Annotated in this window: 218 protein-coding genes, 4 tRNA genes, 2 rRNA genes and 3 pseudogenes (2 of these 227 running past the window's edge); 88 read left to right on the top strand and 139 right to left on the bottom strand. The window is 58.9% G+C overall.

Going from position 1 to position 228,405, the window contains the following annotated elements:
• Positions 1–1,786 carry the 5' portion of a carbon starvation CstA family protein gene (locus tag BLQ41_RS09025; RefSeq protein ID WP_090179678.1) on the bottom strand. 281 nt of this gene lie to the left of the window's left edge, so 1,786 of the gene's 2,067 nt are visible here — the first part of the coding sequence; its start codon is at positions 1,784–1,786; its stop codon lies beyond the left edge, outside the window.
• A gap of 158 nt (positions 1,787–1,944) precedes the next feature.
• On the opposite strand from BLQ41_RS09025, the gene BLQ41_RS09020 reads away from it, so the two are divergent.
• Entirely contained in the window at positions 1,945–2,313 is a 369-nt protein-coding gene (locus tag BLQ41_RS09020) for a PilZ domain-containing protein (protein WP_090179675.1), read from the top strand.
• A 69-nt stretch (positions 2,314–2,382) separates the two neighbouring features.
• On the opposite strand, the gene radA is transcribed toward BLQ41_RS09020, so the two are convergent.
• On the bottom strand, positions 2,383–3,750 hold the full coding sequence (radA, locus tag BLQ41_RS09015; RefSeq protein ID WP_010467488.1) for a DNA repair protein RadA: 1,368 nt from the start codon (positions 3,748–3,750) through the stop codon (positions 2,383–2,385).
• Positions 3,751–4,337: 587 nt separating this feature from the next.
• Between radA and mscL the strand changes: the two genes are divergently transcribed.
• Positions 4,338–4,751 (top strand): large-conductance mechanosensitive channel protein MscL, encoded by a 414-nt coding sequence (gene mscL, locus BLQ41_RS09010; RefSeq protein WP_090179674.1) that lies wholly within the window; start codon positions 4,338–4,340, stop codon positions 4,749–4,751.
• Positions 4,752–4,796: 45 nt separating this feature from the next.
• On the opposite strand, the gene BLQ41_RS09005 is transcribed toward mscL, so the two are convergent.
• The gene (locus tag BLQ41_RS09005) at positions 4,797–5,573 is read right to left on the bottom strand and encodes a ferredoxin--NADP reductase (protein ID WP_090179671.1); all 777 of its coding nucleotides are present in this window, start codon (positions 5,571–5,573) and stop codon (positions 4,797–4,799) included.
• A 351-nt stretch (positions 5,574–5,924) separates the two neighbouring features.
• Here BLQ41_RS09005 and BLQ41_RS09000 point away from each other — a divergent pair, with 351 nt between their 5' ends.
• Together BLQ41_RS09000 and BLQ41_RS08995 are read left to right on the top strand one after the other, a co-directional pair.
• A complete protein-coding gene (locus BLQ41_RS09000) occupies positions 5,925–6,635 on the top strand; it encodes a LuxR family transcriptional regulator (protein ID WP_090179668.1) in 711 nt (236 codons plus the stop codon).
• A gap of 190 nt (positions 6,636–6,825) precedes the next feature.
• On the top strand, positions 6,826–7,950 hold the full coding sequence (locus BLQ41_RS08995) for a methyltransferase (RefSeq protein WP_090179666.1): 1,125 nt from the start codon (positions 6,826–6,828) through the stop codon (positions 7,948–7,950).
• A gap of 78 nt (positions 7,951–8,028) precedes the next feature.
• On the opposite strand, the gene BLQ41_RS08990 is transcribed toward BLQ41_RS08995, so the two are convergent.
• From BLQ41_RS08990 to BLQ41_RS08980, 3 genes are read right to left on the bottom strand one after another with little or no spacing between them, the layout of a single operon-like run.
• Positions 8,029–8,196, bottom strand: a complete 168-nt coding sequence (locus BLQ41_RS08990) for a DUF2474 domain-containing protein (RefSeq protein ID WP_090188429.1) — start codon at positions 8,194–8,196, stop codon at positions 8,029–8,031.
• Positions 8,197–8,253: 57 nt separating this feature from the next.
• Positions 8,254–9,261 carry a cytochrome d ubiquinol oxidase subunit II gene (cydB, locus tag BLQ41_RS08985; protein WP_090179663.1) on the bottom strand — a complete coding sequence of 336 codons (1,008 nt, stop codon included), beginning with the start codon at positions 9,259–9,261 and terminating at the stop codon, positions 8,254–8,256.
• A gap of 3 nt (positions 9,262–9,264) precedes the next feature.
• The gene (locus BLQ41_RS08980; RefSeq protein WP_090179660.1) at positions 9,265–10,704 is read right to left on the bottom strand and encodes a cytochrome ubiquinol oxidase subunit I; all 1,440 of its coding nucleotides are present in this window, start codon (positions 10,702–10,704) and stop codon (positions 9,265–9,267) included.
• 496 nt (positions 10,705–11,200) lie between these two features.
• Between BLQ41_RS08980 and BLQ41_RS08975 the strand changes: the two genes are divergently transcribed.
• The gene (locus BLQ41_RS08975) at positions 11,201–12,439 is read left to right on the top strand and encodes an MFS transporter (protein ID WP_090179656.1); all 1,239 of its coding nucleotides are present in this window, start codon (positions 11,201–11,203) and stop codon (positions 12,437–12,439) included.
• Here BLQ41_RS08975 and BLQ41_RS08970 read toward each other — a convergent pair.
• The 5 genes from BLQ41_RS08970 to BLQ41_RS08950 all read right to left on the bottom strand — a co-directional run bounded on the left by BLQ41_RS08970 (position 12,436) and on the right by BLQ41_RS08950 (position 17,338).
• A complete protein-coding gene (locus BLQ41_RS08970) occupies positions 12,436–14,637 on the bottom strand; it encodes a xanthine dehydrogenase family protein molybdopterin-binding subunit (protein ID WP_090179653.1) in 2,202 nt (733 codons plus the stop codon). The two genes, BLQ41_RS08975 and BLQ41_RS08970, sit on opposite strands and share 4 nt — an antisense overlap.
• Positions 14,634–15,623, bottom strand: a complete 990-nt coding sequence (locus BLQ41_RS08965) for an FAD binding domain-containing protein (protein ID WP_090179650.1) — start codon at positions 15,621–15,623, stop codon at positions 14,634–14,636. Before BLQ41_RS08965 ends, BLQ41_RS08970 begins: the two co-directional genes overlap by 4 nt.
• Entirely contained in the window at positions 15,620–16,150 is a 531-nt protein-coding gene (locus tag BLQ41_RS08960; protein ID WP_090179648.1) for a (2Fe-2S)-binding protein, read from the bottom strand. The genes BLQ41_RS08965 and BLQ41_RS08960 overlap by 4 nt, the downstream gene beginning before the upstream one ends.
• Before the next feature lie 185 nt (positions 16,151–16,335).
• On the bottom strand, positions 16,336–16,887 hold the full coding sequence (locus BLQ41_RS08955) for a DJ-1 family glyoxalase III (protein WP_090179645.1): 552 nt from the start codon (positions 16,885–16,887) through the stop codon (positions 16,336–16,338).
• Between the two features lie 67 nt (positions 16,888–16,954).
• Positions 16,955–17,338 carry a DUF4879 domain-containing protein gene (locus tag BLQ41_RS08950; RefSeq protein ID WP_231997113.1) on the bottom strand — a complete coding sequence of 128 codons (384 nt, stop codon included), beginning with the start codon at positions 17,336–17,338 and terminating at the stop codon, positions 16,955–16,957.
• Between the two features lie 281 nt (positions 17,339–17,619).
• Here BLQ41_RS08950 and BLQ41_RS08945 point away from each other — a divergent pair, with 281 nt between their 5' ends.
• On the top strand, positions 17,620–18,915 hold the full coding sequence (locus BLQ41_RS08945) for an NCS2 family permease (protein WP_090179640.1): 1,296 nt from the start codon (positions 17,620–17,622) through the stop codon (positions 18,913–18,915).
• On the top strand, positions 18,912–19,991 hold the full coding sequence (trmA, locus tag BLQ41_RS08940; RefSeq protein ID WP_090179638.1) for a tRNA (uridine(54)-C5)-methyltransferase TrmA: 1,080 nt from the start codon (positions 18,912–18,914) through the stop codon (positions 19,989–19,991). Before BLQ41_RS08945 ends, trmA begins: the two co-directional genes overlap by 4 nt.
• A 58-nt stretch (positions 19,992–20,049) precedes the next feature.
• Here the strand turns inward: trmA and BLQ41_RS08935 are convergent, their stop codons facing one another.
• Positions 20,050–20,256 (bottom strand): tautomerase family protein, encoded by a 207-nt coding sequence (locus BLQ41_RS08935; RefSeq protein WP_090179636.1) that lies wholly within the window; start codon positions 20,254–20,256, stop codon positions 20,050–20,052.
• A gap of 116 nt (positions 20,257–20,372) precedes the next feature.
• On the opposite strand from BLQ41_RS08935, the gene BLQ41_RS08930 reads away from it, so the two are divergent.
• From BLQ41_RS08930 to BLQ41_RS08920, 3 genes are all read left to right on the top strand, one after another.
• The gene (locus tag BLQ41_RS08930) at positions 20,373–21,284 is read left to right on the top strand and encodes a LysR family transcriptional regulator (protein ID WP_090179632.1); all 912 of its coding nucleotides are present in this window, start codon (positions 20,373–20,375) and stop codon (positions 21,282–21,284) included.
• A 139-nt stretch (positions 21,285–21,423) separates the two neighbouring features.
• Entirely contained in the window at positions 21,424–21,864 is a 441-nt protein-coding gene (gene aroQ / locus BLQ41_RS08925) for a type II 3-dehydroquinate dehydratase (protein ID WP_090179629.1), read from the top strand.
• A gap of 5 nt (positions 21,865–21,869) precedes the next feature.
• Complete coding sequence (locus BLQ41_RS08920; protein ID WP_090179626.1) at positions 21,870–22,724, top strand: shikimate dehydrogenase; 855 nt, start codon at positions 21,870–21,872, stop codon at positions 22,722–22,724.
• Between the two features lie 91 nt (positions 22,725–22,815).
• On the opposite strand, the gene BLQ41_RS08915 is transcribed toward BLQ41_RS08920, so the two are convergent.
• Positions 22,816–23,493 (bottom strand): TetR/AcrR family transcriptional regulator, encoded by a 678-nt coding sequence (locus BLQ41_RS08915; RefSeq protein ID WP_090179623.1) that lies wholly within the window; start codon positions 23,491–23,493, stop codon positions 22,816–22,818.
• 102 nt (positions 23,494–23,595) lie between these two features.
• On the bottom strand, positions 23,596–25,497 hold the full coding sequence (quiC, locus tag BLQ41_RS08910) for a 3-dehydroshikimate dehydratase QuiC (RefSeq protein WP_090179620.1): 1,902 nt from the start codon (positions 25,495–25,497) through the stop codon (positions 23,596–23,598).
• A 417-nt stretch (positions 25,498–25,914) separates the two neighbouring features.
• Here quiC and BLQ41_RS08905 point away from each other — a divergent pair, with 417 nt between their 5' ends.
• Positions 25,915–27,216: an MFS transporter gene (locus BLQ41_RS08905; RefSeq protein WP_231997092.1), complete on the top strand. Its 1,302-nt coding sequence runs from the start codon at positions 25,915–25,917 to the stop codon at positions 27,214–27,216.
• A 51-nt stretch (positions 27,217–27,267) separates the two neighbouring features.
• On the opposite strand, the gene BLQ41_RS08900 is transcribed toward BLQ41_RS08905, so the two are convergent.
• The 4 genes and pseudogenes from BLQ41_RS08900 to BLQ41_RS08890 form a co-directional block, all read right to left on the bottom strand.
• Positions 27,268–28,146, bottom strand: coding sequence for a DMT family transporter (locus BLQ41_RS08900; protein WP_090179613.1), 879 nt, complete (start codon positions 28,144–28,146; stop codon positions 27,268–27,270).
• Positions 28,147–28,168: 22 nt separating this feature from the next.
• On the bottom strand, positions 28,169–28,996 hold the full coding sequence (locus BLQ41_RS08895; RefSeq protein ID WP_090179610.1) for a sugar phosphate isomerase/epimerase family protein: 828 nt from the start codon (positions 28,994–28,996) through the stop codon (positions 28,169–28,171).
• A 41-nt stretch (positions 28,997–29,037) separates the two neighbouring features.
• Positions 29,038–29,148: pseudogene (locus tag BLQ41_RS30450) on the bottom strand (gfo/Idh/MocA family oxidoreductase); the annotation flags it as partial.
• A gap of 114 nt (positions 29,149–29,262) precedes the next feature.
• Positions 29,263–30,039, bottom strand: a complete 777-nt coding sequence (locus tag BLQ41_RS08890) for an IclR family transcriptional regulator (protein ID WP_090179607.1) — start codon at positions 30,037–30,039, stop codon at positions 29,263–29,265.
• Between the two features lie 178 nt (positions 30,040–30,217).
• Here BLQ41_RS08890 and BLQ41_RS08885 point away from each other — a divergent pair, with 178 nt between their 5' ends.
• From BLQ41_RS08885 to BLQ41_RS08875, 3 genes are all read left to right on the top strand, one after another.
• Complete coding sequence (locus BLQ41_RS08885; RefSeq protein ID WP_090179604.1) at positions 30,218–31,966, top strand: FAD-dependent oxidoreductase; 1,749 nt, start codon at positions 30,218–30,220, stop codon at positions 31,964–31,966.
• A gap of 272 nt (positions 31,967–32,238) precedes the next feature.
• A complete protein-coding gene (gene ypfJ, locus BLQ41_RS08880) occupies positions 32,239–33,132 on the top strand; it encodes a KPN_02809 family neutral zinc metallopeptidase (protein WP_090179601.1) in 894 nt (297 codons plus the stop codon).
• Entirely contained in the window at positions 33,133–34,092 is a 960-nt protein-coding gene (locus BLQ41_RS08875; RefSeq protein ID WP_090179598.1) for an alpha/beta fold hydrolase, read from the top strand. It abuts the gene before it with no gap.
• A gap of 140 nt (positions 34,093–34,232) precedes the next feature.
• Here BLQ41_RS08875 and BLQ41_RS08870 read toward each other — a convergent pair whose 3' ends face one another.
• From BLQ41_RS08870 to BLQ41_RS08860, 3 genes are all read right to left on the bottom strand, one after another.
• Complete coding sequence (locus BLQ41_RS08870; protein WP_090179596.1) at positions 34,233–34,826, bottom strand: HAD family hydrolase; 594 nt, start codon at positions 34,824–34,826, stop codon at positions 34,233–34,235.
• On the bottom strand, positions 34,823–35,692 hold the full coding sequence (gene tesB / locus BLQ41_RS08865) for an acyl-CoA thioesterase II (protein WP_090179593.1): 870 nt from the start codon (positions 35,690–35,692) through the stop codon (positions 34,823–34,825). The genes BLQ41_RS08870 and tesB overlap by 4 nt, the downstream gene beginning before the upstream one ends.
• A gap of 105 nt (positions 35,693–35,797) precedes the next feature.
• Positions 35,798–36,367, bottom strand: a complete 570-nt coding sequence (locus BLQ41_RS08860) for a GNAT family N-acetyltransferase (RefSeq protein ID WP_090188426.1) — start codon at positions 36,365–36,367, stop codon at positions 35,798–35,800.
• 88 nt (positions 36,368–36,455) lie between these two features.
• Between BLQ41_RS08860 and BLQ41_RS08855 the strand changes: the two genes are divergently transcribed.
• Positions 36,456–37,376 carry a histone deacetylase family protein gene (locus BLQ41_RS08855; protein WP_090179590.1) on the top strand — a complete coding sequence of 307 codons (921 nt, stop codon included), beginning with the start codon at positions 36,456–36,458 and terminating at the stop codon, positions 37,374–37,376.
• 220 nt (positions 37,377–37,596) lie between these two features.
• Entirely contained in the window at positions 37,597–38,844 is a 1,248-nt protein-coding gene (locus BLQ41_RS08850) for a TIGR03862 family flavoprotein (RefSeq protein WP_197678921.1), read from the top strand.
• Positions 38,845–38,916: 72 nt separating this feature from the next.
• Here BLQ41_RS08850 and BLQ41_RS08845 read toward each other — a convergent pair whose 3' ends face one another.
• A complete protein-coding gene (locus tag BLQ41_RS08845; RefSeq protein WP_090179585.1) occupies positions 38,917–40,251 on the bottom strand; it encodes a DEAD/DEAH box helicase in 1,335 nt (444 codons plus the stop codon).
• Between the two features lie 78 nt (positions 40,252–40,329).
• On the bottom strand, positions 40,330–41,256 hold the full coding sequence (yedA, locus tag BLQ41_RS08840; protein ID WP_090179581.1) for a drug/metabolite exporter YedA: 927 nt from the start codon (positions 41,254–41,256) through the stop codon (positions 40,330–40,332).
• A gap of 162 nt (positions 41,257–41,418) precedes the next feature.
• Here yedA and BLQ41_RS08835 point away from each other — a divergent pair, with 162 nt between their 5' ends.
• Positions 41,419–41,874 (top strand): Lrp/AsnC family transcriptional regulator, encoded by a 456-nt coding sequence (locus BLQ41_RS08835; protein WP_090179578.1) that lies wholly within the window; start codon positions 41,419–41,421, stop codon positions 41,872–41,874.
• 213 nt (positions 41,875–42,087) lie between these two features.
• Here BLQ41_RS08835 and BLQ41_RS08825 read toward each other — a convergent pair whose 3' ends face one another.
• The gene (locus BLQ41_RS08825; RefSeq protein ID WP_090179571.1) at positions 42,088–42,603 is read right to left on the bottom strand and encodes a BRO-N domain-containing protein; all 516 of its coding nucleotides are present in this window, start codon (positions 42,601–42,603) and stop codon (positions 42,088–42,090) included.
• A 469-nt stretch (positions 42,604–43,072) separates the two neighbouring features.
• Between BLQ41_RS08825 and BLQ41_RS08820 the strand changes: the two genes are divergently transcribed.
• On the top strand, positions 43,073–44,077 hold the full coding sequence (locus BLQ41_RS08820) for a hypothetical protein (protein ID WP_090188423.1): 1,005 nt from the start codon (positions 43,073–43,075) through the stop codon (positions 44,075–44,077).
• Between the two features lie 130 nt (positions 44,078–44,207).
• Here BLQ41_RS08820 and BLQ41_RS08815 read toward each other — a convergent pair whose 3' ends face one another.
• The 3 genes from BLQ41_RS08815 to BLQ41_RS08805 form a co-directional block, all read right to left on the bottom strand.
• Positions 44,208–44,819 (bottom strand): 3'-5' exonuclease, encoded by a 612-nt coding sequence (locus BLQ41_RS08815; protein WP_090179566.1) that lies wholly within the window; start codon positions 44,817–44,819, stop codon positions 44,208–44,210.
• 22 nt (positions 44,820–44,841) lie between these two features.
• Positions 44,842–45,321, bottom strand: coding sequence for a LabA-like NYN domain-containing protein (locus tag BLQ41_RS08810; RefSeq protein WP_090179562.1), 480 nt, complete (start codon positions 45,319–45,321; stop codon positions 44,842–44,844).
• A 137-nt stretch (positions 45,322–45,458) separates the two neighbouring features.
• Positions 45,459–46,214, bottom strand: a complete 756-nt coding sequence (locus BLQ41_RS08805; protein ID WP_090179559.1) for a DUF2076 domain-containing protein — start codon at positions 46,212–46,214, stop codon at positions 45,459–45,461.
• Positions 46,215–46,392: 178 nt separating this feature from the next.
• Between BLQ41_RS08805 and BLQ41_RS08800 the strand changes: the two genes are divergently transcribed.
• Both BLQ41_RS08800 and BLQ41_RS08795 read left to right on the top strand, forming a co-directional pair.
• Entirely contained in the window at positions 46,393–47,067 is a 675-nt protein-coding gene (locus BLQ41_RS08800) for a YciC family protein (RefSeq protein ID WP_090179555.1), read from the top strand.
• 75 nt (positions 47,068–47,142) lie between these two features.
• Complete coding sequence (locus BLQ41_RS08795) at positions 47,143–48,222, top strand: endonuclease/exonuclease/phosphatase family protein (RefSeq protein WP_090179552.1); 1,080 nt, start codon at positions 47,143–47,145, stop codon at positions 48,220–48,222.
• A gap of 7 nt (positions 48,223–48,229) precedes the next feature.
• On the opposite strand, the gene BLQ41_RS08790 is transcribed toward BLQ41_RS08795, so the two are convergent.
• The 5 genes from BLQ41_RS08790 to BLQ41_RS08770 all read right to left on the bottom strand — a co-directional run bounded on the left by BLQ41_RS08790 (position 48,230) and on the right by BLQ41_RS08770 (position 54,145).
• Positions 48,230–49,066 carry an ABC transporter ATP-binding protein gene (locus BLQ41_RS08790; RefSeq protein ID WP_090179550.1) on the bottom strand — a complete coding sequence of 279 codons (837 nt, stop codon included), beginning with the start codon at positions 49,064–49,066 and terminating at the stop codon, positions 48,230–48,232.
• Positions 49,054–49,857 (bottom strand): ABC transporter permease, encoded by an 804-nt coding sequence (locus BLQ41_RS08785; RefSeq protein ID WP_090179546.1) that lies wholly within the window; start codon positions 49,855–49,857, stop codon positions 49,054–49,056. Before BLQ41_RS08785 ends, BLQ41_RS08790 begins: the two co-directional genes overlap by 13 nt.
• 9 nt (positions 49,858–49,866) lie before the next feature.
• Entirely contained in the window at positions 49,867–50,853 is a 987-nt protein-coding gene (locus BLQ41_RS08780) for an ABC transporter substrate-binding protein (protein WP_090179543.1), read from the bottom strand.
• A 395-nt stretch (positions 50,854–51,248) separates the two neighbouring features.
• Complete coding sequence (locus BLQ41_RS08775) at positions 51,249–52,619, bottom strand: aspartate aminotransferase family protein (RefSeq protein WP_090179541.1); 1,371 nt, start codon at positions 52,617–52,619, stop codon at positions 51,249–51,251.
• Between the two features lie 32 nt (positions 52,620–52,651).
• A complete protein-coding gene (locus BLQ41_RS08770) occupies positions 52,652–54,145 on the bottom strand; it encodes an aldehyde dehydrogenase (protein ID WP_090188421.1) in 1,494 nt (497 codons plus the stop codon).
• Positions 54,146–54,371: 226 nt separating this feature from the next.
• Here BLQ41_RS08770 and BLQ41_RS08765 point away from each other — a divergent pair, with 226 nt between their 5' ends.
• Positions 54,372–55,286, top strand: coding sequence for a LysR substrate-binding domain-containing protein (locus BLQ41_RS08765; RefSeq protein ID WP_090179538.1), 915 nt, complete (start codon positions 54,372–54,374; stop codon positions 55,284–55,286).
• A gap of 101 nt (positions 55,287–55,387) precedes the next feature.
• Here the strand turns inward: BLQ41_RS08765 and hrpB are convergent, their stop codons facing one another.
• Positions 55,388–57,907, bottom strand: a complete 2,520-nt coding sequence (gene hrpB, locus BLQ41_RS08760) for an ATP-dependent helicase HrpB (protein WP_090179536.1) — start codon at positions 57,905–57,907, stop codon at positions 55,388–55,390.
• Positions 57,908–58,017: 110 nt separating this feature from the next.
• Between hrpB and BLQ41_RS08755 the strand changes: the two genes are divergently transcribed.
• Positions 58,018–58,437, top strand: a complete 420-nt coding sequence (locus BLQ41_RS08755) for a polyribonucleotide nucleotidyltransferase (RefSeq protein ID WP_090179533.1) — start codon at positions 58,018–58,020, stop codon at positions 58,435–58,437.
• A 29-nt stretch (positions 58,438–58,466) separates the two neighbouring features.
• Complete coding sequence (locus tag BLQ41_RS08750; protein ID WP_090179530.1) at positions 58,467–59,363, top strand: cation diffusion facilitator family transporter; 897 nt, start codon at positions 58,467–58,469, stop codon at positions 59,361–59,363.
• Here BLQ41_RS08750 and BLQ41_RS08745 read toward each other — a convergent pair.
• A complete protein-coding gene (locus BLQ41_RS08745; RefSeq protein ID WP_090179528.1) occupies positions 59,357–60,412 on the bottom strand; it encodes a DUF6515 family protein in 1,056 nt (351 codons plus the stop codon). The genes BLQ41_RS08750 and BLQ41_RS08745 overlap by 7 nt on opposite strands.
• A 436-nt stretch (positions 60,413–60,848) precedes the next feature.
• Between BLQ41_RS08745 and BLQ41_RS08740 the strand changes: the two genes are divergently transcribed.
• Positions 60,849–61,328, top strand: a complete 480-nt coding sequence (locus BLQ41_RS08740; protein WP_007937367.1) for an Lrp/AsnC family transcriptional regulator — start codon at positions 60,849–60,851, stop codon at positions 61,326–61,328.
• 222 nt (positions 61,329–61,550) lie between these two features.
• Positions 61,551–61,760: a DUF2788 domain-containing protein gene (locus BLQ41_RS08735; RefSeq protein WP_007937369.1), complete on the top strand. Its 210-nt coding sequence runs from the start codon at positions 61,551–61,553 to the stop codon at positions 61,758–61,760.
• Here the strand turns inward: BLQ41_RS08735 and BLQ41_RS08730 are convergent.
• The 4 genes from BLQ41_RS08730 to BLQ41_RS08715 form a co-directional block, all read right to left on the bottom strand.
• Positions 61,755–62,390 (bottom strand): pseudouridine synthase, encoded by a 636-nt coding sequence (locus tag BLQ41_RS08730; RefSeq protein ID WP_090179525.1) that lies wholly within the window; start codon positions 62,388–62,390, stop codon positions 61,755–61,757. The two genes, BLQ41_RS08735 and BLQ41_RS08730, sit on opposite strands and share 6 nt — an antisense overlap.
• Before the next feature lie 70 nt (positions 62,391–62,460).
• The gene (gene amn, locus BLQ41_RS08725) at positions 62,461–63,960 is read right to left on the bottom strand and encodes an AMP nucleosidase (protein WP_197678920.1); all 1,500 of its coding nucleotides are present in this window, start codon (positions 63,958–63,960) and stop codon (positions 62,461–62,463) included.
• A 104-nt stretch (positions 63,961–64,064) separates the two neighbouring features.
• A complete protein-coding gene (locus BLQ41_RS08720) occupies positions 64,065–65,714 on the bottom strand; it encodes an acyl-CoA dehydrogenase family protein (RefSeq protein WP_090179522.1) in 1,650 nt (549 codons plus the stop codon).
• A 73-nt stretch (positions 65,715–65,787) separates the two neighbouring features.
• Positions 65,788–68,172, bottom strand: a complete 2,385-nt coding sequence (locus tag BLQ41_RS08715) for a hybrid sensor histidine kinase/response regulator (RefSeq protein ID WP_090179520.1) — start codon at positions 68,170–68,172, stop codon at positions 65,788–65,790.
• Between the two features lie 314 nt (positions 68,173–68,486).
• On the opposite strand from BLQ41_RS08715, the gene BLQ41_RS08710 reads away from it, so the two are divergent.
• The 6 genes from BLQ41_RS08710 (at position 68,487) to BLQ41_RS08690 (ending at position 73,265) form a co-directional block, all read left to right on the top strand.
• Complete coding sequence (locus BLQ41_RS08710; RefSeq protein ID WP_090179517.1) at positions 68,487–69,284, top strand: hydroxymethylpyrimidine/phosphomethylpyrimidine kinase; 798 nt, start codon at positions 68,487–68,489, stop codon at positions 69,282–69,284.
• 32 nt (positions 69,285–69,316) lie between these two features.
• Positions 69,317–69,940, top strand: a complete 624-nt coding sequence (gene thiE, locus BLQ41_RS08705) for a thiamine phosphate synthase (RefSeq protein WP_090179515.1) — start codon at positions 69,317–69,319, stop codon at positions 69,938–69,940.
• A 17-nt stretch (positions 69,941–69,957) separates the two neighbouring features.
• On the top strand, positions 69,958–71,241 hold the full coding sequence (hemL, locus tag BLQ41_RS08700; protein WP_090179512.1) for a glutamate-1-semialdehyde 2,1-aminomutase: 1,284 nt from the start codon (positions 69,958–69,960) through the stop codon (positions 71,239–71,241).
• 225 nt (positions 71,242–71,466) lie between these two features.
• On the top strand, positions 71,467–72,021 hold the full coding sequence (locus BLQ41_RS08695; RefSeq protein ID WP_090179510.1) for a tetratricopeptide repeat protein: 555 nt from the start codon (positions 71,467–71,469) through the stop codon (positions 72,019–72,021).
• 108 nt (positions 72,022–72,129) lie between these two features.
• Positions 72,130–72,432, top strand: coding sequence for a transposase (locus BLQ41_RS30825; RefSeq protein ID WP_231997079.1), 303 nt, complete (start codon positions 72,130–72,132; stop codon positions 72,430–72,432).
• Entirely contained in the window at positions 72,429–73,265 is an 837-nt protein-coding gene (locus tag BLQ41_RS08690) for an IS3 family transposase (RefSeq protein ID WP_231997078.1), read from the top strand. Before BLQ41_RS30825 ends, BLQ41_RS08690 begins: the two co-directional genes overlap by 4 nt.
• Positions 73,266–73,395: 130 nt before the next feature.
• Here BLQ41_RS08690 and BLQ41_RS08685 read toward each other — a convergent pair whose 3' ends face one another.
• Complete coding sequence (locus BLQ41_RS08685; RefSeq protein WP_007894425.1) at positions 73,396–73,725, bottom strand: DUF1820 family protein; 330 nt, start codon at positions 73,723–73,725, stop codon at positions 73,396–73,398.
• Positions 73,726–73,860: 135 nt separating this feature from the next.
• On the opposite strand from BLQ41_RS08685, the gene miaB reads away from it, so the two are divergent.
• The 5 genes from miaB (at position 73,861) to lnt (ending at position 79,214) form a co-directional block, all read left to right on the top strand.
• Positions 73,861–75,189, top strand: coding sequence for a tRNA (N6-isopentenyl adenosine(37)-C2)-methylthiotransferase MiaB (gene miaB / locus BLQ41_RS08680; protein WP_167360473.1), 1,329 nt, complete (start codon positions 73,861–73,863; stop codon positions 75,187–75,189).
• Between the two features lie 144 nt (positions 75,190–75,333).
• Positions 75,334–76,350 (top strand): PhoH family protein, encoded by a 1,017-nt coding sequence (locus tag BLQ41_RS08675; protein ID WP_090179503.1) that lies wholly within the window; start codon positions 75,334–75,336, stop codon positions 76,348–76,350.
• Entirely contained in the window at positions 76,343–76,837 is a 495-nt protein-coding gene (gene ybeY / locus BLQ41_RS08670; protein WP_090179501.1) for an rRNA maturation RNase YbeY, read from the top strand. Before BLQ41_RS08675 ends, ybeY begins: the two co-directional genes overlap by 8 nt.
• A 5-nt stretch (positions 76,838–76,842) precedes the next feature.
• Positions 76,843–77,682, top strand: a complete 840-nt coding sequence (locus tag BLQ41_RS08665) for an HlyC/CorC family transporter (RefSeq protein ID WP_045062079.1) — start codon at positions 76,843–76,845, stop codon at positions 77,680–77,682.
• Between the two features lie 8 nt (positions 77,683–77,690).
• The gene (gene lnt, locus BLQ41_RS08660; protein ID WP_090179497.1) at positions 77,691–79,214 is read left to right on the top strand and encodes an apolipoprotein N-acyltransferase; all 1,524 of its coding nucleotides are present in this window, start codon (positions 77,691–77,693) and stop codon (positions 79,212–79,214) included.
• Between the two features lie 124 nt (positions 79,215–79,338).
• On the opposite strand, the gene BLQ41_RS08655 is transcribed toward lnt, so the two are convergent.
• Both BLQ41_RS08655 and BLQ41_RS08650 read right to left on the bottom strand, forming a co-directional pair.
• Positions 79,339–80,100 carry a YdcF family protein gene (locus tag BLQ41_RS08655; protein WP_090179494.1) on the bottom strand — a complete coding sequence of 254 codons (762 nt, stop codon included), beginning with the start codon at positions 80,098–80,100 and terminating at the stop codon, positions 79,339–79,341.
• Positions 80,101–80,205: 105 nt separating this feature from the next.
• Complete coding sequence (locus tag BLQ41_RS08650; protein ID WP_090179490.1) at positions 80,206–80,526, bottom strand: hypothetical protein; 321 nt, start codon at positions 80,524–80,526, stop codon at positions 80,206–80,208.
• 279 nt (positions 80,527–80,805) lie between these two features.
• Here BLQ41_RS08650 and leuS point away from each other — a divergent pair, with 279 nt between their 5' ends.
• The 5 genes from leuS to BLQ41_RS08625 all read left to right on the top strand — a co-directional run bounded on the left by leuS (position 80,806) and on the right by BLQ41_RS08625 (position 86,933).
• Positions 80,806–83,412, top strand: coding sequence for a leucine--tRNA ligase (gene leuS / locus BLQ41_RS08645; protein WP_090179487.1), 2,607 nt, complete (start codon positions 80,806–80,808; stop codon positions 83,410–83,412).
• A gap of 88 nt (positions 83,413–83,500) precedes the next feature.
• On the top strand, positions 83,501–84,106 hold the full coding sequence (locus BLQ41_RS08640) for an LPS-assembly lipoprotein LptE (RefSeq protein ID WP_090188415.1): 606 nt from the start codon (positions 83,501–83,503) through the stop codon (positions 84,104–84,106).
• 39 nt (positions 84,107–84,145) lie between these two features.
• Positions 84,146–85,183, top strand: coding sequence for a DNA polymerase III subunit delta (holA, locus tag BLQ41_RS08635; protein WP_090179484.1), 1,038 nt, complete (start codon positions 84,146–84,148; stop codon positions 85,181–85,183).
• A 200-nt stretch (positions 85,184–85,383) separates the two neighbouring features.
• On the top strand, positions 85,384–85,548 hold the full coding sequence (arfA, locus tag BLQ41_RS08630; protein ID WP_090179482.1) for an alternative ribosome rescue factor ArfA: 165 nt from the start codon (positions 85,384–85,386) through the stop codon (positions 85,546–85,548).
• 62 nt (positions 85,549–85,610) lie between these two features.
• Positions 85,611–86,933, top strand: coding sequence for a lytic murein transglycosylase (locus tag BLQ41_RS08625; RefSeq protein WP_090179479.1), 1,323 nt, complete (start codon positions 85,611–85,613; stop codon positions 86,931–86,933).
• An 80-nt stretch (positions 86,934–87,013) separates the two neighbouring features.
• Here BLQ41_RS08625 and BLQ41_RS08620 read toward each other — a convergent pair.
• From BLQ41_RS08620 to BLQ41_RS08560, 13 genes and pseudogenes are all read right to left on the bottom strand, one after another.
• Positions 87,014–87,963: pseudogene (locus BLQ41_RS08620) on the bottom strand (S66 peptidase family protein).
• Between the two features lie 144 nt (positions 87,964–88,107).
• Entirely contained in the window at positions 88,108–89,130 is a 1,023-nt protein-coding gene (gene lipA, locus BLQ41_RS08615; protein WP_090179476.1) for a lipoyl synthase, read from the bottom strand.
• A 1-nt stretch (position 89,131) separates the two neighbouring features.
• Positions 89,132–89,779 carry a lipoyl(octanoyl) transferase LipB gene (gene lipB / locus BLQ41_RS08610; protein ID WP_090179474.1) on the bottom strand — a complete coding sequence of 216 codons (648 nt, stop codon included), beginning with the start codon at positions 89,777–89,779 and terminating at the stop codon, positions 89,132–89,134.
• Positions 89,779–90,054 (bottom strand): DUF493 domain-containing protein, encoded by a 276-nt coding sequence (locus BLQ41_RS08605; protein WP_090179472.1) that lies wholly within the window; start codon positions 90,052–90,054, stop codon positions 89,779–89,781. Before BLQ41_RS08605 ends, lipB begins: the two co-directional genes overlap by 1 nt.
• A gap of 84 nt (positions 90,055–90,138) precedes the next feature.
• Positions 90,139–91,296: a D-alanyl-D-alanine carboxypeptidase family protein gene (locus tag BLQ41_RS08600; protein WP_090179469.1), complete on the bottom strand. Its 1,158-nt coding sequence runs from the start codon at positions 91,294–91,296 to the stop codon at positions 90,139–90,141.
• A 183-nt stretch (positions 91,297–91,479) separates the two neighbouring features.
• Positions 91,480–92,490 carry a septal ring lytic transglycosylase RlpA family protein gene (locus tag BLQ41_RS08595; protein ID WP_090179468.1) on the bottom strand — a complete coding sequence of 337 codons (1,011 nt, stop codon included), beginning with the start codon at positions 92,488–92,490 and terminating at the stop codon, positions 91,480–91,482.
• Positions 92,490–93,500, bottom strand: a complete 1,011-nt coding sequence (gene mltB / locus BLQ41_RS08590) for a lytic murein transglycosylase B (protein WP_090179465.1) — start codon at positions 93,498–93,500, stop codon at positions 92,490–92,492. Before mltB ends, BLQ41_RS08595 begins: the two co-directional genes overlap by 1 nt.
• A gap of 17 nt (positions 93,501–93,517) precedes the next feature.
• Positions 93,518–94,621, bottom strand: a complete 1,104-nt coding sequence (gene rodA / locus BLQ41_RS08585) for a rod shape-determining protein RodA (protein WP_167360527.1) — start codon at positions 94,619–94,621, stop codon at positions 93,518–93,520.
• Positions 94,622–94,652: 31 nt separating this feature from the next.
• Positions 94,653–96,548, bottom strand: coding sequence for a penicillin-binding protein 2 (mrdA, locus tag BLQ41_RS08580; RefSeq protein WP_090179461.1), 1,896 nt, complete (start codon positions 96,546–96,548; stop codon positions 94,653–94,655).
• A 10-nt stretch (positions 96,549–96,558) separates the two neighbouring features.
• Positions 96,559–97,026, bottom strand: a complete 468-nt coding sequence (gene rlmH, locus BLQ41_RS08575; RefSeq protein ID WP_007937439.1) for a 23S rRNA (pseudouridine(1915)-N(3))-methyltransferase RlmH — start codon at positions 97,024–97,026, stop codon at positions 96,559–96,561.
• 9 nt (positions 97,027–97,035) lie between these two features.
• Complete coding sequence (gene rsfS, locus BLQ41_RS08570; protein ID WP_090179458.1) at positions 97,036–97,530, bottom strand: ribosome silencing factor; 495 nt, start codon at positions 97,528–97,530, stop codon at positions 97,036–97,038.
• A gap of 72 nt (positions 97,531–97,602) precedes the next feature.
• Complete coding sequence (gene nadD, locus BLQ41_RS08565) at positions 97,603–98,292, bottom strand: nicotinate-nucleotide adenylyltransferase (RefSeq protein ID WP_167360472.1); 690 nt, start codon at positions 98,290–98,292, stop codon at positions 97,603–97,605.
• 1 nt (position 98,293) lies between these two features.
• Entirely contained in the window at positions 98,294–99,565 is a 1,272-nt protein-coding gene (locus BLQ41_RS08560; RefSeq protein ID WP_090179451.1) for a glutamate-5-semialdehyde dehydrogenase, read from the bottom strand.
• Between the two features lie 189 nt (positions 99,566–99,754).
• Here BLQ41_RS08560 and BLQ41_RS08555 point away from each other — a divergent pair, with 189 nt between their 5' ends.
• The 5 genes from BLQ41_RS08555 to BLQ41_RS30445 all read left to right on the top strand — a co-directional run bounded on the left by BLQ41_RS08555 (position 99,755) and on the right by BLQ41_RS30445 (position 109,399).
• Complete coding sequence (locus BLQ41_RS08555) at positions 99,755–100,453, top strand: DNA-3-methyladenine glycosylase (protein ID WP_408003500.1); 699 nt, start codon at positions 99,755–99,757, stop codon at positions 100,451–100,453.
• Between the two features lie 110 nt (positions 100,454–100,563).
• Positions 100,564–101,880 carry a bifunctional DedA family/phosphatase PAP2 family protein gene (locus BLQ41_RS08550; RefSeq protein ID WP_090179445.1) on the top strand — a complete coding sequence of 439 codons (1,317 nt, stop codon included), beginning with the start codon at positions 100,564–100,566 and terminating at the stop codon, positions 101,878–101,880.
• 266 nt (positions 101,881–102,146) lie between these two features.
• Positions 102,147–105,608, top strand: coding sequence for a calcium-binding protein (locus BLQ41_RS08545; protein ID WP_231997091.1), 3,462 nt, complete (start codon positions 102,147–102,149; stop codon positions 105,606–105,608).
• Between the two features lie 73 nt (positions 105,609–105,681).
• Entirely contained in the window at positions 105,682–107,496 is a 1,815-nt protein-coding gene (locus BLQ41_RS08540; RefSeq protein WP_157695004.1) for a hypothetical protein, read from the top strand.
• 376 nt (positions 107,497–107,872) lie between these two features.
• The gene (locus BLQ41_RS30445; RefSeq protein ID WP_157695003.1) at positions 107,873–109,399 is read left to right on the top strand and encodes a hypothetical protein; all 1,527 of its coding nucleotides are present in this window, start codon (positions 107,873–107,875) and stop codon (positions 109,397–109,399) included.
• A 39-nt stretch (positions 109,400–109,438) separates the two neighbouring features.
• Here the strand turns inward: BLQ41_RS30445 and BLQ41_RS08530 are convergent, their stop codons facing one another.
• From BLQ41_RS08530 to BLQ41_RS08520, 3 genes are read right to left on the bottom strand one after another with little or no spacing between them, the layout of a single operon-like run.
• Positions 109,439–110,029: an LON peptidase substrate-binding domain-containing protein gene (locus BLQ41_RS08530; protein WP_090179434.1), complete on the bottom strand. Its 591-nt coding sequence runs from the start codon at positions 110,027–110,029 to the stop codon at positions 109,439–109,441.
• A 10-nt stretch (positions 110,030–110,039) separates the two neighbouring features.
• On the bottom strand, positions 110,040–110,756 hold the full coding sequence (locus BLQ41_RS08525) for an LrgB family protein (RefSeq protein WP_090179432.1): 717 nt from the start codon (positions 110,754–110,756) through the stop codon (positions 110,040–110,042).
• A complete protein-coding gene (locus BLQ41_RS08520) occupies positions 110,753–111,115 on the bottom strand; it encodes a CidA/LrgA family protein (RefSeq protein ID WP_090179429.1) in 363 nt (120 codons plus the stop codon). The genes BLQ41_RS08525 and BLQ41_RS08520 overlap by 4 nt, the downstream gene beginning before the upstream one ends.
• A gap of 196 nt (positions 111,116–111,311) precedes the next feature.
• On the opposite strand from BLQ41_RS08520, the gene BLQ41_RS08515 reads away from it, so the two are divergent.
• From BLQ41_RS08515 to BLQ41_RS08505, 3 genes are all read left to right on the top strand, one after another.
• Positions 111,312–111,767 carry a MaoC family dehydratase gene (locus BLQ41_RS08515; RefSeq protein WP_090179426.1) on the top strand — a complete coding sequence of 152 codons (456 nt, stop codon included), beginning with the start codon at positions 111,312–111,314 and terminating at the stop codon, positions 111,765–111,767.
• Between the two features lie 104 nt (positions 111,768–111,871).
• Positions 111,872–113,590: a C13 family peptidase gene (locus BLQ41_RS08510; protein ID WP_090179423.1), complete on the top strand. Its 1,719-nt coding sequence runs from the start codon at positions 111,872–111,874 to the stop codon at positions 113,588–113,590.
• Between the two features lie 27 nt (positions 113,591–113,617).
• The gene (locus BLQ41_RS08505) at positions 113,618–114,259 is read left to right on the top strand and encodes an oxidoreductase (protein ID WP_090179420.1); all 642 of its coding nucleotides are present in this window, start codon (positions 113,618–113,620) and stop codon (positions 114,257–114,259) included.
• A gap of 9 nt (positions 114,260–114,268) precedes the next feature.
• On the opposite strand, the gene BLQ41_RS08500 is transcribed toward BLQ41_RS08505, so the two are convergent.
• The 4 genes from BLQ41_RS08500 to BLQ41_RS08485 form a co-directional block, all read right to left on the bottom strand.
• Entirely contained in the window at positions 114,269–114,553 is a 285-nt protein-coding gene (locus tag BLQ41_RS08500; protein ID WP_090179416.1) for a YceK/YidQ family lipoprotein, read from the bottom strand.
• Positions 114,546–115,178 (bottom strand): flavin prenyltransferase UbiX, encoded by a 633-nt coding sequence (ubiX, locus tag BLQ41_RS08495; protein WP_090179414.1) that lies wholly within the window; start codon positions 115,176–115,178, stop codon positions 114,546–114,548. Before ubiX ends, BLQ41_RS08500 begins: the two co-directional genes overlap by 8 nt.
• Positions 115,175–116,524, bottom strand: a complete 1,350-nt coding sequence (gene mpl, locus BLQ41_RS08490; protein ID WP_090179411.1) for a UDP-N-acetylmuramate:L-alanyl-gamma-D-glutamyl-meso-diaminopimelate ligase — start codon at positions 116,522–116,524, stop codon at positions 115,175–115,177. The genes ubiX and mpl overlap by 4 nt, the downstream gene beginning before the upstream one ends.
• 201 nt (positions 116,525–116,725) lie before the next feature.
• Complete coding sequence (locus BLQ41_RS08485; RefSeq protein ID WP_090179410.1) at positions 116,726–118,639, bottom strand: sigma-54-dependent Fis family transcriptional regulator; 1,914 nt, start codon at positions 118,637–118,639, stop codon at positions 116,726–116,728.
• A 407-nt stretch (positions 118,640–119,046) separates the two neighbouring features.
• On the opposite strand from BLQ41_RS08485, the gene exaC reads away from it, so the two are divergent.
• The 9 genes from exaC to BLQ41_RS08440 all read left to right on the top strand — a co-directional run bounded on the left by exaC (position 119,047) and on the right by BLQ41_RS08440 (position 128,503).
• On the top strand, positions 119,047–120,567 hold the full coding sequence (gene exaC / locus BLQ41_RS08480) for an acetaldehyde dehydrogenase ExaC (RefSeq protein WP_090179407.1): 1,521 nt from the start codon (positions 119,047–119,049) through the stop codon (positions 120,565–120,567).
• 266 nt (positions 120,568–120,833) lie between these two features.
• A complete protein-coding gene (eat, locus tag BLQ41_RS08475) occupies positions 120,834–122,204 on the top strand; it encodes an ethanolamine permease (RefSeq protein WP_090179404.1) in 1,371 nt (456 codons plus the stop codon).
• 175 nt (positions 122,205–122,379) lie between these two features.
• The gene (locus BLQ41_RS08470) at positions 122,380–123,774 is read left to right on the top strand and encodes an ethanolamine ammonia-lyase subunit EutB (RefSeq protein ID WP_090179401.1); all 1,395 of its coding nucleotides are present in this window, start codon (positions 122,380–122,382) and stop codon (positions 123,772–123,774) included.
• A gap of 8 nt (positions 123,775–123,782) precedes the next feature.
• A complete protein-coding gene (gene eutC / locus BLQ41_RS08465) occupies positions 123,783–124,607 on the top strand; it encodes an ethanolamine ammonia-lyase subunit EutC (RefSeq protein ID WP_197678919.1) in 825 nt (274 codons plus the stop codon).
• A 120-nt stretch (positions 124,608–124,727) separates the two neighbouring features.
• A complete protein-coding gene (locus tag BLQ41_RS08460; RefSeq protein ID WP_090179395.1) occupies positions 124,728–125,186 on the top strand; it encodes a GNAT family N-acetyltransferase in 459 nt (152 codons plus the stop codon).
• A 224-nt stretch (positions 125,187–125,410) separates the two neighbouring features.
• Positions 125,411–126,061: a DedA family protein gene (locus BLQ41_RS08455; protein ID WP_090179392.1), complete on the top strand. Its 651-nt coding sequence runs from the start codon at positions 125,411–125,413 to the stop codon at positions 126,059–126,061.
• Between the two features lie 12 nt (positions 126,062–126,073).
• The gene (locus BLQ41_RS08450; RefSeq protein ID WP_090179389.1) at positions 126,074–126,886 is read left to right on the top strand and encodes a M90 family metallopeptidase; all 813 of its coding nucleotides are present in this window, start codon (positions 126,074–126,076) and stop codon (positions 126,884–126,886) included.
• Between the two features lie 114 nt (positions 126,887–127,000).
• The gene (ppa, locus tag BLQ41_RS08445; RefSeq protein WP_027924322.1) at positions 127,001–127,528 is read left to right on the top strand and encodes an inorganic diphosphatase; all 528 of its coding nucleotides are present in this window, start codon (positions 127,001–127,003) and stop codon (positions 127,526–127,528) included.
• 228 nt (positions 127,529–127,756) lie between these two features.
• Positions 127,757–128,503: a S24 family peptidase gene (locus BLQ41_RS08440; RefSeq protein ID WP_090179386.1), complete on the top strand. Its 747-nt coding sequence runs from the start codon at positions 127,757–127,759 to the stop codon at positions 128,501–128,503.
• Between the two features lie 467 nt (positions 128,504–128,970).
• Here BLQ41_RS08440 and BLQ41_RS08430 read toward each other — a convergent pair whose 3' ends face one another.
• The 6 genes from BLQ41_RS08430 to BLQ41_RS08405 are packed head-to-tail and all read right to left on the bottom strand — an operon-like array spanning position 128,971 to position 139,169.
• Positions 128,971–129,786: a YfaP family protein gene (locus tag BLQ41_RS08430; protein ID WP_090179381.1), complete on the bottom strand. Its 816-nt coding sequence runs from the start codon at positions 129,784–129,786 to the stop codon at positions 128,971–128,973.
• 3 nt (positions 129,787–129,789) lie between these two features.
• Positions 129,790–131,421: a DUF2300 domain-containing protein gene (locus BLQ41_RS08425; protein ID WP_090179378.1), complete on the bottom strand. Its 1,632-nt coding sequence runs from the start codon at positions 131,419–131,421 to the stop codon at positions 129,790–129,792.
• Between the two features lies 1 nt (position 131,422).
• Positions 131,423–135,997 (bottom strand): alpha-2-macroglobulin family protein, encoded by a 4,575-nt coding sequence (locus BLQ41_RS08420; protein ID WP_090179375.1) that lies wholly within the window; start codon positions 135,995–135,997, stop codon positions 131,423–131,425.
• Positions 135,994–136,644 carry a DUF1175 domain-containing protein gene (locus BLQ41_RS08415; RefSeq protein ID WP_090179372.1) on the bottom strand — a complete coding sequence of 217 codons (651 nt, stop codon included), beginning with the start codon at positions 136,642–136,644 and terminating at the stop codon, positions 135,994–135,996. The genes BLQ41_RS08420 and BLQ41_RS08415 overlap by 4 nt, the downstream gene beginning before the upstream one ends.
• A complete protein-coding gene (locus BLQ41_RS08410) occupies positions 136,629–138,341 on the bottom strand; it encodes a DUF2138 domain-containing protein (protein ID WP_090188412.1) in 1,713 nt (570 codons plus the stop codon). The genes BLQ41_RS08415 and BLQ41_RS08410 overlap by 16 nt, the downstream gene beginning before the upstream one ends.
• 36 nt (positions 138,342–138,377) lie before the next feature.
• Positions 138,378–139,169 (bottom strand): YfaP family protein, encoded by a 792-nt coding sequence (locus BLQ41_RS08405; protein ID WP_090179369.1) that lies wholly within the window; start codon positions 139,167–139,169, stop codon positions 138,378–138,380.
• Between the two features lie 15 nt (positions 139,170–139,184).
• On the opposite strand from BLQ41_RS08405, the gene BLQ41_RS31110 reads away from it, so the two are divergent.
• The 5 genes from BLQ41_RS31110 to BLQ41_RS08385 all read left to right on the top strand — a co-directional run bounded on the left by BLQ41_RS31110 (position 139,185) and on the right by BLQ41_RS08385 (position 144,865).
• A complete protein-coding gene (locus BLQ41_RS31110; protein WP_269458083.1) occupies positions 139,185–139,310 on the top strand; it encodes a hypothetical protein in 126 nt (41 codons plus the stop codon).
• A 395-nt stretch (positions 139,311–139,705) separates the two neighbouring features.
• Positions 139,706–139,948: an exodeoxyribonuclease VII small subunit gene (locus BLQ41_RS08400; protein WP_007894317.1), complete on the top strand. Its 243-nt coding sequence runs from the start codon at positions 139,706–139,708 to the stop codon at positions 139,946–139,948.
• Complete coding sequence (gene ispA, locus BLQ41_RS08395; RefSeq protein WP_090179365.1) at positions 139,945–140,832, top strand: (2E,6E)-farnesyl diphosphate synthase; 888 nt, start codon at positions 139,945–139,947, stop codon at positions 140,830–140,832. The genes BLQ41_RS08400 and ispA overlap by 4 nt, the downstream gene beginning before the upstream one ends.
• Before the next feature lie 92 nt (positions 140,833–140,924).
• Entirely contained in the window at positions 140,925–142,823 is a 1,899-nt protein-coding gene (dxs, locus tag BLQ41_RS08390; RefSeq protein ID WP_090179363.1) for a 1-deoxy-D-xylulose-5-phosphate synthase, read from the top strand.
• A 158-nt stretch (positions 142,824–142,981) separates the two neighbouring features.
• Positions 142,982–144,865: a TonB-dependent receptor domain-containing protein gene (locus BLQ41_RS08385; RefSeq protein ID WP_090179360.1), complete on the top strand. Its 1,884-nt coding sequence runs from the start codon at positions 142,982–142,984 to the stop codon at positions 144,863–144,865.
• A gap of 109 nt (positions 144,866–144,974) precedes the next feature.
• On the opposite strand, the gene BLQ41_RS08380 is transcribed toward BLQ41_RS08385, so the two are convergent.
• The 12 genes from BLQ41_RS08380 to nrdR form a co-directional block, all read right to left on the bottom strand.
• Positions 144,975–145,775, bottom strand: a complete 801-nt coding sequence (locus BLQ41_RS08380; RefSeq protein WP_090179356.1) for a cobalamin-binding protein — start codon at positions 145,773–145,775, stop codon at positions 144,975–144,977.
• Positions 145,775–146,194: an MFS transporter gene (locus BLQ41_RS08375; protein WP_090179353.1), complete on the bottom strand. Its 420-nt coding sequence runs from the start codon at positions 146,192–146,194 to the stop codon at positions 145,775–145,777. The genes BLQ41_RS08380 and BLQ41_RS08375 overlap by 1 nt, the downstream gene beginning before the upstream one ends.
• A complete protein-coding gene (gene ribA, locus BLQ41_RS08370) occupies positions 146,191–146,808 on the bottom strand; it encodes a GTP cyclohydrolase II (protein WP_045057501.1) in 618 nt (205 codons plus the stop codon). The genes BLQ41_RS08375 and ribA overlap by 4 nt, the downstream gene beginning before the upstream one ends.
• Positions 146,809–146,957: 149 nt before the next feature.
• Complete coding sequence (locus BLQ41_RS08365) at positions 146,958–147,695, bottom strand: substrate-binding periplasmic protein (RefSeq protein ID WP_090179350.1); 738 nt, start codon at positions 147,693–147,695, stop codon at positions 146,958–146,960.
• A 22-nt stretch (positions 147,696–147,717) separates the two neighbouring features.
• On the bottom strand, positions 147,718–148,221 hold the full coding sequence (locus BLQ41_RS08360; protein WP_090179347.1) for a phosphatidylglycerophosphatase A family protein: 504 nt from the start codon (positions 148,219–148,221) through the stop codon (positions 147,718–147,720).
• Positions 148,218–149,183 carry a thiamine-phosphate kinase gene (thiL, locus tag BLQ41_RS08355; RefSeq protein ID WP_090179344.1) on the bottom strand — a complete coding sequence of 322 codons (966 nt, stop codon included), beginning with the start codon at positions 149,181–149,183 and terminating at the stop codon, positions 148,218–148,220. The genes BLQ41_RS08360 and thiL overlap by 4 nt, the downstream gene beginning before the upstream one ends.
• A gap of 22 nt (positions 149,184–149,205) precedes the next feature.
• On the bottom strand, positions 149,206–149,706 hold the full coding sequence (gene nusB / locus BLQ41_RS08350; RefSeq protein WP_090179342.1) for a transcription antitermination factor NusB: 501 nt from the start codon (positions 149,704–149,706) through the stop codon (positions 149,206–149,208).
• Positions 149,703–150,179, bottom strand: coding sequence for a 6,7-dimethyl-8-ribityllumazine synthase (ribH, locus tag BLQ41_RS08345; protein ID WP_003185938.1), 477 nt, complete (start codon positions 150,177–150,179; stop codon positions 149,703–149,705). The genes nusB and ribH overlap by 4 nt, the downstream gene beginning before the upstream one ends.
• Positions 150,180–150,270: 91 nt before the next feature.
• On the bottom strand, positions 150,271–151,362 hold the full coding sequence (gene ribBA, locus BLQ41_RS08340) for a bifunctional 3,4-dihydroxy-2-butanone-4-phosphate synthase/GTP cyclohydrolase II (RefSeq protein WP_090179339.1): 1,092 nt from the start codon (positions 151,360–151,362) through the stop codon (positions 150,271–150,273).
• A 16-nt stretch (positions 151,363–151,378) separates the two neighbouring features.
• Positions 151,379–152,044, bottom strand: coding sequence for a riboflavin synthase (locus BLQ41_RS08335; protein ID WP_090179336.1), 666 nt, complete (start codon positions 152,042–152,044; stop codon positions 151,379–151,381).
• 46 nt (positions 152,045–152,090) lie between these two features.
• The gene (ribD, locus tag BLQ41_RS08330) at positions 152,091–153,224 is read right to left on the bottom strand and encodes a bifunctional diaminohydroxyphosphoribosylaminopyrimidine deaminase/5-amino-6-(5-phosphoribosylamino)uracil reductase RibD (RefSeq protein WP_090179333.1); all 1,134 of its coding nucleotides are present in this window, start codon (positions 153,222–153,224) and stop codon (positions 152,091–152,093) included.
• A complete protein-coding gene (nrdR, locus tag BLQ41_RS08325; RefSeq protein ID WP_003228656.1) occupies positions 153,221–153,685 on the bottom strand; it encodes a transcriptional regulator NrdR in 465 nt (154 codons plus the stop codon). Before nrdR ends, ribD begins: the two co-directional genes overlap by 4 nt.
• A gap of 128 nt (positions 153,686–153,813) precedes the next feature.
• Here nrdR and BLQ41_RS08320 point away from each other — a divergent pair, with 128 nt between their 5' ends.
• The 3 genes from BLQ41_RS08320 to trxA all read left to right on the top strand — a co-directional run bounded on the left by BLQ41_RS08320 (position 153,814) and on the right by trxA (position 155,904).
• Positions 153,814–154,278: a hypothetical protein gene (locus BLQ41_RS08320; RefSeq protein WP_090188409.1), complete on the top strand. Its 465-nt coding sequence runs from the start codon at positions 153,814–153,816 to the stop codon at positions 154,276–154,278.
• Positions 154,275–154,931, top strand: a complete 657-nt coding sequence (locus tag BLQ41_RS08315) for a class I SAM-dependent methyltransferase (protein WP_090179329.1) — start codon at positions 154,275–154,277, stop codon at positions 154,929–154,931. Before BLQ41_RS08320 ends, BLQ41_RS08315 begins: the two co-directional genes overlap by 4 nt.
• 100 nt (positions 154,932–155,031) lie before the next feature.
• Positions 155,032–155,904 carry a thioredoxin gene (trxA, locus tag BLQ41_RS08310; RefSeq protein ID WP_090179326.1) on the top strand — a complete coding sequence of 291 codons (873 nt, stop codon included), beginning with the start codon at positions 155,032–155,034 and terminating at the stop codon, positions 155,902–155,904.
• Between the two features lie 103 nt (positions 155,905–156,007).
• On the opposite strand, the gene BLQ41_RS08305 is transcribed toward trxA, so the two are convergent.
• The gene (locus BLQ41_RS08305; protein WP_090179322.1) at positions 156,008–156,349 is read right to left on the bottom strand and encodes a hypothetical protein; all 342 of its coding nucleotides are present in this window, start codon (positions 156,347–156,349) and stop codon (positions 156,008–156,010) included.
• Between the two features lie 135 nt (positions 156,350–156,484).
• On the opposite strand from BLQ41_RS08305, the gene BLQ41_RS08300 reads away from it, so the two are divergent.
• The 5 genes from BLQ41_RS08300 (at position 156,485) to BLQ41_RS08280 (ending at position 160,608) form a co-directional block, all read left to right on the top strand.
• On the top strand, positions 156,485–157,057 hold the full coding sequence (locus BLQ41_RS08300; RefSeq protein ID WP_090179320.1) for a DUF2796 domain-containing protein: 573 nt from the start codon (positions 156,485–156,487) through the stop codon (positions 157,055–157,057).
• Positions 157,058–157,180: 123 nt separating this feature from the next.
• The gene (locus BLQ41_RS08295; RefSeq protein ID WP_090179317.1) at positions 157,181–157,891 is read left to right on the top strand and encodes an ABC transporter ATP-binding protein; all 711 of its coding nucleotides are present in this window, start codon (positions 157,181–157,183) and stop codon (positions 157,889–157,891) included.
• Between the two features lies 1 nt (position 157,892).
• Positions 157,893–159,158, top strand: coding sequence for an ABC transporter permease (locus tag BLQ41_RS08290; protein WP_090179315.1), 1,266 nt, complete (start codon positions 157,893–157,895; stop codon positions 159,156–159,158).
• Between the two features lie 11 nt (positions 159,159–159,169).
• Positions 159,170–159,688, top strand: a complete 519-nt coding sequence (locus tag BLQ41_RS08285) for a DUF3299 domain-containing protein (RefSeq protein WP_090179313.1) — start codon at positions 159,170–159,172, stop codon at positions 159,686–159,688.
• Between the two features lie 221 nt (positions 159,689–159,909).
• The gene (locus tag BLQ41_RS08280; protein ID WP_090179309.1) at positions 159,910–160,608 is read left to right on the top strand and encodes an OmpW/AlkL family protein; all 699 of its coding nucleotides are present in this window, start codon (positions 159,910–159,912) and stop codon (positions 160,606–160,608) included.
• 125 nt (positions 160,609–160,733) lie between these two features.
• On the opposite strand, the gene BLQ41_RS08275 is transcribed toward BLQ41_RS08280, so the two are convergent.
• Together BLQ41_RS08275 and BLQ41_RS08270 are read right to left on the bottom strand one after the other, a co-directional pair.
• Complete coding sequence (locus BLQ41_RS08275) at positions 160,734–161,663, bottom strand: NAD-dependent epimerase/dehydratase family protein (protein ID WP_090179307.1); 930 nt, start codon at positions 161,661–161,663, stop codon at positions 160,734–160,736.
• The gene (locus BLQ41_RS08270) at positions 161,656–162,540 is read right to left on the bottom strand and encodes a sugar nucleotide-binding protein (protein WP_090179304.1); all 885 of its coding nucleotides are present in this window, start codon (positions 162,538–162,540) and stop codon (positions 161,656–161,658) included. Before BLQ41_RS08270 ends, BLQ41_RS08275 begins: the two co-directional genes overlap by 8 nt.
• 307 nt (positions 162,541–162,847) lie before the next feature.
• Here BLQ41_RS08270 and BLQ41_RS08265 point away from each other — a divergent pair, with 307 nt between their 5' ends.
• Entirely contained in the window at positions 162,848–167,164 is a 4,317-nt protein-coding gene (locus tag BLQ41_RS08265; RefSeq protein WP_090179301.1) for a DEAD/DEAH box helicase, read from the top strand.
• Between the two features lie 118 nt (positions 167,165–167,282).
• On the opposite strand, the gene BLQ41_RS08260 is transcribed toward BLQ41_RS08265, so the two are convergent.
• A complete protein-coding gene (locus tag BLQ41_RS08260; protein ID WP_090179298.1) occupies positions 167,283–169,400 on the bottom strand; it encodes a mechanosensitive ion channel family protein in 2,118 nt (705 codons plus the stop codon).
• A gap of 328 nt (positions 169,401–169,728) precedes the next feature.
• Between BLQ41_RS08260 and BLQ41_RS08250 the strand changes: the two genes are divergently transcribed.
• From BLQ41_RS08250 to BLQ41_RS08230, 5 genes are all read left to right on the top strand, one after another.
• On the top strand, positions 169,729–170,940 hold the full coding sequence (locus BLQ41_RS08250; RefSeq protein WP_090179291.1) for an MFS transporter: 1,212 nt from the start codon (positions 169,729–169,731) through the stop codon (positions 170,938–170,940).
• Positions 170,941–171,153: 213 nt separating this feature from the next.
• Entirely contained in the window at positions 171,154–172,080 is a 927-nt protein-coding gene (locus BLQ41_RS08245) for a DUF72 domain-containing protein (RefSeq protein ID WP_090179288.1), read from the top strand.
• Positions 172,077–172,874 (top strand): endonuclease/exonuclease/phosphatase family protein, encoded by a 798-nt coding sequence (locus BLQ41_RS08240; RefSeq protein WP_090179284.1) that lies wholly within the window; start codon positions 172,077–172,079, stop codon positions 172,872–172,874. The genes BLQ41_RS08245 and BLQ41_RS08240 overlap by 4 nt, the downstream gene beginning before the upstream one ends.
• On the top strand, positions 172,871–174,163 hold the full coding sequence (gene clsB / locus BLQ41_RS08235; RefSeq protein WP_090179280.1) for a cardiolipin synthase ClsB: 1,293 nt from the start codon (positions 172,871–172,873) through the stop codon (positions 174,161–174,163). The genes BLQ41_RS08240 and clsB overlap by 4 nt, the downstream gene beginning before the upstream one ends.
• The gene (locus BLQ41_RS08230) at positions 174,150–175,136 is read left to right on the top strand and encodes a lysylphosphatidylglycerol synthase domain-containing protein (RefSeq protein WP_090179276.1); all 987 of its coding nucleotides are present in this window, start codon (positions 174,150–174,152) and stop codon (positions 175,134–175,136) included. Before clsB ends, BLQ41_RS08230 begins: the two co-directional genes overlap by 14 nt.
• Before the next feature lie 126 nt (positions 175,137–175,262).
• Here the strand turns inward: BLQ41_RS08230 and BLQ41_RS08225 are convergent, their stop codons facing one another.
• The 3 genes from BLQ41_RS08225 to BLQ41_RS08215 form a co-directional block, all read right to left on the bottom strand.
• A complete protein-coding gene (locus tag BLQ41_RS08225) occupies positions 175,263–176,021 on the bottom strand; it encodes an alpha/beta hydrolase family protein (protein WP_090179272.1) in 759 nt (252 codons plus the stop codon).
• The gene (locus tag BLQ41_RS08220; RefSeq protein ID WP_090179269.1) at positions 176,011–177,120 is read right to left on the bottom strand and encodes a DUF3182 family protein; all 1,110 of its coding nucleotides are present in this window, start codon (positions 177,118–177,120) and stop codon (positions 176,011–176,013) included. Before BLQ41_RS08220 ends, BLQ41_RS08225 begins: the two co-directional genes overlap by 11 nt.
• A 207-nt stretch (positions 177,121–177,327) precedes the next feature.
• Positions 177,328–178,320: a GlxA family transcriptional regulator gene (locus BLQ41_RS08215; RefSeq protein WP_090179266.1), complete on the bottom strand. Its 993-nt coding sequence runs from the start codon at positions 178,318–178,320 to the stop codon at positions 177,328–177,330.
• A gap of 101 nt (positions 178,321–178,421) precedes the next feature.
• Here BLQ41_RS08215 and BLQ41_RS08210 point away from each other — a divergent pair, with 101 nt between their 5' ends.
• From BLQ41_RS08210 to BLQ41_RS08165, 10 genes and pseudogenes are all read left to right on the top strand, one after another.
• Positions 178,422–178,976 carry a cysteine hydrolase family protein gene (locus BLQ41_RS08210; RefSeq protein ID WP_090179262.1) on the top strand — a complete coding sequence of 185 codons (555 nt, stop codon included), beginning with the start codon at positions 178,422–178,424 and terminating at the stop codon, positions 178,974–178,976.
• 174 nt (positions 178,977–179,150) lie between these two features.
• Positions 179,151–179,840, top strand: a complete 690-nt coding sequence (locus tag BLQ41_RS08205) for a YjfI family protein (RefSeq protein ID WP_090179257.1) — start codon at positions 179,151–179,153, stop codon at positions 179,838–179,840.
• A 24-nt stretch (positions 179,841–179,864) separates the two neighbouring features.
• Complete coding sequence (locus BLQ41_RS08200; protein WP_090179253.1) at positions 179,865–180,563, top strand: PspA/IM30 family protein; 699 nt, start codon at positions 179,865–179,867, stop codon at positions 180,561–180,563.
• Positions 180,564–180,649: 86 nt separating this feature from the next.
• Positions 180,650–181,213: a rhomboid family intramembrane serine protease gene (locus BLQ41_RS08195; RefSeq protein ID WP_090179250.1), complete on the top strand. Its 564-nt coding sequence runs from the start codon at positions 180,650–180,652 to the stop codon at positions 181,211–181,213.
• A 94-nt stretch (positions 181,214–181,307) separates the two neighbouring features.
• A pseudogene (locus BLQ41_RS08190) lies at positions 181,308–181,547 on the top strand (hypothetical protein); the annotation flags it as partial.
• Positions 181,534–182,211, top strand: coding sequence for a DUF2491 family protein (locus tag BLQ41_RS08185; RefSeq protein WP_090179247.1), 678 nt, complete (start codon positions 181,534–181,536; stop codon positions 182,209–182,211). The pseudogene BLQ41_RS08190 and the gene BLQ41_RS08185, both read left to right, overlap by 14 nt.
• A 14-nt stretch (positions 182,212–182,225) precedes the next feature.
• A complete protein-coding gene (locus tag BLQ41_RS08180; protein WP_090179243.1) occupies positions 182,226–182,654 on the top strand; it encodes a DUF350 domain-containing protein in 429 nt (142 codons plus the stop codon).
• A 19-nt stretch (positions 182,655–182,673) separates the two neighbouring features.
• Positions 182,674–183,393 (top strand): DUF1190 domain-containing protein, encoded by a 720-nt coding sequence (locus tag BLQ41_RS08175; protein WP_090179240.1) that lies wholly within the window; start codon positions 182,674–182,676, stop codon positions 183,391–183,393.
• A 12-nt stretch (positions 183,394–183,405) separates the two neighbouring features.
• Positions 183,406–184,563, top strand: coding sequence for a glutathionylspermidine synthase family protein (locus tag BLQ41_RS08170; protein WP_090179237.1), 1,158 nt, complete (start codon positions 183,406–183,408; stop codon positions 184,561–184,563).
• A gap of 120 nt (positions 184,564–184,683) precedes the next feature.
• Entirely contained in the window at positions 184,684–186,894 is a 2,211-nt protein-coding gene (locus BLQ41_RS08165) for an OsmC domain/YcaO domain-containing protein (RefSeq protein WP_090179235.1), read from the top strand.
• Positions 186,895–186,959: 65 nt separating this feature from the next.
• On the opposite strand, the gene BLQ41_RS08160 is transcribed toward BLQ41_RS08165, so the two are convergent.
• Positions 186,960–187,487 carry a single-stranded DNA-binding protein gene (locus BLQ41_RS08160; protein WP_010467282.1) on the bottom strand — a complete coding sequence of 176 codons (528 nt, stop codon included), beginning with the start codon at positions 187,485–187,487 and terminating at the stop codon, positions 186,960–186,962.
• Positions 187,488–187,496: 9 nt separating this feature from the next.
• Positions 187,497–188,894, bottom strand: coding sequence for an MFS transporter (locus BLQ41_RS08155; protein WP_090179231.1), 1,398 nt, complete (start codon positions 188,892–188,894; stop codon positions 187,497–187,499).
• 191 nt (positions 188,895–189,085) lie between these two features.
• Here BLQ41_RS08155 and uvrA point away from each other — a divergent pair, with 191 nt between their 5' ends.
• Complete coding sequence (gene uvrA, locus BLQ41_RS08150; RefSeq protein WP_090179229.1) at positions 189,086–191,920, top strand: excinuclease ABC subunit UvrA; 2,835 nt, start codon at positions 189,086–189,088, stop codon at positions 191,918–191,920.
• Between the two features lie 65 nt (positions 191,921–191,985).
• On the opposite strand, the gene bfr is transcribed toward uvrA, so the two are convergent.
• From bfr to BLQ41_RS07895, 51 genes are all read right to left on the bottom strand, one after another.
• A complete protein-coding gene (gene bfr / locus BLQ41_RS08145) occupies positions 191,986–192,450 on the bottom strand; it encodes a bacterioferritin (protein WP_090179226.1) in 465 nt (154 codons plus the stop codon).
• A gap of 148 nt (positions 192,451–192,598) precedes the next feature.
• Positions 192,599–194,053, bottom strand: coding sequence for a catalase (locus BLQ41_RS08140; RefSeq protein WP_090179223.1), 1,455 nt, complete (start codon positions 194,051–194,053; stop codon positions 192,599–192,601).
• A 209-nt stretch (positions 194,054–194,262) separates the two neighbouring features.
• Positions 194,263–194,649 carry a 50S ribosomal protein L17 gene (gene rplQ / locus BLQ41_RS08135; protein WP_007918448.1) on the bottom strand — a complete coding sequence of 129 codons (387 nt, stop codon included), beginning with the start codon at positions 194,647–194,649 and terminating at the stop codon, positions 194,263–194,265.
• Between the two features lie 42 nt (positions 194,650–194,691).
• Positions 194,692–195,693 carry a DNA-directed RNA polymerase subunit alpha gene (locus tag BLQ41_RS08130; protein ID WP_003186012.1) on the bottom strand — a complete coding sequence of 334 codons (1,002 nt, stop codon included), beginning with the start codon at positions 195,691–195,693 and terminating at the stop codon, positions 194,692–194,694.
• A gap of 22 nt (positions 195,694–195,715) precedes the next feature.
• On the bottom strand, positions 195,716–196,336 hold the full coding sequence (rpsD, locus tag BLQ41_RS08125) for a 30S ribosomal protein S4 (RefSeq protein WP_003210056.1): 621 nt from the start codon (positions 196,334–196,336) through the stop codon (positions 195,716–195,718).
• Between the two features lie 18 nt (positions 196,337–196,354).
• A complete protein-coding gene (gene rpsK, locus BLQ41_RS08120; RefSeq protein ID WP_002555466.1) occupies positions 196,355–196,744 on the bottom strand; it encodes a 30S ribosomal protein S11 in 390 nt (129 codons plus the stop codon).
• A 30-nt stretch (positions 196,745–196,774) separates the two neighbouring features.
• Positions 196,775–197,131 carry a 30S ribosomal protein S13 gene (gene rpsM / locus BLQ41_RS08115; RefSeq protein ID WP_003186020.1) on the bottom strand — a complete coding sequence of 119 codons (357 nt, stop codon included), beginning with the start codon at positions 197,129–197,131 and terminating at the stop codon, positions 196,775–196,777.
• Between the two features lie 130 nt (positions 197,132–197,261).
• The gene (rpmJ, locus tag BLQ41_RS08110) at positions 197,262–197,378 is read right to left on the bottom strand and encodes a 50S ribosomal protein L36 (RefSeq protein WP_002555468.1); all 117 of its coding nucleotides are present in this window, start codon (positions 197,376–197,378) and stop codon (positions 197,262–197,264) included.
• A gap of 27 nt (positions 197,379–197,405) precedes the next feature.
• Entirely contained in the window at positions 197,406–198,734 is a 1,329-nt protein-coding gene (gene secY, locus BLQ41_RS08105; RefSeq protein WP_003228718.1) for a preprotein translocase subunit SecY, read from the bottom strand.
• Positions 198,735–199,172, bottom strand: a complete 438-nt coding sequence (gene rplO / locus BLQ41_RS08100; protein WP_007896782.1) for a 50S ribosomal protein L15 — start codon at positions 199,170–199,172, stop codon at positions 198,735–198,737. It abuts the gene before it with no gap.
• A 3-nt stretch (positions 199,173–199,175) separates the two neighbouring features.
• On the bottom strand, positions 199,176–199,352 hold the full coding sequence (gene rpmD / locus BLQ41_RS08095; protein ID WP_003186033.1) for a 50S ribosomal protein L30: 177 nt from the start codon (positions 199,350–199,352) through the stop codon (positions 199,176–199,178).
• 2 nt (positions 199,353–199,354) lie between these two features.
• Positions 199,355–199,855 (bottom strand): 30S ribosomal protein S5, encoded by a 501-nt coding sequence (gene rpsE, locus BLQ41_RS08090; protein WP_007943782.1) that lies wholly within the window; start codon positions 199,853–199,855, stop codon positions 199,355–199,357.
• 3 nt (positions 199,856–199,858) lie between these two features.
• Positions 199,859–200,209, bottom strand: coding sequence for a 50S ribosomal protein L18 (gene rplR, locus BLQ41_RS08085; protein ID WP_003186037.1), 351 nt, complete (start codon positions 200,207–200,209; stop codon positions 199,859–199,861).
• 10 nt (positions 200,210–200,219) lie between these two features.
• On the bottom strand, positions 200,220–200,753 hold the full coding sequence (rplF, locus tag BLQ41_RS08080) for a 50S ribosomal protein L6 (protein WP_007896774.1): 534 nt from the start codon (positions 200,751–200,753) through the stop codon (positions 200,220–200,222).
• Between the two features lie 12 nt (positions 200,754–200,765).
• Positions 200,766–201,158, bottom strand: coding sequence for a 30S ribosomal protein S8 (rpsH, locus tag BLQ41_RS08075; protein WP_003186040.1), 393 nt, complete (start codon positions 201,156–201,158; stop codon positions 200,766–200,768).
• A 209-nt stretch (positions 201,159–201,367) separates the two neighbouring features.
• Positions 201,368–201,673, bottom strand: a complete 306-nt coding sequence (gene rpsN, locus BLQ41_RS08070; RefSeq protein WP_003176414.1) for a 30S ribosomal protein S14 — start codon at positions 201,671–201,673, stop codon at positions 201,368–201,370.
• A 13-nt stretch (positions 201,674–201,686) separates the two neighbouring features.
• Entirely contained in the window at positions 201,687–202,226 is a 540-nt protein-coding gene (rplE, locus tag BLQ41_RS08065) for a 50S ribosomal protein L5 (RefSeq protein ID WP_003176415.1), read from the bottom strand.
• Between the two features lie 20 nt (positions 202,227–202,246).
• The gene (gene rplX / locus BLQ41_RS08060) at positions 202,247–202,561 is read right to left on the bottom strand and encodes a 50S ribosomal protein L24 (protein WP_003176416.1); all 315 of its coding nucleotides are present in this window, start codon (positions 202,559–202,561) and stop codon (positions 202,247–202,249) included.
• 11 nt (positions 202,562–202,572) lie between these two features.
• The gene (rplN, locus tag BLQ41_RS08055; RefSeq protein ID WP_002555479.1) at positions 202,573–202,941 is read right to left on the bottom strand and encodes a 50S ribosomal protein L14; all 369 of its coding nucleotides are present in this window, start codon (positions 202,939–202,941) and stop codon (positions 202,573–202,575) included.
• 23 nt (positions 202,942–202,964) lie between these two features.
• Positions 202,965–203,231: a 30S ribosomal protein S17 gene (rpsQ, locus tag BLQ41_RS08050; protein ID WP_003176419.1), complete on the bottom strand. Its 267-nt coding sequence runs from the start codon at positions 203,229–203,231 to the stop codon at positions 202,965–202,967.
• 2 nt (positions 203,232–203,233) lie between these two features.
• Positions 203,234–203,425 (bottom strand): 50S ribosomal protein L29, encoded by a 192-nt coding sequence (gene rpmC, locus BLQ41_RS08045; protein WP_008030901.1) that lies wholly within the window; start codon positions 203,423–203,425, stop codon positions 203,234–203,236.
• On the bottom strand, positions 203,425–203,838 hold the full coding sequence (rplP, locus tag BLQ41_RS08040) for a 50S ribosomal protein L16 (protein ID WP_008145497.1): 414 nt from the start codon (positions 203,836–203,838) through the stop codon (positions 203,425–203,427). Before rplP ends, rpmC begins: the two co-directional genes overlap by 1 nt.
• 12 nt (positions 203,839–203,850) lie before the next feature.
• Positions 203,851–204,537 (bottom strand): 30S ribosomal protein S3, encoded by a 687-nt coding sequence (rpsC, locus tag BLQ41_RS08035; RefSeq protein ID WP_003176422.1) that lies wholly within the window; start codon positions 204,535–204,537, stop codon positions 203,851–203,853.
• A gap of 13 nt (positions 204,538–204,550) precedes the next feature.
• A complete protein-coding gene (rplV, locus tag BLQ41_RS08030; RefSeq protein WP_003103908.1) occupies positions 204,551–204,883 on the bottom strand; it encodes a 50S ribosomal protein L22 in 333 nt (110 codons plus the stop codon).
• Positions 204,884–204,896: 13 nt separating this feature from the next.
• Positions 204,897–205,172 (bottom strand): 30S ribosomal protein S19, encoded by a 276-nt coding sequence (gene rpsS, locus BLQ41_RS08025; protein ID WP_002555486.1) that lies wholly within the window; start codon positions 205,170–205,172, stop codon positions 204,897–204,899.
• Positions 205,173–205,188: 16 nt separating this feature from the next.
• Entirely contained in the window at positions 205,189–206,013 is an 825-nt protein-coding gene (gene rplB / locus BLQ41_RS08020; protein ID WP_003176423.1) for a 50S ribosomal protein L2, read from the bottom strand.
• A 14-nt stretch (positions 206,014–206,027) separates the two neighbouring features.
• Positions 206,028–206,327, bottom strand: coding sequence for a 50S ribosomal protein L23 (rplW, locus tag BLQ41_RS08015; protein ID WP_002555488.1), 300 nt, complete (start codon positions 206,325–206,327; stop codon positions 206,028–206,030).
• Positions 206,324–206,926 (bottom strand): 50S ribosomal protein L4, encoded by a 603-nt coding sequence (gene rplD, locus BLQ41_RS08010; RefSeq protein WP_007896707.1) that lies wholly within the window; start codon positions 206,924–206,926, stop codon positions 206,324–206,326. Before rplD ends, rplW begins: the two co-directional genes overlap by 4 nt.
• A gap of 12 nt (positions 206,927–206,938) precedes the next feature.
• On the bottom strand, positions 206,939–207,574 hold the full coding sequence (rplC, locus tag BLQ41_RS08005) for a 50S ribosomal protein L3 (protein WP_003186059.1): 636 nt from the start codon (positions 207,572–207,574) through the stop codon (positions 206,939–206,941).
• An 80-nt stretch (positions 207,575–207,654) separates the two neighbouring features.
• Positions 207,655–207,966, bottom strand: a complete 312-nt coding sequence (gene rpsJ, locus BLQ41_RS08000) for a 30S ribosomal protein S10 (RefSeq protein ID WP_003186070.1) — start codon at positions 207,964–207,966, stop codon at positions 207,655–207,657.
• A 156-nt stretch (positions 207,967–208,122) separates the two neighbouring features.
• The gene (tuf, locus tag BLQ41_RS07995; RefSeq protein WP_027924378.1) at positions 208,123–209,316 is read right to left on the bottom strand and encodes an elongation factor Tu; all 1,194 of its coding nucleotides are present in this window, start codon (positions 209,314–209,316) and stop codon (positions 208,123–208,125) included.
• A 31-nt stretch (positions 209,317–209,347) separates the two neighbouring features.
• On the bottom strand, positions 209,348–211,453 hold the full coding sequence (fusA, locus tag BLQ41_RS07990) for an elongation factor G (protein ID WP_090179220.1): 2,106 nt from the start codon (positions 211,451–211,453) through the stop codon (positions 209,348–209,350).
• 30 nt (positions 211,454–211,483) lie between these two features.
• Entirely contained in the window at positions 211,484–211,954 is a 471-nt protein-coding gene (gene rpsG / locus BLQ41_RS07985; protein WP_002555493.1) for a 30S ribosomal protein S7, read from the bottom strand.
• A 118-nt stretch (positions 211,955–212,072) separates the two neighbouring features.
• Positions 212,073–212,444, bottom strand: a complete 372-nt coding sequence (rpsL, locus tag BLQ41_RS07980) for a 30S ribosomal protein S12 (protein ID WP_002555494.1) — start codon at positions 212,442–212,444, stop codon at positions 212,073–212,075.
• A 216-nt stretch (positions 212,445–212,660) separates the two neighbouring features.
• The gene (rpoC, locus tag BLQ41_RS07975) at positions 212,661–216,860 is read right to left on the bottom strand and encodes a DNA-directed RNA polymerase subunit beta' (protein ID WP_008145492.1); all 4,200 of its coding nucleotides are present in this window, start codon (positions 216,858–216,860) and stop codon (positions 212,661–212,663) included.
• A gap of 64 nt (positions 216,861–216,924) precedes the next feature.
• Positions 216,925–220,998, bottom strand: a complete 4,074-nt coding sequence (gene rpoB / locus BLQ41_RS07970) for a DNA-directed RNA polymerase subunit beta (RefSeq protein WP_010467260.1) — start codon at positions 220,996–220,998, stop codon at positions 216,925–216,927.
• A gap of 220 nt (positions 220,999–221,218) precedes the next feature.
• Positions 221,219–221,584 carry a 50S ribosomal protein L7/L12 gene (rplL, locus tag BLQ41_RS07965; protein ID WP_007946140.1) on the bottom strand — a complete coding sequence of 122 codons (366 nt, stop codon included), beginning with the start codon at positions 221,582–221,584 and terminating at the stop codon, positions 221,219–221,221.
• A gap of 78 nt (positions 221,585–221,662) precedes the next feature.
• Positions 221,663–222,163, bottom strand: a complete 501-nt coding sequence (gene rplJ, locus BLQ41_RS07960; RefSeq protein WP_007946141.1) for a 50S ribosomal protein L10 — start codon at positions 222,161–222,163, stop codon at positions 221,663–221,665.
• Positions 222,164–222,361: 198 nt separating this feature from the next.
• Positions 222,362–223,057 carry a 50S ribosomal protein L1 gene (rplA, locus tag BLQ41_RS07955; RefSeq protein ID WP_007896626.1) on the bottom strand — a complete coding sequence of 232 codons (696 nt, stop codon included), beginning with the start codon at positions 223,055–223,057 and terminating at the stop codon, positions 222,362–222,364.
• Positions 223,057–223,488, bottom strand: a complete 432-nt coding sequence (rplK, locus tag BLQ41_RS07950; protein WP_003210097.1) for a 50S ribosomal protein L11 — start codon at positions 223,486–223,488, stop codon at positions 223,057–223,059. The genes rplA and rplK overlap by 1 nt, the downstream gene beginning before the upstream one ends.
• Before the next feature lie 117 nt (positions 223,489–223,605).
• Positions 223,606–224,139: a transcription termination/antitermination protein NusG gene (nusG, locus tag BLQ41_RS07945; RefSeq protein ID WP_007896622.1), complete on the bottom strand. Its 534-nt coding sequence runs from the start codon at positions 224,137–224,139 to the stop codon at positions 223,606–223,608.
• A 9-nt stretch (positions 224,140–224,148) separates the two neighbouring features.
• Positions 224,149–224,517, bottom strand: a complete 369-nt coding sequence (gene secE, locus BLQ41_RS07940; RefSeq protein ID WP_090179217.1) for a preprotein translocase subunit SecE — start codon at positions 224,515–224,517, stop codon at positions 224,149–224,151.
• A 45-nt stretch (positions 224,518–224,562) separates the two neighbouring features.
• Positions 224,563–224,638: transfer RNA gene (locus tag BLQ41_RS07935), tRNA-Trp, on the bottom strand.
• 174 nt (positions 224,639–224,812) lie between these two features.
• A tRNA-Thr gene (locus tag BLQ41_RS07930) sits at positions 224,813–224,888 on the bottom strand.
• 26 nt (positions 224,889–224,914) lie between these two features.
• Positions 224,915–224,988 (bottom strand) — tRNA-Gly (locus tag BLQ41_RS07925).
• Positions 224,989–225,012: 24 nt separating this feature from the next.
• Positions 225,013–225,097, bottom strand: a tRNA-Tyr gene (locus tag BLQ41_RS07920).
• A 142-nt stretch (positions 225,098–225,239) separates the two neighbouring features.
• Positions 225,240–225,680, bottom strand: a complete 441-nt coding sequence (locus BLQ41_RS07915) for a hypothetical protein (protein WP_090179215.1) — start codon at positions 225,678–225,680, stop codon at positions 225,240–225,242.
• A 7-nt stretch (positions 225,681–225,687) separates the two neighbouring features.
• Positions 225,688–226,437: a pantothenate kinase gene (locus BLQ41_RS07910; RefSeq protein WP_090179212.1), complete on the bottom strand. Its 750-nt coding sequence runs from the start codon at positions 226,435–226,437 to the stop codon at positions 225,688–225,690.
• The gene (gene birA, locus BLQ41_RS07905) at positions 226,427–227,386 is read right to left on the bottom strand and encodes a bifunctional biotin--[acetyl-CoA-carboxylase] ligase/biotin operon repressor BirA (RefSeq protein WP_090179209.1); all 960 of its coding nucleotides are present in this window, start codon (positions 227,384–227,386) and stop codon (positions 226,427–226,429) included. The genes BLQ41_RS07910 and birA overlap by 11 nt, the downstream gene beginning before the upstream one ends.
• A gap of 136 nt (positions 227,387–227,522) precedes the next feature.
• Positions 227,523–227,638: ribosomal RNA gene (rrf, locus tag BLQ41_RS07900) — 5S ribosomal RNA — on the bottom strand.
• 176 nt (positions 227,639–227,814) lie between these two features.
• A 23S ribosomal RNA gene (locus tag BLQ41_RS07895) occupies positions 227,815–228,405 on the bottom strand (it continues 2,301 nt past the right edge of the window).

Below are 228,405 nucleotides of genomic sequence, written 5' to 3'. Positions count from 1 at the left end.
AGCCGGCGGTGACGGTGCAGATCAGCAGCCACGCGGCAGGCAGCATGGTCACCCACACATAGCGCTGGCGTTTCATTTTGATCAGCACAACGGTGCCGAGCATCAGCGCGATACCGGCCAGCATCTGGTTGGAGATACCGAACAGCGGCCACAAGGTGTTGATGCCGCCCAGTGGATCGATCACGCCCTGATACAGCAACCAACCCCACATCGCCACACAACCGGCCGTGGCGATCAGGTTGGCGGTCCAGGATTCGGTGCGTTTCATCGACGGCACGAAGGAGCCGAGCAAGTCCTGCAGCATGAACCGCCCGGCACGCGTACCGGCGTCCACGGCGGTCAGGATGAACAGCGCTTCGAACAGGATCGCGAAGTGGTACCAGAACGCCATGGTGTTTTCACCCGGCAGGACACTGTGCAGGATCTGCGCGATACCGACCGCCAGGGTCGGCGCACCGCCGGCACGGGCCAGGACGGTGGTTTCACCGATGTCCTTGGCCACCGCTAGCAACGCGTCAGGGGTAATCGCAAAACCCCAGCTGCTGACGGTTTGCGCCACAGTCACCACGTCACCGCCGACGACCGCCGCCGGGCTGTTCATGGCGAAATACACGCCTGGCTCGATCACCGACGCGGCGACCATGGCCATGATGGCGACGAAGGATTCCATCAGCATCGCGCCGTAACCGATGTACCGGGCGTTTACTTCGTTATCCAGCAGTTTCGGCGTGGTGCCCGAGGAAATCAGCGCATGGAAACCCGAGACCGCGCCACAGGCAATGGTGATGAACAGGAACGGGAACAGACCGCCCTTCCACACCGGCCCGGTGCCGTCGATGAACTGGGTCAAGGCCGGCATTTTCAGCTCGGGCATGGTGACCAGAATGCCAATCGCCAGTGCCACGATGGTGCCGATTTTGAGGAACGTCGATAGATAGTCGCGCGGGGCCAGAATCAGCCAGACCGGTAACGAGGCGGCCACAAAACCGTAACCGACCAGCATCCAGGTGATCTGGATGCCCGTGAAGCTGAAGGCTTTGGCCCAAACCGGATCAGCGGCAATCTGCCCGCCCAGCCAGATCGAACCCAGCAGTAACAGCACGCCAACCACGGAGATTTCACCGATGCGACCCGGGCGGATGTAGCGCATGTAAATGCCCATGAACATCGCAATCGGGATGGTCGCCATCACCGTGAAAATGCCCCATGGGCTCTCGGCCAGGGCCTTGACCACGATCAGCGCCAGCACCGCGAGGATGATGATCATGATCAGGAAGCAGCCAAACAGCGCGATGGTCCCGGGGATGCGGCCCATTTCTTCACGGACCATGTCGCCCAGGGAGCGGCCATTGCGGCGGGTGGACATGAACAGGACCATGAAGTCCTGAACGGCACCGGCCAGCACCACCCCGGCAATCAGCCACAGCGTGCCGGGCAAGTAACCCATCTGTGCGGCCAAGACCGGACCGACCAGCGGCCCCGCGCCAGCGATGGCAGCGAAGTGGTGACCGAAAAGGATGTGTTTGTTGGTCGGCACATAGTCCAGACCATCATTGTTGAGCACGGCGGGGGTAGCCCGTCGCGGGTCGAGTTGCATCACATTGGTAGCGATGAACAGACTGTAATAGCGGTATGCGACCAGATAAATGGCCACGGCAGCGACCACGATCCACAAGGCGTTGATCGCCTCGCCTCGGCGCAATGCCACGACACCTAGGGCGCACGCTCCCACGATTGCCAGCAGAAGCCAGGGTAAATGGCGTAGCAGGCTATTATTATTTTTCATTTTAGATTCCAGCCAGAGTGGACAAGAAAGACAGCCACCCCGAGTTTAGCTCTCCTGACGGCAAAGGCCATACCCCGACATTGGTCTAGCGGCATGCGTGCGCTGGCGGGCTTTATCAATGCGGGTCTATAGTCAGCGCACATCCAGAGGATTGCGCCATGAGCGAGCACCCTAACGATCGCCGCCGCTTCAAACGTATTGCGTTCGATGCCCGAACCGAGTTGAGCCAAGGGGAATTCACCTGGCCGGTGAAGCTGATCGACCTGTCGCTCAAGGGATTGCTGATCGAGAAGCCCGAGCCGTGGCTGGGTAATCCAGACTGGCATTTCCTGGTCGATATTCATCTGAACGAAGACGTCGAGATCAAGATGGATGTGATGTTGACCCACGACGATCATGGCCAGCTCGGCTTCGTCTGCAAGCACATCAGCCTGGAGTCCATCGAGCGCCTGCGGCGATTGATCGAATTCAACCTGGGCGACCCCGAGGAACTGGAGCGCGAATTGGGCGCCCTGATCGAAGTCTAGAACTCACCTCAAATGACTGTGGGAGCGGGCTTGCCCGCTCCCACAGAGGTTTGTGTTCAATCTGGCAGGTTATTCGAACAGTGCGTCGAGGGCCTGTTCCAGACGGGTCACGGCAATGATCTGCAGACCTGGCGGCGCTTCTTTCGGTGCATTGCCCTTGGGCACGATGGCGCGTTTGAACCCGTGCTTGGCCGCTTCTTTCAAGCGTTCCTGACCACTCGGCACCGGGCGGACTTCCCCGGACAAGCCGACTTCGCCAAACACCAACAGATCATGGGGCAGCGGCCGGTTGCGCAAACTGGACATGACCGCGGCCATCAATGCCAGATCGGAAGCGGTTTCCAACACCTTCACACCGCCGACCACGTTGAGAAACACGTCCTGATCGTGGGTCGGAATGCCGCCATGACGGTGCAACACCGCCAGCAACATCGCCAGGCGATTCTGATCCAGCCCCAGCGTTACCCGACGTGGGTTCGCCAAGTGGCTGTCATCCACCAACGCCTGGACTTCCACCAACATCGGCCGCGTCCCTTCCCACGTCGCCATGACCACACTGCCCGGCACTTCTTCCTGAGCGCGTGTGAGGAAAATCGCAGACGGATTGGAGACTTCTTTCAGGCCTTTGTCGGTCATGCCGAATACGCCCAATTCGTTGACGGCACCGAAACGGTTTTTCACCGCCCGCAGCAGACGCAAACGTCCATCGGACTCGCCTTCGAAATACAACACCGTATCGACCATGTGCTCCAGCACCCGCGGCCCGGCCAGTGCACCTTCTTTAGTCACGTGGCCAACCAGGAAAATCGCCGTGCCACTCTGCTTGGCGTACCGCACCAACAATGCAGCACTTTCCCGCACCTGCGACACGCCGCCCGGAGCCGACTGTAACTGCTCGGTGAAGATCGTCTGGATCGAGTCGATCACCATGACCTTGGGCTTCTCGACCCGGGCGGTGGCAATGATGGTTTCGATGCAGGTTTCGGTCATGACCCGCAGTTGATCCTGAGGCAAGCCCAGGCGACGGGCGCGCATGGCCACTTGCTGCTGGGATTCTTCGCCGGTGACGTACAGCGCGGGCATGACTTTGGCGAGGTTGCACAAGGTTTGCAGCAGGATGGTCGACTTGCCGATGCCGGGGTCGCCACCAATCAACACCACCGAACCATCGACCAGACCACCGCCCAATACCCGGTCCAGTTCACTGGACGCGGTGGAAAAACGCGGGATTTCTTCAACGCTGACTTCGGCCAGCGTCTTGATCTGTGCTTGTTGACCGGTCCAGCCGGTACGACCGCTCGGGGCTGCGGCGCCACCGCTTTCCACCATGGTTTCCGTCAGGGTGTTCCAGGCCCCGCACTCGCCGCACTGGCCGGCCCACTTGGGGAAGGTTGAGCCGCACTCGGTGCAGCCGTACATGCGCTTGGCCTTGGCCATCTGAACTCCCGGAAAAAAACGCGATGATAGCTCAGCTGGGATGAATGCGCAGCGAAGTGACCCAGTATTCCCTGTGCTGTAACTTCCCAAGGCCGTAACACATTAGCCGTAGTGCAAAGGATGAAGACCTGTACAACTGCACTTAACAATAAATGAGACCTCACTCAATATATCGCCCTAAAAACTGTACACATCATTAATAATCCAAACCCGAATGTACAACTTCACTGTCAAATTTAATTTTTCAATATCGATTTTCAAATAACGGATCGCAACTTCGATTCAAAATTGGCATTTATTCTCAATCACGCAATAGCTCACCGCCTAAGCGCATCCCTATAGACCCTCTCCTCTTATCAGCAGTTAGTGACAGTAAAGCTAAAAGCAAAAGAAACTAATAACCCAGCGATAGCAAAAAAACGAGTCCACAGAGCCATCCGCTTTCACAGCAACGATGACGTCTCGTAAACTTTTTTCCATGGGCCGGGTCAATCGCTGGAAGCACCAAAACCGGGTGTTTCAAGCAGAACGCGTCTCACTGATTTACACTGCGTTCACCAACCTCATCTGTAACAAGGAAATAACCTATGGGCGTGATAAGTGAGTTCAAGGCCTTCGCGGTCAAAGGGAATGTGGTCGACATGGCCGTCGGTATCATCATCGGCGCGGCGTTCGGCAAGATCGTTTCGTCGTTTGTCGGCGATGTGGTGATGCCGCCCATTGGCTTGCTGATCGGCGGGGTGGACTTCAGTGACCTGGCCATTACGCTCAAGGCTGCCAACGGCAATATCCCGGCAGTGGTGCTGGCATACGGCAAATTCATCCAGAGCATGATCGACTTCGTCATCGTCGCTTTCGCGATCTTCATGGGTGTCAAAGCGATCAACCGTCTGAAGCGCGAGGAGGCCGTCGCGCCAACCCTGCCGCCGGTTCCAACCAAGGAGGAAGAGCTGTTGAGCGAAATCCGCGACCTGCTCAAGGCCCAGAACGATAGACCCTGAAAGCGGCTTACAACAAGAAACGGCGCCTTGCGGGCGCCGTTTTTTTTACCAGAAATTTTCCACCGCCACCTGGCCTGGACGACGGCTGAGGCTCAAGTGCATGTCGCGTTGCTTGAGCAACTTGCGCGTGTCATCGATCATCTGGGGGTTGCCGCAAAGCATCACCCGCGAATGTTCCGGCGTCAGCGCTACGCCGGCCACTCGCTCCAGCTCGCCGTTCTCTATCAACGTGGTGATTCGCCCGTTCAATGCACCGGGGTGCTGCTCGCGGGTGACGGTGGCGATGAATTGCAACTTGTGGGTGTACTCGGACAGATAATCACGCTGCGCCAACCCCGCGATCAGGTCCTGATACGCCAATTCACGGGCTTCACGAACGCTGTAGACAAGTATGATTCGCTCAAACTTCTCCCACACCTCGAAGTCCTGCAGGATCGACAGGAACGGCGCCACACCCGTGCCGGTGGACAGTAACCAGAGATCCCGGCCATCGACGAAGCGGTCCAGTGTCAGATAACCGAAGGCCTGACGGTCCACCAGCAGCGTATCGCCGACCTCAAGGCGACTCAGCTCGCTGGTGAACTCCCCACCCGGTACGACAATAGAGAAGAATTCAAGAAACTCGTCATAGGGTGACGAAACCATTGAATAGGCGCGCCACACCGTGCTGCCGTCGGCCCGGGACACGCCCAGCCGAGCGAATTGCCCCGCCCGAAATCGAAACCCGGGATCCCTGGTGGCCCGCAAGGTGAACAGGTTGGGGGTCAATGGCTGAACGTCGGTCAGGGTCTGGCGAGTGAATTTTTCTGCACTGGCGGTCATGAGGTGCTCCCTTCAACAGATGCCCCAGTGTCCCGCAAAGCAAGCGACGTAAACACCGGTTATTTGTAGTGTCTTTAGAGAGAGGCCATTATTTCGCCTGCATACATGGCTCTGAAAATCTATCTTCCCTCTCCTTTTAACCAGATCATACAGCACCATTTTTTTAATAATATTATTGTACAAATACTACAACTTTTTAGTTCCCAGTTAAGAACCAGATATAGAGTTTTTGACTTTTTCAAGAGCAAAAAAATTGCAGCATATGTGTGGGAATGGTCCTACACTTCGACTCGTGCTGGATTTCGGATCCAATCTGCACCCCCAAGATTCACGTATTATGGAGTTACAGCAATGGAAACGTGGAAGGAGTCACAATTGAGAGAGATATCCAACGCGAGGGATGTCGAGTCTGCATACGCAACGTCACTTGGTCTGGTTCAAAATCTTGGCTTTAAATTCTGTGCTTTTTCAATTACATCACACCCACGAGGTCCACACTTCAACACAGTGAATCTCAACAACTACCCAATAGGCTGGAATGCGAAATATGAAGAGAGCCAATTTAGCGAAGTAGACCCAATACTGGCACATTGCCGCCAATCCACCTTCCCCATTCTCTGGAGGGCCGAAGCCTTCGCGAAAAGCCCGCAGCTCTGGCAAGCGCAAAAAAAACAAGGTCTGGAACATGGTTGGTCGCACTCGCTGCACGATGACAAGGGTCTTCACAGCATGTTGAGTCTGGCGGGAAGCAGTCATCCCATCACGCCTTATGAGTTGTACGAAAACCTTGGATACGCGCTGTTTATCAGCCAACACCTGCATGGGCTGGTCGCTCAAAATCTGCCTGAGCCCGTTCCTCATTCGTGCAAGCCTCGTCTGTCGGTACGGGAAATTGAGGTCCTGAGACTGTCGGCAGATGGCAAGACGGCCGGTGAAGCTGCCTTCATTCTCAACCTCACTGAGCGCACCATCAACTTCCATGTGCACAGTGCAATCCAGAAGCTGGGGGTCAACAACAAGATCGCAGCGGTCATAGCGGCGGCCAGGGCTTGCATGATCTGAGCAGTGCGTGCAAATAACCGATGCTGAAAAACCTACGGGTATTGCGAAAGAAAAAAACGTACCATTTGCGGTTCCTCCAGAGTGATGACGTGCGAAATTTCACGACGCAGTGCACTCGGACGGCCCCGCCCGCTAGGCGCCTCAAGCAGCGGGATACCACACCCGTTGACTACCCAGAGCCCCCTGCCTCATGCCCCTGCTCGATACACCCTTCGCCCAACTCGATCTGATCCGCCAGCCAGAACAGCAGAACGAACCGCTGCAAGCTTTCGATGCGGCGGACGAATACCTGCTCAATCATTTGGCCGAGCAGCAACCAGCAGTTCAGACCAGGGTTCTGGTGCTGAACGACAGCTTCGGCGCGATAGCCGCCAGCTTGGCGGGCAAGGTTCAGGTGACTAGCAGCGGTGATTCGTTTCTGGCCTTTCAGGGACTGGAAAAGAACCTGATCCGCAACGGCCAGGCATTTGACGCGGTGCCGGTTGTTCCGGCGAATGAGCTGTTCACCGGCCCGTTTGACCGTGTCTTGATCCGAGTACCAAAAACCCTGGCACTGCTGGAAGAACAACTGATTCGCCTGCAAGGCCACCTGGCGCCAGGCGCTCAGGTGATTGCGGCAGCGATGGTCAAGCACTTGCCCCGCGCTGCAGGCGATTTGCTGGAACGTTACATCGGTCCGGTGCAAGCGTCGCTGGCGGTGAAGAAAGCCCGACTGCTGATCGCAACGCCTGAAGCCAAGCCACTGGCCGCCTCCCCTTACCCTTCACGCTATCAACTCGACATTCCGGCAATTGAACTGCTGAACCACGCCAACGTGTTCTGCCGCGAAGGGCTCGACATTGGCACACGGGCATTTCTCCCACACTTGCCAAAGAGCCTCGGCACAGCGCGAGTTGCAGACCTCGGTTGCGGTAACGGCGTGTTGGCAATCGCCAGCGCGCTGCAAAACCCTGAAGCCCATTACACTTTGGTGGACGAGTCGTTCATGGCCGTGCAGTCGGCAACCGAAAACTGGCGCGCGGCGCTGGGTGATCGAGATGTGATCGTGCGTGCCGGCGATGGCCTGGCCGGGCAAGAACCGCAATCACTGGACGTGGTGCTGTGCAACCCGCCGTTCCACCAACAACAGGTCGTCGGCGATTTTCTCGCCTGGCGGATGTTCCAGCAGGCACGTGAAGCTCTGGTGGTAGGCGGTGCGCTGTACATCGTCGGCAATCGCCATCTGGGTTATCACAGCAAGCTGGCGCGATTGTTCCGAGGCGTTGAACAAGTGGCGGCCACGCCCAAGTTCGTGATTCTCAAAGCTCGCAAATAATCGCAGGCAAAAAAAACCCTCCGCTCTGGAGGGTTGATAAATCCGTGCCGCAAGGCAACGGGATGCGATCTTGCGAATTCAGTGCGTGGTCAGACCGGCCGCGTTCATGAACATGCGCATCAGACTCGCTACGATAAACAGAGCTCCGACACTACCAGCCCAGATCAGTGCCAGCCAGCCGAGCCGGCGCCACAGCGGTTTGCTCTCCGCCGCTTTGATTTCCTGCAGGGAATGTTTGCCAGCCATCATCGTAACCTCCTCTGAAACGGCGCAGTCATTGACCCTGCGCCATTGTCGTGTGCTCTAGTGATAACCATCTTCGTGGGTGACCTTGCCGCGGAACACGTAGTAGCTCCAAAAGGTATAACCCAGGATGAACGGGATGATGAACAACGTGCCGACCAGCATGAAACCCTGACTTTGCGGCGGTGCGGCGGCGTCCCAGATCGAAATCGACGGCGGTACGATGTTCGGCCACAGGCTGATGCCCAGGCCACTGTAACCGAGGAAGATCAGCACCAGCGTCAGCAGGAATGGCGTGTAATGCGCGTTTCGGGCCACAGCGCGAAACAGACCGTACATGGTCACCAGCACCAGGATCGGCACTGGCAGGAACCAGAACAAGTTCGGCAAGGTGAACCAGCGAGCCGCAATCTCGGCGTGGGCCAACGGGGTCCAGATGCTGACGATGCCAATCACCGCCAACACCACGAACGCCAACGGCCGCGCCAGATCATGCATCTGTTGCTGCAACTTGCCTTCGGTTTTCATGATCAGCCAGGTGCAACCGAGCAGCGCATACGCCACCACCAACGCCACACCGCAGAACAGGGTGAACGGCGTCAGCCAGTCGAGTGAACCACCGGCAAATTGGCGATTAACCACCGGCAATCCATCAATGAACGCGCCCAATGCCACCCCCTGAAAGAACGTCGCGGCAATCGAACCACCGATGAACGCCTTGTCCCACAGGTGTCGCTTGGCGTCCTTAGCCTTGAAGCGGAACTCGAACGCCACGCCGCGAAAAATCAGCCCCATCAGCATGAAAATCAGCGGCAGGTACAAGGCCGAGAGCACCACCGAATAGGCAAGAGGGAAAGCGCCGAACAACGCCGCGCCGCCCAGTACCAGCCAGGTTTCGTTGCCGTCCCAGACAGGGGCGACGGTGTTCATCATCACGTCACGGTCGGTCTTGCCGGGGATGAACGGGAAAAGAATCCCGATTCCCAGGTCGAAACCGTCCATGACCACGTACATCATGATGCCGAAGATGATGATCACGGCCCAGATCAGCGGAAGATCAATACCCATGACTCAAATCTCCTTGGTCAGGCTGGGGCTGTGGTTTTCATCGCCATTGTCATCAGCGGCGGACAGCGGACGAGCCGGCGTGCGTTTCTGGCCAGGGCCACCTTCGTTGGTTTCCTTGCCTTCGTCGATTTTCGGCCCTTTGCGCACCAGGCGCATCATGTAGCCCAGACCGGCACCGAACAGCGCGAAATACACCACCACGAACATGATCAACGTGATGCTCATCTGCATGAAACTGTGGTTGGAGGAAGCATCCGCCGTGCGCATCAGCCCGTAGACCACCCACGGTTGACGGCCGATTTCAGTGGTAAACCAGCCCGCCAGGATCGCGATCAGGCCGGACGGTCCCATCCACAACGCCAGGTACAGGAACGGCCGCGAGGTATACAGCTTGTCGCGTTTGCGCAGCCACAGGCTCCACAAACCGGTGAAGATCATCAGGAAACCCAGGCCGACCATGACTCGGAACGACCAGAAAACAATGGTCGAATTAGGCCGGTCTTCAGGCGGAAAATCTTTGAGCGCCGGCACCTGCTTGTCCAGGGAGTGGGTCAGGATCAGGCTGCCGAGGTAAGGGATCTCCACCGCGAATTTGGTCTTTTCGGCTTTCATGTCTGGCCACCCGAACAGGATCAGCGGGGTCGGCTCATCACCCACGTTTTCCCAGTGACCTTCGATCGCGGCGATTTTTGCCGGTTGATGCTCAAGGGTATTCAACCCGTGGAAGTCACCGATGACCGCCTGAATCGGCGCCACGATCAACGCCATCCACATGGCCATCGAGAGCATGGTGCGGATGGCCGGGTTGTCCTTGCCGCGCAGCAAGTGCCAGGCCGCGGAGGATCCGACGAAGAATGCCGTCGCCACGAACGCGGCCGTCGCCATGTGCATCAAGCGGTACGGGAACGATGGGTTGAAGATCACCGCCAGCCAGTCCACCGGAATGACTTGGCCATTGACGATCTCGTAACCCTGCGGCGTCTGCATCCAGCTGTTGGAGGCGAGAATCCAGAAGGTCGAAATGAGCGTGCCGATGGCGACCATGACCGTGGAGAAGAAGTGCAGATTGCGCCCGACCTTGTTCCAGCCGAACAGCATGACGCCGAGGAATCCGGCTTCCAGGAAGAACGCGGTCAGCACTTCATAGGTCAACAGCGGCCCGGTCACGGAACCGGCGAAGTCCGAGAAGCGGCTCCAGTTGGTGCCGAACTGATAGGCCATGACCAAACCGGACACCACCCCCATGCCGAAGTTGACGGCAAAGATTTTCGACCAGAAATGGTACAGATCGCGGTAGGTGTCGTTATGCGTTTTCAGCCACAACCCTTCGAGCACCGCCAGGTAACTCGCCAGGCCGATGGTGATGGCCGGGAACAGGATGTGGAATGAGATGGTGAACGCAAACTGCATCCGGGCGAGATCAAGCGCCTCCAAACCGAACATAAGTCTTCCTCTGTCAGTAATACCGGCTGAAGGCTTGCGGCCTGCACCCACTGCCCCCACGGATATGGAGTGTGGCGAATTTGAATTCGTTCTTTTTTTACAAACTTCACAACGTAGGGAGTCTGGCCACGTGGCCGCCGGATCAATTCCATGAAAGGTCTTGATCTGGATCAAGCAATGGTTAAAAGAGTAGTCCCATTTTTGACGATGGACGGTGTGGTCTTTTGCCGCGTGACAGGTTGCCTCACGGAGCTGGTAATCAGTCGCAACACATTCCCTGTGAGAGCGCGCCTGCTCGCTAAGCGGTGCGTCAGGCACCGGGGGTTTCGACTGATACGACACCATCGCGACGGTTCGGCGATCCGACAAGCTTCCACAGGCAATTTCGGTGTTTTTTGAGATCGGTGTTTAGCTAACTAAATTTTCTAAACCTGCAACTTCTGGTTACAGCTTGGTGATAATCTCGAGCCTTCCCTCGCCCAAGACCTGCCTTCAGATGCCCAGCCAAGCGCCCCTGCTGTTACGTCACCATCGCCCCTTCATTGCGTTCTGGCTGGCTCGGGTGTTTACCGCCAGCGGCTTTCAGATGCTCACCGTGGCCATCGGCTGGAACCTGTATCAACTGACCGGCAACGTGTTGGACCTGGGTCTGGTAGGGTTGGTGGAATTCGCCCCTCGGGTGCTGTTCATGCTGCACACCGGGCATGTCGCAGACCGTTATGACCGGCGCAAGGTCGCGGCAATCTGTCAGTCCCTGCAAGCGTTGATCGCCCTGTCGCTGGCCATCGGCAGCGCGACCGACCATGTCACCCGGGAAATGATCTTCATCCTCGCGTTCCTGCTCGGTGCCGCGCGCTCCTTCGAGATGCCGACCACCCAGGCCTTGCTGCCGAGCATTGTGCCGAGCGCGCTGTTCCCTCGCGCCGTTGCTGCCGCACAGTCGGCCCAACAATCAGCCACCATCGTCGCTCCGGCCCTGGGCGGTTTGCTCTATGCGTTCGGCAGCGTCTGGGTCTATGGCCCGACGGTGATCCTGTACATCATTGCCTGTCTGCTGATGCTCAACCTGCCCGCCCGGCAAACGCCGCTGAACAAGGGCAAGGCGACCCTGGATTCGCTGCTGGCGGGTATCCGCTTCATTCGCAGTCGCCCGGACATTCTCGGGGCGATTTCCCTGGATCTGTTTGCGGTATTGCTCGGTGGCGCGACGGCGCTGCTGCCGGTGTTTGCCAAAGACATTCTGTTGACCGGGCCGTGGGGCCTGGGACTGCTGCGCTCGGCGCCGGCCGTCGGTGCATTGCTGATGTCGCTGTATCTGGCGCGATTTGCCGTGGAGCGCAACGTCGGGCGAGTGATGTTCACTGCCGTCGGTGTGTTCGGTGTCGCGACCATTGCCTTCGGCCTCTCCACCTCGTTCTGGTTTTCCCTCGCTGTGCTAGTGGTACTGGGCGCGGCGGACATGATCAGCATGGTGATCCGTGCCTCGTTCGTGCAACTGGAAACACCGGATGAGATGCGCGGACGGGTCAGCGCCGTGAACGGTCTGTTCATCGGCGCTTCGAACCAGTTGGGCGAATTCGAATCCGGCCTCACCGCCCACTGGTTCGGCACGGTGCCGGCAGTGGTCATGGGCGGCATCGGCACACTGGTGGTCACCGGGGCGTGGATCAAACTGTTCCCGACCCTGGCCAACCGCGACCGCATGCATGTGCCGGTCGAAGAAGCCAAGGTCTAGAGCAGCTTGTCGAGGGTGATGGGGAAATCCCGCACCCGCTTGCCCGTGGCGTGGTAGATGGCATTGGCCACCGCCGCCGCGACCCCGACGATGCCGATTTCACCCACGCCTTTGGAACCCAGAGCATTGACGATCTCGTCATGTTCTTCGACGAACAGCACATCAATGTCGCCGATGTCGGCGTTTACCGGAATGTGGTATTCGGCCAGGCTGTGGTTCATGTGACGCCCCAGCGCATGATCGGTTTGCGTTTCCTCGTGCAACGCCATGCCGATGCCCCAGACCACGCCTCCGAGAATCTGGCTGCGGGCCATTTTCGGGTTAATCACCTGGCCGGCGGCGATAGCGCTGACCACCCGGCTCACCTTTACTGAGCCCAAATCCTCATCTACCAGGACTTCGACGAACACCGCTGAGTGGGTGGCGGTGGCGTAGGCGTCGCGTTTCTTGTCCGGCGCGGCGTCGACCTGAACCTCGAGGGTGTCTTCACCGCTGTCCCGGACCAGATCGGACAGCTTTATACGTGCCTCACCGTAAGACAGCTGCCCGTCTTCGAACACCGCTTGCTCTGAGGTCACGCCACTGAATGCAAGAGACGTTTGCCGCGCCACGGCGAGCAATTTTTCGTGCAGGGCTTCACAGGCTTGTTGCACCGCAGTGCCGACCGACGAGACGGTGAACGATCCGCCCTGCAACGGCGCGGTGGGCAAGGAAGAGTCGCCAAGGACAAACGTGACGTCCTTGAGCGCAACGCCTGCCGACTGCGCGGCGATTTGCGTCATCACCGTGTAGGTTCCGGTACCGATGTCTGTCGTCGCGCTGCTGACCGTCAGTTTGCCATGTTGATCAAGGCAAGCCTTGGCGCTGGCTTTCTGCTGCATCGCTTCCCAGACACCGCCAGCCATGCCCCAACCGACCAATTGCCGGTCACGGCGCATGCTGCGAGGTTCGGGGTTGCGTTTCTCCCAACCAAAACGTTGGGCGCCCTGGGCGTAGCATTCACGCAGTTCCTTGCTGGAATAGGGTTTGTCTTCGTTCTGATTGCGCTCGGAAAAGTTGCTCAGGCGCAGTTGCACCGGATCAATCGCCAGCGCGCAGGCCAGTTCATCCATCGCGCACTCCAGGCCGATCAATCCCAGCGCCGCGCCCGGTGCGCGCATGTCCAACGGCGTGAACACGTCCAGCGGCACCAGCTTATAGGTCAGTTGCACGTTGTCGCAGTGGTAGAGCATGCCGCTCCATTCCACGACGTGTTCGGTGAAATCCTCAAAGCGCGAAGTCTGGCCGATGGCCGTGTGCGCGACTGCGAGCAAGCGACCATTGGCCGCCGCGCCCAATTGCAGGCGCTGCAAGGTGCGGGGGCGATAGCCGAAGGTGAACATCTGCTGACGTGTGAGGGTGACTCGCACCGAACGCTTGAGGTGCAACGCCGCCATCACTGCCAGCGGCAGCTGATATTGCGGACGCAAACCGGCCCCGAATGCACCGCCGACAAAGGCCGCGAAAATTCTGACCTGTTCTTTCTCCAGTCCGAAGACTTTTTGCACATAGGACTGACAGTTCTGCGGCCCCTGGGTCTTGTCATGGATGTGCAAGCTGCCGTCGGCTTGATACAGCACCGTGCTGGCGTGCGGTTCCATGGGATTGTGGTGTTCGATCGGCGTGCTGTAGTTCAGGTCAAGGCTCATGGCCGCGCCGGCGAATTCGGCCTGAAAATTCCCACGGGGCTTGGGCAGTTCGGCCGGCGCCGGATGCGCTTCGTGTTGCAGACTTAACAGATCGGTCTGATGACTGTCGGTGGCGTATTCAATCTTGATCAACGAACCGGCATGGCGCGCCAGTTCAAGGTTGTCGGCGACCACCAGCGCCAGCGGTTGACCGCTGTACAGCACACGCTCGTTGTATAACGGACGAAACGGCGAACCGTCGGCCGAGTCGGCGTCTTCGTAGTCATCATCGTAACTGGCGATTTTCGGCCGGTTTGTATGATCAATCACCGCTATTACGCCGGGCAGCGCTAGCGCTCTGGATGCATCAATGTTGACCACGCGTCCGCTGGCAATGTTGCTTGAAACAACGCTGCCGTGCAGCAAGCCTTCCTCGGGAAACTCTGCGGCATAGCGCGCCTGGCCAGTGACTTTGAGCAGACCATCGACCCGGTCCAGCGGTTGCCCCATAGGTTTGGTAATCGTATTCATCGGGTTTGCCCTCCCTGCGCTGCGTCGCCAAGGGCGCGGACAATGGCCCGGTGCGCCAGTTTGACTTTAAAGGCGTTGTGTTCGAGTGGTTTCGCGTCCTGCAAGAGCGCATCGGCGGCAGCGCTGAAGGTTTCACGGCTGGGCGCTTTGCCCACCAGCCACTCTTCAACGCCCTGGTCGCGCCAGGGCTTGTGCGCCACGCCACCGAGCACCAGCCGCGCCTGGTGAATGACTGGCCCGTTCATGTCGAGCGCCGCCGCCACCGAGACCAGCGCAAAGGCATACGAAGCACGATCCCGGACCTTCAGGTAATGGCTGTGGCTGGCGAAACCGGCGGCCGGCAATTCAATGGCAGTGATCAGTTCATCGTCGGCCAATTGGTTGTCGCGTTCGGGAGTCTCCCCCGGCAGCCGGTGAAAATCAGCGAACTCGATGGTCCGCGCACCACCGCGACCTTGCACGTGGACCACAGCTTCCAGCGCGGCCAAGGCGACGCACATGTCGGACGGATGGGTGGCCACACACTGGGCGCTGGCGCCGAGGATCGCGTGAATGCGATTCAGCCCCTCCCGCGCCGGGCAACCGCTGCCGGGTTCGCGTTTGTTGCACGGCACGTTGGCGTCGTAGAAGTAATAGCAGCGCGTGCGTTGCAGCAGATTGCCGCCGGTGCTGGCCATGTTGTGCAACTGCGGTGATGCACCGGCCAGAATGGCTTGCGATAACAATGGGTAGCGCTGCTCGATCAACGGGTGCCACGCCAGATCGGCATTGCTGACCAGGGCGCCGATCAACAATCCACCGTCTGCCGTTTCGGTGACATCACGCAAAGGCAGGCCGGTGATGTCGATCAGGTGCTCGGGGCGTGTGACATTTTCTTTCATCAAATCCAGCAGGTTCGTCCCCCCGGCGATGAAACGCGATGCCGGCCCGGCGAGATGAACAGCGTTTTGCACCGAATCGGGCTTGCTGTACTGGAAAGGATTCATCGGCCACCTCCTTGCCCAGGCTGGCGACAGGCTGGAAGCGCCTCTTCGATAGCATCGCGGATGTTGCTGTACGCGCCGCAGCGGCACAGATTGCCGCTCATCAACTCGCGGATCTCGTCCGGAGTGTCTGCCCGACCTTCGTTGACCAAACCCACCGCCGAGCAGATCTGCCCTGGCGTGCAATAGCCGCATTGAAAGGCGTCGTGCTTGATGAAGGCTTGCTGCATCGGATGCAGTTCGTCACCGGTTGCCAACCCTTCGATGGTGGTCAACTCACCGCCGTCGCACATCACCGCCAGCGTCAGGCAGGCGTTCACTCGTTTGCCGTTGAGCAGCACCGTGCAGGCACCGCACTGCCCGTGATCGCAGCCTTTTTTGGTGCCGATCAGGTCCAGTTGCTCGCGTAGCAAATCCAGCAACGTGGTCCAGGGCAAGACCTCAAGCTGACGATCCTGACCGTTCAGGGTCAGGCGTAACGGATGACGTGCAAAGGTCGGCTGCGCCGCCTCGGGAGTGGTCGCGCTCATAAACACCTCACGATTGGTCGTACGTTCGCGGCGTTTTGGTTAACCGCCGTCTTAAGGGGTACGACTTCGGGGTGGGATGAGCGTTCAAGGGAATTGATGGGCGTGTAAACGACTGTGTAGCAGCTGGCGAAACATGCGTTCGGCAGCTGCTGGAAGGATCGAGCACCTTAAAAGAAAATGAATCGTTAGACCATCAACTCCCCCGCCACTGCCGTTCGCGTGGCTTTACCGCAGAGTTGTTCGACCAGCGTCAACGCAAACTCCAGTACCCCACCCGATCCCTGCGCGGTAATGCAGTTGCCGTCGACCACCACCGGTTGGTCAACAAAGGTGCAGCCCGACAGTTGGTGGCTGGCTGATGGAAGGCAGGTCATGCGCCGCTGACGCAAAACGCCAAAGGCTTGCAGCGCCAGTGCCGGAGATTCGGCGATGCCCGCGAACAGGCGTCCGGCAGCGGCCTGGTCCTTGATCAATTGTTGCAGGGGTTGATGCGCGGCGAGGTGTTGCGAGCCCACCTCACCACCAGGCAGAGCAATCAGGTCAAACGGCTGGGCCAGCAAATCCACCAGCATCGCATCGGCGGTCAAGCGAGTGCCGCGGGCGCAGGTGAGCATGCGCCGCCCCTCGATACTTGCGACCACGACTTCAACCTTGGCGCGGCGCAGCACATCGATCAGGGTCACGGTTTGCAAATCATCGATGCCCTCGGCGAGGGTAATCAGAGCTCTAAAGGTCATGGGCACAGTCCACTGGATGATCTTTAAAGCGTAGTCAGCTTTCCTGACCCTTGTTCGAGCGCAGGCGTTACTTGATGTAAAGCTGCGTCGAAACAGTATTGCCCGGCGCGTTGATCGAGCGGTTACTGAAGCTGAAGGTCCCTTCCTGTTTGCCGCCCAGGTCAAAGATGTACAGCGTACCGACAATCTTCCTTGAGGCGCCGGTGCATTCGGTCAGGTTGCCGTTATCGTAGGCACAGACCTTGGTCTGCACCCCGTCGAGGTTGAAACCGTCGAGCTGCACGGTCGGAGTTCGGCCGTAGCCCATCTCCATCACGTAGACCTTGATATTCGGGCCGCCGTGATCGCACGTCGTCCGCTCCTGACCCGCCGATATGTTTTCAATCCCGCACGCCGCCGACTGGACCTTGAGCACCTGGACATTGCTCAACGGTGGTGCAGACGCTGCCATGACGGCGGGCACACTGGCCAGCAATGCGAAAAACAGCCCCGACGCCCGAACGATATTGCGCTTGATGCCCACCATAACCACTCCCCCAAAACAGGCGCGCAGTATGGCTCAGTTCAGCCAACCGCAAAACATCGCCGACGATCGCAGCCATTACCCCACGCTGCTGGTATGATGCGCGGCTTTTTCCGACCCACAGAAAATTACCAGGCGCGATCAGCGGTCTGTGCTTTGCTGTTGAGGTCGATACATTCACGGCGCACTGCGCGCCACGGGGAGCAGACATGCTGGAAAGGCTGTTTCAACTCAAGGCACACAACACCAACGTGCGCACCGAGATTCTTGCGGGCATCACGACCTTCCTGGCCATGGCCTACATTCTGTTCGTCAACCCGAGCATCCTCGGCGAGACCGGCATGGACAAGGGTGCGGTGTTTGTCGCGACTTGTCTGGCGGCGGCTATCGGCTCCACGGTGATGGGCCTGATCGCCAACTACCCGATCGCACTCGCGCCGGGCATGGGCTTGAACGCATTCTTTACCTACACCGTGGTCCTGCACATGGGACACACCTGGCAAGTGGCGCTGGGGGCGGTGTTCATCTCCGCCGTGTGCTTCTTCCTGCTGTCGATCTTCCGCATCCGTGAATGGATCATCAACAGCATCCCCCTGCCTCTGCGCTCGGCGATTGCCGCCGGTATCGGCCTGTTCCTGGCGCTGATCGCCCTGCACAACGCCGGTATCGTGGTCAGCAATCCGGCCACCATGGTCGGCCTCGGTGACTTGAAGCAACCGGCACCGATCCTCGCCACCCTCGGCTTTGCCCTGATCGTTGCACTCGAAGCGCTCGCCGTGCGCGGCGCGGTGCTGATCGGCATCTTGGTGGTGACCATCGCCTCCATCGCCTTGGGCTTTACCCCGTTCGGCGGCGTAATGTCGATGCCTCCTTCGCTGGCTCCGACCTTCCTGCAACTGGACATCAAAGGCGCACTGGACATCGGTCTGGTCAGCGTGATTTTTGCCTTCCTGTTCGTCGATCTGTTCGACAACTCCGGCACTCTGATCGGCGTCGCCAAGCGCGCCGGCCTGATGGGCAAGGACGGTCACATGCCGAAAATGGGCCGCGCCCTGATCGCCGACAGCACCGCCGCCATGGCCGGTTCCTTGCTGGGCACCTCGACCACCACCAGCTACATCGAATCCGCCGCCGGTGTGAGTGCCGGTGGCCGCACCGGCCTTACGGCCGTGGTCGTGGCGATCCTGTTCCTGCTGGCGCTGTTCTTCTCGCCACTGGCCTCCAGCGTTCCGCCGTTTGCTACCGCGCCCGCATTGCTGTTCGTCGCGGTATTGATGACATCCGGGCTGGCCGAAATAGACTGGGACGACATCACCGTTGCCGCACCGGTCGTGGTCACCGCCCTGGCCATGCCATTCACTTATTCCATCGCCAACGGCATCGCCTTCGGTTTCATCTCCTGGACTGCAATCAAACTGCTGTCCGGTCGCGGCCGTGAGCTGAACCCGGCGCTGGTGATTCTGTCGATTCTGTTCGTGATCAAGTTGGGTTGGTTCAACGCATGACTTTTGATTCCCAGGCCTACGCCGTTCAGCTCGAAGAAAAGGTCACGCGCTTGCGTGACCTTCTGGCCCCGTTCGATGCCCCCGAGCCGACCGTGTTCGACTCACCGCTGCAGAACTTCCGCCTGCGTGCCGAATTCCGTCTGTGGCGCGAAGGCGGCGAGCGTCACTACGCGATGTTTTCCCAGGAAGACAAACGCACGCCGATCCTGATCGAAGAGTTCCCGATTGCCAGCCTGCGCATCAATCAGTTGATGCCGCAGCTCAAGGCTGCGTGGAAAGCCAGTGCGGCGCTGAGCCACAAGCTGTTTCAGGTGGAGTTCCTGACCACCCTGGCCGGCGATGCAATGATCACGTTGTGCTATCACCGTCCGCTGGATGAACATTGGCACGCGGCAGCGTCGAAACTGGCCGCCGAGCTGAACGTCAGTGTGATCGGCCGCTCCAAGGGCAAGCGCGAAGTGATCGGCCACGACTATGTGGTCGAGCAACTGGAAGTCGGCGGTCGCACCTTCAGCTACCGTCAACCGGAAGGCGCGTTTACCCAACCCAACGGCACCGTGAACCAAAAGATGCTCAACTGGGCTTACGAGGCCCTCGGTGATCGTCCCGATGATCTGCTGGAGCTGTATTGCGGCAACGGCAACTTCACCCTGCCGCTCGCGACCCGCGTACGTAAAGTGTTGGCCACCGAAATCAGCAAGACTTCGGTTAACGCAGCGCTGAGTAACCTCAGCGAAAACGCTGTGGATAACGTCACGCTGGTGCGCTTGTCTGCCGAAGAACTGACCGAAGCACTGAACGAAGTTCGCCCGTTCCGTCGCCTGCAGGGCATCGATCTCAAGAGCTATGAGTTCGGCAGTGTCTTCGTCGACCCGCCCCGCGCCGGCATGGACCCGGACACCTGCGAGCTGACCCGGCGTTTCGACAACATCCTCTACATCTCCTGCAACCCGGAAACACTGGCGGCCAACATCGCCCAGTTGCACGACACCCATCGCATCACTCAGTGCGCGATGTTCGACCAGTTCCCATGGACACATCACATGGAATCAGGGGTGTTGTTGACGCGTCGTTGATGACTGCTGCCAGACTGAAAAAGCCGTCTCGATGACGGCTTTTTTATGTTCACAGAAATCACCCCGGCTGATTTTTTCGATACTCGGTGGTGGTCATACCGGCATACCCCCAGTTATCGGTGTCGACTTCTTCAATCACGATATGGGTCAGTTTTGGGTCCTTGCCGAGGACTCGTTGCAAGGTGTCGGTGATTTCGGCAATGACTTGGGCTTTTTGCTCTGGGGTGACCCCATCACGGGTAATACGCACGCTGACGAAAGGCATGATGCTGCTCCTGTCTGGTAATCGAAGAAGACGCCGATCAAGTAAAGCACCGCTGGGTCGATTTCATCTACAGTGGCGAAATCCAGTCCCTTATTCGATCCCTGGTGTAATTAATCATGCAGCGACTCTTCGACGATCTTCAGCTGGGCAGCATCGAACTGTTTTGCCTGGCCGCCGAGGCTGGCAGCTTTACTGCCGCCGCACTGGTGGCTGGCGTGACGCCTGCGGCGGTGAGCCGCTCGGTGTCGCGCATGGAAGAACGCCTTGGTGTGCGCTTGTTTGCGCGCACCACCCGCAGCGTCAAGTTGACCGACAGCGGTCGTCGTTATTACGAGGAATGCCGTCAGGCACTGGCGCAACTGGTCGAGGCTCAGCGCGAAGTCATGGGCCAGCAACAGCAACCGGCCGGCACGCTGCGCATCAGCATTCCCACGACGTATGCGCACCATCGGATCTTGCCGTTATTGCCGGCGTTTCGAGCGCGTTTTCCAGACGTGAAAGTCGAGTCGCACATCAGTAATCGCAATATCGATTTCGTCGGTGAAGGCTATGACATGGCGATTCGTGTGCGCGCGATTCCGGATTCCGGCCTGATTGCCCGGCCTCTCGAAGACGCCGCGCTGGTGATGATTGCCAGCCCCGATTACCTGAAGCGCGCCGGCGTCCCGCAAACCCTGGACGACTTGGCGCAACACGAATGCATTCAGTACGAATTGCCTAGCAGCGGCCGGCGCATTGCCTGGCTGTTCACGGATAACGGCGTCCAGCGGGAGATTCTCGCCGAGGGCAGCCTCAGCTGTTCCGATGACGTACTCGGTGGTGTGACCCTGGCCAAACACGGGGCCGGCCTGTTTCAGACCTATCGCTTTATCGTCGAGAACGAACTGGCCAATGGCTCGCTGGTGGAAGTGCTCAAGCCTTACGGTGGGCGTTCCCGGCCGTTCACTCTGCTTTACCCGCAAAGCCGCCATGTGCCTCTGAAATTGCGGGCCTTTATCGATTTCCTGGTGGAGCATCTACCCAGGTAAACATCGAAACCGTCCGATCACCGCACACAAACGCCGTAGGAAACGTCTGTTCAATTGACCAAATTAACCATCTAGTACAATTTATCTCCACAGGCTGAGACCCCAGCCGATTCCAAAAATAATAAGTGGAGAGACCCCGATGTCCCCTCTCGTTCTGGTGCTCAACGGCCCGAATCTGAACCTGCTTGGCACTCGCGAGCCGGCAACCTACGGCCATGAAACCCTGGCCGATATCTCCGCCTTGTGCGCCCGTTCCGCCGAAGAGTTCGGTTTGGCGGTGGAATTTCGCCAGACCAACCATGAAGGCGAATTGCTTGACTGGATTCACGCCGCTCGCGGGCGCTGCGCCGGGATCGTGATCAACCCGGCGGCCTGGACTCATACCTCGGTCGCGATCCGCGATGCACTCATCGCCAGTGAACTGCCGGTGATCGAAGTCCACCTGTCCAACGTTCACGCCCGCGAACCCTTCCGGCACCACTCCTTCGTCTCAGCCATTGCCACTGCAGTGATGGCCGGTTTCGGCAGCCACGGCTATCGCCTGGCGCTGGATTATCTCAGCCAACGCTTGAAAGGGTGAGCGCCATGACACAGAACACCGTGGTATTGGCCGGCCTGATCGGCGCCGGCATCCAGGCCTCGCGCACCCCTGCGCTGCACGAGCATGAAGGCGACGCGCAAGGCATGCGCTACGTGTATCGCCTGATCGACCTGGACTATCTGAAGCTCGACAGCAGCGCCCTGCCCGACTTGTTGATGGCCGCCGAACGCATGAACTTCACCGGCCTGAATATCACCTTCCCGTGCAAGCAGGCGATCATTCCGCTGCTCGACGAGCTGTCGCCAGAAGCCCGTGGCATCGGCGCGGTCAATACGGTGGTGCTCAAAGACGGCAAACGCATCGGCCACAACACCGATTGCCTGGGCTTCGCCGAAGGTTTTCGCCGTGGCTTGAAGGACGTTGCCCGTGAGCGCGTGGTGCAAATGGGTGCCGGTGGCGCAGGCGCAGCCGTGGCCCACGCGCTATTGAGCGAAGGCGTACAGCTTCTGAGCATTTTCGATGTGGAGATCAGTCGCGCGCAGGCATTGGCGGACAATCTCAATCAGCATTTCGGTGCAGGCCGTGCGGTGGCCGGTCATGATCTACCGAGCACACTAGCCCAGGCAGACGGCTTAGTGAACACCACGCCCATGGGCATGAAAAAACTGCCGGGCACGCCGGTGCCGGTGGAGTTACTCCGATCTGCGTTGTGGGTGGCGGAAATCGTTTACTTCCCACTGGAAACCGAACTGCTGCGCAACGCCCGCGCCTTGGGTTGCCGAACGCTGGATGGCGGCAACATGGCGGTGTTTCAGGCGGTGAAAGCGTTTGAGTTGTTCAGCGGCGTGGTGCCAGATGCGCAGCGAATGCTGGCGCACTTTCAAAGCATGACGGGTTGAAAAGCGAAAGATCGCAGCCTCGTTTCACTCGACAGCGCCTACAGGCTGTGTAGGAGCTGTCGAGTGAAACGAGGCTGCGATCTTTTAGGCGTCAGGCTTGCAAATACCGCAGAACCGACTCGCAAATCATCTCTCGATGACGCTGTTTGATGCTCTCGTCAGGCAAGTCGACCTGGAAGATCTCGCCGAAGGTATGGCGGTTCGACACGCGATAGAAGCAGAACGAGCTGATCAGCAAATGCACATCCAGCGGCTCCAGCCCGGAACGGAACACACCTTCCTCGGCCCCGCGACGCAAAATCTCGCCCAGTGAATCAAGGATGGTGTTGTTCATCGCCTTGATCGCATCGGAACGCTTTATGTATTCAGCGTTGTGGATATTTTCGATGCTGACGATACGCACGAAGTCGACGTTGCGATCATGGTGATCGAAGGTGAACTCCACCAGCCGCCGAATCGCCTCGACAGGCTCAAGCTCGGCCAGGTGCAGACGGTTTTCAGTGCTGCGGATATCGCCGTAGAGTTTCTCCAGCACCTCGACGTAGAGCTGTTCCTTACTGCCGAAGTAGTAATAGATCATGCGTTTGGAGGTGTGGATTCGCTCGGCGATCGCATCGACGCGAGCCCCGGAAAGCCCTTGCTGGACGAACTCGACAATCGCCTCTTGAAGGATGTTCTCGCGGGTTTTTTCAGGGTTGTTCTTGCGACTCTTGCGCGGCTCGGCAACGGGTACGTCGGACGCTGCGGATAGTTCTGAAATTATCGTCATTGCGGGCTCACGGCCATCACTGCACAGGTGGGCGATTATGGGCCGCGCCGCACAGTGAAGGAAGCTGCGCGGCAGCGGTTTGTCTCCGTGTTTACGATTTTCCTACAACTTTGCCTGGCGTACAGCCCCACTTCGCGACTTGGCCATCGCCGCCAGTCGGACCGCGACGTTGGCCGCACCGTAACCAGCATAGCCGTTCTTGCGCTGGATGATCTCGAAGAAAAAACGCCCCTCGAACGGTTCGGTGTAGACATGGAACAGCTCGCCGCCCTGGGCATCGCGGTCATACAGCACGTTGAAGTAGGCCAGTTCACTGAGAAACTCATCGTCGAAATCGAATCGCGCCGCCAGGTCATCGTAGTAATTGAGCGGAATATCCAGCAGCGGCACTCCCGCTTCTTTCGCACGGCTGACTTCGGCAAAGATGTCATCGCAATCAAACGCAATGTGATGCACACCCGAACCGCGATAACTCGACAATGCGTGTGAGATCGCAGTGTTGCGGTTCTCGGAAATGTTCAACGGCAATCGGATAGAACTGTCACGGCTGCGCAGGGCACGACTCTTTACCAGGCCATACGGATCGGGCAGCACCACTTCGTCGTCGGCTTCAAAATCCAGCAGGCTTTTGTAGAACAGCACCCAACTGTCGAGGCTGTCGGCCGGCAACGCCATCGCCATGTGGTCGATCCGCTTGAGGCCGCCACTGGCCACGGCAGCCGGTTGCAGATTGAAGTCAGTGCCGTAGACATCGGCCTCCTGATCCACCAGATAAATCAGGCTGCCATCCGGCGCGCGCACCGCCGCCAGTTCCAGTTCGTTTGGCCCGACCAGTCCGCGATAGGGCTGACCTTTATAGGCCACGGCCCGGGCCAGCGCACTCGCGCTGTCCTTGACCCGCACGGCCGTGGCGCACAGCGACGGGCCGTGAGCCTCGAAAAAACTGTGGGCGAAGGAATAAGGCTCGGAGTTGAGGATCAGGTTGATATCGCCCTGGCGCAGCAGGCTCACGTTCTTGGAACGATGTTGCCCGGCCTTGACGAAACCCAGTCGCTCCAGCCAATGGGACAGCTTTGCGCCAAGGCTTTCGTCTACCGCAAACTCAAGAAACTCGATGCCGTGGTATTCGCTGGCCTTGGGTGTCTCGAACAGAATGTCCTGGTTGGTCGCAGGCATGGCTTCCTGCGCCAGACGCTGGCGGGTTTTCTCTTCGAGGTACAGCAACGAACGCAAACCGTCGGCCGCGTTGGCCCGAGGCGGTGCGGCGCGGAAGCCATCGTTGAAGATTTCCAGCGACAGCGGCCCGGTGTAACCACTCTTGATGATCGGCGCGAGGAACCCCGGCAAATCGAATTCACCCTGGCCCGGGAAGCAGCGGAAATGCCGGCTCCACTCCAGCACGTCCATGGCCAGGATCGGCGCGTCGGCCATTTGCACAAAGAAAATCTTGTCCCCGGGAATCTCGGCGATCGCACTCGGATCACCCTTGAGCGACAGCGTGTGAAAGCTGTCCAGCAACACGCCAAGGCTTGGGTGATCCGCCTGGCGCACGATGTTCCACACCTGTTGCCAGGTGTTCACATGCCGGCCCCAGGCCAGCGCTTCGTAGCCGATTCGCAGGCCCCGGGCGCCCGCGCGTTCCGCCAGCAAGCGCAAGTCATCAATGAGGATTTGCTCATCACCGACGGAGTCGGCGGACGCGTTACTGCACACCAGCACCAGGTCGGTGCCCAGCTCCTGCATCAAGTCGAACTTGCGCTCGGCCCGTTCCAGGTTGCGCTGCAAACGGTCGCGGCGGCAGCCTTCGAAGTCGCGGAACGGTTGAAACAGCGTGATCGCGATCCCGAGATCGGCGCACATCTGTTTAATTTCCCGCGGGCTGCCGTCGTAGTAGAGAAGGTCGTTCTCGAAAATCTCCACCCCGTCAAAACCGGCGGCGGCAATGGCTTCGAGCTTTTCCGGCAGGGTACCGCTCAAGGACACGGTGGCAATGGAACGCTGCATGTTTTCGACTCCCGGTGGAGGCTATCTTGTTATCGACATCGCACGCTTTCGCTTTTATGTAGGAGCTGTCGAGTGAAACGAGGCTGCGATCTTTTGATTCTGATTTTTCAAGATCAAAAGATCGCAGCCTCGTTTCACTCGACAGCTCCTACGGGGATCGCGTTTTTCTTGGGGGAATTATTGGCCGGGTGATTCTACACAGCAATTTAAAGTGTACTACCCGGTTAGTTTTCCGTTCGATAATCGAACACAATGGCCCTTGGCGAATTGACGATTTTTCGTCCACTGCCCAACATCGACTCCACATTGAGTCCGGTCACACATCGGTCTCGGTGACCAAAGACCCAGAACACCACATAAAAATAATCGGTGGCCTAAATGACTCCTTCTCAAAGCTCTCCCGTGGAGCGCTCCTCCATGATTTCTGCCACCGGCGGCGTCGGCGCCAAGATTCGCGGTGCCATGGCGGTTGGCAAAACCCGCTGGGGCATGCTGGCGCTGGTATTTTTCGCCACCACGCTCAACTACATCGACCGCGCCGCGCTAGGCGTCATGCAGCCGATCCTGGCCAAGGAAATGAGCTGGACGGCGATGGATTACGCCAACATCAACTTCTGGTTTCAGGTCGGCTACGCCATCGGTTTCGTGCTGCAAGGGCGGTTGATCGATCGGGTCGGCGTCAAGCGCGTGTTCTTCTGCGCGGTGCTGCTCTGGAGCATCGCCACCGGCGCCCACGGCCTGGCCACTTCAGCAGTCGGCTTCATGGTTTGCCGCTTCATACTCGGTCTGACCGAAGCCGCCAACTACCCGGCCTGCGTGAAAACCACGCGACTGTGGTTCCCGGCTGGTGAACGGGCCGTGGCCACCGGCATCTTCAATGCCGGGACCAACGTCGGTGCGATGTTCACGCCAATGCTGCTGCCGCTGATCCTGCACGTCTGGGGCTGGCAAGCCGCGTTCCTGTGCATGTCGGCACTGGGCGGTATCTGGTTGCTGTTCTGGGGTTTGAAGTACTTCAACCCGGAAGATCACCCAAGCGTCAAACAATCGGAACTGGACTACATCCAGAAAGAAATCGAACCCGAACAGGCCCGCGTGCCGTTCTCGAAAATCCTGCGCATGCGTGGCACCTGGGCCTTCGCCCTGGCCTACTCGATAACCGCTCCGGTGTTCTGGTTCTACCTCTATTGGCTGCCACCGTTTCTCAATCAGCAATACAACCTGGGGATCAACGTGACCCAGATGGGTATCCCGCTGATCATCATCTACCTGACGGCAGACTTCGGCAGCGTCGGCGGCGGCATTCTCTCTTCGTTCCTGATCGGTCGCGGGATCAACCCGATCAAGGCACGGCTGATGTCCATGTTGCTGTTCGCCTGCTGCATCGTCGGCGTGATCATGGCGGCCGGTTCGAGCAGCCTGTGGGTCGCGGTGTTCGCCATCTCCCTGGCCATCGGCGCGCACCAGGCCTGGACCGCGAACATCTGGAGCCTGGTGATGGACTACACGCCCAAACACATGATGAGTACGGTGTTCGGCTTCGGCGGCATGTGCGCGGCCATCGGCGGGATGTTCATGACCCAGTTGGTCGGGCACATTCTGACGGTGACCAATAACAACTACACCGTGCTGTTTACCCTGATTCCGGCGATGTATTTCATCGCACTGATCTGGATGTACTTCATGGCGCCGCGCAAGATTCCTACCGTTACCGAATAACCATCCCCTCCCCCAGGCAGGCCTGATTCCAGGCCTGCCTTTTTGTTTCTCCTACCGACGACTCTGTTGCCACGCCGCTGCCAGCCCGCTGCAGCAAATCACCGCGATACCGACCACGGTGGTCAGGGTCGGCGTATGGGAAAACAGCAACCAGCCCAACAACCCGGCAAACACAATCTGGCAGTAGCCGAAGGGCGCGAGCAGCGCGGGGGCGGCGTAGCGGAAGGCCTGGGTCAGAAACAAATGCGCCGTCATCCCGCAGGCGCCCAGCGCCACCATCATGAAGCCATGCACCAGGGTCGGTACTTGCCAGAAGAACGGCACCAGCGCGCTCATCACCAGGGTGTTGCACAGACCGGCGAAGAAGTTGCTGGTGGTCGGGCTGTCGATGCTGCTGAGCTTGCGGGTGAGCAATTGATAAAAGCAGAAAAACAGCGCCGAGCAGAGCGGCAACAGCACGGCCGGGGTGAACAATTCACCGCCGGGGTGGACGATGATCAACACACCGACAAATCCGCAAATCACCGCGATCCATTGACCTCGGGTGACACGTTCACCCAACAACGGCACCGACAGTGCGGTCACCAGCACCGGCGCAAGAAAGTTGACCGCCGTGGCTTCGGCCAACGGGATGTATTGCAAGCCCGTGGTAAAAAACAGGCTGGTGCCCAACAGGCACAACGCCCTCACCAACTGCAGCAATGGCCGTTTGGTACGCAGGACGCGCAACCCGGATTGCGGCAGGAAGATCCCGGCCATCAGTAACGTGTGAACCACATAACGCGCCCAGACCACCATGACGATCGGGTAGAACCCCGACAAATACTTGGAAAAGGCGTCATGGCTGGAGAAGAGGAAGGTGGCAACAACAATCAGCAAGATCCCTTTGAAGGGTTGGTTTACGCCAGAAAGCGGGGTGCTGACGGTCATGGGCATTCCTTAAGTCTTGAAATCAAACATTACGGGCAAGCCGTGCCAACAATTCCCGGGTTTTATCCAGCGCCATCTGCGCCCGCTGCAACCCGCTCACGCCCTGCTCCAGCAACTTCACGGTGGGAATCTCGAGGCTCAGCGCAAGATCGCTCGGCAAACACCGCAACAACCCTGCCAGATCGCACTCGCCATCGCCGGGAAAACGTCGCTCGCTACGGGCCTGACGCAAAATCTCCGCCATGTCCGTCGGTCTTGGTCCTGCGACATCACACAACTGTGCATACCGTAACCGCGACGGCGCCACCCTGGCCAGATCTTCCAGCCGTGAAGCCGAACGGTCGAAGTGAAAAGCGTCGACCAATACCGCACCATTTTCGCGCCCCGCGTTTTCGACGATGCGCACCGCTTGCTGCAGATTGCTTGCATCGGTCCACGGCATGAACTCCAGATGCGGATGAAGCCCGTACGGTGCCGCCAGGTCACACAGCCGTGCGAAGTTTTCAGTGAGCCGCTGTTCGTCAGAGTCGTTACCGGCGACCAGCAATTCACTGGCACCGAATTCGGCACCGACCGCCAGAATCTTCTCGAAACCGGCGACGACCGTGTCTGGTTTGAGCCGCAGGATTTCTACATCCAGCACCCGCATGCCGGTATCGCGCAGTCGCTCCAGCGTCTTGCGCCGCAAGCTGGCATCAGCGACCAGCGCAAAGTGATGTTCTTCGGCTGTGGCTGGTTCGAGGCGTAACCCGACATGGCTGTAACCGGCACGCGCGGCGACTTCGACCATCTGCGGCGGTGACAGCTCCAGTACCGTCAGACTGGCCAGGGAAAAGATCCGTTCACTCATGTTTTATTCCGCCACCTGACGTTTGTCGGCGAAATACCCAACGGATCGGCGACGGCACACAGCGTCGCTTGCGTCAGGGATTTGAGATGGTGGTAATGCTGCTGGCCCATATTGCCAGCGCCGATCAACGCGATACGAAGCGCCGAATTCATCGCACGGTCCTCTTGTGATTATTGTTGGATAGGGTCATTCCAACAATCTAGAACCTGGTTCCAGATTCTTACACAAGCAAACCGCAAAAGTGTGCGAACAGCGCACACACTCACTTAAATGAACAGTTCCGACGCCAGGCTTGCCGCCGACAACTCTTCGGTAAATTTCAACAACAGCGGGGCCAATTCATGCAGCCGCGCCCCCGGCATCCGCGCGCTGGGCCCGGCGATACTCAGCACCCCGATCACTCGCCCGTCATTGGGATGGCGTACCACCGCCGCTATCGCTGAGGTGCCCACCGCCGAACTCTCCTCGACCCAGGCATAACCTTGCTCGCGCGCCAGGCGCAGACGCTCGAGCAATTCGATATTGGATCGCGGCGCATTCGGACCCAGGTCTTTGGGTCGCTCCCCGCCTTGGCGCTCCACCAGCGACAAGGCTTCGGCATCACTCATGCACGCCAGCCACGCATGGCCCGACGCGGTGTAGAACAACGGTGCATCGCGCCCCATGTCCGGGTCGTAACGCAGCCCGGAGCGAGCGCCTTGCGACTTGGCGATCCAGACCTGCCGCTCGCCTTCGATCACACCAAGACGCACCAGCTCGCCGGTCTCCTGGGCCAGGCGATCGAGCACCGGCTGAACGATATCGGCGCCGCTGCTCGACAAGTAACGAAACCCCATCGCCACCAGCTTGGTCGACAGGTGATAGCGCAAAGTCTCCGGGTTCTGGCGCACGTAACCCAGCCGTATCAGCTCGGCGAGCAGGCGATGGGTCGCGCTTTTGGGGATGTCCAGTTGCTCCGCCAGCGTCTGCATCGGCAGGCCGCGAGGGTCACTGGTGAGGCTTTCCAGCACGCTGAAAACACGTTCGATCTGACTGCCGGCCATGGGAGGTTCCATACAAATTTTGGCCGATTCTAGAAGACAATCGATGGAATACGAAATCTGGAACTCACCGTCCGATAACCGCCCGCTTTGCGCCTTGAGCGGTTGCCGAGCATGAACCGCCTCCTATATTTTCTGGAATCAAATTCCAAAAATATACGAAGCGCTGGAGTGCCTCACCATGCCTGCCAAACCACACTCCCTCCCGGACATCGATTGCGATGTGCTGATTGTCGGCTCTGGGGCTGCCGGGTTATCGGCGGCGGTCACGGCGGCGTGGCACGGATTGAAGGTGATCGTGGTCGAGAAAGACCCGGTGTTCGGGGGCGCCACGGCTTGGTCCGGCGGTTGGGCCTGGGTGCCGTGCAATCCCTTGGCACGACGCGCCGGTATTGTCGAAGACGTCGAGCAACCGCGCACTTACCTGAAACACGAATTGGGCGAGCATTACCAACCGGCAATGATCGACGCGTTCCTTGAGGCCGGCCCACGGATGGTGGCGTTCTTCGAGCAACACACCTCACTGCAATTCGCCGACGGCAACGCGATTGCCGACATCCACGGCGACACGCCAGGCGCCGGCACCGGCGGGAGATCAGTGATCGCCGCGCCGTATGACGGGCGAAAAGTCGGCAAGCTGCTCAAGCGTCTTCGCCGAACCCTGCGTGAAACGTCGTTCATGGGCATGCCGATCATGGCGGGCGCTGACCTGGCGGCGTTTCTCAATCTGACGCGTTCACTGCCGGCCGCCTGGCATGTGACCCGACGCTTTACCCGGCACCTGCTGGACCTCGCCGTTCATGGTAGGGCGATGCAGTTGGTGAACGGCGTGGCGTTGGTCGCTCGCCTGGCAAGATCCGCCGAAGACCTGGGTGTGTTGCTCTGGGAGTCAGCACCGGTCACCGAATTATTGCGCGAGAACGAACAGGTCCGAGGCGCGCTGGTCAGCACGGCCAAAGGCAGCATCCGCATTCATGCGCGCAATGCGGTGGTGCTCGCCGCCGGTGGATTTGCCCATGACATCGAACGGCGCAAATCCTTGTTCCCCCGCACCCCGACCGGCCATGAACACTTGGCGTTGCCACCCCTCGGAGTCTGCGGCGATGGCTTACGCCTGGGCGAAAGCGTGGGCGCACGAGTCAACACTGAAATGGCCTCTGCCGTGGCCTGGGCACCGGTTTCGCGGGTGCCTCACAAGGACGGCAGCGTCGGGCACTTCCCGCACATCATCGAGCGGGGCAAACCGGGAATCATCGGCGTACTGAGCAACGGCCAGCGTTTCGTCAATGAAGCCAACGGTTACTACGACTACGTCACCGCCATGGTCAACGCCGCGCCTGCGGGTGAGGAAGTCGCTTCGTGGCTGATCTGCAGCCATGCGTTCCAGCGACGTTATGGCTTGGGAATCTCCCGACCGTTTCCGGTGCCGCTGTCAGGCTTTATCCGCAGCGGCTATCTGAAAACCGGCGATACCCTGGAGGCATTGGCACATGCCTGCGGCATCGACCCGAACGGATTACGCCGCACTGTGTCGCATTACAACCAGCACGCGCGCAACGGCGAAGACCCGCAGTTCGGTCGTGGTTCGACGCCTTACAACCGCAAACAGGGTGATGCCTTGCAGCAACCCAACCCCTGCGTCGCGCCCATCGAACAGGGTCCGTTTTATGCGGTGAAGGTCCAGCCCGGCTGCTTCGGCACCTTCGCCGGGCTGAAGGTCAACCAACATGCGCAGGTGCTGGGCGAATCGGGTCAAGCCATCTCCGGGCTGTACGCGGCGGGCGGTGACATGGCCAGCATCATGGGCGGGCATTACCCGGCCGGCGGCATCAATCTTGGTCCGGCGCTGACGTTCGGCTACATCGCCGCGCGCCATATCGCCGGAATCACCGCTTACGAACAGGAGATCGACCACGCAACGAATCGTTAATGCCGCGAGTGTCAGGTCAATCCCGATTTCGCGCCGGTGTGGGACGCGTTCGACCAGTAATTTGCGGTACAGGCCGTCGCCTGCCCGACAAAAACCCATCGCCTGACGGAATTAGATGGGTTGTCCATGTTCAATACAAACCTGAGAGCTTCTCGGCGACCGCCATTGGTAGCCGGGAATGCTGCCATGCGCGATAAAGCCGGACGGCCGGACTGGCGCCGCTCCCACTCACCAGCGACACTCATCCCCACGGACAATCAGAGGATTCCCACATGCTATGGAAAAAAGGCCGACGCAGCGACAACGTGGTCGATGCCCGTGGTGACGATGTCGGCAGTGGTGGCGGTGGGATGCGTTTTGGCGGTGGCAAGGGTCTGAGCCTGACCGCGATCATCCTGATTGTCGGGATCGGCTGGATCACCGGCCAGGACCCGATGCAGATCCTCGGACAACTGACCGGGCAAATGAGCGAGCAATCGGCACCGGCTACCAACCAGACCCGCAAGGCGCCGCCGGCCAATGACGAAGGCGCCGAGTTCGTGCGTTCAATCCTTGGCGACACCGAAGACACCTGGGGCCAGATTTTCCAGCAGGCCGGTCATCAGTACAAAAATCCGACGCTGGTGCTGTTCAGCAATCGCGTCAACTCTGCCTGTGGCCTGGCGACGTCGGCGACCGGCCCGTTCTATTGCCCGGCAGACCAGAAAGTCTACCTGGACATGAGTTTCTTCCAGGAAATGTCGCAACGCTTTTCCGCAGCAGGTGACTTCGCGCAGGCCTACGTGATCGCTCACGAAATCGGACACCACGTTCAGACCCTGCTCGGTGTTTCGGCGAAAATTCAGACAGCCCGCCAGCAAGGCCGGAAGATGGAGGGCGACGGTGGTTTGCTGGTGCGTCAGGAATTGCAGGCCGATTGCCTGGCCGGCGTCTGGGCCAACAATGCACAGAAGCGTCTGAACTGGCTGGAACCAGGTGACATCGAAGAAGCCTTGAACGCCGCCAACGCCATTGGCGACGACCGTTTGCAGCAGCAAGGCCAGGGTCGCGTGGTACCGGACTCGTTTACCCATGGCACGTCGGCGCAAAGGGTGCGCTGGTTTAAAACCGGATTTGCGCAAGGCCAGGTGGGCCAGTGCGATACCTTTGCGGCGAAAAACCTGTAAATGAAAAATTGGCTGTTGATGTTGCTGTTCACCTGCATGTGCACCGAGGCTGCCGAACATGCGGTCAAAGAGATCAGCCCCGGGCGCTTGTTGTTGAAAGAAGGTGAGATGGCGGTGGGCATCAGCCCGGCGCCGACGAAAATCGAACGGGTGTTGATCATCATCCATGGCCGTTTGCGCAACGCCGAAACCTATCGCCAAAGCGCCGAACATGCGGCGCAGCTGGCCGGGCAAAGTGCGAACACCCTGGTGATTGCCCCGCAGTTTCTCAACGAAACCGACATCGCCCAACATCCGGTGGCGGACACCGTGTTGCGCTGGCAAGGCAATGACTGGATGGCCGGTGGATTATCCACCGCTCCGTTTCGGGTGAGTTCCTATGCGGCCCTGGATCAGATCATCGAGCGAATCAGCGACCGTCGACAGTTTCCGGACGTGAAGCAGATCATCATCGCCGGTCACTCCGGTGGCGCCCAGGTCGTTCAGCGCTATGCGTTGTTGGCTCACGACCTGCCGGCACTGACGGCGGCGGGTGTGAAACTTCGCTATGTGGTCGCCAACCCTTCGTCCTACGCGTACTTCAATGAACAGCGGCCCGTGGCGTTCAACCACGCTGGCTGTCCGGGGTTCAATCGCTGGAAGTACGGACTGACGGATCTGCCCATTTACGCCAGTGGGCAAACGGCTCCGCAGATTGAAAGCAATTACGTCAAACGCGACGTGACTTATCTGCTCGGGCAGCAAGACATCGACCCGCAGCATCCGGCGCTGGATAAAGGCTGCGAGGCCGAAGCCCAAGGTGCTTACCGCTTGGTTCGCGGGCAGAATTATTTCAATTACCTTCTACGTCGCAACCCGCAAGGGGTGAATCAGCGACTGGTCGAAGTGCCCGGGGTTGGGCATAACGGAGATGGGATGTTTACGTCGCCGGAGGGGCAGAAGGTGTTGTTCGGGCAGTAAGTTTTAGCATCGCCTGATCTGACGCCTTCGCGGGCAAGCCCGCTCCCACAGTTATGTGCGATGCCTGAAATATCCGACCGGCACACAACTCTGTGGGAGCGGGCTTGCCCGCGATAACGTCGGATCAGGCGACAATTGCATCAAGCCGATAGCATTTCCCGCAACACCACACAATCCGCCGCATGCCAATCCGTCAGCTCAGGCCACGGATTATCCGGCAGGTTAACCAATACCGTCCGCGCCCCCGCCGCCCGGCCGCAATCCAGATCAAACCGGTAATCACCGACCATCACCATCTCGCTCGCTGGCACGTTCCAGGCCTTGGCTAATTTCAGCAGACCGCCAGGATGCGGTTTCGGCGGTGCTTCATCACGCCCCAGCACATCTTCCACTGCGAAGCAGTCGGCCAGGCCGATCGCCTCCAGCGTCACATGCGCCAGCTCCCGGGCATTGCGCGTGAGAATGCCCAGGCGATAACCGCGACCAGCCAATTCCCGCACCAGCTCCACCGCGCCGGGCGCCGGTTTCGAACCCAGCGCCAGATCACGTTCGTGCTCCAGCAGCCACGCGTGTTTGGCAGCGGCTTCATCGGCCGGCAACGCCGCGAGGTGAGTCAGGATGTCGTCTTCGGCCGGGATCGCCAGCGCCACGCGAATGGCCGCGAAGTCATGCACAGCCACCGTCAGGGTGCCGTCCATGTCGAACACCCAGTGCCGCACCTCGGCCAGGCTCATGCCCAATCCTTGCGATGACGGATCAGCCCTTCCTGAGTCACCGAAGCCACCAGTTGTCCGGCCCGATTGAACACGCTGCCACGGGTGAAGCCGCGAGAATTGCCGGCCCACGGGCTGTCCATCGCGTACAGCAACCAGTCATCGGCGCGCAGGTCCGCATGGAACCACAGCGCGTGATCGAGGCTGGCGACCTGCATGTCTTTCTGCCAGACCGATTTGCCGTGGGGTTGCATCGAGGTGGTCAGCAGACCGAAGTCCGAGGCGTAGGCCAGCAGGTATTTGTGCAGCGCCGGGGAGTCGGCCAAGGCACCGTCGGCGCGAAACCAGACGTACTTGACCGGATCGGACGGTTGCGGGTTGTAGGGGTCTTTCTCGGTGATCGGGCGGAACTCGATCGGTTTTGGGCACAGCAGCTTTTCGCGCATGTGCTCGGGAATCAGGTGCGCACGTTGCTGAGCCAGTTCCAGTTCTGAAGGCAGGTTTTCCGGGCCGACCACAATCGGCATTTCGGCCTGGTGCTCAAAGCCTTTTTCGTCGTACTGGAACGAGGCGCTGCAGGTGAAGATCGGGTTGCCCTTCTGGATCGCCGTCACTCGACGCGTGCTGAAACTGCCGCCATCACGCACCCGATCAACCTGATAGACCACGGGCAATGCGGAATCGCCGGGACGCAGGAAATAGCCGTGCATCGAATGCACATGGCGCGTTTCTTCGACCGTCTGACTGGCGGCCGACAGAGACTGACCGATCACCTGACCACCGAACAACTGACGAAAACCCAGGTCCTGGCTGCGGCCACGGAACAGGTTTTCTTCGATCGGTTCCAGGGTCAGCAAGTCGACCAGATCATCCAACACTTGGCTCATTCAGACTCTCCTCACACAACGCAATACCGCGCAGTCTTGGCTGCGGCGGTCAATTCAGATTCTGGCCCGGGCCACTTGGGAGCCATTGTAAACGTCCGTGTCCGCTTATCCATGCAAGGTTTGCAGCCATTGTTCACGGGTAATGCGGTAAAGCACATGGTGACGCAGGGGATGATCGGCCGCGAGCTTGGGGTGTTCGAAATCATCGGCTGAATCATGGTGCATGCCGATGGCCTGCATGACTTTTTCCGAAGGCAGATTGTCTTTGGCGGTAAAGGACACGACCTCGTCCAGTGCCAGACGGTCAAACCCGCAGCGCAGAGCCGTCCATGCCGCTTCACTGGCATACCCCAGGCCCCAATGCTCACGCGCCAGGCGCCAGCCGATTTCGGTCGCCGGGGTGAAGGGCGCGTCGAAGCCAACCTCGCCGAGGCCGGTAAAACCAATAAAGGCGCCGGTGTCTTTGCGCTCCAATGCCCAAAGACCGAAACCATGCTCGGCAAAATGCCCGCGAATCCGTCCGATCAGCGAAGCACTTTCCATACGACTCAACGGCGCCGGAAAATAGCGCATTACCTGTGGATCGGCGCACATCGCCGCAAACTCAGGCAAATCTTCATCGCGCCACTGTCGTAACAGCAGCCGCGCGCTCTCGAGTTCCAGTATCGGCTCCATCATGTCCTCCCCTTTCCATGCCGCAAGTCTACATCGCTGGTAGGATCGTTCCTTCATTCCTGCCTGCCGTACTGAATAAAAGCCCGCCATGTCCCTGCCGCTGATTTACCACGAAGACTACAGCCCCGAATTCCCGGCGGACCACCGCTTCCCCATGGACAAATTTCGCCTGCTGCGCGATCACCTGGTGGACAGCGGCCTGACCCGGGACGCCGATCTGCTGCGACCGGAACTCTGCCCAGCGGAGATTCTCGCCCTGGCCCATGACGCTGCTTATATCGAACGCTACATGAGCGGCGAGTTGTCCCGCGAGGACCAACGGCGACTCGGCCTGCCATGGAGTGAAGCGCTGGCCCGGCGCACGGTGCGAGCGGTGGGCGGTTCACTGCTGGCGGCCGAGCAGGCGCTGGAACACGGCTTGGCCTGTCACTTGGCCGGCGGCACCCATCACGCGCATTACGATTACCCGGCCGGTTTCTGCATCTTCAATGACCTGGCGGTGATCAGCCATTACCTGCTGGAAAGTGGCCGGGTCAATCGGGTGCTGATCTTCGATTGCGACGTGCACCAGGGCGACGGGACTGCACGGATTCTGCACAACACCCCGGACGCGATAACGGTTTCCCTGCACTGCGAAAAGAATTTTCCTGCACGCAAAGCCGAAAGCGACTGGGACATCCCATTGCCCAAGGGCATGGGCGATGCCGATTACCTGAAGGTGGTGGACGATGCGCTCAACTATTTGCTGCCGCTCTACCAACCCGATCTGGTGCTGTATGACGCGGGCGTCGATGTGCATAAGGACGACGCGCTCGGTTACCTGAAGCTGACCGATGAAGGCGTGGCCGCCCGCGATGAAAGCGTTATGCGCCATTGCCTGGGGCGCGATATTCCAGTGGTCGGGGTGATCGGCGGCGGCTACAGCAAGGACCGCCAGGCGCTGGCGCGCCGTCACGGAATCCTGCACCACAGCGCGCAACGGGTCTGGACGTCATCAGGTTGTCATTGAGCTGTGAGTCTTTACCCACAATGCCTGTGGAACTGCCTGTGGATAACCTGAGTGAAAGGGGCTGCAGGCCAAGCTGGATATAGCCTGCAAAGCTCTGGTTGTTTTTTGATCAGCTATTGAACACCCCCGAAGATCCACTGTGGGATCGCCGTAACGCCGCTCCCACATGGATCTCTGCGGTAGAATGCCCGGCTTACTCCGCCATACCGCAGCGCATTCCATGACCCAGCCCTCGACTCCCCTCTCCCCTCGCGTCGCCATCATCGGCGGCGGCCCCGCCGGCTTCATGGCGGCCGAAGTGTTGAGCCAGGCCGGCATCCACGTCGACTTGTACGACGGAATGCCTTCAGTGGGACGAAAATTCCTGCTGGCCGGTGTCGGCGGCATGAACATCACCCACTCCGAAGCCTACCCGGCCTTTCTCTCGCGCTACGCCGAACGTGCGCCACAGATTGCACCGCTGCTGCGGTCCTTCGGCGCCGACGCGCTGTGCCAATGGATTCATGATCTGGGCATCGAAACCTTTGTCGGCAGCTCCGGCCGGGTGTTTCCAACCGACATGAAAGCCGCACCGCTGTTGCGCGCCTGGCTTAAACGCCTGCGCGATGCAGGCGTGGTTATCCACACCCGTCACCGTTGGCTCGGCTGGACTGACAGCGGTGGATTGCGCATCGACAGTCCCGAGGGCGAAAAAATCATCCAGCCAGACGCGACGTTGCTGGCCCTCGGTGGCGGCAGCTGGTCGCGCCTGGGTTCGGACGGCGCGTGGATGCTGCCACTGGAACAACGCGGTGTAGGACTTATGCCTCTGCAACCGAGCAATTGCGGTTTCGAGGTGCAGGCCTGGAGCGATCTGATGGTCAGCAAATTCGCCGGAGCACCGCTGAAAAACATCGCCATCGGCCTCAATGACGACGTGCCACGACTCGGCGAATGTGTCATCACGGCGACGGGGATTGAAGGCAGCTTGATCTACGCCCTGTCGGCGCCGATCCGCGAAGCGATCAACCTGCACGGCTCCGCGACCATCCATCTAGACCTGTTGCCGGGCCGACCTGTGGATAAAGTTCAGGCAGCATTGAGCAAACCGCGCGGCTCGCGGTCGATGTCCAAACACCTGCACAGTCAACTTGGAATTGATGGCGTGAAAGCAGCGCTATTGCGAGAGCTGACGCCGGCCGATTGCTTCACCGATCCGGCACTGCTGGCCAAAGCGATCAAGTTTTTACCACTGACCCTCATAAAAACCCGCCCACTGGACGAGGCCATCAGCAGCGCGGGTGGCGTGATGTTCGAGGCGATGGATGAACGGTTGATGCTCAAGCAACTGCCCGGCGTTTTCTGCGCAGGGGAAATGCTCGATTGGGAAGCACCGACGGGCGGCTATCTGCTGACCGCGTGTTTCGCCAGTGGGCGCGCGGCGGGGTTGGGGATGGTGGAGCGGCTTAAAAGCAGCGGCAAGCTTTAAGCGGCAAGCTTCAAGTTGAAAGCGGTGGAGCATTTCAACTTGAAGCTTGTAGCTTGCCACTTACAGCTGCTTTTAAGGCTTCTTCTTACGCGGCCCGGTGTTAAACACCGGCACTTTGCGCACTGGCTTGATCGAAGGTTCTGGCGCCGAAGCATCGCCACTCTCGACCCACTTACCCAGATTGCGTTTACCCCCACCGGAGGTCTTTGGCTTTTTCGGTTTTTTCGGCTTCTTGACCACCTGGCCGCTGGCATCGGTGTCCGGCACCCGATGCTCAGGTTCGAAGTCGTGCTCCATCTGCCGAGGCAGCGTCTGACGGGTCAATGTCTCGATGGCTGACAGCAGATTCACTTCATCGGCGCAGACCAGGGAAATGGCCTGCCCGGTTGCGCCCGCACGGCCGGTGCGACCGATGCGGTGGATGTAATCCTCAGCCACGATCGGCAGGTCGAAGTTGACCACCAACGGCAAATCTTCGATATCCAGACCACGGGCGGCGACGTCGGTAGCCACCAGAATCTGCACTTCACTGGCCTTGAAGCGGTCCAGCGCACGCTGACGGGTTGCCTGCGGTTTGTCGCCATGGATACCGTCGGCGTTGATGCCCAGACCCTGGAGTTTTTCCACCAGCGCATCCACGCCGTTGCGGGTCTTGGCGAACACCAGCACCTGCTTCCACTTGCCCTTGCGCATCAAGTGTACGAACAGCTCCGGCTTGCGCTTCTTGTCCACCGTCACCACCCACTGCTTGACGGTGTTGGCCGCCACGTTGCGCGGGCTGACTTCAATGCTGAGCGGGTCGTTGAGCATTTGCCCGGCCAGGGTGCGGATTGCGTCGGAGAAGGTCGCCGAGAACAACAGCGTCTGACGTTTCTTCGGTAGCGCCTTGTAGATATTCCCCAGCTCCTCGGAGAAACCCAGATCGAGCATGCGATCCGCTTCGTCCAGCACCAGGGTTTGCAGCTGGTTGAACTTGAGCGCGTTCTGGCGGAACAGGTCGAGCAAGCGGCCCGGGGTCGCCACCAGCAGATCGACGCCTTTGCGCAGCTTCATCATTTGCGGGTTGATGCTGACGCCGCCGTACACCGCGTAAGTGCTCAGCGGCAGGTTCTCGGCGTACTGACGCACGGCTTCGTGCACCTGTTCGGCCAGCTCGCGGGTTGGCACCAGGATCAGCGCGCGTACCGAGTTGGCAGTGACTTTCGGCCCTTCCATGGCCAGCAACTGCAGCAGCGGCAACGCGAAACCGGCGGTCTTGCCGGTGCCGGTCTGGGCGGCGGCCATCAGGTCGCGACCGGCCAGCACCGCCGGAATGGCTTGCGCCTGAACCGGCGTCGGGGTCTGGTAGCCGAGCGTCTCGAGAGAGCGCAGCAAGGGTTCGATCAGGCCAAGAGAGGCGAAAGTCATGGGAGTACCGTAGGAAAATTCAGCGCGTTTTTTTCAAAACAAGTGTGCAAAACAAAATGCAATGGCGCGCAGTTTACCCTAATTCACACGGGATTCTGTCGGCACCGCTACGGCCGGCTGAACAGGCGCCCTGCGCCACTGTGGCAATCCGATCAACACCACGGCACTGATGATCACCAGCATCGCCAGCCCTTCTTCGACGCCGATGGTCTCGCCGACAAACACGATACCCAGCAACACCGCCACTGCCGGATTGACGTAGGCATAACTGGTGGCCGCCGCCGGACGCACGTTTTTCAACAGGTACATGTAAGCATTGAAGGCGATGATCGAACCGAAGAAAGTCAGGTAGGCCAGGGCCGCCCAGCCTTCTATCGGCGGCATGGCTTGCAGATGCTCGCCGCTCAGCGCACTGCCGATCAACAACGCTACGCCGCCGACCAGCATTTCCACAGCACTGGCCATCGCGCCCTGGGGCAACGGCAAGTGTTTGCTCCAGACCGAACCGAACGCCCAGGAAGCCGCCGCGAACACCAGCAACAGCGCACCCAACGGGCTCGATTGCAGATTCGAACCCAGATTGAGCATGGCGATGCCGATCAGTCCCAGCACAATCCCGGCCCATTCGAGACGGGTATTGCGCGCGCCCCAGAAATAGCCGCAGAGCAAGGTAAACAGCGGCACCGTCGCCACCGCCAAAGCCGCCACGCCCGACGCAACGCCCATGTGTTCCGCCACACTGACCCCGCCGTTACCGCAAGCGAGCAGCAAGATCCCGATAATCCCGGCAGCCTTCCACTGCGCCCAGGTCGGTGCGGGCGCCCCACGCCAGCGCAGGAACGCATACATCAACGTCCCGGCGATCACAAAACGGATACCGGCCAGCAGCAACGGCGGCCAATATTCGACGCCAATGCGAATCACCAAATAAGTCGAGCCCCAAATCACGTACAACGCGAAAAAGGCAGCGATCAACGGTACGGGAAAACGACGTAAGCCAGGCATGGGCAGCTCGATGACAAGACAATGTGAACGGCTATTCTAGAAAGGCCAGCGGCGAAAAATAAGTTACAAAACCTGTTTATAGCGTCGGTACACTTTTCAAAACACGGAGATCAGCGCTATAAACCGTGTTTTCGAAAGTCAGGCATTTTCAGGAATACGACCATGGACAAATACGACCGCATGCTGCTCGGTGCCCTGCTGGAAAACGGTCGTGCGTCCTACGCCGACCTGGCGCGCAAAGTGAATCTCTCCGCCCCGGCCGTGGCCGAGCGCGTGGCCAAGCTCGAAGCCAACGGGGTGATCACCGGTTACCAGGCAAAAGTCGACATGGCCAAGCTGGGATTGCCGATTCAGTGCGTGATCGAACTGCGCCTGAACCAGCACGGCAACCAGAAGGCCTACGACGACCTGATCAAAATCCCGCAATTGACCGAATGCCACCGGGTGACCGGTGACCCGTGCGTGATCATGCAAGCGGCGGTGGGCTCGATGCCGGAGCTGGAAGAGTTGATTAACCGCATCGCCAAATTCGGCTTCAGCAAGACGTCGATTGTGCTGTCGAGCGCCATCGAAAAACGCGTGCCGCTGGGACAGCTGGAAGGGAATGGAAAACTCTGATACGCCACATCCGATCGTTCCCACGCTCTGCGTGGGAATGCCTCAATGGACGCTCTGCGTCCGCTCTAGGGACGCGGAGCGTCCCGGGCTGCATTCCCACGCAGAGCGTGGGAACGATCAAACGATCATCTTAGAACCCACGATGGCGCTTGAGATGCTCATTGATCTTCGCCGCGGCGGTGCGACGATTCGACTTGCCCGCGAAGCGATCTGTTAAACGCCGCTGTAACTTGCAGACAACAAACCCGGCATATCCCGCAGGCGAACCCAAGGCTCTTTCCGCCAATGCAGCAGACGCAGCGTCCCGCCCGCCCATTCCATCGCCCGCATATGCGGCGCCTGAGTCAAAACGGGTCCCGCCTCCTCCCGCAACATCGGCACCACATCGTGTGTCAGCCAACGCCGCAAATGGCGGTTTTCCGGGCAATAGTGATACACCAACATCGCGTATACGCCCGACTCACTCAGCATCAATGTCTCCTGGGAGTCATCGCTTCCAGACAATCTCATCACTTGCCGCTGATCCGCATCTAGCTTGAGCGCTTGTCTGCCGTTGATATCCACACCCATCAACCGGCCGATATCGCGGGCGCAGAACCAAGGCTCTGCGTGGAGTAGAAGTGCTCGGAGTTGGATGTGATGACGGATGAATGTTTTGGGGTTGAAGTGAGCTTCGTATCCAGGTGATTGCGCAGAGTCTTCAGGGGGATTGGGGGTAACTTTGATCATGGCGAAAATCCTATCGACGTTGGTGCTGCCAGCATCACTTGCAGGATGATGGGTGGCAGCTGTGTACGGGCCTGCAAGACCGAGTCGATAGGCAACCCCGGCAGACCCGAAGGTCTCCCGCACACAGCCACCATAAATCGGCGGTCGCCAGATAAAGCGACGCGATTATAGGTGCGGCTGTAGGTGACTATCAAACTATCGGCGGGCTTGCAGTCCCGGTCGCTGAATTGTCAGCGACAGTCAAAAGGTTATCGATGTCACCGATGAGGGGCAAGACAGACATTCCCTAATATTTGGTAGGACCGATCATCAAACCGGAGGCCTCGTTAAACACATCAGCTCACCGTGCAAACACGAAACCTCCATCGCACGATGGACGCCAGGAAAAGCAACAGATACTGTCATTTGAGTGATGGCCAGGCGCCCTCCCCCGAAAGCAAAAAACAATTTGAATGAGAGGATCTCTGAGATGACATGGAAAGGAACCCTTCGCTCGATGCAAGCGTCAGCTCGACGGGCTGAACGTAACTCGAAGCGTCGTCAACGCGAGCTTCAAGTGCAGGAAAAAGAATACGCAAAGATGGAAGCTCGTGAGCAAGCGGCCTACGAAGTTGAAGTCTATGAAAATCACATCGAACTGCTGTTATCGATGCATAAAGATTCTGCAGAGGAAATCGATTGGAACGAGTTCGTGCAACGACCTGCACCACTCAAACCCGTCGCGCTCAACACCTTGGAAAACCAAGCCAGAAAGAACGAAACAAGCTACAAGCCTGGCTTCATTGCTCGCTCGTTGAAGCTGGAGACTAGAAAGCGCCGTAAGTTGGCAGAGGCGGTTCAAACCGCAGTGTTCAAAGACAAACAGCTGCTGGACCAAGCGTTAACAGAGTGGGAATCAAAAAATAACGACTGGAAAGAAGAGTTCGAGCTAGCTCAAGGAATACTCAACGGTAACGGCCATTCCAAAATTGAAGCCATCAAGCGGATAGACCCTTTTACAGACATTTCGCATCTCGGCACCGCTATAGCCGTCTCTATCGCTGGCGACGGCATTCTTGAATGCACGCTCTCGGTTCACGGCGAAAAAGTAATCCCTCAAGAAATAAAATCACTACTACAGAGCGGCAAGCTTTCCGTTAAAAAAATGCCGACCAGCAAATTCAATGAATTGCTGCAGGACTACGTGTGTAGCTGCGTTTTGCGGGTCGGGCAGGAGTTGCTGAGCATTCTGCCGGACGATCTTGTCATCGTGACAGCCGTCGATACATTGCTTAACTCTGCGACCGGCCATCTTGAAGAACAACCAATCCTGAGCGTAGCAATCTCGCGTGAGACGCTATTCAGACTGAACATGCAGAGCATCGATCCATCAGATTCAATGAAGAACTTCGTGCATACGATGAGTTTCAAGAAGACAACAGGTTTCATGCCCGTGAGCAGGGTCAGTAGCCGGGATTTCGCGAAACCTGCGTAATCAAAGAACCGCCGCAGAACCAATGTGGGAGCGAGCCTGCTCGCGAAAGCGGTGTGTCAGTCAACATCAATGTTGAATGTTAAATCGCTATCGCGGGCAAGCCCGCTCCCACAGGTTTTTGTGGTGCGCTTCAGAACCCGCGATGGCGCTTGAGATGCTCATTGATCTTCGCCGCCGGCACTTTCTGCAAACTCACCAGCAGATCATGGGACAACTCGCGTAACCCATGCTTTTGCCGCAGTTCCTGAGCCAGATGCGCGGTCAGGTTGGCCGCCATTTCGGCATCGGCCATCGCCCGGTGAGCCTTGCCGGTATTGGGCAGGCTGGCGAAGGTGGTGAGGGTGCCGAGTTTGTGGTTCGGTGCGGCGGGCATCAGGCGCCGGGCGAGCAGCAGCGAGCAGGCAAAGCTCTGCAAGCGGGTGCGTTTGATCCGTCCCAGCTCGAAGTCCCAGAACTTCTGGTCGAACGCCGCGTTGTGCGCCAGCAGCGGTGTGATGCCAACGAACTCGTTGACCTCGTTCATCACCTGCTCGGCCGACGGCGCGGTGCGCAGCATGGCGTTGCTGATGCCGGTGAGTTGTTCGATGAAGCCGGGCACGCGCACGCCAGCGTTCATCAGGCTTTGGTAACGGTCGACGATGCGCCCCTGCTCAAGGATCACCACGGCAATTTCCGTGGCCCGGCAACTGCTGCTCGGGGAGATCCCGGTCGTTTCAAAGTCGATGACTGCTATGCGTTCCAAACCTGTTTCAGCTCCGTAAAAATCAATTCTTGAGCAGCAACGCGCCTTCGATCGGCACGTAGCGGCTGGCAGCGCGGATCAGCGAGTTGGCGGTCAGACCCGGTACGCCGTAGGCCACCGCTTGCACGCCGTGCTTGTTGATGATGCGCTCCAGCAGCATGTCGAAATCCCCGTCGCCGGAAGCCAGCACCACTTCGTCGACGTGATCGGCAGCGTCCATGATGTCGAGGGTGATGCCCACGTCCCAGTCGCCCTTGGCCGAACCGTCGCTGCGCTGGATGTAGGGTTTGAGTTTCACGATGAAACCGAGGTTGCGCAGGATCTGCTGGAATTGCTGTTGTTTGCTGTCGCCACGATCGATGGCGTAGGCATACGCTTCGACGATCTCGCCCTGTTTGCTGATATCAGCCCACAGCGCTGCATAGTTGAAGTGGCAACCATAGGCCTGACGCACGGTGTAATAGAGGTTTTGAACATCGGCGAACACTGCGATTTTTTTCACCGGTCATCCTCATTTGCGCGCCAAAGCGCGGGCAGGATCAGGCGCAAGGCCCGAAAAGTTGCCCAGTATGCCAGCCTGAAGGATTGTTCCGCGAATAATCGGCCCGAAGCGCCGCAGCGCTCCGGACGAATGGCACATCAGACGAAGGAATCGTCGTCGTTGTCAAAGAACGATGAGCTGTCATCGCTGTAGTCGGCGTCGGTGAAGCCGCCCTGATCGCTGCTGTTGTCGGCCACGCGCTGGTTGTCACTCCAGCTGTTGTCAGCGCTATTATCCGCAACCTGGGCCGGCTCTTCCTTGATGACTTCGACCACTTCGGGCTGCTGATTGTGGTGAAACAGGCTGCTGATGCCTTCTGCCAGCATGACACCACCGGCCACACCGGCCGCGGTTTTCAACGCGCTGCCGAGGAAACCGCTGCCAATCGGTTGTTGCGGTTGTCCGTAGTTCTGCGGTGGCGGTGCGGCACCGAAGTTCTGCTGTGGCGGCTGCGAATTGAATGACGGCCGCGCCGGTTCACGCCATCCGCCGGTGGAGGGCGGAGCGCTCTGGGCGGGCGCGGGTTGCGGCTCGCGGGAGCTTCCACCAAAGATGCTCGATAAAAAGCCACCACTGGCTGGCGCCGGTGCCGGAGCCTGTGCCTTGGCCGCTTGCAGTTCGGCCTGCAATTGCTGCACTTGCTGGGTCAATTGCTTGTTCTGTTCGTCGAGGCTTTTGATGGCTGCCTCTTGAACCAGAATCGCCTGGGTCATGAAATAGCCTGCCGCGGGTTGGCGAGTCAGGTGTTCCTTGATCCGCGCCTCGGCCTGGGCGTCGCGCGGGGCTGAGTCCGTTTCGGCCTGTTGCAGCCGGGAAAACAGTCCATCGATCAGGGTTTGTTCTTCGCTGTTCATGGCGACCTCGTAGATTGCCGGAGAAATCGTTGCTCTTTTCCAAAGAGGATAAGGTGCTCAACCTTAATGGAGGCTGAAACAAGTTGTTTCAATAGCCTTTACCGAACGTTTACGTTTGCTTGCGACAGCGCATCATCGGTTAAAGTGGGCCACTGCTTTCAACCAGCGATACCGACTGATGAATCCGTTCGACGTACTGCGTGACTCTTTGTATTTCTTCAAGCGCCATCTGGGCCAGATTGTCCAACTGTGCCTGCCGCTGGTGATCGTCGAGGCATTGCTGCAACAAGTGGTCGACCACTCCACCCAGCCGGACGGATTCCCCGGTATGAGCGTGCTGGTCGGCCTGCTGGTGTATCCGCTGTACACCGCCGCGCTGATCCTGTTTCTCGATGCCCGCAGTCGTGGCGAATCGCCGACCACCCGCGAGCTGCTGTCAAGGTCGGCCTACCTGTGGCCGCGCTTCGCCCTGCTCACGGGCCTCAATACCTTGCTGATCCTGGTGGGTCTGTCGCTGTATTTCCTGCCGGGCATCTGGCTGATGGTGATGCTGGCCTTCAGTGAATACCTGTTGGTGCTCAGAGGCCTGTCCCCGCTGGCCGCGATGAAAGAAAGCCTGCGCCTGACCCGCGGCCATTTCATGCGGATCCTGGTGTGCATATTGTGTGTAATGGGCCCGTTGTGGGTGCTCAAGGGCGCAACCCTGGCGGTCTACCCCGACCCGCAGAACCCGGTGATTTCACTGCTGATCGACAGCGCTCACAGTTTCTTGCAATTGTTCACCAGCGTGGTGCTGTTTCGCCTGTTCATGCTCATCAGCGATGCGCCCGAGAAAATTGACCGACCGCTCTGACCGCACTACCCGTGGGCGTAAACCCGTCTGTCGGTTATGCTCGGGGCCATCTTTTGTAACGCTATAAGCCGAGCCATGACCCGTCTACTGCGCTACACCCTGCTGGGCCTGTTGATCGTGACCGGCCTGATTGCCCTGATGATCTACAGCCTGACCTGGCGCCCGGAGGCCAGGGAAGTTTTGCCGGTCAGCTGCAACGCTCAGGCGCCGACGCTGGTGCCCGGCCAGGCGCTGAAAGTGATGACCTGGAACGTCCAGTACCTGGCGGGTAAACGCTATGTTTTCTGGAATGACCTGGCCGCCGGCAATGACGAAAAACCTACTCTCGAAGACATGGCGTTCAGCCTTGATGAAGTGGCGCGAGTGATTCGCGACGAGCAACCCGATGTCGTCCTGTTGCAGGAACTGGATGACGGCGCCAAGGCCAGCGATTACCAGAATCAGTTCAAGTTGCTCCAGGAACGCCTCGCCGACCTTTATTCCTGCAGCGCCCACGCCTTCGACTGGAAAGCCGATTTCGTGCCTGAGCCGCATATCTTCGGCAGCGTCGGCCGGCAACTCGCCACCCTCAGTCGCTTCCAGATCGAACACGCCGAACGCCTGCAATTGCCGGTCGCGTCGGCCAACTTCATCAGTCGTCAGTTCAAACCGAAAAACGCGTTGCTGGTGGCCTATATGCCGTTGAGCGACGGCGGGCAGATCGCGCTGCTCAATACCCATCTGGACCGCGTCGTCCAGCCCGACGACTCCTTGCAAGCGCAAGTGACCGCCGTGGCCAAGGTGCTCGACAAGTACGAAAGCCGTGGCACGCCGTGGCTGATCGGCGGTGATTTCAACCTGTTGCCGCTGGGCCAATATCTACGTCTGCCGGACGAACAACGCACGCCCTACTCCGCCGACAGCGCCTTGCATGTGCTGTGGGACAAATACCCGATGATCCCGACCAACAACGAAGCCAGCGGTGTCGACCGGGCGCACTGGCTGACCCATTACCCGAATGATCCGGGCTTGAACGGCCCCGACCGGACGGTCGACTACCTGTTCTACAGTCCGCGGATCAAACGGGTCGAGGCGATGGTGAGGCAGGACGACACGTTGCGCATCTCCGATCACCTTCCGGTAATTGCACGGTTCCTGTTGCCGCCGGCCCCGTAGAACTGGATCAATGCACCTCCTCCAAATCGTCATGCAGCAGCCCGAAAATCCTGCGTTTCATGTCGATGAACGAGCGCTCCATGACCATGTCCAGCGTCCGTGGGCGTTCGATCGGCACGTCCAGAATCTGCTTGATCCGCCCAGGCCTGGCGCCCATCACGTAGACCCGATCACCCAACAGAATCGCCTCGTCGATGTCGTGGGTCACGAACAGCACGGTCTTCTTGCTGTTGCCCCAGACGCGTAGCAGCAGCTGTTGCATTTGCAGGCGCGTCTGGCTGTCGAGCGCACCGAACGGTTCATCCATCAGCAGGATTTGCGGGTCGTTGGCCAGCGCCCGGGCAATTGCCACACGCTGCATCATGCCGCCGGACAACTGCTTGGCGTAGTTGTCAGCGAATCCCGTCAAGCCCACTTCATTGACGTAATAGTCGACGATTTCCTTGCGCTGGGCCGCAGCCATGCCGCGCCGCTTGAGACCGAACTCGACGTTCTGGCGCACGGTCAGCCACGGGAACAGGGTGTAGCTCTGGAACACCATGCCGCGATCCGCACCCGGTCCTTGCACCTGCTGGCCGCCGACGTAGATTTCGCCTTCGGTCGGCTCATTCAGGCCCGCCGTGAGGTACAGCAAACTCGACTTGCCGCAGCCCGACGGCCCGACCAGCACGGCGAACTGTTGATCCGGCACTTCAAACGACACCTGTTCCAGCGCGGTGAACATGCCGCCGTCAGGTTTTTGATAACGCAGGCTGACCTTGTCCACTTGCAGTCGGGGCGCCGCCTGCACCGGGGCGGCCGTCGGTGTGACGAAACGTGGGTTTACGGCGCTTACTGAGCCCATGCGGCGATCCTCAGACGAAGGAAACGGAACAGTTGATCGGTGACCAGGCCCAGCAGGCCGATGATCGCGATAGCCAGGAAAATTACATCTACTTGGAAGCCGCGCATGGCTTTAAGACTCAGGTAGCCCAGACCGCTGGAGGCTGCGACCAGCTCGGCGACCACCAGGTAAGTCCAGGCCCAGCCCATAGTTACGCGCAAGGTGTCGAGCACACCCGGCAACGATGCCGGGGCGATCACATGCAGTACTGCATCGCGACGATTCGAGCCCAGGGTGTATGAGGCGTTGATCAAGTCCTTGGAAATGCCCTTGGACACGTCCGCAATCATCACCAACTGCTGGAAGAACACGCCGAAAATAATCACCGAGACCCGCTGCTCCAGACCGATGCCGATCCACAGGATGAACAGCGGCACGAACGAGGTCACCGGCAGGTAGCGGATGAAATTGACCATCGGTTCGAGGAACGCCTGGACGATGCGAAAGCTGCCCATCAACAGCCCCAGCGGCACCGCCACCAGGGACGAGACGATGAAACCGACCATCACCACTTCGACGCTGGCCCACACGTGCTGGCCGAGCGTGCCATCGCGGCCCAGGCGCACGGCGGCCTCGACCACCGCGCCCGGCGTCGGCAGGAACATGCCCGGCACCACGCCGCCGTAAGACAACCCGGCCCACAGACCAATCAACAACACCCAGGCCAGACCGCTCGCGCTCCAGATCACCTGCACCGGCAGGCCGGTCTTGGGCGTGATGCAGCGGCTCAGCCATGAATTGCGCTTGAACATGCGAACCTCCTACAGCGGACTGACGAAACGGTTGTCGATCAAGTCGTCATTGCTGACGTTGTAGGGTTTGCCCTGCAATTCGCTGGCGGTTTCGTTAGCCAGTTTGATCAGCGGTTCGCTGTCGCCCGGTTTGCCCGGCGAGCCCAGGAGCTTCTCGCTCATGGCCTGATCGTAGAAGCGGACGCCTTGCGCGGCGGCTTCCAGCTCCTTCGGATCGGCAAGGTAACCGCCAACGCCTTTGGCCATGATTTTGTAGGCTTCCTGCGGATGTTCCTGGGTGTATTTCACTGCTTTGTAGAGGCCGGCAACCAGCGCCTTGACGTCTTCCGGCTGCTTTTCGATGACCGTGCAGTTGAGCGCGACCACGTCGACAATCACACCCGGCGTGCTGCTGCTATCGATCAGCACTTTGCCTTGCTGTTTGCTGCGCACCATCGACAGGTGCGGCTCCCACGTCACGGCGGCGGGTACGCGACCGGCGATGAACGCGGTGGCGGCATCGTCAGCCGTCATGTTCTGCACGGTGATGTCACTCATGCTCATGCCGTGTTTTTTCAGCAGGTAGGACAGCCAGAACTGCGAGGTCGACCCTTCGTTCACCGCGACGGCTTTGCCTTTGAGCTCCTGCAGACTCTTGACGTCCTTGCCCACCAGCACACCGTCGCCACCATGGCTGTCATCCAGTGCGGCTACCGCCTTGAAGCAGAATTGCGGACGGTATTTGAGCACTTCGTCGATGGTCGACGCCGAGCCAGACAACTCGCCCGAAGCTTGCGCGGCCATGTACATCGACGCCTCTTCGACGACGGGCAATTCGACGGTCAATCCGTTTTCCTTGAAGTAGCCCAGGTCCTGCGCCAGGTAGAGCGTGCCGTAGCCGACCCACGTGGTATGACCGATGGACAGGGTGCCGGCCTGGGCGCTGGTGGCGACGGTCGCGGCGATGGCGGTGACCGCCAGTGGATGAGCGAAACGGGTAAGCAAGGACTTGATCATGGAGCACTCCCAAAGCTGTTGATTTAGTTTTGTCATGGGCAGTACGGCCAGGAGCCTCGGGTGAGCTGTCACTTGTGGTCTCTGATGGACCGTGCGGTGGACAGCATTCGGCTGACTGGCGAAGTCGATGTTGGACCAAGGCCGGGAATAGGAAAATCAGGAAATATGTCGTTGGGAATGATGAAAAAACTGGGTAGTGCGCACTGCAAATGAGCACTGTTTGCGGGGGTGCACGGGGTGGGTGCAAAACAGATAGGAAGGGAGTTATTTGCGCAAATGATCGTTCCCACGCTCTGCGTGGGAATGCCTCCAGTGACGCTCTGCGTCACATCACAGGGACGCGGAGCGTCCCGGGCTGCATTCCCACGCGGGAGCGTGGGAACGATCAGTGGATATTAGAGACGGCCGTATTCCTGCGCCGTGCGATCGACTGCTTTCAGGGTTTTGCCGACCAGTTCATCAACCTCTTCACGACTGGCAATCAACGCCGGCGCCATGATCATCCGCCCCAAGGTCGAGCGAATGATCACGCCTTCCTCAAAGCCGATCGTGCGGCAGCGCCAGGCAATATCATTCTCGTTGGCAAAGCGCTTGCGACTGCTCTTGTCCTCGGCCAACTGCAACGCCGCGACCATGCCGACACCCTGGATATCGCCCACCAACGGGTGATTGCCGAACACCTCGCGCAAGCACTGTTGCAGGTACGGCCCGATGTCATCCTTGACCCGAGTGACCACGCCTTCATCGCGCAAGGCCTTGAGGTTGGCGATGGCCACCGCTGCCGCCACCGGGTGCCCGGAGTAGGTCAAGCCGTGGGCAAATACACCGCCCTGCTCCACCAGCACCTGGGCCATTTTCTTCGACAGAATCAGCCCGCCCATGGGGATGTAGCCGGAGGTCAAACCCTTGGCAATCGATAGCGTGTCCGGCTCAAAACCGAAGTGCTCGTGGGCGAACCATTCGCCGGTGCGACCGAAGCCACCAATCACTTCGTCGGCGCACAACAGCACGTCGTACTTGCGGCAGATGCGCTGGATTTCCGGCCAGTAACTCTCCGGCGGAAAGATCATCCCGCCCGCGCCCTGGAACGGTTCGGCGATAAACCCGGCGACCTTGTCCGCGCCCAGTTCGAGAATCTTCGCTTCCAGTTGCTGCGCCGCCCGCAAGCCGAATTCGGCCGGGGTCAGGTTGCCCTCATGAGCGAAGAAGTACGGCTCATCGATGTGTTCAATGTCGGGCAGCATGCCGCCCATTTCGTGCATGAACTTCATGCCGCCGAGCGCCGTCGCCGCCAGCGTCGAGCCGTGGTAACCGTTCCAGCGACCGATCATGACTTTCTTCTCGGGCTTGCCGAGAATCGTCCAGTAACGGCGCACCGTGCGGATCAACACCTCGTTGGCTTCGGAGCCGGAGTTGGTGTAGATCGCGTGGCTGTAGTGCCCCGGCAACAGGCTGAACAACAGCTCCGACAGCTCGATGACCTGCGGGTGGGTGGTGTGGAAAAACATGTTGTAGTACGGCAACTGCTCAAGCTGTCTGGTCGCAGCAGCAGCCAGGTCCTTGCGCCCATAACCGAGGTTGGTGCACCACAGCCCGGACATGCCATCGAGGTAACGCCGCCCATCGTTGTCCCACAGGTGCAGGCGCTCGCCACGGACCATCACCCGTGGCCCTTCATCGTTGAGCGCTTTCTGATCGACGAATGCGTGGATGTGGTGCGCAGCATCGGCGGCCTGGTAGTCGCGGGTTTCACGTGGTGTGGTCATCGCCAGTTCTCCGTTTTTGTTTTTAGCAACTGTTATGAGCGCAGCTGAAACCAGGTGGTCTTCAACTGGGTGTATTTATCGAATGAATGCAGCGACAGGTCGCGGCCGAAACCGGACTGCTTGCCGCCGCCGAACGGCACGGTCACGTCCAGCGCATCGACGCTGTTGACCGACACCGTGCCCGCGCGCAACTGCCGCGCCACTCGGTGGGCGCGATTGAGGTCGTCAGTCCACAGCGAGGCAGCCAGACCGTAAACGCTGTCGTTGGCCAGTTGCAAGGCGTGTGCCTCGTCCTCGAATGCCGTGACGGCCAGCACCGGGCCGAACACTTCATCGCGAAACAGCGGCATGTCCGGGCTCACCTGAGTGAAAATCGTCGGCTCGATGAAGTTGTCGGAACCGTTGAATATCGACTGCCGGCCACCGCACACCCTGGTCGCACCCTGGCGTTCGGCTTGCTGGATAAACTTCATGATGCGCGCGGTCTGGCGGCTGTCGACAATCGCCCCGGCGCTGCTCGACGGGTCCAGCGGATCACCCGGCAGCCAGCGTTGTGCCTGTGTCTTGAGGCGCTCGACAAATTCGTCATGAATCGAACGTTGCACCAGCAACCGTGAGTTGGCCGAGCAGACTTCACCCTGATTGAAGAAGATCCCGAACGCCGCTTTCTCGGCGGCCAGGTCCAGGTCCTGGCAATCGGCGAAGACTAGATTGGCGCTCTTGCCACCGCACTCCAGCCACACCTGTTTGAGGTTCGACTGCGCGGAATACTGCATGAAATATTTGCCGACTTCAGTGGAGCCGGTGAACACCAGGCAATCGACGTCCGGGTGCAAACCGAGGGCCTTGCCGGTCTGCTCGCCGAGGCCCGGCAACACGTTCAGCACACCCGCTGGCAGGCCGGCTTCCAGCGCCAGCTCAGCCAGACGCAAAGCGGAAAACGGCGATTGCTCGGCGGGCTTGAGGATCACCGAATTGCCCGCCGCCAGCGCTGGCGCTAGCTTCCACGCCGCCATGTCCAGCGGGAAATTCCATGGCACCACGGCAGCGACCACGCCCAGCGCTTCACGGGTGATGGTCGCCAGCACGTTCTGCGCGCTCGGGGCGATCTGGTCGTAGAGTTTGTCGGGGCTTTCGGCGTACCAGCGAAACACCCCGGCCGCACCCGGCACATCGATGTTGTAGGCATCCATCACCGGTTTGCCCATGTTCAGCGAATCGAGCAGCGCCAGTTCTTCACGGTGAGCCATGATCAGATCAGCCAGGCGCAGTAACACTTGCTTGCGCTCAGCGGGCGAGCGCGCCGACCAGCTGCCAGCCTCGAACACCTGCCGCGCATTGCGCACCGCTAGGTCCACGTCTTCTTCACCGCACGCGGTGACGTTGGCCAGGCACTGGCCGGTGGCGGGATTGATCGCCGCGAAGGTCTGCCCCGACAGCGCCGAACGGGGTTGGCCATCGATGACGGACAGGTCGGGAAACCGCAGTGCAGCGGCCTTGTTTTGCCAGTATGCAAGCTCGAACACGTTCAGATGCTCCATGGGCTTTTCTTGTGAATTGGATGGTCGCTCAGGCCCCTGTCCAGGAAAAATAGTAAAAATGTCTTCGCAGACCATGAAAAAACTGGGCAGCCAATCTCCCCCCTCGCGTGGGATGTGGTTATTGTTCAGGCACAACAACACCGTCGAACGAACGGACGCGGGCGGCTCGCAATTTGCTTGGATGTCGAGATCATCCACCCCGAGGTTTGCCGTGGCTGCCTACAACCTGCGTCAACTGAAATACTTCATCACCACCGTCGAATGCGGCAGCGTCGCCGAGGCATCGCGCAAGCTGTACATCGCGCAACCGGCCATTTCCACGGCGATCAAAGGCCTGGAAGACAGCTTCGGTGTGCAACTGCTGATCCGCCATCACGCTCAAGGCGTCTCCCTGACTCCCAGCGGCGCACGTTTCTACCGCAAGGCCCAGGAACTGCTGCGCATGGCCAAGGAGTTCGAACAGAACGCCCTGGCCGACAACGATGTGGTGTCCGGGCAAATCGATATCGGATGCTTCGAAACGGTCGCGCCGCTGTACCTGCCGCAATTGATTGCCGGGTTCTCGGCGTTGTATCCGGGGGTGAAAATCCGCATCCGCGACGGCGAGCAGCAAGAGCTGGTGCAAGGCCTGACCTCGGGCACCTTCGACCTGGCAATCCTGTATGAACACGACCTCGACGCCACCATCCAGACCGAACCCCTGATGCCGGCGCAGCGGCCGTATGCGTTGCTGCCGGCGGACCATCGCTTCGCCCAGCTCAAGCAAGTGTCGCTGCGTGACCTGTGCCTGGAACCGATGATTCTGCTGGACGTGCAACCGAGCCGGACCTACTTCGTCAGCCTGTTCGAGGAATTGGGCCTGTCGCCAAACATTGCCTTCAGCTCGCCGTCGATTGAAATGGTCCGGGGCATGGTCGGGCAAGGTTTCGGCTTTTCGATCCTGGTCACCCGGCCGCATTCGGAATGCACCTATGACGGCCAGAAAGTGGTGTGCGTGGACATCGTCGAAGACGTCACCGGCTCGGGGCTGGTGGCGGCGTGGCTCAAGCGTGGGCAACTGACCAAACCGGCGCAGTTGTTTGCCGACTACTGTCGGGAGCAGCTCACCGCGAAGGCTGCTTCTTGAATATCAACGTCAAAAGATCGCAGCCTCGTTTCACTCGACAGCTCCTACATCTATCCCTTCTAGGAGCTGTCGAGTGAAACGAGGCTGCGATCTTTTGCTCTTCAGCTTTTACGCGGTTTGATCCGCGCGGTTGCTTCGGCCACCAGCGGATCATCCGGCCAGTAGTGCTTCGGATACCGTCCCTTCAGGTCCTTCTTCACCTCGGCGTATGTGCTGCGCCAGAAGTTGGCCAGATCCTGGGTCACCTGCACCGGCCGCCGAGCCGGTGACAACAGGTGCAGCTTCACCACCTGCCGGCCCCCGGCAATGCGCGGGGTTTCGGCCAGGCCGAACAACTCCTGCAAGCGCACCGCCAGAATCGGCGGCTGCTCGCTGTAGTCCAGACGAATCGAGGAGCCTGACGGCACGCTCAGATGATGCGGCGCCAACTCATCGAGCCGTTGCGGCAGTGGCCACGGCAATAAGTTGTGGACGATGCTCGACAGGTCAATATTGGCGAAGTGACTCAGCCGCGAGACTTTCCCCAGATACGGCATCAACCAATGCTCGAGGTTTTTGAGCAGCGCGGCGTCGCTGACATCCGGCCACTCACTGTTGCTTTTACTGCCAAGGTCCAACTGCCGCAACAAGGCGACTCGCGCCTGCCACTGACGCAGCTCCGGGGTCCATGGCAGCAGCTCCAGGCCTTTGCGTCGCACCAGGTTTACCAGCGCTTGGCTACGGGCGGTTTCATCGAGGCCGGTCAGCGGTTCACGGCTGAGGATCAGTTCGCCGACCTTGCGCTGTCGCTCGGCGCGCAATACACCCTCGCGCTCATCCCAATCCAGTTGATCGACCACGCGCACCTGCTCGGCCAGCACTGAATCGAACAGCGCCGGATCAAAATCCGCCGCCAGATAAATCCGTTCCTCTCGCTGGCCCTGACGACTGCCAAGGTCAGCGATCACCAACCAGGGTTGTTTCATCAAACTATCGGCTTCGGCGAACAACGCCGCACGACCGTTGGCCAAGCGATATTCCGCCCCACCGGCACGCCGTTGTTGAGCAACTCGGTCGGGATACGCCAACGCCAGCAGCGCGCCGAGCCAGCGCGGATGATCCGGGTCGCTGACTGGCTCCGATGCTTTGCCGCGCAGATAACCGCGATATTGCCGCGCCAGTTGCCGGGCACGCTGAACGCCGCCCTGGGCACCGCGCGCGGCCCGTTCTTCGCCGGACAACAGCGTCAATCGGCTGTGTAGATCGGCGCCCGCACCGCGCAAGATGTCCCGCTCGCCGAGCAAGGCCGCGACATCGCACGCCATGTCGGCCAGACCGAGCGCCTGCCCGCGCAACAGCAAATGGGCGATACGCGGATGCGCCGGCAGTTCGGCCATGGCCTGACCGTGACGGGTTAGCGCTTCGCCGTCCAAAGCACCCAGGCGCTCAAGCAGATCCTGAGCCTGTGCATAAGCGGCGGCGGGCGGGACGTCGAGCCACACCAATTGCGTCGGAGTCACGCCCCAACGACCGAGCTGCAACGCCAGACCGGCAAGGTCTGCCGAGAGAATTTCGGCACTGGCATACGCCGCCAGTTGCTCGTGCTGATCCTGCGACCACAAGCGATAACACACGCCCGGCTCCAGGCGCCCGGCCCGACCCGCGCGCTGAGTGGCGCTGGCCTTGGAAATCCGCTGGGTGTCGAGACGCGTCATGCCACTGCCCGGATCGAATCGCGGCACCCGCGCAAGCCCCGCGTCGATCACCACGCGCACGCCGTCGATGGTCAGGCTGGTCTCGGCGATGTTGGTCGCCAGCACCACTTTGCGTTTGCCGGCAGGCGCCGAATCGATGGCGGCACGTTGCGCGGCGAGGTCCAGTTCACCGTGCAACGGGCAGAGCAGAACCTGAGGGTTATCGCCCAGCGCATCGGCCAATTGCTGATGAACACGACGGATTTCCGCCTGACCCGGCAGGAACACCAACACGCTGCCGGTTTCATCGTTCAACGCTTCGAGGATGGTCTGCACCAGCCGCGGTTCGATGAACTCGCCGGGCTGAAACGGCCGCCCCCAGCGCATCGCCACCGGGTACATGCGACCTTCACTGCGCAGGATCGGCGCGTCGTCCAGCAATCCGGCCAGGCGTTCGCCTTCGAGCGTTGCCGACATCAAGAGGATTTTCAGCGGCTGATCGTCACGAAACAGCTCCCGGCCATTCAGGCTCAGGGCTAACGCCAGGTCGGCATCGAGACTGCGCTCGTGGAATTCATCGAAGATCAGCAGGCCCACGCCCTCCAGCGCCGGGTCGTCCTGCAAGCGCCGGGTGAGGATGCCTTCGGTGACCACTTCGATACGGGTCTTGGGCCCGACTTTGCTGTCCAGCCGAATCCGGTAGCCAACGGTTTCACCGACTTTCTCGCCCAGCTCACTGGCCAGACGCTCCGCCGCCGCACGCGCGGCCAAACGGCGCGGTTCAAGCATCAGAATGGTCTGCCCGGCCAGCCAGCTCTCATTGAGCAAGGCCAGCGGAACACGGGTGGTTTTACCGGCACCGGGCGGTGCTTCGAGCGCGGCTTCATGGCGTGTCGCCAAGGCTTCACGCAGGGCGGGTAAAACTTCATCAATCGGCAAAGAAATCATGCTGGCTCCAAAACAGAGCGGCGAGTATAACGGCGAACTGCCCGGCGTTAATCACGGTCCTAATTCATATAGACGCCCCTTCGTTTTCCAAATGACTCAGGAGATTTCATATGCGTGTTCCCTTTCGCTTGATTGGCGGAGTATTGGTCGCGACCTTGCTGACCCAAGTGACCGCTTGCGGATCGATTTTCTACCCCGACCGTCGTGGGCAGATTGACGGCAAGGTCGACCCGGCCATCGCGGCGCTCGATGCCGTGGGCCTGCTGTTCTACATCATCCCGGGCCTGATCGCTTTTGCAGTGGACTTTGCCACTGGCGCGATTTATTTCGAGCCAGGCCACACCGCTCAGGTGGCGCCGGAGAAACTCAAGGAAGCCATCGGCGCCGACGGCAAGGTCGATAACCACAAGTTGCAGACTATTCTGGAAACTGAACTGGGCCGCAGCTTCCCGCTGGATGACCCACGCCTGATCCAGCACAAGGGCAGCGCCCAGCAACTGGCCCTGTTCGGCCTGCAACCTGCCGCGTAACTCAAGCACTTAAAGGAACCGCCGCACTTATGATTTCCAGCTCCGAACACGCCCGCCTGTTGCGGCTGGCGACCCGTGCCTCCGTGGCGGTCGCTTGTACGCTGATCGTCGCCAAAGCCATCGCCTGGTGGTTGAGCGGTTCGGTGAGCATGCTTGCCGGGTTGACCGACTCGACACTCGACGGCGTCACCTCTTTGCTCAACCTGCTGGCGGTACATTACGCCTTGCGCCCCGCCGACGATGACCACCGTTATGGGCACGGCAAGGCTGAGTCCCTGGCCGGCATGGCTCAGGCGCTGTTCATTGGCGGCAGTGCGGTATTGATTGCCTTGCAGGCAATCGATCGGTTGAAACACCCTGAACCGGTGGGCGCGCCGTGGATCAGCATCGGGGTGATCGTGTTCTCCCTGGTGCTGACCCTGGCGTTGCTGATGCTTCAACATCGGGTCGTCAAGGCCACCGGCTCCAATGCCGTGCGCGCCGACTCCCTGCATTACCGCTCGGACATGATGCTCAATGGCAGCATCCTGGTCGCGCTGATTCTGGCCGGGTTTGGCTGGCATCAAGTCGACCCGTGGTTCGGGCTGGCAATCGCCGCGTACATTTTCTGGAGCGCGATCCAGATCGCCAAGGAAAGTTTTACTGTTTTGATGGATGAAGAATTACCGCCCGATGTCAGCCAGCACATGCTGGATCTCGCCTGCAGCGTACCGGGGGTTTTGGGCGCGCACGACTTGCGCACGCGGATTTCCGGCAATCAGTGGTTCGTGCAGTTGCATCTGGAATTGCCGGGAGACCTGACGCTGTCAGTCGCCCACGGCATCAGCGATCAGGCGGTCGACGCGATTCACGCCGCTTACCCGCGAGCCGAAGTGCTGGTGCACGCCGACCCGCAGGAAGTGGTAATGGCCGCCAGGGCTCAGTAGGAAACCTGGTAGCCGCGACTGCCCAGGCAGTTGCCTTGGGCCTGGCGGTAGGCTTGCACCACCGACGGGTCTGGCTGGTAAGTGGCCGTACACGGATTGAAGCCACTCTGTTGCACCGCGTACTGATAGCACTCATAACCGTCCTGATTGACCTGCTCCGGCGACTGGCCGTTGGCCGGGTACGCCACGACGTCATAGCCATTGCTGGCCGGTTGCGGCTGCGGTGGCTGCTGCACCGGTGGCTCGACCACGACGTAATCCTGCGTGCTTTCCTGATAGGCGTAATACGCACCGGCGGCCAGGAATAACAACGCGCCGCCGATCCACACTTCACGGGCGTAATCGGGCAAGTAGCCGACCCGAATCCCGCGAGGCGGTTCGACCACGACGTAACGTGGGCCTTGTGGGCGATACCAGTAGCCGCCGGAATAGAAGTAATCGCGGCCGCCGTAAGGCACGCGGTATTCACGGTCAGGGAAGCGATCGATCACTTGACCTGGACGATACTGTGGGCCAGGGCCCCAGCCATTGCCGTGTCCGTCCGGACGACCGGCCCAGTGATGATCATCAGGACGCGGCCCGTTGTTCTGCCAATGTGGGTTGTTATCGTTGCGCCGCGGGATGTCCTCATAGTAACCACGCTGTGGCTGCTGGGTCTGGCGCACGGTGTCAGGTCGCCCCTGGATCGGCAGGTCATTGGCCGGCAACTGAGGCGGTGGTGGCGCCGATCGGACAGGGTTGTTGTAGTTGGGCTGTTGACGGTTCTGCCATTGGCCGTTGTTTTGATTCTGCCCGTTGTGCTCGAACTGGCGACTGTTGTCGCCACGAATGATGTCGTTGTTCTGCGGGCGCGGCTGGTTTTGCTGCGGCTGATTTTGCGGACGTGGCTGATTGTTGCCGCCATGCCCCTGATTGTTGCCCTCATGGCCATCCGGTCCACGTTGCCCGCCTTCGGGGCCACGGTTCTGCTGATCATCGGCCAGCGATTGTGCAGTGACACTGATACATAGCAAACCAACACCGGCCAAACGCCAGATGCGCGACTTCATGCTTTTCCTCACTGCGGGTTAGGGCCTGTACGTAAGACTGGAAAAGCACAGGCCGGTTCTGCAACAGGTTATCAGTCGCGAAACTTATTTATTGAGCGCCATCGTCAAATTCAGGGCAAAAGAAAAGGGAGACCCGTCGGCCTCCCTTTAGAGAACTTCGTCCGTGCTCGACGCTTGTGGCGCCGGCTCACCTCACGCCGTCTTCTGGACAGTGTGTAGCTCGGGGGCCGACACATCCCCTGTGGGGGTGGCGACCGCGACTGGCCTGATTGGGCGAGCCGCTGTGGACTGTTTGTCCGAGCAGTGATTCTGGTGATAAGAATAGGCCGGAGGCGCCGACAGAGGATTGCGAAGATTGCTCAAATAAACATCACTTGCGCAATTTTTAACCCTGGATAGATAATCTGCCGCAATAGTTATGACAAAGGCCTGATTGATGAGCAAACTCGACCGATACGACTTGAGCATTTTGGCGGAATTGCAGCGTGACGCGCGCATCTCCAACCAGGAGCTGGCCGAACGCATCGGCCTGTCGCCTTCGCCGTGCTCGCGCCGGGTCAAACAGCTGGAAGACGATGGCTACATCTCCCGCCAAGTCGCCTTGCTGGACCGCAAAATGCTCGGCTTGAGCCTGACGGCTTATGTACTGATCGGCATGGACCGTCATACGCCGGAGCGTTTCGAGAACTTTGAAGCGGCGATTCGTACATTACCGCAGGTGCTGGAATGCAGCCTGGTGACCGGGATGGATGCGGATTATCAGCTCAAGGTGGTGGTGCCGGATATGGATCACTATCAGAAACTGCTGCTGGGGCATCTGACCCGGATTGAAGGGGTGACGAGCGTGCGGTCGAGTTTTGTGTTGAACCAGGTGCTTAACAGCACCGAACTGCCCCTGACCCATCTGCGCAGCTGACTGTAAGTCTGTAGGAGCTGTCGAGTGAAACGAGGCTGCGATCTTTTGATCTTGTTTTTAAAGAGCAAGATCAAAAGATTGCAGCCTCGTTTCACTCGACAGTTCCTACACCGGGTGCAGGCGACGAATAGCTGCGACACACTGCCGCAGGTCAATACTTCGCCAATCCCCCATACCGTATACTTCAGCGCCTTTTAGCCACGCCCGCGCTGGAGATGTCCGATGGATCCTGCAGTATTCGAAGAGTGGATGATGACTGGACTGGTCAGCATCCTGATCATTTTCATGGGTTTTATCGTCTGGGATCTGGCGAAGAAATCCAAAGCCGGACGCTTCGGTTCTTTCATCCTGTTCTTCGTACTGGGCTTGGGTGTGGCTGCATTCGTGATCAAAAGCGTGGTCATCGGCCTGATCGAATCCGGCACGTTATAAACGCGCCGGCACTTCCTTCCACTGGCCCTGATCGAGCCCATCGATCGTCCAGTCGCCGATTCTGACCCGCACCAGACGCAACGTCGGCAAGCCGACCGCCGCCGTCATGCGCCGAACCTGACGGTTGCGCCCCTCGCGAATCACCAATTCCAGCCAGCTCGTCGGCACGCTTTTACGAAAGCGTACCGGCGGGTTGCGTGGCCACAACTCGGGTTCATCCAGTTGCCGCGCCTCGGCCGGCAAGGTCATGCCGTCGTTCAACTCGACGCCCTCGCGCAGGCGCTGCAATTGCTCGGCGCTCGGCTCGCCTTCCACTTGCACCCAATATGTCTTGGCCAGTTTGTGTTTCGGATCGGCGATCCGCGCCTGGAGTTGGCCGTCGTTGGTCAGCAGCAGCAAACCTTCACTGTCGCGATCCAGCCGTCCTGCCGGGTAAATCCCCGGGATGTCGATGTAGTCCTTGAGTGTCGCGCGCCCTTCACCGTCGCTGAACTGCGTCAGCACATCGAACGGTTTGTTGAACAGAATCAGTTTCGGCTCGGCCGGTGGCGCTTTGGCGACACGGCGTGGGGCTGAAGAAGATGGCTTCGCACCTGGACGGCGGGAAGGAGGACGCGGCGGACGGGACATGGGGAAAACAACATCTAACGGTCAGGGCTTCTAATGCTAGTGCCCTGACCGCCAAATGACCATCTCGCAATCAGCGGAACGGCGGCTCGTCGAAGCTGCGCAGTTTGCGCGAGTGCAGCGAGTTGAGCTCAGTGCGCAACAGGTCAACGGCCTCGATGCCGATTTTCAAGTGCTGGCTGACCGCGCGCTCATAAAAGGCGTTGGCCGAACCCGGCAGCTTGATCTCGCTGTGCAGGGGTTTGTCCGATACGCAGAGCAACGTGCCGTACGGCACCCGCAAGCGATAACCCTGGGCCGCGATGGTGCCGCTTTCCATGTCCACCGCCACGGCGCGAGACAGGTTGATCAGCGGACGTTCCTGCGCCCAGCGCAGTTCCCAGTTACGGTCGTCGTAAGTCAGAACGGTGCCGGTGCGCAGGCGTTTTTTCAGCTCGTCGCCCTTCTCGCCGGTGATGTTGGCCGCTGCTTGCTGCAACGCCATCTGCACTTCGGCAAGCGCTGGAATCGGAATATTTGGCGGCACCACCCGGTCAAGAATCCCGTCGCGACGCATATAAGCGTGAGCCAGCACGTAGTCGCCAATGGTCTGCGACTGACGCAAACCGCCACAGTGGCCGATCATCAGCCAGCAATGCGGACGCAGCACCGCCAGGTGATCCGTGATGTTCTTGGCGTTGGACGGGCCGACGCCGATGTTCACCAACGTCACGCCATGACCGTCGCTGGCAATCAGGTGATAGGCCGGCATCTGATAACGGTGCCAAACCACGCCCGCGGCAATCGCCGAGGCCTCGCCGTGGTCCATGCTCTTTTCAATGATCACGTTGCCCGGCAAGACCATGCGCACAAAACGCGGGTCGCTGCGCAACTGCTCCAGGCCATGGACGATGAACTGGTCGACATAGCGGTGGTAGTTGGTCAGCAGAATCCACGGCTGCACATGGCGCCAGTCGCTACCGGTGTAATGCACCAGCCGGCGCAGGGAAAAGTCCACCCGCGCGGCATCGAACAGCGCCAATGGCAGCGGATCGGTGTTTTCCCAATCGTACAAACCGTCGGCAATGCCGTCGGTGGCGGCCGACAAATCCGTACTCGGGAACACCCGCGCCAATACGGCGGCGGTGACGCCGGAGCCGGCCAGTTCATCACCCTGCTCGACCACGTACGGATAAGGAATGTTTTGCTGGCTGACGCCGACTTCCACGGTCACGGTGAAGTCGTGCATCAACGGTACGAGTTGTTCCAGCAAGTATTTTCGGAACGCCGCCGGATGGGTGACGGTCACGCTGTAGGTCCCAGGCAACTGAACCTTGGCATAGGCGCGAGTGGTCTGTGGAACCTCACCCTGGCAGTGATAGGTCAGACGCAGCTCGGGATAACGAAACATCGCACGCTGCTCGGCGTCGGGCTCGACACGATCCTTGAGGTAACGCTTGAGCGCCTGGTTCAGCGCGGTGGTTGCACGATTGTGCAAGAGCGCAAGCCGGTCCACGGCTTGCTCGGCGGTTTGAACGACAATAAAAGCTTCGGTCACGATCAGCATCCTGTGTTCTGACTTGCAGTGCTTCATCTTGCCTGCATCATCGCTTCACGGGAACAGTGGAATGTTGCCAGTACACCAATTGCGAGACACCACTGAACCTGTGGGAGCAGGCTCAGTGGTGTTTATCGTGCTCAGAAACCTTGCGGGGTCGAGCGGGCGACGATCGCTTCCACTTCCAGCCCTCGCGGCAACGCGCCATACACCCGCCCGGCCGAGCCTAGCCGGCTGGCAATAAACGCGTCACTGACCGCCGAATTGCCAGCCTCCAGCAACAGTTTGGCCTGGAGCCCCAGTGCAATGTCTTCGGTGAGTTGTCGCGCGCGGTATTGAATGTCGCCGGTGTCCTTGAACGCTGCCTGCAGTTGGCTGATGTGCTCGGCCAAGCGTTTATCGCCATGACCATCGCCCAGTTCGCCGAACAACACATCCAGCACACCCGGCTCTTTCGACAGCGCCCGCAATACGTCCAGGCATTGCACGTTGCCAGAACCTTCCCACGTCGAGTTGACTGGCGCCTCGCGGTACAGGCGCGGCAGGATACTTTCTTCGACATACCCGGCGCCGCCCATGCATTCGGCGGCTTCGTTGATCATTGCCGGCGCGCGCTTGCAGATCCAGTACTTGCCCACCGCCGTCACCAAGCGGGCGAATTTGGCTTCATGGCTGTCATCCAGATGATCCAGCGCCCTGCCCATGCGCAGGCTCAACGCCAAAGCCGCTTCGCTTTCCAGCGCCAGATCGGCCAGGACGTTCTGCATCAGCGGTTGCTCGCTCAGCAACTTGCCGCCGACCATACGGTGCGCGCAGTGATGACTGGCTTGGGTCAGCGCCTGGCGCATCAGCGAACTGGAGCCGACCATGCAATCGAAGCGGGTCATCGCGACCATTTCGATGATGGTCGGAACGCCGCGCCCTTCTTCGCCGACCATCCACGCCAGCGCGCCCCGGAATTCGACTTCGCTGGACGCATTGGAGCAATTGCCCAGTTTGTTTTTCAGGCGCTGGATGTAGAACTGATTACGCGTATCGTCCGGGCGGTGGCGCGGCAGCAGGAAGCAGGTAAGCCCCTTGTCCGTCTGCGCCAGGGTCAGGAAGGCATCGCACATCGGCGCGGAACAGAACCACTTGTGCCCCACCAGTTCATAGGCCTGCCCAGGACCGCTCGCGCCCACCGGATAGGCCTTGGTGGTGTTGGCCCGAACGTCGGTGCCACCTTGTTTTTCGGTCATCGCCATGCCGATGGTGACACCGGCCTTGTGCGCCATGCCGAAATTGCGCGGGTCGTATTCGGTGGACAGGATTTTCGGCAGCCATTGCTCGGCCAGATCGGGTTGCAATCGCATCGCCGGCACGCTGGCGAAGGTCATGGTCAAGGGGCAACCGCTACCGGCTTCGGCCTGGCTGTGCAGATACGACATGGACGCGCGCGCGACATGCGCGCCCGGCTGCGGATGCGCCCAGGGCAACGAGGTCAGACCGTGTTCGACTGCCGTGCGCATCAGTTGGTGATACGCGGGGTGAAACTCCACCAGATCGATACGATGGCCGTAACGGTCATGGCTGACGAACACCGGTTTGTTTTGATTGGCCAGGAACCCGGCTTCCATCAGTGGTCCGCCGGCCAATGCGCCATAAGCGTCAATCCGCGACTCGGCCCACCCGGCCCCGAAACGCCGTGACCACTCTTGCAACGGCAGGTCGATGCGATAGAGGTTGGTGCCGTCCAGTGACGGTGGCTGGTTGGTGACTTCGTGGGTTTCGGCGAACTGGTGCAGGTTCATGACGGGGCTCCTTTGATCAGCCAAGGGATTCAGTTAAGCACCGCCCCCTGACCGAACAAAGTGTCATATCTGCCTAAATGTCGGCGCTTTCGCCTTGCCCTGGACAGAGCACGCGCCGATAAAGCGCCGCTTGCAAATCCTCGAATTTAACGGGCTTGCTCAGATAGTCGATCAAGGCGCCGTTCGGACAGCGTTCCCGCTCACCGCTCATGGCGACCACGAACACCGGCAGTTCGGCACACCCCGGCAGGGCGCGGATCTGGCAGCACAGGGAGGCGCCGTCCAGCTTGGGCATCTGGCAATCGAGCAACACCGCATCGAAATGTTCACGCTGCAATTGATCGAGTGCGGCAGCGCCGCTGTCGGTAGCACGCACCCGGAACCCGAGTTTGAGCAGCATGCCGCGCATCACCAATTGATTGATGCTGTTGTCATCTACCAACAGCACCGAGCAGTCCTGAGGCAGGCGCAAACGTGAGAATTCGCGGTTCACCAAGGGCACTGGTGGCCGCTCCACCACTGGCAGCTCGAACTCGACGTCCAGTTGGAAGCGGCTGCCGCTGCCGGGTTCGGATCGATGGGTCAGACGCCCGCCGAGCAATTCGACCAGTTGCCGACAGATCGCCAGGCCTACGCCCAGTCCACCGTATTCACGGGTCATGGAGCCATCGAGCTGGAAGAAGTGCTGGTACAGCGTCGCCTCCCCCAGATCAGTGAAACCGATGCCGGTGTCGATCACCGCAAACGACAACGCCAGTCGACCGCTGTCCACCGGTTTGCCCGTCACTCGCAGCGCCAGCCCTCCGACGCGGGTGAACTTGATCGCATTATCGAGCAGGCATTCCAGGCATTGCGACAGCTTGGCGCTGTCGCCATTCAAGCGATCCGGCAGACTCGGTGTCACGTCGACCTTTAAATCCAGCGACTTGCTCAAGGCGTTGCCTTCGAACTGCATCCGCAAGGCCTCGACCAAACCACGCAAACTGAACGTTGCCGAACTGGCCTTGAGTTTGCCCGCCTGCAACTCGGTCAGGGTCAGGATGCCGTTGACCATGCGCATCATGTCTCGAGCCGAACCGGCGGCGGTTTGCTGGTATTGCTCCAGCTCCGGGTCCATCTCTACGGTCTGCATCAATTCCAGCGAACCGATCACACCGTTCATGGGCGTACGCAGTTCATGGGTCAGGGTCGCGAGGAATTCGTCCTTGAGCTTGTTGCTGTGGGCCAGTTGCTGGTTCAGCACCTCAAGCTTTTGACCGGCATCGAACAGCGTCTGCGCCTGCTGTTCTCGCATGGCATTGATTCGATCGGCCAGCGCCAGGGACAACAATGCGACCTCGATGGCCGAACCGATCTGGCTGGAATACATGGTCAGGAACACATTCGGCAGATAACCCAACACCATCATTGTGTTGACGATGCCGCCGAGCAGGAAAGCCGACCAGGCAATGATGAAATACCGCGCCACACGCAGCCCCCGCAACCAGGCGCACAGCCCGGCGACGAAAATCACCACGGTGAACACCAAAGCAAGGGCTGTCGCCAGGCGCAAGGCCAAGGCGTAGCTGGTCATCAATGACAAGCCGACCACCACCGCACTGAACGCTACCAGTGCCAGCAACAGGCGATCGAGCCAGCGACTGTGGCTGGCCGTCTGCAAGAAGCTACGGGCGAACTGGCTGCCGAACAGCCCTGCGCAACCGATGAAAAACGGCGTCGCGGCATTGGCCCACCAGGGATTGTCCGGCCAGAAATACTGCACCGCCGCGCCATTCACCGACAGCTGATACAGGCCGAACGAGGCGATATAGAAAATGTAATAGAGGTAACTGGTGTCGCGCACGCTGAGGTAAATGAACAGGTTGTAAACCAGCATCCCCAGCAGCACGCCATAGATCAGGCCCAAGACATAAAGGCGCACCGGTTGCGCTTCAAGGTAAGCCGTGCTTGACCACAAGGTCACGGGCGCCTGGACCGACCCTTCACTTTGCAGGCGCAGGTAAACGGTTTGCGCCTGGTCAGGGGCGAAGTTCAGATCGAACAGGTAATTGTTCTGACGGATCTCGCGAGTGGCGAAGGGCAACGCATCACCGGTTTGCCGGACCAATTGATAGTCCCCGCCAGCATCGGGCAAGTAAAGATCAAGGTGATCGAGGGGCGGATAGGCCAGTTCCAGCAGCCAGGTGCGTTGTGCCGCGGGGTTGGTCGGTCGGTAATGCAGGTCGATTTTCAGCCAGAATGCGGAACGCGAATAACCGGCGTTAAGGGTGTCTTTATCGTGGGCTTTGAAGCTTCCGGCAGCGGCTTGCGCACGAACATCGGCGATGGTCGCTTGACCACCCGCGTCTTCATACACTTGCAGGGATCGGCCCAACGGAAGGCTTTGGGTGAATTCATCAAATTCAACGGCACTTGCCATGAGGGGCAAGTACAACAGCAACATCAGCAAATAGCGCATTTAAGCCCCAGCGTGGCCTGTCCGGTTATCTCAGGAAGCCCCTCATTCCTTTTGAGTAGACGTAAAACCGGCATTACCTGTTATTGGTTTGGATCCACTCTAGCATAGCCGTTGATGGCCATTGAACACCATTGAAATATTTCCTACAAAGGCTCTAGGACGGGCGTTCCAGCGCTGCGTATTGAGCTAGAGCTGTTAACCCCGCCGGAAGGCGAAAATGAATCGACGATTGGCACATTCCGACGGGCTCCAGGCGAAGGCTGCCACAGGGACCGTCATGACTCGCTGGTCGACTGGTGGTAAGCTCGCGCACCATGAATATCTACAGCTCTCGCCCCGTTGTCCTCTGTCTCTCCGGCCACGACCCAAGTGGTGGCGCCGGCTTGCAGGCAGATATCGAAGCCCTGCTCGCTCAGGGTTGTCATGCGGCCCCGGCCGTCACCGCCCTGACCGTGCAAGACACGGTCAATGTCACTGACTTTCGCGTTCTCGATCGCGAGTGGGTGCTGGCTCAGGCCAACGCCGTGCTCAACGATTCAGAAGTCGCGGCAGTCAAAGTGGGCATGCTCGGTTCCCTGGAAATGGTCGACACCGTCGTCGAACTGCTCTCGGCGCACCCGCATTTGCCGGTGGTCTGCGACCCGGTGCTGCGCGCTGGTGGCGGTGGCCGACTGGGCAAGGATGAAGTCGGCTATGCCATGCGCGAACGCCTGTTGCCGCTCTCGATCATCGCAACCCCCAACCTTCCTGAAGCCCGCATCCTCGCCGAACTGCCTGAAGGCACCGCGGACGAATGCGCTGAAAAGCTCCTGCCATTCGTCAAACACTTGCTGATCACCGGCGGTCATGGCGACGAACACGAAATCCACAATCGCCTGTACAGCCGCGATGGTCACCGCCAGACGTTTACCTGCCAACGCCTGCCCGGCAGTTATCACGGTTCCGGTTGCACCTTGGCCAGCGCGCTGGCCGGTCGCCTGGCCTTAGGTGAACACCTCACCAGCGCCGTGCAGACCGCACTTGACTACACTTGGCGTACCCTGCGCGATGCGGAGCAGTTGGGCAAAGGCCAGTTCGTGCCGCGCCGCCTGCCGCTGGATTTCTGTTCGTAACTTTCGATGCGTAAAGCGCAGAGGCTTGTCCGATGAAACTACGTGGCCTGTACGCCATTACCGATAGCCAGTTGCTGGCCGGTAAATTCCTTTCGTACGTGGAGGCGGCGCTCGAAGGCGGCGTCACTCTGCTGCAATACCGCGACAAGAGCAGCGACGAGGCCAAGCGCCTGCGCGAGGCCCAAGCCCTGCGCGATCTGTGCGAGCGCTACAAGACTCATCTGATCATCAACGACGACGCTGAGCTGGCTGCGCGGCTGAACGTCGGCGTGCACCTGGGCCAGACCGACGGCCCGCTGACCCCGGCCCGCGCGTTGCTCGGTCGTCAGGCGATCATCGGTTCAACCTGCCACGCACAACTCGAACTCGCCGAACAAGCCGCCAAGGAAGGCGCCAGTTATGTCGCTTTCGGTCGCTTCTTCAATTCCAATACCAAACCCGGCGCACCGACCTGCAGCCTTGAGTTGCTCGATCAGGCGCGCAGCAAACTGCACCTGCCGATCTGCGCGATTGGCGGCATCACCCTGGAAAACGCTGCGCCGCTGGTGGCCCACGGGGTCGATTTGCTGGCGGTTGTCCATGGCCTGTTTGGCGCCGAGAGCACGGCTGAAGTCACCCGCCGCGCCCGCGCCTTTAACGAATTGTTCAAATCCTGATTTTTGAGAGCCCGATCATGTCTCGTTCCGAAACCCTGTTTGCCAATGCCCAGAAACATATTCCCGGAGGCGTGAACTCGCCTGTTCGCGCGTTCAAAAGCGTTGGCGGCACACCGCTGTTCTTCAAACACGCTGAAGGTGCCTACGTCACCGACGAAGACGACAAGCGCTACGTTGACTACGTCGGCTCCTGGGGCCCGATGATTCTCGGCCACAGCCACCCGGACGTTCTGGACGCGGTGCGTAAACAACTGGAACACGGCCTTTCCTACGGCGCCCCGACCGCGATGGAAACCGAGATGGCCGACCTGGTCTGTTCGATCGTGCCGTCGATGGAAATGGTGCGTATGGTCAGCTCCGGCACCGAAGCGACCATGAGTGCCATCCGCCTGGCCCGTGGGTTCACCGGTCGCGACAACATCATCAAGTTCGAAGGCTGCTACCACGGCCACTCCGACAGCCTGCTGGTCAAGGCCGGTTCCGGCGCCTTGACCCAAGGCGTGCCGAGCTCGGCCGGTGTGCCGGCGGACTTCGCCAAGCACACCCTGACTCTGCCATTCAATGACATCGACGCAGTGGAAACCATGCTCGCCGAAGTCGGTCAGGACGTGGCCTGCATCATCGTCGAGCCGGTGGCCGGCAACATGAACTGCGTACCGCCGGCGCCAGGTTTTCTCGAAGGCCTGCGCACCCTGTGCGACAAACATGGCGTGGTGCTGATTTTCGACGAAGTGATGACCGGTTTCCGGGTCGCACTCGGCGGTGCCCAGGCCCATTTCGGCGTGACGCCGGATCTGAGCACGTTCGGCAAGATCATCGGTGGCGGCATGCCGGTGGGCTGCTTCGGCGGCAAGCGTGAAATCATGTCGTGCATCGCACCATTGGGTCCGGTCTATCAGGCCGGCACCTTGTCGGGCAACCCGCTGGCGATGGCCGCCGGCCTGACCACGTTGCGCTTGATCAGCCGTCCCGGTTTCCACGACGAGCTGAGCGACTACACCAGCCGCCTGCTCGATGGCCTGCAACAGCGCGCCGACGCCGCTGGCATTCCATTCGTGACCACCCAGGCCGGCGGCATGTTCGGCCTGTACTTCAGCGGTGCCGACGACATCGTGACCTTCGATGACGTGATGGCCAGCGACGCCGCCTTGTTCGGTCGCTTCTTCCACTTGATGCTCGAAGGCGGCGTGTACCTGGCGCCGAGCGCATTCGAAGCAGGCTTCACCTCGATCGCTCACGGCGAAACCGAGTTGAAACTGACGCTGGATGCCGCCGAACGAGCTTTCGCTGCATTGAAATAACCCTGTGTCGCTGACGTTGGCCAATGCCGGCGTCAGCTTTCACCTGCATTTACGCCCTTATTCCGACGCTTGTGCCAAGAATTCCCCGCAAATTGGGCGATATATTCCCCGCGCAGCAGAAAAACGAGTAAAGACTTTGTAAGGTTGGCCCTGCTTATTTCATAATGCGCGCTTATTGGATCCCCTCGATGGGTCCGCGCGCCCTTCAGAGGTAAGTCGATTCCCATGAACCGCACCGGCCGCGCCCTTGCAATGGGCTGCCTGTTGCTCCTTCAGCCCCTGCTCGCGCTCGCACAAGCAGGCGGCAACTCGTTGTTAATCCCAGCGATGGGTCGTTGCACCCTCAATACTCAGCCGCAAGACCTGACGCAAGCGCTGGCCGCCTGTCAGAAAGCGTCGGATGAAGGGGATGCGCAAGCGCAATACGAGTTGGGTGAGTTCTACTACGACGGCAAAAACACGCCGCGCGACCTCAAAAAAGCCCTGGACTACTTCGAGAAGGCCTCATTGCAGGGCCACGCCCAGGCGCAGTTCAAACTTGGCACCATGTTTTTCCACGGCGAAGGCGTACCGGCCAATAACGTTCAGGCGTATATCGTGCTGAAAATGGCCGCGGTCAATGGCGCTGAAGATGCGCTGGATACGGCGGACGAAGTGGCCGAGAAAATGCCGCGCGAAGAACTTGAAGTGGCGACTCAGGTGCTGGGGCAAATCTTTCGTAAATATCTGATGGAACTGCAAAGCGCCGATGGGCGTACGCCGTTTTCTCCACTGCCTTAATTCTGTTTCGATCTTTCTGGCCCTATCGCGGGCAAGCTGAACTGGCCTAATGATTTTGGACACCTCAATCGGGCGCTATGATGGCGCCCAAATCTGAGGTGTTTGGATATGCGTAAATCTTATTCAAGTGAGTTCAAACTCAAGGCTGCCAGCATGGTGCTGGACGAGGGGCAGTCGGTTCCCGAGGTCTGTGCCAGTTTGGATATTGGCCCTACGGCCTTGCGCCGCTGGGTCGATCAAGTTCGCAAGGAACGCTTGGGCTCGACTCCGGTGGGAGCCAAGGCGATTACCGCGGATCAGCGAGAGATTCAGGAACTTAAAGCCTTGCTCAGGCAAAGAGACCGGGATATCGAAATCCTAAAAAAGGCCAGTGCTCTCCTGCTTTTGGACGCCAAAGATCACTCTCGTTGATCTGTGAGCTGGGCGAGCAGTACGGCGTTAACGATTGCTGTCGTGTGTTCGGAATAAACCGCAGTAGCTTTTACGCATGGCGTCAGCGCCAAGGCAAAGTGAGCCCTAAGCGAGAGAAGCTCAAGGCCATACTGGTCAAGCACCACAGGGCGTCGAGAGAGTCTGCGGGCGCTCGTACCTTGGCTAAACAGCTGCAAGCCGGCGGGCATGATGTCGGGCGGTTCATGGCTCGCAGCTTGATGCGAGAAGCAGGCATTGTCAGTCGTCAACGCCGGCGCCATAAGTACAAGTCACCCGGCGTGGAAGCTTTGGTGGCACCGCATGTGCTCAAACGCAAGTTTGATGTTACGGCGGTCAATCAGGTGTGGTGTGGGGACGTGACGTACATCAAAGTCGGCAAGCGTTGGCTGTATTTCGCGGCGGTTCTGGACTTGTTCGCTCGCCGGATCGTGGGCTGGTCGTTTTCGATGATCTCCGATGCCACGCTGACCTGCGAAGCCCTGCGGATGGCGATTGAACTGCGTGGTCGCCCAAAAGACGTACTGTTTCACTCCGACCAAGGTTGCCAGTACACCAGCCATAAATTCAGAAATGAACTGCTGGAACATGGACTCCGGCAGAGCATGAGCCGTAAAGGCGAATGCTGGGACAACGCTCCGATGGAGCGTTTCTTTGGAAGTTTGAAATCAGAGTGGGTGCCAGAAGCAGGCTACGGATCGGAACATGAGGCCCGAGCGGATGTGCAGCGCTATGTATCGCGCTACAACATCACCAGGCCGCATAGCTACAACGACTATCGGTCACCAGTCGCCAGGGAGAAGTTGGCGGCGTGAAACCTTAATCGGTGTCCAAGATTACTTGACCAGTTCAAGCCCGCTCCCACATGTGATCGCATTCTCATTAAAAAACGCATTCCCTGTGGGAGCGAACCTGCTCGCGATTGGAGCGACTCGGTCTTGAAACCTACTTCTCAGGCATCGGCATGGGGAACGGCATGACATTGCCGACCGCGCCGCGGGCTTCGCTGATTTTTGGCGTGCCCAGACGCTCGACTTCGTCGATGCGCACAATCGAATGCATCGGCACAAAACTGCGCACAACGCCTTCAAATTGAGCCTTGAGCTTCTCTTCGCTCGGGTCGACGACCACTTGTGTGCGCTCGCCAAAGACGAACTCTTCCACTTCCAGGAAGCCCCACAGATCACTTTGATAGATCTGCTTGGCATACATTTCGTACACCTGGCCCTGATTGAGGAAAATCACCTTGTAGATTGGAGCTTCACGTTTGGTCATGGTGGGCGAGCAACACATCAGGGGATAAAAATGAGGGCGCGAACTATAGCATAGCCGCCGGACGCACAGCGGTAGGAACCTTGGGACATGTTCCCTATAATGCGCGGTTCTTTGAATCACGTGATGACTGTATCCATGGCCAAGAAGCTTTACATCGAAACCCACGGTTGCCAGATGAACGAGTACGACAGCTCGCGCATGGTCGATCTGTTGGGTGAACATCAGGCCCTGGAAGTGACCGCGCGCGCTGAAGACGCCGACGTGATCCTGCTCAACACCTGCTCCATTCGGGAACGCGCCCAGGACCGGGTGTATTCCCAACTCGGCCGCTGGCGCGAACTGAAACTGGCCAACCCGGACATGGTGATCGCCGTCGGCGGTTGCGTGGCCAGCCAGGAAGGCGCGGCCATCCGTGATCGCGCACCGTATGTCGACGTGGTCTTCGGCCCGCAGACCCTGCATCGCCTGCCGGAAATGATCGACGCCGCACGCGCCACCAAGCTGCCGCAAGTCGACGTCTCGTTCCCGGAGATCGAAAAGTTCGACCATTTGCCAGAACCGCGCATCGATGGCCCGAGCGCTTATGTGTCGGTCATGGAAGGTTGCAGCAAGTACTGCACATTCTGCGTGGTGCCTTACACCCGCGGTGAAGAAGTCAGCCGCCCGTTCGACGACGTGATTGCCGAGATCATGCATCTGGCGGAAAACGGTGTGCGGGAAGTGACCCTGCTGGGTCAGAACGTCAACGGCTACCGTGGCACCACGCACGACGGGCGTCTGGCGGATCTCGCCGAGCTGATCCGGGTCGTGGCCGCCGTCGATGGCATCGACCGGATTCGCTACACCACCTCGCACCCGCTGGAGTTTTCCGACAGCCTGATCCAGGCCCACGCCGACGTACCGGAGCTGGTCAAACACCTGCACTTGCCGGTGCAATCGGGTTCGGACCGGATCCTCGCGGCGATGAAGCGCAACCACACCGCCCTGGAATACAAATCCAAACTGCGCAAGCTGCGGGCCGCTGTGCCGGGGATCTGCATCAGCTCGGACTTTATCGTTGGCTTCCCGGGCGAGACCGAAAAAGATTTCGAACAGACCATGAAGCTGATCGAAGACGTCGGCTTCGACTTCTCCTACTCGTTCGTTTATAGCCAGCGCCCGGGTACTCCGGCCGCAGACCTGGCTGACGAAACCCCAGAAGCGCTGAAAAAAGAACGCCTGAACGCACTGCAACATCGCCTGAACCAGCAAGGTTTCGAGATCAGCCGACAAATGGTCGGTTCGATCCAACGGATTCTGGTCACCGATTATTCGAAAAAGGACCCCGGCGAACTGCAAGGCCGGACCGAGAATAACCGGATCGTCAACTTCCGCTGCGACAATCCCACGCTGATCGGCCAGTTCGCCGACGTGCACATCGACGCCGCACAACCGCACTCGCTGCGGGGTTCGCTGATCGAGTGACACCACAGCCCCTTGTAGTAGCGAGCCTGCTCGCTCCTACAAGGGGCTGCGTTTGGCGCTGGATTATTTAAGAGCTTTCGCACCCAGCCCTCTGGCGTTATCCTTGATTTCATCTTAATTGCCCCAGGGCGGCTAAATACGACCTTGAACGCACCCATAGAACCACATCGTTTTATCCTCGAGCCCTTTGAGGCTCGCCGCTTCGCCAATCTGTGCGGGCAATTCGACGAGCATTTGCGCTTGATCGAACAGCGCCTGACCATCGAGATCCGCAACCGCGGAAACCAGTTCGAACTGATCGGCGAGCCCAAACACACCACCTCCGCGGAAAACCTCCTGCGCCGTCTGTACCGGGAAACCAAGGGTACCGAGCTGTCGCCGGACATGGTTCACCTGTTCCTGCAGGAATCGGCCGTCGAAGAGCTGGACAACGTCTCCCCCGCCGAACCCTCCGTCGCCCTGCGCACCAAAAAAGGCATGATTCGCCCTCGCGGCTTGAATCAGCTGCGCTATGTGAAGGAAATCCTCGGCAACGACATCAACTTCGGCATCGGCCCGGCCGGTACCGGCAAGACCTATCTTGCCGTTGCCTGCGCGGTAGACGCGCTGGAACGCGAACAGATCCGGCGCATCCTGCTGGTGCGCCCGGCGGTTGAGGCGGGCGAAAAGCTCGGCTTCCTGCCTGGCGACCTGTCGCAGAAAATCGACCCGTACCTGCGCCCGCTGTATGACGCACTCTACGAAATGCTTGGCTTCGAATATGTCGCCAAGCTGATCGAGCGTCAGGTGATTGAAGTTGCGCCACTGGCATACATGCGCGGTCGCACGCTGAACAACAGTTTCATCATCCTCGACGAAAGCCAGAACACCACCGTCGAACAGATGAAGATGTTCCTGACCCGAATCGGCTTCGGCTCCACCGCGGTCATCACCGGTGACATCACCCAGGTCGACTTGCCGAAAGGCACCAAGTCCGGGCTGCACCATGTGATCGAGGTACTCAAGGACGTGCCGGGTATCAGCTTCACCCATTTCATGCCTAAAGACGTCGTGCGCCATCCGTTGGTGCAGCGCATCGTCGAAGCTTACGAGCGCTTCGAGAATCGCGTGGCTGATGAACCGGCGAAGTTCTCGCCCAAGGACACTCGCCACGATGCTTGAGCTTGATCTGCAACTGGCTACCCAAGCGCCAGCTCCAACCGAAGCCGATTTCCGCCAATGGTGCGAACTGGCTCTGCGCCAGCGCACGGCCGACTCCGAGATGACCATTCGCCTGGTCGACGAAGCCGAAGGCCGCGAGCTGAACAAGACCTGGCGACAAAAGGATTACGCCACCAACGTCCTGTCATTTCCTGCCGATGTGCCGGATGAGTTCCTCGACATCCCGTTGCTGGGCGACCTGGTCGTCTGCGTGGCGGTGGTCGAACGTGAAGCCGCCGAACAAGGCAAGGAACTAAAGGCCCACTGGGCCCATCTGGTCATTCACGGTTGCTTGCATCTGTTGGGTTACGACCATATAGATGACGACGAAGCCGAAGAAATGGAAGCACTGGAACGAACGTTGCTTGCAGAGTTGGGCTATCCCGACCCGTACGCGGACGACGAAACCGACACATCCCCTATCGTTACAACAAAGGATTCAGAGTAATCGCTATGAGCGAAGATCGATCGAGCAACGGGCAGAAGTCTTGGCTGGGTAAACTGACCCAGGCTTTTGCCCACGAGCCGAAGAACCGCCAGGAGTTGCTGGAGCTGCTGCGCGACGCACACCAAAACAAACTGCTGGACAGCGAAGCGCTGGCCATCGTCGAAGGCGCCATCCAGGTCGCTGACCTGCAAGTGCGGGACATCATGGTCCCGCGTTCGCAGATGATCAGCATCAAGGCGACCCAGACACCTCGCGAGTTTTTGCCTGCCGTGGTCGACTCGGCCCACTCCCGTTACCCGGTCATCGGCGAAAGCCACGATGACGTGATGGGCGTGTTGCTAGCCAAGGACTTGCTGCCGTTGATCCTCAAGGAGAACGGCGACAGCTTCAACATCAAGGACCTGCTGCGCCCGGCCACCTTCGTGCCGGAGTCCAAGCGCCTGAATGTGCTGCTGCGTGAATTTCGCGCCAACCACAACCACATGGCCATCGTCATCGACGAATACGGCGGCGTGGCCGGCCTGGTGACCATCGAAGACGTGCTGGAACAGATCGTCGGCGACATCGAAGACGAGCATGACGTCGAAGAAGACAGCTACATCAAGCCATTGCCCAGCGGTGATTTCCTGATCAAGGCGCTGACGCCGATCGAGAACTTCAACGAGTTCTTCGACAGCGAGTTCTCCGACGATGAGTTCGACACGGTTGGCGGCCTGGTGATGAGCGCGTTCGGGCACTTGCCAAAACGTAATGAAATCACTGAAATCGGCCCTTATCGCTTTCGCATCCTGAACGCCGACAGCCGTCGGATTCACTTGCTGCGCCTGACTCCTATTGCACGCTAAGGACTGACATGCTCCGCGTAACCCGCCCCGGCTGGCCCGGTAATCTGCTGGCCGTGGTGGCCGGTGCAATCACCACCCTGGCGTTGGCGCCGTACGATATCTGGCCGCTGGCGTTGCTGGCGGTCGGTTTCTTCTATGCCGGCTTGCGAGAACTGAGCCCCCGTCAGGCCCTGGGCCGTGGCTGGTGTTTCGGTTTCGGCCTGTTTGGTGCCGGCACCAGCTGGATCTATTACAGCATTCACAACTTCGGTGGCGCCTCGATGCTGCTGGCCGGGATGCTGATGCTCGCCTTCACCGCAGCGATTGCCTGGTTCTTCGCCCTGCCCGCCTGGATCTGGGCGCGCTGGCTGCGTCGCAACGAAGCGCCACTGGCCGATGCCTTGGCATTTGCCGCGTTGTGGGTCGCCCAGGAAGCCTTTCGTGGCTGGTTCCTCACCGGTTTTCCGTGGCTCTACTCCGGTTACAGCCAGCTCGACGGCCCGCTGGCCGGGCTCGCGCCAATCGGCGGGATGTGGCTGATTTCCTTCGCCCTGGCCCTGACAGCCGCGTTGATCTGCAACGCCATGCGCCTGGTTCGTGCGGGACGTAGAGGCTTCATCGCCGCGGGCGTGTTGCTGCTACTAGGCCCTTGGGTCGCCGGCATGGCATTGAAAGAACACGCCTGGACCAGCCCGGCGGGGCCGGCGCTGAGCGTCGCCGCCATTCAGGGCAATATCGAACAAAGCATGAAGTGGGACCCGGCACAGCTCAACGCGCAGCTGGCGCTGTATCGCGACATGAGCTTCAGCTCCAAACGGGTCGACCTGCTGATCTGGCCGGAAACCGCTGTTCCTGTGCTCAAGGAGTCCGCCGAGGGCTACCTGAACATGATGGGGAATTTCGCCGCGGACCGTAAGACTGCGCTGATTACCGGTGTACCGATTCGCCAGGAAGTGCGTCACGAGAAGCGCTTCTTCAACGGCATCACCGTTGTTGGCGAAGGCGATGGCACTTACCTCAAGCAGAAACTGGTGCCGTTCGGCGAATACGTTCCGTTGCAGGACGTACTGCGCGGGCTGATCGCCTTCTTCGACCTGCCGATGTCCGATTTTGCCCGTGGTCCGTCTGACCAGCCAATGCTGCAAGCCAAGGGTTACCAGATTGCGCCGTTCATCTGCTACGAAGTGGTGTACCCGGAGTTCGCCGCCAGCCTCGCCGCTCGCAGTGACTTGCTGCTGACCATCAGTAACGACACCTGGTTCGGCACCTCCATCGGTCCGCTGCAACACTTGCAGATGGCGCAGATGCGCGCGCTGGAAGCGGGCCGCTGGATGATCCGTGCCACCAACAATGGCGTTACCGGCCTGATCAACCCGTTCGGTCAGATCACCGCCCGGATCCCGCAGTTCGAACGCGGCATCCTGTACGGCGAAGTGGTGCCGATGCACAACCTGACGCCTTACCTGCAATGGCGTTCGTGGCCGCTGATCATCCTTTGCGTGCTGTTGTTTGGCTGGGCACTGGTGGCGAGCCGGATGGCCAAGACCGTCTGAAACTGCTCAGCTTGATCGTTCCCACGCTCTGCGTGGGAATGCATCCCGTGACGCTCTGCGTCACAGCATCAGAAGCGGACGCAGAGCGTCCATGGCGGCATTCCCACGCGGAGCGTGGGAACGATCAGCGGTAAAACATCCAATACCCGAGCTGTCCTACTGCTTCATTCAACAACTGCCCGCTCTGCCAGATCGATTTAAATTCCGGCATCCAGCCGCCCAGCGGCCGGGCATTGTCCACGCCTAAAAATCCCACCGGCGCGGGCACCACTTCAAATCCGGCCTGGCGGAAACTCCAGACCGATCGCGGCATGTGCCAGGCCTGCGTGACAACAACCACCCGCTTGATCCCCTCCGGCAGCAGCACCTGAGCGCTGAACTGCGCGTTTTCCCATGTCGTGCGACTGCGCCCTTCCTGCCAACGCACGGTCACGCCGAAATCATCGAACATCGAGTCCGCCATCATTTTTGCTTCGGTAGGCGGCGTGCCGTAATGCAGGCCGCCACTGGTGAGAACGGGCAACCCGGACGCCTTCGCCAAACGTGCGGCATAACGTTCCCGCTCCAGACCGATCCCCGTCGGCTGATCGGCGCCCCAGGCGATATCGCCACGCTCACGCCCGGAACCCAGCAACACAATTGCGTCAGCGCGCTGGCTCAGGGTTGACCATTCGTAACGCGCCAACGGCGGCTGACTCTCCAAGGCCTTCGCGCCCCACTGCACGACCACCGGCAGACTCATCAGCCAGAAGCCGCCCGCCCCCAAGACAAAACACACCGCCGCAAGGCGTGGCCTTGAGCGGCGAAACCACCACGCAAGAACCAGCAACAGCAACAGAATGCCGGGCGGCAATAGAAGTTGTTTCACGAAATAGCGAAAAGGCATCGAGCATCTCCATAAGATGCCCGAAGCCTAAGTGGGTTGACGCAATGCGACAACAAATGCGGAAGGACTATGCTTCAAAAAACCGTAATTTGTGGTGTGGAGCCGTTATTTGAATTGCAGCGACCGGACCTTTTCCGCGCCACTGCCAGGTGTTTTTTCCTTAAGCCAGATGATCTTGGCCGAACGCGGTGCATCGAGTTGCTTCACTGCTGCTGACAAGCATCCGTGCGTCTCACGTTCACTACGGTCCAGATAAGCTTTGACCAAGGCAAACTCTGCGGGACTCAATCCACGCAGTTCCAGCTCCAGGGGACGCTCATCGCGTAGCCGACCAGCGGTTTTTGCAGCGTCCAGAGCCATCCCAAGACGATCAATCAGTCTTTCGTACAGCTCAGGCTTCGTGACTTTTTGCTGTGACTCAACCATCCCTCACCTCATTGAAGATAAGACTCACTCCCCATTTAGAGCTTAGCTTCCATGAACAAACCGGCTGAGTGCCGCGACCAACGGCCCTCGCAGGGCAAATCGGGCAACGCCTGCGTGCAATCAGGGTTTCCCTCGGTAGAGCGCGGTCATGTATGCTACGGCGCTTCCTGTAACTCCACTTCCAGCTCGCCTGGGCACCGAAACGCCGATTTGGCGTCGTCACCGTCCAGCGTTGCATTGAAGAGGATTAGGCCACCCCTATTCAGTTCAAAAGTAGCCATGCACGAACAATATCAGCCCCGTGAAATCGAAGCCGCCGCCCAGTCATTCTGGGACGAGCAAAAGTCCTTTGAAGTCAGTGAACAGCCAGGCAAGGAGACTTTCTACTGCCTGTCGATGTTCCCTTACCCCAGCGGCAAGCTACACATGGGGCACGTGCGCAACTACACCATCGGCGACGTGATCTCCCGCTATCAGCGCATGCAAGGCAAAAACGTTCTGCAACCAATGGGTTGGGACGCCTTCGGCATGCCGGCGGAAAACGCCGCAATGAAGAACAACGTAGCGCCCGCAAAGTGGACCTACGAAAACATCGCCTACATGAAAACCCAGCTGCGCAGCCTGGGCCTGGCGGTGGACTGGTCACGCGAAGTGACCACCTGCAAACCTGACTACTACCGCTGGGAACAATGGCTGTTCACTCGCCTGTTCGAAAAAGGCGTGATCTACAAAAAAAGCGGCACCGTGAACTGGGACCCGGTCGACCAGACCGTCCTGGCCAACGAACAGGTGATCGACGGTCGCGGCTGGCGTTCCGGCGCGCTGATCGAAAAACGCGAAATCCCGATGTACTACTTCAAGATCACCGCCTACGCGGATGAGCTGCTGGAGAGCCTGGACGAACTGACTGGCTGGCCTGAACAGGTCAAGACCATGCAGCGCAACTGGATCGGCAAATCCCGCGGCATGGAAGTGCAGTTCCCGTACGACGTCGATTCCATCGGTGAAACCGGCGCGCTGAAAGTCTTCACCACCCGTCCGGACACCCTGATGGGCGCGACCTACGTTGCCGTGGCCGCCGAGCACCCCCTCGCCGCCCTCGCGGCGCAGAACAACCCTGAGCTGCAAGCGTTCATCGCTGAATGCAAAGGCGGCAGCGTCGCTGAAGCCGACGTCGCCACCCAAGAGAAAAAAGGCCTGCCAACCTCGCTGTTCGTCGAGCACCCGCTGACCGGTGAGAAACTCCCGGTGTGGGTCGCCAACTACGTGCTGATGCACTACGGCGACGGCGCGGTCATGGCTGTACCGGCGCACGACGAGCGTGATTTCGAATTCGCCACCAAGTACCACCTGCCGATCAAGTCCGTGGTGCGCACCAGCGCAGGTGATACCAACCCGGCTCCGTGGCAGGACGCTTACGGCGAACACGGCACGCTGATTAACTCCGGCGAGTTCGACGGCCTCGACTTCGCTGGCGCGTTCGACGCCATTGAAGTGGCGCTGATCAAGAAGAACCTCGGTGCCTCGCGCACCCAGTTCCGCCTGCGCGACTGGGGCATCAGCCGTCAGCGCTACTGGGGCTGCCCGATCCCGATCATCCACTGCACCTCCTGCGGTGATGTGCCGGTCCCGGAAGATCAACTGCCCGTCGTACTGCCGGAAGACGTGGTGCCGGATGGCGCCGGTTCGCCGCTGGCCCGCATGCCTGAGTTCTACGAGTGCGCTTGCCCGAAATGCGGCGCACCGGCCAAGCGTGAGACCGACACCATGGACACCTTCGTCGAGTCCTCGTGGTACTACGCCCGTTACGCCTCGCCGCACTATGAAGGCGGCCTGGTGGAAAAATCGGCGGCCGACCATTGGTTGCCGGTGGATCAATACATCGGCGGTATCGAACACGCCATTCTTCACCTGCTCTACGCGCGCTTCTTCCACAAGCTGATGCGTGACGAAGGCCTGGTGAGCTCCAACGAGCCGTTCAAGAACCTGCTGACCCAAGGCATGGTGATCGCCGAGACTTACTATCGTCGCGAAGCCAATGGTGCCTACACCTGGTTCAACCCGGCGGATGTGGAACTCGAACGCGACAGCAAGGCCAAGGTTATCAGTGCCAAGCTGATCGCAGACGGCCTGCCGGTTGAAATCGGCGGCACCGAGAAGATGGCCAAGTCGAAGAACAACGGCGTCGATCCACAGTCGATGATTGACCAGTTCGGCGCGGACACCTGCCGCTTGTTCATGATGTTCGCTTCGCCGCCTGACATGAGCGCGGAATGGTCCGATTCCGGCGTAGAAGGTTCGCACCGTTTCCTCAAGCGCGTCTGGCGCCTGGCGCAAGCACACGTTACGCAAGGCCTGCCGGGCAAACTGGACGTCGCCAGCCTGAACGACGAGCAGAAAGCCGTTCGCCGCTCGATTCACCTGGCGATCAAGCAGGCCAGCCACGACGTCGGCCAGAACCACAAATTCAACACCGCCATCGCCCAGGTGATGACGCTGATGAACGTGCTGGAAAAAGCCGCGCAAGGCACCGAACAGGATCGCGCACTGCTTCAAGAAGGCCTGGAAGCCGTGACCCTGCTGCTGGCTCCGATCACTCCGCACATCAGCCACGAGCTGTGGCATCAACTGGGTCACGCCGACCCTGTTATCGATGCTGGCTGGCCGGTGGTGGACGAAACCGCGCTGGTGCAGGACAGCCTGACGCTGGTTATCCAGGTCAACGGCAAGCTGCGTGGCCAGATTGAAATGCCGGCCACCGCGACCCGCGAAGAAGTCGAAGCCGCTGCCCGTGTCAACGAGAACGTGCTGCGCTTCGTCGACGGCCTGACTATTCGTAAAGTGATCGTAGTGCCCGGGAAACTGGTCAATATCGTCGCCAGCTAAATTGGATCAGGCGCCTGGTATGCCGGGCGCCGCGTAAAACCTTTCGGGCCGCATGATCGGCCCACCTGGTTTCAAGGGGAGCAACAAGATGATCAAACGCAATTTGCTGGTGATGGGCCTCGCAGTCCTGTTGAGCGCCTGCGGTTTCCAGCTGCGCGGCACTGGCACCTCCGAACTGGCGATCAAGGAACTCGACCTGAGCGCCCGCAACGCTTACGGCGAAACCGTGACGCAACTGCGTCAGGTCCTGCAAAGCAGCGGCGTCAAGGTTTACACCGGTGCACCGTACAAACTGGTGCTGACTGACGAGCAGGAAAGCCAGCGCATTCTGAGCTACGCCGGTGCCGGTCGTACTGGCGAATACCAGGTGACCACCGTGCTGAACTACGACATCCGTGGTGCACACGACCTGCCGTTGATGAGCGACAAGCTTGAAGTGCAGAAAATCTTTCTCCACGACGGCAACAACTTGGTGGGTTCCGATCAGGAAGCGAGCACTGCCAAGGTGGAAACCCGGCGCGAACTGGTTCAACGCATGATGCTGCGCCTGTCACAGCTGACTCCGACTCAGTTGGACCAGCTGCAACAGACTGCTGACGCCAAGGCCAAGGCCGAAGCCCAGGCACTGGAAGCCGCGCAGAAGGCTGAAGCGGAAACCCCGCGTCAGTCGCCCGTCCAAATTCCGCAGCAATAAGACTTACGGGGCGCTCAAGCGCCCCGTTCGCCCTCTCTTATGAAACTTGCCCCCGCCCAACTCGCTAAACACCTGCAAGGTCCGCTTGCACCCGTCTATATCATCAGCGGCGATGACCCGTTGTTGTGCCAGGAAGCCGCCGACGCTATCCGCGCCGCCGCTCGCCAGCAAGGCTTTGATGAACGCCAGGTCTTCTCCGCCGACGCCAGTTTCGACTGGGGCACGCTGCTGCAGGCCGGTGCCAGCATGTCGCTGTTTGCCGAAAAGCGTCTATTGGAACTGCGCTTGCCATCCGGCAAACCCGGTGACAAAGGCGCCGCCGCGTTTATCGAGTACTGCGCGCGCCCGGCCGAAGACACGGTGCTGTTGATCAGTCTGCCCAAGCTGGACGGCAGCGCGCAAAAAACCAAGTGGGGCAAGGCGCTGGTCGAAGGTCAGCAGACGCAGTTCGTGCAGATCTGGCCGGTGGATGCCAACCAGTTACCGAGCTGGATCCGTCAACGGCTTTCCCAGGCAGGGCTTTCGGCTAGCCAGGATGCGGTCGAACTGATCGCTGCGCGGGTCGAAGGCAATCTGCTGGCCGCTGCCCAGGAAATCGAAAAGCTCAAACTGATGGCCGAAGGTGGCCAGATCACCGTCGAAACCGTGCAAGCCGCAGTGGCCGACAGTGCCCGTTTCGATGTCTTCGGCCTGACCGACGCGATTCTCAATGGCGAAGCCGCCCATGCGCTGCGCATCCTCGAAGGGTTGCGCGGTGAAGGTGTCGAACCACCGGTGATTCTCTGGGCGCTGGCCCGGGAGCTGCGCCTTTTGGCCAACCTGTCGTTGCAATACAGCCAGGGCGTGCCGCTGGACAAAGCCTTCAGCCAGGCCCGACCGCCGGTCTGGGACAAACGCAAACCGCTGATGAGCAAAGCCCTGCAACGCTACTCGGCGCCACGCTGGGCGCAGTTGTTGCTGGAAGCCCAGCGTATCGATGCACAAATCAAAGGCCAGGCTGCCGGGTCGCCATGGATGAGTTTGAGTCGGTTATCGTTGTTGATGGCGGGCCAACGATTGTCGTTGCCTGCTGAGTAAGGTCAAAAGATCGCAGCCTCGTTGCACTCGACAGCTCCTACATTGGAATGCGTAACCCTGTAGGAGCTGTCGAGTGCAACGAGGCTGCGATCTTTTGATCATGCTTCCTACAAATCAAATCCGAATTTCCCCTCTAGACAGCCCCTCAACTTCGGCAGATGATTTGCACCGCAAAACCCTCTGACTTGAGAGCACCCATCATGAGCAAAAAGCCATCTAAAAGTGGCCCCAACAAGGCCAAATCCATCATCGCCCAGCCACTGTTCCGCAGCCGTCAGGAACGAGCCGGCAAGGGCAAAGGCAGCTACCGCCGCGAAGCCTTCCAGTCTAATAGCTGGGAGGCTTCTTACTTTCTGGCGGCCTGAAAGGCAAGCGACCGCTCAACATGTTAAGGTCTTCACCTGATTCGTATTCCCTGGACCTGTGCATGCCCCTTCGTCTTTCCCGTCGCTGGCCCTTACGCCAACTGATTGCTGCTTCCAGCCTCATACTACTTGTCGCCTGCGCGGAAAAACCGACCGCCGCGGACGCCCAACCGCTTCAGACCCTTCCCGTCGCGACAGCCCCTGCGGTCATTCCGCCCGTGGTGCCTGCCGATGAAAACCTCGACATCCAGCCCACCCAGACCTTCGCTGAATGGCAGGCGGGTTTTCGCAAAGAGGCGCTGGCTGCCGGGATTCGCGCTGACGTGTTCGACCGCGCTTTCGCCAATGTCAGCTTCGACGAGAGCGTGATCCGCGCCGACCGCAGCCAACCGGAATTCGCACGCCCCGTGTGGGAATACCTTGATGGCGCCCTTTCGCCGCTTCGGGTACGCAAAGGCCAAACACTGGTCAACCAATACGCCGACATTCTGCAAAGCATCGAACAGCGCTATGGCGTCGACCGCCAGGCGCTGGTGTCGGTGTGGGGCATGGAGAGCAATTTCGGACAGTTCCAGGGCACCAAGTCGGTGATCAACTCCCTGGCAACCCTGGCCTATGAAGGCCGGCGCCCAGGCTTTGCTCAGGCGCAATTGATCGCCGCCCTGCAGATCCTGCAACAAGGCGACATCACGCCAGAGAAAATGCTCGGTTCCTGGGCCGGCGCCATGGGCCAGACCCAGTTCATCCCGACCACCTACAACACCCACGCCGTGGATTTCGATGGCGACGGTCGCCGCGACATCTGGGGCAGCCCCGCCGATGCATTGGCTTCGACCGCGCATTACCTGCAAAGCTCCGGCTGGCAGAAAGGCCAGCCGTGGGGTTTCGAAGTGCAGCTGCCAGGCACTTTCAACTATGTGCTGGCCGATGGCATCCTGCGCAAGAGCGTTGCCGAATGGCTGCAACTAGGCGTCTCGCTTCCCAATGGCGCCCAGGTTCCGGCGGGCTCCGAACACCTGTCAGCCGCCCTGCTGCTGCCGGCCGGTTATCGTGGCCCGGCGTTCCTGGTGCTCGACAACTTCCGCGCGATTCTCAAGTACAACAACTCCTCGTCCTATGCGCTGGCCGTGAGCCTGTTATCCGAGCGATTCACTGGTGGAGGTTTGATCAGCGGCACTTGGCCAAAAGATGATTTGCCGCTGAGCCGTACCGAACGTATCGAACTGCAAAGCTTGTTGAGCGCGCAGAACTACGATGCAGGCACGCCGGATGGCATCATTGGTGCCAACACCCGCAAAGCGATCCGCAGCGCACAGCAGTCGTTTGGCTGGCCAGCGGATGGGTATCCGACGCACAAGTTGCTGGAAGGACTGCGTAACCGCTAAAAGCATCGTCGGATCGCCGCCCCGAGCAAGCTCGCTCAGGTCGGCGATCCGATGATGACTGACTAACAAGCGACAACCAACTAGCGCTTGACCACCACGTCCTGCTCCAACACCAACTCCTTCTTCCCCGCGTCCAATCGAACCAGCGCCCCCATCGGCAACGTCAGGTTCGGATCGCAATGCCCGCTACGCCACCCGGCCAGCACCGGTATCCGCAACGGTTCGAAGGTCTGCTTGAGCAAACGCTCCAGCGCCGCTGTATCAACACCCGCAACGTCCCCCACCAGAACGCCGCGCAACTTGCCCAGGGTGCCCGCCAGGCGCAGATGGGTCAGCAGACGGTCGATGCGATACAGCGGCTCGTTGACGTCTTCAATGAACAGGATGACGCCCTCGGCCTCTATCTCGAACGGTGTACCCATCGTCGCGGCGAGCATCGACAGATTGCCCCCCAGCAAACGTCCGTGAGCAATGCCCGGCTCGATTGTGGTCAGCGGGTAAGCCGCCGGATGCGACAGCACACTGCCGGCCTTCACCTGCCCTCTGAGCATGTTGAAAAACGAAGACTCCGTCGGTTTTTGCTTTTCGCCCAGCAAATCGGCATTGAGCAGCGGCCCGTGAAAGGTCACGAATCCGGCGTAACGGCTGATCGCGACATGCAGCGCGGTGATGTCGCTGTAGCCAATAAACGGTTTCGCATTGTTTTGCAGCAACTCGAAATCGATACGATCGAGCAAACGCGGCGTGCCATACCCCCGCGCAGGCAAATGATGGCATCGACCTCGGTATCAGCGAACGCCGCGTGCAAATCATTGAGCCGGACATCGTCGCTTCCGGCCAGGTAGCCATCCTGCTCGTACACGCCGGGGAACACGCGCAGCGCATAACCGCGAGCACGCATCCAGGCAACGGCCTTGTCGGTATCCAGCCCGGCAGGCCCCGCAGGCGCAATCACGCCGATCAAGCCTTGCGAAGGCAACGCCGGGACGGGTTTGTGAGGGTAAAGCGTGTGAGTCGGTCGAACGGTCATCCATGAATCTCCCTGCGCAAAAAGCTTCAGCACACAGTAGTCAGGAACGGGGACAAACAGAAGAGGTTCAGTTGCCGTGGGCAAGGCAAAAAAACGCCCGCAAGGTCAGAAACCTCGCAGGCGCTTTTGCTTACTCGCTGTGGATCAGGACGACATCAGCTCGGCCTTGACCAGCTTCGCCTGTTCGTCTGCGTGGTACGAGGAACGTACCAGCGGACCGGAAGCGACGTTCTTGAAGCCCATCTTGTAACCTTCCTCGGCGAACCAGGCGAAGGTATCCGGGTGCACGAAACGCTGGACCGGCAAGTGACTGCGGGACGGTTGCAGGTACTGGCCCAGAGTCAGCATGTCGATGTCGTGCTCGCGCATGCGCTTCATGACTTCGATGACTTCTTCGTCGGTTTCGCCCAGGCCCAGCATCAAGCCGGATTTGGTCGGAATGTGCGGCATCATCTGCTTGAAACGTTGCAGCAGGGTCAGCGACCACTGGTAGTCCGAACCCGGACGCGCAGCCTTGTACAGGCGCGGCACCGTTTCCAGGTTGTGGTTGAACACATCCGGCGGCTCGGCAGCGGTGATTTCCAGCGCGACGTCCATACGGCCACGGTAGTCCGGGACCAGGGTTTCGAGCTGAACATTCGGCGACAGCTTGCGGATCTCGCGGATGCAGTCGGCAAAGTGCTGGGCACCGCCGTCGCGCAGGTCGTCGCGGTCAACCGAGGTAATCACCACGTACTTGAGCTTGAGGTCGGCGATGGCGATGGCCAGGCTTTCTGGCTCATTGACGTCCAGTGGCTTCGGACGACCGTGGCCAACGTCGCAGAACGGGCAGCGACGGGTGCAGATGTCGCCCATGATCATGAAGGTCGCGGTGCCACCGGAGAAGCACTCACCCAGGTTCGGGCAGGACGCCTCTTCGCAAACACTGTGCAGCTTGTGTTTGCGCAGCAGCGCCTTGATGCGGTCGACTTCCGGGGAAATCGGGATGCGCACGCGAATCCAGTCAGGTTTCTTCGGCAGTTCGGTGGTCGGAATGATCTTCACCGGGATACGTGCAACCTTCTCGGCGCCGCGCAGCTTGACGCCGGCTTCAACCTTGGCACGCGGGGCCGGACGCTCGGTAACATCAAGCGTCGGGATCATGGTTTGCACTGCATCAGTAGTCATATCAGTCGATTCCGCCCGTTAGGGTCGTCTGCTCAGCATAGTCGAGGTGTTTGACGAGCTGCGCGCGCAGCCGGGCACTTACCTCGGCAAATTCAATCGATCCTGCGTGATCGCTCAGCTGGGTCATTGCCAGCCCGGCGTAACCGCAGGGATTAATCCGTCGAAACGGTTCCAGGTCCATATCCACGTTCAGGGCCAGGCCATGAAAGGAACAACCGTGGCGGATCCGCAGGCCCAGGGAGGCAATTTTTGCCCCCTCGACGTAGACACCCGGCGCGTCTGGCTTGGCGTTGGCAGTAACGCCATAGCTGGCCAGCAACTCGATCAGGCAGTGTTCCATGCGGGTGACCAGGTCACGCACGCCGAAACCCAGCTTGCGAACGTCGAGCAACAGGTAGGCCACCAATTGGCCGGGACCGTGATAAGTCACCTGACCGCCGCGATCGACCTGCACCACCGGGATATCCCCCGGCAGCAACAAGTGCTCGGCTTTGCCGGCCTGGCCCTGGGTGAACACAGGAGGATGTTCAACCAGCCAGATCTCGTCCGCGGCATTGCTGCCGCGTTCGTTGGTGAAGCGCTGCATGGCATGCCAGACCGGCTCGTAAGCCATCTGACCCAGCTCGCGAAAGCCCAGCGTGCCGGGCATCACAACACCATGTGCACGAAGCCGGTAGCCCGCAGTTCGCTGTTGATGTTGTACAGCTGGTCCTGATCGGTGGCGACGATGTGCAACTGAATCGTGGTGTACTTGCCGTTGGTGCTTTGGCGCTCATCAACGCGCTCATCGTTGACTGTCGCGTGTTTCTTGACGATCTCGATGATCCTGTCTTTGTTGCCTGCACCCGTATCGCTGATCACCTTAACCGGGTAATCAACATTGGGGAATTCGATCTTAGGCGCCTTTACTTCGGTATCGGTCATGGCGTAACGGCCTCGTAAGCGTAAGCCGTGGCGACAGGCAAAGCCCCAGGCCGGATCGGCGAGGGGCTTTGCAGGTGCACACTGTCAGTTGAACAAGCCGTAGAAGAATAGACGGATGCTATCCCACATGCGACGGAAGATACCACCCTCCTCGACAGCGTCCAGGGCGATCAGGTCAGCGCTGTGCACCACCTTGTCGTCCAGTTTCACTTCGACTTTACCGATCACGTCGCCCTTGGCGATTGGCGCAACCAGTTGCGGGTTCATGGTCATGCTGGCGGCGAGCTTTTTCAGCTGGCCTTTTGGCAGGGTCATGGTCAGGTCTTCAGCTAGGCCGGCCTTGACTTGATTGGTGCTGCCCTTCCAGACAGGCGCCTGAGCCAGCTCGGCACCTTTCTGATAGAAGGTCTGGGTTTCGAAGAAACGGAAACCGTAGGTCAGCAACTTCTGGGTCTCGGAGGCGCGAGCCACTTCGCTGTTGGTGCCGAACACCACGGCGATCAGGCGCATGCCGTCACGTACAGCCGAAGACACCATGCAATAGCCTGCTTCGTCGGTGTGACCGGTTTTCAGACCGTCGACAGTCTTGTCGCGCCACAGCAGCAGGTTGCGGTTAGGTTGCTTGATGCCGTTCCAGAAGAACTCTTTCTGCGAGTAGATCGCATAGTGAGCCGGGTCTTCGTGGATGATCGCGCGAGCCAGCACAGCCATGTCGTGAGCCGACGAGTAGTGCTCAGGGTTCGGCAGACCGGTCGGGTTCATGAAGTGGGTGTTGGTCATGCCCAGGTCGGCCACGGTTTTGTTCATCAGGTCGGCGAAAGCATCTTCGCTGCCGGCGATGTGCTCGGAAAGCGCAACACTGGCGTCGTTACCCGACTGAATGATGATGCCGTGCAGCAGATCGCTGACAGTGACCTGCGAGCCGACCTTGATGAACATCCGCGAACCGCCGGTACGCCAGGCGTTTTCGCTGACGGTCACCGGATCGTTTTCACCGATCTGGCCACGACGGATTTCCAGCGTAGCGATGTACGCGGTCATCAGTTTGGTCAGGCTGGCCGGAGGCAGACGCTGGTCACCGTTGTTCTCGACCAGCACATTGCCGCTGCTGGCATCCATGAGCACATAGGCTTTAGCCGCCAATTGTGGTGGCGATGGCATCATCTCGACCGCGAAAGCGGCTGGCGAGAGGAGTAGCGGGACTAGCAGGAACAGGCGTTTGGCAAAGGTGGTGATGTTCATCCGTCTCTCGAAATCGCTAATGGAAACTGCCCAAGGGCAAAACTAATCAGATGACCTTCTAACGGGCCATCGCGTGTTCAGTTGCTCAACTCAGTAACCCTTGCCGGGCTTTTGTTCTTCAACGAGCCAACAACCCGGTTCGCCCCCCAAACTGCAAGCGAACCATCAATCAAGTACTACGTCTTACTCGGCGGTGACCAGGCTCGGCGAACCGAGATTGGCCAGACGCACGCTGTTCTGCACCTGCTGGATTTCACCCGGCGAACCGATCGGCCCCAGACGCACCCGATGCAGCGTCTGTTGATTGCGCACGATCGAGCTGATGAACACCGGAGCGCTCACCATCCCGCTGAGCTTCGATCTCAGGAGTTCTGCAGCGTCCGGGTTGGCGAACGCGCCCACCTGCAGATACTGGCCAGAGGCTGGTACAGAAGCGTTTTTTTTTGCATCAAGCTGAACGGGCACAACGGCCGCAGCATGCTGCTGCGGCGGTGGCGTCCATTGCTCGACGGTACCGGCCGATGCGGTAATCGTCGGCGCGGCATTTTGCGCTACTTGTGGCTCGTTGAGCATCAAAGGCGCCGGACGGCCTTTCTGTGCCCACCACTGTTGCGGATCGATGCCTTCAACCTTGACCCGCGCCGTACCGATTTCTGCATAACCAAGCTTTTTGGCGGCAGCGTAGGACAAGTCAATGATTCGGTCCGAGTAGAACGGCCCACGGTCATTGACCCGCAGGATCACGCTCTTGTTGTTGTCCAGGTTGGTCACCCGGACGTAACTCGGCAGTGGCAAAGTCTTGTGCGCGGCGCTCATGCCGTACAGGTCATACACTTCGCCGTTGGCGGTGTTCTGGCCGTGAAACTTGGTGCCGTACCACGACGCGGTGCCCGAGGCGACATAGGTCTTGGAGTCTTGCAGCGGGAAGTAGGTCTTGCCCAGCACTGTATAAGGGTTGGCCTTGTAAGGGCCGGAGTGCAGGGTCGGTGTGGCATCCGGAATGCGCGACACGTCGACGTCCCACCACGGCGCGCCGTCCTTGTGAGCCCGGTTGATGTCCAGGCCTGGCGTGGCGCGGATGGCGGTCGAAGACTTTTGCGTCGGCGCGCGGCTGGTCGAACAACTGGCAAGCAGCACCGCCAATGCGGCAAATGCCATCAGCTTCAGGGGTTTACTCATAGGCAATGCCCGCATTACTTGACGCCCCGTGCTTGGACAAGCTGTTCAGACAGTTGATGTACCGCCATGGCGTACATCACGCTGCGGTTATAACGCGTGATTGCGTAAAAATTCTTCAGGCCCATCCAGTATTCGGAGCCATTATCGCCTTCCAGGCGGAAAGCCGTAACCGGCATATCATCGCGCAGCGCATCATGACTCGACCAGCCCAAGGCTCGCAACTCCCCGACCGTTTTAGTCGGCTCGATGCCCGTCGTCAAACCTTCGTCCACTTGCTCGCCACGAACATCGGCGCGACTGACCACCGGTTCGCCGGCAACCCAGCCGTGTAGCTTGAAATAACTGGCGACGCTGCCAATGGCATCGTCCGGATTGGTCCAGATATTTATGTGGCCATCACCGTCGAAGTCCACTGCATAAGCGCGGAAACTGCTCGGCATGAACTGCGGCAAGCCCATTGCCCCGGCGTAGGAGCCTTTGAGGGTCAATGGGTCGACCTGTTCTTCCCGGGCCAGCAACAGGAACTCACGCAATTCCTTGCGGAAGAATTCGGCACGGGGAGGATAGTCGAAACCCAGGGTCGACAAGGCGTCGATCACCCGGAAATTTCCGGTATTGCGACCGAAAAAGGTCTCAACGCCGATAATCGAAACGATGACCTGGGCCGGCACACCGTATTCCTTCTCGGCACGCGCCAGTACGGCCTCGTGTTGACGCCAGAAGTCCACGCCACGGGCGATGCGCGCGTCGGTGATGAACATCGGGCGGTATTCGTTCCACTGCTTGACGCGTTCGGCGGGTTTCGAGATCGCGTCAAGAATCGACTGCTTGCGCTCGGCTTCGCGGAACACGCCCATCAGCTGTTCACCAGCAAAACCGTAGTCGCGGGTCATTTCACCGACGAATTCGGCCACCTGGGGTGAGCCTTCGTAATCGCCGGCCAGCGCGTCCTGCGCTGTGCCAAGGATGCTTACCAGGCCGACCCACGGCGCGTATCGAGTCGCCCAGCCATGCACTACTTGCATTGAAATCTTCACCTTATTCAAACCTGTGCGATCCACTTACGATGGGTATGGATCGACATCAAAACCCCAAACGCTGACATTAGTGTCACTAGCGAAGTTCCTCCGTAGCTAATGAACGGCAACGGCACCCCCACAACCGGCAACAGGCCACTGACCATACCGATGTTGACGAAAACGTAAACAAAAAACGTCATGGTCAGGCTGCCAGCGAGCAATTTGCCGAACAATGTCTGGGCCTGGGCGGTAATGACCAGTCCACGACCGATCAACAACAGGTAAATCAGCAGCAGGGCGCAAATGCCCACCAGGCCGAACTCTTCGCCCAGCACCGCAATAATGAAGTCGGTGTGGCTTTCCGGCAGGAAGTCCAGGTGCGACTGGGTGCCGAGCAGCCAGCCCTTGCCGAACACACCGCCGGAACCGATGGCGGCCTTGGACTGAATGATGTTCCAGCCAGTGCCCAATGGATCACTTTCCGGATCGAGGAACGTCAGGATTCGCTGCTTCTGGTAGTCGTGCATGATGAAGAACCACATCGCCACGGCCACCGGCACCGCAGCGGCAATCACGCTGAGGATCCAGCGCCAGCGCAGGCCACCCATGAACAAGACGAAAGCGCCGCCGGCCAGGATCAGCAGCGAGGTGCCGAGGTCGGGCTGACGCACGATAAGAATAAAGGGCAACCCGATCAGAAACAGACTGACGGCGACATGCTTGAGTTGCGGCGGCAGCGTGCGCTTGGACAAGTACCAGGCGATGGTTGCCGGCATCAGGATCTTCATGAACTCCGAAGGCTGAAAGCGGATTACCCCGGGGATGTTGATCCAGCGCGTGGCGCCCATGGCGTTGTGGCCCATGACATCCACCACCACCAGCAACAGCACGCCGAGCACATAGCCGATCGGCACCCAGCGAGCCATGAAGCGCGGTTCGAACTGGGCGATGACGATCATGGACACCAGCCCGATACCGAACGAGGTGGCTTGCTTGGCCAGCAAATCCCAGCTCTTGCCACTGGCCGAATACAGCACGAACAGGCTGCCGGCGGCGAGGGTCAGCAGCAGTATCAACAACGGGCCATCGATGTGCAGACGTTGCAACAGCGTGGCACGACGACGCATCACATCCTCACTGGAGAGCATGCGATCAAAATTATTCATCACTGGCTGTAGCCTCTGCACTGATAGGGCTGGCGTACTCGGCTTTCAGTCGGCCGTCCTGGTCCAGGAGCCAGGCGTCCATGACTTGACGCACCACAGGCGCCGCGACGCCGGAACCGGACTCGCCGTTCTCGACCATCACTGACACTACGATTTGCGGGTTATCGGCCGGCGCGAAACCGACGAACAAGGCGTGGTCGCGATGGCGCTCCTGAACCTTGGAACGGTCGTACTTCTCGCCCTGCTTGATCGCGACCACCTGGGCCGTACCACTTTTACCGGCGATGCGGTATTGCGCGCCGATCGATGCCTTGCGCGCGGTCCCCCGGGCGCCATGCATCACTTGCTGCATGCCGTGGTTGACCTTGGTCCAGTCGGACGGGTCACGTAAAATGATGTCCGGCATCGGATTTTCATCCTTGGGCTTCACGCCTTCGACAGTCTTGGCCAGGTGGGGACGGTTCCAGACTCCTTTGTTGGCGACCAGCGCCGTCGCCTGGGCCAGTTGCAGCGGCGTCGACTGCATGTAGCCCTGACCAATCCCCAGAATCAGCGTTTCGCCCGGGAACCAGGCTTGACGACGGGTCGCTCGTTTCCACTCGCGGGACGGCATCAACCCCGGCGATTCTTCGAACATGTCCAAAGACACCTTCTGGCCGATACCGAATTTACCCAGGTACGACGACAAGCGATCGATCCCCAGCTTGTGGGCCAGGTCATAGAAGTAGGTGTCATTGGAACGCATGATGGCCGTGTCCAGGTCGACGTAGCCGTCACCGGTACGGTTCCAGTTGCGGTACTTGTGATCGTAGTTGGGCAGCATGTAGTAACCGGGGTCGAAAACCCGGGTCGATGCCGTCACCACCCCCGAATCCAGACCGGCGATGGCCACCGCGGGCTTGATCGTCGAGCCCGGGGGATACAGGCCACGCAACACGCGGTTGAACAGCGGGCGGTCGATGGAATCGCGCAGCTCGGAATAGGCTTTGAAGCTGATGCCGGTGACAAACAGGTTCGGATCGAAGCTCGGCTGGCTGACCATCGCCAACACTTCGCCGGTTTTCGGGTCCAGTGCAACGACAGCGCCTCGGCGCCCGCCGAGCGCGGCTTCGGCGGCCTCCTGCAATTTGATGTCCAGGCTCAGGACGATGTCCTTGCCGGAAATCGGCTCGGTACGTTTGAGCACTCGCAGCACGCGGCCACGGGCGTTGGTCTCGACTTCTTCGTAACCGACCTGACCGTGCAACTCCGGCTCGTAGAAGCGCTCGATGCCGGTTTTGCCGATTTGATGGGTGCCGCTGTAACTCACCGGATCAAGAGACTTGAGTTCTTTCTCGTTGATCCGCCCCATGTACCCCACCGAGTGCGCAAAGTGCGCACCCTGCGGATAGTGCCGAACCAGTTGCGCAACCACTTCCACGCCAGGCAGACGGAACTGATTGACCGCAATCCGGGCGATCTGCTCTTCGGTCAGCTCGAACAGGATCGGCACCGGCTCGAACGGCCGACGCCCCTGACGCATGCGCTTCTCGAAGATCACCCGGTCCTCGGGCGTCAGTTCCAGCACTTCGACAATCACATCGAGCACTTGCTGCCAGTCGCCGGAACGCTCGCGGGTCATGCTCAGGCTGAAGCTGGGCCGGTTATCGGCCACCACTACGCCATTGCGGTCGAAGATCAGCCCGCGCGTCGGTGGAATCGGCTGCACATGGACACGGTTGTTTTCCGACAGAGTCGAGTGGTACTCGTACTGAATCACCTGGAGGAAATACAGCCGCGCGATCAGCACACAGATCAGCGTCACCACCGCAATTGCCCCGAACACGACGCGACCACGCACCAGACGGGCGTCTTTTTCGTGGTCCTTGATGCGGATCGGCTGGGACATGAGGGCAGAACTACTTGTGGTAAGGGTGGCCGGACAGCACTGTCCAGGCACGATACAGCTGTTCGCCGATCAGAATCCGCACCAGCGGGTGCGGCAACGTCAACGGCGATAACGACCAGCGCTGATCAGCCCGCGCACAGACTTCCGGCGCCAGCCCTTCGGGGCCGCCGACCATGAAGTTGACCGTGCGCGAGTCCAGCCGCCAGCGATCGAGTTCGACCGCCAGTTGCTCGGTGCTCCAGGGCTTGCCGTGGACTTCGAGGGTCACAACGCGCTCGTTCGGCCCGACCTTGGCCAGCATGGCTTCGCCTTCCTGACGGATAAAGCGCGCCACGTCGGCGTTCTTGCCACGGGTATTGAGCGGTATTTCCACCAGTTCCAGCGCCAGCTCGGACGGAAGGCGCTTGGCATATTCATGCCAGCCTTCTTCCACCCATTTGGGCATGCGAGAACCGACGGCGATCAGTCGCAGTCGCACAGCGGTCCCTTATTGCTGGTCTTTGTTGAGCTTGATGAAGTGCTCATGGGTGTTTTCCGGGCTGTGGTGAGCAGCGTTCAGAGCACGGCTCTGTTCAGCACCGGACCACAGGCGCTCCAGGTCGTAAAACTGACGGGCCGAAGCGGTCATCATGTGCACGATGACATCGTCCATATCCAACAGGACCCAGTCGCTGTCGCCCTTGCCTTCTTCACCCAGCGGCTTGACGCCTTGGGCTTTGACGGCTTCGCGGACCTTGTCCAGCATCGCGCCGATCTGGCGGTTGGACGTACCGGTAGCGATGATCATGAAGTCAGTGATGCTCTGCTTTTCACGAACGTCGATGACCTGAATGTCCTGGGCCTTGACGTCTTCCAGGGCTGCCACGGCAACCTTGACCAGTTCTTCGCCGCGCAGCTCCGGCCCGGTTGGAGCCTCTACTGGCAGCGGAGCGCTCTTGAATGTGCCTTTGCGCTTTACTTTAGTTACGTCTTTGTCAGTCATATAAAACTCGTTTTGCTCGTATGTTCGGGCGCTTCACTGCACGTCATTGCGTGCCTGGAGCATGCCCTCTTTTCAGTTCGACGCACGGTAGAGACCGTGCGCATCGATGTAGGCCAGGACCGCGTCGGGCACCAGGAAACGTACCGACTTACCGCTGGCCAGCAGTTGACGGATCTGGGTGGCGGATACCGCGAGCGGCGTCTGCCAGACGAATGCAATCTGTCCGCTCGGCCCTTTGAGGGCCAGCGGGTCGCTCACCGAGCGTGCCGCCAACAGATTGCGCAAGGCATCCGGCGGTTCGCTGTCGGCATCCGGGCGTTGCAGCACCAGGATGTGGCAATGCTGGAGTAACTCTTCCCAGCGATGCCAAGTGGGCAGGCCGCAAAATGCGTCCCAGCCCAAAAGTAGAAAAACCTGGTCAGAGGCGGCCAGTTCGGCACGCATCAGTTCCAGGGTATCGATAGTGTAGGACGGTTTGTCGCGCTGTAACTCCCGCGCGTCCACCACCAACGGCGCCACACCGGCCACCGCGCATTCAACCATTGCCAGCCGATCCTGCGCCGACACCTGCGGCGTACCGCGATGAGGCGGCCTGGCACTCGGCGTCAGGCGTAATTCATCCAGCGCCAGCGATTCGGCGACTTCCAGCGCACCGCGCAAATGGCCGATGTGTACCGGGTCGAAAGTCCCGCCCAGTACGCCAATGCGGCGAGGTTGCGGCTCGCCGGCGGTCACTTGGGCTGTCGGGTCAAGGTCGCCCAACTCAGACCGACGCCTGACCGCGTAACTGACCATCACCGACCACGATGTACTTCTCGCAGGTCAGCCCTTCGAGGCCCACCGGGCCGCGGGCGTGCAGCTTATCAGTAGAAATGCCAATCTCGGCACCCAATCCGTATTCAAAGCCATCGGCGAAACAGGTCGGCGTATTGATCATCACCGACGAAGAATCGACTTGCGCCACAAAACGCCGGGTGTCTGCGAGGTTTTCGCTGACGATCGAATCAGTGTGGTGGGAGCCGTACTTGTTAATGTGCTCGATGGCCTGGTCCAGTCCGTCGACCACGCGGATCGACAGAATCGGTGCCAGGTACTCGGTGGTCCAGTCTTCTTCAGTGGCCAGCGCTGCGTCGATGATCGCTCGCGTGCGTTCGCAACCGCGCAGTTCGACGCCTTTTTCGCGGAACTGTGCAGCCATCGACGGCAGGAAATCCCTGGCAACGGCTTGATCCACCAGCAGCGTTTCCATCGCGCCGCAGATGCCATAACGGTAAGTCTTGGCGTTGAAAGCGATGCGCTGGGCTTTGGGCAAATCGGCGTGGGCACTGACATACACGTGGCAGATGCCGTCCAGGTGCTTGATCACCGGCACGCGCGCATCGCGACTGACCCGCTCGATCAGGCCTCGGCCACCACGGGGCACGATGACGTCGACGTACTCCGGCATGGTAATCAGCGCGCCAACGGCGGCGCGATCAGTGGTTTCGACCACTTGAACCACGGCGGCCGGCAGCTCGGCTTCGGCCAGGCCACGCTGGATGCAGGCAGCGATGGCACGGTTGGAATGAATCGCCTCGGAACCGCCGCGTAGGATGGTTGCGTTACCGGACTTCAGGCACAGGCTGGCAGCGTCGATCGTCACATTGGGCCGGGATTCGTAGATGATCCCGATCACGCCCAACGGCACGCGCATCTTGCCGACCTGAATGCCCGACGGACGGAAGCTCATGTCGCGGATCGCACCGACCGGGTCCGGCAAAGCCGCCACCTGACGCAAGCCGACGATCATGCCGTCGATGCGCTCCGGGGTCAGCGCCAGTCGCTCAAGCAATGCCGGTTCAAGACCATTGGCACGACCAGCCGCCAAATCCAGCTCATTGGCAGCCGTCAGCTCGGCGCGTGCAGCATCCAGCGCATTGGCAGCCGCCTGCAGCGCGCGGTTCTTCTGCGCAGTGCTGGCACAGCCAATGACGCGAGAGGCCTCGCGGGCAGCGCGACCCAGGCGGGTCATGTAGTCAAGAACGGACTCAGTCATGGTCTGGAGAGGTCTTTGCTAAGGTCTTGGTAAAGAGTAAAGCGGCAGATTATAGCTGTCGCGTCCCCCGACTAACAGCGGTGACGGGCGGATGGTCGAAATGGAGGGCAATTTGCCGACGTTCAGCCGTGATTAAGCTGCAAATTGTTATCATCACCGCTCAATCAGCCCTGAATAATGCCGTTCATTATGTCAAACCTGACTGTTAACACGTCCGCCGCGCCCTCTCCCACGGGGCTCCCGGACGCCTTTTTCGACAGAGATGCCCAAACGCTGGCCCGAGATCTACTGGGCAAAATCATCCGCCACCGGGTCGGCGACCTATGGCTCAGTGCCCGCATCATCGAGACCGAAGCTTATTACTGCGAAGAAAAAGGCAGTCACGCCTCCCTTGGCTACACAGAAAAGCGTAAGGCTTTGTTTCTGGATGGCGGCCACATCTATATGTATTACGCCCGTGGTGGCGATTCCCTGAACTTCAGCGCCCAAGGTCCCGGCAACGCGGTTTTGATCAAATCCGCCTATCCATGGGTCGATGAATTGAGCGGGCCGGCGAGTCTGGCGCAGATGCTGCTGAACAATCCCGATGCTCAAGGGCGGCCTCGCCCCTCGCAAAAGCTGTGCGCCGGACAGACATTGCTTTGCAAGTCGCTGGGCCTGAAAGTGCCGGTCTGGGACGCCAAGCGCTTCGATCATGAAGTGCTGCTGGTGGAAAATGTCGGCCCGGCGCCGGCTCACATCATCCAGACCACGCGCCTGGGCATCCCCCAAGGACGCGATGAGCATTTGATGTACCGCTTCGTCGATGCGGCTTACGCACCGTATTGCACGCGCAACCCGCTGCGACGGGGGCAGGTTGAAGGTCGCGATTATTTTTTACTGACTTGATGCTGGAACAACCCCTGCGGGAGCAAATTCGCTCCCACAGGGTTTTACCGTATCTGGAAGATTACGTTCGCCCTGCTGGGGCCAACTGAACATTCAATGGAGTTGTTTTTATGGGCCCATGGCTCGATAGCGTGACCGGTTGGTTGGCGGCTAACCCGCAATGGCTGGCTGCGGCGGTGTTCATAGTGGCCTTTGTGGAGTGCTTGGCGATTGCCGGGCTGATCGTGCCCGGCACGGTATTGCTGTTTGCCGTAGCGGTACTGGCCGGCAGTGGTGCGCTGTCATTGAGCGAAACGCTATTGCTGGGGTTCGTCGCCGGGGTGTTGGGCGATGTCGTCTCCTACTTCATTGGTCGACATTTCCACCAGAACATCCGGCGCCTGCCAGGGTTGCGTCATCACCCGGAATGGATCGCTGGCGCCGAGTCGTATTTCCAGCGCTACGGCATTGCCAGCCTGCTGGTTGGGCGCTTTATCGGCCCGCTACGGCCAATGCTGCCGATGGTCGCCGGGATGTTCGACATGCCCTTCCCGCGCTTCGCCGCCGTCAGCCTGCTGGCCGCCGCGGGCTGGAGCGTTGCCTACCTGCTGCCCGGCTGGGCCACGGGCGCGGCCATCCGCCTGCCATTACCCGACGGGTTCTGGCCCGAGGCCGGGATCGTCGCGGGCAGCATCGCCGTCATGGTGGGGTTGAGCATTACCAGCAGCATGCGTCGCCATCGCAAGGCGACGGTACTGATTAGCGGCATGAGCTTTCTGATTCTGGTGGGACTGTTTATCGGTTACCCGCACCTGACCGCCCTCGATCAAGGCGTGATGACCCTGGTGCAGGAACACCGAAGCCCGATGCTCGATGAAGTGGCCGTCACCTTCACGCTGATCGGCGAGTTCCGCAACATGCTGGTGTTCAGCGCCCTGCTGACCGGTTTGCTGCTGCTCACCCGGCAATGGCGCCAGGCTATCTTCGCTGGCGGCACCCTGCTCTTCACCGCCCTGGGCAATACGTTCACCAAGCAGTTTTTCGCCCGCATCCGCCCGGAAGTGCTGAGCGATCCGTTCACTAGCTACAGCATGCCCAGCGGTCACGCCTCGGGGTCATTCGCCTTGTTCCTGACCCTCGCCGTGCTGGCCGGTCGCGGCCAACCGCCGCGCATGCGCCTGACGTGGTTGCTGCTCGGCTGCTTGCCGGCGCTGGCGATTTCCCTTTCACGGGTGTATCTGGGTGCGCATTGGCCAACGGATGTGCTGGCCGGCGCGATGCTGGCAGCGTGCGTGTGCGCGGCGAGCCTGTGGCTGAGCCAGCGCCAGACGCCGCTCAACCCGATGCCACGCAAGGTCTGGTGGCTGGTATTGCCTCCAATGGTGGCACTGTTCGGGTTCTTTGCATTGCGGTATTTGCCGGCGGCGATGTTGCGGTATGCCTATTGAGTGCAGCTACAAAAACCCGGGCGCAATGCTCGGGTTTTATTGGACGCGACCAGAATTAAAACTCCCACATATTATCGAATTCACTGTTATTCAATAGATCATCTACCGCTCTCAGCATTTTCTTAAACAGTGTTTCTCACAACTTTCAAAAACAATAAACATCCAGCAAAACAAATACCGTCGAAATAGACATAACGCCATGCAATATTCACGACCACTCACGGAGCACTCATTAATTAAAAACAAATCACGAAAGATAAAAAATCATGCCCCTACCCACCACGCCGACAAATAGAAACAACATTGTAAACATCACAGATATATTAACACCCCTCCCCATCACACCCCCGACTGAATCCCGTCACACTACGCAAACTTCAGAAAACAAATCCCCTTTACTAAAACCCAACCTTCAAGATCTCGACGCTTTATTTGGCTCTCTGCGCATCGGGGAGTTTTCAGTTAGTCGCGTAGAACTTCATGCAATGGGTGCCATGATTAACGGCGAACTTATCACCAGCACCAATACTTATTTTGCACTACCTGATCAGGCATTCATCGATTCACTGGAGTTTGATCCTGACAAAGTCGAACACCGTATCAAAGCAGTGCAAGGACACCAGAGCCACATCCCCGCCACTCTGCTTTTCGAAATCGCCACACAACGCTCAACCACCGCAGCTCCCTTGTTAAAAGAGTCAGGCACCTCAACAGGCCCCGTTCAGAAAATCGGTAGTTTGTTGAAATCGACCCAGCGCCTGGACATCCACAAAAATCCATTGCCCGATCAATTGCCTGCCTGGATCGACAGGACCAAGAGTTATGGCATGAGCTCCATGGGCGCCGGTCTTCAGGCATATGGCCTCTACAGCGCGATTATCGGCACAGCGGAAGCGATCAAAAAAGGTCATTGGGGCGAAGCGGCAATTAATGTCGGCGGCGGCACAGCAGAAATCGGCTCGTTGATTATCGAACGCGGCCTGGCGAAAACCGGCGAGGCCATGATTCGCAGCGGAGCAAAAACTTTTGAACATTTCGGCAGAACAACCGTTGGACACGTACTGAGCAAAGGGGCCGGCCTGATGGCCAGCGTGCTGACGCTGCCCTTCGATCTCTACACTGCGATCAAATCGTTCAACGATGCCGCCAATGCCAAGGGAAAAGAAGCGCAGGACCATTACTTCAATGCCGCCCTCAGCCTCACCAGCGCAGGTCTCTCCACAATACTGGGGGGCGCCGCGCTACTCGGCTTCAAAGCTGCCGGCCCCGTGGGTATCGCCGCCGCAGCAATATTGATTGTCGGCGCCAGAATTTATGGTGCCGCACGCACGGTTGACGACATCGACGATTACATCGAATTGAGCATGCATGAGCGCTGGCGGGCGGGCTGGTTTGCCTTTACCGCTCAGAATCAGGACCAAGAGGTCCTGGATCGGTTTGCCGTCGCCAAAACCTACAGCGACTACGCCAAGGCGCTCGATAGCACCGGCACCGAATGGCTCAAAAATGAACTGAAGGACAGTGTCGAAGCGGTGGTGAACGGGCGATTTGAAGTGCAGTTGCAACCTACCCGGCACCATAAGTTTGAATGGGATGAAGCCAGCGGTGAATCCTCCTTTGTGACGGTCAACGTCCCCGTGATCAAAGAGACCGATGACGTCTACGACGCCACCGATGGCCTTCCGACAGGCATTCCCAATGCCCTTGTCGGTGAAACGGGTCCTTCCAAAGGCGTCCTCTGGCAGCTGGGCGGCGGCAACGACAGCATCATAGGCGTTAGAGGCAAACCGAACTACTTCAGCTATTCCTCCGGTATTAAAACGCTGAACGGAGGCGACAAGAACGATTCTTTCCTTTTCCAGTCCGCCGCTCAAAGCCTAAAGAAAGCGCCGCCAACCGGGCAGGTCAATACATTACGAGGCGGAGCCGGCACAGACACGTTATCGCTTCAGGGTAAGCATGTTCCGGTACGCCATGGGCCGGACGACACGATATATGTTGGGTACGACATCAATCTGAAGAGTGGAAAGCTGGGGTTACGTTCAGCGGATATCACTACCGCTCCAGTCCTGCACTCAAACATCCACTCCATCGAAAAGGTCGAAACCCTGGCCGGTGCGCAGAACCTTGTTACGGGTTCCGACGAAGCTGATTACATCATTGCGAACGGCCACGACCGCATCAATGCTGGCGCGGGCGATGATCAGATCGTCGTTCGAGGCAACGACTGCAGCGTCAATGGTGGTAGCGGTGCGGATACCTACTACCTCAACGGCATGACGCATTCGGTATCCATTACAGAAGATGGCGAAGATCTAAGCGTCATACACCTTGGTGTAACGCTTGAGTTTGTCCAGGACTGGCGCATCCGCGAAAACGCACTGGTCATTTCATCCCTGCAAAACGCGGAGTCTTTCCAGCCGGAAAGGCAGCTGGTCATTAATGACGTATATGAAACGCTGACGGACAAACGCTCATTACGAAACCCCAACCTTCTATTTGTCACCGAGGATGGGTACCAACTAAAGGTCGACCTGCCCACCCAGATAAACAGTCTGACCGAGTTGAGCGTCAAGGTCATTGTGGTGGTTATGGGAACACCAAAAACACCGCCCTTCATTGTCAACAGCCGCGTTCAACGAGTGCCCTGCGCCACCCCTTCATCCTACTTTGTAGCCCGTGAGACTTACACAACCGTGTTCTTTGTCGACAAGCCAGGAAGCCATACGCCTAGCGTTTTATACATAGATTTCGACAGTGACGAAATCACAGAGGTCGATGCCATCTACACAGTGACCTCGACGCCTCGAAACAGCTTTAGCTACTTGAGTTATTCAAACACGCATTTCCAGATTTCGTTCAAGAACACAAGCTCACTTCTGATTCACGGTAGTGTTGAAGAGGATCCTGGAAAAAAAACCGATCGGGGCGCGGGCATCATGTCCTCGGGTTGGAAGACCGTCCACCCGTTCACTCTGGTCATGCGCAACGGTAAGTCCTACTGGCTGGACTTCCCTAAAAACGCCTATCTCGATGACAGCAAATATCCAGGGTACAGAGTCGTCGACAGCGCCGCCTCATTGCGTGAAAAACCCGGAAAATACGTGTTCGCCAAACCTACCTTCGATAGACGTCTTTTGAAAGCGGTTGCACAGCGTGTCGAATTCGATTCAGTGGCACACAGCTCGGTTTATTCGCTGGAAGGGCAAGCCTCATCCTACGACCTCTACCCGACCGACAATACATCCCTTCGGCTGTCGACCCCCGGGGCCGCGGCCAAAACCTCCAGCGGCTCGACCTGGAACATTTACACACTTCGCCTTGCAGAGAACATCACTCGGGAAGGGATAAACATTAACAACAACTTCCTGAAAATTGGAAGCGTCCATATTCAACTGCCAAATACCGAAGCGTCTGACATACCGCTGGAAACGATCAACGTTATTGTTTCTTCAGGGAGTCGCTATCGCATCGACCCCTTGTTCGAAGTTTCAGTCCTGCACGCCATTAATGCAAAAAGCTACCCAAGCATTGCCGCTGTTGTATCGGACATCATTAAACACAAACAAAATGACGGCCTTGTCGCCGAGCTGATCAGCATCGAAAACCTTCGAACGAATGACGCCACGCAAGGAAACATTTATTACGACACAGAAATTGACAACTGGACTATCGACACGGACTGGTCACGCAGCTTCAGAGTCGAAGACCTTGAGATTGTGAAATAACCTGGTCCCGTCTTAAACCTTCATTCCACGCTTATTCCATTCCCCCAAAGTATTAACATTGAGGAGCGCCAACATGCGTCCAAAACCGCCACATCGATTAAAACCAGACGGAGTCAACTTATCACCTGACTCGCTGGAGCCACCCAGATTGCCCGGAAACGAAACGCCCACGAGGCAACATTCAAACATCGTCAACTCACCTGACTTTCATCTTCAAGGTCGACAGCCATTCCTGCCAGATGAAAGTAATCTCAGCGCAGCAACCAGTGTCGAAGGTGTATCGACATCCCAGTCGGGAGTGGAGATCTCGGATACTCCAGGGTTTGGACCCGGTGAACAGGCGGCCCAGTACGGCCTGGAGACGTATCTGCTACGACCCGCACTGTTAAGCGGCATGCAACCCGCCGATGCTCAGGGTTTGCGGTGGATGAAAGGCCGCAAGTTTGTTGATGTCGAAAATAAGGGAACCGTGCATGTGGAATTCGACATCGTCACCGGAACCTACCGTGCGACTGATCTCTACCGCAAACTCCCTTCCGGTCCCGCGCTGTACAAAAATGAGGGAGCGCTGACCTGGCGTCAAAAAGAAGCGATTCCCGAAGGCAGTCCTGATCGACATCAACGTCCAATTGGAGAGACGCAACCCGGACACAGCAGGCAGCGCTCGGACTCTCTGGAGCAGGAGTCACTCGCCTCCCAACCCAGTACAAAGAAAACAGAGTCTGGCCTGACCGCTCAGTCGAACACACCTGATACCGTCGACTCTATCGATGCGGGAAATGCGTTAATCGATGGACCATTGAAATGGCTATACCCGGGCAAGACGAGGAGCGAACATTTTGAATTGCTTGAATCGTACAATTTAAGCAGTGGCCAACTTAAACGTTTACTTCGAGACATTAACGAAACCCGCACTTTTCCTGCGTGGGCGGAAACTCATAAGCTCTTATCTTCACAAGCGGACAATTCTCAAAGATTCGACCTCATTGCTGTAGAGGTTGCACTGGTCACCCCCCAACTAAGACGTCGACCGCAACGCGATTACTCTCCACACGACTTATATTGCTCCAGTGAGTTTCTCGAGCATTTTTCCGCGTCGATCGGTTATCAACGCAACAAACACGGTCTTTTATACCGTACCGATATTCCCGCCATGTTCAGGGGCGATGATCGAACGCCGTTCGAACTGGCAAGGGATCGGCGAATGATCGCGCGCGAAGGGCTTCCCGAAACGGTCACACAACGAGCACAAAGCGCTACTTTTCTCCTGTCGGATGCGAAGGAATATGCAAGCAACCTGGGTGGGCACGCGAAAAACGACAAGCTGCGATACAACGCACAGGCCAATCTGTTTCCTGGGGTGCGAAAGTATCCAAAAGGCAGGAATGATGATGATTCTGACGAGGACTACCGTAACGAGTCGTCGAATTCGGATTCCGACAGCTCATTTACGCTTGATAAGTCGCGAGACTATGAACCCACCCGATACAGGCAACGTGTTGGATTTATCTACATGATCGACACCCGAGGTATTGAGGTAGTGCCGGGGCGGGAAAACCTCTATCTCAATAGTGATGGCTCGGCAAGCTTCCAGCCTGACGCGCTGGAAGGCGTTATCTCAATATCGAAAAGGGGATTGAGTTCCGACCGGGTATGGCTGGTCAATTCCGATCTGACACATGCCGCTCCCGTCAACGCTGTTTACGAGCAGGCAGGCAACTACGCTGACGCCATAGAACATGCAACCTGGACCGGTACTTATAACCGGGATCGTTATGATCAGTTGGTTGATCAAGTCGTCGACAAAGGCATGGGGATCAAACTCCCGGAACACCAGGCGATATCTTCCGACGATATTGTTTGGCCGACCGTAGAACCCACTTCGTAAGCCATTTGCTACATAAACCCTATAAAACTTCTTTGCTTAAACGGATTTGAGCACCTCTACCATGCCTATAAAACCGCCTACAAAGTTTCCTGCTACTGACGTCCCTACAATCAACGTCAATCCGCCGCGCTTAGGGCCAGACGCCCTACTTCCGCCATCTGCATTGCCAGGCAGCTCCGTTTTTCGTCAGGGGCAAACGTCCCATCCGGTGAGGCCTGAACACGGGAGCGGCACCACTGTCGGAATAACCCTCGACAGAGGGGTCCCCGTGCCTACGAAACTGGACATTACGCAAATCCCTGCAAGACAACTTTTACAACCCTCGGCAGACTCGAGTCTGGCCCCCTATCTATTGCGCCCCGCAATGCTGCGGACCATGCCGCTGCCTGACGAGCACGGGTTTCGGACAATCGTCGCACGTAAATTTGTGGACGTTAAAAACGAAGGAACCGTCTATGTGGAATTCGATGACGCTATCGGGACTTATCGCGCGACAGACCTTTACAAAAAGCAGCCGCAAGGACCCGCGCTTTACAAAAACGATGGGGAAGCCACCTGGAGTCAGCGGCCTGAGGCGAGAGAAACTGTCACGCTGAAACGCCCCCTGCCCGATGAGTCAGTGCTTGAAACGACCCTCCCCGACAAACATCCAAGAGTCCAGTCTCCAGGTCCGCAACGGAGCGTTGAGGACACCCCGGCAAGCCCTCGCCCGGGCAGTACGCAACCGAGTCAGACCCCACGGGCTCAATTGATCGACGGTCCGCTCCAGTCGCTCTATCCAGACAAAACAGCCAGCGAACTGGAAACACTTCTAAGGTCTTACAATTTATCCCCGGGACAGCAAACGCGTCTGCACAAGGACATGTTGGAAAATCTCACGATTCCCGAATGGGCTGAACAGCATAAGCAGATGAGCAGGGATACGGGCAATCCTCGTCGACACGACCTGCTGTACAGCGAAATAGAGCCAAACCTACGTCACCTGAGGAACGGAACAGCAACTACCGGCCTGTATGAGCTGCATCTCAGTTTGACCCACGAGTTTCTCGATAGCTTTCTGGTAAAGGCTGGCTACTCGCGAAACAGAAACAACTGCCTGTACCGGACCGATATCCCTGCTGTATTCAGGGGGGATGAACGCACGCCATTTGAATTGGCCAATGATGGCTGGATGCTGCCCCGCTACAACCACAAACCCTATGCAACCACCCAAAAAGCCATGAGCGTCACAGTGAGTTTGAAGGCCGCAAAAATGTATGGCGGGGACGAGCCGGACCCTGAGTATCTGCTTTACAACAGTCAAACCAATAAATACCCGGGCAAGCAACCCAATGATGCCAGCGACGACTCCGACGCCTCCGATGTTTCCGATGTTTCCGATGTTTCCACTACCACTAACTCGCAAATCGCCAGCAGCGGCTCAGAATCGGACAGTTCGCTGCAACTCGACCTGGAGCGCAACTACGAAACGACCAGGCACAAACAACAAATCCAGTTTGTTTATGCAATCGACAGCCGAAACATGGAACTCGTACTGGGCGAAGAAAACCATGCGTTCAACCGCGCTGCCAACGGCCCGAACTGGTTCCCCGATGATGATCTGGAAGCACTGCTTTCAGTCTCGAGACGAGGCATCAGCGCCGATCGGATCTGGGTATTTGATTCCAGCCATCAAAAAGCGGTGCGAGTCAAAGATCTCCAGGATCACGTCGACGACACCGATGACGCCTACGCCAGAAAAGTAGAAGAACGAACACATTCCGGTGCCGACAACAAAGATGAGTATGACCGGCTGATTGCCGGAGTTGCAGCGGCCGGCAAACCGGTCCTTTTGCTCAGTAGCGACAAGGACTGGTTTGGCAACGATATTGTCTGGCCTTCACTGTCGGAAAATCAGCACTAACGCGGCGCTCGAATTGCCCCCGCAATCAATCACCTGAAATCAGGCGAACAACTCACCCTGCAACTCATCGAGCAGCGCCTGGATCGCATCCAGTCGCTGCTGCGGATCATCGAGTTGCAGCAGATCGATCTTGTCCACTTCGGCAAACGGCAGCAGATACGCCAGTTGATTGGCCAGCGACTGTTGTCCGGTCGCTTCAGTGCCCATGTTCAGCGCCTCGACCATCGGGTGTTCGGCCAGAGCCTTGAGCAGCGCCACCAGGTCGGCATCTTCGTCCTGCAATGGTTGCTCAGGCTCATCTTCCAGCCACTCGACGTCAGCGACGGTCAAATGATCGCGCTGCACCTCGGAGCGCAAAACGTGAAAACGCCGTCCGCCCTGCACCCGGATACCCAGCAGGCCATTGTCCTGCTGCTTGAAATCGGTGATCAGCGCTTCGCACCCCACCAACGCGTAACCCGCCGGCGCAATGCCGACTTCTTCGCCGTCGAGGATGCACACCACACCAAAGCCACTGCCCTGTTTCATGCAGCGACTGATCATGTCCAGGTAGCGCGCCTCGAAGATCTGCAAGTCGAGGATGCAGCCAGGAAACAACACCGTGTTCAGCGGAAAAAGCGGCAAGCTCATAGACAATTCCTTACACCACCATCGACACCGCCAACGGCAGGAACACCGCCGTGGCCACGCCCATCAGACTCATCGCCAGCGCCGCGAAGGCGCCGCACTCTTCACTTTCCTGCAAGGCCACTGAAGTGCCGACGGCGTGGGCGGTCATGCCCAGCGCCATGCCGCGCGCTTCAGGGCTGTGCACCCCGAGCCGGGTCAACAGGCTCGGCCCGAAGATCGCACCGATCACGCCGGTGATCAACACGAACACTGCCGCCAGCGCCGCGACGCCACCGATCTGCTCGGCCACCAACATCGCAATGGGCGAGGTCACTGACTTGGGCGCCATGGTCATGAGGATCATGTGTTCGGCGCCAAACCACCAGCCCAGCAACACGCCCATGCCCGTGGCGACCACGCCGCCTATCACCAGCGTAGTAAATATCGGCCAGAACAACTGCCGAATCCGCCGCAGATTAAGGTAAAGCGGCACCGCCAGCGCCACCGTCGCCGGCCCGAGCAGGATACTGAGGATCTCGGTGCTCTTGCGGTATTCAACGAAGGTGATGCCAGACACCGTCAGCACGCCAATCACCAACAGCATGGACACCAGCACCGGCTGCAGAAAGATCCAGCGGGTTTTCTCGAACGCCGCCAGCACCAGCTGATAGGCGCCCAACGTAATGCCAATGCCGAACAACGGGTGATGAATCACCGAGTCCAGCGCGCCGTGCCAATCGAGGATCATGAATGATCTCCGCGACGGGCATGACGCTTGACCATGCGCTGCATCAGCACCCCGGCAAACGCCATGGACAGCACCAGCGACAACACCAGCGCACCGACGATGGCCCAGAAGTCCGCGGCGATGTCCTTGGCGTACACCATGACGCCCACGGCAGGCGGCACCAGCAGCAACGGCAGATAGCGCAGCAGACTGCTGGCCGCCAGGTTCAAAGGCTCGCCGACTTGCCCGCGTGAAATCAGGTACACCAGCAACAGCAGCAGGCCGACAATCGGCCCGGGCAGCACCGGTAAAAACAAATGATTGAGGGCGGTGCCCAGCAATTGGAACAGCACCAGCCACGTCAGGCCACGTAACAACATCCAGCTTCTCCCCCACGCTCTCCCCACAAAAAAGGGGCCGGGCATTATAAGCACGTCAACGCTATGGATCGGCATTCGCCAAAAGCATGGTCAGTTGACCGGAGCAAATTGCCATGTTGATCTAAAGTGGTTCGCAGGGAGGTCAAATCCCCCACTCGAAAAACTATAAATCCGATGAAACACAAGGAGAGTCTCAATGCCCTATGTTCCCGTTGCAGAGCTCAAAGATTATGTCGGCAAGGAACTTGGACGTTCCGAATGGCTCACCATCGATCAGGAGCGCATCAACCTGTTCGCAGAAGCCACAGGCGATTATCAGTTTATCCACGTCGACCCGGTCAAAGCCGCGCAAACACCATTTGGCAGCACGATCGCCCATGGATTCCTGTCGCTGTCGCTGATGCCGAAACTGATGGAAGACATCCTGGTCCTGCCTGAAGGGGTCAAGATGGTGGTCAACTATGGGCTGGACAGCGTACGTTTCATCCAGCCGGTGAAGGTCAACTCCAGGGTTCGGCTCAAAGTCGACATGAACGAGGTCACCGAAAAGAAACCCGGCCAATGGCTGCTCAAAGCCACCGCCACACTTGAGATCGAAGGATCGGACAAACCGGCGTACATTGCCGAGCCGCTGTCCCTCTGTTTCGTCTGATATATGCCTGATTGCGAAACAGCTGACGCTGTTTCGCGCCGCGTCCCTATATATACGACACATAGCTGCGGCATACTCGGTCGCCTAATTGCCCGGATCCCGCTATGCGCTCACTCGCCCTCCTCACTTTGACCCTGTTGCTTACCGCTTGCGGCGATGGCGAATCGCTGTTGCCCCCTGATGCCCGCTTGCCGGACGGTGGGCGTTATCGCGGTGATCTGGTCAATGGCCTGCTGCAAGGCCAGGGCCGCGTCGATTACCCGAACGGCAGCTGGTATGCCGGCGAGTTCGACAAGGGCCAATGGCATGGCCAAGGCGAATGGCATGGCAGCAACGGCGAGGTCTATCGCGGACAATTCAACCAAGGGTTGTTCGACGGCCAAGGCACGCTGACCACCAACGGCAGCAGCTACACCGGGGGATTCAAGCTCGGGCGCCGCGACGGTGAAGGTACGCTCAAAGAAAACGGCATGACCTACCGCGGTGAATTCAAGGCTGATCAGTATTCAGGGCTCGGTCGTCTCGAACTCGAAGACGGCAGCTCCTACCAGGGCCAATTCGCCAACGGCAAACCCAATGGTGAAGGCCAGCGCGGCGATGCCAGCGGCAATCAGTTCACCGGGCACTTCGTCAACGGGCAACTGGAAGGCAACGGCACTTTCAACAGTGCTGACGGCGACATTTACGTCGGCGGTTTCAAGAACAATCAACTGAACGGCAAGGGCCGCTACGAAAATGCCGACGGCGATGTCTGGCTGGGGCAGTTCAAAGAAGGCTCGCTGAACGGCAAGGGCGAGTTGATTGGCGCCGATGCCAGTCATTACGTCGGTCAGTTCAGCGACTGGCGCTTCAGCGGCCAAGGCCGTTTGAACCTGCCCGACGGCAGCTTCTACATCGGTCAGTTCGACGCAGACGCCTATTCGGGTCGCGGCACGCTGGTGCTGACGGACGGCACGGTACAAAGCGGTACGTGGGTCAATGGTCAGCGTGTGCGCGATGCCGATGGCAAATTGTTGCCCGATAGCCTGGAACTCGGTTTGCTGGCTCAGGGTCGCCTGCTCGACGACGCACTGAACAACGTGCCAGCCTCGACGCCAGCGGTCGAGCTGTACACCCTGACCGTGGGCGGTGACGGCAAGCAGAGCGTGTTCCTGCGCGAGTCCGATTACGTCAGCAACATGCTCAATAGCCGCTTCGGCGCCTTCGGCCAGATCCGCCTGGTCAACCATCGCGATCACCTCGTAGACCGGCCGATGGCCACCCGGGAAAACCTGCGCCGCGCCGCACTGACCCTCGCCGAACGCAGCGGCCCGGAAGATTTGATCTTCATCTACCTGACCAGCCACGGCACCAGCGAACATGAACTGGTACTCGACCAGCCGCGTATGGAGCTGGCCGATTTGCCAGCCGACGAACTGGCCGCGGTGCTCGCCCCCTTGAAGAATCGCGACAAGATCATCGTTATTTCAGCCTGCTACTCCGGCGGTTTCCTCCCCGCACTCAAGGACGAACGCACGATGATCATGACCGCATCGAGGGCCGACCGTGTGTCCTTCGGCTGCTCGGAAGAAGCCAACTTCACCTACTTTGGCGATGCGCTGTTCGCCCAGGCGCTGAACCAGACCGACGACCTAGAGCAAGCCTTCAAACTGGCCAAGGCCACGGTGGCGGAGCGTGAGCTGGCCGACAGCTTCGAAGCCTCTGAACCGCAGATCTGGGCACCGAAAACCGTTCTCTCCCACTGGCAGCTTTTGCGCAAGCAGCAGGCACGAAAAGCTCTGCAAAGTGTCTCTATAAGCAGCAAGGATGCAAACAGCAACTAAGCTGAACAGTATCAAGGGGGAAACACTATGTACTTGACGCCTCAGCATGTATTGCTTGCCGGTGCTACCGGGCTGACCGGTGAACATTTGCTTGATCGTTTGCTCAATGAGCCAACGATTTCAAGGGTACTGGCCCCCTCACGCCGGCCACTGGCCGAGCATCCCCATCTGGAAAACCCGGTCGGCGACCCGGCGGTGTTTTTGCCGCAACTCAACGGCCGCGTCGACATCGCCTACTGCTGCCTTGGCACCACGATCAAGCAGGCCGGTTCCGAACAAGCCTTTCGCGCGGTCGATCTGGACATGGTGGTGGCGTTCGCCAAGCGTGCGCGGGAAATGGGCGCACGGCACCTGATCGTAATCAGTGCCCTGGGGGCCGATCGCAGGTCGCCTGTTTTCTACAATCGGGTCAAAGGCGAAATGGAACACGCATTGATCGCACAGAATTGGCCGCAGCTGACCATTTGCCGACCTTCATTACTGCTGGGCGATCGCCTGGAACCGCGTATGGCGGAGCAAATCGCCGGACCGTTGTCGCGACTGATCCCCGGCAAATACCGCGGCATCGAGGCCTGCCAATTGGCGCGGGCGATGTGGCGACTGGCGCTGGAGGAGCAGGATGGAGTGCGGATTGTCGAGTCGGATGAGTTGCGCAAACTAGGTAAGTAGAGCCCTCACCTACATCCCGCCAGTCGCCTGGAAGCTGACACCGATCACCGTGAGCACCGACAACGGCAGCAGCAGCGTATCGAGCAATGCGCTGGCCGGCAGGTCGACACCGGGATAGCTTGGCGCTTCGGCGCCAAAGCGGTCCTTCGCGCAGCAACCGCCGTTCATCGCATACAAATCCAGACGCGTCCCCGAGTACACCACGGGCGCCCCGGGTTTGGCGGCATCAAGGGTGCGCGCCGTGGCGCAACCTGTCAGTTGCAACGCCAGCACCATGATCAGCAGTTTATTCATCGCTGCTCAAATGGTGTTCGCCCCAGCGCGGCAGCATGTCTTGCGGGATATTCAACAGGTTGAGAATCCTCGCCACCACAAAGTCGATCAAGTCATCGATGGTCTGCGGCTGATGATAGAAGCCTGGCGATGCCGGCAAAATCGTCACGCCCATGTTCGACAACTTGAGCATGTGCTCCAGATGAATGCTCGAATACGGTGCCTCACGCGGCACCAGAATCAGCTGGCGACGCTCTTTCAACGTGACGTCGGCAGCTCGCTCGATCAAGTTGTTGCAGGCGCCGGTCGCAATCGCCGACAGCGTCCCGGTCGAGCATGGCACCACCACCATCGCCGCTGGCGCACCGGAGCCTGAGGCCACCGGCGACATCCAGTCTTCTTTGCCATACACCTTGATTTGCCCGGCGGCGGCGCCGGTGTATTCGGTCAGGAAAGCCTGCATCGTCTGCGGTTTGGCGGGCAGGATGACGTCGGTTTCGGTGGCCATCACCAGTTGCGCAGCCTTGGAGATCAGGAAATGCACCTCGCGGTCTTCGCGGATCAGGCAGTCGAGCAGGCGTAAACCGTACTGGGCGCCCGAAGCGCCCGTCATCGCCAGTGTGATGCGTTCCGGGCCGCTGTTCATTTGAGCGCCTCGGCCAGCTTGCCGTGCAGGCCGCCGAAGCCGCCGTTGCTCATGATGACCACGTGGGTGCCAGGTTGGGCCTGGGACTTCACGCGCTCGATGATGCCTTCCAGCGAATCACTGACAATCGATGGCACGGTGCACAACGCAGCGGTCGCGCCCAAGTCCCAGCCGAGGTTGGCCGGGGCGTACCAGATCACCTGATCGGCATCGACCACGCTTTCCGGCAAGCCATCGCGGTGCGCGCCAAGCTTCATGGAATTGGAGCGAGGCTCAATGATCGCAATCAATGGCGCATCACCGATGCGCTTGCGCAGCCCGTCGAGGGTCGTGGCGATGGCCGTCGGGTGGTGAGCGAAGTCGTCGTAGATGGTGATGCCACGGACTTCGGCGACTTTCTCCATCCGCCGCTTCACGCTTTTGAAGGCGCTCAATGCAGCAATGCCCATCGACGGCACGACGCCGACGTGGCGAGCCGCCGCCAGCGTAGCCAAGGCATTGGCGACGTTGTGCTGGCCGGTCATGTCCCACTCGACCACGCCTTGAGCAACGCCTTCGAACATCACCTCAAACTTCGAGCCATCTTCGCTGAGCAGCTTGACCTGCCACTGACCGCCGGCCCCGGTGGTTTGCACCGGTGTCCAGCAGCCCATCTCGATGACGCGCTGCAAGGCAGGTTCCGTCGTCGGGTGGATCACCAGGCCTTCACTCGGGATGGTCCGCACCAAATGGTGAAACTGGCGCTCGATGGCCGGCAGATCGGGGAAGATGTCGGCATGATCGTATTCGAGGTTGTTCAGGATCGCCGTGCGTGGGCGGTAGTGAACAAATTTCGAGCGCTTGTCGAAAAACGCGCTGTCGTACTCGTCGGCTTCGATGACGAAGAACGGCGTCTCGCCCAAGCGGGCCGACACCGAGAAATTCTGCGGCACGCCGCCAATCAGGAAGCCCGGGCTCATGCCCGCGTGCTCCAGGACCCAGGCGAGCATGCTGCTGGTGGTGGTTTTGCCATGGGTGCCGGCGACGGCCAGGACCCAGCGACCTTGCAGCACGTGATCCGCCAGCCATTGCGGGCCGGAGACGTAAGGCAGGCCTTTGTTCAACACGTATTCCACGGCCGGGTTGCCGCGGGACATGGCGTTGCCGATCACCACCAGATCCGGGGCCGGATCGAGTTGAGCGGGATCGTAGCCTTGGGTCAACTCAATGCCCTGCGCTTCAAGCTGAGTGCTCATCGGCGGGTAGACGTTGGCATCGGAGCCCGTCACATGATGACCCAGTTCTTTAGCCAGAACCGCCATCGAACCCATGAAAGTGCCGCAGATACCAAGAATATGAATGTGCATTAGTCGACCTCGTAAAACATGGCCGCAGGTTAGCGTAGGGAGGGGGAAATCGCACCTTGTGTTTCGGTCTCACTGACGCCATCGTCGGAATGCCGCCCAGACCAAGCCCGCTCCCACAGGGTCCAACGGCGCTCGGACAATGGAGCTCACACCGCAACTCATGTGGGAGCGGGCTTGCCCGCGATTGGCCGCAACGCGGGTTTACCTGGCGATGCCGTGTTTGCGCAATTTTCGATAAAGCGTATTGCGGCTGACGCCGAGCTGTTCAGCTGTATTGGTCATATGCCAACGCGTCTGCTCCAGCGCATTGAGTAAGGCCAATCGCTCGGCGTCATCCAGAGGATGCTCGGACGGCTCTTCAACGGCCACAACCGGTAACGGCCGAACCTGGCGAATCATCGCCGGCAAATCCTCCAGCCCGATCCGCCCACCATCACACAGTGCCGCCAAGGTGCGCAGCACATTGCGTAATTGCCGCACGTTGCCCGGCCATGCGAAGCCCAGCAACGCCTGCCGTGCCGGCTCATCGATCACCACCGTCTCACCGCCCGCCTCTTCAGCCAGCAAAAAGTCGAGCAATTGCGATTTATCACTGCGATCGCGCAACGCCGGCAACGCCACCTCCAGCCCATTGAGCCGGTAATACAGATCCTCACGGAAACTGCCGTCCTGTACGCGCTCCAGCAAATTACGGTGCGTGGCGCTGATGATCCGCACATTGACCGGCTCCGGCTCGCCACCGATCGGCACCACCTGACGATCTTCCAGCACTCTCAATAGCCGGGTCTGCAAAGCCAACGGCATGTCGCCAATTTCATCAAGGAACAAGGTCCCGCCATCGGCCTGCTGCAACTTGCCGCGCATGCCTTCCTTGCGCGCGCCGGTGAAGCTACCGCCGCGATAGCCGAACAGTTCGCTCTCGATCAGGCTTTCGGGAATGGCCGCGCAGTTGAGAGCGACGAAGGCTTTTTCGGCCCGTTGACTGGCCTGGTGCACGGCTTTGGCGAATGCCTCTTTGCCGGAACCGGTTTCGCCGTTGATCAACAGCGGCACGTCCCGCTCGAACACGCGCAGGGACTTGCGGAAATCTTCCTGTAACGCGATATCGCCAATACAAATGCCCGACAGGCGCGGCTGCTCGGCAATCACCGGACGTTGCACCACCGGCACCGGAATGCTGCGTGGCTGCCCGCGCAACAGCGCAAACAGACTCCGCCCGTCCCGGGTGCGCAGCGGCCAACTGGCACTGGCGTTCACACTCGCGCGGCCGAGCAATTCATCCAGCGAGCAATCGAAAAACGCCTCGACCGGCTGCCCCAACAATCCGCAGCGACCATGCCCCAGCAGGTTCAGGGCACTTTGATTGACGGCACTGATCCGCCCTTCCCCGTCAAACGCCAGCAACCCTTCGCTGAACAGCCCGACGGACTCGGCCTGCAAGTGAAAACGCAACAGCCATTGATTGTCGAAGTAGCGCAGGAAATAGCAGCTCTCGATCATCTTCGCCGACAGATTGACCAGCGCCATGGTGTGAAACTGGCTCTGACGCGAAACCTCGTGACGCGCCGAAGACACGTCGAGCACCGCCAGCAGTTCACCGTGCGGGTCGAACACCGGGCTCGCCGAGCAGGTCAGGCCGGTGTGGCGACCGCGAAAGTGTTCGTCCTGGTGAATGGTCAGCGACTGCCGTTCCACCAGGCAGGTGCCGATGCCGTTGGTGCCTTCGCAGGCTTCGCTCCAGTCAGCGCCGAGCCAGAGCCCGGCACGCTCGAAAATCTTGCGCTCGGCGGGCGCGGTGACGCAATTGAGGATCACGCCACGGGCGTCGGTCAGCAGCACCGCGTGGCCGGCGCCGGAAAGTTGCTGATGCAGGCTGGTCATTTCGTTGCCGGCGATGTGCAGCACTTGCTGCAAGCGCTCGCGGCTTTCCAGTACGCGGCCGTGCTCCAGCACCGTCGGCGCCATGGTCAAAGCGGGGTCGAGGTGATAGTCCTCAAGACACCGCAGCCAGGAACGGGCTATCGACGGATCGCTGCCCGGGCCGTGCAGGTGGGATTTGCCCTGAGTGACGGTCAGGACCTGCTGGGCATGGCGACTCAAATGGTTGTCGTGCATTTTCTTATTGTTCTCCCCGAGCGGTTTTCACCGCCCCCGTAGGAGCTGTCGAGTGCAACGAGGCTGCGATCTTTTGATCTTGCTCCTGAAAAACAACATCAAAGATCGCAGCCTCGTTGCACTCGACAGCTCCTAAAAGGGTTATGCGGCTGTAGCGAGCATCCTCCAGCCTAGCCGGCATTGCAATGGTGGCAAGACCGCCCGGTCACAGGTTGTGCCACAAGCGGTACAAAGTGTCACGGCGACTGTACCAAAAGCGTCACAGCGGCGTTCCGCCCGTCCGACAAAAACAGCGCAAGGCCTTGATTTACCTGACCTGCAAGGCAGTGGCCCGACCTTTGCTCTACGCTTATAGCAAGCGCACATGCGCTCTCTCTTATAAGTACAAAAGCCAAGGAGAAATCACTATGCGTTACGCTCACCCCGGTACTGAAGGCGCTATCGTTTCGTTCAAGAGCAAGTACGGTAACTACATCGGCGGCGAGTTCGTCGCGCCTGTCAAAGGTCAGTACTTCACCAATACCTCGCCAGTAAATGGCCAACCGATTGCCGAATTTCCGCGTTCCACGGCCGAAGACATCGACAAAGCCCTGGACGCCGCCCACGCCGCTGCCGATGCCTGGGGCGCCACGTCCGTCCAGGCGCGCTCGCTGGTGCTGCTGAAAATCGCCGACCGCATCGAACAGAACCTGGAACTGCTGGCAATCACCGAATCCTGGGACAACGGCAAAGCCGTGCGTGAAACGCTCAATGCTGACATCCCGCTGGCCGCGGACCATTTCCGCTACTTCGCCGGTTGCATCCGTGCCCAGGAAGGCAGCGCCGCCGAGATCGACGGCAACACCGTGGCTTATCACATCCATGAACCGCTGGGCGTGGTCGGGCAGATCATCCCGTGGAACTTCCCGATCCTGATGGCTGCCTGGAAACTCGCCCCGGCCCTGGCCGCCGGTAACTGCGTGGTGCTCAAGCCTGCCGAGCAAACGCCACTGGGCATTACCGTGCTGATGGAGCTGATCGGCGACCTGCTGCCGCCGGGCGTACTGAACGTCGTGCAAGGCTTCGGCAAAGAAGCTGGCGAAGCGCTCGCCACCAGCAAACGCATCGCCAAGATCGCGTTCACTGGCTCGACCCCGGTCGGCTCGCACATCATGAAATGCGCGGCTGAAAACATCATTCCGTCCACCGTGGAGCTGGGTGGCAAATCGCCGAACATCTTCTTCGAAGACATCATGCAGGCCGAACCGACCTTCATCGAAAAAGCTGCTGAAGGCCTGGTGCTGGCGTTCTTCAACCAGGGCGAAGTCTGCACCTGCCCGTCCCGTGCATTGGTGCAAGAGTCGATCTACGACGACTTCATGAAAGTCGTGATGAAGAAAGTGCTGTCGATCAAACGTGGCGACCCGCTGGACACCGACACCATGGTCGGCGCCCAGGCGTCCGAGCAGCAATTCGACAAAATTCTTTCGTACCTGGAAATCGCCAAGGGCGAAGGCGCCGAGCTGCTGACCGGCGGCAAGATAGAAAAACTCGAGGGCAACCTGGCGACCGGGTATTACATCCAGCCGACCTTGCTCAAGGGCACCAACAAAATGCGCGTATTCCAGGAAGAAATCTTTGGCCCGGTGGTGAGCATCACCACGTTCAAGGACGAAGCCGAAGCCCTGGCCATCGCCAACGACACCGAGTTCGGCCTGGGCGCCGGCCTCTGGACCCGCGACATCAACCGCGCCTACCGCATGGGCCGCGCCATCAAGGCCGGTCGTGTGTGGACCAACTGCTATCACCTGTACCCGGCGCATGCCGCGTTCGGTGGCTACAAAAAGTCCGGCGTCGGACGTGAAACCCACAAAATGATGCTCGATCACTATCAGCAGACCAAAAACCTGCTGGTGAGCTACGACATCAATCCGCTGGGCTTCTTCTAAAACCGGGGGCGATACAGGTATTCCTGTGTCGCCCTTCAGAATGCCATCGCGGGCAAGCCCGCTCCCATAGAGATTTGTGGTTATCCCCAAAATATTGGTTTACCCCAATACCCTGTGGGAGCGGGCTTGCTCGCGATGGCGCCCTTAACGACAACATCAGAACATCGCCCTGCCCCACTGGCACGGGCCTTGCGTGCCCGCTCCACACCCAAACGTCGTACCCGAAAGTCCAAAAGATCAAACAATAAAAAATACAGCGAGGACTTATGACTTCTTCCACACAGCTCAAACCCACACTCGGCACCCTGCATTTATGGGGCATTGCCGTCGGCCTGGTGATTTCCGGCGAGTATTTCGGCTGGAGTTACGGCTGGGGCACCGCAGGCACCCTGGGCTTTCTCGTCACCGCCCTGATGGTGGCGACGATGTACACCTGCTTCATCTTCAGTTTCACCGAATTGACCACCGCCATTCCCCACGCAGGCGGGCCGTTTGCCTATAGCCGGCGGGCCTTTGGCGAGAAAGGCGGATTGATCGCCGGCATCGCCACCCTGATCGAGTTCGTCTTTGCGCCCCCGGCGATTGCCATGGCCATTGGCGCCTATCTGAACGTGCAGTACCCGGAACTGGACCCGAAGATCGCCGCCGTTGGCGCCTATTTCGTCTTCATGACCCTCAATATTCTCGGCGTCAGCATCGCGGCCACCTTCGAACTGGTGGTCACCGTACTGGCGGTCGCCGAGCTGCTGGTGTTCATGGGCGTCGTCGCACCCGGTTTCAGCTTCAGTAACTTCGTGCTCAACGGCTGGTCGGGCTCCAACGAATTCACCATGGCTTCGATCCCCGGCATCTTTGCGGCGATCCCCTTTGCCATCTGGTTTTTCCTCGCCATTGAAGGCGCGGCCATGGCGGCCGAAGAAGCCAAGGACCCGAAACGCACGATTCCCAAGGCCTATGTCAGCGGCATTCTGACCCTGGTATTCCTGGCCATCGGCGTGATGGTGATGGCCGGCGGCGTCGGCGACTGGCGCCAACTGTCGAACATCAACGATCCGCTGCCGCAAGCGATGAAAGCCGTGGTCGGCAACAATTCGAGCTGGATGCACATGCTGGTCTGGATCGGCCTGTTCGGTCTGGTGGCGAGTTTCCACGGAATCATCCTCGGCTACTCGCGGCAGTTCTTTGCCCTGGCCCGGGCCGGTTACCTGCCCCCTTCGCTGGCCAAGCTTTCGCGCTTCCAGACGCCGCACCGGGCCATTCTGGCCGGCGGCGTGATTGGTATCGCGGCGATCTACAGCGACGGCCTGGTCAACCTGCAAGGCATGACCCTGACCGCTGCGATGATCACCATGTCGGTGTTCGGCGCCATCGTGATGTACATCATCAGTATGCTGAGCCTGTTCAAACTGCGTAAAACCGAGCCGAACCTGGAACGCTCCTTCCGCGCACCGGGCTATCCGATTGTTCCGGGGATTGCGCTGTTTCTGGCAGTGGTGTGTCTGGTGGCGATGGCCTGGTTCAACACGCTGATCGGTTGTGTGTTCCTCGGTTTCATGGCGGCCGGATACTTGTATTTCCAATTGACCGCCAAGCAACGTTTCGATGCCCCGGCGGATGCGATGCTCGAAAACGTCTGAGTTGCACCGGCGCCGGGCCAATCTCCCGGCGCCTGCATTATTGAAGTGCACACCACGTCTGTAGGAGCTGTCGAGTGCAACGAGGCTGCGATCTTGAAAGGCAAGATCAAAGGATCGCAGCCTTGTTGCACTCGACAGCTCCTACAGTGATTCATGATTCGGAGGACACCGTTCCATGGCCACATTTGCCCATTCAGTCGGCGCCCAGACCTATCGCTTTGCCAGTCTCAAGGACGTCATGGCCAAGGCCAGCCCGGCGCGTTCCGGAGACTTCCTGGCCGGCGTCGCGGCCCTCAACGATGGCGAGCGAGTGGCCGCGCAGATGGCCCTGGCCGATATCCCGCTGTCGCACTTCCTGGAGGAAATGCTGGTTCCTTACGAGGCCGATGAAGTCACCCGGCTGATCATCGATACCCACGACACACAAGCTTTTTCAGCCGTCAGCCACCTCACTGTCGGCGGTTTTCGCGACTGGCTGCTGAGTGACGCGGCTGACGAACAGAGCCTGCGCGCCCTCGCCCCCGGCCTGACCCCGGAAATGGCTGCCGCCGTGTCGAAGATCATGCGCGTGCAGGATCTGGTGCTGGTGGCGCAGAAAATCCGTGTCGTGACGAAATTTCGCGGCACGATGGGCCTGCGTGGACGCTTATCCACCCGCCTGCAACCCAATCACCCTACCGATGAGCCGGCCGGCATCGCGGCGAGCATTCTCGATGGCCTACTGTACGGCAACGGCGATGCGATGATCGGCATCAACCCGGCCACCGACAGCATCGCCTCGATCTGCGCCATGCTGGAAATGCTCGACGCGATCATCCAGCGCTACGAGATTCCGACCCAGGCCTGCGTGCTGACCCACGTCACCACCTCCATCGAGGCGATCAATCGCGGCGTTCCGCTGGACCTGGTGTTTCAGTCGATTGCCGGTACTGAAGCGGCCAATGCCAGTTTCGGCATCAACCTGAATGTCCTGCAGGAAGGTTACGACGCCGGCCTGAGCCTGAATCGCGGAACGCTGGGCCGCAACCTGATGTATTTCGAGACTGGCCAGGGCAGTGCCCTGTCAGCCAACGCCCACCACGGCATGGATCAACAGACCTGCGAAACCCGCGCCTACGCCGTGGCACGCCATTTCAAGCCGTTCCTGGTCAATACGGTTGTAGGATTCATTGGCCCGGAATACCTCTACAACGGCAAACAGATCATTCGCGCCGGCCTCGAAGACCACTTCTGCGGCAAGCTGCTGGGCGTACCGATGGGCTGTGACATTTGCTACACCAACCACGCCGAAGCCGACCAGGACGACATGGACACCCTGCTGACCCTGCTGGGCGTGGCCGGGATCAACTTCATCATGGGCATCCCCGGCTCCGACGACATCATGCTCAACTACCAGACCACCTCGTTCCACGACGCCCTGTATGCCCGCCAGACGCTGGGGCTGAAACCGGCGCCGGAGTTCGAACAGTGGCTGGCGAAAATGGGCATCCTCACCCAGGCGGATGGCAAGATTCACTTTGGTGACAGGCTTCCGCCGGCTTTCCGCCAAGCGATGGCGCAACTGGGATGAGTGTTGAAATGGATAAACCGCCTGTAGATGCAGAAAATCCGCTGCTGGAATTACGTCGACTGACGCCGGCACGCATTGCCTTGGGCCGCACCGGCACCAGCATGCCGACCAGCGCGCAACTGGATTTCCAGTACGCCCACGCCCAGGCCCGGGATGCGGTGCATTTGCCGTTCGATCATGCGGGCCTCAGCGCGCAATTGGCTGAATGCGGGCGTGACAGTCTGTTGCTGCACAGCGCCGCCGCCAATCGGGACAGTTACTTGCAACGCCCCGATCTGGGGCGAAAGTTGAGCGATGAGTCGGCGCAGACCTTGCGCGATTACGCCTTGGCCCATCCTGGCGGCGTGGATCTGGCGATTGTCGTGGCTGATGGACTGTCGGCGCTGGCTGTTCATCGTCATACGCTGCCGTTTCTGACGCGAATGGAAGAACAGATCAAGGCTGAAGGCTGGTCGGTAACGCCCGCCATTCTTGTATCGCAGGGCCGGGTCGCCGTGGCTGACGAGATTGGCGAGCTGTTGGGCGCAAAAATGGTGGTCATCCTGATTGGCGAGCGTCCGGGCCTCAGTTCGCCAGACAGCCTGGGTTTATATTTCACCTACGGTCCCAAGGTCGGGCTGACGGACGCCTACCGCAATTGCATCTCCAATGTTCGACTTGAGGGCCTGAGTTACGGCATGGCGGCACACCGTTTGCTGTACCTGATGCGTGAGGCTTGCCGGCGCCAACTGTCGGGCGTCAACTTGAAGGACGAAGCGCAGATTCACACGCTGGAGTCGGACGCAGGTGCGGACATGAAAGGTAATTTCCTGCTCAGTCCACCAGATGCCTGAACCGTTTCCGCATTGCGTTTGTGCTTTGACTTCAGGCAGGATCGATGCACGGCTGCCCGAGTGAAGAACCGTTCGCCGTCAGAGCACGTGATGACAGCCACTTGAAGACGAGACCTATCGATGCGGATTATTCAAGCGACCCTCGAACACCTGGACCTGCTGACCCCGTTGTTCGTCAAATATCGCGAGTTTTATGGCGCCCTGGCGTATCCGGACTCGTCCCGGGCGTTTCTTGAGAAGCGTCTGCGACGCAAGGAATCAGTGATCTACCTGGCACTGGCCGATTCCGACGACAAACTGATGGGTTTCTGTCAGTTGTATCCGAGCTTTTCGTCCCTTTCGCTTAAACGCGTGTGGATCCTCAACGACATCTACGTCGCCGAAGACGCCCGTCGCCAACTGGTGGCCGACAACCTCATCCGCACCGCGAAGAAAATGGCCAAGGAAACCAATGCTGTGCGCATGCGTGTTTCCACCAGCAGCAACAATGAAGTGGCGCAGAAAACCTACGAATCCATCGGATTCAAGGAAGACACCGAATTCAAGAACTACGTGTTGCCGATCAGCGACGAGCTTTAAGGTCGCCCCAGTGTGGCGACGGGCCTGCCCCACTCGCCACAGGGTTGGTGTGCAGCCTGTCGGACGTCGGACATTCCTCGCTACAAACTCGACAGGTTTTTCACGAATCAGATCGTATAATGCCGACCTTTCCGGCTTGTACGAAAAACTACACTCGTCTGTAGGCTTTCGCGAAGTCATCCGCACAGGCCTGCTGAGTCGGGCCATCACGACAGGTGCCCGTCATGGATTTCAACCCGATCGACCTTATTCTGCATCTCGATGTTTACCTCGATTTGCTGGTAAAAAACTACGGGTTATGGATCTACGCCATCCTGTTTCTGGTGATTTTCTGCGAAACCGGTCTGGTGGTGATGCCGTTCCTGCCGGGCGATTCCCTGTTGTTCATCGCGGGCGCTGTAGCAGCCGGCGGCGGCATGGACCCGGTATTGCTGGGCGGCCTGTTGATGCTGGCGGCGATCCTCGGCGACAGCACCAACTACATTATTGGTCGAACGGCCGGCGAGAAGCTGTTCAGCAATCCAAACTCGAAAATCTTCCGCCGCGACTACCTGCAGCAGACCCACGACTTCTATGACAAGCACGGTGGCAAGACCGTCACCCTGGCGCGCTTCCTGCCGATCATCCGTACGTTTGCACCGTTCGTCGCCGGCGTTGGCAAAATGCCTTACCTGCGTTTCTTTTCCTTCAGCGTCCTCGGCACCGTTTTGTGGGTCGGCGGCCTGGTGACCCTTGGTTACTTCTTCGGCAACGTACCGTTCATCAAGAAGAACCTCTCGCTGCTGGTCGTGGGCATCATTGTGCTGTCGCTGCTGCCGATGATCATCGGTTTCATCCGCAGCCGTTATGGCAACGCCGCGTCCAAAGCCCAATAGCGTTGATCCACGATGTGGTCGCTTAGTGCCTGGCGTCGCCAGCGCACCCTGGCCAAACACCCGATTGCCGACGACCTGTGGCAACGGGTGCGTCACCACCTGAGTTTTCTCGACGGCATCAGCGCCGTCGAGGACCAGTGGCTGCGTGAAGCCTGCGTCTTATTCCTGCAGGACAAACACCTGACCGCCCTGCCGGGCGTCGAACTCCACCAGGAACAGCGCCTGCTGCTCGCCGCTCAGGCGCAATTGCCGCTGCTGCACTTGGGCGATCTGAACTGGTATCAAGGCTTCCACGAAATCGTCCTCTACCCCGACGACTTCCTCAGCCCCCAACGTCATCGTGATGCCAGCGGCGTCGAACACGAGTGGGACGGCGAACACAGCGGCGAAGCCTGGCAGCAAGGCCCGATCATCCTCGCCTGGCCCGGAGTGATGGCCAGTGGCGGCTGGGAAGGCTACAACCTGGTGATCCACGAACTCGCGCACAAGCTCGACATGCTCAACGGCGACGCCAACGGCCTGCCGCCATTGCACCCTGACATGCGCGTCAGTGACTGGGCCAAGGTCATGCAACACGCCTACGACGACCTCAATCGGCAACTTGACCGTAATCCAGACGCCGAAACGGCCATCGACCCCTACGCGGCGGAAAACCCCGCCGAGTTCTTCGCGGTTACCAGCGAATACTTCTTCAGCGCTCCCGATTTGCTGGTCGAGGCTTATCCCCAGGTCTATGAACAGCTGAAGCTGTTTTACCGCCAGGACCCATTGGCCCGGCTGAGGCAACTTCTGGCCGAAGACCCGGTCTATCAGGCACGCGACTAAGGTCTACCCGACCTCTGATCCATAGCAACCGTGGCGGAATATGCCTATAATCGCCGCCACTTTTTGGTCAATCCGGCCAAGTGTTTTTTGGTCAACTAACGGGGGCACCGCCCAATGAGCTACAGCAAGATTCCGGCTGGCAAAGACCTGCCGAACGACATCTACGTCGCGATCGAGATTCCGGCCAACCACGCGCCGATCAAGTACGAAATCGACAAAGACAGCGATTGCCTGTTCGTTGACCGTTTCATGGCCACCCCGATGTTCTACCCGGCCAACTACGGTTACATCCCGAACACCCTGGCTGACGACGGTGATCCCCTCGACGTGCTGGTTGTCACTCCTTACCCGGTAGCTCCAGGTTCGGTGATCCGCGCTCGTCCAGTCGGCATCCTGAACATGACCGACGACGGCGGCGGCGATGCCAAAGTCATCGCAGTCCCACACGACAAGCTGTCCCAGCTGTACGTCGACGTGAAGGAATACACCGACCTGCCACCACTGCTGATCCAGCAGATCGAGCACTTCTTCGCGAACTACAAAGATCTCGAAAAAGGCAAATGGGTGAAGATCGAAGGCTGGGCCGGTGCAGATGCCGCTCGCGAAGCGATCACCAAGTCGGCTGCGGCCTATAAAGGCTGAGACGCCATTGGCTTGCGCCAATGACGACTTGAAAAAAACCCCGGTTGATCCGGGGTTTTTTGTGGGCGCTCATAAAGCGTATTAAACAGCGTGTTTATCTTTCGGCTGTTGCGGTTTTTTTCTGTTTAATTTGTTCCAAATACGTCTTACATCCGGTCGTAAATTTCCCGCCAAATTTGAACGGTTCGTTTATTCAAAGCCCCGCCCTGCGCCCGTAGACTCGTGTTTATGAAAAAGAACACTAGCGGCCCACGGTTCAAAGCACTCCTCGAAAAAGCGAAGATCACGACGACAGGATTTGCCGCTTTTTTCGACACGGAGGCTCAAAACATCCACAACTGGTACACCCGCGGTGTGCCCGCCTACCGCATGGAAGAGGTCTCCAGATTACTCTCGGTCAACAGCGACTGGCTCAAGACAGGCGAAGGCCCACAGGACTCCAAACACCTGCGCTTGCTCGACGAGTCGGGTAACACCTTCGACGCCCAGGCGATTCGCGGCATCTATACGGTCATTGAACCCACTGACATCGAACTGCCCGTCTACAAGGAAAGGCCCATCAACCCTGGGTCCAGCAAAACCCACGTCGTCGAAGACCCCGGCCAATCCATCCGCCTGCCCAAAAGCCACCTCGACTCCCTGGAAATCAACCATGCGGATGTGTTCTGCGTCCAGATGGTCGGTAACGGCATGGGGGCAAGGATTGAGGATGGCTCCACACTCGCCGTCGACCGGGGGCTGACCAAGGTGATCGACGGAGAGATTTACGCGATCGAGCACGACGGAATGCTGCGAATCAAATACCTGCACCGGATGCCAGGCAATGCGTTGCGCTTGCGCAGCTACAACAAGGCCGAACATCCCGACGAGATCTTCAATGCCGAACAGATTGATAAGCAGAACATCCGGGTGTTGGGCTGGGTGTTCTGGTGGTCGACGCTGAACAAGCGGCGGCCGGTGGTGCCGTTTCTGTGACATCCACATTCTCACGGGCCAGCCTACCTCCACCGGCATCACACGATCCTTGTGGGAGCGGGCTTGCCCGCGAAGGCGATGCAACATTCACCCGAAAAAATCCGGACAGGTCACTTGATCCCAAGCCCCGACAGCTCTAATACGCACATCGCACTGGGAATTCCCCAAAAAAATCAGTATGCTGCGCCCCACATTTGCGCATCGACCCGCCCCGCGGCCCGATCGCACCGACAAGGCAGATGATTTTCTCGCCAAGTCCCACAGCCGGACGCAAGATCCGGGTGTACGTTTTGAAGGCTGGCGCGGTTTACCAAAAATGAACCAAGCCAGTCCCCGAGAAGCCGGCCACAAGCCGGCTTTTTAATGCCTGTCGAAAAGCTTCCTAACCAATGTCAGCGGCGCTGACGGTCGGACGCAAACTGTGCAAGAGGTGCTTGCACAATTACCGCGCTCGCCGTATCTGAGCCTCACGGATAACTAAACCCCTTAACCAACGTCAACTCCCCCACCGCCCGCATCGGCACCAGGAACGTCTCCATCTTCTCGTTCGGCGTCCCCTCTTCCGTAATCACCGTCACCTGCGCCGTGGTCAGCGGCTGAACCGCATCCTCCTGCCCTTCTTCATCACTCCGATACCCGCCTCCGAAGTAATTCACATACACCAGATACTGCCCCTTGATCGGCGCCGGCATGGCGAAGATCTCCGGGCCATACCCTGTCGTCACGTCGACATCCAGCGCTGCGCCGTTCGGTGCGATACGGTCGCCGTACCAGATGTGCGCGCCGTCGGGCGTAATCAGGTGTAAATCCAAATCCGTGTTGTCACTGTCCCAGGACAGCAGCACCCGCAACTTGGCCGGGGTTGCGCCGCCGCTGGCGTTGAGAAACTGCGTGCGATGGCGCTGCTGGCCATCGGGGCTGCGGACTTCGACGCTGTTGCTGCCGTTGGGGAACGAGAACGGGCGATCAAAGCGTCCGGCGGAATCAATTTTCAGCGGCATGCTGACGCCGTTGACGATCAATCGGCCGGGTTCGCCGGACTTGGGCGTGGCTTTGATCTGGCCAGTGATGCGCGCGGTGTTGGCCTGCCCCACTGGCGTGTTCACTGATGAAGCCGGGTAGTTGACTGTCTGACGGAAGTTTTCACCTTCCCCCTCAACAGCGCCCGCACGCCAGCCGCCGACAGGCGTATCAAGTTTCACGGCGCTTTCAGCAGCAAATACGGTCGGCAATACGCAAAAAGAGCAAAGGAACAGGAAGACCTGTGGATAACGGAGTTTCATGGCCTATTCCAGCAAGAGGTGGCGGGCGAGCCCTTCGATGTAGGTTTCATCCTGGCCGTTGGGGTGTGCTTCGAAGGCCAGGTGCAGGTATTCGTGGGTCAGGTCGAGGCGGTCTTGCAGTGACAGCACGCCGCGCACGTAGATACGCTGGCGTTCGCGGTCGACGTAGGGGCGGCCGAAGGCCAGGCGGCAGACGGCGAAGGTGCTGACTTCGTTGTAGCCGACTTCGCTTTCCAGACGTTGGCGCCAGCCGCGACGTTGGGTTTGTAGCCAGTCCTGGGCGGCAGGCAGTGCTTCGCAGGAGGCGACGGGGTTGTCCCAGCGGCTGAGGCTGGCGCGCGGATAGGCGTGCAGCAGGATGGCGTCGTAGCGTTGGCCGGCGTTGGCTTGTTCGACGGCTTGCTGCCAGGAGAGTTTGTCCGGGCCGGGCTGGTCGGAATGGTAGGTAACGGTGCTGCCGGCGAGCACCAGGTCGCTGGTCCAGGCAGCGATCTGGCGTGATTCGGCAGTGGCTGGGCGTGGGGCGACGCGTTGTCGGCTGCTGCTGTCGTCGATGCTCAGGCAGTCGCCGTGGCGGGTGGCGTTTTGCAGCAGGTAGGTGCGGATGGCGATGGCCAGGGCTTTGGCGGCTTCGGCAGGTTCGGGTTTGGCTTCTCGTTGCAGGACTCGGGCGACGTATTCTTCGCGATCGAGACGGGCGACGAGCTGTTGTGAAGCGCTGTCACCCATCAAAAACAGTTCGCCGTCGCTGTGGATATCGAGTTGATTGCCGTTGGTGAACTCGACGCGGTAATCGCCTTGCAAAGGCCCGGGAGCAACAACTCGATCCCCGGCCAGAACACGCCCGACCGGATAACGGGAAAACAGCCCGACCTCGACACAGCGCCCGGCATCCGCGGGCCAATCCACCGGCAACACTGAGGCCAACGCCGCTCCGTAATGACGAAGCACCATCTGGCTGGTCCCGCGCCCACCGGCCCAGACTGGCGTGCCGTCCACCGTCCAACCGGCAAACCCGCCCTGACGCGACGACGAATCCTGATCCCCCAACCAGCTCCAGGTTTTCACCCGCAACCGGCCACCGAGTTCACCCACGACGTTGCCGTCAGCGGCGTTCAACACCACGTCCAGCAATACCCTCCGCGCCTGATCCTGCGCAGGCATAACCGCCAGCGCCTTGAGTAACTCAGCCACGGGCACTCGTGTCGAAGGCTGCAATGACGGCAAGTTCTGCAACCACTCCGGCGCCTGTCGCGCTTGCCAATACGTGCGCCAGTCAGCGGCAGTGATGCCCAAGCGCGCCGGCTCGAAATACAACCCGCACGACTTCACCAACGCTTGATCGCGTTCAATCTTGCCGCCCGCGGAACAGCAATAAACCTCGTCCTTCGACTGGCCGCGACATTCATAAGGCGATTCATGAGCGCCGCTATCCACCAGCCAGCCGTACACAAACAACTTCCACACACTGCCCAACGGGGTCGGTAAATCGGCAGGCATCGGCTGGCGTGAAATCACCTGCGTGCGGCTCAACGAAATCAATTCACCCTTGAAGCCCAGGCGCAACGGTTCGTCCTGCGCTGTCGCCAGCGCAGGGATCAAACACAGCAGCCACCAGACCAGAGGGCGGATCACATCAGTTGACCGTGATCTGGCCAAGCGCCGGTTGCTGTTCCTGGGCCTGATGCTGTGGCGCGTAGACCTGTGTGAAGCGCACCGGCGGCAGGTTGAACTGGCCTTTCTGCGAGAAGCGCACCAGATGACGCAGGCGCAACTCGCCGCTCAACGCATCTACGGGAATCGCGTAAGCCATTTGCCCCGGCTCGAAACGCGCCTTCTCCAGCGCCGTCGGTTCGGTGCCAGCCTTGCCCATCAACTTGATGCCCCACGTGGTGCGCTCGACATCGGCGCCCGGTGGCAGCGGCACTTCGATCATGCCGTAGCGCAGCGGTTTCGCGGCTTTGCTGGTGATGATCACTTCGTCCAGGTAAAGGCTGTCGCTGGACAACGGTTTGCCACCCACCGCTTCAAGTTTGAAGTTGAAGGCTTCGTCGCCCGGCACCAGGCGCGACAGGCGACGGGTGATGGTCACCGCCATCGGGTCAACCGGCGGTTGTTTGGTCTGAAAGCTCAACGCCGCCCGCAGCGGACGCTCTTGCGTTCCCGCCAGCGATAGCACCGCAGGCACCGGCGTAGCGCCCTGCCATGTCCAATACATCTCACCGGTATCGCCGTACTGTTTCTTCCAGCCCTCACCGGGCGCCAGTGCGATGGTCGGCGAAGCCTGTTCGATACCGCGTTGCAACCATGTCAGCGCCAATGCACGTTCGAGCGTCGATTGCTGCGGCAGCAAACGCTGCAACAACGCTTTCGCGTGAGCCTGATCGAAGGTTTGCAGCGACAGGTTCAGCGCCTCGGCAAACGGTTGAGAACTGACGGCCAGACGCTGCTGCGCATCCGGCAGTTGACGATTGAAGGCATCAGGCAGCGTCACCTTGGACTGACGCGCCAGAGATGCCGTCAACGCACGCGCCGCCGCCAGCCCCAGCGCCGAATCCGGATCGCTCATGACAATGCTGTCTTCGCCATCCTCCATCAGGTTGGCCGCATTACCCTCGCCGGCTTTCGACAGGTCATCCATCAAGCCGCTGAGCAAAGTGTTGACCGGCAATTGCATCTGCTTGGCGAATGACAGAATCAGTGCGCGCTGCAACAGCGGCGTATTTTTCGCCTGCTTGGCATACACCTCCAGCACCCGCTGCCAATGCTCCGGCGGCAGGCTCAACTCCAGCGCTTTGCTGGCGTGCCAATCGGCGTAATAGGCGTATGCGGTGAGGAATGCATCCGGCTCACCGTCCATGCCCCACCAGGTGAAACTCGCCGACGGCCCGGCCATTTGCACCAGGCGCAGGCGGCTGTTTTGCATAATCAGGCGCAAGCGATCACGGATCTGCGGGTTCGAGGACAAGGCCGGATACGCGATGCTCAATGGCAGCAAACGGCTGGCTGTCTGCTCGACGCCCCCATATGGATAGCTCAGCAAATCATCGAGCGCGGAGCGGAACAGCGCTTGCGGACTGTCATCCAGACGCAGGCGAATATCCGTAGCATCCGCTGGCAGCGTCAGCGGCGTATCACCGCTGGCCACGTCCAGGCTTTGGCTTTGCGTGACCTGCCAGCCTTCACCGGTGGCGGTCAGGCGCACGACCAGCGCATCGGCGGTTTTGCCGTCCTGCACCAGTTCAGCGGTCCACTCACCCGAGGCCAATGCGAACGCCGGCAGTGCGATGTAGTTGATGCCGTTGTTCAGGGTCACCGGCACACGTTGATCGGCGCCGCCGTAATGGATGACCAGCTCAGCCTTGACCGGTTTTTCGGCCTGGCTAAACGCGAACACACCGAGGTCCGGCTTGTCGCCCGTGCGGAATTTGCTTGGGCCGCTCCACTTCAGGTACAGCGGTTTTTCCGAGCGCACGAATTGCTTTTTCTGGCCGACCTGACCGTCATCGGCGATGGCTCGTGCGGTGATGCGCCAGCGGGTCAGCGAATCCGGCATCTTAAAGGTGAAACGGGTTTTGCCATTGGCGTCGGTCACCAATTCAGGCTGCCACGCGGCAGTGTCGACGTCTTCGCGGCGCGGCCGCTCCAGCACTTTCACGCCGCGCTCGCTGCGATTGGCTTTGCCCGGCGCGCCTGGGCTACCCGGCAATGCGACGTCGTAGCTGATGAACGACAAACTGGCGCTGGTGCGCACGTTGTTGCGGCGCGGGTGGTAGAAGAACTGGTCGATGGTCGGCGCGACTTCCGGTTGCAGCGCGTAGATCATTTCATCGACGACACTGACCGTCAGGTGCGCCGGAATCGGCTTGCCGGCGAATTGCGTGGTCAGGTCAACCGACACCGTATCGCCCGGCTGATACGTCTCTTTATCGGTGGCGATGGCCACGTCGATCTGCGGTGCGATCACCTTGATGCCGGCGTTCTGGAAGCTGTATTGACCGCCCTTGGTGTACAGCACCGAGAACGTCAGGTTCGGTGCGAAGGTGTCCTTCACCGGGATGCGCGCGCGGTATTGGGTGTCGCTGAGTTTTTCCATCTTCAGCCAGTCGCCGCCCTTGGACAGCAGCGCCGTGGCCTCGACCTTGTCCCGCTCCAGGGACAGCAATGCATCACTGACAGGCTCGGGGAAGGTGATCAGCGCCAGGGCTTCATCACCGGCCTTGTATTCAGGTTTATCGAGGACGATTTCCACCGTGCCCGGCACGGCTTTGACGCCGTCGCCAGTGACCGAATGCCCCGTCGCACCAACCACACGGCCATGGTCATCCTTCAAGGTCAGGTTGTAGGTGCCCGGACGTTCGAAGGCCAGCGTGAAGCCTTTGTCCGCGGCGGCCAGTTTACCTTCGCCAGTGCTCTGGTCTTCAAGACGCACCCAACCGTAGCTGCTCGGTTTCACCGCTTTGCTTTGTTCGCTGCCGCCTTCATTCAGATACTTGAACGTGACCTTGTCGCCCACCGCACTGAAGCGTTGCGGCGCGCGCAGACTGAAACTCGCCGCGCCACGGTCGATGAGGATTTCCTTGGTGGTCTTGACCCGATACGCCGCGCCATCGCTGGCAAAAACCGTGAGCATGTAGCGGCTCGGTTTTTCAGCGGCTGGCAGTTCAAGGGTCGCGTTGCCCTTGGCGTCGGTGGTCAATTCGGTGCTGGTCAGTTCCACCGGGAATTGCCCGAGGTATTGCAGTTCGTTGTCGACCATCGACAGTTGTTGAGCGCGCAGGCTCAGGCTCAACTTGGCGTTGGCCACCGGTTTACCGTCCGGGTACAGCAGCACCAGGCTGCCTTTCACCGGCTCGCCGGTGCGGTAATCCTGCTTGGCCAGGTTCAAGGAGATTTCGAAGTGCGGCTTGATGTATTCGGCGACACGGAAGGCGCTGCTATAGGCCTGGTCCTTGTAGCTGAAACGCAGTTCATAACCGCCAGCCACGGCGTTGTCCGGCAACTGGAAGCGACCTTGGGTGCCGGCCTTGGAATCGAGTTTCAGCGCCAGCGATTGCAGGGCTGTGCCGGTGGCATCGAGCACGGTCACGTTGACGTCGGCAGCCGTCGGCGCCACGGAATCCCTGGCGTTCTTGAACTCGCGACCAACGATTTTCAGCGACACCCAATCCCCCGGTCGATACAGCGGCCGGTCGGTGAAGGCATAGAGTTTGGTGTCGTAGATTTCGCTGTCGTAGTAGAAGTTTTCGGAGACAAACACCCCGCCCTCTTCGTCCTCGCCGATCACGAACGAACGCTCGGGGCTGACGTGTTTCAGACGCAGCAAACCATCGGCATCGGTAGCGCCGCTGCTCATGACGCCCAGGCCATCGGTCCACAGCACATTGACCTTGGGCACCGAACTGCCTTCGTGTTTGCGCGCGGCCCACACCAGCAATTCATCACCAGCAATCTTGCTCACGGCCACGGTATTGGAAACGAACACCATCGTGGTCGCGCGGTACTTGCCGATCAGCGCTTCCACCAGATACAGGCCCGGTTTCAGGTTGCCCAACGGGATGTACACGTTGCCCGGCGCAACGCTGACGAACTCGCTGGAGGAACCAGCCAGGTTCACGCCCTCAGGCGGCTGGATCGGTTTGGCTTGCCACAGCGGATAACGGAACTGGCTGACCACCGGCAGGCCCGGGATCAAGGCGAATTGCGGCTGCGCATCGTAAGGCGTTGGCGCGGCAATCGCGTTGCCCATCTTCAGTTCCGGCACTTCTTCGGTGACTTGTTTACGCGATTCGTAGGAGAACGCGCGCTGCATCACCCGGCGGGATTTGCGATACCAGTTGTCCCACAGGTACGCGAGGGTATTCGACAGGCCTTCGCCCTTGAACTGGCCGTCGCTGACTACGCGGTGCAGGTTCTTCTGGCGCTTGAGGAAATCCAGCGGCTTGTCGATGCGATACACGCGAATGTCGGCGCCACCGTAAGGCTCCATGCGGAAACGACGATAGTCACGGCCCGGCGCTTCAAGGCGCACCATCGCCTGTTCGTCGCTGGCAAAACTGCTGTCGGCCAGCAGGAAAAAACTTTCACCGGCCACCGGCGTGTAGCCGCTCGGCTCGACGGTGTCTTCGGCGTTAACCGGCGTCAGCGGCAGAATCAGCGCCAGTAACAACGGCAGTTTCGAACAGATACGCAGCATGCGGGCACCGATCATTGGGAGAGAAAGTTCAGTCGATAGACGCCGATGAAGTTGGGGTTGGCTGCGTCGGGTATCCATCGGGTGTCCTTCCATGTCATGAGTTGCTGCAGGCTCGCGGATCGCATGCCGTTGTCAGTGGGGGTGGTGGTGCCGGTGTGATAGGCGATATAGCGGCCCATCCAGATCATCAGGTGCTGGTCGTCGCCCTGATCGAAAAACATCAGGTCGCCGGGCCGGGCTTGCGACACATCACGGCCGACCAGATGGCTGTTGAACTGAATCAATTTGATCGCATTGACGTACGGCCCGACCTTGCCACCGCCCTGTTGCCATTGTTGGGCGAGGCCGCGTTGGGCTTCGCTCAACTGCAATTCGGGCGGCAGATAGCGGTTGGACAGTCCATTGCTGCGCAGCCATTTATCGTCATGGACTTTCAGCGCTTCATTGGCGGCGAAACGCACCAGGCCAGCGCAGTCCTGCTGATACCAACGCGGGCTCGGGCCTTGGGTCAGTTGTTCCTGGGCGATGCGCACGAACCAGGCGCGGAACACCTGGGATTGCTGCGGATCCAGCGGCGCTGCCTCAGTGGCAAAGGCGCGACTGCCCAGCAACATCGCCAGCAGGCCGAGGCCGCGGATGAGTGCGGTCACAGGGCTTTCCATTCCAGCGGCAGCCATTGCCAGTGGCCATCGGGCTCGCTGCCTTCGGGCAAGGTCAGGGCGTATTTGCCGTAACCGCCGAGCTTGCGCAATTTCGGGATCAGGTAGGTTTGCGCGGCGTTGTAGAACACCGGTTCCATGTCCTGGGGCAAGCTATCGAGGGTTTCCTGTTGCATCAGCTGCGCCATCGAATCCGGGCCGAAGTAGACCGGCATCAGCAAGTCCTTCGGCACCACGTCCGCCATCGGCGGGAAACGTTTGTCGAGGGTGCCGAGGGCTTTGTCCACCAGCTTGTCGTCGAGGGAGAACAGCAGCGTCGAACCGTGACGGGCGAGGCTCACGCGCATGAATGCCTTGCCGGTGATCGCGTCCGGTTGCTCGGCGTCCTTGGCCGCGTAAGGGCCGAAATTGGAGCTGACCTGGCGCTGCCATTGGTGAGTGGTGCCTTCCTGCTTCTCGACCACCGGGAACGCGTGGTCAGCAACATTGCCCTCGTAGGCGCCGACCATCGAGCTGAACAGGTTGCTCAGGTCGCCATCGAGCTTGGCGCTGTCATCATCATTCAGGCTGGCCACCAGCAGCGGCGTGTACAACCGCGAATCGGCGTACCAGCACAGGCCGGCGGCACCGGCCATGTGTTCGGTCAGCGCCTGAGCCACGGTTTCGTCGGCGCCGAGTTTCACCAGCAGCGGTTTCTGTTGTTCGGCGGCCAGAGGCAACGCGACGCAGGCGCTAGCGCCCATCGGCATGGCTCGCCAGATGGGTTTGAAATCGAAGTCCGGCTGCTTGTCCAGTTCATCCATGGCGAGGAAGCTGTGCCAGCCTTTGTCATCCATGTCGAAACGCAGACCGGCGAAGTTCGGGATGAAACGCTGATAACCCATGGCCAACACACTGGCGTTGACCGAAAGACGTTGTTTCACCTCTGGCGCCCGAGGTGGCAGGCCAAACGCTTCGGGGAACAGTTTGTCGCCATTGAGCAACGCGGCAATGGCCTTGGTCGAGACGCTGCCCGGTTCTTCGGATGCGCCGCTTTCGGGGTCGTAGAGTTTGGTCGGATTGGACAGCACCACCAGTTTGTCGCCGTGGGAAGCGAACACCAGCGCCTTGCTGGCGTTGTAGGTGAGTTGGTAAAGCGCCACATCGTCGGTGCCGACTTTCACGTCACTCAGTTTGGTCAGTTGCGTGTCATCCAGCGCCACTTTGGCCAGTGGTTCCAGCACCTTGGCCAGCCCGCCGCGATCCATCACCAGCAAAAAGTCTTTCAGACGACCATCCGCCCCACGCCACAGCGCTACGTCCGCCGGTTGATCAAAGAGCTGCTCGATCAGGCTGTCCTGCAATTTCAGGTCATGTTCGTAAATGATCCGCCGCAGACTGCCGATCAAGCCGAGGCGATCGGCGTGCGCTTCGTAATAGAAGACGAAATCTTCGGTCAGGGTTTCCTTGAGGAACGGTACCGCCAGCAAGTCCTTGGGCAATTGGCTCAAGGAATGGGTTTCGAGCAGGCCGTCCGGGCGACTCATGCCCAGTTTATCGCTGGCCAGCTCAGCCGGAGGTGCCTTGGGCTTGTGCATGAACCAGCCCAATCCACCTGCCACGCCAGCTACCAGGACCAGCCCGACCAGCACGGCCGGCCAGCGGCGAGAAGGTTTGACGGCTGGTGCGTCAGCGGCAGGAGTCACAGTGTTATCGCTCATGTTCACAAAGCCCATTTCATCCGTGGAGCGGGATGCTTAATAGTTGAAAGTCTTGACCAGCAGCAGGTCACCGATCGCGCGCAGGGGCACGATGAAGGTCTCGCGTTTTTCGTCGACGGTGTTTTCGTTGAGCACCAGATTGATTTGCGAGGTAATGACCTCGTTCTGGTTGCTGGTCTCATCGAAGTTATAGCCTTCGCTGCCGAAGTTGCCCCAATAGTTCACGTAAACCAGATAGGTGCCATGCAGCGGCGCGGTCATGGTGAACATCTCCGGGCCGGGGCCATCGACGCCATCCGGGTCCAGACCGCCGCCATTGGTCAGCGCCGTGTGGGCGAAAAACGCGTGCTGGCCGTCGGGGGTAATGATGTGCAGGTCGAGTTCGGCTTTCGGATCGTCCCAACCCAGCACCACGCGAATCCGTGCCGGGGTGCGCAGGTTGTTGGCTTCATAGAATTGAACGCGCTTGAGCGACTTGCCTTCGGCGCTGCGCACTTCGACGCTGTTGGAACCCGCGCCGAACGCATACGGCCGGGCGAAACGCCCTTCGTCGTCGGTGTAAAGATTCAGTGGATTGCCGTTGACCGCCAGGGTGTGAGGCCCTCGTTGAGTGCCGATGGCCTTGAGCTGGCCTTCGATCATCGTGCGATTGCGCTGCACGCCCCGGTCGATGGGCGGTGTGGGATAGGCCACTTGAGGATTTTCAGTGCGATCGAGCAGGCCGGAATAACGCCAGCCGCCCACCGGTTCCGACAGCTCGGCCGTCGGTTCGGCCCAGGCCGCGCTCGCGCAGACCAGCCCCATCACCAGCAAAAGAAATGAACGCATGTGACGCCTCCTGCCATGCATAACGAAACCTTGCGCCTGATCCTCGGCGCGTTACAGATCCAAAAACTGCGTTTCGTCAGAAAGACCCATGACTATCGGGTCGTAGAAGGCGCGAAGGTTAACGATTTGGCGGTTTTTTAACAATCGGATACATCTTAATTTGTGGCGAGAATCACGCCTATTTTTGGGCGTGAGCCGAATAATCCTCTGATTTACCGGGAGCATTTCGGGATCGAACCTGCTCGCGAAGGCTGCGTTCCAGCATACGCACTCCCCCTGTAGGAGCTGTCGAGTGAAACGAGGCTGCGATCTCTTGATCTTGCCGTTGCTTTACACGACTTATGCAATGCGAAGATCAACAGCCACAGCAAAATCAAAAGATCGCAGCCTCGTTTCACTCGACAGCTCCTACAGAGGGTGGGTGTACGCGCGCTTTTCACCACTCGTCAGGTCGCAGCAGAGCATGGCCTCATTTGCCCATAACCCCCATGTCTGCTAGTGTCGCGCCGGTTTAACGTCAACCGGAAATAGCCGCCATGGCCCGCAAAAAAGCTGCACTGGATTTCGAACAATCTCTCGCTGACCTGCAAACGCTGGTGGAGCGTCTGGAGAACGGCGAATTGTCGCTGGAAGACTCGCTGACGGCTTTCGAGCAAGGCATCGGTCTGACCCGCGATTGCCAGGCGGCGCTGGCCCAGGCCGAGCAAAAGGTTCAAGTGCTGCTCGAGCGTGATGGCGAGTTGGCTGAGGAACCCTTCGACGCGGATCAGCCAGAATGATTGCAGCGTATTCGGCGACCAGCCAGGCCCGCGTCAACGCAGCACTGGAAACCCTGTTCAATCCGCCAGGCCCTGAGCTGGCGCGGCTTTACGAAGCCATGCGCTACAGCGTGATGAACGGCGGCAAACGCGTGCGTCCGCTGCTGGCCTATGCCGCCTGCGAGGCGCTGGGCGGTAAGGCTGAGCAAGCCAATGGCGCGGCGTGTGCAGTGGAGCTGATCCACGCCTATTCCTTGGTGCACGACGATTTGCCGGCGATGGACGACGACGATCTGCGCCGCGGCCAGCCGACTACGCACAAGAAATTCGATGAAGCCTGCGCGATTCTGGCCGGTGACGGCTTGCAAAGCCTGGCGTTCAGCGCCCTGCTCGACCCGCGCCTGAACGCTTCCGCTGCTGAAATCCAACTGCAAATGGTCAGCGCACTGGCGTTGGCGGCAGGCCCGGCGGGCATGGTCGGCGGTCAAGCCATCGACCTTGGTTCGGTCGGCCTGAAACTCGATCAGAAAGCCCTCGAGTACATGCATCGGCACAAGACCGGCGCGCTGATCGAGGTCAGCGTCAAGCTCGGCGCCCTGGCCAGCGGTCGTGCCGAGAAAGACGAACTCAAGTCCCTGCAGACTTATGCACAGGCCATCGGCCTGGCTTTTCAGGTGCAGGACGACATTCTCGACGTCGAAAGCGATACCGAAACCCTCGGCAAGCGCCAGGGCGCCGACATTGCCCGCGACAAACCCACCTACCCGGCCTTGCTCGGCCTCGACGCGGCCAAGGCCTACGCTCTGGAATTGCGCGATCAGGCCCTGCACGCGCTGCGACCGTTTGACGCGGCCGCCGAGCCCCTGCGCGATCTGGCCCGGTACATTGTCGAGCGTCGCAGCTGACGGCGTATCGGCCAAGTTAAAACCAACGCGTGGGCAGGGGGCGATGCATCAGGTAAACTGCCGCATCTTTTATACCTATAACGATTCGCCTGATGCCCACGACGTTTCATGAGATTCCCCGCAAGCGCCCGACCACGCCCCTGCTCGACCGTGCCAACACGCCGGACGGCCTGCGCCGGTTAGGCGAAGCCGAGCTGGAAACCCTGGCCGATGAGTTGCGCCTGGAATTGCTCTACACGGTCGGTCAGACCGGTGGGCATTTCGGTGCCGGCCTGGGCGTCATCGAACTGACCATTGCGTTGCATTACGTCTTCGACACCCCGGACGACCGGCTGGTGTGGGACGTGGGTCATCAGGCCTATCCGCACAAAATCCTCACTGGCCGTCGCGAGCGCATGAGCACCCTGCGCCAGAAGGACGGCGTTGCCGCCTTCCCGCGCCGTTCCGAGAGTGAGTACGACACCTTTGGCGTCGGTCATTCCAGCACCTCGATCAGTGCAGCGCTGGGCATGGCGATTGCCGCCCGCCTGCAGAACAGTGATCGCAAGGCCATCGCCGTGATCGGCGACGGTGCGTTGACTGCCGGCATGGCCTTCGAAGCGCTGAACCATGCGCCGGAAGTGAACGCCAACATGCTGGTGATCCTCAACGACAACGACATGTCGATCTCGCGCAATGTCGGCGGCTTGTCGAATTACCTGGCGAAGATTCTTTCCAGCCGCACCTACGCAAGCATGCGCGAAGGCAGCAAAAAGGTCTTGTCACGCCTGCCCGGCGCCTGGGAAATCGCCCGTCGCACGGAAGAATACGCAAAAGGCATGCTGGTCCCCGGCACGCTGTTCGAAGAACTGGGCTGGAACTACATCGGCCCGATCGATGGTCATGACCTGCCGACCCTGATCGCCACCCTGCGCAACATGCGCGATCTGAAAGGCCCGCAGTTCCTGCACGTGGTCACCAAGAAAGGCAAAGGCTTCGCCCCGGCGGAAGTCGACCCGATCGGTTACCACGCCATCACCAAGCTCGAACCGCTGGACGCTCCGGCGGCCGCGCCGAAAAAAGCCAGCGGGCCGAAGTATTCCGGCGTGTTCGGCGAATGGCTGTGTGACATGGCCGCCGCCGACCCGCGCCTGGTGGGCATCACCCCGGCGATGAAGGAAGGTTCCGATCTGGTGGCCTTCAGCGAGCGCTTCCCGCTGCGCTACTTCGACGTGGCGATTGCCGAGCAGCACGCCGTAACCTTCGCCGCCGGCATGGCCTGTGAAGGCGCCAAACCGGTGGTGGCGATCTATTCGACGTTCCTGCAACGCGGTTACGACCAACTGATCCATGACGTCGCCGTGCAAAACCTCGACGTATTGTTCGCCATCGACCGTGCCGGTCTGGTGGGCGAAGACGGTCCGACGCATGCCGGCAGCTTCGACCTGTCGTTCCTGCGTTGCATCCCCGGCATGCTGGTGATGACGCCGAGCGACGAAAACGAACTGCGCAAAATGCTCACCACCGGTCACCTGTTCAATGGCCCGGCGGCGGTGCGTTACCCACGCGGATCCGGTCCGAATGCAACGATCGAGAAAAACCTTGAGCCGATCGAGATCGGCAAAGGCGTGGTTCGTCGTCAGGGCAGCAAAGTCGCCCTGCTGGTGTTTGGCGTGCAATTAGCCGAAGCGCTGAAAGTCGCTGAGACGCTGGATGCAACCGTGGTCGACATGCGTTTTGTCAAACCGCTGGACGAAGCACTGGTTCGCGAAATGGCCGCCAGCCACGAATTGCTGGTCACCCTAGAAGAGAACGCGATCATGGGCGGCGCCGGTGGCGCGGTCAGCGAGTTCCTCGCGAGGGAAAACATCCTCAAGTCGATGCTGCATCTGGGCTTGCCGGACAGCTACGTCGAACACGCCAAGCCTGCGCAAATGCTGGCTGAGTGCGGACTGGATGAGGCAGGGATCGAAGCTTCCATTCGTCAGCGCCTAGAACTGCTAAATATTTAAACGCATCACCCTGTGGGAGCGAGCCTGCTCGCGATGGCGGACTGACAGTCGACACATTTGTTGACTGACACACCGCCATCGCGGGCAAGCCCGCTCCCACAGTGGTTTCTGTGCCTTTCAAAATTTGTGTTCGCTTTAAAGCACCAACGGACTGCCCAATGAAACTCTCTCCCCTCGCCCTGACGCTGACGCTTCTTCCGGCCGGCCCACTGCTGGCCGACACCTTCGAACGCGATGACGCCCTGAAGCTGCCCGACATTCTGATCAGCGCCAACCGCCAGGTCGAAGCGCGCAACGACAGCAGCGCCGCCAATACCGTGTTCACCCGCGAGGACATCGACCGCCTGCAACCGGTCAGCGTCACTGACTTGCTCAGTCGCGTACCTGGCGTGCAAGTCGCACAAACCGGCGGGCGCGGCAGTCTGCCGGGGATTTACATCCGCGGCACAAACTCGGCGCAAAGCCTGGTATTGGTGGATGGCCAACGGATTGGCAACTCGACCTCTGGCGACAGTAACCTGCAACACATCAACATCGAACAGGTCGAGCGCGTGGAAGTGTTGCGTGGCTCGCGCTCGGTGATTTACGGCAGCGATGCGATTGGCGGGGTGATTCAGATTTTCACCCGTCGTGGCGGCGAACCGGGATTGCAGCCACGCATGCACGTAGGATTGGGTAGCCATCAGACGTGGGAACGCAGCCTCGGCGTGTCTGGCGGCGATGACAAAACCCGTTTCAACCTTGGCACCAGCCTCGATGAAAGCGCCGGGCTCAATCGCACTCACGAGTCGTATCCCAGCGACGGCGATCACGACGAGTACCGCAATAAGTCGCTCAGCCTGAGCCTGAGCCACGCCCTCACCGATGACATTGAAATCGGCGCCAACGTCCTCGATAACCGCGGTAAAAGCGAGTTCGACAACCCGTTCGGGCGCTTCGACACGAATACCTTCGAATCGGTGCAGCAGCAGCCTTACAGCGATTTCGATGTCAGCAGCATCAGCAGTTACGTCGATGCCCAGGTTAACGACCTCTGGAAAACCCGCGTCGAATTTGGCCACAGCGAAAACCGCGAAAAGACCCTCGACAAGCTCAGCGACGAGCGCAGCGTGTTCAACACCTACCGTGATTCGGTGAACTGGCAGAACGACCTGACGCTCGACGAGCGCAACAGCCTGATCCTCGGCGGCGACTGGTACGAAGACCGGATCAACAGCAGCACACCCTTCGACGAGGACAGCCGCTGGAACCGTGCGGCGTTTATCCAGCATCGCTACCAGTCGGACAGTTTCTCCACGGAACTGGGCCTGCGCCGGGACCAGAACCAGCAGTTCGGTGGCCAGAACAGCTGGAGTGGCACTTTTACCCTGCCGCTGAACCCGGACAACGACGTGCTGTTGACCTACAGCGAAGGCTTTCGCGCGCCAACCTTCAACGATCTGTATTACCCGGATTTCAGCAATCCGGACCTCAAGCCCGAAACCTCGAAAAGCTATGAGCTGCAATGGCGCAGCCAGTTGACCGACAGCAGCCGACTGGAAACCTCGCTGTACCGCACAAACCTTGAAGACGCGATTATTTTCGGCAGCAATTCACGCCCGCAGAACGTGGCTTCGGCGCGAATCAACGGTTTTGAAGCGGCACTCAAACAAGAACTGTTCGGCTGGCAGAGCAACCTTGGCGTGGCGATCATCGACCCACGGGATCGCGACAGCGGTCACACCCTGGCTCGTCGTGCGCGACGGACGTTGAGCCTGGATCTGGATCGGCAGTTTGACCAGCTCGGGCTCGGCGCCACTTGGCAGGCGGTGAGCAGCAGTTATGACGACCAGGACAATCAGCAAGCTCTGGGCGGGTATGCATTACTCGGGTTGCGCAGTAGCTGGGAGCTCAATCGCGGGATCAAGCTTGAGCTGAAGGTCGACAACCTGCTGGACAAGGGCTACAGCCGGGCGCTGTACAGCCATGAGGGCAGTCAGTACGGGTATCGCGAAGAAGGACGGGCGTGGATGTTCGGGGTGACCTGGACGCCTGAAATCTGATCTGGAATGTGTATCGGCTGCACTGACCTCATCGCGGGCAAGCCCGCTCCCACAGGGTTTGCGTGATCCCTGTGGGAGCGGGCTTGCCCGCGATGAATGCGCCTCGGTCTCAGCGGTCCGGCGCGATCAACTGGCAGAGTTTGGCTGTCGCCTCGATCATCTGCCCACTCGGTCGCTCCAGCCCCTTATCCGCGACCAACAACAATTGACCCCGCGCTACCGCCGCGACCTGCGGCCAGGCCTTCCATGCGTTGAGCTGCGCCTGGTCGCTGGCCAGAATCACCTCGGGATTGCGCTGCAACACCGCCTCGACGCTGACCTGCGGCGCAGGCAGCGTCAGGTCCGCGAACACATTACGCGCGCCACACACTTCAAGCGCGTCACTGATGATCTGCCCGCCGCCAACGGTGTACAGCGGCCGGTCCCACACCTGATAAAACACCCGCAACGGCTCATCCCGACGATAGCGCTGGCGCAGGGCAACCAGTCGCTGACGCAACGCTGCGGCCAATGACACGCCACGCTCAGGCCGGCCGAGCTGCGCGGCAATCGCTTCTATCTGCGCGGTCAGCTGGCCGAGGTTGTGCGGTTCGGCGACGTAGGTGGGGATATTCAATCGCTTGAGCTGGTCACGCTGGGCCGGCCCCACGCTGCCCGGCCAAAGCAGCAATAAATCGGGCTTGAGGCTGAGCAACCGCTCCATGTCCAACTGACCGTAGCGGCCAACGGATGGAAGACCGTCGAGTTCGGCAGGACGCTCACCGGCATCCAGCACGCCGACCAGAAGGTCCGCCGAGTTCAATTCGACAACGATTTCAGAAAGTGACGGCGCGAGGCTGACAACCCGCAAGGCCGCGAACGCCGAGCCGCTGACGGCCAGCAGCAACACCGCCAGCCAGACACGAACCATCAGCCGAGTTGACGCGGGATACGGTAGAGGTAGAACAGCACCGTGGTCGACAGCGCGAGCAGTACCAAGGGCACCGCTTCGAGGCCGACGAACACCGCCAGCGCGCCGATCCAGGCCGGCAGTGCAGCCGCCAGGAACGCGACGCGGCGCTTGGCGGCCAGGGCGATCCAGGCTGCGGGCTCTTCAGGGGTGTCGAGGGCTTTCTGGGTGGCGATCAGCGCGTGTTTGTAGCCACCGAAAAACTTCAGGCTGACGAACATCGAGGCCACGCCAGCAATGAACAACGGCATCGCCAGCACCGGCAGAATCGCCTCGCTTTGACCGAACACACCATTGATCACGAACAGCGGCAGCAAGGCCAGGGCCAGATACTGCCACCAGTTGAACGACAACCGCCGCCGAACCTGACCGCGCGTCACGCCCGGTCTGCCTCGCCCTGATGCTCGTTGCCCATCATGTGGTCGAGCTTGCTGGCCTTGGTCGCCAGATAGAGTTTGTTGTGCGGATTATGGCCGGTGTGCAGCGGCACGCGCTCGGCGACCACAATGCCCATGTCGGTCAAGGCTTTGACCTTGCGTGGGTTGTTGGTCATCAGGCGCAGGGATTTCACGCCCAGGTGCTCCAGCATCGGCAGGCACATGGCGTAATCGCGCTGGTCGGCGGCAAAGCCCAGACGCTCGTTGGCTTCAACGGTGTCGGCGCCGCCGTCCTGCAATTCATAGGCGCGGATCTTGTTCAACAGGCCAATGCCCCGGCCTTCCTGACGCAGGTAAAGCAGCACGCCGCGCCCTTCACGGGCGATGGCCTGCAAGGCTGCCTCAAGTTGCGAGCCGCAGTCGCAACGCTGGCTGAACAAGGCATCGCCCGTCAGGCATTCGGAGTGCAACCGGCCGAGTACCGGGGCACCATCGTCGAACTCACCCAGGCTCAACACAACGTGCTCGCGCCCGTTTTCTTCATCGAGAAAGCCGTGCATGGTGAATTGCGCAAAAGGCGTTGGCAGCTTGGAAGCGGCGACAAAAACGACAGGCACCGGTGTGCTCCTGATCAAAAGTACTGGAGATTCGCAGACGCGGCATTGTAACAGCACGCTCCCGTGGACGCTTAGGCTGAATTATGGGGCATAACGATCAAAAAGTTTGATCTCAGGCCCACAACAGTCCCCCACAAGAGGATGTGTCTTCAGTTCGAATCGAATGGATACGGCTGTTTCCAGCGCTCGAATATCGGTTTCAGTCGACCGCTTTTCACCAGTAGCTCCATGCGTTCATCGAACAGCGCCATCAACGTGCGCGCCTTGGGCGTATCGGCGAAGCACAAGTACAGCGGCAAATCTGCGACGTGTGTGCGACGAAACTGCGCCGGATCCTTGGCCCGCTTGAGGACATAATCTACCTCGGCCAGTGCGTCGATGTAGTAGTCGGCTCGATTGTGGGTCAGCATCGACAGAATACCGGTGCGCCGAACGACTTCGTTATAGCGGCTCACGTTGGGCAGGTAATTCTCGAAGCTGTAGCCACGGACCCAGGCCAGCCGATAGTTGCCCAGCGTTTGCGGGGTCGGCGCCGGATTGCTCGCCAGCCCCAAGGCATAGATGTGATCGGTATCGAAATTCCAGCGCGGATAGAGTAGGTCGTGGGTCTCATCACGATAGGAGCCGACACAGGCGTCGATGTCGCCACGTTGTGCAAGGCCGATGGAGCGGATGTAGGGCTCTGTCCGGATGTCCAGTTTGACGCCGGCCGGCTCGAACACCTCCCGCAGCACGTCCCAACCCAGGCCATGACCGTCAGCGGCGGTGTAGTCTTCCCAGTCTTCGCTGGCCAGATGAATCACCGACGGTGTCGTCACGGCATCGCCCGCGCTGGCAAGCGAGCAAAATGTGGTGAAAACCATCATAGCCAACCAGCGCAGAGCCATCCTTAGTCCCCTGTTTCGCCTGTCAGGCGAAAATCCATACCAACCCCTGCATCGCCAGCCACGCAAACACGCCTGCCAATACATCGTCGAGCATGATCCCGACGCCACCGTGCACATGCCGGTCGATCCAGTGAATCGGCCAGGGCTTGAGAATGTCGAAGAAGCGGAACATCAGGAATCCCGCCAGTAACCAATACCAACCTTCCGGCACCAGCCACAGGGTGATCCACATCCCGACCATTTCGTCCCAGACGATGCCTTCGTGGTCGTGTACCCGCAAATCGTCGGCAACCTTGCCGCACAGCCAGAAGCCGAACAGCATGGTGACGCCCAGCATCAGCCAGTAACCCCAATCGGGCAGCATCTGCCATAACGGGATAAAGGGTAGCGCAACTAACGACCCCCAGGTGCCCGGTGCTTTTGGCAAGGTGCCCGAGCCGAAGCCGAACGCCAGGAAGTGCCAGGGATTGCGCCAGACCGACGGCGGTACGAATTCCGCCGGGACCTGTTTGGGATGATCTGTCACGGTGTCTCCCGAAAATGTTGATAGCCGCGGGTTTGCGGGGTGATGTCTTGTCCATCGGCATCCAGCAGCACGACGCCCTGCCCTGCCACAACACGCCCGACCACATGTATCGGCCAGCCGTCGTCCAGCAACGCGGATAATTCGACGGGCGGCAAGGTGAAGGCCAGCACGTAATCGTCACCGCCACTCAAGGCTGCGCCTTCGGCACCCGATTGGCCAAGGAAAGCCACTAAAGCGTTGGACAGCGGCAATCGGTCCCGTTCAACCTGAATGCCGACTCCCGACGCCAGGGCGATATGCCCGCAGTCAGCCAACAGACCGTCGGAGATATCCAGCGCCGAGGTGGCTTTGCCCCGCAGCGCCTGACCGAGAGCCAATTGCGGTTGCGGTGACCAGTAATGGCGCAGCAGCGGATCGGCGATGGCCACATCGGCGGTTCGCTGCCCGAGTACCAATGGCAACGCGCCAGCCCCATTTCCCAACTCGCCGCCCACACAGAGCAAATCGCCTGGCTGCGCCCCGCTGCGAGTCAACGCCTGACCTGTCGGCACGCGCCCGAACACCGTCATCGTGATGCTTAACGGGCCGCGAGTGGTATCACCGCCCACCAAAGCCACACCGCAGCCTTGGGCCATGACGGTCAAACCAAGGGCGTAGGCCTGCAACCAATCGGCGGTCACCGTCGGCAACGTCAGGGCAAGGGTAAAGGCGATCGGGGTGGCGCCCATGGCGGCCAGATCGCTGACCGCGACGGCCAGCGAGCGCTGACCGAGCAGAAACGGATCGCAGGGATCTGCGAAATGCACGCCGGCAACCAGCGTGTCGGTAGAAATGGCCAACTGCTCCCCGGGGGGAACGGTCAGCAAGGCGCAGTCATCGCCGATTCCGAGAGCAACGCCCTCGCCGCCCTGCGCACAAGGCGCGGCGGCGAAGAAATTGCGGATCAGCTCAAACTCGCCCATGTGGCAGCCGTACAAGCGCTGATTAGCGCTTGTACGCCTTCACTTCAGCTTCACGCAGACGCGGGGCCAGCTTGTCGAGCACACCGTTGACGAACTTGTGGCCGTCGGTGGAACCGAAGACCTTGGCCAGTTCGATACCTTCGTTGATCACAACGCGATACGGCACGTCGACACGCTCAAGCAGTTCCCAGGTGGACAGGCGCAATACCGCCAGTTCAACCGGGTCCAGCTCTTCGATGGTCAAGTCCAGGCAAGGCTTGAGCGCGGCGTCGATCCTGTCCCTCTGCGCTGGAACCCCATGCAGGATTTCACGGAAGTAGGCACCGTCGACATCGCTGAAATCGTTATCGACCCGAAACTGCGCTTCGATCTCGTTCAGCGACTGCTTGGCCATGTGCCATTGATACAGCGCCTGGGTCGCGAGCTGACGGGCTTCGCGACGCTTGACGCTTTTCGATGGCTTGCCGGCATCCGCAGGCTTTGGATCGCGCGGGTTGAAACGATCACTTTCGTCGCTAATCACTTGGCCTCCAACTGCGCCAGCAGGCTGACCATTTCCAGAGCGGACAGGGCAGCTTCAGCACCTTTGTTACCGGCCTTGGTGCCGGAACGTTCGATGGCTTGTTCGATGGAATCAACGGTCAGTACGCCGAAAGCGACCGGAACGCCGAACTCCATGGACACCTGGGCCAGGCCCTTGGTGCATTCGCCCGCCACGTATTCGAAGTGCGGAGTACCGCCACGAATGACCGCGCCCAGGGCGATGATTGCCGCGTATTCACCCTTTTGAGCGACTTTCTGCGCAACCAGGGGAATTTCGAAGGCGCCAGGCGCACGGATAATGGTGATGTCGCTTTCGCTCACGCCATGGCGAACCAGGGCATCAACTGCACCGCTGACCAGGCTTTCAACGACGAAGCTGTTGAAACGGCCCACTACCAAAGCGTAGCGGCCTTTAGGGGCGATGAAGGTACCTTCGATGGTCTTCAGGGTCATTCGTTAGATCTCTTAAAGAGCCGGGACGCGTTTTCTACGCATCCCTCAGTGATATTTGAACCGCGAATACAGGGCCGGGAACAACCGGTCATTATTCGGAGGGCACGTATTCTACAACTTCCAGATCAAAACCGGATATCGCATTAAATTTCATTGGCGCGGACATCAAACGCATTTTGCGCACGCCCAGGTCCCGAAGGATCTGCGAACCGGCACCAACGATGCTGTAGGTGGTCGGTTTTTTCACTGCAGTCTGATCCGCGGTTTCGCGGATATGCGCCAGCAACACGTCGCCATCAAGCGGGTGACCCAGCAACAGCACCACGCCGCTGCCAGCCTCGGCCACCGCAGCCATCGCGGCGCGCAGGCTCCAGCGCCCCGGTTGCTTGACCATCAACAGGTCGCGCAGCGGGTCCATGTTATGCACCCGAACCAGGGTCGGTTCATCAGCGCACACGGTGCCCAGGGTCAGGGCCATGTGCACGTCGCCTTCCACGGAATCACGATAGGTCACCAGGTTGAACTGGCCCAGCTCGCTGTCCAAAGGCTGCTCGGCAATCCGCTGAACGGTACGTTCGTGGATCATCCGGTAGTGGATCAGGTCGGCGATGGTGCCGATCTTGATGTTGTGTTCAGCCGCGAAGGCTTCGAGTTCGGTGCGACGGGACATGGTGCCGTCGTCGTTCATCACTTCGCAGATCACGCCGCTCGGCTCGAAACCGGCCATGCGCGCAAGATCGCAAGCCGCTTCGGTGTGACCGGCGCGAGCGAGTGTGCCGCCGGCCTGGGCCATCAGCGGGAAGATGTGGCCCGGGCTGACGATGTCTTCAGCCTTGGCGTCTTTCGCCGCAGCCGCTTGCACGGTGCGCGCACGGTCGGCAGCGGAGATGCCGGTGGTCACGCCTTCGGCCGCTTCGATGGACACGGTGAACTTGGTGCCGAAACCGGAACCGTTGCGTGGCGCCATCAGGGGCAGCTTGAGCAGTTCGCAGCGCTCACGGCTCATCGGCATGCAAATCAGGCCACGGGCGTGCTTGGCCATGAAGTTGATGTGTTCGGCCTTGCAGCACTCGGCGGCCATGATCAGGTCGCCTTCGTTCTCGCGGTCTTCGTCATCCATGAGGATGACCATCTTGCCTTGGCGGATGTCTTCAACCAGTTCTTCGATGCTATTGAGCGCCACAAGGCACCCCCTTGAGTCAGGATTTGAGGTAGCCGTTGGCGGCCAGAAAGCTTTCGGTAATGTTTCCGGATTTTGTAGGCTCTGCGGCCTTATCGCCCAACAACAGGCGCTCCAGATAACGGGCAAGCAAGTCGACTTCGAGGTTCACCCGGCGACCTGGCTGGTACGACGCCATGATGGTTTCGCTCAGGGTGTGCGGAATGATGGTCAGCAGGAACTCAGCGCCATCGACCGCATTCACGGTCAGGCTGGTGCCGTCGACGGTGATCGAGCCTTTATGGGCAATGTACTTGGCCAGTTCCTTGGGCGCACGGATGCGAAACTCCACGGCGCGCGCGTTCTCGGTGCGGGCAACCACTTCGCCCACGCCATCGACGTGACCGCTGACCAGATGTCCGCCCAGGCGTGTGGTCGGGGTCAGGGCTTTTTCCAGGTTCACCGGGCTGCCGCTTTTCAGATCATTCATTGCCGTGCAGTCGAGGGTTTCGCGACTCACGTCCGCCGCAAAGCCGTTGCCCGGCAATTCAACGGCTGTCAGGCACACGCCGTTGACCGCGATGCTGTCGCCCAGTTTGACGTCGCTCAAGTCGAGCTTGCCGGTTTCTACGTGTACCCGCACATCTCCGCCTTTTGGGGTCAATGCACGAATACTGCCGATGGATTCGATGATGCCGGTAAACATGGAGTCCTCCTCGAGAACAGGGCCGACGCGTGACGCAGGCCGGGAATTATACGCTCGCCGCTGGCACAGGAATGGCGATGACTCGCCAGTCATCGCCAACCGCGCGGATTTCGGTAATTTTCAGCTCGGGTGCGTCTTTCATTTGCGCCAGCGGCCAGTCCAGCAGCGGTCGTGCCGATGAGCCGAGGAACTTGCCGGCGATGAAAATCTGGAACTCATCCACCAGACCTTGCTGGGCAAAAGCACCTGCCAGGCGCGGGCCCGCCTCGACCAGCACTTCGTTGACGTCGCGATGGGCCAGTTCAACCAGCAACTTGCGCAGGTCGACCAAACCATCCTCGCCCGTCACGATCAGGCATTCCGGGCCATTGGCGTATTGCTCTTCGACCGCCATGCAGGTGGCGACCAGGGCCGGGCCGGCCTTGAAGAACGGCGCGTCCAGCGGCACGCGCAAACGGCCATCGATCAACACCCGCAGTGGTGGACGGCTCATGGCGAGTGCGGTCTGCTCGGAGTCCAGCCCCAGCTCATCGGCGCGTACGGTCAAACGGGCATTATCGGCCAGCACCGTGTCGGCGCCGGTCAGCACCACACTGGCTTGCGCGCGCAGGCGTTGAACCGCCGAGCGTGCGGCCGGACCGGTGATCCATTGGCTTTCGCCACTTTCCATCGCCGTGCGACCGTCCAGGCTCATGGCCAACTTCACTCGCACGAACGGCAAGCCGTGTTCCATGCGCTTGAGAAAGCCTTCGTTGAGCTTGCGCGCCTCGCCTTCCAGCACACCGCTTTCAATGGCGATACCGGCCTGGGCCAAACGCTGCATGCCGCGACCGGCGACCGCAGGATTAGGGTCCTGCATCCCGGCCACCACTCGCGCGACACCGGCGTTCACCAGCGCATCGGCGCAGGGCGGCGTGCGGCCGTGGTGGCTGCAAGGTTCGAGGGTCACGTAAGCCGTTGCGCCCCGGGCCTTGTCACCGGCGGCGCGCAGGGCGTGGACTTCGGCATGCGGTTCGCCGGCGCGTACATGCCAGCCTTCGCCGACGATTTGGCCGTCACGCACGATCACGCAGCCGACCCGAGGGTTGGGGTGCGTCGAGTAATGACCTTTGCGCGCCAGTTCCAGGGCGCGAGCCATGTAATGGGCGTCGAGAATGGCTTGTTCGGGGGAAGTGGTCATTCTTTCACCGGCTCACGGGCCAGGCGATCGATCTCTTCACGGAACTCATTGAGGTCCTGGAAGCGGCGATACACGGAGGCGAAACGAATGTAGGCGACTTCGTCGAGCTTTTGCAGCTCGGCCATCACCAGTTCACCGACCACGAGGGATTTGACCTCGCGCTCGCCGGTGGCGCGCAGCTTGTGTTTGATGTGCACCAGCGACGATTCCAGGCGTTCGACACTCACCGGGCGCTTCTCGAGCGCTCGCTGCATGCCGGCACGAAGTTTTTCTTCGTCGAACGGCTGGCGGCTGCCGTCGGTTTTGATCAGGCGCGGCAACACCAGTTCAGCAGTCTCGAACGTCGTGAAACGCTCGCCGCAGGCCAGGCATTCACGCCGGCGGCGCACCTGTTCGCCCTCGGCGACCAGACGCGAGTCGATGACCTTGGTGTCGTTGGCACCGCAGAAGGGACAGTGCATGGTGGCAGGCAACAAAAAAAGGGAGGGCCATGGTAGCGCATCCCCGTGGCAAGACAAGCCATAGGGTTTGCGGTATACAGACGGGTTATAGAGCTTGATCCATGGATTTCACCTTGCTGGAGCCGCAAATGTCCCTAAGACCGCTCGTTATGCTCAGTCTTTTCAGCCTGCTGGTGGCCTGCAGCAGCGATGCGCCCAAGCCCCAGCCGCCTACGCCAGGGCCCGCCCCGCAGGCTGCGCAGAAGAAAGCCCAAGAGTCCGCCAACCTCGGTCCGTTGCCCGCCTATCAGCGCGAATTGAGTGGCACCCTGCTAGGCGTGCCGGCCGGCGCCGAAGTCGAATTGGCGTTGCTGGTGATCGATGACAAGGCCCGCCCGCAACAACTGCTCGCCAGCTCCAGCCTGATCGGCACCAATCAAGTGTTGCCGTTTCACCTGCGTTTCAACCCGGAATCGTTTCCGGTGGGTGCCCGCGTTGAACTGCGCGGCCGCGCCAGCCAGTCCGGCCAGCTGATTTTGCATCTGCCGTCGCAGATCATTACCCAGCCAACGACGCAAACACTGGGCCAGCTGCAATTCGTCAAAGCGCCATGATTGCACCGTTCGACCTGCAACAGGCGTTGGGGCAATTGCTCGGTGATGCGCAGCTTGTGCCTGTCGCCTTGCCGGACTGCGAACTGAAACTCTGGCTGATCGACGGCGACAACATGGACCGCGCTTTCAGCCCGGAAGAAACCCGGCGGATTCTGCACGAACCACCGTACTGGAGTTTCTGCTGGGCCAGCGGCTTGGCGGTTGCCCGTTACCTCGCCGAATTTCCGGAGTGGGTCAAAGGCAAACGCGTGCTGGATTTCGGCGCCGGCTCCGGGGTCGCGGGGATTGCCGCGGTCAAGGCTGGCGCGCTGGAAGTAGTGGCCTGTGACCTGGACCCGCTGGCGATTGCGGCGTGTCGGGCCAATGCTGAACTCAATGACGTACAGCTCAACTACTCGACGGATTTTTTCGCCGAGGCGGATCGCTTCGATCTGATTCTGGTGGCCGATGTGCTCTATGACCGGGCGAACCTGCCATTGCTCGATGAGTTTTTGAGCCGTGGCCAGCAGGCGCTGGTGGCGGATTCGCGGGTGAGGGATTTTCGTCATCCGTTGTATCAACGCATCGAGATGCTGGAAGCGATGACCCTGCCGGATCTGGCCGAGCCTGAAGAGTTTCGCTATGTAAGCCTCTACCACGCCACCCGGACATGATCGTTCCCACGCTCTGCGAGGGAACGATCATTGCTCCGACTTTCGGCCGCCCACCCCCAAGCCGTATAGTGACCTCATTCACGCTTCCAAGAGATCCCCCATGAGTCAGGAAACGCCGTACATCTTCGACGCCACGACTGCCGATTTCGACCAGTCGGTGATCGAGACCTCCTTCCACAAACCGGTGCTGGTGGATTTCTGGGCCGAATGGTGTGCGCCCTGCAAAGTGCTGATGCCGATGCTGCAGACCATCGCCGAGAGCTATCAGGGCGAGTTGCTGCTGGCCAAGGTCAATTGCGATCTCGAACAGGACATCGTCGCCCGTTTCGGCATTCGCAGCCTGCCGACCGTGGTGCTGTTCAAGGACGGTCAACCGGTGGATGGCTTTGCCGGCGCGCAACCGGAATCGGCGGTGCGGGCAATGCTCGAGCCTCACGTTCAAATGCCACCACCGGCAGCGACCGATCCCATCGAGCAGGCTCAGGCCTTGTTCGACGACAGCCGTTTCGCCGACGCCGAAGCCGTACTCAAAGTGCTCCTGGGCGAAGACAACACCAACGCTCGCGCACTGATTCTCTATGCCCGCTGCCTGACTGAACGTGGCGAGTTGGGCGAAGCGCAAACCGTGCTGGATGCGGTGAAAAGCGATGAACACAAAGCAGCGCTGGCCGGCGCCAAGGCGCAGATCCAGTTCCTCGGTCAGGCCAAGGACTTGCCGGATGCGGCGGACCTGAAAGCACGCCTGGCGAAAAATCCGCAGGACGATGAGGCGGTTTATCAACTGGCGATCCAGCAGTTGGCCCGCCAGCAATACGACGCCGCGCTGGATGCGTTGCTCAAACTGTTCATCCGCAACCGCAGCTACAGCGAAGGTTTGCCACACAAGACTTTGCTACAGGTGTTCGAACTGCTGGGCAACGATCATCCTCTGGTGACCACGTACCGCCGCAAGTTGTTTGCTGCGCTTTATTAAAAAATCAAAAGATCGCAGCCTCGTTGCACTCGACAGCTCCTACAGGAAAGTTAAATCCCATGTAGGAGCTGTCGAGTGCAACGAGGCTGCGATCTTTTGCGGTTTACTGGATCCAGCTATAGAGCGGCGTATCGCCGCCGCTCGTCACCTTCACATCGGCGCAGTGACGCAGGCGCACCAACAGGCGTTTGCCCGAGGCTGCGCTGCCGGTCAGCCCTTCCAGCTGATCGAGCAAATCCGGCCCGCTCAATTGCCCGGCCTTGCGCAGCAGGTCTTTGGCGATCTGCCACAGCGCATCATCCTGATTCACCGGTTTGGCCGACGCCGCAACGGCCTCAGGCTGAGTCACTTGCAGCTGCGCACCGAGTCGCGCCCAATCGCTGTCATCCATCTCCAGCGTCAAATCCACCGGCCAGTCGCCGATGCTTCCGCGAATTCGCAACATGAGTCTGCTCCCGCACATTTCTGACGTGCATGCTCCCATGTGACTTGCGCAACGCCAAGCAGGCGGTCAAACTCCCCGCACTTTCGTTATAAGATTACATAACAATTTATTCATTTTACTTTCCGGAGACCCTTCATGCGCCGTCTGCTTCTTGTTTTGCCGTTTGCCCTGCTGCCGCTGGCCGTAGCCCACGCCGCGGATGAACATGACCATGAGCACGGCAGCCTCGGTGCGCACGAACATGGCGTCGGTCGCCTGAACGCGGCGCTGGATGGCCAGACGCTGGAACTGGAGCTGGAAAGCCCGGCGATGAACCTGGTGGGCTTCGAACACGCCGCCACCACCGATGCCGATAAAGCCAAGGTCGCCGCCGTCCGCGCGCAGCTGGAGAAACCGCTGACGTTATTCAACCTGCCCAAAGCCGCCGGCTGCACAGTGGCGACCCAGGAACTGGAAAGCCCGCTGTTCGGTGACAAGCCAGATGCCGATCATGATGAAGACGCCAAGGACGAACATCACCACGACCACAGCGAAATCCACGCGCACTATCAATTCACCTGCGCAGCCCCGGGTGCGCTGAAAACCCTGGACCTGGCGACTATTTTCAACGCGTTCCCGGCGACCCAGAAGATTCAGGTACAACTGATCAGCCCGAGCGGTCAGCAAGGGGTTGAAGTGACCGCCAAGGCCGCGGCTCTCAAGTTCTAATCCCCCCTGTAGGAGCTGTCGAGTGCAACGAGGCTGCGATCTTTTGATCTTGATCTTTCAAAGATCGCAGCCTCGTTGCACTCGACAGCTCCTACAGGTCATCAAAACAACGAAATCGGCGCCATGACCCAAGCACTCATCGAACTGTCCGACCTGGGCTTCAGCTGGCCCGGTCACCCGCCGCTACTGGATATCCCGGCATTTCGCCTGGAGCCCGGTGAAACCCTGTTCCTCAAAGGCCCCAGCGGCAGTGGCAAAACCACCCTGCTCGGCCTGCTCGGCGGCGTGCAGAAGCCCAATCGCGGCAGCATTCGCCTGCTGGGCCAGGAACTGACTGAACTCGGTGCCGGCGCACGTGACCGTTTTCGCGTCGATCACACCGGCTACATCTTCCAGCAGTTCAACTTGCTGCCGTTTCTCTCAGTGCGCGAAAACGTCGAGCTGCCTTGCCACTTCTCCAAACTGCGTGCCGAACGGGCGAAACAACGACACGGCAGCGTCGATCAGGCCGCAGCCACCCTGCTCGCCCATTTGGGCCTGAAGGATGAAAGCCTGCTCAGCCGTCGCGCCGATTCGCTGTCCATCGGCCAACAGCAGCGGGTCGCCGCTGCTCGCGCATTGATCGGTCAGCCGGAACTGGTGATTGCCGACGAACCGACCTCAGCCCTGGATTACGACGCGCGCGAAAACTTTATTCGCCTGCTGTTCGCCGAGTGCCGCGAAGCCGGATCGAGCCTGTTGTTTGTCAGCCATGACCAGAGCCTCGCGCCACTGTTCGATCGTCATTTGTCGCTGGCCGATCTCAATCGCGCCGCCACCCCGTCCGAGGTTTGAGATGTATTTGTTTCGTCTAGCCCTGGCCAGCCTGGCTAACCGCCGCTTCACCGCGATTCTCACCGCGTTCGCCATCGCCCTGTCGGTCTGCCTGTTGTTGGCCGTGGAACGGGTGCGCACCGAAGCCAAGGCCAGTTTCGCCAGCACCATCAGCGGCACTGACCTGATTGTCGGCGCACGGTCCGGTTCGGTGAACCTGCTGCTGTACTCGGTGTTTCGCATTGGCAACGCCACCAACAACATTCGTTGGGACAGCTTCGAGCACTTCGCCAACGACCCGAAAGTGAAATGGGCGATCCCGATGTCCCTCGGTGATTCCCATCGCGGTTATCGCGTGATGGGCACCACCGAGGCGTATTTCGAGCATTACCAGTACGGCCATCAACAGCACCTGGAACTGGCCGACGGCCGCGCCTTCGCCACCGATCCGTTCGAGGTGGTGCTTGGCGCCAAAGTGGCTGATGCGTTGCACTACAAGCTCGGCGACAAACTGGTGCTGTCCCACGGTGTGGCTGCGATCAGTCTGGTCAAGCACGATGACAAGCCGTTCACCGTGGTCGGCATTCTCAAACGCACCGGCACCCCGGTGGATCGCACGCTGCACATCAGCCTCGGTGGCATGGAAGCCATTCACATCGACTGGCACAACGGTGTGCCCGCGCGCGGCAACGGTCGGATCAGTGCCGATCAGGCGCGCAACATGGACCTGACGCCGCAAGCGATCACCGCATTCATGCTCGGCCTCAACAACAAGATTTCCACCTTCGCCGTACAACGTGAAATCAACGAATTCCGCGGCGAACCGATGCTGGCGATCCTGCCGGGCGTAGCGTTGCAAGAACTCTGGAGTTTGATGAGCACGGCGGAAAAAGCCTTGTTCGTGGTCTCGCTGTTCGTGGTGCTGACCGGGCTGATCGGCATGCTCACGGCGATTCTCACCAGCCTCAATGAACGTCGCCGCGAGATGGCGATTCTGCGTTCGGTGGGTGCGCGGCCGTGGCACATCGCAACCTTGCTGGTGCTGGAAGCGTTTGCCCTGGCGCTGTCGGGAGTGATTGCCGGCGTGGCCCTGCTATACGTGTGCATCGCTGCGGCGCAGGGGTATGTGCAGGCCAATTATGGTTTGTATTTGCCGCTGGCCTGGCCCAGCGAATATGAATGGACGCTGCTCGGTGGCATCCTGATCGCCGCGCTGCTGATGGGCAGCGTGCCGGCCTGGCGCGCGTATCGCCAATCTCTGGCCGATGGCCTATCGATCCGACTATGAGGACATTAACGATGCCCCGCGCCCTGCTTGCGCTGTTGATGCTGGTCGCCCTGCCGCTATGGGCGGCCGAGCCGAAAGAACTGACCTGGTCGGAAATGATTCCACCGGACGCCATGCCGGAAGTGCCAAACATGACGCCGCTGCACGACCTGTCGCAGATGGGCAACGCGCTGGCCGCTGAATCGGCGCCGGCCGCCAAACAAGACATGCCCAACGCGCCAGTGGTGAAGAGCCTCGACGGTCAGAACATTCGCTTGCCGGGCTACATCGTACCGCTGGAAGTGAGTGAGGAAGGTCGCACCACGGAGTTTCTACTCGTGCCGTATTTCGGCGCCTGCATCCATGTGCCGCCACCGCCGTCGAACCAGATCGTGCATGTGAAAAGCGCCGTCGGCGTGAAGCTCGATGAGCTGTATCAACCGTACTGGATCGAGGGTGCGTTGCAGGTCAAGGCGTCGACCAGCGAGTTGGCGGATGCGGGTTATCAGATGGAGGCCGACAAGATTTTTGTGTATGAGCTGCCGGAGTGAATTTGGTCGTCATGGGGTGTTTGATAGATAGCCTTCGCGAGCAAGCCCGCTCCCACAGGGATTAGGCGATCCCTTGTGGAAGCGGCTTGCTCGCGAAGAGGCAATCCGCCGCACCATAAAAAACGGACCATCACTGTTTCATTGAGCTGCATCAAAAGACCGTATCAGACGCCTCCGTACCATTGGACATCGACTATTTTTAACGTCCTTTGGAGCCCTCCATGCACAAGTCCAAGCTCTGCGCTTCGCTGCTTGCCCTCGCCTTCGCAGCCCCGCTCGCCTACGCCCACGAAGCAGGCGACATCATCGTTCGTGCCGGTGCAATCACCGTCAACCCCGAAGCCGACAGCTCCAGCGTCAAGGTCGACCAAGGCCCGTTGGCCGGCACCAATCTGGGTGGCAAGGCCACCATGAGCAGCGACACGCAACTGGGTCTGAACTTCGCCTACATGTTCGACAGCCACTGGGGGATCGAGCTGCTGGCGGCCTCGCCATTCGAGCATGACGTGAAGCTCAAAGGCACCGCCCTGGGCGCGGCCAACGGTAAACTCGGTACCCTCAAACACCTGCCGCCCACCTTGAGCGTGGTGTACTACCCGATGGCAGCGAAGTCCCCGTTCCAGCCGTATGTCGGCGCGGGTATCAACTACACCTGGATCTACGACGAAAACCTCAGCAGCGAAGCCCAGGCCAACGGGTTCAGCAACTTCAAGGCGGATAACTCCTGGGGCATGGCGTTCCAGGTCGGCGCTGACTACATGATCACCGACAACATCATGCTCAACGGCCAGGTGCGCTACATCGACATCGACACCACGGCGACCGTGGAAAACAACGCCGTGGCTCCCGGCACTCGGGCCAAGGTCAATGTGGATGTCGACCCGTTCATCTACATGGTTGGCCTGGGCTACAAGTTCTAAGGCACCGTCGTGATCGTTCCCACGCTCCCGCGTGGGAATGTAGCCAGAGACGCTCTGCGTCTCAAAAGCGGACGCTGAGCGTCCATTGAGGCATTCCCACGCAGAGCGTGGGAACGATCAAAACCTCAGCGCCCCAACAACCGCGCCAGCCCGACACTCATCGGTGTCTGCTCCGGGTAGGTAAAGCGCTCCAGCAAACGCTGGTTGTTCGCGCGCGAGTGGCGGATATCGCCGGAGCGCGCCGGACCGTAGGTCACCGGCGGTAATTCACCGACAACCGCCTCCAGCGCTTCAAGCATCTGCTTGAGCGAGGTCGCCTGGTTCCAGCCGACATTGACCGCACCGACTTCGACCTGTGGCTTCTCGATGGCTTGCACCAGCAGGTCGACCAGATCCTCGACGTACACGAAATCGCGAGTCTGCTCGCCATCGCCGAACACGGTGATCGGCAGGCCTTTCTGCGCACGCTCGCTGAAAATACTGATCACGCCGGAATACGGCGAAGACGGGTCCTGGCGTGGACCGAAAATATTGAAGAAGCGGAAAATCACCGGCTCGAGGCCATGCTGGCGACGGTAGAAATCGAAGTAATGCTCGCCGGCCAGTTTGTCTGAAGCGTAAGGCGTCAGAGGCGCCTTGGCGGTGTCTTCGTCGATTGACTGACCTTCGCCATTATTGCCGTAGACCGCTGCGCTGGACGCGTACAACACCCGTTTTACGCCGGCCTGACGCATGGCTTCGCAGACATTCAGCGTGCCGATGAAATTGCTTTGATGGGTCTTCACCGGATCATCCACCGAAGCCTGCACCGATGCCACCGCAGCCAAGTGCGCCACAGCGCTGCAACCGGCCATGGCCTGAGCCACCAGCGCCGCATTGGCGACATCGCCCACGATCAGCTCGACCTTTGGATTATCCAGCGGCAGGTTGCTGCGTTTGCCCGTGGACATGTCATCGAGAATACGCACCGAATGCCCCTTGGCAAGCAAGGCATCGGTCAGGTGCGAGCCAATGAATCCGGCGCCGCCGGTGATCAGAACAGGGCCGTCAGCCATGGCGATAGAACCTATCCAGTAAGCCCGGGAGCGCTGCGCGCCAGGCGCGAGGCTTGATCCCGAACGTGTGCAGAATTTTCTTGCAGGCCAGCACCGCGTGTTGCGGCTCTTCGGCGGCATCCGGGCGCGCGGCGTGAGCCTGGGCGGTCGGTGCTTCGATAGCCAGCGGGTGCAGGCTGCGCGCTTCGGTCAGGATGGCCTGCCCCAATGCCAGCGGTGTCGTCGCCTCGTGCCCGGCGTAATGATAGGTGCCCCACAACGGCGCCGCGCAATCGAGTTGCTTGAGCACTGAAATGATCACCCGCGCCGCGTCGTCGACCGGTGTCGGGTTACCCCGGCGGTCATCGGCCATGAGCAATTCTTCCGGCATTTCCGCCCGGGCGAGGAATCGGCCGAGGGTGCCCTCGGGGCTGTCATCGAGCAGCCAGCCGAAGCGCAGCAGCACGTGTTGCGGGCAAGTGGCGCGCACGCTTTGTTCGATCCGCCACAGCGCTTGACCCCGAAGGCCCAAGGGAACCGGTTCGTCTTTTTCGCTGTAAGCGGTCGCCCGGGAGCCGTCGAACACACGATAACTCGAAGGTTGCAGCAGCACGATGTTGTGGTGCTGGCACAGTTCGGCCAGGCGCTCGATCGCCCGCTCCTGCCCGGCCAGTCGCTGCTCACTGACCGTCTCCGCCTGGAACCAGTCAAAATAGTAGGCGAGGTTGATCAGCGCGTCTGGACGAGTGTCGTCGAGCAGCTGCGTCAGGCTCGCGGCGTCCCAGCCGTCTTGCGGTGGGCGGGGGGCGAGGAAGCCGATGTCTTCCTCTGCACCGAGGCGAATCAGCGCCTGCCCAAGGGCATTTCCGCCGCCCAGTAACATAAGGCGCATTCGCATAGAGTCAGCAGGCCCAGTCTGATTGGAACAAAGGGTTTATCGACACCACCCGCAGGCAATGCCATCGATAGTTACCGGAATCGTTGCATTTTGCGGGTTTAGTGCGCAACCGTCATCCGTAAAGTGTAGATCTCCCGGATTTGCGTTGCTGCTTGCTGCCTCATCGCGGGCAAGCCCGCTCCCACAAGATTCTGCGGCGTACACAAATCCCCTGTGGGAGCGGGCTTGCCCGCGATGAGGCCCTAAAAGCCAGCGAAGATCTTGAGCGGTACTTGCATCTTCTCCGACTCACCCGCATAAATCAGACATGAACCTGCCCATCCCCGCAGACAGCGCCCTGAACGGCTTTCACCCCGCCGTCAGCGCCTGGTTCAGCAATACCTTCCCGACGGTCACCGCCGCCCAGGCCCGGGCGTGGCCGATCATTCGCCAGCATCGCTCGACCCTGATCGCCGCGCCCACCGGCTCCGGCAAAACCCTCACTGCGTTTCTCGCCGTTATCGATGATCTGGTTCACCGTGGCCTGGAAAGCGAAAACGGGCTGCCCGACGAAACCCTCGTGGTCTACGTCTCGCCGCTCAAAGCCCTGTCCAACGACATTCAGATCAACCTGCAAAACCCGCTGACCGGGATCTCCGAGCAATTGCGGGTGATGGGCCTGCCCGAACTGCAGATCAATACCGCCGTGCGCACCGGTGACACCCCGCAAAAAGACCGCTTGGTGATGCGCAAAACCGCACCGCACATCCTGGTGACCACCCCCGAGTCCCTTTACGTGCTGCTCGGCTCCGATTCCGGCCGCAAAATGCTCGGCACCACGCGCACGGTGATCGTCGATGAAATCCACGCCATCGCCGCCAGCAAACGCGGCAGCCATTTGGCTCTGAGCCTCGAACGCTTGCAGGCCTTGTGTGCAGAACCGTTGATGCGCATCGGCCTGTCGGCCACGCAAAAACCCATCGAAGCGGTCTCGCGTTTTCTCGTTGGCCGTGATCGCGAATGCGAAATCATCGATATCGGCCATGCCCGTCCACGGGACCTGGGCATCGAAGTGCCGCCCGTGCCGCTGTCGGCGGTAATGGCCAATGATGTCTGGGAGTTGGTGTACGACCGCCTCGCCGCCCTGGCCCGCGAACACCGCACCACCCTGATTTTCGTCAACACCCGGCGCCTGGCCGAACGCCTGAGCCGACACTTGAGCGAACGCCTGGGCAAAGACGCCGTCGCCGCGCACCACGGCAGCCTGGCCAAGGAATTCCGCCTGGACGCCGAGCAACGGCTCAAGCGCGGCGACTTGCAAGTACTGATCGCCACGGCCTCGCTGGAGCTGGGGATCGACATTGGCGACGTCGACCTGGTGTGCCAGATCGCTTCGCCGCGCTCGATCGCCGGGTTTCTGCAACGGGTCGGCCGTTCCGGGCACCAGGTCGGAGGCACGCCCAAGGGCCGGTTGTTTGCCACCACCCGCGATGACTTGATCGAATGCGCCGCCCTGCTCGACTGCGTGCGCCGTGGCGAACTCGACACCTTGCAGATTCCCAAGGCGCCGCTGGATGTCCTGGCCCAGCAGATCATCGCCGAGGTCAGTTGCCAGGAATGGCAGGAGCAAGCGCTGCTGGAGATGTTCCGCAAGGCTTCGCCCTACGCCGAGCTCGACGAAAAACATTACCAGGCGCTGCTGCAGATGCTCGCCGAGGGCTACAACGGTCGCCAGGGTTTGCGCAGCGCTTATCTGCATCGCGATGCGTTGACCCGAACCCTGCGCGGTCGCCGGGGCGCCAAACTGACGGCCGTGACCAGCGGCGGAACCATTCCCGACAACGCCGATTACAGCGTGCTGCTCGAGCCCCAAGGCCTGAACATCGGAAGCGTCAACGAAGACTTTGCGGTGGAAAGCATCGCCGGGGATGTCTTCCAGCTGGGCAATACTTCGTACCGAATCCTGCGCGTCGAAACCGGCAAGGTCCGGGTCGAGGATGCTCAGGGCCAGCCGCCGACCATCCCGTTCTGGCTCGGTGAAGCGCCGGGGCGCAGCGCCGAATTGTCGTTTGCCGTGGCGCGCCTGCAAGCGCAACTCGATGAACTGCTTAGAGCCACGCAGGGCGATTTGCAACCGGCCATCGACTGGCTGACCGAGACCCTCGGCCTGAACCTCGCCAGCGCCGAACAACTGGTCGATTACCTGGCCCGTGCCCGCCTGACCCTGGGCGCACTGCCCTCGCAAGACACGCTGCTGATGGAGCGTTTTTTCGACGAGACCGGCGGCACGCAACTGATCATTCACACGCCGTTCGGCAGTCGCATCAACCGCGCCTGGGGCCTGGCCCTGCGCAAGCGTTTTTGCCGCACCTTCAATTTCGAACTGCAAGCCGCCGCCAGCGAAGACGCCATCGTGCTGTCGCTGTCCACCAGCCACAGCTTCGAACTCGATGATGTCTGGCGCTATCTGCACAGCAACACCGCCGAACACCTGCTGATTCAAGCGATACTCGATGCGCCGCTGTTCGGTGTGCGCTGGCGCTGGAACGCCGGCGTCGCGTTGGCATTGCCGCGCTATACCGGCGGGCGCAAAGTCGCGCCGCAGATCCAGCGCATGAAGAGTGAAGACCTGATCGCCAGCGTGTTCCCCGATCAGATTGCCTGTGTGGAAAACCTCGCCGGCGAACGTGAAATCCCCGAGCATCCACTGATCGAACAAACCCTCGACGATTGCCTGCACGAGGCCATGGACAGCGAAGGTTGGCTCGCATTGTTACGGCGCATGGAACGTGGCGAGGTGCGGCTGATCAGCCGCGATTTGCCGGCACCTTCACCACTGGCGGCAGAAATTCTCAGCGCCCGCCCCTACACCTTTCTCGACGATGCACCGCTGGAAGAACGCCGCACTCAAGCGGTGCTCAACCGACGCTGGACCGACCCGCAGTCCACTGACGACCTCGGTGCGCTGGATGGTGAAGCGATCCAGGCCGTGCGCGACGAAGCCTGGCCAACGCCCACCAGTGTCGATGAAATGCATGAAGCGTTGATGAGCCTGGCGTGCATCACCGAAGCCGAGGCGCAAGCCAATTCCCATTGGCTCGACTGGCTGAATGCACTTGCACACAGCGGGCGCGCCAGCCGTTTGCAGATCAATGCAGGGCAATCGCTGTGGCTGGCGCTGGAACGACTGACTTGCCTGCAAGCGATTTATCCACAGGCCGATTTGCTGCCACCGCTTGAGGCGTTGCCGGGGTTCGATGAAGCCTGGGAGCCGGATGAAGCGTTGCTGGAAGTGATCCGCGCACGGCTCAGCGCCTTTGGTCCATTGCTGCTCGAAGCGATTGCCGAACCGTTGGGACTGCTCACGGCGCAAGTCACCCAAGCGCTCGCGCATCTGGAGCGCGAAGGTTATGTATTGCGCGGCCAATTCACACCGGGAGCCTCTGGGGAAGAATGGTGCGAACGGCATCTGCTGGCGCGAATTCACCGCTACACGGTTAAGCGTCTGCGGCGGGAAATCGAGCCGGTGGCGCTGCAGGATTTCATGCGATTTCTGTTCGACTGGCAGCACCTGTCCGCCGCCACCCAAGGCCAGGGTAGCGCGGTGTTGCCCGCCATCGTCTCTCAGTTCGAAGGCTACCCCGCTGCCGCGTCCGCCTGGGACAGCGACATCCTGCCAACGCGGATCAAAGGCTATTCGGCGAGTTGGCTGGATGACCTGTGCCGCAGCGGCAAACTGGTCTGGACGCGCCTGACCGCGCGCAATAAGGCCGCCAGCACGGCCCTGCGCAGCACGCCGATTGTGTTGCTGCCGCGCAGCCAGGTCGGGCTCTGGAGCAGCCTGACCGAGCAGACGCCGATCAGCGAACTCTCGCCCAAGACGCAAAAAGTCCACGAGGCGCTGAGCCAACACGGCGCACTGTTTTTCGATGAGCTGATTCACGAGGCGCACCTGCTGCGCGCGGAGCTGGAAATTGCCTTGCAGGAATTGGTCGGCGCCGGGCTGGTGAATGCCGACAGCTTCGCCGGCCTGCGGGCGCTGATTACCCCGGCCAGTAAACGGCAGAATCGCAGCAGCCGGCGCGGGCGCGGTGCGTTTGTCGGGGGGATGGACGATGCCGGGCGCTGGGCCTTGTTGCGACGCGGGCCGACGGCGCCGGTTGTGGATAACAAACGCCCTGCGGCGACGCCGAACGACACGCTGGAACATATCGCCATGACCTTGCTGCGCCGCTACGGCGTGGTGTTCTGGCGCTTGCTGGAGCGTGAAGCGGACTGGCTGCCGAGCTGGCGGGAATTACTGCGCACGTTCCATCGGCTGGAAGCTCGCGGCGAGATTCGGGGTGGGCGATTCGTCAGTGGCTTGGCCGGTGAGCAGTTTGCGTTGCCAGAGGCAATTCCCCTGCTGCGTGAAGTGCGGCGGCGGCCGCAGGACGGGAGTTTGATCGCAGTGTGCGGGGTTGATCCGCTGAACCTTGCCGGAACCTTATTGCCCGGCGCCAAGGTGCCGGCGTTGGCGAGCAATCGGTTGGTGTATCGCGATGGCTTGCCGGCGGCTGCGGAGATTGCCGGCAAGCAAGTGTTCTGGCTGGAGCTGGATCAGCAATCGACTGCCGATCTGCACAACAAACTCACCCGGCATTGAGGTTGTCTGGACGGGCCTCATCGCGGGCAAGCCCGCTCCCACACGGGATCTGCGGCGCACACAAATCCAATGTGGGAGCGGGCTTGCCCGCGATGAGGCCGCAAGCAACAACGCAGAACTATTGGGTACGCGGCTGATCCGGCAACAACACCGGCGAATTCTCCGCAACAGGCCCACCCTCTTCTTCCATCACACGCTGTGGCATCAAAACCTGCTGTGGATAAGTCTGCGCGAAATGCACCCACGGGCTGTTATCCACAAGCTTTTTCAAACGCTGGTTGAACGCCCGGCTCACTGCATATTGCCCACCCGACACCGTGCGGAACTGCGCGGTCAGCACCACGCCGTTGAGGTCCATCTTGTCGACGCCGAAGACATCGAGCGGCCCTTGCAGGTTGTACTTGAGAAAGGCGTCATCACGGATCGAATCCCCCGCCTCGCGGATCAACTCGATGGCCTTGTCGACGTCAGTGTCATAGGTGAACTGTACCGAGAAAAACGCATACGCGAACTGACGCGATTGGTTGGTCACGGCCTTGATCTGCCCGAACGGCACCGAGTGCACAAAGCCCTTGCCGTCACGCAGGCGCAAGGTGCGAATGGTCAGGCCTTCAACCGTGCCGGCGTGGCCGGAGTCGAGCACGACCCAGTCGCCAATCGACAGGGTGTCTTCAATGATGATGAACAGCCCGGTGATCACGTCCTGCACCAATTGCTGCGAGCCGAAACCGATGGCCAGGCCAACGACCCCGGCACCAGCCAGCAGTGGCGCGACGTTGATCCCAAGGTTAGCCATGGTGGTGATCGCGCAGATCACCACCAGGATGATTTTGATCGCGTTGCGCAGCAGCGGCAGGATGGTTTTGACTCGCGTACTCGGTTGCGTCGTGCGTTTATTGACTGGCGGTTTCAGCGCTTCCTGAATCGCCGTGTCGAGTACCACCCACAGCAACCAGGTCACAAGAAAGATCAGACCCATGCTGCTCAATGAATCACTGATCGCTCGGCCCACCGAGTTTTGCTCGGCGAACTTGAACAGCGACACGCCCCAGATTCGCCCGAGGATTTCGATGAAGGCCACGGCCATGACGATCCGCAGCAACGCGTGCAGCAAACTGAGGAAGCGTTCCTTGTAAGCGCTGCTGTGCTGGATCGCTTCGACCTGACGCGACTTGAACATGTGCTGGAAAATCGTGCTGAGAAACACCGTGGCGATCAGCAGAATGGTAGTGAACAGTGCACAGCGCAGTGCCTTCTGATTGTCATCGCCAACGCCGATCAGGTTGATCGCCGAGACAATGACCATCAGCAGGATCGGCCAGTACCAGAGCCCGGAAAAGATCCGCAGGGACTCTTGCAGCGACGGCTGTTTAAGGCGTTGGGCCAGCGGCCGGTTACGGATCAGATGCGCCACCGGACGCCTTAGACGAATCACCAATAATCCGAAGATGATCGAGACGAAAAAACCGCTGAGCACGGCAGCGCTGCTGGTGATGTTGCCGCCCAGTTGGCGGGCGATTTGCGGGCTGGTCAACGCATCGCTGAGCGCCGCGAGGAAGCCGATCAGGAACAACGGTTTGGGGCAGAAATCGCGGATAATCCGCACCGCCGTGCGTTTGTGCCCGGTGTTGAACATGACGATCACGCACAGCAACACCGAGGTCGAAAAAATACCGCTGCTGGTGGCGTAGGCGAAACACAACGCCAGCGCACGGCCCACCGAGGCGGGCAGGAAATGACTGACGTAGAGGGTCAACGGCAGACAGATCACGGCCGGTAGCGTGTAAGGCATCACATAATTGAGCAGGTCCTGGCTGCGTTGGCGAGTACGCAACCAACGGCCCTGGTTCAACCGCTTGGCCAGGATCGCACCGAGCACGGTGAGCAAGGCAAAACTGCCGAGCCAGACCCCGGACAACATCATGAAGTCGCCGATCACGCTCCAGCCAGAACGGCTCGAGGGTCGATTGACCAGTTTGTCGACTTCGTCGGCGGCTCGGTCAGCCCGCAGGCGCCAGGCATCGACGAGGTTTTCGTTGAGATCGAGCTTTTCCTGGACATCGTCGATGCTGGAGCTGATGGCTCCGAGCAGGCCGCCTTGGACCAACGGCTCAGGCGTTGCCGGTTCCTCCGCCGCAGCGGTGGCGGGAACACCCGGCAGCGTCACGGCTTCCAGCTCGTTGCTGCCAAGGAACAGCAACGCCCCCAGTAGTATTGCGGTCTTGAACTTGAGCAAAACGGGGAGCTCCTTCGAAAGGGTCTGTAAGGAACTGATCGGGAAATGCCGGGCAAGTTCGGTTTTGCCCGCGAGATAACAGTCAGCATGCACCCCAGCCCGATCGTTCCCACGCTCCGCGTGGGAATGCAGCCAGGGACGCTCTGCGCCCCAAGAGCGGACGCAGAGCGTCCGGTGAGGCATTCCCACGCGGAGCGTGGGAACGATCATTGCCAGCGGGACGATCTTTGCGCACAAGGCAAATATCAAATGCCCGCCCCTGTATTTTTCCGCACAACCCAAACCCCGACACTGCGCTCCATCAATCAAACCCACCGGAGTTGCAGTCATGCCCATTGCCTTGCTCGCGCTGACCCTCAGCGCCTTCGCCATCGGGACGACCGAGTTCGTCATCGTTGGCCTGTTACCCACCATTGGCGCCGACCTCGGCGTCAGCCTGCCGTCCGCCGGCCTGCTGGTCAGCCTTTACGCCCTGGGCGTTGCCGTCGGCGCCCCGGTGCTGACCGCCCTCACCGGCAAAGTGCCGCGCAAATTGCTGCTGTTGTCGCTGATGGTGTTGTTCACCCTTGGTAACCTGCTGGCGTGGAAAGCGCCGAGCTATGAATCGTTGATCATTGCGCGGATCGTCACCGGCCTGGCCCATGGGGTGTTTTTCTCGATTGGCTCGACCATCGCCACCAGCCTGGTGCCGAAGGAAAAAGCCGCCAGCGCGATCGCCATCATGTTCACCGGCCTGACGGTGGCGCTGGTCACTGGCGTGCCGCTGGGGACCTTCATCGGACAGCATTTCGGCTGGCGTGAAACGTTCCTCGCCGTGTCCGCGCTGGGTGTGATCGCCTTTATCGGTAGCCTGCTCTATGTGCCGAAAAACATCGCCCACAGCAAACCCGCTTCGCTGTTGCAGCAATTGCAGGTGCTCAAGCAACCGCGCCTGCTGCTGGTGTACGCCATGACCGCAATCGGTTACGGCGGCTCCTTCATTGCCTTCACGTTCCTGGCGCCGATTCTTCAGGACATTTCCGGTTTCAGCGCCAGCACCGTCAGCCTGGTGTTACTGGTCTACGGCGTTTCGGTGGCGGTGGGCAATATCTGGGGCGGCAAACTGGCGGACAAACGCGGTCCGATCAGCGCACTGAAAATCATCTTCGCCTTGCTGGCGGCTGTGTTGTTCGTGCTGACCTTTACCGCTGGCAATCCCTGGCTGGCGCTGGCCACGGTGCTGGTCTGGGGCGCAGTCGCGTTCGGTAACGTGCCGGGGCTGCAAGTGTATGTGGTGCGCCAGGCCGAGCATCACACCCCGCACGCGGTCGACGTGGCTTCGGGGCTGAACATCGCGGCCTTCAACCTCGGCATTGCCGGTGGCGCGTGGGGCGGTGGTCTGATCGTGGCTCACATGGGCCTGATTCACACGGCGTGGATTGGTGGCCTTGTGGTGTTGGTGGCGCTGGCGCTGACGGCCTGGAGTGGTCGCCTGGATCGTCTCGGTCCGGTGTACGCCGAGCCGGTTGAAGGCTCAACCCGCGTTGTCGCCGGCCACTAAACCCTTGTGGGAGCGGGCTTGCCCGCGAATACGGTCTATCAGCCGACATCAAGGCTGAATGACACACCGCTTTCGCGGGCAAGCCCGCTCCCACAGTTGATTGTGGTGTTCGGCAAAGCACAAGCCATCCGTAAACCCGTCGAAACTTTCTCGACTTCCCCGAAGTCATCAAAAGACAGAGGGGCAGGCCAAAGACCATTAGACGGAGGCGACATGGCGGCGATTCATATCGGTATTTCAGGCTGGCGCTACACACCTTGGCGAGGAGGTTTCTACCCAAAGGGACTGACCCAGAAGCGTGAATTGCAATTTGCGTCACGGGCGGTCAACAGCATTGAAATCAATGGATCGTTTTACGCCCTGCAACGGCCAGAACGTTATACCCAGTGGTACGCCGAAACCCCGGCCGACTTCGTCTTCAGCGTCAAAGCCCCACGCTTCATCACCCACATCAAACGTCTGCGCGACATTCATAAGCCGCTGGCGAATTTCTTTGCTTCCGGGATCCTGGAGCTAAAAGAAAAACTCGGCCCGATCCTTTGGCAGTTTCCGCCCAATTTCAAATTCGACGAAGACCTGTTCGAAAGCTTCCTCAAGCAATTGCCTCAGGACACGCAACAGGCTGCCGCCCTCGCCCGCCAGCACGATTCGCACCTGCACGGTCACGCCAGCATCAAGGCTTACAAGAAAAAGCCGTTGCGCCACGCCGTTGAAATCAGGAACGAGACCTTTGTCGATCCGGCGTTCGTGCGCCTGCTCAAGCGCTACAACGTTGCCTTGGTCATCGCCGACACCGCCGGTAAATGGCCGTACCGCGAAGACCTCACCAGTGATTTCGTTTACCTGCGCCTGCACGGGGCCGAGGAGCTCTACGCTAGTGGCTACACCCCTGAGGCGCTTGAGCGCTGGGGTGAGCGGATCGATGCCTGGAACCACGGTCAGCAACCGGCGGATCCGCAGCTGATCGCGCCCAAGCAAAAACCCAAGGCGCGCAAGTCCCGGGAAGTGTTCTGCTATTTCGACAACGACATCAAAGTCCGCGCGCCCTTCGATGCGCGGCGCTTGCTCAAGCATTTCCACCTCGACGAAGGCCTCGCCACCGCCCCCGGCGAACCAGTTGCCGAAGGAGTGTTGCCATGAACATTTCCGAGCAGCTGGGCCACGCCGATGATCAACCGGAAATCCTCACCGCCGTGCACCGATTCACCGTGCTGACGGTCAATACGCACAAGGGCTTCACTGCACTCAACCGGCGTTTCATCCTGCCCGAATTGCGCGAAGCGGTGCGCAGCGTCTCAGCCGATGTGGTGTTTTTGCAGGAAGTGCATGGCACCCACGAGCATCATCCGCAGCGCTACAGCAACTGGCCGACAAAGCCGCAGTACGAATTCCTCGCCGACACGTTGTGGCCGCAGTTTGCCTATGGCCGCAACGCGGTCTACCCGGAGGGCGATCACGGGAATGCGCTGCTGTCGAAATTCCAGATCGTGCGTCACGACAACCTCGACGTGTCCATCAGCGGCCATGAAAACCGTGGTCTCCTGCATTGCGTATTGCGCCTGCCCGGCGACGGGCCTGAGGTGCATGCGATTTGCGTCCACCTGGGACTGCGCGAAGCCCACCGAACGGCGCAACTCAAATTGCTGGAGCAACGCCTGGAAGAGCTTCCGGCCGACGCGCCGGTGGTGGTTGCCGGTGACTTCAACGATTGGCGCCAGCGTGCCGATGCGCTGCTCAAGCCCTGTGGGCTGCGAGAGGTTTTCGCCGAGCACCACGGTAAACCGGCGCGCAGTTTTCCGGCGCGGCTACCAACGTTACGTCTGGACCGCATCTATGTGCGCAACCTCAAGGCCAGCCGCCCGCAAGTCCTGACAGCGCGCCCCTGGTCACACCTTTCCGACCACGCACCGCTATCGGTGGAGATCGAATTATGAGCAGCGCGCCAATAGAGCCAGCCACCGTTGAACACTTACCCACCACGCCTGCGGTACGTGAACCCGGCGTGGTGGACGTTGAATACGGCTGGCAGGGCAACAACCTGGTGCAACTGCTGGAGAACGGCGAAGCGTATTTCCCTCGGGTATTCGAGGCCATGCGCCAGGCCAAGAGCGAAATCCTCCTGGAAACCTTCATTGTGTTCGAGGACAAGGTTGGCAAAGAGCTGCAGGAGGTGTTGATCGACGCAGCACAGCGCGGGGTTCGGGTCACTGCCAGTCTCGACGGCTTCGGCTCTGGCGAGTTGAGCACCGAGTACCTGGCGGCGTTGAGCCAGGCCGGTGTGCACCTGCAAATATTCGACCCGGCGCCCAAACGCCTGGGCATTCGCACCAACTGGTTCCGCCGCCTGCACCGCAAGATTGTGGTGGTGGACGGCACGATTGCGTTCATCGGCGGGATCAACTTTTCCGCCGACCACCTGGCCGACTTCGGCCCCGAGGCCAAGCAGGATTACTCCGTTGAAGTGCAAGGCCCGGCGGTGACCGATATTCATCATTTCGCCCTGCTGCAGAGTGGCCGCCCGGGGCGCGCCAAATACTGGTGGCAGCGGCGCAGGCAACGACGCTCGGAACTGGCGTTCAGCGAGCACGACGGCCAGGTCAGGCTGGTGTTCCGCGACAATGGTGACCATCGAACCGACATCGAAGAGGTTTATCGCCTGGCGTTGCGCAGCGCCCAGCGCCGCGTGGTGATCGCCAATGCCTACTTCTTTCCGGGTTTTCGCCTGCTGCGCGAGATCCGCAACGCCGCGCGCCGTGGTGTTGATGTGCGGCTGATCCTGCAAGGCCAGCCGGACTTGTTGGTGGCCAAAATAGCGGCGCGCATGACCTACGACTATCTGCTCAAGTCCGGCGTGCAGATTCATGAATATTGCGAGCGACCACTGCACGGCAAGGTCGCGCTGGTCGACGAAGACTGGAGCACGGTCGGTTCCAGTAACCTCGACCCGTTGAGTCTGTCGATGAACCTTGAGGCAAATGTGCTCATTCGCGATCGCGCCTTCAACCGCGAACTGTTCGAACGCCTCGATATCCTGAGCAACAACCATTGCAAAGCCATGTCACCGGACAAGGCACCGCGTGGACGGGTCTGGCACATGACAGTCGGCTTCCTGGTGTTTCACTTTTTGCGCCACTTCCCCGCATGGGCCGGTTGGCTGCCAGCGCATAAGCCGCGATTGAAGCGGTTTACCCATTCAGGGAGCGACCACCATGAGCCGCGCTGAAGCCTCCTCGACCGGCCACGCCACCGCGCCAGCGACATCGCGTTTGAGCCGCTGGAAAAAACCGCTGACCATGCTGTTTTTCCTGGCGCTGATTGTGCTGTTCACGATGCTTGCCCAGCGCATCGAATGGAACGAAGTGTTCGATACCCTGGCCGATTTCAAGGTGCGAACACTGATCATCGCTTCCGGCCTGACGCTGGTGAGTTTTCTGGTCTACGCCTGCTTCGACCTGATCGGCCGCACCTACATCCGCCAGGACCTGACCTGGAAGCAGATCCTGCCGGTGGGCATCATCAGCTACGCCTTCAACCTCAACCTGAGCGCGTGGGTCGGCGGCATTGCCATGCGTTATCGGCTGTATTCGCGGCTCGGCGTGAGCAAAGGCAACATCGCGAAAATCCTCGGATTGAGCCTGGCGACGAACTGGTTCGGCTACATGGTGATTGCCGGCGCGGTGTTCAGCAGCGGGCTGGTCCGGATGCCTCCTGGCTGGAAGCTGAGCAGCGACGCGTTGCAGGGTGTGGGCGTGTTGTTGCTGCTGGTGAGCGCGGGGTATCTGGCGGCGTGCCGGTTTTCCAAGCGTCGGGAATGGGCGATACGCGGGGTGGAAATCAATCTGCCGTCGCTGCGCATGGCAATGCTGCAACTGGCCCTTGGGGCACTGAACTGGTCGTTGATGGCAGCGGTAATTTTTACGCTGCTGCCGAGCAAGCTCGACTATCCGTTAGTCCTGGGGGTGTTGTTGATCAGCGCGATTGCCGGGGTGATCACGCACATTCCTGCCGGGCTCGGGGTCCTGGAGGCGGTGTTTGTGGCGTTGCTGCAACATGAGGCTTCGCGCGGGAGTCTGGTGGCGGGATTGCTGGCGTATCGGGCGATTTACTTTATTTTGCCGCTGCTGATTACGTTGGTGATGTACCTGGTTGTGGAGGCCAAGGCGAAGTCGTTGCGGATCTCGAAAAAGCCAAAGTGACAGGGTGTTTGTGAGGGCGCCATCGCGGGCAAGCCCGCTCCTACAATTGATCGCATTCTCCAGAAGCACTCGGTCGAGTGTGGGAGCGGGCTTGCCCGCGATGGCGTCTCATCAACTCTGCAAATCTCAGCTGGATTGAATGATGCTCAACCGCTCACCCACCACCATCTCGGTAATCCAGTCCACCAGGATCGAGGTGTACGCCTGCTGCGACACCGGCTCGGTCAAGGCATGATCCGCGCCATCGATGATCCGGTGGGTCAGCGAATGCGTCTGCTGACATGCGGCGCGGTAGCTCATGATGGTTGCGTGAGGCACATAGTCGTCCGTCTCTGATTCGACCAGCAGCACATCCCCGGTGAATTGCGAGCAGGCGTGCAGCGCGCGGTTGCTGTCGGCGCGCACCAGCGTGTTGCGGTAATCGCGCAAGTCAGCCTTGTCCAGATCACGTTTGGGCGTGTGCCAGTGATCGTCGCGATACAGCGCAGGCACCCGCAGCGCCAGCCAGCGCACCGGTCGCAACGAGGTCAGGATCGAAGCCAGGTAACCGCCATAACTGGTGCCGACCACCGCGATGGCGGACGTGTCGAGCGCCGGATGGGCGAGCAAGCGATCGTACGCCGCCAGCAGGTCTCGCAGGTTGTCTTCACGCGTCACCCGGGACAGCGCAATGCCGGTGCCGCCCGTGTGACCGCGCAGGTCGAACGTCAGGCATACGCAACCCAGACCGGCGATGCCTTTGGCTCGCTCCAGGTCCCGCTCCTGACTGCCGCCCCAGCCGTGGACGAACAACACGCCGGGGACTTTCGATTTGGGGCTCAGAAAAGTCCCGATCATCTGTTCATCGTCGATGTCGATCTGAATGGTTTCACTTCTAGCCGTCATAGGATTTGACCGTTACGTACTTGAGGAGAAAGTCAGTGTTTTCCGCAGGGCCGCGGTACACCTCGATGGCGTCCGCCGGCAGCGGTTGATCGATGTAGGTTTCCACCGAAGAGACGTGGATCGCACGCATCCCCGGGTCGTTGATGAAGCTCTGCAGCGCGGCCACTTCGGCGCTGCTGGCGCCGCCCATGCGCCAGGATTGTTCCAGCACGCCGCTGCGTTGTTTGCCGGCATTGTCCTGGCCTTGGGCAATGTCGTAATTGCGCCGCGAGGCAAAGAAACCGGGATAGGCTTCGTTCGCGGCGCGGTCAAACACTTGGGCCTGCCGGATTGCCAGTCGCACATCGTCTGGTAGAGGCAACGCCAGCAGATCGTCGTAATCGCCTTGCACCACCAGCAGGTTGGAACCTCCATAAACCTGCTCGCCTTGACCATCTTCGGTCAAGTATTGATCACCGCAGTAAGTCAGCACCTTATCGGCGATAAAACTCTGGCCGACGCTGTGGGTGATCACGTTGTCGAGGTCCTGCTCAAGCACCACGCCCTGGCTGAACAGCTCTGCGGCATCGGAACGAGCGAGCACGGCATCGAACTGGTCGAGGCTTTTGATTACTTCCTGTCCACGTCCGGCGCAGGCATGAACCGGTTTGATGCGTATGGGACCGCTGTAGAGCAAATGCTCCGCCGCCGGGCGTGCGTCATCGAGGGCAAATACGCTCAGGCCATCGAGCACCACACTGCGCACGCGCTCGCAAAACAGCGATGACCAGCCTTGCGGGGCATGGGCATTCTTGTTGAGCAGGCCGTGGCTGATGGCTTTGGTGCAGATGAAGTCATGGTCGACATACCCGCCCCACAAATCCTCCGGCCCCATGACGCCCAATTGCCGGGCGGCAGCGGCGCCCACCAGCGTCTGGGTTGGCAACAGGTAAAGGTCCCGGCCTTTATGACGTTCGGGATCGTAGCTGCCGTCGTACTTGAGCCCCAGGATTTGCGCCAGCCAACGGGCCAGCGCGCGATTGGTCTCGACTTCATGCCGGGGCGCTTCGGGACGGACCGAATGGGCGACCACCAGTTTTTTGCGGTTTGTTGGGGCCATGCATCCCCCTTCAACTGCGTTTGATGAATGTAGGTTAAGGGGTGCAGAGATCAGGCCAAGGTGGGCCAGATGGAAACGACCTTGAAATCAGTCAGTTGCGAGAAAGGTAATGGCACGACGCCTGCCTGATTCTGCACGACACCGATGGGAGACTCCGGCATTTTGCACGATCAAGGCATTGCGCAGAGCCCTGTGGGAGTGTGGCGCCTACCGAGTTGCGGCAGCGGGCGTAACCCCGAACCGCGCCCGATAATCACTCGGCGCCAGCCCGGTAATTTTCTTGAAGGTGGCGCGAAACGCACTCGGGTCCTGATACCCCACCGTCCAGGCAATGTGATCGATGGTGCCGTTGGTGAACTCAAGCATCTCCCGCGCCTTGCCCACCCGCAGGTGCTGGCAGTATTCGGTGGGTTTGAGCCCGGTCGCCGAACGGAAACGCCGGAGGAAAGTGCGCTCCTCCAGCCCCGCCCGCTCCGCCATCGCTGTCAACGAAACATCGGTGGCCCCGGTGCTTTGCAGCCAATGCTGAACCTTCAGAATTGAGGCATCGCCATGGCTCAGGATCGGTGAAAAATTGCTGCCGCATTCACTGGCGCTGTCGCTGTGTTCCACCACCAGAAAACGCGCGGTGCCGGTGGCGATACTCGGGCCGAGCAGGCGGTCAACCAGACGCAGACCCAACTCGGACCAGGCCATCAGCCCGGCGGTAGTAATCAGGTCGCCGTCGTCGACGATGGGTGTGTCGGCCTTGAGCTTGATCGCCGGGTAACGTTCGGCGAAAGACTTGGCCGAAGTCCAATGAGTGGTCGCACTGCGGCCATCGAGCAGGCCACTTTCGGCCAACAGGATCGAGCCGACGCACACGCCACCCAAGGTTGCCCCGCCAGCATGTTGCTGACGAATCCACTGGATCAGCGCCTGCGATGCCAGGCCTTTGGAAAATCCGCCAATCGACGGCGGAATCAGCACCGCCACCAAGGCGTTGTCGGGCCCCGGATGGCTGTCGTAAATCCGCTCGGGTGGCTGATCACCTTCGACCTGCCAATGGCTGACCCGCAGCAGCGGCAACTGCGCCGTCTGATGCTCGGCGGCAATCCGGTTCGCCACCCCGAACAAATCTGTCAGCCCATGCACCGCCGCCATCTGCGCACCGGGGTACATCAACACGCCCAGTTCGACGATTGCCCTTTGTGCATCCATTGTCAGTTTTACCCCTTCTATTGTCGGTGCGGCCAATCCCAGGACGACCTGCCAGGCCCAATACTCCATTCCACACCAACATACACGCCGAGGAAACAGTCATGGCCAAGCAAGCACTCATCCTAGTCGATATCCAAAACGACTACTTCCCCCAAGGCAAGTGGCCGCTGGTCGGTGCCGACGCCGCCGCGGACAACGCCGTCCGGTTGCTCAACGCCTTTCGCGAAGCCGGCGATTCGGTGGTGTACATCCGCCACGAGTTCACCTCCAGCGAGGCGCCATTTTTTACCCCGGGCTCCGAAGGCGCGAAGCTGCATCCCAAGATTCTCAACCGCGCCGATGAGCCGGTGGTGCTCAAGCACTTCGTCAACTCGTTCCGCGAAACCGAGCTTAAATCGATCCTCGACGAACAAGGCATCAAGGAATTGGTGATCGTTGGCAGCATGAGCCACATGTGCGTCGACGGCATTACCCGCGCCGCTGCCGATTTCGGCTACACCGTCACCGTGATCCATGACGCCTGTGCCTCGCGTGACCTGGAATTCAACGGCATCACCGTGCCTGCCGCCCAGGTTCACGCCGCCTTCATGTCTTCTCTGGGCTTCGCCTACGCCAGCGTGATCTCCACCGACGAATTCCTGGCAGCCAACCACTAACGCCTCAACTGATTGATCGAATTCCAAAAAGGGCCTGCCGCGCTTATGTGCCGCGGGTCTTTTATTTGCCCGGAAAAAAGTGAGACAAAAAATCTCACGCGTGAGCTATTGAGAGCTGCAGAAATTGCCTGTAGTGTTTCTCACGCGTGAGATTTTCACAACGGAGTTACCAGTATGAAAAGTCGCTCTCCATCAGGTCCGCCTGCCGAGCCTGTAACCGATTCAGCGAGCCAGAAGGGAGAGCGCTCGAAACCGTCCGCGAAAAAACCATCGAGCTTCTATATGAAGCAGATGCGCGCGGGCCTGGCTGGTGCCGGTTATGTGAAACACGAGACTTGGGTGCTTCCCGAAAACCGAAGCCTGCTCAAGCAGATGGAGAAACAGCTACGCCAACCGATTCTGGCTGGCTCATTCATGTCGGAGAATTACATGAGCGCAGGTACTAACTGGAACATCGATCGTCTGTTCAGCGCCCTTCAGGCACTGGACGAAGTGGTTTCTAACGACATCACGCTTTCTCTGGTTCAAGGCTCCGAGTCCAGCATCAAGCTGGAAATGAACGATTTCGGTGGCCTGCCGATTTACATCGCGGTGGTGGGCGAGCAGATCATCGTCGACACCGTTCTGGTAGACGTCGAGTCGATCAAGGATGTGCCGGCTTTCAACGATGCCGTACTGCGCAGTCGCGAACTGTTCCCGCTGTCCTCGATCGGTATCGAGTCGATGCCGAACGGCCAGATCGTCTACAACATGTTCGGCGCGCTGAGCTCCGATTCCAGCCTGACCAACGTCGTGACCGAGGTCAAAACCCTGGTCGACAATGTGCAACGCGCCAGCGAAGCCTTTGAACGTTTCTTCCATTAATTTTTCAGGAATAGGGATTATCCAATGACTCAGTCCATCTGGAGCAAATTGTTCACCGCGCTGCGCGGCGGTGCCAATGAAGTCGGCGAATCGATCGTCGACCAACAGGCCCTGCGTATCCTCGACCAGGAAATTCGTGATGCTGACAGCGCCCTGGCCAACGCCAAACGTGAGCTGGTCACCATCATGGCCAAGCACAAACTGTCGGCTGATCGCGTGAGCGAATACAACGCCAAGATCAAGGACCTGGAATCCAAGGCGCTGGCCGCCATCCAGGCCAACCGTGAAGACCTGGCGATGGAAGTGGCTGAAGCCATTTCGACTCTGACCAACGAACTGGATGTCGAGCAAAAGCAGGCCACCGAGTTCGGTGGTTACGCGGACAACATGCGCAAAGACATCACCAAGGCCGAAAACCGCATCAAGAGCCTGCGCCAGCAAGTGGACATGGCCAAGGCACGTGAAAGCGTGCAAAAGGCCCAGGTCAGCGCGTCCATCGCCAGTGGCGGCGCTAACGGCAAGCTGGAAACCGCCGTCGGTACACTGAACCGCCTGCAAGCCAAGCAGCAGCAACGTGCCGCTGAACTGCAAGCTCAGGACGAACTGGCGGATGCGTCGACCGGTACTGACCTGGAGCGCAAACTGCGCGAAGCCGGCATCACACCGGATTCGGGCAGCGCCAATGCGATCCTGGAACGCCTGAAGCAGAAGTCGGCCAAGTAACTTTGCCGGACGCATAACCTGTGGGAGCGAGCACGCTCGCTCCCACACTGGATTGCGTTCCAAATTCTGTTGAGTCGAGGTCAAGGATGGATGCCCTGAAGGGTTTCAAGACAATCGCCGGCGTGGCGATTTTCATGGTCGCGCTGCAGGTGCTCAACGCCATCACTGGCTACAGCCTTTTGTCATTTGGCTTGGTCCCGAGAACGCTCTTCGGGCTGCCCGGCATCCTCACCTCGCCTTTTCTCCACGCCTCATTTGCGCACCTGAGCGCCAACCTGATTCCTTTTTTGATTCTGGGCACGCTGGTCATTATCGAAGGGTTCAATCGGTTTCTGGCGGTCAGCGCCATCATCATTGTGCTGGGCGGTTCGCTGGTCTGGCTGTTCGGTTTCAAAGGCGTGCACATCGGCGCCAGTGGCTGGGTGTTCGGGCTGTGGGCGTACATTCTGGCCCGTGCCTGGTTCCAGAGAAGCTGGGGCAACCTGGTGACGGCCAGCGTCGTGGCGCTGCTCTATGGTGGTTTGATTTTTGGCTTCCTGCCTCGCCAGGGTGTTTCCTTTGAAGGTCACCTCTTTGGTGCATTCGCCGGATTTATCGCTGCCAAGGTACTTTTCTCTGCGCCGCGCAGCAGGTTTAATGCCGCCCGTTAACGCTATCAGGCTTTCAGACGCCGAGGCGATAACGTCGCCAGGAATCAGTACCCACGGAGTCAGGGACAAAATGTCGATTTTTCTTTTATTTCGCCTGTACACCTCGTCCCTCTTCCACCGATTTGGCTGGGCAGGCCTGGTGCGAACCCCGTCAGACGATCTGACTCCGGCCACCGCGCTGGCGGTCAATCAATTGAGCCCGGTCGGGCACATCGTCGCCCAGTTCAATGACAGTGAAATCGCCTCGCTCGCCAGCGCGACACGCGTTGAGGGCGGCGAGCTGTTCTACTTCGCCTCCACTCGCCTCAAGGAAATCTCCAATGGGATGGTTTAAACAATTGATGGGGCTTGAGGCCCCGAACGCGAATACCGATTCGAAATGGACGGCCAGCGAAACCGCGTCACCCGCCACCGGTCCGTTGGGACTGGCCTTGGGCAAGGGCGTGATGTTCGACACCTCCCTGAGATTGTTGCTCGACGGCAACACCACGGTGACCATCCCGGGTTCCCAGCAGATCTGGAGCAACGGCACCATTGACCTCGGGCAGTCGACCTGGCTGTCGCGCTATTACATGAACGACGAAGACTACTGGCTGCAGGTACACACCACCGGCGACATCGCCGGGCAGGTCGAGTCGGTGATCCTGTTCAATTACCTCAGTTACATCACCATCAGCAGTGAAGCGGAACTGCGTCGGTTGGCCGGCCCGCAAAGCCTGATCGGACTGCCGACCTACACCCACAACGGCGTGGAATACGCCCGCGAATGGGGCACCGAGAATGGCCAGACAGAACTGGTGGCACTGAGCGAACAACTGAAAAACCCGGACGAGTCCTACAGCATCGAGCACCGTTCGATGCTGTACGCCCGCGAAACCGGCCTTACCGATCGCCGGGAATTCCTGCTGTTTTCCGTTGAAGAAGACGCTGAAGGCACCATCAGCTTGAGCACGTCCTTGGGCATCTCGCTGTACACAACCGACCTGAACACGTTCTAAAAAGGAAGAAGTCCATGCTAGAAGCGCTCTCCATCTCCCTGAACAAAGCCGCCGTGTTCGGGTTTGTTTCCTACCTGCTCGGCGCCGCCGTGTTGTTCGCCCTGTTCCAGTTCATCTACACCCGCATCACTCCGCACAAGGAATTCGAGCTGATCCGTTCGGGCAACGTGGCCGCCGCTATCGCCTTGGGCGGTGCAATCGTCGGCTTCGCCATTCCGGCCAGCAACGTGATTGCCTACTCGATCAGCATTCTGGACTTCGTTGTCTGGGCGGTAATTGCAGCCCTCGTTCAATTGCTGGCATTTCTGGTGACCAGCCTGGTGCTCAAAGGCACCTCTGAACGTATCAGGAAAGGTGAAATCGCGGCCGGTATCTACGTCGCAGCAGTGGCCATCAGCGTCGGCATGCTCAACGCCGCCTGCATGACCCCTACCCAGAACTGATTGCGCAACGGAGATCCCGATGAAACGAAGCAAGTACGTTCAGCTCTCGCTGGCCGCATCGGTCGCTATGGCGATATCCGGTTGCGGGCCGACGGAAAAAACCTACGCGGTGCAGAAGAAGTACAACTTCCAGTCCGTGCAGCAATGCGCCGATGAAAAATTGCCGGTGGATGTCTGCTCTGACGCCTACATGACCGCCATGGCCGAGCATCGCCGTATTGCGCCGGTGTACGACAACCAGGCCGATTGTGATGCCGACTTTGTTGCTGACTGGTGCCAGCAGGATTCCGCCGGCAAGTTCATCCCCAAGCTGGGCGGTTTCGAACTGACCGCCGACGGCCAGGTCACGCAATCCCAGGTCGACGCCGCCAAGGCTCAATTACCCGCCTCGGAATCAGCGAACACTGGCGGCTCCGGTTTCTCCACCAGCAGCCTGCTGACCGGCCTGCTGATCGGCAACATGCTGAGCAGCAACCGCAACAGCTACTACTCCGAGCCGGTGTACCGTTATCGCGATGATCGCGGTAATTACGGCTCCTCAACGCTCAACCAGCGGATTTCCAAAGGCTCGACGTTTACCAAGTCCAATCAGGCCAGGTACGGCAGCAGCAACTACGCCGACTCAGTCCGCTCTTCCACCAGCAAGCCGGTTTCCGTTGCCTCGTCCACCTCACGTGGCGGCTTTGGCAGCAAGGCCAGCGCACGCAGCGGCTGGGGCGGCGGCGGTTCAAGCAGTTAAGGAAACCGGACCATGAAGAAAATCCTCTGCGCAGAGCGTCATGACTGGAAACAGACGGCCGAAAGCCTCGGCTTTCTGTTCCACACCATCGACGGCGAACCCTACTGGGACGAGAGCGCGTATTACCAATTCACGCTCAAGCAGATCGAGAACGATCTCGAAGACCCGACCACCGAAATCCACGAGATGTGCATGGACCTGGTGGCCCGTGTGGTGCAGAACGAGCAATTGCTTGAGCGCCTGAGCATTCCCGCGCAGTACTTCGACCTGATCCGCACCTCATGGCTCGAAGGCCACCCGCATCTGTACGGGCGCATGGATTTTTCCTACAACGGCAACGGCCCCGCGAAGTTGCTGGAACTCAACTACGACACGCCGACCAGCCTGTATGAGGCCGCGGCGTTTCAATGGGGCTGGCTGGAGCAATGCATCGAGCGCGGTTTGCTGCCCAAGCATGCCGACCAGTTCAACAGCATCGACACCAAACTGCATCAGGCTTTCGCCCAACTGCAGCTCAAACAGCCTTTCTATTTCGCCTCGATGAAAGACTCGGTCGAAGACAAAGGCACCACCGATTACTTGCGCCTGATCGCGGAAAAGGTGGGCATCGAATCACGCCACATCGACATCGAAGACATCGGCCTGACCAGTGACGGTCGTTTCGTCGATCTCGAAGATCGCTGGATCCCGCATCTGTTCAAGCTGCATGCCTGGGAATTCATCTTCCACGAGCCCTTCGGCTCAGCCATCGCCCAGAGCGATACACAGTTTTTCGAGCCGGCCTGGAAATCCATCATCTCCAACAAAGGCATCCTGCCGTTGCTGTGGGAGTTCAACAAAGGTCACCCGAACCTGCTGGCGGCACACCTGGATACCGAGCCGAACAAAGCGGTGCCCAAGGGCTGGGTGCGCAAGCCGTTCTTCTCCCGGGAAGGCGCCAACATCGAACTGCAAACCGCCGAAGGTCTGATCGTAAAAGAGGACGGCCCCTACACCGACGCGCCGTTTATCCTTCAGGAGTTTGCTCCGCTGCCGCAGTTCGGTGACAGCTTCACGTTGATCGGTTCCTGGGTGATAGGGGATCAGGCGGCCGGCATCGGCGTGCGCGAGGACAACAGTTTGATTACCAAGGATTCAAGCCGGTTCTTGCCGCATCTGATACTCGACTGATCCATCCTGCGCCCATAAAAAAGACCGGGAACGGACAGATAGTCAGACGCCCACAAGACTTATGGCTGAAATGCCGGATAATGGCGGCCATTCGTTTAGCCGTTATTCTGGTAATCCCCCATGGAAATCAAGGTCAACTTTCTCGACAACCTTCGACTTGAAGCCAAGTTCGACGACTTCACGGTGGTGGCCGACCAACCTATCCGCTACAAGGGCGATGGCTCGGCACCGGGCCCGTTCGACTACTTCCTGGCCTCGTCAGCGTTGTGCGCGGCGTATTTTGTGAAGTTGTATTGCAGCACGCGCAATATCCCCACGGACAACATCCGCCTGTCGCAGAACAATATTGTTGACCCGGAAAACCGCTACAACCAGATTTTCAAGATCCAGGTCGAGTTGCCGGCGGATATCTCCGACAAGGACCGCCAGGGCATCCTGCGTTCCATCGACCGTTGCACCGTGAAAAAAGTGGTGCAGGCCGGGCCGGAGTTTGTGATCGAAGAAGTGGAAAACCTCGACGCCGATGCCCAGGCGTTGCTGATGCCTGCTTCCAATTCGACTTCCGAGGCGGGCACTTACATTGCCGGCAAGGATCTGCCGCTGGAGCAAACCATCGCCAACATGTCGGCCATTCTGGCGGACCTGGGCATGAAGATCGAAATCGCTTCGTGGCGCAATATCGTGCCCAACGTGTGGTCGCTGCATATCCGCGATGCGCACTCGCCGATGTGCTTTACCAACGGCAAGGGTGCGACCAAGGAAGGCGCGTTGGCGTCGGCGTTGGGCGAGTTTATCGAGCGACTCAACTGCAACTTCTTCTACAACGACCAGTTCTGGGGCGAGGACATCGCCAATGCAGCGTTTGTGCACTACCCGGACGAACGCTGGTTCAAGCCTGGCCGTAAAGACGCACTGCCGACCGAAATCCTCGACGAGTACTGCCTGAAGATTTACAACCGTGACGGCGAGCTGCGTGGCTCGCATCTGATCGATACCAACTCGGGTAATGAAGAGCGCGGCATCTGCTCGCAGCCCTTCGTGCGTCAGTCGGACGGCGAAGTGGTGTATTTCCCGTCCAACCTGATTGAAAACCTTTTCCTGAGCAACGGCATGAGTGCCGGCAATACGCTGGCAGAAGCCCAGGTGCAGTGCCTGTCGGAAATCTTCGAGCGCGCGGTCAAACGCGAAATCATCGAAGGTGAGTTCGCCCTGCCGGATGTGCCGGCCAGCGTGCTGGCGAAGTACCCGGGGATACTGGCCGGTATTCAGGCTCTGGAAGAGCAAGGGTTCCCGGTGTTGGTGAAGGATGCGTCCCTGGGGGGTGAATTCCCGGTGATGTGCGTCACGTTGATGAACCCGCGTACAGGCGGTGTGTTCGCCTCATTCGGCGCGCACCCGAGCCTGGAAGTGGCATTGGAACGCAGCCTGACCGAGCTGCTTCAGGGTCGCAGTTTCGAAGGCCTCAACGACTTGCCGCAGCCGACGTTCGAAGGTCATGCGGTGACCGAGCCGAATAACTTTGTCGAGCACTTCATCGACTCCAGCGGCGTGGTGTCGTGGCGCTTCTTCAGCTCCAAGTCGGATTACGAATTCGTGGAGTGGGATTTCTCCGGCCAGGGTGAAAACTCGAATGCCGAGGAAGCCTCGACCTTGTTCGGCATTCTCAAAGGCATGGGCAAAGAAGTGTACATGGCCGTCTACGAGCATATCGGCGCGACGGCGTGCCGAATCCTGGTGCCGGACTATTCGGAAATCTATCCCGCAGACGATCTGATCTGGGATAACACCAACAAAGCGCTTTTCTTCCGCGCCGACATCCTGAACCTGCATCGCCTGGACGAAGACGAGCTGCAAGCACTGGTTGAGCGTCTGGTGGAAAGTGAGCTGGACGACTACACCGACATCACCTCTTTGATCGGCATCGAATTTGACGACAATACAGCGTGGGGTCAGTTGACGATCCTGGAGTTGAAGCTGCTGATCTATCTCGCCCTGCAGCAATATGAAGAAGCGAAAGAAGCGGTAGAACAGTTCCTGCAGTACAACGACAACACCGTTGAACGCGGCTTGTTCTATCAAGCGGTCAACGTGGTGCTGGAGATGAAGCTGGACGAGGACCTGGAGCTGGAAGACTACGAAGCCAACTTCCGCCGGATGTTTGGCAACGAGCGGATGGATGCAGCGATCGGATCGGTAGATGGCACCGTGCGGTTCCATGGCTTGATGCCGACCAGCATGAAACTGGAGGGGCTCGACAGGCACTTGCGTCTGATCGAGAGCTACAAAAAACTGCACACCGCGCGGACCAACGTGACGACGTTATCCCGTTAATAGCGCCCACAAAAAAAGCGAAGCCAGATGGCTTCGCTTTTTTTTACTAACTGGATCGCTGCTATTTAGAACGGAATATCGTCATCAAAGCTGTCGAAATCCGGAGCCGGTTGCGGCGCTGCCTGCTGTGGAGGCGGAGCCTGACGCGACTGTTGTGGTGCCGACTGCTGCGGACGCGGAGCTTGCTGGCGTGGGGCTGGAGCGGACTGCTGGTAGTTATTGCCCCCGCCTTGTTGGTCGCCCTGCTGTGGACGGCCGCCCAGCAGCTGCATGGTGCCTTGCATGTCGACCACGATTTCAGTGGTGTAACGCTTGATACCGTCTTTTTCCCACTCGCGGGTCTGCAATTTGCCTTCGATGTAAACCTGCGAACCTTTACGCAGGTATTCGCCGGCGATCTCAGCCACTTTGCCGAACATCGACACACGGTGCCATTCGGTCTTCTCGACCTTCTGACCGGTTTGCTTGTCGGTCCACTGTTCGCTCGTCGCCAGACTCAGGTTGGTCACGGCGTTACCGTTAGGCAAGTAGCGAACTTCGGGATCCTGGCCGCAAGTGCCGACCAATATGACTTTGTTAACCCCACGGGCCATAACGTTCTCCTAGGCTACGCACGCTGCCTCGGCCGGGTTGTTCACCAGGCGCTCAAGGGTCGTGCGATCCAATAGTTCTGTGTCCAATTTGATGTAAATCGCCGCTTCATCAGCAACGATCACCGCATCTGTTACCCCTACGACGGCCTTCAGGCGCTCAACCAGACCCGCTTCGCGGATCGCCTCGGGCGACAACCGCAAGCGCAGGCTCGTGACATAAGGTGGTTCGCGCATGGTAACAGCAAAGGCCAGCCAGAGGGCAGCCAGGCCGGCGCATCCAAGGAATACAACCGACAGACCGCCATGCTGGAACAACCAGCCGCCGAGGATCCCGCCCAACGCCGAACCGAGGAACTGACTGGTGGAATAAACCCCCATCGCCGTGCCTTTGCCGCCTGCTGGTGAAACCTTGCTGATCAGCGATGGCAACGAAGCTTCCAGCAAATTGAACGCGGTGAAGAACACCACCGTACCAATCACCAGAGCTCGCAGGCTGTCGCCGAACTGCCAGAAGAATAGCTCAGTGAGCATCAGCGTCAGCACCGCGCCCAACAAAACTCGTTTCATTTTGCGTTTCTTTTCGCCGTAGATGATGAACGGAATCATGGCGAAGAAGGAGATCAGCAGCGCAGTGAGGTAGACCCACCAGTGCTGTTCTTTAGGTAGCCCGGCTTTTTCGACCAGCGCCAGAGGCAGTGCAACGAAGCTCGACATCAACATCGCGTGCAACACAAAAATACCCAGGTCCAGGCGCAACAGGTCCGGATGCTTGAGCGTCGGTATCAGCGCCTGACGCGCGACGCCGGACTCGCGGTGCTGCAACGGCCCGGTGGAACGCGGCACCATGAACATCACGATCACGATGCCGAACAGGGCCATGCCGCCCGTGGCAAGGAACAAGCCGGACAGGCCGAACGCACGGGTCAGCAATGGTCCTACAACCATGGCGACAGCAAACGACAGACCAATCGTCATGCCGATCATGGCCATGGCTTTGGTCCGATGCTGTTCCCGGGTCAGGTCTGACAGCAGCGCCATCACAGCGGCAGAAATTGCCCCGGCACCTTGCAGGACTCGTCCGGCGATCACGCCCCAGATCGAATCGGCATTGGCCGCCAGCACGCTGCCCAAGGCAAATACGATCAAGCCCAGGTAAATCACTGGACGTCGCCCGATGCGATCGGAAATGAAGCCGAAAGGAATCTGGAAAATCGCCTGAGTCAGGCCGTAAGCGCCAATCGCCAGCCCGATGAGGGCCGGGGTCGCGCCTGCCAGATCCATCCCATAGGTCGCCAGTACCGGCAACACCATGAACATGCCAAGCATACGGAAGGCGAACACCAGGGCCAGACCGCTTGCTGCGCGGGTCTCACTGCCACTCATGCGTTCGCTGTGGGGATCGTGCATGGAAAAACCTCATGTGAACCGGCGGCGATTCTACCAGTCCCATCGATTGACAGGGTATATCGCGACGCTTTGACGCGCTCCGCTGACAGACTCTTCATGTAAGACATCAATCCGCTCGTTTGATAGTGTGCATCCATCCAGTATTTGGCCGTATACTCCTACGTTTTCGACGCCCGCCAAGCGAGGCCACTTTGGACAAGATCCTGATTCGTGGGGCCCGAACCCACAACCTGAAGAACATCGACCTGACCCTGCCACGGGACAAGCTGATCGTCATCACCGGCCTGTCCGGATCCGGCAAATCGTCCCTGGCGTTCGACACGCTGTACGCCGAAGGTCAGCGCCGCTACGTCGAATCGCTGTCGGCCTATGCCCGGCAGTTTTTGTCGATGATGGAAAAGCCTGACGTCGACACCATCGAAGGTCTGTCGCCAGCCATTTCCATCGAACAGAAATCGACTTCGCACAACCCGCGTTCAACGGTCGGCACCATCACCGAAATCTACGACTACCTGCGCCTGCTTTACGCTCGCGTGGGTATTCCGCGTTGCCCGGACCACGACATCCCACTGGAAGCGCAGACCGTCAGCCAGATGGTCGACCTGGTCCTCGCCCAACCGGAGGGCAGCAAGCTCATGCTGCTGGCCCCGGTGATTCGCGAGCGCAAAGGCGAACACCTTTCGGTCTTCGAAGAACTGCGCGCCCAGGGTTTTGTGCGCGCGCGCGTCAACGGACGGCTTTGCGAACTCGACGAGTTGCCCAAGCTGGACAAACAGAAGAAGCACTCGATCGATGTCGTGGTCGACCGCTTCAAGGTTCGCGCCGATCTGCAACAGCGTCTGGCCGAGTCCTTCGAGACCGCCTTGAAGCTGGCGGATGGCATTGCGTTGGTTGCGCCAATGGACGACGAGCCCGGCGAAGAGATCATCTTCTCCGCGCGCTTCGCTTGCCCGATCTGCGGTCATGCCATCAGCGAGCTGGAACCCAAGCTGTTCTCCTTCAACAACCCGGCCGGCGCCTGCCCGACATGCGATGGCCTGGGTGTGAAGCAGTTCTTCGACATCAAGCGACTGGTGAATGGCGAGCTGACGCTGGCCGAAGGAGCGATTCGCGGCTGGGACAGGCGTAACGTCTATTACTTCCAGATGCTCGGCTCGCTGGCCTCGCACTACAAGTTCAGCCTGGAAGTGCCGTTCAACGACCTGTCGGCCGATCAGCAGAAATTCATCCTGCACGGCAGCGGTTCGCAGAACGTCGACTTCAAATACCTGAACGACCGTGGCGACATCGTCAAACGCTCGCATCCGTTCGAAGGCATCGTGCCGAACCTGGAACGCCGCTATCGCGAAACCGAGTCGGCATCGGTGCGTGAAGAGCTGGCCAAGTTCCTCAGCACCCAGCATTGTCCGGATTGCCGCGGAACTCGCCTGCGTCGTGAAGCGCGACACGTCTGGGTGGGCGAAAAGACGCTTCCAGCGGTGACGAACCTGCCGATTGGCGACGCCTGTGAATATTTTGGCGAGCTCAAACTTACGGGCCGTCGCGGCGAAATTGCCGACAAGATTCTCAAGGAAATCCGCGAGCGCCTGCAGTTTCTGGTCAACGTGGGGCTGGACTATCTGTCCCTGGATCGCAGCGCGGACACGTTGTCTGGCGGTGAGGCTCAGCGGATTCGCCTGGCCAGCCAGATTGGTGCCGGCCTGGTGGGCGTCCTGTACATCCTCGACGAACCGTCCATCGGTCTGCACCAACGAGACAATGATCGATTGCTGGGAACGCTCAAGCACCTGCGCGACATCGGCAACACGGTGATTGTGGTCGAGCACGATGAAGATGCCATTCGCCTGGCGGACTATGTCGTCGATATTGGTCCGGGCGCGGGCGTCCATGGTGGGCACATCGTCGCTGAAGGAACGCCGGCCGAGGTCATGGATCACCCAGACTCCTTGACCGGCAAGTATCTGTCGGGCCGAGTAAAGATCGCCGTTCCAGCCAAGCGCACACCGCGTAACAAGAAGCTGTCGCTGTCCCTCAAGGGCGCTCGCGGCAACAACTTGCGCAATGTCGACCTGGACATTCCGATTGGCCTGTTGACGTGTGTGACCGGCGTGTCCGGCTCGGGCAAGTCGACACTGATCAACAACACGCTGTTCCCCTTGAGCGCTACCGCACTCAACGGGGCGACGACGCTTGAGGCCGCCGCTCACGACAGCATCAAAGGCCTGGAGCATCTGGATAAGGTGGTCGACATCGACCAGAGTCCGATCGGGCGCACGCCACGCTCCAACCCGGCGACCTATACCGGTCTGTTCACACCGATCCGCGAACTGTTCGCGGGTGTTCCGGAGTCCCGCTCACGCGGTTATGGCCCGGGGCGCTTCTCCTTCAACGTGAAGGGCGGACGTTGTGAAGCTTGTCAGGGCGACGGTCTGATCAAGGTCGAGATGCACTTCCTGCCGGACATCTATGTCCCGTGCGACGTCTGCAAGAGCAAGCGCTACAACCGCGAAACCCTTGAGATCAAGTACAAGGGCAAGAGCATCCACGAAACCCTCGAGATGACCATCGAGGAAGCTCGTGTGTTCTTCGATGCGGTTCCGGCGCTGGCGCGCAAGCTTCAGACATTGATGGATGTGGGTCTGTCTTACATCAAGCTGGGGCAATCGGCGACCACGTTGTCGGGCGGTGAAGCCCAGCGGGTGAAACTGTCCCGGGAACTGTCGAAGCGGGATACCGGCAAGACGCTGTACATCCTCGACGAGCCAACCACTGGCCTGCACTTCGCGGATATCCAGCAACTGCTCGACGTACTGCATCGATTGCGCGATCACGGCAACACGGTGGTGGTGATCGAGCATAACCTCGATGTCATCAAGACTGCCGATTGGCTGGTCGATCTGGGGCCGGAAGGCGGCTCCAAGGGCGGACAGATCATTGCTGTCGGTACACCGGAAGAAGTGTCCGAGATGAAGCAGTCTCACACCGGCTTCTACCTCAAGCCGCTTCTGGCTCGCGACAAAGCCTGAATCCGGCCCATGAAAAAGCCCCTGTCACTTCATCAGTGACAGGGGCTTTTTTGTAGCCTGTGCAATCAGGTGTGGGATTGCAGGTAGTTCTCAAGACCGATCAGCTTGATCAGACCCAACTGCTTCTCGAGCCAGTAAGTGTGATCTTCTTCGGTGTCGTTCAGCTGAATACGCAGCATTTCGCGGCTAACGTAGTCTTTGTGCAATTCGCAGAGCTCAATGCCCTTGCACAGTGCGGCGCGGACTTTGTATTCCAGTCGCAAGTCGGCGGCAAGCATGTCCGGCACAGTAGTGCCGACATCGAGGTCGTCCGGACGCATGCGCGGCGTCCCTTCAAGCATCAGAATACGGCGCATCAGGGCATCGGCATGCCCTGCTTCTTCTTCCATCTCGTGGTTGATTCGTTCGTAGAGCTTGGTGAATCCCCAGTCCTCATACATCCGCGAGTGAACGAAATATTGATCACGCGCGGCCAGTTCGCCGGTCAGCAACGTGTTGAGGTAATCGATTACGTCTGGGTGCCCTTGCATCGCCCTACATCTCCCTGCTTGAAAGGCTGTAGTTTGAACTACGACGACTGTTTGGTCACTCGCTTGCGCTATAAAAGCGAAGATATTCTGGGATAAGTGGCTTAAATAACGCCAAAACCGCCCTAATGAGGGCGGTTCTGCTTCTCGTTTAGACTTCGTTAAGCTGTACGCCCAACGCCTTCGCGATTGCTTCTCCATACGCCGGGTCGGCGCTGTAGAAGTGCTGCAACTGACGATCGACTACGTCATCGGAAACCCCGGCCATTGCACCGGCAACGTTCCTGACCAACAAGGCCCTCTGCTCATCGCTCATGAGTCGGAATAGCGCGCCGGCATGGCTGTAATAGTCAGTGTCTTCGCGATGATCATATCGATCAGCCGCACCGCTGAGCGCAAGAGGCGGCTCGGCATAGCGAGGAGCCTGCTTTGGCGACTCGACGTAGCTGTTCGGCTCGTAGTTAGGTGCCGCCCCGCCATTGCTGCCAAACGCCATCGAACCATCGCGCTGGTAGCTGTTCACCGGGCTACGAGGTGCATTCACCGGCAGCTGTTGATGATTGGTGCCAATACGGTAGCGGTGGGCATCTGCGTAAGCGAACACGCGCCCTTGGAGCATACGATCGGGAGACAGACCGACACCCGGGACCATGTTGCTCGGACCGAACGCCGCCTGCTCCACTTCAGCGAAGTAGTTCAGCGGATTACGATTGAGCTCGAGCTCGCCCACTTCGATCAGCGGAAATTCTTTCTGCGACCAAGTTTTGGTCACGTCGAACGGATTCTCGTAGTGAGCCGCGGCCTGCGCTTCAGACATGATCTGGATGCACACACGCCATTTCGGGAAGTCACCACGCTCAATCGCCTCGAACAGGTCACGCTGCGCGTAATCCGGATCGGTACCGGCCAGGCGTGCAGCCTCTGCTGGCGCGAGGTTCTTGATGCCTTGCTTGGTTTTGTAGTGCCACTTCACCCAATGCCGTTCACCTTTGGCGCTGATCAGGCTGTAGGTGTGGCTGCCAAAGCCGTGCATGTGACGGTATCCGTCAGGAATGCCACGGTCCGAAAACAAGATGGTGACCTGGTGCAGCGCCTCGGGCGAGTGCGACCAGAAGTCCCACATCATCTGTGCGCTTTTCAGATTACTTTGCGGCAGACGTTTTTGGGTGTGGATAAAGTCCGGAAATTTGAGTGGGTCGCGAATAAAAAATACGGGGGTGTTGTTGCCAACAATGTCCCAGTTGCCTTCCTCGGTATAAAACTTCAAAGCAAAGCCACGTGGATCGCGCTCGGTGTCGGCCGAACCGCGTTCGCCGCCGACGGTAGAGAAGCGCAAGAATGTCGGGGTTTGCTTGCCGACAGATTCAAACAGTTTGGCGCTGGTGTACTCGGTGATATCCCGACTCACGGTGAACGTACCGTAAGCTCCCGAGCCCTTGGCGTGTACGCGACGCTCAGGGATGTTTTCACGGTTGAAGTGGGCAAGCTTCTCGATCAGGTGGAAGTCGTCGAGCAGCAGCGGGCCACGAGGGCCGGCGGAACGGGAATTCTGGTTGTCGGCGACAGGAGCGCCACTGGCGGTGGTAAGCGTTTTATTTTGGCTCATGCGATCTCTTCCTCTGTCAGTCTTGAACTGCCGGCTAAGCGGCTGAGAGGGAGTATTGATCATGAACGTTACAGCCACAAATTCATTAACTTGCGACTATCGATAGATAATTACTAATTACATTCAGAAATGTGTGTCGATCACGACGCTTTTCGATCAGGCACAAAAAACCGGGCGCTAGGCCCGGTTCTTTGTTTCAGACTGACGTCTTACTCGGCAGATACAGCTTCGCCGGCAGTAGCACGATCAACCAACTCGACGTACGCCATAGGCGCGTTGTCGCCAGTGCGGAAACCGCACTTGAGGATGCGCAGGTAGCCACCCTCACGGGTAGCGTAACGCTTGCCCAGGTCGTTGAAGAGCTTACCAACGATAGCTTTCGAACGAGTACGGTCGAAAGCCAGACGGCGGTTAGCCAGGCTGTCTGTCTTGGCCAAAGTGATCAGCGGCTCAGCAACGCGACGCAGTTCTTTAGCTTTCGGCAGTGTAGTTTTGATCAGCTCGTGCTCGAACAGCGACACTGCCATGTTTTGAAACATGGCCTTGCGGTGCGAGCTAGTGCGGCTCAGGTGACGACCACTTTTACGATGACGCATGGTTCATTCCTTACCAAACACGACGTTCGGTGATTACGACGATCAGGCAGTCGCCTTGTCGTCCTTCTTAAGACTTGCAGGCGGCCAGTTGTCGAGGCGCATGCCGAGGGACAGACCGCGGGAGGCCAGAACGTCCTTGATTTCAGTCAAGGATTTCTTGCCAAGGTTCGGAGTCTTCAACAGCTCTACTTCGGTACGCTGAATCAGGTCACCGATGTAGTAGATGTTTTCCGCCTTAAGGCAGTTAGCCGAACGTACAGTCAGTTCCAGATCGTCAACCGGGCGAAGCAGGATCGGATCGATCTCGTCTTCCTGCTCAACAACCACTGGCTCACTGTCACCTTTGAGGTCGACGAACGCAGCCAACTGCTGTTGCAGAATGGTTGCAGCGCGGCGGATAGCCTCTTCAGGATCCAGGGTACCGTTGGTTTCCAGATCAATAACCAGCTTGTCCAGGTTAGTACGCTGCTCGACACGGGCGTTTTCCACCACGTATGCGATACGGCGAACCGGGCTGAACGAAGAGTCAAGCTGCAAGCGACCGATGCTGCGGCTTTCGTCTTCATCGCTCTGACGCGAGTCTGCCGGTTCATAACCACGACCACGAGCTACGGTGAGCTTCATGTTCAGGGCGCCGTTAGACGCCAGGTTAGCGATTACGTGATCGGGGTTAACGATCTCGACATCATGATCCAGCTGAATATCGGCAGCGGTAACCACCCCCGAACCCTTCTTCGACAAGGTCAGCGTAACTTCGTCACGACCGTGCAGCTTGATAGCCAGACCTTTAAGGTTCAACAGGATTTCAATTACGTCTTCCTGTACGCCTTCGATGGCGCTGTACTCATGGAGTACACCGTCAATCTCGGCCTCGACTACTGCACAGCCGGGCATTGAGGACAACAGGATGCGGCGCAGCGCGTTGCCCAGGGTGTGGCCAAAACCACGCTCGAGAGGCTCGAGAGTGATCTTGGCGCGGGTTGGACTGACAACCTGCACATCAATATGGCGGGGTGTCAGGAACTCATTTACCGAAATCTGCATGGATGCACCTATTTTCTAGCCCTTACTTGGAGTAGAGCTCGACAATCAGGCTTTCGTTGATGTCGGCGGACAGATCACTGCGAGCAGGAACGTTCTTGAAAACGCCCGACTTCTTCTCAGTGTCTACTTCTACCCATTCTACGCGGCCACGTTGGGCACACAGATCGAGAGCTTGGACAATGCGAAGTTGGTTCTTTGCTTTCTCGCGAATCGCGACCACGTCACCAGCACGAACCTGGTAAGACGGCACGTTTACGGTCTGACCGTTAACGCTGACGGATTTGTGCGATACCAGCTGACGGGATTCGGCACGAGTAGAGCCAAAACCCATACGGTATACAACGTTGTCCAGACGGCATTCGAGCAGTTGCAGCAGGTTTTCACCGGTTGCACCTTTCTTGCCAGCAGCTTCTTTGTAGTAGCCGCTGAATTGACGCTCGAGAACGCCGTAGATACGACGGACCTTCTGCTTTTCACGCAGTTGGGTGCCGTAATCGGACTGGCGACCGCGGCGTTGGCCGTGGATACCAGGTGCTGCTTCGATGTTGCACTTCGATTCGATCGCGCGCACGCCGCTCTTCAGAAAGAGATCGGTGCCTTCGCGACGAGCGAGTTTGCATTTTGGACCAATGTAACGAGCCATTCTTTACAATCTCCTGGATTACACGCGGCGCTTCTTCGGCGGACGGCACCCGTTGTGCGGGATTGGCGTCACGTCGGTGATGCTGGCGATCTTGTAGCCACAGCCGTTCAAAGCGCGGACTGCAGATTCACGACCTGGGCCTGGACCTTTGACGTTAACGTCGAGGTTTTTCAGACCGTATTCCAGCGCAGCTTGACCAGCACGTTCAGCAGCTACTTGAGCAGCAAACGGGGTGGACTTGCGGGAACCGCGGAAACCCGAACCACCGGAGGTAGCCCAGGAAAGAGCGTTGCCTTGACGGTCGGTGATGGTCACGATTGTGTTGTTAAAAGACGCGTGGATGTGGGCGATGCCATCAACCACTGTCTTTTTGACTTTTTTACGAGGACGAGCAGCAGGTTTAGCCATGATTAATTTCCTGTCGATTCGCTGGGGCGATTACTTGCGGATCGGCTTACGCGGACCTTTACGGGTACGCGCGTTAGTCTTGGTACGCTGACCGCGCACTGGAAGACCACGACGATGACGCAGACCGCGATAGCAACCGAGGTCCATCAAACGCTTGATTTTCATGTTGATTTCGCGACGCAGGTCACCTTCAGTGGTGAACTTCGCCACTTCGCCACGCAGCTGTTCAATCTGCTCGTCGCTCAGATCTTTGATCTTTGCGGCTGGGTTTACCCCAGTCACTGCACAGATCTTCTGTGCAGTAGTGCGACCAACACCATAGATGTAGGTCAGCGAGATAACAGTATGCTTGTTATCTGGAATGTTAACGCCTGCAATACGGGCCATTCAGTGGGACTCCAATTGACAGCTACCTACGCCCCGGAAGCCAAGAAATAGGGCGCGAGATAATATCGCTGTAATAACAAATAATCAACCCGGTAGCGCACTAGCTACCGGGCTTGAAGCACAATCACACTCAGCCTTGGCGCTGTTTGTGACGCGGTTCCGCGCTGCAAATTACTCGAACAACACCTTCGCGGCGAATAATCTTGCAGTTACGGCACAGCTTTTTCACCGATGCACGAACTTTCATCACCAACTCCTCGAACCTTATGGGTACTCAGCGCAACATGCCGCTGCCGTAACCCTTCAGGTTGGCTTTCTTCATCAGGGATTCGTACTGGTGCGAAACGAGGTGCGATTGTACTTGGGACATGAAGTCCATCACAACCACGACGACGATCAGCAACGAGGTCCCGCCAAGGTAGAACGGTACGTTTGCCGCAACCACAAGGAACTGGGGCAACAGACACACGGCCGTCATGTAAAGAGCACCGAACATGGTCAAGCGAGTCAGAACGCCATCAATGTAGCGCGCAGACTGCTCACCTGGACGGATGCCCGGAATAAAGGCACCGGACTTCTTCAGGTTTTCCGCTACGTCTTTCGGATTGAACATCAACGCCGTATAGAAGAAGCAGAAGAAAATAATCCCTGCACTAAACAGCAGAATATTCAACGGCTGACCAGGAGCGATCGACTGCGAGATGTCCTGCAACCAGCCCATACCTTCAGACTGACCGAACCAGGCACCCAACGAAGCCGGGAACAGCAAAATGCTGCTCGCGAAAATGGCCGGAATAACACCGGCCATGTTCACCTTCAGCGGCAAGTGGCTAGTCTGCGCAGCGAAAACCTTGCGGCCCTGCTGACGCTTGGCGTAGTGAACAGCAATACGACGCTGACCACGCTCAATGAACACCACGAAACCGATAATCGCTACTGCCAGCAAACCGATGGCAACCAGGGCGAAGATGTTGATATCACCCTGACGTGCAGACTCGAAAGACTGCCCGATCGCTCTCGGAAGACCGGCGACGATACCCGAAAAAATCAACATCGAGATACCGTTGCCAACACCACGCTCAGTAATCTGCTCACCCAGCCACATCATGAACATCGCACCAGCCACAAAAGTGGATACCGCGACGAAATGGAAGCCAAAGTCACCAGTGAACGCAACGCCCTGCCCTGCCAAGCCAATGGACATGCCAATTGCCTGAACGAGAGCGAGGACGACAGTGCCGTAGCGGGTGTACTGGCTGATCTTGCGACGGCCAGCTTCACCTTCCTTCTTCAACTGCTCCAGCTGCGGGCTGACGGCGGTCATCAGTTGCATGATGATCGATGCCGAAATGTACGGCATGATCCCCAGTGCAAAGATGCTCATCCGCTCCAGCGCGCCGCCGGAAAACATGTTGAACAAGCTAAGAATGGTCCCCTCATTCTGTCGAAACAGGTCCGCGAGTCGGTCCGGGTTGATACCTGGAACCGGGATGTGTGCGCCTATTCGGTAGACGATAATCGCCAGGAACAGAAAACGCAGACGAGCCCAGAGTTCAGACATACCGCCTTTGCCGAGCGCAGAGAGAGCACCTTGCTTAGCCATTTATTCCTCGAACTTGCCGCCAGCTGCTTCGATAGCCGCACGCGCACCTTTGGTGGCGCCGATTCCCTTTCCGATGGTGACAGCGCGAGTAACTTCGCCGGACAGCATGATTTTCACACGCTGTACGTTGACGTTGATCACGTTGGCATCTTTCAGGGACTGCACGGTGACGATGTCGCCTTCCACTTTAGCCAGTTCGGACAAACGCACTTCTGCGCGATCCATGGCTTTCAGGGAAACGAAACCGAACTTCGGCAGGCGACGATGCAGCGGCTGTTGACCGCCTTCAAAGCCTGGAGCAATGGTGCCACCGGAGCGGGAGGACTGACCTTTGTGGCCACGGCCACCGGTCTTGCCCAAACCACTACCGATACCACGGCCCGGACGATGCTTTTCGCGACGGGAACCCGGCGCTGGACTCAGATCATTGAGTTTCATCGATTAACCCTCGACACGCAGCATGTAGTAAGCCTTGTTGATCATCCCGCGATTCTCGGGAGTATCAAGTACTTCTACAGTGTGACCGATGCGACGCAGACCCAGACCCTTAACGCACAGTTTGTGGTTAGGGATGCGGCCGGTCATGCTTTTGATCAGCGTAACTTTAACGGTAGCCATGATCAGAAGATCTCCTTGACGCTTTTGCCACGCTTGGCGGCAATGGATTCAGGAGACTGCATAGCTTTCAAACCTTTGAAAGTGGCGTGAACCACGTTTACCGGGTTAGTCGAGCCGTAGCACTTGGCCAGAACGTTCTGAACGCCAGCAACTTCGAGGACAGCACGCATAGCGCCGCCAGCGATGATACCGGTACCTTCAGAAGCAGGCTGCATGTACACCTTCGAAGCGCCGTGACCGGACTTCATTGCGTACTGCAGAGTGGTGCCGTTCAGATCAACTTGGATCATGTTGCGACGAGCAGCTTCCATTGCCTTCTGGATCGCAGCAGGCACTTCACGTGACTTGCCACGGCCGAAGCCAACACGCCCTTTACCATCACCAACCACGGTCAACGCGGTGAAAGTGAAGATACGGCCGCCTTTTACGGTTTTGGCTACGCGGTTAACTTGAACCAGCTTCTCAATGTAGCCTTCGTCGCGCTTTTGGTCGTTATTTGACATAACTTAGAACTCCAGCCCAGCTTCACGAGCAGCATCAGCCAGCGCCTTGACGCGGCCGTGGTACTTGAAGCCAGAGCGGTCGAAAGCCACCTGCGAGACGCCAGCGGCTTTAGCACGCGTAGCGACCAGCTGGCCAACCTTAGTGGCCGCGTCGATGTTGCCAGTGGCGCCATCACGCAGTTCTTTATCCAAAGTCGAGGCAGATGCCAGGACTTTGTTGCCGTCGGCCGAAATGACCTGGGCGTAGATGTGCTGCGACGAGCGGAACACGCAGAGACGCACGACTTCGAGTTCGTGCATTTTCAGGCGTGCTTTGCGAGCGCGACGCAGTCGAGTAACTTTTTTGTCGGTCATTTGCTATGCCCTACTTCTTCTTGGCTTCTTTACGACGGACGACTTCGTCCGCGTAGCGCACACCTTTGCCTTTGTACGGCTCTGGTGGACGGAAGTCGCGGATCTCGGCGGCCACTTGACCTACCAGCTGCTTATCGATACCCCGGATCAGGATGTCGGTTTGGCTAGGAGTCTCAGCGGTGATGCCTTCCGGCAGTTCATAATCCACTGGGTGCGAGAAGCCAAGAGCCAGGTTCAGCACTGTGCCTTTTGCTTGCGCTTTGTAACCAACACCGACCAGCTGGAGCTTACGCTCGAAGCCTTGGCTTACGCCTTGGACCATGTTGTTTACCAACGCACGAGTGGTACCAGCCATTGCGCGAGTTTGTTGATCGCCATTGCGAGCAGCGAAACGCAGCTCACCAGCTTCTTCAACGATCTCAACGGACGAATGGATGTTCAGTTCGAGAGTGCCCTTGGCACCCTTCACCGAAAGCTGTTGGCCTGCGAATTTTACTTCGACACCGGCTGGCAGCTTAACGGGGTTCTTAGCGACGCGTGACATGCTTATCCCCCCTTAGAACACAGTGCAAAGAACTTCGCCGCCGACACCGGCAGCGCGCGCAGCACGATCCGTCATCACACCTTTGTTGGTGGAGACGATAGACACACCGAGACCGCCACGAACTTTTGGCAGATCATCGACGGACTTGTACTGACGCAGGCCTGGACGGCTAACGCGCTTCACTTCCTCGATGACCGGACGGCCTTCGAAGTACTTCAGCTCGATGGACAGCAGTGGTTTGATTTCGCTGCTGATCTGATAACCCGCAATGTAACCTTCGTCCTTCAGGACTTTGGCAACAGCTACCTTCAAAGTAGAAGATGGCATGCTTACGACGGACTTTTCAGCCATCTGGGCATTACGGATTCGAGTTAGCATGTCCGCTAACGGGTCCTGCATACTCATGGGCTAGACGCTCCTAATACAAAAAAATTAGCCTTGCGGCTACTACTTGTCGCCGAGCTCATCCATGCGAAAAAAGCACGGGCTCAGGCGAGCCGGGTATTCTAGACACACCCCACAAATGAATCAAGCCCCAATAGGGGCTTGATTCAAGTTCAAGGTCACCGATGGTCAGGATCTTGCGATCCCGACCGTCGAGACTTCGATATTGCTTACCAGCTGGCTTTAACCAGACCAGGTACGTCACCACGCATTGCAGCTTCACGCAGTTTGTTACGGCCGAGGCCGAACTTGCGGTAAACGCCGTGTGGACGACCGGTCAGGCGGCAGCGGTTACGCATGCGCGAAGCGCTTGCGTCACGTGGCTGCTTCTGCAGAGCTACTGTAGCTTCCCAACGTGCTTCTGGACTTGCGTTCAGATCAACGATGATAGCTTTCAGTGCTGCACGCTTCTTGGCGTACTTGGCAACCGTGAGCTGACGCTTCAGCTCGCGGTTTTTCATGCTCATCTTGGCCATTTTCCTACTCCAATCAGTTGCGGAACGGGAATTTGAAAGCACGCAGCAGCGCGCGACCTTCATCATCGTTCTTGGCAGTGGTGGTCAGGGTAATGTCCAGACCGCGGAGAGCATCGATCTTGTCGTAGTCGATTTCCGGGAAGATGATCTGCTCTTTAACGCCCATGCTGTAGTTACCACGACCATCGAAGGACTTGGCATTCAGGCCGCGGAAGTCGCGAACCCGAGGCAGGGAGATCGACAGCAGACGATCCAGGAATTCATACATACGCTCACGGCGCAGAGTCACTTTGACGCCGATCGGCCAACCTTCACGGACTTTAAAGCCAGCGATGGATTTCCGAGCGTAAGTCACAACGACTTTCTGACCGGTGATCTTTTCCAGGTCAGCAACAGCATGCTCGATGACTTTTTTGTCGCCGACAGCTTCGCCCAGACCCATGTTCAGGGTGATTTTGGTAACGCGTGGAACTTCCATCACGTTCGAGAGCTTAAGTTCTTCCTTAAGCTTCGGTGCGATTTCCTTCCAGTAAATCTCTTTTAGTCGTGCCATGGTCTTCTACCTAGCAGTGTTCAAGCATCAACCGCTTTTTGGGTCGACTTGAAGACACGAATTTTCTTGCCGTCTTCTACTTTGAAACCAACGCGGTCAGCCTTGTTGGTTTCGCCGTTGAAAATGGCGACGTTAGAAGCGTCCAGTGGAGCTTCTTTTTCGACGATACCGCCTTGTACGCCCGACATCGGGTTAGGCTTGGTATGACGCTTAACCAGGTTCAAACCACCAATAACCAGACGGTTATTAGCGAGAACCTTAAGCACCTTACCGCGCTTACCTTTGTCTTTGCCGGCGATCACGATGATCTCGTCGTCACGACGAATCTTTTGCATGTCGGATCTCCTTACAGCACTTCTGGGGCGAGCGAGACGATCTTCATGAACTTCTCAGTACGAAGTTCACGGGTCACTGGCCCAAAGATACGGGTGCCGATCGGCTCTTGCTTGTTGTTCAGAAGAACAGCAGCGTTGCCATCAAAGCGGATAATGGAGCCATCAGCACGACGTACGCCGTGACGAGTGCGGACTACAACAGCAGTCATCACTTGGCCTTTTTTCACTTTACCGCGAGGAATTGCTTCCTTCACGGTAACTTTGATGATGTCACCGATACCAGCGTAACGACGATGGGAGCCACCCAGCACCTTGATGCACATAACGCGGCGAGCGCCGCTGTTATCGGCCACATCGAGCATGGATTGAGTCTGAATCATATAATTTCTCCGACCCCTAGTCCTTAGACTTCCACAGCGCGTTCGAGAACATCAACCAATGCCCAAGACTTGGTCTTGGCCAACGGACGAGTTTCACGAATAGTGACTTTGTCGCCGATGTGGCACTGATTGGTTTCGTCGTGCGCGTGCAGCTTAGTCGAACGCTTAACGTATTTACCGTAGATCGGGTGCTTTACGCGACGCTCAATCAGAACGGTGATGGTCTTGTCCATTTTGTCGCTGACAACACGGCCAGTCAGCGTACGGACGGTTTTTTCGGCTTCAGCCATGATTACTTACCTGCCTGCTGTTTGAGCACAGTCTTCACGCGAGCGATGTCACGCTTAACTTGCCGGAGCAGGTGAGACTGCCCCAACTGGCCAGTTGCTTTCTGCATGCGCAGATTGAACTGGTCGCGCAGCAGGCCGAGCAGTTGCTCGTTAAGCTGCGGCGCGTCTTTTTCACGAAGTTCGTTCGCTTTCATCACATCACCGTCCGTTTAACGAAGGCAGTGGCGAGCGGCAGCTTTGCAGCAGCCAGGGCAAAAGCCTCACGCGCCAGCTCTTCAGTAACACCCTCGATTTCATACAGGACTTTGCCTGGCTGAATCTGGGCAACCCAGTACTCCACACTACCCTTACCTTTACCCATCCGAACTTCGAGTGGCTTTTTGGAAATAGGCTTGTCCGGGAATACACGGATCCAGATCTTGCCGCCACGTTTAACGTGACGGGTCAGAGCACGACGCGCTGACTCGATCTGACGAGCGGTGAGACGACCACGAGCTACAGACTTCAGCGCGAACTCGCCGAAGCTGACTTTGCTACCGCGCTGAGCCAGACCACGGTTGTGGCCTGTCATCTGCTTGCGGAACTTCGTACGCTTTGGTTGCAACATTTGGCGTACCCCTTACTTAGCAGCTTTTTTACGAGGCGCTGGTGCTTGTGGTTTCAGTTCTTCTTGGCGACCACCAATTACTTCGCCTTTGAAGATCCAAACCTTTACACCGATCACACCGTAAGTGGTGTGAGCTTCGTAGTTGGCATAGTCGATGTCGGCACGCAGGGTGTGCAGTGGCACACGACCTTCGCGATACCATTCAGTACGTGCGATTTCAGCACCGCCGAGACGACCGCTCACTTGGATTTTGATGCCTTTGGCACCAATGCGCATGGCGTTCTGTACAGCGCGCTTCATAGCGCGACGGAACATTACGCGACGCTCCAGCTGCTGAGCTACGCTCTGCGCAACCAACATACCGTCGAGCTCCGGCTTGCGGATTTCTTCGATATTGATGTGCACAGGCACACCCATTTGCTTGGTCAGGTCCTGACGCAGTTTCTCAACATCTTCACCTTTCTTCCCGATAACGATACCTGGACGAGCGGTGTGGATGGTGATACGTGCTGTTTGAGCCGGACGATGGATATCGATACGGCTTACGGACGCGCTTTTTAGTTTGTCTTGGAGATACTCACGCACCTTCAGATCAGCGAACAAATAGTCCGCATAAGTCCGACCGTCTGCGTACCAGACGGAGGTGTGCTCCTTGACGATTCCCAGGCGAATGCCAATGGGATGTACTTTCTGACCCATCTCTTCGACTCCGTTACTTGTCAGCAACCTTGACAGTGATATGGCAAGACCGCTTGACGATGCGATCAGCACGGCCTTTGGCACGTGGCATGATTCGCTTCAGCGAACGCCCTTCGTTGACGAAAACGGTGCTGACTTTAAGGTCATCAACGTCTGCGCCTTCGTTATGCTCGGCGTTGGCTACGGCCGACTCCAGCACTTTCTTCATGATCTCGGCGGCTTTCTTACTGCTGAAAGCCAACAGGTTGAGCGCTTCGCCCACCTTCTTCCCGCGGATCTGGTCGGCGACCAAGCGGGCTTTCTGGGCGGAGATTCGAGCGCCCGACAACTTAGCGGCTACTTCCATCGTTCCTTACCCCTTAACGCTTGGCTTTCTTGTCTGCCACGTGCCCACGATATGTGCGGGTACCGGCAAACTCGCCTAGTTTGTGGCCGACCATGTCTTCGTTCACGAGAACTGGAACATGTTGACGACCGTTATGCACAGCAATGGTCAAACCGACCATTTGTGGCAGGATCATGGAACGGCGCGACCAGGTCTTAACTGGTTTGCGATCGTTCTTTTCCGCCGCCACTTCGATCTTCTTCAGTAGGTGAAGATCAATAAAAGGACCTTTTTTCAGAGAACGTGGCACTGTCGTATCCCTCTATTTACTTGCGACGACGGACGATCATTTTGTCGGTACGCTTATTACCACGAGTCTTCGCGCCCTTAGTCGGGAAGCCCCATGGCGATACCGGATGACGACCACCAGAGGTACGACCTTCACCACCACCATGTGGGTGGTCAACCGGGTTCATGGCAACACCACGAACGGTTGGGCGAACGCCACGCCAGCGTTTGGCACCAGCTTTACCCAGCGAACGCAGGCTGTGCTCGGAGTTCGAGACTTCACCCAGGGTCGCGCGGCATTCAGCCAGCACTTTACGCATCTCACCAGAACGCAGACGCAGGGTCACGTAGACACCTTCACGAGCGATCAGCTGAGCCGAAGCACCAGCGGAACGAGCGATTTGCGCGCCTTTACCTGGCTTCAATTCGATGCCGTGTACGGTGCTACCAACTGGAATGTTACGCAGTTGCAGAGCGTTGCCCGGCTTGATCGGCGCCAAGGCACCTGCGATCAGCTGGTCGCCAGCACTCACGCCTTTAGGGGCGATGATGTAGCGACGCTCGCCATCTGCGTACAGCAGCAGAGCGATGTGAGCAGTACGGTTTGGATCGTATTCAATACGCTCGACAGTGGCAGAGATGCCATCTTTGTCGTTGCGACGGAAATCGACCAGACGATAATGCTGCTTATGGCCACCACCGATGTGACGAGTGGTAATACGACCATTGTTGTTACGACCACCAGTCTTCGATTTTTTCTCGAGCAGCGGTGCGTGAGGAGCGCCTTTATGCAGCTCCTGGTTGACCACCTTGACCACAAAACGGCGGCCAGGGGAAGTCGGTTTGCATTTAACGATTGCCATGATGCACCCCTTCCTTACTCAGCACTGCTGCTGAAATCGAGATCTTGGCCTGGCTGAAGGGAGATAACTGCCTTCTTCCAGTCATTACGCTTGCCCAGACCGCGAGCAGTGCGCTTGCTCTTACCCAGAACATTCAGGGTAGTAACACGCTCTACTTTCACGCTGAACAGGCTTTCGACGGCCTTCTTGATTTCCAGCTTGGTTGCATCAGTTGCAACCTTGAAAACGAACTGGCCTTTTTTGTCAGCCAGAACCGTAGCCTTCTCGGAAACGTGCGGGCCAAGCAGAACTTTAAATACGCGTTCCTGGTTCATCCCAGCAGCTCCTCGAATTTCTTCACGGCCGACACGGTGATCAACACCTTGTCGTATGCGATCAGACTAACTGGATCGGAACCTTGCACGTCACGTACATCAACGTGTGGCAGGTTGCGAGCAGCCAGGTACAGGTTCTGATCAACTACTTCAGACACGATCAAGACGTCAGTCAGGCCCATGCCGGTCAGTTTGTTCAGCAGATCTTTGGTCTTCGGTGCATCAACAGCGAAGTCCTGAACCACAACCAGACGATCAGTACGCACCAGCTCAGCAAGGATGGAACGCATTGCTGCGCGATACATCTTCTTGTTCAGCTTCTGGGTGTGATCCTGAGGACGAGCTGCGAAAGTGGTACCGCCGCCACGCCAGATTGGGCTACGGATAGTACCGGCACGAGCACGGCCAGTACCTTTCTGACGCCATGGGCGCTTACCGCCACCACGAACGTCGGAACGGGTCTTTTGCTGCTTGCTACCTTGACGGCCGCCGGCCATGTAGGCCACGACTGCTTGGTGAACCAGCGTCTCGTTGAATTCGCCGCCAAATGTCAGTTCGGAAACTTCGATCGCTTGAGCGTCATTTACATTTAATTGCATGTCAGCTTCCCCTTAACCGCGAGCCTTGGCTGCTGGACGTACAACCAAGTTGCCGCCAGTAGCGCCAGGAACAGCACCCTTGACCAACAACAGATTGCGTTCAGCGTCCACGCGCACTACTTCCAGGGACTGCACGGTCACGCGCTCAGCGCCCATATGACCGGACATTTTTTTGCCCTTGAATACACGACCAGGAGTCTGGCACTGGCCGATAGAGCCTGGAACGCGGTGGGACACGGAGTTACCGTGGGTATTATCTTGCCCGCGGAAGTTCCAACGCTTGATCGTACCCTGGAAGCCTTTACCTTTGGACTGACCGGTTACATCAACCAGTTGACCAGCGGCGAAGATTTCAGCGTTGATCAGATCGCCGGCCTGGTACTCGCCTTCTTCAAGACGGAATTCCATTACGGTACGACCAGCGGCAACGTTCGCTTTAGCGAAGTGGCCAGCCTGAGCAGCTGTAACACGCGAAGCACGACGCTCGCCTACAGTGACTTGCACTGCACGATAGCCATCGGTCTCTTCAGTTTTGAACTGGGTGACGCGATTCGGCTCGATCTCAATGACCGTGACCGGAATGGAGACACCTTCTTCGGTGAAAATACGGGTCATACCGCATTTACGACCGACTACACCAATAGTCATGTTGTAAACCTCATGAGTGTACGGGGCTTTCACCCGCTATGGCCGCCCATTTCAGAGCGTTACACGACTAAGACCGAGTCTTAGCCGAGGCTGATCTGCACTTCCACACCGGCCGCAAGATCAAGCTTCATAAGAGCATCAACGGTTTTATCCGTTGGCTGGACGATGTCCAGAACGCGCTTATGAGTACGGATCTCGTACTGGTCACGCGCGTCTTTGTTGACGTGCGGGGAGACCAGAACGGTGAACCGCTCTTTACGGGTAGGCAGTGGAATTGGACCACGCACTTGAGCACCAGTACGTTTCGCGGTTTCCACGATTTCCTGGGTGGATTGGTCGATCAGGCGATGGTCAAAAGCCTTCAACCTGATACGGATTTGCTGATTTTGCATTGGATTTCAGACTCCGGCTGCTATTCCCACCGAGCGCAATACGCCCGTTAAAAGGAGGCGCAATTCTATAGACGCCCCATATAGGTGTCAACCCAATAAAAAAGCCCCCGCTAAGCGGGGGCTCTTTCAAATCATCAAAGCTTACTCAAAAAGAGCTTACTCGATGATTTTGGCTACGACGCCAGCGCCGACGGTACGACCGCCTTCACGGATAGCGAAACGCAGACCGTCTTCCATCGCGATGGTTTTGATCAGAGTGACAGTCATCTGGATGTTGTCACCTGGCATTACCATTTCAACGCCTTCTGGCAGCTCGCAGTTACCAGTCACGTCAGTAGTACGGAAGTAGAACTGTGGACGGTAGCCTTTGAAGAACGGAGTATGACGACCGCCTTCTTCCTTGCTCAGAACGTAAACTTCTGCGGTGAACTTGGTGTGCGGCTTAACCGAACCCGGCTTAACCAGAACCTGACCACGTTCAACGTCGTCACGCTTGGTACCACGCAGCAGAACGCCGCAGTTCTCGCCAGCACGACCTTCGTCGAGCAGCTTACGGAACATTTCAACACCGGTGCAGGTGGTGACGGTGGTGTCACGCAGACCAACGATTTCCAGTGGATCCTGAACGCGAACGATACCGCGCTCGATACGACCAGTCACAACAGTACCGCGACCGGAGATCGAGAATACGTCTTCGATTGGCATCAGGAACGGCTTGTCGGTCAGACGAACTGGTTCTGGGATGTAGCTGTCCAGAGTTTCAACCAGTTTACGAACGGCAGTGGTGCCCATTTCGTTGTCGTCTTTGCCTTCCAGAGCCATACGAGCAGAACCGATGATGATCGGAGTGTCGTCACCTGGGAAGTCGTAAGTGCTCAGCAGATCGCGCACTTCCATCTCAACCAGTTCCAGCAGCTCAGCGTCGTCTACCAGGTCAGCCTTGTTCAGGAAAACCACGATGTACGGAACGCCTACCTGACGGGACAGCAGGATGTGCTCACGAGTCTGAGGCATCGGACCATCGGCAGCCGAGCAAACCAGGATCGCGCCGTCCATCTGCGCAGCACCAGTGATCATGTTCTTCACATAGTCAGCGTGACCTGGGCAGTCAACGTGAGCGTAGTGACGGATCTTCGAGTTGTACTCGACGTGCGCGGTGTTGATGGTGATACCACGAGCTTTTTCTTCTGGCGCGCTGTCGATTTTATCGAAATCAACGATGGCCGAACCGAATACTTCGGAGCAGACGCGAGTCAGAGCTGCAGTCAGAGTGGTTTTACCGTGGTCGACGTGACCGATGGTGCCAACGTTGACGTGCGGTAGGGAACGATCAAATTTTTCTTTAGCCACGACAATTAACTCCTAGCCTAAAGGGGCTGAATCAGCCTTGTTTTTTGGTAACGGTTTCGACGATGTGCGACGGAGCCGTATTGTATTTTTTGAATTCCATAGAGTAGCTTGCGCGACCTTGGGACATGGAACGAACGTCGGTCGCATAACCGAACATCTCGCCCAACGGAACCTCGGCACGAATTACTTTACCGGAAACCGTATCTTCCATACCCAGGATCATGCCGCGACGACGGTTAAGGTCGCCCATCACGTCACCCATATAGTCTTCAGGTGTAACAACCTCTACTGCCATGATCGGCTCAAGCAACTCACCACCGCCCTTCTGGGCCAGTTGCTTGGTCGCCATGGAAGCAGCCACCTTAAACGCCATCTCGTTGGAGTCGACGTCATGGTAGGAACCATCAAACACGGTAGCCTTCAGGCCGATCAGCGGATAGCCGGCAACAACGCCGTTCTTCATCTGCTCTTCGATACCCTTCTGGATAGCCGGGATGTATTCCTTAGGAACCACACCACCCACTACTTCGTTCAGGAATTGCAGACCTTCCTGACCTTCGTCAGCAGGAGCAAAACGAATCCAGCAATGACCGAACTGGCCACGACCGCCGGACTGACGAACGAACTTACCTTCGATTTCGCAACTCTTCGTGATGCGCTCACGGTACGAAACCTGAGGCTTACCGATGTTGGCTTCGACGTTGAACTCACGGCGCATCCGGTCAACCAGGATGTCCAGGTGCAACTCGCCCATGCCGGAGATGATCGTTTGACCAGTCTCTTCATCAGTTTTGACGCGGAAAGATGGATCTTCCTGAGCAAGCTTGCCCAGAGCGATACCCATTTTTTCCTGGTCGTCCTTGGTCTTAGGCTCTACGGCAACCGAAATAACCGGCTCCGGGAAGTCCATGCGAACCAGGATGATTGGCTTGTCAGCGTTGCACAAAGTCTCACCAGTGGTGACGTCCTTCATGCCGATCAAGGCCGCGATGTCACCAGCGCGCACTTCCTTGATTTCTTCACGGGCGTTTGCGTGCATTTGCACCATACGACCCACACGCTCTTTCTTGCCTTTAACCGAGTTGATCACGCCGTCGCCGGAGGCCAACACGCCCGAGTAAACTCGAACAAAGGTCAAGGTACCCACGAATGGGTCGGTAGCGATCTTGAACGCCAGAGCCGAGAACGGCTCGCTGTCGTCTGCGTGACGCTCCATTTCCTTGGTCTCGTCATCCGGGTCAGTACCCTTGATGGCAGGAATGTCGGTAGGAGCAGGCAGGTAGTCGATAACGGCGTCGAGAACCAGGGGAACACCCTTGTTCTTGAAGGAAGAACCGCAAACAGCCAGAACGATCTCACCAGCGATAGTACGCTGACGCAGAGCGGCCTTGATTTCCGCGTTGGTGAGCTCTTCACCTTCGAGGTACTTGTTCATCAGCTCTTCGCTGGCTTCGGCCGCAGCTTCAATCATGTTGCCGCGCCATTCGTTAGCCAGTTCCTGCAGTTCAGCAGGGATAGGCTTACGAACTGGAACCATGCCTTTGTCGGAGTCATTCCAGTAAACAGCTTCCATAGCCATCAGATCGATCTGACCCTGGAAGTTGTCTTCGGAACCGATAGCCAACTGGATTGGCACCGGAGTGTGACCCAGACGCTGCTTGATCTGACCGATCACGCGCAGGAAGTTCGCACCAGCACGGTCCATCTTGTTTACGTAAACAAGACGTGGAACGCCGTACTTGTTGGCCTGACGCCATACGGTTTCCGACTGAGGCTCAACGCCCGAGGTACCGCAGAACACAACAACCGCGCCGTCGAGAACACGCAGGGAACGTTCAACTTCAATAGTGAAGTCAACGTGGCCCGGGGTGTCGATGACGTTGAAGCGGTATTGGTCTTTATGCTGCTTCTCGGAACCCTGCCAGAAGGCGGTAATAGCAGCAGAAGTAATGGTAATACCACGCTCCTGCTCCTGCACCATCCAGTCTGTGGTCGCGGCGCCGTCATGCACCTCGCCCATTTTGTGACTTTTGCCGGTGTAAAAAAGGACGCGCTCGGTGGTGGTGGTTTTACCAGCATCCACGTGAGCAACGATACCGATGTTACGGTAGCGATTAATCGGTGTTGTACGAGCCATAAAGCCCTCGCAAAATTAGTGACGCTAAAATTAGAAGCGGTAGTGCGAGAAAGCCTTGTTGGCTTCAGCCATACGGTGCACGTCTTCACGCTTCTTAACTGCAGCACCTTTACCTTCGGCAGCGTCCAACAGTTCGCCAGCCAAACGCAGAGCCATAGACTTCTCGCCGCGCTTGCGGGCGAAGTCTACCAACCAGCGCATTGCCAGAGCGTTACGACGGGACGGACGAACTTCAACCGGAACCTGGTAAGTAGCACCGCCTACACGGCGCGACTTTACTTCGACCAGCGGAGCGATGGCGTCGAGAGCTTTCTCGAAGATTTCCAGGGGGTCGCTGTTCTTGCGTTCTTTAACCTTTTCCAGCGCGCCATAAACTATACGCTCGGCAACGGCTTTCTTGCCGCTTTCCATCACGTGGTTCATGAACTTGGCCAGGATTTGGCTTCCGTATTTTGGATCGTCAAGCACTTCGCGCTTGGCTGCTACGCGTCTTCTTGGCATGGATAAGCCCTCAAACGGTCTTCAGGTTCGCTCGGAATCGGTGCCCTTTCGGGACGCCTCCGACCTTACTCTTATCGACTCAGAAAAATAGAAAATCAGTTTTTACAAAAAGCCGCTACTACTTAGGCTTCTTGGTACCGTACTTCGAACGACCCTGGTTACGACCTTTAACGCCGGAAGTATCCAAAGAACCGCGTACGGTGTGGTAACGAACACCTGGCAAGTCTTTTACACGACCGCCGCGGATCAGTACCACGCTGTGCTCTTGCAGGTTGTGGCCTTCACCGCCGATGTACGAGGAAACCTCGAAACCGTTGGTCAGACGCACACGGCATACTTTACGCAGTGCCGAGTTAGGTTTTTTCGGCGTGGTGGTATACACACGGGTGCATACGCCACGACGTTGCGGGCAGTTCTGCAGCGCAGGCACGTCGGATTTCTCGACGATACGCTTACGCGGCTGACGTACCAGCTGGTTGATAGTTGCCATCTACTAGCTCCACTGTTGTCTTGCGACGCTATTGTCTTGCAAGAAAAGCAAAATGGCAGGAACGAATTCCCGCCAAATTTAGGGGTACAAGAGTCTAAAGAGGATCTTGTCCCCAGTCAAGGCAAGGCCCCGAACTCCCCGCTCATCCAACCTCGACAAATTGTCGCGATTCGATGAACGGAATGATCAGGGCCTCACACTCATTTACCGCAGAACTCAGTTACCGCTCGAGTTCAGCGCTTCGGTCAGTGCAGCTTCCACTTCACTGGCGCTTACGCGCAACGGTTTGTCAGCATCACGGCGACGCTTGCGCTCGCTGTGATAAGCCAGACCGGTACCGGCCGGGATCAAACGACCCACGACCACGTTTTCTTTCAGGCCGCGCAGGTAATCGCGCTTGCCGGTTACCGCCGCTTCGGTCAGTACACGAGTGGTTTCCTGGAAGGAAGCCGCCGAGATGAACGATTCGGTGGACAACGACGCCTTGGTGATACCCAGCAACACACGAGTGAACTTGGAAACGAATTTCTCGTCGCCAGCCAGACGCTCGTTCTCTACCAGAACGTGAGTCAACTCCATCTGGTCGCCCTTGATGAAAGTCGAGTCGCCGGATTCAGCGATTTCAACCTTACGCAACATCTGACGCAGGATGGTCTCGATGTGCTTGTCGTTGATCTTCACGCCTTGCAGACGATAAACGTCCTGGATCTCGTTCACGATGTACTTGGCCAGCGCACTCACACCCAGCAGACGCAGGATGTCGTGTGGATCGCTCGGGCCGTCGGAGATAACTTCGCCGCGGTTTACCTGTTCGCCTTCGAAGACGTTCAGGTGACGCCACTTCGGAATCAGCTCTTCGTACGGATCGGTGCCGTCGTTCGGAGTGATAACCAGACGGCGCTTGCCTTTGGTCTCTTTACCGAACGCGATGGTGCCGCTGACTTCAGCCAAAATCGAGGCTTCTTTCGGACGACGTGCTTCGAACAAGTCGGCAACACGTGGCAGACCACCGGTGATGTCACGGGTCTTCGAAGTTTCTTGCGGGATACGAGCGATAACATCACCGATCGCAATCTTCGCGCCATCCGCTACACCAACCAGGGCGTTAGCAGGCAGGAAGTACTGAGCAATTACGTCAGTACCCGGCAGCAAGAGATCCTTGCCGTTGTCATCAACCATCTTCACAGCAGGACGGATATCTTTACCGGCAGCTGGACGGTCTTTGGCGTCGAGTACTTCAATGTTGGTCATACCGGTCAATTCGTCAGTCTGACGCTTGATCGTGATGCCTTCTTCCATGCCCACGTAGGTCACGGTACCTTTCATTTCGGTAACGATTGGGTGAGTGTGCGGATCCCACTTGGCCACGATTGCGCCAGCGTCGACCTTGTCACCTTCTTTAACCGAAATCACAGCACCGTACGGCAGCTTGTAACGCTCACGCTCACGACCGAAGTCATCAGCGATTGCCAGCTCACCCGAACGAGACACCGCAACCAGGCAACCATCCACTCGCTCAACGTGCTTCAGGTTATGCAGACGGACGGTACCGCCATTCTTCACCTGAACGCTGTCGGCTGCGGAGGTCCGGCTTGCCGCACCACCGATGTGGAACGTACGCATGGTCAGCTGGGTACCCGGCTCACCGATGGACTGGGCAGCGATTACGCCGACCGCTTCACCGATGTTCACCTGGTGACCACGAGCCAAGTCACGGCCGTAGCACTTGGCGCAAATACCGTAGCGGGTTTCGCAGCTGATCGGCGAACGCACGATCACTTCGTCGATGCTGTTCAGCTCGATGAACTCGACCCACTTCTCGTCTACCAGAGTACCGGCAGGAACGATGATTTCTTCGGTACCTGGCTTGAACACGTCACGAGCAATGACACGACCCAATACGCGCTCACCCAACGGCTCAACAACGTCACCGCCTTCAATGTGCGGAGTCATTACCAGGCCATGTTCGGTGCCGCAATCGATCTCGGTCACAACCAGATCCTGCGCCACGTCTACCAGACGACGAGTCAGGTAACCGGAGTTCGCAGTTTTCAACGCGGTATCCGCCAAACCTTTACGAGCACCGTGAGTGGAGATGAAGTACTGAAGTACGCTCAAACCTTCACGGAAGTTCGCAGTAATCGGCGTTTCGATGATGGAACCGTCCGGCTTGGCCATCAGGCCACGCATACCGGCGAGCTGACGGATCTGCGCAGCAGAACCCCGTGCGCCCGAGTCGGCCATCATGTACATCGAGTTGAAGGACTCCTGGTCGACTTCGACGCCATGACGGTCGATGACTTTCTCTTTCGAGAGGTTGGCCATCATTGCCTTGGAAACTTCGTCGTTCGCCTTGGACCAAAGGTCGATCACTTTGTTGTACTTCTCGCCCTGGGTTACCAGGCCGGAGGCGTACTGACTTTCGATCTCTTTCACTTCATCAGTAGCAGCATTGATGATGCGGGCTTTTTCATCAGGGATAACGAAGTCGTTAACACCGATGGAAACGCCGGAAATGGTCGAATAGGCAAAACCGGTGTACATCAACTGGTCAGCGAAGATCACGGTCTCTTTCAAACCAACCACGCGGTAGCACTGGTTGATCAGCTTGGAGATCGCCTTTTTCTTCATCGGCTGGTTGACGACGTCGTACGACAGGCCAGGTGGAACAACCTGGAACAACAGCGCACGGCCGACAGTGGTGTCGACGATACGGGTGTTCTTGACGCTGCCACCATCACGATCGTTGACGGTTTCGTTGATCCGCACTTTAACCTTGGCGTGCAGTGCGGCTTCGCCGGCACGGAACACACGGTCAACTTCTTGCAGATCCGCGAACACACGACCTTCGCCTTTGGCGTTGATCGCTTCACGAGTCATGTAGTACAGACCCAATACAACGTCCTGCGACGGAACGATGATTGGCTCACCGTTGGCTGGCGACAGAATGTTGTTGGTCGACATCATCAACGCACGCGCTTCCAACTGGGCTTCCAGTGTCAGCGGTACGTGCACGGCCATTTGGTCGCCGTCGAAGTCGGCGTTGTACGCAGCACAGACCAGAGGGTGCAGCTGGATAGCCTTACCTTCGATCAGTACCGGTTCAAACGCCTGGATACCCAGACGGTGAAGGGTCGGTGCACGGTTGAGGAGAACCGGGTGTTCACGGATCACTTCAGCGAGAACGTCCCAAACCTCTGGCAGTTCGCGCTCAACCATTTTCTTGGCGGCTTTGATGGTGGTCGCGAGACCACGCATTTCCAGCTTGCCGAAAATGAACGGCTTGAACAGCTCGAGAGCCATCTTCTTCGGCAGACCGCACTGGTGCAGACGCAGGGTCGGACCTACGGTAATTACCGAACGACCGGAGTAGTCAACACGCTTACCGAGCAAGTTCTGACGGAAACGACCTTGCTTACCCTTGATCATGTCAGCCAGGGATTTCAGAGGACGCTTGTTGGAACCGGTGATAGCGCGGCCACGACGACCGTTGTCGAGCAGTGCGTCGACGGCTTCCTGCAACATACGCTTTTCGTTGCGCACGATGATGTCCGGAGCGGACAGATCAAGCAGGCGCTTCAAGCGGTTGTTACGGTTGATCACTCGACGATACAGATCGTTGAGGTCGGAAGTCGCGAAGCGACCGCCATCCAGCGGGACCAGTGGACGCAGATCTGGCGGCAGAACCGGCAGAACGGTCAGCACCATCCATTCTGGAAGGTTGCCGGAACCCTGGAAGGCTTCCATCAACTTCAGACGCTTGGACAGCTTCTTGATTTTGGTTTCGGAGTTGGTTTGCGGAATTTCTTCACGCAGACGACCAATCTCGTGTTCCAGGTCGATAGCGTGCAGCAGTTCGCGGACAGCTTCGGCACCCATACGGGCATCGAAATCGTCGCCGAACTCTTCCAGCGCTTCGAAGTACTGCTCGTCATTGAGCAGCTGACCTTTTTCAAGGGTGGTCATGCCTGGATCGATAACGACATAGCTCTCGAAGTAGAGAACGCGTTCGATATCACGCAGGGTCATGTCCATCAGCAAGCCGATACGCGACGGCAGCGATTTCAGGAACCAGATGTGGGCAACTGGCGAGGCCAGCTCGATGTGCGCCATGCGCTCACGACGAACTTTAGCCAGCGCGACTTCAACGCCGCACTTCTCGCAGATCACACCACGGTGCTTCAAGCGCTTGTACTTACCGCACAGGCACTCGTAATCCTTTACCGGGCCAAAGATCTTGGCGCAGAACAGGCCGTCACGTTCTGGTTTGAACGTACGGTAGTTAATGGTTTCCGGCTTTTTAACTTCGCCGAACGACCACGAACGGATCATCTCAGGCGATGCCAATCCAATACGGATGGCATCGAACTCTTCGACTTGACCCTGGTTTTTCAGCAAATTCAGTAGGTCTTTCAAGGCCTTTCCTCCTGGCGGAGCAGAGAGCGGGCAATCCTGCCCCGCTCTCGATTCGCGTCACGTGTTATTCGGTTTCCAGATCGATATCGATGCCGAGGGAACGAATTTCCTTGATCAACACGTTGAAGGACTCGGGCATGCCCGGCTCCATACGGTGATCGCCATCCACGATGTTTTTGTACATCTTGGTACGGCCGTTCACATCGTCCGACTTCACTGTGAGCATTTCTTGCAGAGTGTAAGCAGCACCGTATGCTTCCAGTGCCCAGACCTCCATCTCCCCGAAACGCTGACCACCGAACTGCGCCTTACCACCCAGCGGCTGCTGGGTAACCAGGCTGTACGAACCGGTAGAACGAGCGTGCATCTTGTCGTCTACCAAGTGGTTCAGCTTCAGCATGTACATGTAGCCAACAGTAACCGGGCGCTCGAACTTGTTGCCGGTACGGCCATCAGTCAGCTGCATCTGGCCGCTTTCCGGCAGGTCTGCCAGTTTCAGCATGGCCTTGATTTCGCTTTCCTTCGCGCCGTCGAACACTGGAGTGGCCATTGGAACACCGCCACGCAGGTTCTTCGCCAGATCCAGGATTTCCTGGTCGGAGAAGCTATCCAGATCTTCGTTACGACCGCCGATCTGGTTGTAGATCTCGTCGAGGAATTTACGAAGTTCAGCCACTTTGCGCTGCTCTTCGATCATCCGGTTGATCTTCTCGCCCAGACCTTTAGCCGCGAGGCCGAGGTGGGTTTCAAGGATCTGACCAACGTTCATACGCGAAGGTACGCCCAACGGGTTGAGGACGACGTCGACCGGGGTGCCATTGGCATCGTGCGGCATGTCTTCAACCGGCATGATCACGGAGACCACACCTTTGTTACCGTGACGACCGGCCATCTTGTCGCCCGGCTGGATGCGGCGACGGATTGCCAGGTAAACCTTGACGATTTTCAGCACGCCTGGAGCCAGGTCATCGCCCTGCTGCAGTTTGCGCTTCTTGTCTTCGAACTTGTCGTCCAGCAGACGGCGGCGATCAACGATGTAGGCCTGGGCCTTCTCGAGTTGCTCGTTCAGAGCATCTTCAGCCATGCGCAGTTTGAACCACTGACCATGCTCAAGACCGTCGAGAACTTCGTCGGTGATGTCCTGACCTTTCTTCAGACCGGCGCCGCCTTCGGCTTTGTGGCCGACCAGAGCGGAACGCAGACGTTCGAAAGTTGCGCCTTCAACGATACGGAACTCTTCGTTCAGGTCCTTGCGGATCTCGTCGAGTTGAGTCTTCTCGATCGACAGAGCACGAGCATCACGCTCAACGCCGTCGCGAGTGAAGACCTGTACGTCGATGACGGTACCCTTGGTGCCGGTAGGCACACGCAGGGAGGTGTCTTTAACGTCGCTGGCTTTTTCACCGAAGATGGCACGCAGCAGTTTTTCTTCCGGAGTCAGCTGGGTCTCGCCTTTCGGAGTGACCTTACCTACCAGAATGTCGCCTGCGCCTACTTCAGCACCTACATAAACGATACCGGCTTCGTCCAGCTTGTTCAGTGCAGCTTCACCCACGTTCGGGATGTCTGCAGTGATTTCCTCTGGCCCAAGCTTGGTGTCACGCGCCACACAGGTCAGTTCCTGAATGTGGATCGTGGTGAAACGATCTTCCTGAACCACACGCTCGGACAGGCAGATGGAGTCTTCGAAGTTGAAGCCGTTCCATGCCATGAACGCGATGCGCATGTTCTGACCCAGAGCCAGCTCACCCATATCGGTGGACGGACCGTCGGCCATGATGTCGCTGCGCTGAACCCGATCACCTTTACGCACCAGCGGACGCTGGTTGATGCAGGTGTTCTGGTTGGAGCGGGTGTACTTGGTCAGGTTGTAGATGTCGACACCAGCTTCACCGGTTTCAACTTCGTCATCTGCAACACGTACCACAATACGGCTGGCGTCGACGGAATCGATAACGCCACCACGACGAGCCACGACGCAAACGCCGGAGTCACGGGCTACGTTACGCTCCATGCCGGTACCGACCAGCGGCTTGTCAGCGCGCAGGGTTGGTACAGCTTGACGCTGCATGTTCGAACCCATCAACGCACGGTTGGCGTCGTCGTGCTCGAGGAACGGGATCAGCGACGCTGCAACCGAAACTACCTGCTTCGGCGATACGTCCATCAAGGTCACGTCTTCCGGCGCCTTGACGGTGAACTCGTTCAAGTGACGAACAGCTACCAGCTCGTCGATCAGGACTTTCTTGTCGTTCATCGTGGCCGAAGCCTGAGCGATCACGTGATCAGCTTCTTCGATAGCGGACAGGAATACGATCTCGTCGGTGACCAGAGCGTCTTTCACCACACGGTACGGGCTCTCGAGGAAACCGTACTGGTTGGTGCGCGCATAGGCAGCCAGGGAGTTGATCAGACCGATGTTCGGACCTTCCGGCGTTTCAATCGGACATACACGACCGTAGTGAGTCGGGTGTACGTCACGAACTTCAAAGCCAGCACGCTCACGAGTCAAACCGCCAGGGCCGAGTGCAGACACACGACGCTTGTGGGTGATCTCGGACAGCGGGTTGTTCTGGTCCATGAACTGGGAAAGCTGGCTGGAGCCGAAGAACTCTTTCACCGCCGCAGCCACTGGCTTGGCGTTGATCAGGTCTTGCGGCATCAGGCCTTCGCTTTCAGCCATCGACAGACGCTCTTTGACCGCACGCTCAACACGTACCAGGCCAACGCGGAACTGGTTCTCGGCCATTTCGCCTACGCAGCGAACACGACGGTTACCCAGGTGGTCGATGTCATCGACGATGCCTTTGCCGTTACGGATGTCGACCAGAGTCTTCAGAACCGCGACGATGTCTTCTTTGCACAACACGCCCGAACCTTCGATCTCGGTACGACCGATACGACGGTTGAACTTCATCCGGCCGACCGCAGACAGGTCATAGCGCTCAGGGCTGAAGAACAGGTTGTTGAACAGAGTCTCGGCAGCGTCTTTGGTTGGCGGCTCGCCTGGACGCATCATGCGATAGATCTCGACCAGCGCTTCCAATTGGTTGCTGGTGGAGTCGATCTTCAGGGTGTCGGAGACGAACGGACCGCAGTCGATATCGTTGGTGTACAGAGTTTCGATACGAACAACCTGGGCCTTGGCGATTTTCGCCAGGATCTCGGTGTTCAGCTCGGTGTTGCACTCTGCCAGGATTTCGCCGGTTGCCGGATGCACGATGGCCTTGGCGGTAGTGCGACCCAGGACGTAGTCCAGAGGCACTTCCAGGGTCTTGAGACCGGCTTTTTCGATCTGGTTGATGTGGCGCGCAGTAATACGGCGACCAGCCTCAACGATGACCTTGCCCTTCTCGTCCTGAATATCAAGTACAGCGATTTCACCACGCAGACGCGAAGCAATCAGTTCCAGACTGAGGGTTTCGCCGCTCAGGTGGAAAACGTTGGTGGTGTAGAACGCGTCGAGCACTTCTTCAGTGGTATAGCCGAGCGCGCGCAGCAGTACCGATGCAGGCAGCTTGCGACGACGGTCGATACGCACGAATACGCAGTCTTTCGGGTCGAACTCGAAGTCCAGCCACGAACCGCGGTAAGGAATGATGCGCGCGGAGTACAGCAGTTTGCCGGAGCTGTGCGTCTTGCCACGGTCGTGGTCGAAGAACACGCCCGGGGAACGGTGCAGCTGGGAAACGATTACACGCTCGGTACCGTTGATTACGAAGGTACCGTTCTCAGTCATCAGGGGGATTTCACCCATGTAGACTTCTTGCTCTTTAATGTCCTTGATCGCTTTGTTCGACGATTCTTTGTCGAAAATGATCAGGCGCACTTTTACCCGCAAAGGTACGGCGTAAGTTACACCGCGCAATACGCATTCTTTGACATCAAATGCCGGTTCGCCCAGGCGATAACCGACGTACTCCAGCGCAGCATTGCCGGAGTAGCTGATGATCGGGAAAACGGATTTGAAGGCCGCATGCAGGCCCACGTCGCGGAACTGATCTTTAGTCGCTCCCGCTTGCAAGAATTCACGATACGAATCCAGCTGGATGGCCAGGAGGTACGGCACATCCATGACGTCCGGCAACTTGCTAAAGTCCTTGCGGATACGTTTTTTCTCAGTATATGAGTAAGCCATCAGCGTTCCCCAGCTTGGTCACCTGCTTGTTTGGCCCCTCCCGACGGGAGCAGCCAGAAAATCGTGCAAACCCCATGGTTTGCGCCACCGCATCGGGTGGTTACAGCTCGCTACCAGCACCGACCCAGTCGGCTGCCAATAACGGAAAAAGGCCGGTGGCAAGAGCCACCAGCCATCAGCCTTTCGCTTTACGCTCGGGCTGGAGGAGCAAAGTCGATGCTTACTTCAGCTCGACTTTAGCGCCTGCTTCTTCCAGAGTAGCTTTGGCTTTGTCACCGGCATCTTTCGAAACGGCTTCCAGAACCATGGCAGGAGCGCCGTCAACTACAGCCTTGGCTTCTTTCAGGCCCAGACCGGTCAGTTCACGTACTGCCTTGATCACGTTAACTTTCTTCTCGCCAGCTTCCAGCAGCATGACGTTGAATTCGGTTTGCTCTTCAACAACGGCAGCAGCAGCAGCTGGACCAGCCGATGCAGCAGCAGCGGAAACGCCGAATTTTTCTTCGAAAGCTTTGATCAGCTCAACAACCTGCAGAACCGACATTTCAGCTACGGCGTTGAGGATATCTTCTTGGGAGATAGACATTACTGTATTTCCTGAATTGGGGGACGGCCTACGCGGCCATCGAAATAAACAAAAATACGCGAGAGGAGATGCTCAGCCTTAGGCTGCGGCAGCTTCTTTTTGCTCGCGAACTGCAGCCAGAATACGAGCCAGCTTGCTGGTAGCGCCTTGAATCACGCTCATCAGCTGCGAAATAGCTTCGTCACGGGTCGGCAGTGTTGCCAGTACGTCGATTTGGTTAGCTGCGAGGAACTTGCCCTCGAACGCAGCTGCCTTGATCTCGAACTTATCCTGACTCTTGGCGAATTCCTTGAACAAACGGGCAGCAGCGCCTGGATGATCCTTGGAGAACGCGATCAGAGTCGGGCCGGTGAACACGTCGTTGAGGACACTGTATTCAGTGTCAGCAACAGCGCGCTTGAGCAGGGTGTTACGTACAACACGTACGTATACGCCAGCTTCACGAGCCTCTTTACGGAGTCCGGTCATTGCGCCTACTGTCACACCGCGGGCATCAGCCACAACAGCGGACAGGGCAACTTTGGCAGCCTCGTTGACTTCAGCGACGATGGCCTTCTTGTCTTCGAGATTAATTGCCACGGGTTTAACTCCTGCTTGTTACCGTTTCATCTGGCCTGAGCCGGATGTCGTTTTGGTGTCTGATTCGGTAAGGAACCGGGAGCACCATCTGCGTAGGCTTGAGGTTTAAGACTTGCGTCGCCTACGGTCTTGGATAGCCCCCGCCAGGCAGGGACCCCAATCTTTCAACTGGCGCAATTGCTTGCGCCAATCTGTGTCTTACGCGTCGAGCGAGCCTTGGTCGATGACCAGACCTGGACCCATGGTGGTGCTCAGGGTAACGCGCTTGACGTAAATACCTTTCGAGGAAGCTGGCTTGATACGCTTCAGATCAGCGATCAGGGCTTCAACGTTTTCCTTCAGCTTGACGGCATCAAAGCCGACTTTGCCAACGGAGGTGTGAATGATGCCGTTTTTGTCGGTGCGATAACGAACCTGACCAGCCTTGGCGTTTTTAACCGCGGTAGCTACGTCTGGAGTTACGGTGCCGACTTTAGGGTTAGGCATCAGGCCGCGAGGACCCAGAATCTGACCCAACTGACCCACAACGCGCATGGCATCCGGGGATGCGATAACGACGTCATAGTTCAGGTCGCCGCCTTTCATTTCGGCAGCCAGATCGTCCATACCTACACGGTCAGCGCCGGCAGCCAGAGCGGCCTCAGCAGCTGGACCCTGGGTGAACACAGCAACGCGAACGGTCTTGCCAGTGCCGTGTGGCAGCACAGTAGCACTACGAACAACCTGGTCGGATTTACGCGGGTCAACACCCAGGTTCACAGCAACGTCGAACGACTCGCTGAACTTGACAGTCGACAGCTCAGCCAGCAGAGCAGCAGCATCTACAAAGTTGTAGGACTTGCCTGCTTCGATTTTGCCGGCGATAGCCTTTTGACGCTTGGTCAACTTAGCCATTACACACCCTCCACGTTAAGGCCCATGCTACGAGCAGAACCGGCGATAGTACGCACGGCCGCATCCATATCAGCTGCAGTCAGATCCGCGTTTTTGGTTTTCGCGATTTCTTCCAGCTGAGCACGAGTCACGGTGCCAACCTTAACGGTGTTCGGGCGAGCGGAACCGCTAGTCAGACCAGCAGCCTTCTTCAGCAGAACCGAAGCAGGCGTAGACTTGGTTTCGAAAGTGAAGCTACGGTCGCTATAAACAGTGATGATCACTGGAGTCGGCAGACCTGGTTCAATACCCTGAGTACGGGCGTTGAAAGCCTTGCAGAATTCCATGATGTTCACGCCGTGCTGACCCAAAGCAGGACCAACAGGTGGGCTTGGGTTAGCCTGAGCGGCCTTCACTTGCAGCTTGATGTAAGCGGTAATTTTCTTGGCCATGAGGCACTCCAATTACGGGTTCGAACGCCTCGAAAGGCTCCCCGGTTACTTGCGCGTTTATCCCAGTGACGACAAAACCCCACAGCCTAGGGCTGCGGGGTTGGGATGCTTGCTCAGCTAGACCTTTTCGACCTGACTGAACTCTAACTCTACCGGAGTAGAGCGACCGAAAATGAGCACTGCCACTTGGATCCGGCTCTTTTCGTAGTTAACTTCTTCAACCGTGCCAGTAAAATCGGCAAACGGTCCGTCATTGACGCGTACCGACTCACCCGGCTCGAACAATGTCTTCGGCTTCGGCTTGTCGCTACCATCAGCAACGCGACGCAGAATTGCTTCTGCTTCTTTATCAGTGATTGGCGCAGGCTTATCAGCAGTACCGCCGATGAAACCCATCACCCGAGGAGTATCCTTGACCAAGTGCCAAGTACCCTCATTCATGTCCATCTGAACCAGCACATAACCTGGGAAGAATTTGCGCTCGCTTTTGCGTTTCTGGCCATTACGCATTTCAACCACTTCTTCAGTGGGAACCAGAATCTCGCCAAAGCCATCTTCCATGCCAGCCAGCTTTACGCGCTCTACTAACGAGCGCATGACATGCTTCTCGTAACCGGAGTAAGCATGCACAACGTACCAACGCTTAGCCACGGGACACCCTTAGCCGACAATCAAAGAAACAAGCCAGCCGAGCAGGGAATCAAGCCCCCACAACAGCAACGCCATAACCAGAACGACAGCCACAACAATAAGCGTGGTCTGCGTGGTTTCTTGGCGAGTTGGCCATACGACTTTACGAATTTCGGTGCGAGCTTCCTTAACCAGTACAAAGAAAGACTTGCCCTTGACTGTCTGCAGGCCTACAAAGGCAGCTACAGCAGCAATGGCGAGCAATGCGAGTACGCGATACAGGATCGGCGAAGCAGAGTAATACTGATTACCAACAACGCCAACAACCACCAAAGCGACTACCACAAGCCACTTGAGCAGATCGAAGCGAGAGCCTTGAACTTCAGCTTTAGGAGTCATCTATGAAGATCCTGTGAAAAGAAAGCCAGACACACCAAGTGAATCTGGCAGGTCAGGAGGGAATCGAACCCCCAACCTACGGTTTTGGAGACCGTCGCTCTGCCAATTGAGCTACTGACCTAAAACAAAATCAGGCCGACCATTATGCCGGCCCGAAAAAGACATTACAACAATTTACTCAGCAGCTTTGACTTCAGCACCAAAACCACCCGCTCGATCGCCCTGCAAAAAAACAACAAGGCGCGACCGCAACCATTAAAACAAAGGCAGATATTTTCATATCTGCCTTGTTATATGGAGCTCTTGAGCGGATTTGAACCGCTGACCTCACCCTTACCAAGGGTGTGCTCTACCAACTGAGCTACAAGAGCGTAACACTGTGCAAAATCTGCAAACTTGGAGCGGGTAGCGGGAATCGAACCCGCATCATCAGCTTGGAAGGCTGAGGTTCTACCACTAAACTATACCCGCGAGGCTTGCAGCTCTCGCTAAAAATGGTGGAGGGGGAAGGATTCGAACCTTCGAAGTCGTAGACGTCAGATTTACAGTCTGATCCCTTTGGCCGCTCGGGAACCCCTCCTAAGCGAGCCGGCATTCTATATCATGCCAGCCTTCTGTCAAGCATTTTCTCATTAAAAACCTGAGGTTAGCTGCGTTGACCTCGCTTCACGCTGCTTACCGTTAAAGGTCTTCACTGCGAAGCGGGCGCCATTCTATGCAAACTATTCGGCGGGTGCAACCCCCTCGCAGGGCATTATTTTATGTTTTAACTCATTGAATTCTTTGGAAAGGTTTTGTAGCTGCAAGTCTTCCAGTAAACGCCGGCTTTCGGGCGCTATCCGCACCCAATAACCGACAGAGTCAGCGGAGTCTTTCGGCAAGGATTGAAACTTCACATCCATACCAGCCAAACGCTTCTCTGCAATCTGGGCAGTTTCCTGGCGAGCAAAACCTCCCAAATAGAGGCAACCGCTGTCTATTACAGCCGATTTGGCCTTCTCGCGCGTCGTATCATTCGCCTCACTCAACAATCGAATGTCCTGCTGCGCTCCCCTGTACAAGCTCAAAGGCGTCACGTCCTTCGCACGCAACGGAGCCTCTTGTTGATGCCAGATGTAATAGAAGACATTTAGTACGAGCAGCAGCAAAAACAACCAACGCATAGAAACCTCAGGACAAGGGACACGCCATAGCCAACCCTACAAACACCAGATCCGGAACCACCTTGGCCTCAGGCACAATCTCGGAGACCAGCCCCGCATCTCCACCCGTGAGAAACACAGAATAATTCTCACCCCAATAACGTCTTGCCAGCTCCAACTGAGTCAGGACAAACCCTCTCAGCATCAATGAGCATCCCCTCTCGACCGCCTCGACGGTCGTACGACCAGGAACGAGACGTTCCAGCGCGCGCTCGGCGGCAAGATCACCATAGCGAATACGGCGCGTATGTGTACGGAGCTGGTTACGCATCAATGGCATCCCCGGACAGATAAATCCTCCGAGATGCCCGCCATCCCCATCTATGAAGTCAGCAGTAACAGCCGTGCCAAAATCGAGCACAAGACATGGCCCAGAGGCCAAATGGAAGCCACCAAGCATTGCAAGCCAGCGATCCAGCCCCAGTCGCTCGAAATCCTCGTAACCGTTGCGCACCCCCGCCATCTCTCTAGCCGGCGCGGCGCACATCACGGAAACACCAAAAGCGCTTTCCAGCAGCGATATCAAGGCTTCGGTTTCTTCTGCAGTTCTCACGCTGACCAGTCGGCAATGGGCGAGAGAAAGCCCCTCAAGCCCCTTCAGTCCTTCGAGCAATGCAAGATCGGAGTCGACAATACCTTCGCCAATCACCTTTCTGACATCTGCACCGAGCACACGCCACTTAATAAAACTGTTACCGCAGTCAAGCTCAAGAATCATCACGCAACCTCAGACTGAGCTCGCCACCACTAAAGACTTTTTCCACACCATCCACCTTCAGACGCAGAGCACCCCGACTGTCGATACCCAGCACCTCACCATCTATCCGGTTCACGCCGGCAATTAATGACACCGCCCGGCCCTGCCAAATATGACCTTGCTCCCACTCAGCATGAATCGCTGAAAAACCGTCCTGCTGATGGCGATTTAAATATGCCCGGAGCATCACCCCTAACTCTGCAACCAGGTGATTGCGATCGAACACCTTGCCTGTCTCAAGCCGCATGGATGTCCACTGCTGATCAACCTCATCGGTCATCTGCATATTCACATTAATTCCGACACCCAACACCACATGACACACATCAGCAGGATCACCCACCAACTCGAGCAATACTCCGGCGATTTTTTTCTGACCAACCAAAACATCGTTAGGCCATTTCAGCCCTGCACCTGAAACGCCAAGCGCCCGCAGCGTCTGCATTACAGCAAGCCCGACAACGAGACTCAAACCTTCCAGCTGCCGCATTCCACCCTCAATGCGCAATACCAGGCTGTAGTAGATGTTTTCCGCGAAAGGACTTGCCCACTTGCGCCCGCGCCTACCCCGGCCTGCGGTCTGTCTCTCGGCAAGCACTAAAAATGGAGCAGTCTGGCCACGCTCAACAGCACGCAACGCCTCAGCGTTGGTGGAGTCAACTGAATCGAGGATGAGTATTGGCCAATCGCATACGGCCGCCTGCGCTTTTATATCGGCCGAATCGAGCAATGTCAGTGGCGCAGCCAACTGATACCCGCGGCCACGGACCTTATGGATAGATAATCCAAGCTCAGCTTCTAAATGCTGAAGCTGCTTCCAGACGGCACTGCGACTGACACCCAAGGCAACGCCCAGGTCCTGACCCGAATGGAATCGGCCATCCTTAAGAAGCTTTAACAACGTCAGCATGCAAGTCTCGCCTCAGAATGAGGTCCGCATGATATCCATGCCCTGAGCCGTTGCATAGAAACCCTGGCGAACTGATTTTTTTGCGGACAAAACAAAACCCCTACCTGCATACGCAGATAGGGGTTTCGGAATTTAATCTTGACGATGACCTACTCTCACATGGGGAAACCCCACACTACCATCGGCGATGCATCGTTTCACTGCTGAGTTCGGGATGGGATCAGGTGGTTCCAATGCTCTATGGTCGTCAAGAAATTCGGTAGCCAGGTCGTGCTCTCTTGCGAGGTCACGCTCCAGCGAATGGGTATGTGATAGTTTTCGGTGTTTTGCGAGTCTTCTCGAACTTTCGGTTCGTTTCGTCTTCACACACCGCAATCTGGTGCTCTTTCGCTTTTCAGCTCGAAGCAAGCAAATTGCTTGGGTGTTATATGGTCAAGCCTCACGGGCAATTAGTATTGGTTAGCTCAACGCCTCACAGCGCTTACACACCCAACCTATCAACGTCGTAGTCTTCGACGGCCCTTCAGGGGACTCAAGGTCCCAGTGAGATCTCATCTTGAGGCTAGTTTCCCGCTTAGATGCTTTCAGCGGTTATCTATTCCGAACATAGCTACCCGGCAATGCCACTGGCGTGACAACCGGAACACCAGAGGTTCGTCCACTCCGGTCCTCTCGTACTAGGAGCAGCCCCTCTCAAATCTCAAACGTCCACGGCAGATAGGGACCGAACTGTCTCACGACGTTCTAAACCCAGCTCGCGTACCACTTTAAATGGCGAACAGCCATACCCTTGGGACCGGCTTCAGCCCCAGGATGTGATGAGCCGACATCGAGGTGCCAAACACCGCCGTCGATATGAACTCTTGGGCGGTATCAGCCTGTTATCCCCGGAGTACCTTTTATCCGTTGAGCGATGGCCCTTCCATACAGAACCACCGGATCACTAAGACCTACTTTCGTACCTGCTCGACGTGTCTGTCTCGCAGTCAAGCGCGCTTTTGCCTTTATACTCTACGACC

Origin of the sequence: Pseudomonas arsenicoxydans, from assembly GCF_900103875.1 — a bacterium.
GTDB lineage: Bacteria > Pseudomonadota > Gammaproteobacteria > Pseudomonadales > Pseudomonadaceae > Aquipseudomonas > Aquipseudomonas arsenicoxydans.
The sequence above is the reverse complement of the archived record's forward strand: the minus strand, read 5'-3'. Positions and strand labels throughout refer to the sequence as shown.

Coding starts and splice junctions, on each gene's coding strand:
- BLQ41_RS09020 (WP_090179675.1), top strand. CDS start 1,945: ATGAGCGAGCACCCTAACGATCGCCGCCGCTTCAAACGTATTGCGTTC.
- radA (WP_010467488.1), bottom strand. CDS start 3,750: ATGGCCAAGGCCAAGCGCATGTACGGCTGCACCGAGTGCGGCTCAACC.
- mscL (WP_090179674.1), top strand. CDS start 4,338: ATGGGCGTGATAAGTGAGTTCAAGGCCTTCGCGGTCAAAGGGAATGTG.
- BLQ41_RS09005 (WP_090179671.1), bottom strand. CDS start 5,573: ATGACCGCCAGTGCAGAAAAATTCACTCGCCAGACCCTGACCGACGTT.
- BLQ41_RS09000 (WP_090179668.1), top strand. CDS start 5,925: ATGGAAACGTGGAAGGAGTCACAATTGAGAGAGATATCCAACGCGAGG.
- BLQ41_RS08995 (WP_090179666.1), top strand. CDS start 6,826: ATGCCCCTGCTCGATACACCCTTCGCCCAACTCGATCTGATCCGCCAG.
- BLQ41_RS08990 (WP_090188429.1), bottom strand. CDS start 8,196: ATGGCTGGCAAACATTCCCTGCAGGAAATCAAAGCGGCGGAGAGCAAA.
- cydB (WP_090179663.1), bottom strand. CDS start 9,261: ATGGGTATTGATCTTCCGCTGATCTGGGCCGTGATCATCATCTTCGGC.
- BLQ41_RS08980 (WP_090179660.1), bottom strand. CDS start 10,704: ATGTTCGGTTTGGAGGCGCTTGATCTCGCCCGGATGCAGTTTGCGTTC.
- BLQ41_RS08975 (WP_090179656.1), top strand. CDS start 11,201: ATGCCCAGCCAAGCGCCCCTGCTGTTACGTCACCATCGCCCCTTCATT.
- BLQ41_RS08970 (WP_090179653.1), bottom strand. CDS start 14,637: ATGAATACGATTACCAAACCTATGGGGCAACCGCTGGACCGGGTCGAT.
- BLQ41_RS08965 (WP_090179650.1), bottom strand. CDS start 15,623: ATGAATCCTTTCCAGTACAGCAAGCCCGATTCGGTGCAAAACGCTGTT.
- BLQ41_RS08960 (WP_090179648.1), bottom strand. CDS start 16,150: ATGAGCGCGACCACTCCCGAGGCGGCGCAGCCGACCTTTGCACGTCAT.
- BLQ41_RS08955 (WP_090179645.1), bottom strand. CDS start 16,887: ATGACCTTTAGAGCTCTGATTACCCTCGCCGAGGGCATCGATGATTTG.
- BLQ41_RS08950 (WP_231997113.1), bottom strand. CDS start 17,338: ATGGCAGCGTCTGCACCACCGTTGAGCAATGTCCAGGTGCTCAAGGTC.
- BLQ41_RS08945 (WP_090179640.1), top strand. CDS start 17,620: ATGCTGGAAAGGCTGTTTCAACTCAAGGCACACAACACCAACGTGCGC.
- trmA (WP_090179638.1), top strand. CDS start 18,912: ATGACTTTTGATTCCCAGGCCTACGCCGTTCAGCTCGAAGAAAAGGTC.
- BLQ41_RS08935 (WP_090179636.1), bottom strand. CDS start 20,256: ATGCCTTTCGTCAGCGTGCGTATTACCCGTGATGGGGTCACCCCAGAG.
- BLQ41_RS08930 (WP_090179632.1), top strand. CDS start 20,373: ATGCAGCGACTCTTCGACGATCTTCAGCTGGGCAGCATCGAACTGTTT.
- aroQ (WP_090179629.1), top strand. CDS start 21,424: ATGTCCCCTCTCGTTCTGGTGCTCAACGGCCCGAATCTGAACCTGCTT.
- BLQ41_RS08920 (WP_090179626.1), top strand. CDS start 21,870: ATGACACAGAACACCGTGGTATTGGCCGGCCTGATCGGCGCCGGCATC.
- BLQ41_RS08915 (WP_090179623.1), bottom strand. CDS start 23,493: ATGACGATAATTTCAGAACTATCCGCAGCGTCCGACGTACCCGTTGCC.
- quiC (WP_090179620.1), bottom strand. CDS start 25,497: ATGCAGCGTTCCATTGCCACCGTGTCCTTGAGCGGTACCCTGCCGGAA.
- BLQ41_RS08905 (WP_231997092.1), top strand. CDS start 25,915: ATGATTTCTGCCACCGGCGGCGTCGGCGCCAAGATTCGCGGTGCCATG.
- BLQ41_RS08900 (WP_090179613.1), bottom strand. CDS start 28,146: ATGACCGTCAGCACCCCGCTTTCTGGCGTAAACCAACCCTTCAAAGGG.
- BLQ41_RS08895 (WP_090179610.1), bottom strand. CDS start 28,996: ATGAGTGAACGGATCTTTTCCCTGGCCAGTCTGACGGTACTGGAGCTG.
- BLQ41_RS08890 (WP_090179607.1), bottom strand. CDS start 30,039: ATGGCCGGCAGTCAGATCGAACGTGTTTTCAGCGTGCTGGAAAGCCTC.
- BLQ41_RS08885 (WP_090179604.1), top strand. CDS start 30,218: ATGCCTGCCAAACCACACTCCCTCCCGGACATCGATTGCGATGTGCTG.
- ypfJ (WP_090179601.1), top strand. CDS start 32,239: ATGCTATGGAAAAAAGGCCGACGCAGCGACAACGTGGTCGATGCCCGT.
- BLQ41_RS08875 (WP_090179598.1), top strand. CDS start 33,133: ATGAAAAATTGGCTGTTGATGTTGCTGTTCACCTGCATGTGCACCGAG.
- BLQ41_RS08870 (WP_090179596.1), bottom strand. CDS start 34,826: ATGAGCCTGGCCGAGGTGCGGCACTGGGTGTTCGACATGGACGGCACC.
- tesB (WP_090179593.1), bottom strand. CDS start 35,692: ATGAGCCAAGTGTTGGATGATCTGGTCGACTTGCTGACCCTGGAACCG.
- BLQ41_RS08860 (WP_090188426.1), bottom strand. CDS start 36,367: ATGGAGCCGATACTGGAACTCGAGAGCGCGCGGCTGCTGTTACGACAG.
- BLQ41_RS08855 (WP_090179590.1), top strand. CDS start 36,456: ATGTCCCTGCCGCTGATTTACCACGAAGACTACAGCCCCGAATTCCCG.
- BLQ41_RS08850 (WP_197678921.1), top strand. CDS start 37,597: ATGACCCAGCCCTCGACTCCCCTCTCCCCTCGCGTCGCCATCATCGGC.
- BLQ41_RS08845 (WP_090179585.1), bottom strand. CDS start 40,251: ATGACTTTCGCCTCTCTTGGCCTGATCGAACCCTTGCTGCGCTCTCTC.
- yedA (WP_090179581.1), bottom strand. CDS start 41,256: ATGCCTGGCTTACGTCGTTTTCCCGTACCGTTGATCGCTGCCTTTTTC.
- BLQ41_RS08835 (WP_090179578.1), top strand. CDS start 41,419: ATGGACAAATACGACCGCATGCTGCTCGGTGCCCTGCTGGAAAACGGT.
- BLQ41_RS08825 (WP_090179571.1), bottom strand. CDS start 42,603: ATGATCAAAGTTACCCCCAATCCCCCTGAAGACTCTGCGCAATCACCT.
- BLQ41_RS08820 (WP_090188423.1), top strand. CDS start 43,073: ATGACATGGAAAGGAACCCTTCGCTCGATGCAAGCGTCAGCTCGACGG.
- BLQ41_RS08805 (WP_090179559.1), bottom strand. CDS start 46,214: ATGAACAGCGAAGAACAAACCCTGATCGATGGACTGTTTTCCCGGCTG.
- BLQ41_RS08800 (WP_090179555.1), top strand. CDS start 46,393: ATGAATCCGTTCGACGTACTGCGTGACTCTTTGTATTTCTTCAAGCGC.
- BLQ41_RS08795 (WP_090179552.1), top strand. CDS start 47,143: ATGACCCGTCTACTGCGCTACACCCTGCTGGGCCTGTTGATCGTGACC.
- BLQ41_RS08790 (WP_090179550.1), bottom strand. CDS start 49,066: ATGGGCTCAGTAAGCGCCGTAAACCCACGTTTCGTCACACCGACGGCC.
- BLQ41_RS08785 (WP_090179546.1), bottom strand. CDS start 49,857: ATGTTCAAGCGCAATTCATGGCTGAGCCGCTGCATCACGCCCAAGACC.
- BLQ41_RS08780 (WP_090179543.1), bottom strand. CDS start 50,853: ATGATCAAGTCCTTGCTTACCCGTTTCGCTCATCCACTGGCGGTCACC.
- BLQ41_RS08775 (WP_090179541.1), bottom strand. CDS start 52,619: ATGACCACACCACGTGAAACCCGCGACTACCAGGCCGCCGATGCTGCG.
- hrpB (WP_090179536.1), bottom strand. CDS start 57,907: ATGATTTCTTTGCCGATTGATGAAGTTTTACCCGCCCTGCGTGAAGCC.
- BLQ41_RS08755 (WP_090179533.1), top strand. CDS start 58,018: ATGCGTGTTCCCTTTCGCTTGATTGGCGGAGTATTGGTCGCGACCTTG.
- BLQ41_RS08750 (WP_090179530.1), top strand. CDS start 58,467: ATGATTTCCAGCTCCGAACACGCCCGCCTGTTGCGGCTGGCGACCCGT.
- BLQ41_RS08745 (WP_090179528.1), bottom strand. CDS start 60,412: ATGAAGTCGCGCATCTGGCGTTTGGCCGGTGTTGGTTTGCTATGTATC.
- BLQ41_RS08740 (WP_007937367.1), top strand. CDS start 60,849: ATGAGCAAACTCGACCGATACGACTTGAGCATTTTGGCGGAATTGCAG.
- BLQ41_RS08735 (WP_007937369.1), top strand. CDS start 61,551: ATGGATCCTGCAGTATTCGAAGAGTGGATGATGACTGGACTGGTCAGC.
- BLQ41_RS08730 (WP_090179525.1), bottom strand. CDS start 62,390: ATGTCCCGTCCGCCGCGTCCTCCTTCCCGCCGTCCAGGTGCGAAGCCA.
- amn (WP_197678920.1), bottom strand. CDS start 63,960: ATGAAGCACTGCAAGTCAGAACACAGGATGCTGATCGTGACCGAAGCT.
- BLQ41_RS08720 (WP_090179522.1), bottom strand. CDS start 65,714: ATGAACCTGCACCAGTTCGCCGAAACCCACGAAGTCACCAACCAGCCA.
- BLQ41_RS08715 (WP_090179520.1), bottom strand. CDS start 68,172: ATGCGCTATTTGCTGATGTTGCTGTTGTACTTGCCCCTCATGGCAAGT.
- BLQ41_RS08710 (WP_090179517.1), top strand. CDS start 68,487: ATGAATATCTACAGCTCTCGCCCCGTTGTCCTCTGTCTCTCCGGCCAC.
- thiE (WP_090179515.1), top strand. CDS start 69,317: ATGAAACTACGTGGCCTGTACGCCATTACCGATAGCCAGTTGCTGGCC.
- hemL (WP_090179512.1), top strand. CDS start 69,958: ATGTCTCGTTCCGAAACCCTGTTTGCCAATGCCCAGAAACATATTCCC.
- BLQ41_RS08695 (WP_090179510.1), top strand. CDS start 71,467: ATGAACCGCACCGGCCGCGCCCTTGCAATGGGCTGCCTGTTGCTCCTT.
- BLQ41_RS30825 (WP_231997079.1), top strand. CDS start 72,130: ATGCGTAAATCTTATTCAAGTGAGTTCAAACTCAAGGCTGCCAGCATG.
- BLQ41_RS08685 (WP_007894425.1), bottom strand. CDS start 73,725: ATGACCAAACGTGAAGCTCCAATCTACAAGGTGATTTTCCTCAATCAG.
- miaB (WP_167360473.1), top strand. CDS start 73,861: ATGGCCAAGAAGCTTTACATCGAAACCCACGGTTGCCAGATGAACGAG.
- ybeY (WP_090179501.1), top strand. CDS start 76,343: ATGCTTGAGCTTGATCTGCAACTGGCTACCCAAGCGCCAGCTCCAACC.
- BLQ41_RS08665 (WP_045062079.1), top strand. CDS start 76,843: ATGAGCGAAGATCGATCGAGCAACGGGCAGAAGTCTTGGCTGGGTAAA.
- lnt (WP_090179497.1), top strand. CDS start 77,691: ATGCTCCGCGTAACCCGCCCCGGCTGGCCCGGTAATCTGCTGGCCGTG.
- BLQ41_RS08655 (WP_090179494.1), bottom strand. CDS start 80,100: ATGCCTTTTCGCTATTTCGTGAAACAACTTCTATTGCCGCCCGGCATT.
- BLQ41_RS08650 (WP_090179490.1), bottom strand. CDS start 80,526: ATGGTTGAGTCACAGCAAAAAGTCACGAAGCCTGAGCTGTACGAAAGA.
- leuS (WP_090179487.1), top strand. CDS start 80,806: ATGCACGAACAATATCAGCCCCGTGAAATCGAAGCCGCCGCCCAGTCA.
- BLQ41_RS08640 (WP_090188415.1), top strand. CDS start 83,501: ATGATCAAACGCAATTTGCTGGTGATGGGCCTCGCAGTCCTGTTGAGC.
- holA (WP_090179484.1), top strand. CDS start 84,146: ATGAAACTTGCCCCCGCCCAACTCGCTAAACACCTGCAAGGTCCGCTT.
- arfA (WP_090179482.1), top strand. CDS start 85,384: ATGAGCAAAAAGCCATCTAAAAGTGGCCCCAACAAGGCCAAATCCATC.
- BLQ41_RS08625 (WP_090179479.1), top strand. CDS start 85,611: ATGCCCCTTCGTCTTTCCCGTCGCTGGCCCTTACGCCAACTGATTGCT.
- lipA (WP_090179476.1), bottom strand. CDS start 89,130: ATGACTACTGATGCAGTGCAAACCATGATCCCGACGCTTGATGTTACC.
- lipB (WP_090179474.1), bottom strand. CDS start 89,779: ATGCCCGGCACGCTGGGCTTTCGCGAGCTGGGTCAGATGGCTTACGAG.
- BLQ41_RS08605 (WP_090179472.1), bottom strand. CDS start 90,054: ATGACCGATACCGAAGTAAAGGCGCCTAAGATCGAATTCCCCAATGTT.
- BLQ41_RS08600 (WP_090179469.1), bottom strand. CDS start 91,296: ATGAACATCACCACCTTTGCCAAACGCCTGTTCCTGCTAGTCCCGCTA.
- BLQ41_RS08595 (WP_090179468.1), bottom strand. CDS start 92,490: ATGCGGGCATTGCCTATGAGTAAACCCCTGAAGCTGATGGCATTTGCC.
- mltB (WP_090179465.1), bottom strand. CDS start 93,500: ATGCAAGTAGTGCATGGCTGGGCGACTCGATACGCGCCGTGGGTCGGC.
- rodA (WP_167360527.1), bottom strand. CDS start 94,621: ATGCGTCGTCGTGCCACGCTGTTGCAACGTCTGCACATCGATGGCCCG.
- mrdA (WP_090179461.1), bottom strand. CDS start 96,548: ATGTCCCAGCCGATCCGCATCAAGGACCACGAAAAAGACGCCCGTCTG.
- rsfS (WP_090179458.1), bottom strand. CDS start 97,530: ATGACTGACAAAGACGTAACTAAAGTAAAGCGCAAAGGCACATTCAAG.
- BLQ41_RS08560 (WP_090179451.1), bottom strand. CDS start 99,565: ATGACTGAGTCCGTTCTTGACTACATGACCCGCCTGGGTCGCGCTGCC.
- BLQ41_RS08555 (WP_408003500.1), top strand. CDS start 99,755: ATGTCAAACCTGACTGTTAACACGTCCGCCGCGCCCTCTCCCACGGGG.
- BLQ41_RS08550 (WP_090179445.1), top strand. CDS start 100,564: ATGGGCCCATGGCTCGATAGCGTGACCGGTTGGTTGGCGGCTAACCCG.
- BLQ41_RS08545 (WP_231997091.1), top strand. CDS start 102,147: ATGCCCCTACCCACCACGCCGACAAATAGAAACAACATTGTAAACATC.
- BLQ41_RS08540 (WP_157695004.1), top strand. CDS start 105,682: ATGCGTCCAAAACCGCCACATCGATTAAAACCAGACGGAGTCAACTTA.
- BLQ41_RS30445 (WP_157695003.1), top strand. CDS start 107,873: ATGCCGCTGCCTGACGAGCACGGGTTTCGGACAATCGTCGCACGTAAA.
- BLQ41_RS08530 (WP_090179434.1), bottom strand. CDS start 110,029: ATGAGCTTGCCGCTTTTTCCGCTGAACACGGTGTTGTTTCCTGGCTGC.
- BLQ41_RS08525 (WP_090179432.1), bottom strand. CDS start 110,756: ATGATCCTCGATTGGCACGGCGCGCTGGACTCGGTGATTCATCACCCG.
- BLQ41_RS08520 (WP_090179429.1), bottom strand. CDS start 111,115: ATGTTGTTACGTGGCCTGACGTGGCTGGTGCTGTTCCAATTGCTGGGC.
- BLQ41_RS08515 (WP_090179426.1), top strand. CDS start 111,312: ATGCCCTATGTTCCCGTTGCAGAGCTCAAAGATTATGTCGGCAAGGAA.
- BLQ41_RS08510 (WP_090179423.1), top strand. CDS start 111,872: ATGCGCTCACTCGCCCTCCTCACTTTGACCCTGTTGCTTACCGCTTGC.
- BLQ41_RS08505 (WP_090179420.1), top strand. CDS start 113,618: ATGTACTTGACGCCTCAGCATGTATTGCTTGCCGGTGCTACCGGGCTG.
- BLQ41_RS08500 (WP_090179416.1), bottom strand. CDS start 114,553: ATGAATAAACTGCTGATCATGGTGCTGGCGTTGCAACTGACAGGTTGC.
- ubiX (WP_090179414.1), bottom strand. CDS start 115,178: ATGAACAGCGGCCCGGAACGCATCACACTGGCGATGACGGGCGCTTCG.
- mpl (WP_090179411.1), bottom strand. CDS start 116,524: ATGCACATTCATATTCTTGGTATCTGCGGCACTTTCATGGGTTCGATG.
- BLQ41_RS08485 (WP_090179410.1), bottom strand. CDS start 118,639: ATGCACGACAACCATTTGAGTCGCCATGCCCAGCAGGTCCTGACCGTC.
- exaC (WP_090179407.1), top strand. CDS start 119,047: ATGCGTTACGCTCACCCCGGTACTGAAGGCGCTATCGTTTCGTTCAAG.
- eat (WP_090179404.1), top strand. CDS start 120,834: ATGACTTCTTCCACACAGCTCAAACCCACACTCGGCACCCTGCATTTA.
- BLQ41_RS08470 (WP_090179401.1), top strand. CDS start 122,380: ATGGCCACATTTGCCCATTCAGTCGGCGCCCAGACCTATCGCTTTGCC.
- eutC (WP_197678919.1), top strand. CDS start 123,783: ATGGATAAACCGCCTGTAGATGCAGAAAATCCGCTGCTGGAATTACGT.
- BLQ41_RS08460 (WP_090179395.1), top strand. CDS start 124,728: ATGCGGATTATTCAAGCGACCCTCGAACACCTGGACCTGCTGACCCCG.
- BLQ41_RS08455 (WP_090179392.1), top strand. CDS start 125,411: ATGGATTTCAACCCGATCGACCTTATTCTGCATCTCGATGTTTACCTC.
- BLQ41_RS08450 (WP_090179389.1), top strand. CDS start 126,074: ATGTGGTCGCTTAGTGCCTGGCGTCGCCAGCGCACCCTGGCCAAACAC.
- ppa (WP_027924322.1), top strand. CDS start 127,001: ATGAGCTACAGCAAGATTCCGGCTGGCAAAGACCTGCCGAACGACATC.
- BLQ41_RS08440 (WP_090179386.1), top strand. CDS start 127,757: ATGAAAAAGAACACTAGCGGCCCACGGTTCAAAGCACTCCTCGAAAAA.
- BLQ41_RS08430 (WP_090179381.1), bottom strand. CDS start 129,786: ATGAAACTCCGTTATCCACAGGTCTTCCTGTTCCTTTGCTCTTTTTGC.
- BLQ41_RS08420 (WP_090179375.1), bottom strand. CDS start 135,997: ATGATCGGTGCCCGCATGCTGCGTATCTGTTCGAAACTGCCGTTGTTA.
- BLQ41_RS08415 (WP_090179372.1), bottom strand. CDS start 136,644: ATGGAAAGCCCTGTGACCGCACTCATCCGCGGCCTCGGCCTGCTGGCG.
- BLQ41_RS08410 (WP_090188412.1), bottom strand. CDS start 138,341: ATGAGCGATAACACTGTGACTCCTGCCGCTGACGCACCAGCCGTCAAA.
- BLQ41_RS08405 (WP_090179369.1), bottom strand. CDS start 139,169: ATGCGTTCATTTCTTTTGCTGGTGATGGGGCTGGTCTGCGCGAGCGCG.
- BLQ41_RS31110 (WP_269458083.1), top strand. CDS start 139,185: ATGCATAACGAAACCTTGCGCCTGATCCTCGGCGCGTTACAGATCCAA.
- BLQ41_RS08400 (WP_007894317.1), top strand. CDS start 139,706: ATGGCCCGCAAAAAAGCTGCACTGGATTTCGAACAATCTCTCGCTGAC.
- ispA (WP_090179365.1), top strand. CDS start 139,945: ATGATTGCAGCGTATTCGGCGACCAGCCAGGCCCGCGTCAACGCAGCA.
- dxs (WP_090179363.1), top strand. CDS start 140,925: ATGCCCACGACGTTTCATGAGATTCCCCGCAAGCGCCCGACCACGCCC.
- BLQ41_RS08385 (WP_090179360.1), top strand. CDS start 142,982: ATGAAACTCTCTCCCCTCGCCCTGACGCTGACGCTTCTTCCGGCCGGC.
- BLQ41_RS08380 (WP_090179356.1), bottom strand. CDS start 145,775: ATGGTTCGTGTCTGGCTGGCGGTGTTGCTGCTGGCCGTCAGCGGCTCG.
- BLQ41_RS08365 (WP_090179350.1), bottom strand. CDS start 147,695: ATGGCTCTGCGCTGGTTGGCTATGATGGTTTTCACCACATTTTGCTCG.
- thiL (WP_090179344.1), bottom strand. CDS start 149,183: ATGGGCGAGTTTGAGCTGATCCGCAATTTCTTCGCCGCCGCGCCTTGT.
- ribH (WP_003185938.1), bottom strand. CDS start 150,179: ATGACCCTGAAGACCATCGAAGGTACCTTCATCGCCCCTAAAGGCCGC.
- BLQ41_RS08335 (WP_090179336.1), bottom strand. CDS start 152,044: ATGTTTACCGGCATCATCGAATCCATCGGCAGTATTCGTGCATTGACC.
- ribD (WP_090179333.1), bottom strand. CDS start 153,224: ATGACCACTTCCCCCGAACAAGCCATTCTCGACGCCCATTACATGGCT.
- nrdR (WP_003228656.1), bottom strand. CDS start 153,685: ATGCACTGTCCCTTCTGCGGTGCCAACGACACCAAGGTCATCGACTCG.
- BLQ41_RS08320 (WP_090188409.1), top strand. CDS start 153,814: ATGTCCCTAAGACCGCTCGTTATGCTCAGTCTTTTCAGCCTGCTGGTG.
- BLQ41_RS08315 (WP_090179329.1), top strand. CDS start 154,275: ATGATTGCACCGTTCGACCTGCAACAGGCGTTGGGGCAATTGCTCGGT.
- trxA (WP_090179326.1), top strand. CDS start 155,032: ATGAGTCAGGAAACGCCGTACATCTTCGACGCCACGACTGCCGATTTC.
- BLQ41_RS08305 (WP_090179322.1), bottom strand. CDS start 156,349: ATGTTGCGAATTCGCGGAAGCATCGGCGACTGGCCGGTGGATTTGACG.
- BLQ41_RS08300 (WP_090179320.1), top strand. CDS start 156,485: ATGCGCCGTCTGCTTCTTGTTTTGCCGTTTGCCCTGCTGCCGCTGGCC.
- BLQ41_RS08295 (WP_090179317.1), top strand. CDS start 157,181: ATGACCCAAGCACTCATCGAACTGTCCGACCTGGGCTTCAGCTGGCCC.
- BLQ41_RS08290 (WP_090179315.1), top strand. CDS start 157,893: ATGTATTTGTTTCGTCTAGCCCTGGCCAGCCTGGCTAACCGCCGCTTC.
- BLQ41_RS08285 (WP_090179313.1), top strand. CDS start 159,170: ATGCCCCGCGCCCTGCTTGCGCTGTTGATGCTGGTCGCCCTGCCGCTA.
- BLQ41_RS08280 (WP_090179309.1), top strand. CDS start 159,910: ATGCACAAGTCCAAGCTCTGCGCTTCGCTGCTTGCCCTCGCCTTCGCA.
- BLQ41_RS08275 (WP_090179307.1), bottom strand. CDS start 161,663: ATGGCTGACGGCCCTGTTCTGATCACCGGCGGCGCCGGATTCATTGGC.
- BLQ41_RS08270 (WP_090179304.1), bottom strand. CDS start 162,540: ATGCGAATGCGCCTTATGTTACTGGGCGGCGGAAATGCCCTTGGGCAG.
- BLQ41_RS08265 (WP_090179301.1), top strand. CDS start 162,848: ATGAACCTGCCCATCCCCGCAGACAGCGCCCTGAACGGCTTTCACCCC.
- BLQ41_RS08250 (WP_090179291.1), top strand. CDS start 169,729: ATGCCCATTGCCTTGCTCGCGCTGACCCTCAGCGCCTTCGCCATCGGG.
- BLQ41_RS08245 (WP_090179288.1), top strand. CDS start 171,154: ATGGCGGCGATTCATATCGGTATTTCAGGCTGGCGCTACACACCTTGG.
- BLQ41_RS08240 (WP_090179284.1), top strand. CDS start 172,077: ATGAACATTTCCGAGCAGCTGGGCCACGCCGATGATCAACCGGAAATC.
- clsB (WP_090179280.1), top strand. CDS start 172,871: ATGAGCAGCGCGCCAATAGAGCCAGCCACCGTTGAACACTTACCCACC.
- BLQ41_RS08230 (WP_090179276.1), top strand. CDS start 174,150: ATGAGCCGCGCTGAAGCCTCCTCGACCGGCCACGCCACCGCGCCAGCG.
- BLQ41_RS08225 (WP_090179272.1), bottom strand. CDS start 176,021: ATGACGGCTAGAAGTGAAACCATTCAGATCGACATCGACGATGAACAG.
- BLQ41_RS08220 (WP_090179269.1), bottom strand. CDS start 177,120: ATGGCCCCAACAAACCGCAAAAAACTGGTGGTCGCCCATTCGGTCCGT.
- BLQ41_RS08215 (WP_090179266.1), bottom strand. CDS start 178,320: ATGGATGCACAAAGGGCAATCGTCGAACTGGGCGTGTTGATGTACCCC.
- BLQ41_RS08210 (WP_090179262.1), top strand. CDS start 178,422: ATGGCCAAGCAAGCACTCATCCTAGTCGATATCCAAAACGACTACTTC.
- BLQ41_RS08205 (WP_090179257.1), top strand. CDS start 179,151: ATGAAAAGTCGCTCTCCATCAGGTCCGCCTGCCGAGCCTGTAACCGAT.
- BLQ41_RS08200 (WP_090179253.1), top strand. CDS start 179,865: ATGACTCAGTCCATCTGGAGCAAATTGTTCACCGCGCTGCGCGGCGGT.
- BLQ41_RS08195 (WP_090179250.1), top strand. CDS start 180,650: ATGGATGCCCTGAAGGGTTTCAAGACAATCGCCGGCGTGGCGATTTTC.
- BLQ41_RS08185 (WP_090179247.1), top strand. CDS start 181,534: ATGGGATGGTTTAAACAATTGATGGGGCTTGAGGCCCCGAACGCGAAT.
- BLQ41_RS08180 (WP_090179243.1), top strand. CDS start 182,226: ATGCTAGAAGCGCTCTCCATCTCCCTGAACAAAGCCGCCGTGTTCGGG.
- BLQ41_RS08175 (WP_090179240.1), top strand. CDS start 182,674: ATGAAACGAAGCAAGTACGTTCAGCTCTCGCTGGCCGCATCGGTCGCT.
- BLQ41_RS08170 (WP_090179237.1), top strand. CDS start 183,406: ATGAAGAAAATCCTCTGCGCAGAGCGTCATGACTGGAAACAGACGGCC.
- BLQ41_RS08165 (WP_090179235.1), top strand. CDS start 184,684: ATGGAAATCAAGGTCAACTTTCTCGACAACCTTCGACTTGAAGCCAAG.
- BLQ41_RS08160 (WP_010467282.1), bottom strand. CDS start 187,487: ATGGCCCGTGGGGTTAACAAAGTCATATTGGTCGGCACTTGCGGCCAG.
- BLQ41_RS08155 (WP_090179231.1), bottom strand. CDS start 188,894: ATGCACGATCCCCACAGCGAACGCATGAGTGGCAGTGAGACCCGCGCA.
- bfr (WP_090179226.1), bottom strand. CDS start 192,450: ATGCAAGGGCACCCAGACGTAATCGATTACCTCAACACGTTGCTGACC.
- BLQ41_RS08140 (WP_090179223.1), bottom strand. CDS start 194,053: ATGAGCCAAAATAAAACGCTTACCACCGCCAGTGGCGCTCCTGTCGCC.
- rplQ (WP_007918448.1), bottom strand. CDS start 194,649: ATGCGTCATCGTAAAAGTGGTCGTCACCTGAGCCGCACTAGCTCGCAC.
- BLQ41_RS08130 (WP_003186012.1), bottom strand. CDS start 195,693: ATGCAGATTTCGGTAAATGAGTTCCTGACACCCCGCCATATTGATGTG.
- rpsD (WP_003210056.1), bottom strand. CDS start 196,336: ATGGCTCGTTACATTGGTCCAAAATGCAAACTCGCTCGTCGCGAAGGC.
- rpsK (WP_002555466.1), bottom strand. CDS start 196,744: ATGGCTAAACCTGCTGCTCGTCCTCGTAAAAAAGTCAAAAAGACAGTG.
- rpsM (WP_003186020.1), bottom strand. CDS start 197,131: ATGGCCCGTATTGCAGGCGTTAACATTCCAGATAACAAGCATACTGTT.
- rpmJ (WP_002555468.1), bottom strand. CDS start 197,378: ATGAAAGTTCGTGCATCGGTGAAAAAGCTGTGCCGTAACTGCAAGATT.
- secY (WP_003228718.1), bottom strand. CDS start 198,734: ATGGCTAAGCAAGGTGCTCTCTCTGCGCTCGGCAAAGGCGGTATGTCT.
- rplO (WP_007896782.1), bottom strand. CDS start 199,172: ATGAAACTCAATGATCTGAGTCCAGCGCCGGGTTCCCGTCGCGAAAAG.
- rpmD (WP_003186033.1), bottom strand. CDS start 199,352: ATGGCTACCGTTAAAGTTACGCTGATCAAAAGCATGACCGGCCGCATC.
- rpsE (WP_007943782.1), bottom strand. CDS start 199,855: ATGTCAAATAACGACCAAAAGCGCGACGAAGGCTACATTGAGAAGCTG.
- rplR (WP_003186037.1), bottom strand. CDS start 200,209: ATGACCGACAAAAAAGTTACTCGACTGCGTCGCGCTCGCAAAGCACGC.
- rplF (WP_007896774.1), bottom strand. CDS start 200,753: ATGTCACGCGTCGCTAAGAACCCCGTTAAGCTGCCAGCCGGTGTCGAA.
- rpsH (WP_003186040.1), bottom strand. CDS start 201,158: ATGAGTATGCAGGACCCGTTAGCGGACATGCTAACTCGAATCCGTAAT.
- rpsN (WP_003176414.1), bottom strand. CDS start 201,673: ATGGCCAAGATGAGCATGAAAAACCGCGAGCTGAAGCGTCAGCTCACG.
- rplE (WP_003176415.1), bottom strand. CDS start 202,226: ATGGCACGACTAAAAGAGATTTACTGGAAGGAAATCGCACCGAAGCTT.
- rplX (WP_003176416.1), bottom strand. CDS start 202,561: ATGCAAAAGATTCGTCGTGACGACGAGATCATCGTGATCGCCGGCAAA.
- rplN (WP_002555479.1), bottom strand. CDS start 202,941: ATGATTCAGACTCAATCCATGCTCGATGTGGCCGATAACAGCGGCGCT.
- rpsQ (WP_003176419.1), bottom strand. CDS start 203,231: ATGGCTGAAGCCGAAAAAACCGTCCGTACGCTGACTGGCCGTGTTGTC.
- rpmC (WP_008030901.1), bottom strand. CDS start 203,425: ATGAAAGCGAACGAACTTCGTGAAAAAGACGCGCCGCAGCTTAACGAG.
- rplP (WP_008145497.1), bottom strand. CDS start 203,838: ATGTTGCAACCAAAGCGTACGAAGTTCCGCAAGCAGATGACAGGCCAC.
- rpsC (WP_003176422.1), bottom strand. CDS start 204,537: ATGGGTCAGAAAGTACATCCCATTGGCATTCGCCTGGGAATCGTCAAG.
- rplV (WP_003103908.1), bottom strand. CDS start 204,883: ATGGAAGTAGCCGCTAAGTTGTCGGGCGCTCGAATCTCCGCCCAGAAA.
- rplB (WP_003176423.1), bottom strand. CDS start 206,013: ATGGCAATCGTTAAATGCAAACCGACTTCCCCTGGCCGCCGTTTTGTG.
- rplW (WP_002555488.1), bottom strand. CDS start 206,327: ATGAACCAGGAACGCGTATTTAAAGTTCTGCTTGGCCCGCACGTTTCC.
- rplD (WP_007896707.1), bottom strand. CDS start 206,926: ATGCAATTAAATGTAAATGACGCTCAAGCGATCGAAGTTTCCGAACTG.
- rplC (WP_003186059.1), bottom strand. CDS start 207,574: ATGACTATTGGTGTAGTCGGTCGTAAATGCGGTATGACCCGTATTTTC.
- rpsJ (WP_003186070.1), bottom strand. CDS start 207,966: ATGCAAAATCAGCAAATCCGTATCAGGTTGAAGGCTTTTGACCATCGC.
- fusA (WP_090179220.1), bottom strand. CDS start 211,453: ATGGCTCGTACAACACCGATTAATCGCTACCGTAACATCGGTATCGTT.
- rpsG (WP_002555493.1), bottom strand. CDS start 211,954: ATGCCAAGAAGACGCGTAGCAGCCAAGCGCGAAGTGCTTGACGATCCA.
- rpsL (WP_002555494.1), bottom strand. CDS start 212,444: ATGGCAACTATCAACCAGCTGGTACGTCAGCCGCGTAAGCGTATCGTC.
- rpoB (WP_010467260.1), bottom strand. CDS start 220,998: ATGGCTTACTCATATACTGAGAAAAAACGTATCCGCAAGGACTTTAGC.
- rplL (WP_007946140.1), bottom strand. CDS start 221,584: ATGTCTATCTCCCAAGAAGATATCCTCAACGCCGTAGCTGAAATGTCG.
- rplA (WP_007896626.1), bottom strand. CDS start 223,057: ATGGCTAAGTTGACCAAGCGTCAAAAGGCTATCGCCGGCAAAATCGAA.
- rplK (WP_003210097.1), bottom strand. CDS start 223,488: ATGGCCAAGAAAATTACCGCTTACATCAAGCTGCAAGTGAAGGCCGCT.
- secE (WP_090179217.1), bottom strand. CDS start 224,517: ATGACTCCTAAAGCTGAAGTTCAAGGCTCTCGCTTCGATCTGCTCAAG.
- BLQ41_RS07915 (WP_090179215.1), bottom strand. CDS start 225,680: ATGCGTTGGTTGTTTTTGCTGCTGCTCGTACTAAATGTCTTCTATTAC.
- BLQ41_RS07910 (WP_090179212.1), bottom strand. CDS start 226,437: ATGATTCTTGAGCTTGACTGCGGTAACAGTTTTATTAAGTGGCGTGTG.
- birA (WP_090179209.1), bottom strand. CDS start 227,386: ATGCTGACGTTGTTAAAGCTTCTTAAGGATGGCCGATTCCATTCGGGT.